General features: G+C 60.6%; 232 protein-coding genes, 1 tRNA gene and 1 pseudogene. 126 read left to right on the top strand and 108 right to left on the bottom strand.

Features of this window, described 5'->3' with window-relative positions:
• Window positions 1–15: 15 nt before the first annotated feature.
• On the bottom strand, window positions 16–351 hold the full coding sequence (locus tag NCHU2750_RS11810) for a hypothetical protein (RefSeq protein ID WP_119940676.1): 336 nt from the start codon (window positions 349–351) through the stop codon (window positions 16–18).
• 67 nt (window positions 352–418) lie between these two features.
• Here NCHU2750_RS11810 and NCHU2750_RS11815 point away from each other — a divergent pair, with 67 nt between their 5' ends.
• The 19 genes from NCHU2750_RS11815 to NCHU2750_RS11905 all read left to right on the top strand — a co-directional run bounded on the left by NCHU2750_RS11815 (window position 419) and on the right by NCHU2750_RS11905 (window position 18,597).
• Entirely contained in the window at window positions 419–655 is a 237-nt protein-coding gene (locus tag NCHU2750_RS11815; RefSeq protein ID WP_119940677.1) for a hypothetical protein, read from the top strand.
• Window positions 648–1,106, top strand: coding sequence for a hypothetical protein (locus tag NCHU2750_RS11820; protein ID WP_119940678.1), 459 nt, complete (start codon window positions 648–650; stop codon window positions 1,104–1,106). The genes NCHU2750_RS11815 and NCHU2750_RS11820 overlap by 8 nt, the downstream gene beginning before the upstream one ends.
• Complete coding sequence (locus tag NCHU2750_RS11825; RefSeq protein ID WP_119940679.1) at window positions 1,106–1,465, top strand: hypothetical protein; 360 nt, start codon at window positions 1,106–1,108, stop codon at window positions 1,463–1,465. The genes NCHU2750_RS11820 and NCHU2750_RS11825 overlap by 1 nt, the downstream gene beginning before the upstream one ends.
• 29 nt (window positions 1,466–1,494) lie before the next feature.
• The gene (locus tag NCHU2750_RS11830; protein WP_119940680.1) at window positions 1,495–2,919 is read left to right on the top strand and encodes a phage terminase large subunit family protein; all 1,425 of its coding nucleotides are present in this window, start codon (window positions 1,495–1,497) and stop codon (window positions 2,917–2,919) included.
• Window positions 2,920–2,974: 55 nt separating this feature from the next.
• Window positions 2,975–5,050: a portal protein gene (locus NCHU2750_RS11835; protein ID WP_119940681.1), complete on the top strand. Its 2,076-nt coding sequence runs from the start codon at window positions 2,975–2,977 to the stop codon at window positions 5,048–5,050.
• A complete protein-coding gene (locus NCHU2750_RS11840; protein WP_119940682.1) occupies window positions 5,047–5,301 on the top strand; it encodes a hypothetical protein in 255 nt (84 codons plus the stop codon). Before NCHU2750_RS11835 ends, NCHU2750_RS11840 begins: the two co-directional genes overlap by 4 nt.
• Before the next feature lie 70 nt (window positions 5,302–5,371).
• Complete coding sequence (locus NCHU2750_RS11845; RefSeq protein WP_119940683.1) at window positions 5,372–6,292, top strand: hypothetical protein; 921 nt, start codon at window positions 5,372–5,374, stop codon at window positions 6,290–6,292.
• A 51-nt stretch (window positions 6,293–6,343) separates the two neighbouring features.
• Window positions 6,344–7,270, top strand: a complete 927-nt coding sequence (locus NCHU2750_RS11850) for an SU10 major capsid protein (protein WP_119940684.1) — start codon at window positions 6,344–6,346, stop codon at window positions 7,268–7,270.
• 112 nt (window positions 7,271–7,382) lie between these two features.
• Window positions 7,383–7,727, top strand: a complete 345-nt coding sequence (locus NCHU2750_RS11855) for a hypothetical protein (protein ID WP_119940685.1) — start codon at window positions 7,383–7,385, stop codon at window positions 7,725–7,727.
• A gap of 3 nt (window positions 7,728–7,730) precedes the next feature.
• Entirely contained in the window at window positions 7,731–8,297 is a 567-nt protein-coding gene (locus tag NCHU2750_RS11860) for a phage adaptor protein (protein ID WP_119940686.1), read from the top strand.
• Window positions 8,288–9,799, top strand: coding sequence for a hypothetical protein (locus NCHU2750_RS11865; protein ID WP_119940687.1), 1,512 nt, complete (start codon window positions 8,288–8,290; stop codon window positions 9,797–9,799). The genes NCHU2750_RS11860 and NCHU2750_RS11865 overlap by 10 nt, the downstream gene beginning before the upstream one ends.
• A gap of 2 nt (window positions 9,800–9,801) precedes the next feature.
• Window positions 9,802–10,098, top strand: coding sequence for a hypothetical protein (locus tag NCHU2750_RS11870; RefSeq protein WP_245480230.1), 297 nt, complete (start codon window positions 9,802–9,804; stop codon window positions 10,096–10,098).
• Entirely contained in the window at window positions 10,095–10,484 is a 390-nt protein-coding gene (locus NCHU2750_RS11875) for a GNAT family N-acetyltransferase (RefSeq protein WP_162939599.1), read from the top strand. The genes NCHU2750_RS11870 and NCHU2750_RS11875 overlap by 4 nt, the downstream gene beginning before the upstream one ends.
• Before the next feature lie 2 nt (window positions 10,485–10,486).
• Complete coding sequence (locus NCHU2750_RS11880; RefSeq protein WP_205583848.1) at window positions 10,487–12,115, top strand: hypothetical protein; 1,629 nt, start codon at window positions 10,487–10,489, stop codon at window positions 12,113–12,115.
• 2 nt (window positions 12,116–12,117) lie between these two features.
• A complete protein-coding gene (locus tag NCHU2750_RS11885; protein ID WP_119940689.1) occupies window positions 12,118–13,521 on the top strand; it encodes a hypothetical protein in 1,404 nt (467 codons plus the stop codon).
• A 1-nt stretch (window position 13,522) separates the two neighbouring features.
• On the top strand, window positions 13,523–14,398 hold the full coding sequence (locus tag NCHU2750_RS11890) for a M15 family metallopeptidase domain-containing protein (protein WP_119940690.1): 876 nt from the start codon (window positions 13,523–13,525) through the stop codon (window positions 14,396–14,398).
• A complete protein-coding gene (locus NCHU2750_RS11895) occupies window positions 14,395–16,458 on the top strand; it encodes a hypothetical protein (RefSeq protein WP_119940691.1) in 2,064 nt (687 codons plus the stop codon). The genes NCHU2750_RS11890 and NCHU2750_RS11895 overlap by 4 nt, the downstream gene beginning before the upstream one ends.
• A gap of 19 nt (window positions 16,459–16,477) precedes the next feature.
• The gene (locus tag NCHU2750_RS11900) at window positions 16,478–18,148 is read left to right on the top strand and encodes an autotransporter outer membrane beta-barrel domain-containing protein (RefSeq protein WP_162939600.1); all 1,671 of its coding nucleotides are present in this window, start codon (window positions 16,478–16,480) and stop codon (window positions 18,146–18,148) included.
• Window positions 18,148–18,597 carry a hypothetical protein gene (locus NCHU2750_RS11905; protein ID WP_119940693.1) on the top strand — a complete coding sequence of 150 codons (450 nt, stop codon included), beginning with the start codon at window positions 18,148–18,150 and terminating at the stop codon, window positions 18,595–18,597. The genes NCHU2750_RS11900 and NCHU2750_RS11905 overlap by 1 nt, the downstream gene beginning before the upstream one ends.
• Here NCHU2750_RS11905 and NCHU2750_RS11910 read toward each other — a convergent pair.
• Together NCHU2750_RS11910 and NCHU2750_RS30500 are read right to left on the bottom strand one after the other, a co-directional pair.
• The gene (locus NCHU2750_RS11910) at window positions 18,594–19,328 is read right to left on the bottom strand and encodes a hypothetical protein (RefSeq protein ID WP_119940694.1); all 735 of its coding nucleotides are present in this window, start codon (window positions 19,326–19,328) and stop codon (window positions 18,594–18,596) included. The genes NCHU2750_RS11905 and NCHU2750_RS11910 overlap by 4 nt on opposite strands.
• A 4-nt stretch (window positions 19,329–19,332) precedes the next feature.
• On the bottom strand, window positions 19,333–19,656 hold the full coding sequence (locus tag NCHU2750_RS30500) for a hypothetical protein (RefSeq protein WP_162939601.1): 324 nt from the start codon (window positions 19,654–19,656) through the stop codon (window positions 19,333–19,335).
• Between the two features lie 194 nt (window positions 19,657–19,850).
• On the opposite strand from NCHU2750_RS30500, the gene NCHU2750_RS11920 reads away from it, so the two are divergent.
• Genes NCHU2750_RS11920 through NCHU2750_RS11930 form a run of 3 tightly spaced genes read left to right on the top strand, consistent with a single transcriptional unit; the run spans window position 19,851 to window position 20,892 of the window.
• Window positions 19,851–20,075 carry a hypothetical protein gene (locus tag NCHU2750_RS11920; protein WP_119940696.1) on the top strand — a complete coding sequence of 75 codons (225 nt, stop codon included), beginning with the start codon at window positions 19,851–19,853 and terminating at the stop codon, window positions 20,073–20,075.
• Between the two features lie 12 nt (window positions 20,076–20,087).
• Window positions 20,088–20,393, top strand: a complete 306-nt coding sequence (locus NCHU2750_RS11925; protein WP_162939602.1) for a hypothetical protein — start codon at window positions 20,088–20,090, stop codon at window positions 20,391–20,393.
• 37 nt (window positions 20,394–20,430) lie between these two features.
• A complete protein-coding gene (locus NCHU2750_RS11930) occupies window positions 20,431–20,892 on the top strand; it encodes a hypothetical protein (RefSeq protein ID WP_119940698.1) in 462 nt (153 codons plus the stop codon).
• A 105-nt stretch (window positions 20,893–20,997) separates the two neighbouring features.
• On the opposite strand, the gene NCHU2750_RS11935 is transcribed toward NCHU2750_RS11930, so the two are convergent.
• The 3 genes from NCHU2750_RS11935 to NCHU2750_RS11950 form a co-directional block, all read right to left on the bottom strand.
• On the bottom strand, window positions 20,998–21,573 hold the full coding sequence (locus NCHU2750_RS11935) for a hypothetical protein (RefSeq protein ID WP_119940699.1): 576 nt from the start codon (window positions 21,571–21,573) through the stop codon (window positions 20,998–21,000).
• A 310-nt stretch (window positions 21,574–21,883) separates the two neighbouring features.
• The gene (locus tag NCHU2750_RS11945) at window positions 21,884–23,305 is read right to left on the bottom strand and encodes a polysaccharide deacetylase family protein (RefSeq protein WP_119940701.1); all 1,422 of its coding nucleotides are present in this window, start codon (window positions 23,303–23,305) and stop codon (window positions 21,884–21,886) included.
• A gap of 145 nt (window positions 23,306–23,450) precedes the next feature.
• Complete coding sequence (locus tag NCHU2750_RS11950; protein ID WP_119940702.1) at window positions 23,451–23,738, bottom strand: hypothetical protein; 288 nt, start codon at window positions 23,736–23,738, stop codon at window positions 23,451–23,453.
• Between the two features lie 146 nt (window positions 23,739–23,884).
• On the opposite strand from NCHU2750_RS11950, the gene NCHU2750_RS11955 reads away from it, so the two are divergent.
• Window positions 23,885–24,196, top strand: coding sequence for a hypothetical protein (locus tag NCHU2750_RS11955; protein ID WP_119940703.1), 312 nt, complete (start codon window positions 23,885–23,887; stop codon window positions 24,194–24,196).
• An 8-nt stretch (window positions 24,197–24,204) separates the two neighbouring features.
• Here the strand turns inward: NCHU2750_RS11955 and NCHU2750_RS11960 are convergent, their stop codons facing one another.
• The 3 genes from NCHU2750_RS11960 to NCHU2750_RS11965 form a co-directional block, all read right to left on the bottom strand.
• Window positions 24,205–24,675 (bottom strand): lysozyme, encoded by a 471-nt coding sequence (locus NCHU2750_RS11960; protein ID WP_119940704.1) that lies wholly within the window; start codon window positions 24,673–24,675, stop codon window positions 24,205–24,207.
• 225 nt (window positions 24,676–24,900) lie between these two features.
• The gene (locus NCHU2750_RS30505; protein ID WP_162939603.1) at window positions 24,901–25,068 is read right to left on the bottom strand and encodes a hypothetical protein; all 168 of its coding nucleotides are present in this window, start codon (window positions 25,066–25,068) and stop codon (window positions 24,901–24,903) included.
• A 13-nt stretch (window positions 25,069–25,081) separates the two neighbouring features.
• Window positions 25,082–25,681: a GIY-YIG nuclease family protein gene (locus tag NCHU2750_RS11965; protein WP_119940705.1), complete on the bottom strand. Its 600-nt coding sequence runs from the start codon at window positions 25,679–25,681 to the stop codon at window positions 25,082–25,084.
• A gap of 126 nt (window positions 25,682–25,807) precedes the next feature.
• On the opposite strand from NCHU2750_RS11965, the gene NCHU2750_RS11970 reads away from it, so the two are divergent.
• Window positions 25,808–26,146, top strand: coding sequence for a hypothetical protein (locus NCHU2750_RS11970; protein WP_162939604.1), 339 nt, complete (start codon window positions 25,808–25,810; stop codon window positions 26,144–26,146).
• A 113-nt stretch (window positions 26,147–26,259) separates the two neighbouring features.
• On the opposite strand, the gene NCHU2750_RS11975 is transcribed toward NCHU2750_RS11970, so the two are convergent.
• Window positions 26,260–26,817, bottom strand: coding sequence for a winged helix-turn-helix transcriptional regulator (locus tag NCHU2750_RS11975; RefSeq protein WP_119940707.1), 558 nt, complete (start codon window positions 26,815–26,817; stop codon window positions 26,260–26,262).
• A gap of 227 nt (window positions 26,818–27,044) precedes the next feature.
• Here NCHU2750_RS11975 and NCHU2750_RS11980 point away from each other — a divergent pair, with 227 nt between their 5' ends.
• Entirely contained in the window at window positions 27,045–29,738 is a 2,694-nt protein-coding gene (locus NCHU2750_RS11980) for a bifunctional diguanylate cyclase/phosphodiesterase (protein ID WP_119940708.1), read from the top strand.
• Window positions 29,739–29,816: 78 nt separating this feature from the next.
• On the opposite strand, the gene NCHU2750_RS11985 is transcribed toward NCHU2750_RS11980, so the two are convergent.
• Entirely contained in the window at window positions 29,817–30,404 is a 588-nt protein-coding gene (locus tag NCHU2750_RS11985) for an ATP-dependent Clp protease proteolytic subunit (RefSeq protein WP_245480403.1), read from the bottom strand.
• Between the two features lie 220 nt (window positions 30,405–30,624).
• On the opposite strand from NCHU2750_RS11985, the gene NCHU2750_RS11990 reads away from it, so the two are divergent.
• Window positions 30,625–31,209, top strand: coding sequence for a HupE/UreJ family protein (locus tag NCHU2750_RS11990; RefSeq protein ID WP_119940710.1), 585 nt, complete (start codon window positions 30,625–30,627; stop codon window positions 31,207–31,209).
• A gap of 111 nt (window positions 31,210–31,320) precedes the next feature.
• Window positions 31,321–32,151, top strand: a complete 831-nt coding sequence (locus NCHU2750_RS11995; protein WP_119940711.1) for a DUF2076 domain-containing protein — start codon at window positions 31,321–31,323, stop codon at window positions 32,149–32,151.
• A gap of 250 nt (window positions 32,152–32,401) precedes the next feature.
• Here the strand turns inward: NCHU2750_RS11995 and queF are convergent, their stop codons facing one another.
• Both queF and NCHU2750_RS12005 read right to left on the bottom strand, forming a co-directional pair.
• Window positions 32,402–32,866 carry a preQ(1) synthase gene (queF, locus tag NCHU2750_RS12000; RefSeq protein WP_119940712.1) on the bottom strand — a complete coding sequence of 155 codons (465 nt, stop codon included), beginning with the start codon at window positions 32,864–32,866 and terminating at the stop codon, window positions 32,402–32,404.
• Window positions 32,863–33,732 carry a cation diffusion facilitator family transporter gene (locus tag NCHU2750_RS12005; RefSeq protein ID WP_245480404.1) on the bottom strand — a complete coding sequence of 290 codons (870 nt, stop codon included), beginning with the start codon at window positions 33,730–33,732 and terminating at the stop codon, window positions 32,863–32,865. The genes queF and NCHU2750_RS12005 overlap by 4 nt, the downstream gene beginning before the upstream one ends.
• 392 nt (window positions 33,733–34,124) lie before the next feature.
• Here NCHU2750_RS12005 and NCHU2750_RS12010 point away from each other — a divergent pair, with 392 nt between their 5' ends.
• Together NCHU2750_RS12010 and NCHU2750_RS12015 are read left to right on the top strand one after the other, a co-directional pair.
• Window positions 34,125–34,616: a MarR family winged helix-turn-helix transcriptional regulator gene (locus NCHU2750_RS12010; protein ID WP_119940713.1), complete on the top strand. Its 492-nt coding sequence runs from the start codon at window positions 34,125–34,127 to the stop codon at window positions 34,614–34,616.
• Window positions 34,613–35,296 (top strand): GNAT family N-acetyltransferase, encoded by a 684-nt coding sequence (locus tag NCHU2750_RS12015; protein ID WP_119940714.1) that lies wholly within the window; start codon window positions 34,613–34,615, stop codon window positions 35,294–35,296. Before NCHU2750_RS12010 ends, NCHU2750_RS12015 begins: the two co-directional genes overlap by 4 nt.
• 322 nt (window positions 35,297–35,618) lie before the next feature.
• Here the strand turns inward: NCHU2750_RS12015 and NCHU2750_RS12020 are convergent, their stop codons facing one another.
• Window positions 35,619–37,808, bottom strand: coding sequence for an anthranilate synthase (locus NCHU2750_RS12020; protein ID WP_119940715.1), 2,190 nt, complete (start codon window positions 37,806–37,808; stop codon window positions 35,619–35,621).
• A gap of 401 nt (window positions 37,809–38,209) precedes the next feature.
• On the opposite strand from NCHU2750_RS12020, the gene NCHU2750_RS12025 reads away from it, so the two are divergent.
• The gene (locus NCHU2750_RS12025) at window positions 38,210–39,664 is read left to right on the top strand and encodes an extensin family protein (RefSeq protein ID WP_245480231.1); all 1,455 of its coding nucleotides are present in this window, start codon (window positions 38,210–38,212) and stop codon (window positions 39,662–39,664) included.
• Between the two features lie 10 nt (window positions 39,665–39,674).
• Here NCHU2750_RS12025 and NCHU2750_RS12030 read toward each other — a convergent pair whose 3' ends face one another.
• The 3 genes from NCHU2750_RS12030 to NCHU2750_RS12040 all read right to left on the bottom strand — a co-directional run bounded on the left by NCHU2750_RS12030 (window position 39,675) and on the right by NCHU2750_RS12040 (window position 44,242).
• A complete protein-coding gene (locus tag NCHU2750_RS12030; protein WP_119940716.1) occupies window positions 39,675–39,989 on the bottom strand; it encodes a hypothetical protein in 315 nt (104 codons plus the stop codon).
• 146 nt (window positions 39,990–40,135) lie between these two features.
• On the bottom strand, window positions 40,136–41,815 hold the full coding sequence (locus NCHU2750_RS12035) for a formate--tetrahydrofolate ligase (protein WP_119940717.1): 1,680 nt from the start codon (window positions 41,813–41,815) through the stop codon (window positions 40,136–40,138).
• A gap of 177 nt (window positions 41,816–41,992) precedes the next feature.
• On the bottom strand, window positions 41,993–44,242 hold the full coding sequence (locus NCHU2750_RS12040) for a TonB-dependent hemoglobin/transferrin/lactoferrin family receptor (RefSeq protein WP_119940718.1): 2,250 nt from the start codon (window positions 44,240–44,242) through the stop codon (window positions 41,993–41,995).
• A 289-nt stretch (window positions 44,243–44,531) separates the two neighbouring features.
• Between NCHU2750_RS12040 and NCHU2750_RS12045 the strand changes: the two genes are divergently transcribed.
• The 4 genes from NCHU2750_RS12045 to NCHU2750_RS12060 all read left to right on the top strand — a co-directional run bounded on the left by NCHU2750_RS12045 (window position 44,532) and on the right by NCHU2750_RS12060 (window position 48,225).
• Window positions 44,532–45,065 carry a TIGR00645 family protein gene (locus NCHU2750_RS12045; protein WP_119940719.1) on the top strand — a complete coding sequence of 178 codons (534 nt, stop codon included), beginning with the start codon at window positions 44,532–44,534 and terminating at the stop codon, window positions 45,063–45,065.
• A gap of 140 nt (window positions 45,066–45,205) precedes the next feature.
• Entirely contained in the window at window positions 45,206–46,546 is a 1,341-nt protein-coding gene (locus tag NCHU2750_RS12050) for a GGDEF domain-containing response regulator (protein ID WP_119940720.1), read from the top strand.
• Between the two features lie 348 nt (window positions 46,547–46,894).
• Window positions 46,895–47,620: a helix-turn-helix transcriptional regulator gene (locus tag NCHU2750_RS12055; protein WP_119940721.1), complete on the top strand. Its 726-nt coding sequence runs from the start codon at window positions 46,895–46,897 to the stop codon at window positions 47,618–47,620.
• 134 nt (window positions 47,621–47,754) lie between these two features.
• Window positions 47,755–48,225 (top strand): PAS domain-containing protein, encoded by a 471-nt coding sequence (locus NCHU2750_RS12060; RefSeq protein WP_162939605.1) that lies wholly within the window; start codon window positions 47,755–47,757, stop codon window positions 48,223–48,225.
• Between the two features lie 173 nt (window positions 48,226–48,398).
• Here the strand turns inward: NCHU2750_RS12060 and NCHU2750_RS12065 are convergent, their stop codons facing one another.
• The 6 genes from NCHU2750_RS12065 to NCHU2750_RS12090 all read right to left on the bottom strand — a co-directional run bounded on the left by NCHU2750_RS12065 (window position 48,399) and on the right by NCHU2750_RS12090 (window position 53,668).
• Window positions 48,399–49,592: a DUF2333 family protein gene (locus tag NCHU2750_RS12065; RefSeq protein ID WP_119940723.1), complete on the bottom strand. Its 1,194-nt coding sequence runs from the start codon at window positions 49,590–49,592 to the stop codon at window positions 48,399–48,401.
• Window positions 49,593–49,738: 146 nt separating this feature from the next.
• Entirely contained in the window at window positions 49,739–50,590 is an 852-nt protein-coding gene (locus NCHU2750_RS12070; protein ID WP_162939606.1) for a hypothetical protein, read from the bottom strand.
• A 159-nt stretch (window positions 50,591–50,749) separates the two neighbouring features.
• Entirely contained in the window at window positions 50,750–51,199 is a 450-nt protein-coding gene (locus tag NCHU2750_RS12075) for a pseudoazurin (protein ID WP_119940725.1), read from the bottom strand.
• Between the two features lie 134 nt (window positions 51,200–51,333).
• On the bottom strand, window positions 51,334–51,915 hold the full coding sequence (locus NCHU2750_RS12080; RefSeq protein WP_119940726.1) for a thymidine kinase: 582 nt from the start codon (window positions 51,913–51,915) through the stop codon (window positions 51,334–51,336).
• A gap of 104 nt (window positions 51,916–52,019) precedes the next feature.
• Window positions 52,020–53,024, bottom strand: a complete 1,005-nt coding sequence (locus NCHU2750_RS12085) for an inorganic phosphate transporter (RefSeq protein ID WP_119940727.1) — start codon at window positions 53,022–53,024, stop codon at window positions 52,020–52,022.
• Window positions 53,024–53,668: a DUF47 domain-containing protein gene (locus tag NCHU2750_RS12090; protein WP_119943276.1), complete on the bottom strand. Its 645-nt coding sequence runs from the start codon at window positions 53,666–53,668 to the stop codon at window positions 53,024–53,026. Before NCHU2750_RS12090 ends, NCHU2750_RS12085 begins: the two co-directional genes overlap by 1 nt.
• 127 nt (window positions 53,669–53,795) lie before the next feature.
• On the opposite strand from NCHU2750_RS12090, the gene NCHU2750_RS12095 reads away from it, so the two are divergent.
• Window positions 53,796–54,329: an NUDIX hydrolase gene (locus NCHU2750_RS12095; RefSeq protein WP_119940728.1), complete on the top strand. Its 534-nt coding sequence runs from the start codon at window positions 53,796–53,798 to the stop codon at window positions 54,327–54,329.
• A 115-nt stretch (window positions 54,330–54,444) separates the two neighbouring features.
• The gene (locus NCHU2750_RS12100) at window positions 54,445–55,149 is read left to right on the top strand and encodes an SDR family oxidoreductase (protein ID WP_119943278.1); all 705 of its coding nucleotides are present in this window, start codon (window positions 54,445–54,447) and stop codon (window positions 55,147–55,149) included.
• 42 nt (window positions 55,150–55,191) lie between these two features.
• Here NCHU2750_RS12100 and NCHU2750_RS12105 read toward each other — a convergent pair whose 3' ends face one another.
• Window positions 55,192–55,722: an AAA family ATPase gene (locus NCHU2750_RS12105; RefSeq protein ID WP_119943280.1), complete on the bottom strand. Its 531-nt coding sequence runs from the start codon at window positions 55,720–55,722 to the stop codon at window positions 55,192–55,194.
• A gap of 130 nt (window positions 55,723–55,852) precedes the next feature.
• Between NCHU2750_RS12105 and NCHU2750_RS12110 the strand changes: the two genes are divergently transcribed.
• Entirely contained in the window at window positions 55,853–56,884 is a 1,032-nt protein-coding gene (locus NCHU2750_RS12110; protein ID WP_119940729.1) for a trans-3-hydroxy-L-proline dehydratase, read from the top strand.
• Between the two features lie 179 nt (window positions 56,885–57,063).
• Window positions 57,064–57,204 (top strand): hypothetical protein, encoded by a 141-nt coding sequence (locus NCHU2750_RS30510; RefSeq protein ID WP_162939607.1) that lies wholly within the window; start codon window positions 57,064–57,066, stop codon window positions 57,202–57,204.
• A 417-nt stretch (window positions 57,205–57,621) separates the two neighbouring features.
• Here NCHU2750_RS30510 and NCHU2750_RS12115 read toward each other — a convergent pair whose 3' ends face one another.
• Window positions 57,622–58,551, bottom strand: a complete 930-nt coding sequence (locus NCHU2750_RS12115) for an AraC family transcriptional regulator (protein ID WP_245480232.1) — start codon at window positions 58,549–58,551, stop codon at window positions 57,622–57,624.
• 75 nt (window positions 58,552–58,626) lie between these two features.
• Here NCHU2750_RS12115 and NCHU2750_RS12120 point away from each other — a divergent pair, with 75 nt between their 5' ends.
• Window positions 58,627–59,454 carry an oxidoreductase gene (locus NCHU2750_RS12120; protein WP_119940730.1) on the top strand — a complete coding sequence of 276 codons (828 nt, stop codon included), beginning with the start codon at window positions 58,627–58,629 and terminating at the stop codon, window positions 59,452–59,454.
• Window positions 59,455–59,480: 26 nt separating this feature from the next.
• Here NCHU2750_RS12120 and NCHU2750_RS12125 read toward each other — a convergent pair whose 3' ends face one another.
• Window positions 59,481–59,822 (bottom strand): YciI family protein, encoded by a 342-nt coding sequence (locus NCHU2750_RS12125; protein ID WP_119940731.1) that lies wholly within the window; start codon window positions 59,820–59,822, stop codon window positions 59,481–59,483.
• Between the two features lie 133 nt (window positions 59,823–59,955).
• A complete protein-coding gene (locus tag NCHU2750_RS12130) occupies window positions 59,956–60,672 on the bottom strand; it encodes a L,D-transpeptidase (RefSeq protein WP_119940732.1) in 717 nt (238 codons plus the stop codon).
• A gap of 251 nt (window positions 60,673–60,923) precedes the next feature.
• On the opposite strand from NCHU2750_RS12130, the gene choX reads away from it, so the two are divergent.
• The 6 genes from choX (at window position 60,924) to NCHU2750_RS12160 (ending at window position 66,892) form a co-directional block, all read left to right on the top strand.
• Window positions 60,924–61,883, top strand: a complete 960-nt coding sequence (choX, locus tag NCHU2750_RS12135) for a choline ABC transporter substrate-binding protein (protein WP_119940733.1) — start codon at window positions 60,924–60,926, stop codon at window positions 61,881–61,883.
• A 133-nt stretch (window positions 61,884–62,016) separates the two neighbouring features.
• Window positions 62,017–62,907, top strand: coding sequence for a choline ABC transporter permease subunit (choW, locus tag NCHU2750_RS12140; RefSeq protein ID WP_119940734.1), 891 nt, complete (start codon window positions 62,017–62,019; stop codon window positions 62,905–62,907).
• On the top strand, window positions 62,904–63,989 hold the full coding sequence (gene choV / locus NCHU2750_RS12145; RefSeq protein WP_245480233.1) for a choline ABC transporter ATP-binding protein: 1,086 nt from the start codon (window positions 62,904–62,906) through the stop codon (window positions 63,987–63,989). The genes choW and choV overlap by 4 nt, the downstream gene beginning before the upstream one ends.
• A 119-nt stretch (window positions 63,990–64,108) precedes the next feature.
• Window positions 64,109–64,825, top strand: a complete 717-nt coding sequence (locus NCHU2750_RS12150; RefSeq protein ID WP_119940735.1) for a HugZ family pyridoxamine 5'-phosphate oxidase — start codon at window positions 64,109–64,111, stop codon at window positions 64,823–64,825.
• Window positions 64,826–64,952: 127 nt separating this feature from the next.
• Window positions 64,953–65,273: an ArsR/SmtB family transcription factor gene (locus tag NCHU2750_RS12155; protein WP_119940736.1), complete on the top strand. Its 321-nt coding sequence runs from the start codon at window positions 64,953–64,955 to the stop codon at window positions 65,271–65,273.
• A gap of 503 nt (window positions 65,274–65,776) precedes the next feature.
• Complete coding sequence (locus NCHU2750_RS12160; RefSeq protein WP_119940737.1) at window positions 65,777–66,892, top strand: branched-chain amino acid ABC transporter substrate-binding protein; 1,116 nt, start codon at window positions 65,777–65,779, stop codon at window positions 66,890–66,892.
• Window positions 66,893–66,993: 101 nt separating this feature from the next.
• Here the strand turns inward: NCHU2750_RS12160 and NCHU2750_RS12165 are convergent, their stop codons facing one another.
• Window positions 66,994–67,320: a hypothetical protein gene (locus NCHU2750_RS12165; protein ID WP_119940738.1), complete on the bottom strand. Its 327-nt coding sequence runs from the start codon at window positions 67,318–67,320 to the stop codon at window positions 66,994–66,996.
• Window positions 67,321–67,500: 180 nt separating this feature from the next.
• Here NCHU2750_RS12165 and NCHU2750_RS12170 point away from each other — a divergent pair, with 180 nt between their 5' ends.
• The 3 genes from NCHU2750_RS12170 (at window position 67,501) to ade (ending at window position 70,494) form a co-directional block, all read left to right on the top strand.
• Window positions 67,501–68,046, top strand: coding sequence for a sigma-70 family RNA polymerase sigma factor (locus NCHU2750_RS12170; RefSeq protein WP_119940739.1), 546 nt, complete (start codon window positions 67,501–67,503; stop codon window positions 68,044–68,046).
• Window positions 68,043–68,705 carry an NrsF family protein gene (locus NCHU2750_RS12175; RefSeq protein WP_245480234.1) on the top strand — a complete coding sequence of 221 codons (663 nt, stop codon included), beginning with the start codon at window positions 68,043–68,045 and terminating at the stop codon, window positions 68,703–68,705. Before NCHU2750_RS12170 ends, NCHU2750_RS12175 begins: the two co-directional genes overlap by 4 nt.
• Before the next feature lie 94 nt (window positions 68,706–68,799).
• The gene (gene ade, locus NCHU2750_RS12180) at window positions 68,800–70,494 is read left to right on the top strand and encodes an adenine deaminase (RefSeq protein ID WP_119940741.1); all 1,695 of its coding nucleotides are present in this window, start codon (window positions 68,800–68,802) and stop codon (window positions 70,492–70,494) included.
• A gap of 177 nt (window positions 70,495–70,671) precedes the next feature.
• Here ade and NCHU2750_RS12185 read toward each other — a convergent pair whose 3' ends face one another.
• Complete coding sequence (locus tag NCHU2750_RS12185; protein ID WP_119940742.1) at window positions 70,672–71,514, bottom strand: alpha/beta fold hydrolase; 843 nt, start codon at window positions 71,512–71,514, stop codon at window positions 70,672–70,674.
• 409 nt (window positions 71,515–71,923) lie between these two features.
• Between NCHU2750_RS12185 and NCHU2750_RS12190 the strand changes: the two genes are divergently transcribed.
• The 7 genes from NCHU2750_RS12190 to NCHU2750_RS12220 all read left to right on the top strand — a co-directional run bounded on the left by NCHU2750_RS12190 (window position 71,924) and on the right by NCHU2750_RS12220 (window position 76,546).
• Window positions 71,924–72,163 carry a DUF4160 domain-containing protein gene (locus NCHU2750_RS12190; RefSeq protein WP_245480235.1) on the top strand — a complete coding sequence of 80 codons (240 nt, stop codon included), beginning with the start codon at window positions 71,924–71,926 and terminating at the stop codon, window positions 72,161–72,163.
• Entirely contained in the window at window positions 72,144–72,389 is a 246-nt protein-coding gene (locus NCHU2750_RS12195; protein ID WP_119940743.1) for a DUF2442 domain-containing protein, read from the top strand. Before NCHU2750_RS12190 ends, NCHU2750_RS12195 begins: the two co-directional genes overlap by 20 nt.
• A 175-nt stretch (window positions 72,390–72,564) precedes the next feature.
• Window positions 72,565–72,927, top strand: a complete 363-nt coding sequence (locus NCHU2750_RS12200; RefSeq protein WP_119940744.1) for an ArsR/SmtB family transcription factor — start codon at window positions 72,565–72,567, stop codon at window positions 72,925–72,927.
• Window positions 72,928–72,948: 21 nt separating this feature from the next.
• Window positions 72,949–73,482: an SRPBCC family protein gene (locus NCHU2750_RS12205; protein ID WP_119940745.1), complete on the top strand. Its 534-nt coding sequence runs from the start codon at window positions 72,949–72,951 to the stop codon at window positions 73,480–73,482.
• Window positions 73,483–73,559: 77 nt separating this feature from the next.
• Window positions 73,560–73,979, top strand: a complete 420-nt coding sequence (locus tag NCHU2750_RS12210; RefSeq protein WP_119940746.1) for a GFA family protein — start codon at window positions 73,560–73,562, stop codon at window positions 73,977–73,979.
• A 160-nt stretch (window positions 73,980–74,139) separates the two neighbouring features.
• Window positions 74,140–75,237 carry a carboxynorspermidine decarboxylase gene (locus NCHU2750_RS12215; protein WP_119940747.1) on the top strand — a complete coding sequence of 366 codons (1,098 nt, stop codon included), beginning with the start codon at window positions 74,140–74,142 and terminating at the stop codon, window positions 75,235–75,237.
• 67 nt (window positions 75,238–75,304) lie between these two features.
• Entirely contained in the window at window positions 75,305–76,546 is a 1,242-nt protein-coding gene (locus NCHU2750_RS12220; RefSeq protein ID WP_119940748.1) for a saccharopine dehydrogenase family protein, read from the top strand.
• 315 nt (window positions 76,547–76,861) lie between these two features.
• Here NCHU2750_RS12220 and NCHU2750_RS12225 read toward each other — a convergent pair whose 3' ends face one another.
• Complete coding sequence (locus NCHU2750_RS12225; RefSeq protein ID WP_119940749.1) at window positions 76,862–77,152, bottom strand: GIY-YIG nuclease family protein; 291 nt, start codon at window positions 77,150–77,152, stop codon at window positions 76,862–76,864.
• A gap of 185 nt (window positions 77,153–77,337) precedes the next feature.
• Window positions 77,338–78,999 (bottom strand): beta-galactosidase BglA, encoded by a 1,662-nt coding sequence (bglA, locus tag NCHU2750_RS12230; RefSeq protein WP_245480236.1) that lies wholly within the window; start codon window positions 78,997–78,999, stop codon window positions 77,338–77,340.
• Window positions 79,000–79,160: 161 nt separating this feature from the next.
• Here bglA and NCHU2750_RS12235 point away from each other — a divergent pair, with 161 nt between their 5' ends.
• Window positions 79,161–80,075: a sugar kinase gene (locus tag NCHU2750_RS12235; RefSeq protein ID WP_119940750.1), complete on the top strand. Its 915-nt coding sequence runs from the start codon at window positions 79,161–79,163 to the stop codon at window positions 80,073–80,075.
• 97 nt (window positions 80,076–80,172) lie between these two features.
• On the opposite strand, the gene NCHU2750_RS12240 is transcribed toward NCHU2750_RS12235, so the two are convergent.
• Window positions 80,173–80,730, bottom strand: coding sequence for a dual specificity protein phosphatase family protein (locus NCHU2750_RS12240; protein WP_119940751.1), 558 nt, complete (start codon window positions 80,728–80,730; stop codon window positions 80,173–80,175).
• Window positions 80,731–80,975: 245 nt separating this feature from the next.
• Between NCHU2750_RS12240 and NCHU2750_RS12245 the strand changes: the two genes are divergently transcribed.
• A complete protein-coding gene (locus tag NCHU2750_RS12245; RefSeq protein WP_119940752.1) occupies window positions 80,976–82,025 on the top strand; it encodes a glycosyltransferase family 4 protein in 1,050 nt (349 codons plus the stop codon).
• Window positions 82,026–82,126: 101 nt separating this feature from the next.
• Here the strand turns inward: NCHU2750_RS12245 and NCHU2750_RS12250 are convergent, their stop codons facing one another.
• Complete coding sequence (locus tag NCHU2750_RS12250) at window positions 82,127–83,152, bottom strand: alpha/beta hydrolase (RefSeq protein ID WP_119940753.1); 1,026 nt, start codon at window positions 83,150–83,152, stop codon at window positions 82,127–82,129.
• Between the two features lie 231 nt (window positions 83,153–83,383).
• Between NCHU2750_RS12250 and NCHU2750_RS12255 the strand changes: the two genes are divergently transcribed.
• Window positions 83,384–83,827 (top strand): MarR family winged helix-turn-helix transcriptional regulator, encoded by a 444-nt coding sequence (locus tag NCHU2750_RS12255; protein WP_119940754.1) that lies wholly within the window; start codon window positions 83,384–83,386, stop codon window positions 83,825–83,827.
• 401 nt (window positions 83,828–84,228) lie between these two features.
• Complete coding sequence (locus NCHU2750_RS12260) at window positions 84,229–85,035, top strand: class I SAM-dependent methyltransferase (RefSeq protein ID WP_119940755.1); 807 nt, start codon at window positions 84,229–84,231, stop codon at window positions 85,033–85,035.
• 101 nt (window positions 85,036–85,136) lie between these two features.
• On the opposite strand, the gene der is transcribed toward NCHU2750_RS12260, so the two are convergent.
• Together der and NCHU2750_RS12275 are read right to left on the bottom strand one after the other, a co-directional pair.
• Window positions 85,137–86,564, bottom strand: a complete 1,428-nt coding sequence (der, locus tag NCHU2750_RS12270) for a ribosome biogenesis GTPase Der (RefSeq protein WP_119940757.1) — start codon at window positions 86,562–86,564, stop codon at window positions 85,137–85,139.
• Window positions 86,565–86,615: 51 nt separating this feature from the next.
• Window positions 86,616–87,302 (bottom strand): tetratricopeptide repeat protein, encoded by a 687-nt coding sequence (locus NCHU2750_RS12275; RefSeq protein ID WP_119940758.1) that lies wholly within the window; start codon window positions 87,300–87,302, stop codon window positions 86,616–86,618.
• 363 nt (window positions 87,303–87,665) lie between these two features.
• Between NCHU2750_RS12275 and NCHU2750_RS12280 the strand changes: the two genes are divergently transcribed.
• Together NCHU2750_RS12280 and NCHU2750_RS12285 are read left to right on the top strand one after the other, a co-directional pair.
• Complete coding sequence (locus NCHU2750_RS12280) at window positions 87,666–88,655, top strand: polysaccharide deacetylase family protein (RefSeq protein ID WP_119943290.1); 990 nt, start codon at window positions 87,666–87,668, stop codon at window positions 88,653–88,655.
• Between the two features lie 116 nt (window positions 88,656–88,771).
• Window positions 88,772–89,134: a VanZ family protein gene (locus tag NCHU2750_RS12285; RefSeq protein WP_119943292.1), complete on the top strand. Its 363-nt coding sequence runs from the start codon at window positions 88,772–88,774 to the stop codon at window positions 89,132–89,134.
• Between the two features lie 422 nt (window positions 89,135–89,556).
• Here the strand turns inward: NCHU2750_RS12285 and sbmA are convergent, their stop codons facing one another.
• Together sbmA and NCHU2750_RS12295 are read right to left on the bottom strand one after the other, a co-directional pair.
• Complete coding sequence (gene sbmA, locus NCHU2750_RS12290) at window positions 89,557–90,828, bottom strand: peptide antibiotic transporter SbmA (RefSeq protein ID WP_119940759.1); 1,272 nt, start codon at window positions 90,826–90,828, stop codon at window positions 89,557–89,559.
• A 156-nt stretch (window positions 90,829–90,984) separates the two neighbouring features.
• A complete protein-coding gene (locus NCHU2750_RS12295) occupies window positions 90,985–92,163 on the bottom strand; it encodes a YbfB/YjiJ family MFS transporter (protein ID WP_245480237.1) in 1,179 nt (392 codons plus the stop codon).
• A gap of 228 nt (window positions 92,164–92,391) precedes the next feature.
• On the opposite strand from NCHU2750_RS12295, the gene NCHU2750_RS12300 reads away from it, so the two are divergent.
• Window positions 92,392–92,610: a hypothetical protein gene (locus NCHU2750_RS12300; RefSeq protein ID WP_119940761.1), complete on the top strand. Its 219-nt coding sequence runs from the start codon at window positions 92,392–92,394 to the stop codon at window positions 92,608–92,610.
• Window positions 92,611–92,679: 69 nt separating this feature from the next.
• On the opposite strand, the gene map is transcribed toward NCHU2750_RS12300, so the two are convergent.
• A complete protein-coding gene (map, locus tag NCHU2750_RS12305) occupies window positions 92,680–93,435 on the bottom strand; it encodes a type I methionyl aminopeptidase (protein WP_119940762.1) in 756 nt (251 codons plus the stop codon).
• A 27-nt stretch (window positions 93,436–93,462) separates the two neighbouring features.
• Window positions 93,463–94,524, bottom strand: coding sequence for an LLM class flavin-dependent oxidoreductase (locus tag NCHU2750_RS12310; RefSeq protein WP_119940763.1), 1,062 nt, complete (start codon window positions 94,522–94,524; stop codon window positions 93,463–93,465).
• Between the two features lie 301 nt (window positions 94,525–94,825).
• Here NCHU2750_RS12310 and NCHU2750_RS12320 point away from each other — a divergent pair, with 301 nt between their 5' ends.
• On the top strand, window positions 94,826–96,367 hold the full coding sequence (locus tag NCHU2750_RS12320; RefSeq protein WP_119940765.1) for a cation:proton antiporter: 1,542 nt from the start codon (window positions 94,826–94,828) through the stop codon (window positions 96,365–96,367).
• A gap of 73 nt (window positions 96,368–96,440) precedes the next feature.
• Here NCHU2750_RS12320 and NCHU2750_RS12325 read toward each other — a convergent pair whose 3' ends face one another.
• From NCHU2750_RS12325 to NCHU2750_RS12335, 3 genes are all read right to left on the bottom strand, one after another.
• A complete protein-coding gene (locus NCHU2750_RS12325; RefSeq protein ID WP_119940766.1) occupies window positions 96,441–96,905 on the bottom strand; it encodes an SRPBCC family protein in 465 nt (154 codons plus the stop codon).
• Between the two features lie 113 nt (window positions 96,906–97,018).
• A complete protein-coding gene (locus tag NCHU2750_RS12330) occupies window positions 97,019–98,290 on the bottom strand; it encodes an RNA polymerase sigma factor (protein WP_119940767.1) in 1,272 nt (423 codons plus the stop codon).
• Window positions 98,290–98,703: a YciI family protein gene (locus NCHU2750_RS12335; RefSeq protein WP_119940768.1), complete on the bottom strand. Its 414-nt coding sequence runs from the start codon at window positions 98,701–98,703 to the stop codon at window positions 98,290–98,292. The genes NCHU2750_RS12330 and NCHU2750_RS12335 overlap by 1 nt, the downstream gene beginning before the upstream one ends.
• A 133-nt stretch (window positions 98,704–98,836) precedes the next feature.
• On the opposite strand from NCHU2750_RS12335, the gene NCHU2750_RS12340 reads away from it, so the two are divergent.
• The 3 genes from NCHU2750_RS12340 to NCHU2750_RS12350 all read left to right on the top strand — a co-directional run bounded on the left by NCHU2750_RS12340 (window position 98,837) and on the right by NCHU2750_RS12350 (window position 101,146).
• Window positions 98,837–99,544 (top strand): glutathione S-transferase N-terminal domain-containing protein, encoded by a 708-nt coding sequence (locus tag NCHU2750_RS12340; RefSeq protein WP_119940769.1) that lies wholly within the window; start codon window positions 98,837–98,839, stop codon window positions 99,542–99,544.
• Between the two features lie 425 nt (window positions 99,545–99,969).
• Complete coding sequence (locus NCHU2750_RS12345) at window positions 99,970–100,464, top strand: invasion associated locus B family protein (protein WP_119940770.1); 495 nt, start codon at window positions 99,970–99,972, stop codon at window positions 100,462–100,464.
• A gap of 85 nt (window positions 100,465–100,549) precedes the next feature.
• The gene (locus tag NCHU2750_RS12350; protein ID WP_119940771.1) at window positions 100,550–101,146 is read left to right on the top strand and encodes an SH3 domain-containing protein; all 597 of its coding nucleotides are present in this window, start codon (window positions 100,550–100,552) and stop codon (window positions 101,144–101,146) included.
• A gap of 16 nt (window positions 101,147–101,162) precedes the next feature.
• Here NCHU2750_RS12350 and NCHU2750_RS12355 read toward each other — a convergent pair whose 3' ends face one another.
• The 3 genes from NCHU2750_RS12355 to glpK form a co-directional block, all read right to left on the bottom strand.
• Entirely contained in the window at window positions 101,163–102,497 is a 1,335-nt protein-coding gene (locus NCHU2750_RS12355) for a protoporphyrinogen/coproporphyrinogen oxidase (protein ID WP_119940772.1), read from the bottom strand.
• A 235-nt stretch (window positions 102,498–102,732) separates the two neighbouring features.
• Window positions 102,733–104,034, bottom strand: coding sequence for a D-alanyl-D-alanine carboxypeptidase (locus NCHU2750_RS12360; RefSeq protein ID WP_119940773.1), 1,302 nt, complete (start codon window positions 104,032–104,034; stop codon window positions 102,733–102,735).
• 115 nt (window positions 104,035–104,149) lie between these two features.
• Entirely contained in the window at window positions 104,150–105,670 is a 1,521-nt protein-coding gene (glpK, locus tag NCHU2750_RS12365; RefSeq protein WP_119943294.1) for a glycerol kinase GlpK, read from the bottom strand.
• A gap of 223 nt (window positions 105,671–105,893) precedes the next feature.
• Here glpK and NCHU2750_RS12370 point away from each other — a divergent pair, with 223 nt between their 5' ends.
• The 4 genes from NCHU2750_RS12370 to xdhB all read left to right on the top strand — a co-directional run bounded on the left by NCHU2750_RS12370 (window position 105,894) and on the right by xdhB (window position 112,110).
• Window positions 105,894–106,850, top strand: coding sequence for a GGDEF domain-containing protein (locus tag NCHU2750_RS12370; RefSeq protein ID WP_162939608.1), 957 nt, complete (start codon window positions 105,894–105,896; stop codon window positions 106,848–106,850).
• 190 nt (window positions 106,851–107,040) lie between these two features.
• Window positions 107,041–107,817: a 3-hydroxybutyrate dehydrogenase gene (locus NCHU2750_RS12375; RefSeq protein ID WP_119940775.1), complete on the top strand. Its 777-nt coding sequence runs from the start codon at window positions 107,041–107,043 to the stop codon at window positions 107,815–107,817.
• A 209-nt stretch (window positions 107,818–108,026) separates the two neighbouring features.
• Complete coding sequence (gene xdhA, locus NCHU2750_RS12380; protein ID WP_119940776.1) at window positions 108,027–109,514, top strand: xanthine dehydrogenase small subunit; 1,488 nt, start codon at window positions 108,027–108,029, stop codon at window positions 109,512–109,514.
• Between the two features lie 259 nt (window positions 109,515–109,773).
• A complete protein-coding gene (gene xdhB / locus NCHU2750_RS12390) occupies window positions 109,774–112,110 on the top strand; it encodes a xanthine dehydrogenase molybdopterin binding subunit (RefSeq protein WP_119940777.1) in 2,337 nt (778 codons plus the stop codon).
• 164 nt (window positions 112,111–112,274) lie between these two features.
• On the opposite strand, the gene NCHU2750_RS12395 is transcribed toward xdhB, so the two are convergent.
• A protein-coding gene (locus NCHU2750_RS12395; protein WP_119939269.1) for an IS630 family transposase occupies window positions 112,275–113,229 on the bottom strand; the annotation gives its coding sequence in 2 pieces (ribosomal slippage) (window positions 112,275–112,892 and window positions 112,894–113,229; 954 coding nt in all).
• 213 nt (window positions 113,230–113,442) lie between these two features.
• Here NCHU2750_RS12395 and NCHU2750_RS12400 point away from each other — a divergent pair.
• The gene (locus tag NCHU2750_RS12400) at window positions 113,443–113,949 is read left to right on the top strand and encodes a GNAT family N-acetyltransferase (protein ID WP_502703789.1); all 507 of its coding nucleotides are present in this window, start codon (window positions 113,443–113,445) and stop codon (window positions 113,947–113,949) included.
• 7 nt (window positions 113,950–113,956) lie between these two features.
• Here NCHU2750_RS12400 and NCHU2750_RS12405 read toward each other — a convergent pair whose 3' ends face one another.
• Window positions 113,957–114,754 (bottom strand): class I SAM-dependent methyltransferase, encoded by a 798-nt coding sequence (locus NCHU2750_RS12405; RefSeq protein WP_119940778.1) that lies wholly within the window; start codon window positions 114,752–114,754, stop codon window positions 113,957–113,959.
• A 124-nt stretch (window positions 114,755–114,878) separates the two neighbouring features.
• The gene (locus tag NCHU2750_RS12410; protein WP_119940779.1) at window positions 114,879–115,832 is read right to left on the bottom strand and encodes a GGDEF domain-containing protein; all 954 of its coding nucleotides are present in this window, start codon (window positions 115,830–115,832) and stop codon (window positions 114,879–114,881) included.
• 251 nt (window positions 115,833–116,083) lie between these two features.
• On the opposite strand from NCHU2750_RS12410, the gene xdhC reads away from it, so the two are divergent.
• Together xdhC and NCHU2750_RS12425 are read left to right on the top strand one after the other, a co-directional pair.
• Window positions 116,084–116,974 carry a xanthine dehydrogenase accessory protein XdhC gene (xdhC, locus tag NCHU2750_RS12415; protein WP_119940780.1) on the top strand — a complete coding sequence of 297 codons (891 nt, stop codon included), beginning with the start codon at window positions 116,084–116,086 and terminating at the stop codon, window positions 116,972–116,974.
• Between the two features lie 367 nt (window positions 116,975–117,341).
• Window positions 117,342–118,286, top strand: a complete 945-nt coding sequence (locus NCHU2750_RS12425) for a LysR substrate-binding domain-containing protein (protein WP_119940782.1) — start codon at window positions 117,342–117,344, stop codon at window positions 118,284–118,286.
• A gap of 6 nt (window positions 118,287–118,292) precedes the next feature.
• Here the strand turns inward: NCHU2750_RS12425 and NCHU2750_RS12430 are convergent, their stop codons facing one another.
• Window positions 118,293–118,529 carry a hypothetical protein gene (locus tag NCHU2750_RS12430; RefSeq protein WP_162939609.1) on the bottom strand — a complete coding sequence of 79 codons (237 nt, stop codon included), beginning with the start codon at window positions 118,527–118,529 and terminating at the stop codon, window positions 118,293–118,295.
• A gap of 115 nt (window positions 118,530–118,644) precedes the next feature.
• Between NCHU2750_RS12430 and NCHU2750_RS12435 the strand changes: the two genes are divergently transcribed.
• On the top strand, window positions 118,645–119,541 hold the full coding sequence (locus tag NCHU2750_RS12435; protein ID WP_119940784.1) for a LysR substrate-binding domain-containing protein: 897 nt from the start codon (window positions 118,645–118,647) through the stop codon (window positions 119,539–119,541).
• A gap of 27 nt (window positions 119,542–119,568) precedes the next feature.
• Here NCHU2750_RS12435 and NCHU2750_RS12440 read toward each other — a convergent pair whose 3' ends face one another.
• Window positions 119,569–119,904: a hypothetical protein gene (locus tag NCHU2750_RS12440; RefSeq protein ID WP_119943297.1), complete on the bottom strand. Its 336-nt coding sequence runs from the start codon at window positions 119,902–119,904 to the stop codon at window positions 119,569–119,571.
• A 422-nt stretch (window positions 119,905–120,326) separates the two neighbouring features.
• On the opposite strand from NCHU2750_RS12440, the gene NCHU2750_RS12445 reads away from it, so the two are divergent.
• Window positions 120,327–121,829, top strand: a complete 1,503-nt coding sequence (locus tag NCHU2750_RS12445; protein ID WP_119940785.1) for a S10 family peptidase — start codon at window positions 120,327–120,329, stop codon at window positions 121,827–121,829.
• A 148-nt stretch (window positions 121,830–121,977) separates the two neighbouring features.
• Here the strand turns inward: NCHU2750_RS12445 and NCHU2750_RS12450 are convergent, their stop codons facing one another.
• Window positions 121,978–122,187, bottom strand: a complete 210-nt coding sequence (locus NCHU2750_RS12450; RefSeq protein ID WP_119940786.1) for a hypothetical protein — start codon at window positions 122,185–122,187, stop codon at window positions 121,978–121,980.
• Between the two features lie 63 nt (window positions 122,188–122,250).
• Between NCHU2750_RS12450 and NCHU2750_RS12455 the strand changes: the two genes are divergently transcribed.
• Window positions 122,251–124,206 (top strand): methyl-accepting chemotaxis protein, encoded by a 1,956-nt coding sequence (locus NCHU2750_RS12455; RefSeq protein WP_119940787.1) that lies wholly within the window; start codon window positions 122,251–122,253, stop codon window positions 124,204–124,206.
• A 58-nt stretch (window positions 124,207–124,264) separates the two neighbouring features.
• Here the strand turns inward: NCHU2750_RS12455 and NCHU2750_RS12460 are convergent, their stop codons facing one another.
• The 4 genes from NCHU2750_RS12460 to NCHU2750_RS12475 are packed head-to-tail and all read right to left on the bottom strand — an operon-like array spanning window position 124,265 to window position 126,868.
• On the bottom strand, window positions 124,265–125,500 hold the full coding sequence (locus tag NCHU2750_RS12460) for an MFS transporter (RefSeq protein WP_119940788.1): 1,236 nt from the start codon (window positions 125,498–125,500) through the stop codon (window positions 124,265–124,267).
• Window positions 125,497–125,826 (bottom strand): hypothetical protein, encoded by a 330-nt coding sequence (locus NCHU2750_RS12465; protein WP_119940789.1) that lies wholly within the window; start codon window positions 125,824–125,826, stop codon window positions 125,497–125,499. Before NCHU2750_RS12465 ends, NCHU2750_RS12460 begins: the two co-directional genes overlap by 4 nt.
• A 1-nt stretch (window position 125,827) precedes the next feature.
• A complete protein-coding gene (locus NCHU2750_RS12470) occupies window positions 125,828–126,391 on the bottom strand; it encodes a cysteine hydrolase family protein (protein ID WP_119940790.1) in 564 nt (187 codons plus the stop codon).
• Between the two features lie 36 nt (window positions 126,392–126,427).
• On the bottom strand, window positions 126,428–126,868 hold the full coding sequence (locus tag NCHU2750_RS12475) for a MarR family winged helix-turn-helix transcriptional regulator (protein ID WP_119940791.1): 441 nt from the start codon (window positions 126,866–126,868) through the stop codon (window positions 126,428–126,430).
• Between the two features lie 184 nt (window positions 126,869–127,052).
• Here NCHU2750_RS12475 and puuD point away from each other — a divergent pair, with 184 nt between their 5' ends.
• The 3 genes from puuD to NCHU2750_RS12490 all read left to right on the top strand — a co-directional run bounded on the left by puuD (window position 127,053) and on the right by NCHU2750_RS12490 (window position 131,891).
• Window positions 127,053–128,294, top strand: coding sequence for a urate hydroxylase PuuD (puuD, locus tag NCHU2750_RS12480; RefSeq protein ID WP_119940792.1), 1,242 nt, complete (start codon window positions 127,053–127,055; stop codon window positions 128,292–128,294).
• Between the two features lie 20 nt (window positions 128,295–128,314).
• On the top strand, window positions 128,315–129,631 hold the full coding sequence (guaD, locus tag NCHU2750_RS12485; protein ID WP_119940793.1) for a guanine deaminase: 1,317 nt from the start codon (window positions 128,315–128,317) through the stop codon (window positions 129,629–129,631).
• Between the two features lie 313 nt (window positions 129,632–129,944).
• The gene (locus tag NCHU2750_RS12490; protein ID WP_119943299.1) at window positions 129,945–131,891 is read left to right on the top strand and encodes a methyl-accepting chemotaxis protein; all 1,947 of its coding nucleotides are present in this window, start codon (window positions 129,945–129,947) and stop codon (window positions 131,889–131,891) included.
• Window positions 131,892–131,970: 79 nt separating this feature from the next.
• Here NCHU2750_RS12490 and NCHU2750_RS12495 read toward each other — a convergent pair whose 3' ends face one another.
• The gene (locus NCHU2750_RS12495; protein ID WP_205583849.1) at window positions 131,971–132,849 is read right to left on the bottom strand and encodes a LysR family transcriptional regulator; all 879 of its coding nucleotides are present in this window, start codon (window positions 132,847–132,849) and stop codon (window positions 131,971–131,973) included.
• 76 nt (window positions 132,850–132,925) lie between these two features.
• On the opposite strand from NCHU2750_RS12495, the gene NCHU2750_RS12500 reads away from it, so the two are divergent.
• The 5 genes from NCHU2750_RS12500 to NCHU2750_RS12520 all read left to right on the top strand — a co-directional run bounded on the left by NCHU2750_RS12500 (window position 132,926) and on the right by NCHU2750_RS12520 (window position 136,623).
• On the top strand, window positions 132,926–133,894 hold the full coding sequence (locus NCHU2750_RS12500; RefSeq protein WP_119940795.1) for a quinone oxidoreductase family protein: 969 nt from the start codon (window positions 132,926–132,928) through the stop codon (window positions 133,892–133,894).
• Between the two features lie 140 nt (window positions 133,895–134,034).
• Complete coding sequence (locus tag NCHU2750_RS12505; RefSeq protein ID WP_119940796.1) at window positions 134,035–135,180, top strand: alpha-hydroxy acid oxidase; 1,146 nt, start codon at window positions 134,035–134,037, stop codon at window positions 135,178–135,180.
• A gap of 127 nt (window positions 135,181–135,307) precedes the next feature.
• A complete protein-coding gene (locus NCHU2750_RS12510) occupies window positions 135,308–135,832 on the top strand; it encodes a hypothetical protein (protein WP_119940797.1) in 525 nt (174 codons plus the stop codon).
• A 105-nt stretch (window positions 135,833–135,937) separates the two neighbouring features.
• Entirely contained in the window at window positions 135,938–136,324 is a 387-nt protein-coding gene (locus tag NCHU2750_RS12515; protein WP_162939610.1) for a helix-turn-helix domain-containing protein, read from the top strand.
• A 20-nt stretch (window positions 136,325–136,344) separates the two neighbouring features.
• Window positions 136,345–136,623: a hypothetical protein gene (locus NCHU2750_RS12520; protein WP_162939611.1), complete on the top strand. Its 279-nt coding sequence runs from the start codon at window positions 136,345–136,347 to the stop codon at window positions 136,621–136,623.
• Window positions 136,624–136,712: 89 nt separating this feature from the next.
• Here the strand turns inward: NCHU2750_RS12520 and NCHU2750_RS12525 are convergent, their stop codons facing one another.
• The 12 genes from NCHU2750_RS12525 to NCHU2750_RS12580 form a co-directional block, all read right to left on the bottom strand.
• A complete protein-coding gene (locus NCHU2750_RS12525) occupies window positions 136,713–137,681 on the bottom strand; it encodes a DUF1003 domain-containing protein (protein ID WP_119940800.1) in 969 nt (322 codons plus the stop codon).
• 256 nt (window positions 137,682–137,937) lie between these two features.
• Window positions 137,938–138,705: a hypothetical protein gene (locus NCHU2750_RS12530; protein ID WP_119940801.1), complete on the bottom strand. Its 768-nt coding sequence runs from the start codon at window positions 138,703–138,705 to the stop codon at window positions 137,938–137,940.
• A gap of 70 nt (window positions 138,706–138,775) precedes the next feature.
• On the bottom strand, window positions 138,776–139,042 hold the full coding sequence (locus tag NCHU2750_RS12535; protein WP_119940802.1) for a Txe/YoeB family addiction module toxin: 267 nt from the start codon (window positions 139,040–139,042) through the stop codon (window positions 138,776–138,778).
• Window positions 139,043–139,051: 9 nt separating this feature from the next.
• Window positions 139,052–139,315, bottom strand: coding sequence for a type II toxin-antitoxin system Phd/YefM family antitoxin (locus tag NCHU2750_RS12540; protein WP_119940803.1), 264 nt, complete (start codon window positions 139,313–139,315; stop codon window positions 139,052–139,054).
• Between the two features lie 70 nt (window positions 139,316–139,385).
• Window positions 139,386–140,132: a metallophosphoesterase family protein gene (locus NCHU2750_RS12545; protein WP_119940804.1), complete on the bottom strand. Its 747-nt coding sequence runs from the start codon at window positions 140,130–140,132 to the stop codon at window positions 139,386–139,388.
• Complete coding sequence (gene uraH / locus NCHU2750_RS12550) at window positions 140,132–140,488, bottom strand: hydroxyisourate hydrolase (RefSeq protein WP_119940805.1); 357 nt, start codon at window positions 140,486–140,488, stop codon at window positions 140,132–140,134. The genes NCHU2750_RS12545 and uraH overlap by 1 nt, the downstream gene beginning before the upstream one ends.
• Entirely contained in the window at window positions 140,485–141,000 is a 516-nt protein-coding gene (locus tag NCHU2750_RS12555) for an ureidoglycolate lyase (protein WP_119943301.1), read from the bottom strand. The genes uraH and NCHU2750_RS12555 overlap by 4 nt, the downstream gene beginning before the upstream one ends.
• Window position 141,001: 1 nt before the next feature.
• Window positions 141,002–141,361 carry a HepT-like ribonuclease domain-containing protein gene (locus NCHU2750_RS12560; protein ID WP_119940806.1) on the bottom strand — a complete coding sequence of 120 codons (360 nt, stop codon included), beginning with the start codon at window positions 141,359–141,361 and terminating at the stop codon, window positions 141,002–141,004.
• A complete protein-coding gene (locus tag NCHU2750_RS12565) occupies window positions 141,358–141,651 on the bottom strand; it encodes a nucleotidyltransferase family protein (protein ID WP_119943303.1) in 294 nt (97 codons plus the stop codon). Before NCHU2750_RS12565 ends, NCHU2750_RS12560 begins: the two co-directional genes overlap by 4 nt.
• A gap of 61 nt (window positions 141,652–141,712) precedes the next feature.
• Window positions 141,713–142,210 carry a 2-oxo-4-hydroxy-4-carboxy-5-ureidoimidazoline decarboxylase gene (uraD, locus tag NCHU2750_RS12570; protein WP_119940807.1) on the bottom strand — a complete coding sequence of 166 codons (498 nt, stop codon included), beginning with the start codon at window positions 142,208–142,210 and terminating at the stop codon, window positions 141,713–141,715.
• Entirely contained in the window at window positions 142,207–143,139 is a 933-nt protein-coding gene (gene puuE / locus NCHU2750_RS12575; RefSeq protein ID WP_502703790.1) for an allantoinase PuuE, read from the bottom strand. Before puuE ends, uraD begins: the two co-directional genes overlap by 4 nt.
• A gap of 141 nt (window positions 143,140–143,280) precedes the next feature.
• Complete coding sequence (locus NCHU2750_RS12580; protein ID WP_119940808.1) at window positions 143,281–144,234, bottom strand: homocysteine S-methyltransferase family protein; 954 nt, start codon at window positions 144,232–144,234, stop codon at window positions 143,281–143,283.
• Window positions 144,235–144,440: 206 nt separating this feature from the next.
• Between NCHU2750_RS12580 and NCHU2750_RS12585 the strand changes: the two genes are divergently transcribed.
• On the top strand, window positions 144,441–145,121 hold the full coding sequence (locus NCHU2750_RS12585; protein ID WP_119943308.1) for a TetR/AcrR family transcriptional regulator: 681 nt from the start codon (window positions 144,441–144,443) through the stop codon (window positions 145,119–145,121).
• 18 nt (window positions 145,122–145,139) lie between these two features.
• Here NCHU2750_RS12585 and NCHU2750_RS12590 read toward each other — a convergent pair whose 3' ends face one another.
• Both NCHU2750_RS12590 and NCHU2750_RS12595 read right to left on the bottom strand, forming a co-directional pair.
• On the bottom strand, window positions 145,140–145,847 hold the full coding sequence (locus NCHU2750_RS12590; RefSeq protein ID WP_119940809.1) for a DUF1045 domain-containing protein: 708 nt from the start codon (window positions 145,845–145,847) through the stop codon (window positions 145,140–145,142).
• A gap of 232 nt (window positions 145,848–146,079) precedes the next feature.
• Window positions 146,080–147,324 (bottom strand): NAD(P)/FAD-dependent oxidoreductase, encoded by a 1,245-nt coding sequence (locus tag NCHU2750_RS12595; protein WP_119940810.1) that lies wholly within the window; start codon window positions 147,322–147,324, stop codon window positions 146,080–146,082.
• Between NCHU2750_RS12595 and mnmC2 the strand changes: the two genes are divergently transcribed.
• Complete coding sequence (gene mnmC2, locus NCHU2750_RS12600; RefSeq protein WP_162939612.1) at window positions 147,323–148,087, top strand: tRNA (5-methylaminomethyl-2-thiouridine)(34)-methyltransferase MnmC2; 765 nt, start codon at window positions 147,323–147,325, stop codon at window positions 148,085–148,087. The genes NCHU2750_RS12595 and mnmC2 overlap by 2 nt on opposite strands.
• Window positions 148,088–148,721: 634 nt before the next feature.
• Window positions 148,722–148,895, top strand: a pseudogene (locus NCHU2750_RS12610) (MnmC family methyltransferase); the annotation flags it as partial.
• Between the two features lie 360 nt (window positions 148,896–149,255).
• Here NCHU2750_RS12610 and NCHU2750_RS12615 read toward each other — a convergent pair.
• Window positions 149,256–149,657 (bottom strand): YybH family protein, encoded by a 402-nt coding sequence (locus tag NCHU2750_RS12615; RefSeq protein ID WP_119940812.1) that lies wholly within the window; start codon window positions 149,655–149,657, stop codon window positions 149,256–149,258.
• A 147-nt stretch (window positions 149,658–149,804) separates the two neighbouring features.
• Between NCHU2750_RS12615 and NCHU2750_RS12620 the strand changes: the two genes are divergently transcribed.
• The 3 genes from NCHU2750_RS12620 to NCHU2750_RS12630 all read left to right on the top strand — a co-directional run bounded on the left by NCHU2750_RS12620 (window position 149,805) and on the right by NCHU2750_RS12630 (window position 152,834).
• On the top strand, window positions 149,805–150,689 hold the full coding sequence (locus tag NCHU2750_RS12620) for a LysR family transcriptional regulator (RefSeq protein WP_245480238.1): 885 nt from the start codon (window positions 149,805–149,807) through the stop codon (window positions 150,687–150,689).
• A gap of 251 nt (window positions 150,690–150,940) precedes the next feature.
• The gene (locus NCHU2750_RS12625; RefSeq protein WP_119940814.1) at window positions 150,941–151,504 is read left to right on the top strand and encodes an NADPH-dependent FMN reductase; all 564 of its coding nucleotides are present in this window, start codon (window positions 150,941–150,943) and stop codon (window positions 151,502–151,504) included.
• Window positions 151,505–151,697: 193 nt separating this feature from the next.
• Entirely contained in the window at window positions 151,698–152,834 is a 1,137-nt protein-coding gene (locus NCHU2750_RS12630; RefSeq protein ID WP_119940815.1) for an acyltransferase family protein, read from the top strand.
• Between the two features lie 35 nt (window positions 152,835–152,869).
• On the opposite strand, the gene NCHU2750_RS12635 is transcribed toward NCHU2750_RS12630, so the two are convergent.
• A complete protein-coding gene (locus tag NCHU2750_RS12635) occupies window positions 152,870–156,523 on the bottom strand; it encodes a PAS domain-containing hybrid sensor histidine kinase/response regulator (protein ID WP_119940816.1) in 3,654 nt (1,217 codons plus the stop codon).
• 263 nt (window positions 156,524–156,786) lie between these two features.
• On the opposite strand from NCHU2750_RS12635, the gene NCHU2750_RS12640 reads away from it, so the two are divergent.
• From NCHU2750_RS12640 to NCHU2750_RS12650, 3 genes are all read left to right on the top strand, one after another.
• Window positions 156,787–158,370 carry a trimethylamine methyltransferase family protein gene (locus tag NCHU2750_RS12640; RefSeq protein WP_119940817.1) on the top strand — a complete coding sequence of 528 codons (1,584 nt, stop codon included), beginning with the start codon at window positions 156,787–156,789 and terminating at the stop codon, window positions 158,368–158,370.
• A gap of 207 nt (window positions 158,371–158,577) precedes the next feature.
• Window positions 158,578–158,925, top strand: a complete 348-nt coding sequence (locus tag NCHU2750_RS12645; protein ID WP_162939613.1) for a hypothetical protein — start codon at window positions 158,578–158,580, stop codon at window positions 158,923–158,925.
• Between the two features lie 364 nt (window positions 158,926–159,289).
• Entirely contained in the window at window positions 159,290–161,080 is a 1,791-nt protein-coding gene (locus NCHU2750_RS12650) for a DEAD/DEAH box helicase (RefSeq protein WP_119943314.1), read from the top strand.
• Window positions 161,081–161,221: 141 nt separating this feature from the next.
• Here NCHU2750_RS12650 and NCHU2750_RS12655 read toward each other — a convergent pair whose 3' ends face one another.
• The gene (locus tag NCHU2750_RS12655) at window positions 161,222–162,982 is read right to left on the bottom strand and encodes a methyl-accepting chemotaxis protein (protein ID WP_119940818.1); all 1,761 of its coding nucleotides are present in this window, start codon (window positions 162,980–162,982) and stop codon (window positions 161,222–161,224) included.
• A gap of 455 nt (window positions 162,983–163,437) precedes the next feature.
• Here NCHU2750_RS12655 and NCHU2750_RS12660 point away from each other — a divergent pair, with 455 nt between their 5' ends.
• From NCHU2750_RS12660 to NCHU2750_RS12680, 5 genes are all read left to right on the top strand, one after another.
• Complete coding sequence (locus NCHU2750_RS12660) at window positions 163,438–164,847, top strand: circularly permuted type 2 ATP-grasp protein (RefSeq protein WP_162939614.1); 1,410 nt, start codon at window positions 163,438–163,440, stop codon at window positions 164,845–164,847.
• Between the two features lie 12 nt (window positions 164,848–164,859).
• The gene (locus NCHU2750_RS12665) at window positions 164,860–165,801 is read left to right on the top strand and encodes an alpha-E domain-containing protein (RefSeq protein WP_119940820.1); all 942 of its coding nucleotides are present in this window, start codon (window positions 164,860–164,862) and stop codon (window positions 165,799–165,801) included.
• A 33-nt stretch (window positions 165,802–165,834) separates the two neighbouring features.
• Window positions 165,835–166,674 carry a transglutaminase family protein gene (locus tag NCHU2750_RS12670; RefSeq protein ID WP_119940821.1) on the top strand — a complete coding sequence of 280 codons (840 nt, stop codon included), beginning with the start codon at window positions 165,835–165,837 and terminating at the stop codon, window positions 166,672–166,674.
• A gap of 225 nt (window positions 166,675–166,899) precedes the next feature.
• Entirely contained in the window at window positions 166,900–168,084 is a 1,185-nt protein-coding gene (locus tag NCHU2750_RS12675; RefSeq protein ID WP_119940822.1) for an MFS transporter, read from the top strand.
• 84 nt (window positions 168,085–168,168) lie between these two features.
• The gene (locus tag NCHU2750_RS12680) at window positions 168,169–168,684 is read left to right on the top strand and encodes a hypothetical protein (protein ID WP_119940823.1); all 516 of its coding nucleotides are present in this window, start codon (window positions 168,169–168,171) and stop codon (window positions 168,682–168,684) included.
• Between the two features lie 115 nt (window positions 168,685–168,799).
• Here NCHU2750_RS12680 and NCHU2750_RS12685 read toward each other — a convergent pair whose 3' ends face one another.
• From NCHU2750_RS12685 to NCHU2750_RS12695, 3 genes are all read right to left on the bottom strand, one after another.
• Window positions 168,800–168,991 (bottom strand): DUF3329 domain-containing protein, encoded by a 192-nt coding sequence (locus tag NCHU2750_RS12685; protein WP_119940824.1) that lies wholly within the window; start codon window positions 168,989–168,991, stop codon window positions 168,800–168,802.
• A 242-nt stretch (window positions 168,992–169,233) separates the two neighbouring features.
• Window positions 169,234–169,569, bottom strand: a complete 336-nt coding sequence (locus tag NCHU2750_RS12690) for a hypothetical protein (RefSeq protein WP_119940825.1) — start codon at window positions 169,567–169,569, stop codon at window positions 169,234–169,236.
• A 158-nt stretch (window positions 169,570–169,727) separates the two neighbouring features.
• Window positions 169,728–169,804: transfer RNA gene (locus NCHU2750_RS12695), tRNA-Arg, on the bottom strand.
• Between the two features lie 256 nt (window positions 169,805–170,060).
• On the opposite strand from NCHU2750_RS12695, the gene NCHU2750_RS12700 reads away from it, so the two are divergent.
• The 3 genes from NCHU2750_RS12700 (at window position 170,061) to NCHU2750_RS12710 (ending at window position 171,186) form a co-directional block, all read left to right on the top strand.
• On the top strand, window positions 170,061–170,285 hold the full coding sequence (locus NCHU2750_RS12700; protein WP_119940826.1) for a hypothetical protein: 225 nt from the start codon (window positions 170,061–170,063) through the stop codon (window positions 170,283–170,285).
• A 135-nt stretch (window positions 170,286–170,420) separates the two neighbouring features.
• Window positions 170,421–170,810, top strand: coding sequence for a group II truncated hemoglobin (locus tag NCHU2750_RS12705; protein ID WP_119940827.1), 390 nt, complete (start codon window positions 170,421–170,423; stop codon window positions 170,808–170,810).
• Between the two features lie 55 nt (window positions 170,811–170,865).
• The gene (locus NCHU2750_RS12710) at window positions 170,866–171,186 is read left to right on the top strand and encodes a DUF423 domain-containing protein (RefSeq protein ID WP_119943316.1); all 321 of its coding nucleotides are present in this window, start codon (window positions 170,866–170,868) and stop codon (window positions 171,184–171,186) included.
• Between the two features lie 16 nt (window positions 171,187–171,202).
• Here the strand turns inward: NCHU2750_RS12710 and NCHU2750_RS12715 are convergent, their stop codons facing one another.
• The 4 genes from NCHU2750_RS12715 to NCHU2750_RS12730 all read right to left on the bottom strand — a co-directional run bounded on the left by NCHU2750_RS12715 (window position 171,203) and on the right by NCHU2750_RS12730 (window position 172,894).
• Window positions 171,203–171,424, bottom strand: a complete 222-nt coding sequence (locus NCHU2750_RS12715) for a hypothetical protein (protein WP_162939427.1) — start codon at window positions 171,422–171,424, stop codon at window positions 171,203–171,205.
• Window positions 171,402–171,812, bottom strand: coding sequence for a DUF2325 domain-containing protein (locus NCHU2750_RS12720; protein WP_119940829.1), 411 nt, complete (start codon window positions 171,810–171,812; stop codon window positions 171,402–171,404). Before NCHU2750_RS12720 ends, NCHU2750_RS12715 begins: the two co-directional genes overlap by 23 nt.
• Window positions 171,813–171,978: 166 nt before the next feature.
• Window positions 171,979–172,299, bottom strand: coding sequence for a FliM/FliN family flagellar motor switch protein (locus NCHU2750_RS12725; protein ID WP_119940830.1), 321 nt, complete (start codon window positions 172,297–172,299; stop codon window positions 171,979–171,981).
• A gap of 166 nt (window positions 172,300–172,465) precedes the next feature.
• Window positions 172,466–172,894, bottom strand: a complete 429-nt coding sequence (locus NCHU2750_RS12730; protein WP_119940831.1) for a hypothetical protein — start codon at window positions 172,892–172,894, stop codon at window positions 172,466–172,468.
• Window positions 172,895–173,106: 212 nt separating this feature from the next.
• On the opposite strand from NCHU2750_RS12730, the gene NCHU2750_RS12735 reads away from it, so the two are divergent.
• The gene (locus NCHU2750_RS12735) at window positions 173,107–174,480 is read left to right on the top strand and encodes an NAD(P)-dependent oxidoreductase (protein WP_119940832.1); all 1,374 of its coding nucleotides are present in this window, start codon (window positions 173,107–173,109) and stop codon (window positions 174,478–174,480) included.
• Between the two features lie 15 nt (window positions 174,481–174,495).
• Entirely contained in the window at window positions 174,496–175,809 is a 1,314-nt protein-coding gene (gene preA / locus NCHU2750_RS12740) for an NAD-dependent dihydropyrimidine dehydrogenase subunit PreA (protein ID WP_119940833.1), read from the top strand.
• A gap of 156 nt (window positions 175,810–175,965) precedes the next feature.
• Here preA and msrA read toward each other — a convergent pair whose 3' ends face one another.
• Window positions 175,966–176,475 (bottom strand): peptide-methionine (S)-S-oxide reductase MsrA, encoded by a 510-nt coding sequence (msrA, locus tag NCHU2750_RS12745; RefSeq protein ID WP_119940834.1) that lies wholly within the window; start codon window positions 176,473–176,475, stop codon window positions 175,966–175,968.
• 392 nt (window positions 176,476–176,867) lie between these two features.
• Between msrA and NCHU2750_RS12750 the strand changes: the two genes are divergently transcribed.
• Entirely contained in the window at window positions 176,868–177,197 is a 330-nt protein-coding gene (locus NCHU2750_RS12750) for a hypothetical protein (RefSeq protein ID WP_119940835.1), read from the top strand.
• A gap of 143 nt (window positions 177,198–177,340) precedes the next feature.
• On the opposite strand, the gene NCHU2750_RS12755 is transcribed toward NCHU2750_RS12750, so the two are convergent.
• Together NCHU2750_RS12755 and NCHU2750_RS12760 are read right to left on the bottom strand one after the other, a co-directional pair.
• Window positions 177,341–177,541, bottom strand: a complete 201-nt coding sequence (locus NCHU2750_RS12755) for a hypothetical protein (RefSeq protein ID WP_119940836.1) — start codon at window positions 177,539–177,541, stop codon at window positions 177,341–177,343.
• Window positions 177,542–177,770: 229 nt separating this feature from the next.
• Window positions 177,771–178,874, bottom strand: coding sequence for an alpha/beta hydrolase (locus tag NCHU2750_RS12760; RefSeq protein ID WP_119940837.1), 1,104 nt, complete (start codon window positions 178,872–178,874; stop codon window positions 177,771–177,773).
• 278 nt (window positions 178,875–179,152) lie between these two features.
• Between NCHU2750_RS12760 and NCHU2750_RS12765 the strand changes: the two genes are divergently transcribed.
• The 3 genes from NCHU2750_RS12765 (at window position 179,153) to NCHU2750_RS12780 (ending at window position 182,631) form a co-directional block, all read left to right on the top strand.
• Window positions 179,153–179,383, top strand: a complete 231-nt coding sequence (locus tag NCHU2750_RS12765) for a hypothetical protein (RefSeq protein WP_119940838.1) — start codon at window positions 179,153–179,155, stop codon at window positions 179,381–179,383.
• A 479-nt stretch (window positions 179,384–179,862) separates the two neighbouring features.
• On the top strand, window positions 179,863–181,770 hold the full coding sequence (locus NCHU2750_RS12775; RefSeq protein WP_119940839.1) for a methyl-accepting chemotaxis protein: 1,908 nt from the start codon (window positions 179,863–179,865) through the stop codon (window positions 181,768–181,770).
• Between the two features lie 222 nt (window positions 181,771–181,992).
• Window positions 181,993–182,631, top strand: coding sequence for an acetate uptake transporter (locus NCHU2750_RS12780; protein ID WP_119940840.1), 639 nt, complete (start codon window positions 181,993–181,995; stop codon window positions 182,629–182,631).
• A 110-nt stretch (window positions 182,632–182,741) separates the two neighbouring features.
• Here the strand turns inward: NCHU2750_RS12780 and NCHU2750_RS12785 are convergent, their stop codons facing one another.
• Both NCHU2750_RS12785 and NCHU2750_RS12790 read right to left on the bottom strand, forming a co-directional pair.
• Window positions 182,742–183,635 (bottom strand): LysR substrate-binding domain-containing protein, encoded by an 894-nt coding sequence (locus NCHU2750_RS12785; RefSeq protein ID WP_119940841.1) that lies wholly within the window; start codon window positions 183,633–183,635, stop codon window positions 182,742–182,744.
• Between the two features lie 48 nt (window positions 183,636–183,683).
• A complete protein-coding gene (locus tag NCHU2750_RS12790; protein WP_119940842.1) occupies window positions 183,684–184,679 on the bottom strand; it encodes an MDR family oxidoreductase in 996 nt (331 codons plus the stop codon).
• Window positions 184,680–184,947: 268 nt separating this feature from the next.
• On the opposite strand from NCHU2750_RS12790, the gene NCHU2750_RS12795 reads away from it, so the two are divergent.
• The gene (locus NCHU2750_RS12795; protein ID WP_119940843.1) at window positions 184,948–185,976 is read left to right on the top strand and encodes a YeiH family protein; all 1,029 of its coding nucleotides are present in this window, start codon (window positions 184,948–184,950) and stop codon (window positions 185,974–185,976) included.
• A 46-nt stretch (window positions 185,977–186,022) separates the two neighbouring features.
• Here the strand turns inward: NCHU2750_RS12795 and NCHU2750_RS12800 are convergent, their stop codons facing one another.
• Entirely contained in the window at window positions 186,023–186,211 is a 189-nt protein-coding gene (locus tag NCHU2750_RS12800) for a DUF2735 domain-containing protein (protein ID WP_119940844.1), read from the bottom strand.
• Between the two features lie 418 nt (window positions 186,212–186,629).
• On the opposite strand from NCHU2750_RS12800, the gene NCHU2750_RS12805 reads away from it, so the two are divergent.
• Window positions 186,630–187,664 carry a glutamine synthetase beta-grasp domain-containing protein gene (locus tag NCHU2750_RS12805; protein ID WP_119940845.1) on the top strand — a complete coding sequence of 345 codons (1,035 nt, stop codon included), beginning with the start codon at window positions 186,630–186,632 and terminating at the stop codon, window positions 187,662–187,664.
• 280 nt (window positions 187,665–187,944) lie between these two features.
• On the opposite strand, the gene NCHU2750_RS12810 is transcribed toward NCHU2750_RS12805, so the two are convergent.
• On the bottom strand, window positions 187,945–188,583 hold the full coding sequence (locus NCHU2750_RS12810; protein WP_119940846.1) for a TetR family transcriptional regulator C-terminal domain-containing protein: 639 nt from the start codon (window positions 188,581–188,583) through the stop codon (window positions 187,945–187,947).
• A 290-nt stretch (window positions 188,584–188,873) separates the two neighbouring features.
• Between NCHU2750_RS12810 and NCHU2750_RS12815 the strand changes: the two genes are divergently transcribed.
• The 13 genes from NCHU2750_RS12815 to NCHU2750_RS12875 all read left to right on the top strand — a co-directional run bounded on the left by NCHU2750_RS12815 (window position 188,874) and on the right by NCHU2750_RS12875 (window position 202,956).
• Complete coding sequence (locus NCHU2750_RS12815) at window positions 188,874–190,127, top strand: Zn-dependent hydrolase (RefSeq protein ID WP_119940847.1); 1,254 nt, start codon at window positions 188,874–188,876, stop codon at window positions 190,125–190,127.
• Entirely contained in the window at window positions 190,124–190,600 is a 477-nt protein-coding gene (locus NCHU2750_RS12820) for a GNAT family N-acetyltransferase (RefSeq protein ID WP_245480239.1), read from the top strand. The genes NCHU2750_RS12815 and NCHU2750_RS12820 overlap by 4 nt, the downstream gene beginning before the upstream one ends.
• 112 nt (window positions 190,601–190,712) lie before the next feature.
• Window positions 190,713–192,167 carry a dihydropyrimidinase gene (gene hydA / locus NCHU2750_RS12825; protein ID WP_119940849.1) on the top strand — a complete coding sequence of 485 codons (1,455 nt, stop codon included), beginning with the start codon at window positions 190,713–190,715 and terminating at the stop codon, window positions 192,165–192,167.
• A gap of 1 nt (window position 192,168) precedes the next feature.
• Window positions 192,169–192,528, top strand: coding sequence for a hypothetical protein (locus tag NCHU2750_RS12830; RefSeq protein ID WP_119940850.1), 360 nt, complete (start codon window positions 192,169–192,171; stop codon window positions 192,526–192,528).
• Window positions 192,519–193,340 carry an ABC transporter ATP-binding protein gene (locus NCHU2750_RS12835; protein WP_119940851.1) on the top strand — a complete coding sequence of 274 codons (822 nt, stop codon included), beginning with the start codon at window positions 192,519–192,521 and terminating at the stop codon, window positions 193,338–193,340. The genes NCHU2750_RS12830 and NCHU2750_RS12835 overlap by 10 nt, the downstream gene beginning before the upstream one ends.
• Before the next feature lie 181 nt (window positions 193,341–193,521).
• Window positions 193,522–193,905, top strand: coding sequence for an endonuclease domain-containing protein (locus NCHU2750_RS12840; protein WP_119940852.1), 384 nt, complete (start codon window positions 193,522–193,524; stop codon window positions 193,903–193,905).
• Window positions 193,902–194,237, top strand: a complete 336-nt coding sequence (locus NCHU2750_RS12845) for a hypothetical protein (RefSeq protein ID WP_119940853.1) — start codon at window positions 193,902–193,904, stop codon at window positions 194,235–194,237. The genes NCHU2750_RS12840 and NCHU2750_RS12845 overlap by 4 nt, the downstream gene beginning before the upstream one ends.
• Window positions 194,237–195,139 (top strand): ABC transporter permease, encoded by a 903-nt coding sequence (locus NCHU2750_RS12850; RefSeq protein ID WP_119940854.1) that lies wholly within the window; start codon window positions 194,237–194,239, stop codon window positions 195,137–195,139. Before NCHU2750_RS12845 ends, NCHU2750_RS12850 begins: the two co-directional genes overlap by 1 nt.
• The gene (locus tag NCHU2750_RS12855; protein WP_119940855.1) at window positions 195,136–196,263 is read left to right on the top strand and encodes an ABC transporter permease; all 1,128 of its coding nucleotides are present in this window, start codon (window positions 195,136–195,138) and stop codon (window positions 196,261–196,263) included. Before NCHU2750_RS12850 ends, NCHU2750_RS12855 begins: the two co-directional genes overlap by 4 nt.
• A gap of 54 nt (window positions 196,264–196,317) precedes the next feature.
• On the top strand, window positions 196,318–197,295 hold the full coding sequence (locus tag NCHU2750_RS12860) for an ABC transporter substrate-binding protein (RefSeq protein ID WP_119940856.1): 978 nt from the start codon (window positions 196,318–196,320) through the stop codon (window positions 197,293–197,295).
• A gap of 273 nt (window positions 197,296–197,568) precedes the next feature.
• Complete coding sequence (locus tag NCHU2750_RS12865) at window positions 197,569–198,780, top strand: efflux RND transporter periplasmic adaptor subunit (protein WP_119943318.1); 1,212 nt, start codon at window positions 197,569–197,571, stop codon at window positions 198,778–198,780.
• A complete protein-coding gene (locus NCHU2750_RS12870) occupies window positions 198,777–202,124 on the top strand; it encodes an efflux RND transporter permease subunit (protein WP_119940857.1) in 3,348 nt (1,115 codons plus the stop codon). The genes NCHU2750_RS12865 and NCHU2750_RS12870 overlap by 4 nt, the downstream gene beginning before the upstream one ends.
• Window positions 202,125–202,272: 148 nt before the next feature.
• Window positions 202,273–202,956 carry a Crp/Fnr family transcriptional regulator gene (locus tag NCHU2750_RS12875; protein WP_119940858.1) on the top strand — a complete coding sequence of 228 codons (684 nt, stop codon included), beginning with the start codon at window positions 202,273–202,275 and terminating at the stop codon, window positions 202,954–202,956.
• A gap of 132 nt (window positions 202,957–203,088) precedes the next feature.
• Here the strand turns inward: NCHU2750_RS12875 and ureG are convergent, their stop codons facing one another.
• Window positions 203,089–203,712 carry an urease accessory protein UreG gene (gene ureG / locus NCHU2750_RS12880; protein WP_119940859.1) on the bottom strand — a complete coding sequence of 208 codons (624 nt, stop codon included), beginning with the start codon at window positions 203,710–203,712 and terminating at the stop codon, window positions 203,089–203,091.
• Window positions 203,713–203,998: 286 nt separating this feature from the next.
• Between ureG and NCHU2750_RS12885 the strand changes: the two genes are divergently transcribed.
• Window positions 203,999–204,190 carry a hypothetical protein gene (locus tag NCHU2750_RS12885; protein ID WP_119940860.1) on the top strand — a complete coding sequence of 64 codons (192 nt, stop codon included), beginning with the start codon at window positions 203,999–204,001 and terminating at the stop codon, window positions 204,188–204,190.
• 184 nt (window positions 204,191–204,374) lie between these two features.
• Here the strand turns inward: NCHU2750_RS12885 and NCHU2750_RS12890 are convergent, their stop codons facing one another.
• The 19 genes from NCHU2750_RS12890 to urtA all read right to left on the bottom strand — a co-directional run bounded on the left by NCHU2750_RS12890 (window position 204,375) and on the right by urtA (window position 220,271).
• Window positions 204,375–205,037 carry an urease accessory protein UreF gene (locus NCHU2750_RS12890; RefSeq protein WP_162939714.1) on the bottom strand — a complete coding sequence of 221 codons (663 nt, stop codon included), beginning with the start codon at window positions 205,035–205,037 and terminating at the stop codon, window positions 204,375–204,377.
• Between the two features lie 109 nt (window positions 205,038–205,146).
• Window positions 205,147–205,686 carry an urease accessory protein UreE gene (locus NCHU2750_RS12895; RefSeq protein ID WP_119940861.1) on the bottom strand — a complete coding sequence of 180 codons (540 nt, stop codon included), beginning with the start codon at window positions 205,684–205,686 and terminating at the stop codon, window positions 205,147–205,149.
• Window positions 205,687–205,836: 150 nt separating this feature from the next.
• Window positions 205,837–206,379, bottom strand: coding sequence for a peroxiredoxin (locus NCHU2750_RS12900; RefSeq protein ID WP_119940862.1), 543 nt, complete (start codon window positions 206,377–206,379; stop codon window positions 205,837–205,839).
• A 244-nt stretch (window positions 206,380–206,623) separates the two neighbouring features.
• A complete protein-coding gene (locus NCHU2750_RS12905) occupies window positions 206,624–207,460 on the bottom strand; it encodes a D-hexose-6-phosphate mutarotase (RefSeq protein WP_162939615.1) in 837 nt (278 codons plus the stop codon).
• Between the two features lie 595 nt (window positions 207,461–208,055).
• Window positions 208,056–209,765: an urease subunit alpha gene (gene ureC / locus NCHU2750_RS12910; RefSeq protein ID WP_119940864.1), complete on the bottom strand. Its 1,710-nt coding sequence runs from the start codon at window positions 209,763–209,765 to the stop codon at window positions 208,056–208,058.
• A gap of 3 nt (window positions 209,766–209,768) precedes the next feature.
• Window positions 209,769–210,176, bottom strand: coding sequence for a type II toxin-antitoxin system VapC family toxin (locus NCHU2750_RS12915; protein WP_119940865.1), 408 nt, complete (start codon window positions 210,174–210,176; stop codon window positions 209,769–209,771).
• Complete coding sequence (locus tag NCHU2750_RS12920) at window positions 210,173–210,442, bottom strand: AbrB/MazE/SpoVT family DNA-binding domain-containing protein (RefSeq protein ID WP_119940866.1); 270 nt, start codon at window positions 210,440–210,442, stop codon at window positions 210,173–210,175. Before NCHU2750_RS12920 ends, NCHU2750_RS12915 begins: the two co-directional genes overlap by 4 nt.
• Window positions 210,443–210,525: 83 nt before the next feature.
• Window positions 210,526–210,945, bottom strand: a complete 420-nt coding sequence (locus NCHU2750_RS12925) for a lysozyme inhibitor LprI family protein (RefSeq protein WP_245480240.1) — start codon at window positions 210,943–210,945, stop codon at window positions 210,526–210,528.
• A gap of 3 nt (window positions 210,946–210,948) precedes the next feature.
• Entirely contained in the window at window positions 210,949–211,308 is a 360-nt protein-coding gene (locus NCHU2750_RS12930; RefSeq protein ID WP_119940867.1) for a GFA family protein, read from the bottom strand.
• Window position 211,309: 1 nt separating this feature from the next.
• Window positions 211,310–211,615, bottom strand: a complete 306-nt coding sequence (locus tag NCHU2750_RS12935) for an urease subunit beta (RefSeq protein WP_119940868.1) — start codon at window positions 211,613–211,615, stop codon at window positions 211,310–211,312.
• An 11-nt stretch (window positions 211,616–211,626) separates the two neighbouring features.
• On the bottom strand, window positions 211,627–211,890 hold the full coding sequence (locus NCHU2750_RS12940; protein ID WP_119940869.1) for a DUF1272 domain-containing protein: 264 nt from the start codon (window positions 211,888–211,890) through the stop codon (window positions 211,627–211,629).
• Window positions 211,891–211,900: 10 nt separating this feature from the next.
• On the bottom strand, window positions 211,901–212,203 hold the full coding sequence (locus tag NCHU2750_RS12945; protein ID WP_119940870.1) for an urease subunit gamma: 303 nt from the start codon (window positions 212,201–212,203) through the stop codon (window positions 211,901–211,903).
• Window positions 212,204–212,236: 33 nt separating this feature from the next.
• Entirely contained in the window at window positions 212,237–213,058 is an 822-nt protein-coding gene (locus NCHU2750_RS12950) for an urease accessory protein UreD (protein ID WP_205583850.1), read from the bottom strand.
• A complete protein-coding gene (locus NCHU2750_RS12955; protein ID WP_119940872.1) occupies window positions 212,995–214,224 on the bottom strand; it encodes a CE1 family esterase in 1,230 nt (409 codons plus the stop codon). The genes NCHU2750_RS12950 and NCHU2750_RS12955 overlap by 64 nt, the downstream gene beginning before the upstream one ends.
• 127 nt (window positions 214,225–214,351) lie before the next feature.
• Window positions 214,352–215,047, bottom strand: a complete 696-nt coding sequence (gene urtE, locus NCHU2750_RS12960; protein WP_119940873.1) for an urea ABC transporter ATP-binding subunit UrtE — start codon at window positions 215,045–215,047, stop codon at window positions 214,352–214,354.
• A 206-nt stretch (window positions 215,048–215,253) separates the two neighbouring features.
• Window positions 215,254–216,015: an urea ABC transporter ATP-binding protein UrtD gene (urtD, locus tag NCHU2750_RS12965; RefSeq protein ID WP_119940874.1), complete on the bottom strand. Its 762-nt coding sequence runs from the start codon at window positions 216,013–216,015 to the stop codon at window positions 215,254–215,256.
• Window positions 216,016–216,025: 10 nt separating this feature from the next.
• On the bottom strand, window positions 216,026–217,198 hold the full coding sequence (urtC, locus tag NCHU2750_RS12970) for an urea ABC transporter permease subunit UrtC (protein WP_119940875.1): 1,173 nt from the start codon (window positions 217,196–217,198) through the stop codon (window positions 216,026–216,028).
• Window positions 217,195–218,811: an urea ABC transporter permease subunit UrtB gene (gene urtB, locus NCHU2750_RS12975; RefSeq protein ID WP_119940876.1), complete on the bottom strand. Its 1,617-nt coding sequence runs from the start codon at window positions 218,809–218,811 to the stop codon at window positions 217,195–217,197. The genes urtC and urtB overlap by 4 nt, the downstream gene beginning before the upstream one ends.
• Window positions 218,812–218,981: 170 nt before the next feature.
• The gene (urtA, locus tag NCHU2750_RS12980) at window positions 218,982–220,271 is read right to left on the bottom strand and encodes an urea ABC transporter substrate-binding protein (RefSeq protein ID WP_119940877.1); all 1,290 of its coding nucleotides are present in this window, start codon (window positions 220,269–220,271) and stop codon (window positions 218,982–218,984) included.
• Between the two features lie 251 nt (window positions 220,272–220,522).
• On the opposite strand from urtA, the gene NCHU2750_RS12985 reads away from it, so the two are divergent.
• From NCHU2750_RS12985 to NCHU2750_RS12995, 3 genes are all read left to right on the top strand, one after another.
• Window positions 220,523–221,254 carry a DUF1194 domain-containing protein gene (locus NCHU2750_RS12985; RefSeq protein WP_119940878.1) on the top strand — a complete coding sequence of 244 codons (732 nt, stop codon included), beginning with the start codon at window positions 220,523–220,525 and terminating at the stop codon, window positions 221,252–221,254.
• Between the two features lie 104 nt (window positions 221,255–221,358).
• Complete coding sequence (locus NCHU2750_RS12990) at window positions 221,359–221,940, top strand: TetR/AcrR family transcriptional regulator (RefSeq protein ID WP_119940879.1); 582 nt, start codon at window positions 221,359–221,361, stop codon at window positions 221,938–221,940.
• Window positions 221,937–222,281 carry a DMT family transporter gene (locus NCHU2750_RS12995; protein WP_119940880.1) on the top strand — a complete coding sequence of 115 codons (345 nt, stop codon included), beginning with the start codon at window positions 221,937–221,939 and terminating at the stop codon, window positions 222,279–222,281. Before NCHU2750_RS12990 ends, NCHU2750_RS12995 begins: the two co-directional genes overlap by 4 nt.
• Before the next feature lie 89 nt (window positions 222,282–222,370).
• On the opposite strand, the gene olsC is transcribed toward NCHU2750_RS12995, so the two are convergent.
• Window positions 222,371–223,192, bottom strand: coding sequence for an ornithine lipid ester-linked acyl 2-hydroxylase OlsC (olsC, locus tag NCHU2750_RS13000; RefSeq protein ID WP_245480241.1), 822 nt, complete (start codon window positions 223,190–223,192; stop codon window positions 222,371–222,373).
• Window positions 223,193–223,467 lie beyond the last annotated feature (275 nt).

Genomic DNA, 223,467 nt, shown 5'->3' on the forward strand with positions numbered 1-223,467 from the left:
AATCAAAAAGTCGGGTCAAGCCGCCTTTTTCTTGCGACCGCGCTTCACTTCAACGACCGGTTCGCCATAAGCAGCTTCAATAAGCTTCTGGAAATCCGGCTCAGACTGCGCACCAATGGCGGCACGATGCAGGAAGTCTTTGACGTCTTCTTCCGTGCTCAGAAGATATGACTTTTCAAGCTTCCCAAGCTTCACATAGTAGCCATTTACTTCCTGCTTCACCCAACTACGACGGTTCGTTTGACCGGTCGAGAATGCCTTTTGCTGCCTCTGAAGTGCCGCCATAAACGCCGCAACAGCCGCGTTTTCCTTCACTTCATATCCCGCCGAATACTCAAGAAATGTGGTCATTTTTCTTTCCCTGTTAAAATTGTTCTTGTCGCTAAATACGACAAATAACAGTTTTTCGCGAAAGGCAATGGCAAAAGTAAATTACACTCTCCCTAACGGCTATTCGGCGGACATTACCGCTGCGAAAGAAGCCGGTTCATTTGACGAATGGATCAACAAAAAGTTCGGCGATCGGATCAAATTGCTGATCACTGAAGACGACTTCTCATTCGAGATTCATGACGACCATTTCGTTGTCCTTTTCACCGAAGATGATGACGCTCTGGCATTCGTCACGATGATCGGAGGGCGGATCATTGAGTAATATCGAAGACATCCTTGGTCCCCTTCCCGAACCGAATAAGCGGCGGAAAAGAACCCGTACGGTACCGCCTGAAGAACGGGCGAAAAAGCAGTCTCCTGAGTTTCAGGAACATCTTCGCAAAATAGGGTTTCAAAAAGGGCGCAAAAAGACAGGCGGAACGGTCCCTACTCCGAAGGAAACGAAAGAATTCCTCAATGGAAAGGGTCTCGAAGCCGCCGAAATGATGTGGGCTTTGGCGAACGATCCGGATGTGAAGGATGACACCCGTCGAAAGGCCTTGGAATACATCCTTTCAATCAGCGTTTCTCGCGCTGCGACGGAAACGAAGGTCGAAGTCAATCACACACACGACATAGGAGCCATGTTGCTTGAAGCTCAGCGAATGGCGTCTAAACCGCTAATCGATGTCACACCCAAGCTGCCCAAGGTGATCGAGGGCGATAGCGAGTAATGTTCAGCATATTGGCGGCTTGGCTTACAGCCATCGGTATCCAGCCCGGTCATTTCGTTTCAGGGCTTGCCGGTGGCGTTGTTCGGGCTATCGTCAACAAGCATGGCTCTTTTTGGGAACGTGTTGTTGCCGGTGCTGCCGGTACTCTATGTGCATCGTTTCTGACGCCCTTCGTCGTGCTGATGTTTGGAGCGACTGCCGCCCAAGGCGCGATCGGCTTCATGCTCGGCATTATCGGTATGAGTCTGGCTGAAGCTATCATCGGCATTGGGAAGAACTACGCTCAGAACCCGGCTTCATTGCGCGAAGACCTACGCGAATTCCTGCTGAAGATGCTGTCTCGAAAGGACAGCGAATAAGCGAAAATTGACCCGCCGCTATATACGGCATGTCAGACAACACGCCCTATAATCCAGCCCATATTGCCGAACTTTTAGCTCTTTACCATGCAAACATTCCCGTGTTTGCCAAGCAGGTATTTAATATCGACCTGTCGCCAAAACAGGTCGAAATCTGCGAAGCTTTTCAGCACAACAGACAGATTTCTGTGAAAGGTTCAGCCGGATTCGGCAAAACGCTCTGTTGCGCCGTTCTGGTTTGGTGGTCCCTTTGCACCCACGACCAGCTACAGACGGCGATTTTTGGGCCCAGCGAAGCCACCCTAAAATCCACGATCTGGAAGGAGCTTCAGACCCTTCATACCCGTATGGCTGAGCCGTTTAGGGGCTTCTACGAGGTGTCCGCTACTCGTATCAGCCGAAAGGTAAATCCCTCCACATGCTTCGCTGAATACCGCCTTGCAAGCGCGGAAAACATCTCAGCAGCACGCGGAATTCATAGCCCGAATGTCTACATATTTGCAGACGAGGCTTCGGGCATACCAGATGTAGTGTTTACTGACGCTCTTCTGAACATCCTTATTGCCGACCCTAATCCTAAACTATGCCTGATCAGCAACCCATCGCATGCTTCGGGTTTCTTCTGGCGTACTTGGTGCGATCCAGAAATTAGTGACCAATGGACTCATGTCCATGGCAAGATGACCGACGCTCCCGGCTTTGATCCGGCGAACCTCAAGGCAATTGCCGCCAACTACGGCGGACCAACAACGCGCAATTATCGCGTGTATGTCGAGGGGGAGTTTCCCTTATCGGACGAGTCCGGATTGATCCCCCGCGAGCATGTCGAATATGCCGTTCAGAATGAGTGTTTCCCGCCTGAGAATGCGCCGATTATTTGGGGTCTCGATCCAGCCGGTCAGGGTGCTGACTCAAGCGTTCTCTGTATCCGGCAAGACAACAAGGTGCTCGAATTCAAGCAATGGAATGATCTCAATCCAACGCAATTGGCTTACGCAATCAAAGACCTTTACGAGCGGACACCGAAAAATCAGCGCCCGGTCGTCATCAGTATCGATGCCAATGGGCTTGGTTACGGCGTATATTCGGCAGTTAAAGACCTTGGTTTGCCCGCCTATGAATGCAAATTTGCGGGAACACCGACAAGGCATCCTGAACGCTACTCACGGGTAAGGGACCAGCTTTACGCCGAAATGGCGGATTGGTTTGCCGGTGAGAACGTCCAAATCCCCAACAATGCTAAGCTGATTGAAGAGCTTTGTTCAGTCCAATTTGAGGACGCAAGCGGCAAGATCAAGATCGAAAAGAAAGACCAAATCAAGAAACGAATTGGTCGCTCACCCGATTTTTCAGACGCGCTCGGTTTGACGTTCGCGGTGTCTAGAACTCGGTACGCTTCAAAGTACAATTGGAACACCAAGATAGTCTACGACCATCTTCAGACGCTCGAATAAGCAGACTATCGCGTTCTTCTAAATACGGGAAAATTATCGCGAGATTTTCCCATCTATGACCACTGAAGACGAAGCTATTTTGAATTCCATCACGCCACAATTGAAACAGGCTGTGAGTTGGAGCAATTCCAATATTGCCAACAAGCAAGAACAGGCTCTTAAGCATTATAAGCGCGAACCGCTTCCCGGTGACGACAAGCTAAAAGGCAAATCGAAATGGGTCAGCCCGAAGGTTCAGCAAGCGACGGACTGGTGCTCAGCGCAGCTATTCCGCATTTTCGACAGCCCTCAGTCGGTCGTTGAATTTTGCGGCATTGGTCCCGAAGACGAAGCCATCGCCAAACAAATGAACGACACAGTCGGATGGATTCTTCGCACCCGGAATAGTTCGGCGGCATACCTTCAGCCAGTGTTTCAGGACTCGCTTCTTACTGGCTTGGGCGTTCTCACGGCGGAATTCACGGTTGAGACCGAAGAGAGCTTGCCGCGTCTGCTTGAAGGCGTTCCGAACGAACACCTTGTCGCCCTCAATCAGCAGGAAGAACAGGGCCTTATCGTGATCGAAGAGGCTTCAAAGCCGACCACGACTCCAGGTCCACTTGGACCAATCGAAACTCGGGATCTGAAGATCAGGACGATCAAGCGCATCCCGAAGTTCTCAATCCTTCCAGTTTGCCCGGAAGACCTGATCATCAGCAAAGACGCCCGCTTCGACCCGGAAACAGGCGGAATTCTGGCAAAAATTCAGGGTCACCGCCGCGTTGTTACCCGCGCTGAATTGCTGGACATGGGCTTTGACCGTGCGAAGATCGATGAACTCCCGGCAGCTTCCGATAAAACAGATGGCATCGCGCTTGAGCGTTCGAAAGACCTTGCCGGTGAACAGGGCATCGGTCCTGATGACGTGACCGTCTACACCATTTACACCAAACTGAAGATCGGAAAGGACCGCAAACACCGCCTGTGGCGCATAACAATTGGGGGCAATCTGGAAAACCGCCCAACCCTTCTTGATCACACGGAAGTCAGCCTAGCGCCCTATGCTGCTTTTTGTTGCTTCCCCGTGAGCCATACCCTGTTCGGGCTTGGTGCTGCCGATCGGCTCCTTGATGACCACACACTAATTTCTAAACTTTATCGCGGAGTCTTGGATTCGCTCAGCCAGTCGGTGAACCCGATTAAGGTCGTCAATCCGGATACTACGAACGTCGAAGATTTGTTGAATAGCCATGCCGGTGCGATCGTCCGTTCGACCGATCCTTCAGGCGGCATCAGCTATAACAAGGCCCCGTTTGCCGGTGCAGATGCCATTCCGGTAATCGACCAGCTTTCCCGCTCGCTTGATATGTCCACCGGTACTGGCGAAAGCATGCTGGCGATCGACGCCAGTGACCTACAGCGCACTAGCGCCACGGCTGCGAACCTCCGTTCGAACGCTTCTCAGCTTCTAATCGAAGGAATTTCGAGAAACCTTGCAGACACGGGATATCGCTATCTGGTCCGCATCTGCATTTCGCTGCTGATTGACAATCCCGATGAAGCTGCTGAGCTTTTCACGCGATTGACTAACCAAGCCATCGCTCTGGACCAGTTTGATCTCACGTTCGACCTTGTTACGAGCGTCGTTTTCGGCACGATGTCGCGTGACCAGTCGCAAGGCAACCTGACGAACCTTCTGAACCAGCAGTATCAGGCACTTCAAGCCGGTCTGCCCATCGTGAACGCTCAGTCGATCTATTCGACGCTGACGAAACTGGTTGAAGGTCAGGGCCTCAAGAATACGGCTCCGTTCCTTGTCGATCCATCGACATTGCCGCCGCCTCCCCCGCCGCAGCCTCCCGTCGATCCGAACGCTGGTCTTATCGAGGTGGAGAAGGTCAAAGCTCAATTGAAGGCGCAATCGGACGAAGCTGACCGCCAATTCCAGATGTCGAAGCTTGCCGCCGAAATGGACCTAAAGCGGGACCAGATGGCTCAAGATTTCGAACTCAAGCGCGCAGAAATCGAAGCGAAATATGCGGCACATGTCGAAGTAGAACGCCTGAAGCTTGAACAGTCTGCCATGCGCGATGCCATGGGAAACATCCAGTCGCCCGCCATTCCAACACCAATGCAGGGCTATAACCCATGATCGATCAAGCAATTCTAGACCGTTCTAACGCGGCTAAACGGCTTCTGAACAACCCTGATTTTCAGCTTATTGCCGCTGCAATTGAAGCCGATATTCTCGCCAATTTCCGCGCTGTAAAGATCGGCGATACGGAGACATTGGCGAACGTTCATGCGCTATCGCACGGCTTCAAACTACTAAACGACAGAATGTCTAAATACATTGAATCCGCGTCCGTAGCGGCAAAAATGGAAGAAATTTCCGACGAATAACGCGGAAATCTCCGTTCAGAACTGCATACGACGCTATATACAACACTTACATTTGGAAAACGAAAGGACAATGGAAGACGAAAGCAATAACTCCGAAATGGAGACTGCACTTGATGATGCCAGCGCGGTTGATCGTATCGCCGCACTTTTGGACGTGACGGAAGCCTCTGACGAAGTTTCAGAACAAGCAGAAGACCATGTTGAAACCGAACCAACAGCCGAAGAAACTGACGCTGTTGAGACACCAGATACCGAAGAACAGTATTACGAGATTGACGGCGAACAAGTCAGCCTCTCGGAACTGCGAAACGGTTATTTGCGACAGTCCGCATTTACTAAAAAGACACAAGAGCTTGCTCGTCAGCGAGACGAATATAATGCAGCCATGTTCGACAAGAACCAACTGCGAATGGAAGCCCTCCAAGGCATCGAAGCCATTAAACAGCAATTGGCTATTGAGTTTTCGCAGATCGAACAGCCGAATTGGGACGAGCTCCTTCGCGACGATCCACATCAGTTCCTAATCGAACAGAACAAGTGGGCACGCAAAGAAGCCGCCGTAAAGCAGATGTTTGACGCCGAAACCGCACTTCGTACGAAGCAAGCGGAATATGAAGCGGAAATGCATCAGGCTCAATTGCGCGAAAGTCAGGCGCAGTTCTTGGCGAAATATCCTGAGATGCAGGACAAAGGTAAATCGGCAGAAGCCCTTGGTCAGATCACTCAATTGCTGATCGACAATGGTTTCTCAAAGGAAGAAATCGAAGGCGTATCTGACTATCGAATTGTCGGTATCCTGTATGAGCTAAACAAAGCAATGAATGCTCAGAAGGCAATCCCGCAAGTCGTTCAGAAGATGGAGCAAAAGCCAGCCATCAGTGTGAAGGGGACTTCATCCAAGGCTAGTGACGCTTACACCCGCGATCTCAACAAGTTCAACTCAACGAAATCTGGAAGTGACGCAATCGCGCTTATTTCCCGTCTGCTTTAACCAACGAAACCGGCGCAAGAAGCGTCCAATAAAAAGAGGTTTAAACCCGTAATGCCAACTCTAGTCACGAACCAAATTGCCCACGCCCGCGAAGACCTTGCGAACACCATTTCCAATGTTGATCCGACCGAAACTCCGTTTTTCTCGTCTATCGGCAAGACCAAAGCCACCGCCGTCCGTCACGAAGTTCTGGTAGACAGCCTGTCGCCCGCTTCGGCGAACAACGCGGTTGCTGAAGGCGCCGACCTTGTAGACACCGCCGCAACGGTCCCTGTCCGCGTATCTAACATCTGCCAACTGATGCAGAAAGATATCCGTCTGTCGGGAACCATTCAGGCAGTCGATACCGCCGGCGCCAAGACCGAGAAGGCACGGCTCGTCAAAAACCGTGGTCTCGAAATCCGCCGAGACCTTGAAATGTCGCTTCTTGGTGGTCAGGGTTCATCCGCAACGGGCACCCGTTACATGGGCGGCTATCAGGCAATCACCGCAACGAATGCCTTCGGTGGCGCGAACTCCGCAATCACCGGCTTCTCAAACGGTAACATCTCCGCTGCTGTTGACGGCACCGCTCGATCGGTGACCGAAGCCATGTTCCTCGACATGCTGGAAAAAATCTACGTTTCCGGTGGACGTCCGAAGGAAGTTCTGGCTGGTCCAAAGCTCAAGCGCGCTATCAGCGGCTTTACCGGTGGCGCTCAGAAGCAGCAGAACGCTGAAAAGAAGACCATCAATCAGGGCGTAGACATCTACGTATCAGATTGGGGTACGCTGAATGTCAATCCGCACCCGTATGCGCTGACAAAGACCATTATCGCTTATGATCCAGAAATGTGGGCTGTTGCCTTCCTTCGTTCATTCTCGGTCGAAGAACTCGGCAAGAGCGGTGACAGCGACAAGTTTATGATCGTCGCAGAGGCAACATTGGAAGCGAAGAATGAGAAATCTTCTGGACAGCTTCGGGACTTGAACGCCTAATACCTGCCCGCAATAAAAAGAATAAAGCAGGATTTGAGGGGCTTCTTCGGAGGCCCCTTTCCATTTGTGACGTCCGCAATTCGCTAAATACTGAAAAATCCAGAGGCGAATTATGGACAACAATACACTCTCACTAGGCGATCTCCTTCCTCAGAACGGCACTCTCCTTTGGTCTGAAGATGACGAAAAGACGATCTGGCTTGTTCGCGATGGCGACAAGATGGAGATCATCACAGAATGGAAATCGCTATCGGCGCTGTTCGATGCGAATGCCCAAGAAGCCGCCGAATTTTCTCGCACCGGTTCACACGGCGATCTTCAGAAGGTTGCGTCGATCCCCAAAGGCCTATTCGCCGAATGGCGCAAGGAAGGCATTACCGACGATCCTATCGCGATGGCACGGCGCCTGAACGACGCGGACTTCAGAAAATTCCGCACGAATAATTGGGTGATCTAACCCATGACCTATGACGAATTTCTGTCCACGATCGAAAGCTACACCATCCGGTCGATTTCCGACATGCCGTTCGACGGTTTTGTTCAACGCGCTGAATCATATCTCCGATCGGTAACAAAGCATTATCTTGCTGAAAAAACGGTGATCCTGCGTATCGATGTTGGCGCAATCACCCTACCCGATGATTTTCTCGAAATCCGGTCGATCACGGGCGCCAAGCTCTACAAGCCCGTAGCGGTTCAGGCGGCTAATCTCTGCGAAAACGAGGTTGGCTATTACCGCACCGGCAATCGTCTGGTCTTTGTTGGCGAACCCGATGCGACGATCGAATTACTTTATTGGGCTGCATTCCCTGCCCTCTCAGCCGACCAATCCAATTGGCTGTTTGACCGCTTCCCGAACGTCTACATCTCGGCTGTTCTCAAGGAATATCATCGTTGGATGACCAATGCTGAAGGTGTGCAGATCGAATCTGCCGCGCTTCAGGAAGCTCTCGGAATAGTGTCCGAAGATGACCGCCGTGGTCGCCAAACTGGTCCTATCATCATGGGGTCAAATGCATGGCGGTAATCCAGACACCCTTCACCAGCTTTACGCCTGACCTGCCAGCATTGAACAATCCGGGCTTCAACCGCATCCATAACGCCACGGCTGGTCGTGGTTCGACGCAAGGCGGTGTGACGCTTTATCCGCTGAAGCGCGCTGCTTTGTTCAGTTCCACGTCGATGGAGTCGCGCCCGCGTGGTTGTGCAATTGGCTCTGATAGAGATGGAAATTCTCGTGTTTACGGTGGCTCGGCAGCAGCCCTCTATAAGCTCAGTCCCGCCACCCGCGAATGGACGGATATCAGCCGTTCAGGTGGCTACACGACTGGCGGAAGCGAGCGATGGAAGTTCCTAGAGTTCGGCAACCTGCAAATCGCAACCAATTTCCACAACGAGCCACAATATATCGACATGAACGCCGATTTGCAGTTCGGGAACCTCACCTCATTGGTTCGCGGTCGTCATATCGCCACGACCAAGGGCTTCGTCGTACTCGGCAATTGCTATGACCAACTTGACGGCAATGTTCCCAACCGCGTCCGTTGGTCAGGTATCGAAGCACCCGGATCGTGGGCTTACAGCCAAGCCACTATGGCAGATTTTCAGGACATCCAGAATTTCGGAGCGATCACCGGCTTGGTCACGGATGAGAACTGTTACGTGCTCCTTCAGCGCGGTATCGTCCAAATGACCTTTGTCGGCGCTCCCTTCGTTTTCCAATTCCAAGACCGAGTGGTTGGGACCGGATGTTCCGTGCCGGAATCCGTCATCACAGTTGAATCGCGCCATTTCTTCTTATCCGAAAATGGCTTTCAAATGATGATTGGCGGTCAGATCACACCGATTGGCAATGGTCGCATTGATCGTTGGTTCAGCGAAATCGCCGATCTCGACCAAGCTCATTTGATGACCACGGTCGCCGACCCGAAACTTTCGCTCATCATGTGGCAGTTCGTTTCGAAGAATAGCACTACCGGCAAGCCGGACATGGTCCTTTGCTACAACTACACCAGCGGTGAATTCACGACGGCAGATGCCACAACGCATCTGATCTGCAATGCGGTCAGCTTGCCTACGACGATCGACCAATTGGACGAATACGGAAGCATCGACCAAATCCCGGCACCTCTCGATAGTATGGTTTGGAGCGGTAATCAGCCCTTGCTCTTTGGCATGGATGAAAACGGCGCCGTCTACTCATTCGATGGTCCGACGCTCGATCTAATTGTCGAGACGCCCGAATACCAGCTATCCCGCATGGTCTCCGATAAGGGCGAAGACGTAGCGCGTGTGGACGCTTGTAGACCTCTTTTCGAAGGCGATGGCGTTGCGCGTGTGCAAGTCGGTAGCCGAAACCTGCCTAATACCGGATTGTCATGGTCACCGCTGTCTGAGGCGCATCCAGCGACCGGCTTTTGCTATCTTCGCTCACAGTCTCGCATAAGCCGATTTAGGGTCACGATCGCTGGCGAATGGCGCCGTGCATTCTCCTTGGAGATCGATGCAAAGGCTGTAGGGAGGCGCTGACGATGGTGCAATCCGTCTACAACCACACCGACACGCGCCAGATAACCACCGTGCTCAATTCCGTGGTGAACCTGCTGGATAGCGCGACCGGATCGGTGACACTCGCCAATTCCACGACCACCACAACGGTCACGAACGCGAAGGTCACAACGGCTTCCCGCATCTTTTTGCAGCCACGCAACGCAAATGCAGCCACTTCCGGCGCCTTTGTCTCAGCCATAACGAACGGTTCTTTCACGATTAGTCATGCGTCAGCGACGACAGAAAGGGCGTTCGATTACCTGATCTACAGCGCATGAATATTGGTTATTCGGACGAAGAATATGCGCGTGTTCGGGACTGGCTTTGCGCGGCATTTCAATACGGTCCCTCATTTTTCACTGAAGCCGAAATGGTTGAAAAGATGCGCTCTGGCGAATGGCTTTTGGTCACCACGCCGAATGGCGCGGCTGTGCTCCATTTCTTTGTCGATGAAGACGGTCACAGCGCCGCCAATGTGCTGATTGTCGGCGGGAAAATTGGAGGCTCCTTGCGGGAGCTTATGGCGCTTCAAGAAGCTGCTTGTTCGGCACTTCGGCAGATGAATTTCTCCTACATATGTGGAGAACCCCGTAAAGAATGGCACCGGTTTCTCTTGAAATTCGGCTTCGAAAAACACGGAAAGGAACACATTAAGAGGCTTTAAAATTGCCACCTAGTACCCCTAAAGAAACAACAACCAAGGTCGAACCTTGGGACGGCGCTAAGCCTTATCTTCTTGATCAATACGCTCAATTCAATGACCTGATAAAAAACGGCGCCCCGAAGCCATGGTCAGGGCCTCTCATTGCCGATCAATCACAGGCTACGAAGGACAGTCTTTCTCAGGCTGAACAGATCGCTAGAGGCGGTAACACTGCCGTTCTTTCGTCCGGCTCCAATGCTGTGAATGGCATCCTCAATTCGGGCATCAACTCGCAAGCAGCCAACACGCTTTCCAGCCTTCAGAATGGCAGTCTCGGCACGAATCCGACTGACGCCTATGCGAAGTCCGTGATGAATGGCGGCGCTTCGAATGCTCCCGGCTCCTATAATCTGAACTATTCGAACCCTGCCCTTTCTCAGGCTTCTGGATACGGCACTTACAACAACGCCGCGTCAGGTCTTCAGTCCGCCCAAGCCAACCAGCTCGCGAACAGTTCGAATCCGGCTGCATCCTCATATCTTCAGCAGACAGCCAGCGGCGCGAACATCCTTGCTAATCCTCTACTGAATCAAAATATTGCAAATCAGCAAGCCAGCATTGCCGATCAGCTCAAGAACGTCACTACACCTCAAATCGATAGCCAAGCAGCCCTTGCCGGTCGAACCGGTTCTGGCGCCTATGCTTCGATGCGGAACAATGCCGATGCGACTGCTGCTAAGGCAATGTCCGAAGTGGCGACGAACGCCCTGACCAACCAGTATAATCAGGACGTGGCGGCTCAGCAGAATGCGGCGAACCTATACGGCAATCTTTATAATCAGGACGTCAACAACCGTCTGAATGCCAATCAGCAGCTTGCCGCGACCGATGCTCAGCAACAGCAGCTTCGTCAGGCTGGAACGTCGCTTTACGGCAGTCTGTCCGATAGCCAGAACGCCGCGCAACTCGCCAATTCGAACGCTGCGAATGCTCAGTTCAACCAGAACAACGCGTTTCAGATGCAGGGCGCCCAAATGGCGTCGAACAACTATCAGAACAACATCGCAAACATGCTTGGTCTGAATGGTCAGAAACTCAATGCGGCTAACAGCCAGATTGCCGCCGATAGCAACCTCAATGGTCAGAAGCTCTCGGCAGCGTCACAGGCAGCACAACAGTATCAGAACCAGTACCTTCCGTCTCAGGCGCTTTCGGGCGTGGGCACGGCGAAGGACAACTATAATTCGACGGTTCTTCAGTCGCAGGTTGATGCGTGGAATACGGCTCAGCAACAGCCCCTTACCAACATCGGCAACTTCGTAAATCTGCTGAATGGCGGTGGCTACAGCAACACCACACAGCCGGTTTACAGCAATACGACTGGTCAGATTTTGGGCGGCTTGTCGTCGCTGGCTGGCTTGTTCTCACTCTGCGACGTCCGCGAAAAGGTCATCCACGCGCTTGTCGGCTATATGCCGCTGACCAATGGCGACAAGATCGCGATGTACGAATTTTCATACCGTGATGATCCGGACGCTATCGTCTGGACAGGCCCGATCGCCCAAGAAGTCGAAGAGAAGACTGGCGCCGTCATCGAATTTGCTGGTCGTAAGATTGTCGATGTCTCCGGACTGATGAAGGAGGCTGCATAATCATGGCAAGCATTTGGGATTTCCTTCGCCGCAAAAAGGACGACGGTTCGAACGATCTGGAAGCCGTCCTTACACCGGAAAAGCAGCCGAATTTTCTGCAACAGTTTCTTCCGGAAGACCCGGACAAGCGTGAAGCCGTCGCCCGTGCCCTCATCCAAGGTGGCGCCGCTGCCATGATGGCTGGTGGTCCGTCCGTTGGTAAGCCGACGAACTTGCTTCAGGTCTTGGGCGCTGGCGTAGCTTCTGCCGGACAGGGCTATGGCGATGCTCTGGACTCGAATTTGGAAGCCAAGAAATTCGGCGCCGCTAATCGTCTGAACGACTATAAAATGAAGACCCTTGGCGACAATCAGGCCCGTACGAAGGCGTTCGTCGCTAAGTGGGGTTCTCCCGGTGTGAACGGCTATCCGCCTGAAGCACTCGGCGAACTGGCTGAGCTTCAGATGTTGAACGGTGACGACGAAGGTGCGCGCCAGACGCTTAAACAGGTTCAGGCACTTCAGCAGAAGGGCGCCGAAGAAGGCATGGTCATCGATCAGGCAACGGGCGGCTTCAAGCTGGCTCCCGGCTTCGGTCAGTCGATGTTCGATGTCGAAAAGGCGAAGGGTCTTGGCGGCGCTGTTGGCAAGAATGCTGAAACGACCGCTGACATTAAAAATTACGAATACGGTGTCGAGAAGCCGGGATTTGTCGATTACCAGACGGCTCAAAAGCGTGCCGGTGTTCAGCAGCCTGAAGATAAGTTCGCAGGTAAGTCAGCAGAGCTTGCGGCAACCGACATGGCGGACATCGTCAAACAAGGTACTACAGCGCAGGAGCTTGCTGGCAATGTGCAGATACTTGCCGATCTTAGCAAGCAAATCGGCACCGGTCGTTGGGCGGAAGCCAAGAAAGCTTGGGGTCCGACTTTCGAAGCGTTTGGCATCAAGGTTGATAACCTCTCTGAAATCCAAGCGATGGACAGTCTCGCTGCGCGTGTATCACCTCAGTTGCGTGTTGCCGGAACGGGCGCCACGAGCGATTTTGATGCTCAGCAGTTCGTCAAATCGATTCCGTCGCTAGGCAACACACCAGATGGCAACCAGATGATTGCCACTACGATGAACGCGGTCACGAAGAACAAGGTCGAAGCGGCTCGGATTGCTAGTGAGGTCCAACGCGGAAACATCGATTATCAGGAAGGCTATAGGCAGATCGCTGCCCTTCCCGATCCGTTCCAGCAGTTCAAAGAATATCAAAAAGCCGCCAAAGTCGGCGGATCGGATAAGTCACCATCCAGCGACACATCTGCAAAGGGCGATCGTCTCGGCGGTGTTGTGACGGTGACGAGCGAAGAACAGTTTAATGCTCTGCCCAAGGGAACGACCTATCGCATCGAAGGCGAAACCGGCGTGTGGGTGAAGTAACATGGCTGGATATATCGTCTACCAAAACCAGTCTGCCACTCGCAATCAGCCACTCAATGAAGACCTTATCAAGCGGCTAAAGTACCTCGAAGATATGGGCATTACCGCTCAAGTCTTCTCCGGTGGTCAGCCCGGAATTGGCGAAGAAGGCGCACGTACTGGCAGCACCCGCCACGATCATGGCAATGCAGCCGACGTGTTCCTGTTCAAGGATGGGCGTAAGCTGGATTGGGCGAATCCCGATGACCTTCCCATCTTCGAACAGGTCGTCAGTCAGGGGAAAGCCAACGGTGTCACCGGTTTCGGCGCTGGTCCGGGCTATATGCAGGAAGGCTCGATGCACATCGGCATGGGCAATCCGGGCGTTTGGGGCGCTGGTGGCAAGAGCGATAATGCACCGGCTTGGCTGAAAGCTGCCTATGGCGGCACGAAAATCGATCCCGTCGCCGAAGTCGTTGCGGCTGGTCCTGCATCCACATCACCAGCTAGTGACAATCCGCTATTCAATCTCATTCAAGGCAAAGCCGCCGAAGCTCCTAAGCCAGAAGAACCAAAGTCCAATAACGGCGTATTAGTGGATGCTTACAATAAGCTGACGGGTAGTAAAATTGAAATGCCTTCGAAGCTTCCCGATAACATTCCTCTGCTTGGTGGGGCTGATATCGGCAAGCTTTCCAAGGGTCTCAGCGCCTTTTCTACCGCCTCTGCCGAAAACGATGCGGCGATAAATAAACAGATCAGCAACGCCGCTGCACGCGCCCAATCGGGGCGTAATTCTCAGCCGGTTGAATTGCAGTTTGTAGATTTTGCCGCTGACCGTCGAAGGCAGAAAGCCCTTGGCGGATTGGGCGGCTTAGGAGGAATCCGACTAGGATGAGCGATTGGAAGGCCCGCGCTAAGGCAGAAAGCACACCAGCTTCAGACTGGAAAAAGCGCATTATCGAACAGTCTAAACCGCTGGACATCGACCAAGAATATGTCGATGCGCTCGATGAAGCGCCCGTTGGCGTTCGTCTCGAAGTCGGTGCGCTGGACAAGTCCGAAGACAAGCTTACCGCCTTGAAGAAGCGCTATCCCGATGCGGCTCCCTATGGCGATTCAAACTTCATCATGACCGATCCGGACACCGGCAAGGTGATCCAATACAATTCCCATGGCTGGATGCCATCGCTTGGCGACGTCGCAAGTGCCACTCCGGAAATAGCGGAGTCGGTGGGCGGTGGCTTGGGCGCCATTCTCGGCGGTTTTGCTGGACCGCTCGGCGCTATTGGCGGTGCTGGCGTTGGTTCCGCTGCATCAAAAGAAGCTGCCCAACGCGGTTTGAACTACATTTTCCAGAACGATGATACCCGATCGACCGGCGAACAGGTCCGTGACGCTGCCATCAGCGCTGGTCTCGGCATGGCTGGTGAAGGTGTTGGTCGTCTCGCATCAAAGGGCATTCAGGCTGGCAAAGACGCGTGGGTTCGTGGCGCTATTGGTGGTGGTGTTGATGATCCGATCAAAGCTGCCGAACGTGCTGCCGATCTTCGCGCTATTGGCGCCAATCCTACAGCGGGACTTGTCAATGGCAATGAGAAGTCAGCGCTTCTTGAACACGCCCTGATTCCGACCCGTTCCGGCAATGAAATTCAATCTCGCATCAATGACGCTTTCACAGCTCAAAAAGATGAATTCGGGCGTATCGTCGGCAGTCTGTCAGATCAGCCGCTTGATATCGCTTCGGCTGGCGCTCGTTTGCGCGAACAGGCAGAGCTTGCCAAGGAAGCCGCCAAGTCACAGTCAGAAAAGCTGTATGGCGCTGTTGATAGCCATGTGACGTCCCCTGCCCTTTCGACCAATACGAGCGACTTTCTCGCCAATCTGACGAAGGAACGCGCTGGATATGGATCGTTCGATGAACTGACGAAAGCGCCCCAAACCGACAAGGTAATCGCCCAAACATCCGCAATTTTGCAGGATGCTCAGAAAGGCATGACCTTCGAGCAATTGAAGTCGGCACGTTCCGCGATCGGCGGCATGGCAGCGGATGAGACCGACCGCGTTCTAAAGGGTCATTTGAATGGTCTTTACGCCAGCCTGACGAAGGACATGGAAGCAACCGCCGCTGCATCTGGCGATGAAGGTCTGTCCGCATTCAAGAAAGCAAACGATTTTTACCGTGATGAGATCACTTCGCCGGAAGGTTTCGGCAAGGGCGGTGCGGCACATAAAATCCTGAATACACCTGACACCGACGATATTATGAAATGGGTCACAGCCAAGGACTCGTCAGGTGGTAATCGTATCGCCGCTGTTCGCAGGACCATCCAGAAGTCTGAAGGCGGCGCCAAGGCTTGGGACGATGTTGTAGCCGGATTTATTGACGATCTCGGTCGCAATAAGCAGGGTGCTTTCGATCCGGGCACATACCTTCGCAACTGGACCGATATGAGCGACAACGCCAAATCGGCGATGTTCTCTGGCACCGGTAATGCGCAGCTTCGCAGTGATCTGGACCGTCTGGCGCGCATCTCCGAAAACTGGACGAAGTATCGCGGCGGAAAAAATCATTCAAATACGAGCAATCATCAGGCGATCAAGGATTCACTCAATCCTTTCAGCAAAGATAACCTGATGTTCTCCGTTCTTGGTTCAGTCGCCATGGGCGATCCAACCGGCATGGTCGCTGGCACGGCGGCTGGTGCGCTGAAAAAGACCGTTCCTGCCGTTGGGAATAAGCTGCTTGGTGGCACCCGCGCCAAACTGCTGACTAGTCCGGAAACGGTGAACTGGCTTGCCGACATCCCGAAAGCTGAGATGCAGAAAGGTGGGCTGAAAGCGCATCTCTCGCGCCTAAACCAAATCCGTAAGAAGACGCAATCCCAGGGTCTTAGCCAGGCGATAGGCGATTACATGCTGTCTGTCGGCTACACACCCGACGACGAAGACCAATAATAACAAGAGGTTACGCTAAGTGCCCGATTTTTCCTCATCGCAAATTTTCGAAAATGACGCAGAGAACGTGTCCAGCCCGCCTGCCGGTCTGACCGGATCGGCTGCACCGAGTAGCCTTGCGCCAACGATCCGTGCGTTACTCGGCTCTTCGAAACGCTCGTGGGTACGAAACAATTTCATATACACCAGCACCGGAACGGCAGCGCTGTTCTTACTGACGTTCATCAGCGGTCCGATCACCTACACCAAGGGAGAGCGCATCTCTTTTTGGGCACACGTTGATTGTGCTGCCAACCCTCAGATTAACGTGAATACGCTCGGTGCAAAGACCATCCTGAACCGGCGTGGTCAGCCGCTACCGGCAGGTTCTATTCGTGCCGGTGACCCTGTAACCCTTGCCTTCGACGGCACCTCATTCCGCCTGATCAGCCAGACTACCAACGATCTGGCGCTTACTGGTGCAGTCACCATCAATGCTGGCGCTAACACATCGCCGACACTCGCCTTGTCGCCAAACAACGTCATTCGGGCGGCTGTGTCTTCGTCCGCGAATGGCGGCATTGCGGTCACCCTGTCGAACGCCAATTCGGCGATCGTAAAATCGCTCATCGTTCCCGAAACCGGCTCGATGACGTTCGGTGGAGACATCATCTGGACTAGCGGCAATGACGGCGCCAACTCGGCGATGGATGCGGATTTGCTTGATGGTCAGCACGGCATATATTACCGCGATCTGGCGAACAGCACGGGCACTCTGCCGAATGCTCGCATAAGCGGTTCTTATGACGGTCTGGATACGATTACCGCAAACCGGATCAAGCTGCTTTCCACGACCGATGCGTCTGAAACATCGACCGCCCATGGCTTCCAAGTCGGCGCCGACAACACGATCAATATGATCATCGACCAGAATGAGATCATCGCACGAAACAACGGCGCGCTTTCGCCTCTGTATCTCAATGGCACTGTGATTGGGTTTGGTGCTGATAGCGTTTACGTGGGTGATACCGGCAACACCGTTATGCATAAGGGCAATGACGGCTCTGGTTCTGGCTTCGACGCGGATTTGCTCGACGGTCAACACGGATCGTATTTCCGCGATCTGGCGAACAGCACTGGAATTCTGCCGAACGCTCGCATCAGCGGGAACTATGACGGCATCGGCATCCTAACCCTGACCAACCGTCTGGTTGTATCCGGCTCTGCACCAAATATTCAGTTGATCGACACGACGAGCGGTCAGCTCTCTGGGCGAATGCGCGTCGATGCCAACAATGTCTATTTTGATAGCTCCGCCGATGACGTCAACTTTGCCGAAGTCTTTCGTTTTGAGCTTGATGCGAAGGTTGGTTACGTCAATGGGTCCAAAATCCATACTGACGCAAACCACAACCACCTTTCAATCGGCACAACGGCGGCTTCCGCTCAATCGGCGATCGGCATCAACAGCGCCCTGATCGGCTCGCTGACGACCGGCTTGGGCGTGGGTGCAGTTGGAACATACGCATTCCTTCAGGCTGATGGAGTGGGCATCACCAATCCCGGCGCGACTCGACCCGGATCAGCTCTCTATTACACCGCCGCATCAGGCGCCCGCGCTAGTCAGCCGTCCGGCACATGGCGTTGCATGGGCTATAGCGACACAGACAATCAGACACGCGCCATCACCGCATGGCTGAGGATTTCTTGATGACAATGAATTTTAAGAACGCAGTCTTTTGCGCCGAAAACGCCAAAATCGACATGGAAATCGAACACCCGATCTATGGTTGGATTCCGTTCACCGCCGATCCGAACGATGTTGAACAGCATGGGCGCGACCTATACGCCGCTGCATTGGCGTCTGCCCTGCCCTATGTTGCGCCGGTCTACACGCCCGAACAGCGCCGCTCGATGATGCCAGCCCTGTCCGCCCGTCAATTCTGGATGGCGGCTGCGAACATCGACATCGATAAGGATGTGATCATCGACGCGATCAAAGCTGAGATGCCGGACTCGGTCGATCGGAAAATGATGATTGCCGAATTGGAGAGCGGATCGTTTGAGCGGCTGAACCCGACGATTATCGATGTCATGCAGTTGATGGAAATTCCTGCCGAACAGGTCGATGACCTTTGGGTTTGGGCGACGGGCATTTAAGACAGTGTTGATGTCTTCCGGTACGTGGGAAGTGTGTGGAACGGTTCGATGAATTTTCCTCCGTGAGAATAGAAAGCGAATCCCGTCGTCCATTCTGAGCCAAACACGTCGTGATAATCGATCCTTCCGCAGGCTAGGCATACCTTGCCCGACGGTGGGAAGTTGAGAGTAAATGACCGAATTACCTCACTGCCCGAATTTGGTTCAACTCGGACATGCCTTGTTGCATGATCACCACTCCCGATACCGTCGAATGCTTTCATATTGACTTTTGCCAGCAAACGAACGTTTGTCGTGATTGCATTTTCCGGAACAGCTTCCAGTTCTATCGATGCTTTGAATGATGTGACAGGGGTTTGCCCCATATTGATAAACTCAACGATTATCGCACCTCCATCATCCGAAAACCTCACGCGGACAGCTTCGACGTAGGCTCTAACAGCCGCTTCTCCAAGCTCCCGATTATCCTTGATCGCTTTGTTCGTTTGCCGGAGTGACCAAAGCAGCCCTCCTAAAGCGAACACGCTCATCACCACACTGGCGGCGGTCGCGTAGAACATGGGCTCCGCCCATTCCGCGACATCCTGTTGGGCCTTTAAATCGGCTTCTTGCCTTTGCTCGTCTCTTGCAGCCTTTAAGTCGATCGATGTCGGGTCATAAACTGCCGCGAGAACGGGCGGAGCGGCTAACAATCCAAACAAAACTACCACCCACCACCGTGACGGACGCATTCGATTAAGGTTCCTTGGATTCAAGACTCATCAACAGGCGCAGCTTCGCCAGATAGGCTTTCATGTTTGCATCTGACGAAGTCGGAATCGTTGCATCGTTATAGAAATAGATACGGTCCCCATCTCCAACACCGTGAATATCGAGCTTTTTGCGCTTGGCTGGACCCAGACCAGTCAAGAACATCTTATGTTTAGCGTCATTCCACTCTGAATGCTCTTTTGTGACGGTGCCTAACGTTTTGTACTTGCGGTTGAAGAATGTCCAAGAGCCATCTGGATTTTTTGCCATTCCGTATGGGAACATCGCCTGCCGTACATTCGGTGTCATACATCACCCCTCGAATTCGGTTTTTATGCCGATATCGAACGTCGGAAAACCGTCTTCTGCAAGGAACATTGTCAGAAATGACAGTGGAAAACTGTCCGTTTTTTTTCAGCGGTCAGATGGCGCAAGGCTTGCCGCGATTTCAGAATACTTCTACTTAGCCTTTCAACTCTCCCTGCAAACAACGAGAGGTTAATATGCGCATCGCTAAACTAATTGAGACGACTACAGGCTATCAGGTTCGGCTTGATGATGGTTCCGTCTATCGTGCGAAACCAATTCATGGGAACGTCATTGCCTCATGGAAACGCGGCGATACGATCCAGATTGCAGACAGGAGCAATCCGCCATTTCATTTCGAACTCACCAACGTGGATCGCGGCGAAAGAATCAATGTCATGCAGTCGAATTATCTACTGTAATCAGCGACTTAAATGGCACACCAAATCGATCAAATAATCACTTTAATTTTGGAAAGAAAGCCGTTTATGGACGCTGAGAAGGAGGAATTAATCCTGAGCCTGACGCGTGAAGTTTTGGATTCAACTATCGTTCCCGTTGGTCGAAAATTCGACTTGGACGACGTGATAGGAGCAGTAATCGAGAGCAACCCGGATTTGTCGGACATCCTAGACCATATATTTGATGAGGAAGGGCAAGCATTTGCTCTGAAATATCTCACCGAAAACTTCGAACCGGCACACATCGGTAATCCTACTCGCATATTCAAGCCTTATTGACGACGACCGCCGTCAAAGAATTTTAAGGAACCGACTTATGGCAAACATTATTAATTTCGAAACCGACTTTGGCATCCATATCGACAACGTTGTTCCCAAAATCATGGGTACTCATACCCGTGAAGAGCAGACGTTCGCTGATCTGACCTATCCGCTTATTGTGGTGCTCGGTGCAGCTAAGCGGGTTATTGAGAGAGGCGGCAAAGATTATTTCTCCCTGAAGTTTGATCACACCCCCGCAAGAGACGCGCACCACATCCTTTACTTCACCATTACGCTACGCGGTCTTGTCGAAACGCACGAGTTCAGGGTGTTTTGGGTTGGTGGAAACGCGGACGTAACGATCTCGGGATTTGAAGACTTCGCTCAACACCTTCAGAACGTTAAGGGCTACCATCACAACGCACAGAACCACACGGTTCAATTCGCTTTTGATGCCGATCCGAACGATCTCGCTGAGGGCTTCGCAGACGTGCTGTATGACTTCTACAAGGTCTAAATTGGCACTTTAAACGATGAAGCCGGGTCATCGCACCCGGCTCTTTTGTACCTTCTGATACCCATCGCCCCATCACTTCCGCTAATGATGTCAGGGCGGTGGGGCTTACGACCCGTCCTTGGGATTATCCACAAATACGCTAGCGGCTCGTAACGTAGTTTCTATGTGACGCATCTGTGCTTCTGCGAAAACGAGATATTGCGGCGAGATCGGCTCATCTAGATGGATTTCCGGAACCTCGTAGACTTGATCGTAGTTCCGGACCGCGACCAATGTGATGATTACAGCCGGATATACGAGGTCGTCTCCCAAATATATCTTCGATACTTCTTGAGACCCAAGCTTTACGGCTGCGATGTCAAATGCCCCCATCCGAAGCTTCGAGTCCGCTTTGATAGCTCGCGTTGAACCGACGCCGTGCTGGTGAGCATTCCTCGCTTGATCCATATATTGAAGGAGGGGATCTTTACGTCGAATATGCTTTATCTTGCCGAACCACGGTCGCGAAAGCCTCCCTGTCGCCATCTTTTCAAGCCCAACGTAGAAAGCATCCGACCAAAGCAAAAAATCACCCCAAGCTTCTCTTGATCCTGACGGATCGCTCAAAGCCTTCAATATTTCGAGCTTTCTCTTTGCTATGGTGGCACGATCGCACGCGTCTTGGTAATGTAATTTATCCAATGTATCCCATCTCCATGCTCGCGTGTCGTGGGAATTGCCTTCGCGTCTTGTCCAATTTGCGCGCCTCAAGCATCAGGCAATCGCGTTGTCTTCTCACGAACGCAGACACGGTAGAATTAATCATTTTAATTTGACGTGGCTTTCGCTCTTCAACAATCTTTATCAACTCCGACCAGTTGTCGAGAAGCATAGGAGAGAACAGGGGCATCGATGGCTGCAAGTTGAACCGGTACGGGCTTCAAGTAGCAGCGTGAGCCTGCGAATACCATTCGCACATTGATTTCCATTGCTTAACGTCAGGGTGGGTCGATCAGGAATAGCTTCGGATATAGTCGTCCATCGTGATCCACTCGATATCAGACCGTGAGTAGACATCGGCGCACATATCGCGAAGGTTTTGCAAGTTCTGTGTCATCGTGGACTCGAAGGCATTGTGGACGACAAAAACAGCCGCCGCCTTGTTGTTCGCTGCCTGATCGACAAACTCTTTGATCTGATTTGCATAGCCGTTGGTGACATTGAACCGGCTTGCTGAGAAGTCGATAGCCTTATACCGCATTGGCTCGCTGAGCGGCGCACATTCGCCAAACTGCATCACCGGCTGACCAGTGGGGTTGGGACCGCCATAGGTGCGCATGGTCCGGAAATTCTGGCGGATCACATCATAGATGTCCGTTTTATCTTGACTGATGCTTGTCTGATAAGAACCGTCCATGCCGCCGCGAAGACCAAGGGCAGCATGGAACATGCGCAACTTTGCGAAAAATGCCGTCTGTCCTTCCTTACCAAGCGCTTGGAACGTCGTGTAATCTTCCGTGCTCCACATTCCCGAACCGATTTGCCAGCCGTGGACATCCTGCAAGGTGCGAAGTTGAGTGACCGAAAGACGGTTTGGGGCGCCAACTTCAACAGATGGTGCACCGGGAAACACGACGCCCGGAAAGCCGTATCGAGACATGATCTCGGCAGCGCCCGTGAACGCGTCCAATCGGCTATCATCGAACGTGAAAATCACAGCACCCTTGGTGCGTGGATTGGGTACGAATTCAACATCACCAACTTCACACTGAAGCGTCCCGCCGACTTGTAGATTGACGGTGGCATAGGTGACGGCGGTTGGGACGCAGCCTGCACCAGCTTGAGTAATGCCTTTCAAGCCGTCATTGGCGATCGTGGCATTGAAACCGGGTACTGCAAAACATTGCCACGGACCCCATTCGTCAGCGCCACGCGGTACGATTTGACCACGTGAAAAGTAGTGGTTGAATTCGGTGTAATCGGAACTTGGCGATGCGGGTGAGCCGGATGAATGAAGCCTGATGTTTACCGTTCCGCTGCCATTGAAGAAGTTTGGTCCAGCACGAAACCAGACACGGACGGAACCCTTTGTCACATCGACGGCAGGCATAACACCCGAAGCTCCACCGACATTCGACCGGATAAGCTCGCTGACGTTGCCGCTGTAGCGAAGAGCGGAAGTACCATAGATGCTGTCGCTATTAGTATTGTCCGCGATCCGTGTCGATGAGCCGATCAAACCAGCCTTCGTCCGACCAAGGAAAAGTTTTTTGATGCCCTTCGGATAAGGGTAATGCTGATTCCAGGTACCGCCGATCAGCGGTGCAACAGCGTCCGACTTACCTGCCGTCTGCCATTCCGTAGTCGGCAAACCGTAATCGCGAAGCATGGTGGCGAGATCATCACCAGAGAGAATGTTATCAGTGGTCGCCATTATACTGCCCTCAACCAGAGTGATCCGTCCGGTTTCATCCAAGGCGTACCGTCGTTTTTAAGCCATGCGTTTGAAGGGATTGCTTGCCCCCCACCGCCCTTGATCAGGGCATTGCTGTCGAAGCCGAATGAGAATGAAAATTGCATCATGCCGCTGTCGTCACCTTGACGCGGACGCCAGAAGCGATCCGGAACGGCATGAACGTCCCTGCCTTCACCCGAACACGCGGGTTCTTGGTCGTATCGGGATCGACGCCATTCGCGAAGGCGACGTAGATGTCGCTCGTGCCCACGGCATGGACGATGCAGTAACTTTTGTTCGCGGATGCGAAGGTATAGATGCCGTTCGTGTCGAGTTCGGCAGACTGAAAATCGGAACTAAGAACAAGCCCATCGCCTGTTACATTGCCGAAAACGAGTTGTGCGATTGCCAAGGAAAATAGCTCCGTAGTGTGGTTTATGAGCTATTTAGACAAACCCCGAGTGCAGCCCGGAAAGCACACCGCTGCTATTTTATCGGGAGGGAGGAACAACGACTACACTTTTAAGTTATTGCTGCATTGCAACAAGGATCGCCGCCATGATGACCGACGACGAACTTTTTAGTGCATGCTTCGAAGAAGGTCGGCGCGCTGGTCGCATCGGTCTTCCTATCACTACCAATCCTTATCTCGATCAAGAGACGATAGAAATTGCAGCTTGGGTTGAGGGCTTCGCGTCAGTAGACACCGCCGCTTTGATCCCTTCTGAGCGCGCCCACATCTTCCACGAAGGACAGACGGCGGCGACTAACGGACAACTGGCGTCAACCTGCCCTTATCTCGAAGAAGAAAACCCGCGACGGATGGAAATTTGGCTCATGGGCTACGCGCCGCACGTCGAGGAACATTGACGTTCCGCTTACCGCACCGCCGACTTGAACAGATCGAACTCAGCTTGACGGCGAACGGTCAGTCCACGCAATGCGGTCAATTCGCCGTTCACCCGTGCTTTGTTCCATTGCAGCCATGACGCTTCGATGTCCTTCAAGGAAGCCTTCGCATTGATCCGCTTTAGCAGTGTAGATGATGCCAGCGCCCCTGCCCCCAAATTGTATGCGAACGACACGAGCGCGCCGAATTGATCATCGGTAACAGGGACTTTGACCAGCTTGGAAACATCGCGTTCGAAGCCAGCTAGATCGTCGCGTAATAGGCGTTCGGCTTCAGCTTTCGTGATGGTCTTGCGGCGCTGGACATCGGCTTTCGTGACCGTGCGTGTGTGCCCATAGCCAATTGTCGGAATATTCGCTGGACAGTAATAGGCGGTCAATTTCTCGCCTTCCGACGATTTGATGATAGCGAGGGCTTTCGGGCTTGTCGTGCTGGGCATTTCCTTTCTGAAATCTCGTTATAAATCAATTACTTGATTCATTCTGTGGGTTGACTATTTCGTCAGGCTTGATATAATCAGGGTAACCGGTAGGAAATATAGTAGTAGAGTAGTTGTTGTAATTATCACTGCTATTAACGTTCCTGATATGAAGCTTCGCTTCGATGGCGAAGCCATCTGATCATTATATTTATCCAGCCATTGCCCAAATGAAGAAGGCCCCGATCAAGGAGCCTTATCTTCCATCGCTTTCAGTGCTGATTTTAGCGCTTCATTGCGCTCCCGAATATCCGCCAATGTCTTGCGATATTCATCATCCCAAGCGTCGATCATTGCCATCCGATAAGCGATCGGCATGTCTTCGAATTCCTGATAATCCTGTTCAAATTCCATCGTCGTATCTCCTTTATTCCGCCGAAAATCCAAAGCCGATCGAAGCCCATGTCTGACCGATCACCGACTCGTCGTGATGCTTCTGCAAATAGGCTGACTTACTCCATGCATGACGATTGATCCGACGTTCCGCCGATTTACATGTCCTCCACACGCCGAATTGGCTCATCGTTCCTTCGCTCATATCAGCGGCGGTATAGCTTGAGTCAAAGCTGCCGAATGGTGTGATGAACGTTCCGATCCGTCTCATTTGCTGACCAGTCCAGCGTTTGCGCTGTCTGTCCGCCAGCTCTTCGGAATACGGGCGAATTCCGCCACCACCAGTACGATGATTGTAGTCAGGCTTCATCGCGTCGATATAGGACTTTTCGACTTCAGCCAGTTCGTCAAATTCGCAGTATTCCAGAACGCGGAAATCAACGGCTGAATTGCCGCTGTTCGACATCTGGAAATCGATCAGCAATTCAGTGCAATTGTGAGTGCCAATGTGCAGTTCGCGATAGTGATTATATCGGCGTTTTTTTAGGTTTCTCGACGCACCAATATAGGTTTTACCGCTCTCGATATGAGTGACGATATAGACGCCAGTATTCTGTTCAGTATTCGTGGTCATTGATGGGTTCTCCTGTTTATCAATTCAAAAGTATTTAGTTCCCCGACGTTTCCTGAAACGCCGTTTTCGGCAGAAAAACGCGGTTTCCTAGATAATTTTTTGAGAAAAATTCAGGGGAACGATACCGTGATAAAAGTCATCTTGTTTGGCGCAAATACGCCCGAAAACCGCATCAACATCGCCCAACGCAATGGGAAGAAAATAGCGCTCGCTGTCAGCCTAGAACTGGACGTGATTTCGGAACGGCTCGAAGATTTGAACAGCCAAGCCGCCGTCAATTTCTCAATTACCGAGATACCGCTGGATGTGGCGAAAAAGGTCATCGCCGATACCGCTGAAGGTCAGCCCGCGATTGTCGTTATGGAGTATGGCAAGCCAGTAAAAGACGCGGTAAAGGACAAGGTTGCGGATTGGGTAGCGAAATGCGTCCGCCAAGTACCACTCTTGCATTCTCAAGAAGATTGAAGTTTAATCTCGCCCATCGAATTTCTGGATAGGTGCCCAATTGGGATGCTAATAAATCCGGAGTTTTGAGTTGAGTGAACAGCTCTGACGGACGACCAAAAAGCGCAGTAATATCAATTACTTACAGAATTGACTTGCGCTTTTAGACTTCTTTTTTCACCTTCGAGTTCAATCAGGCATAGGTCGACCGGCTCCCCCGGCTTGTTGACGAGCCAGTAGCGGCGCTCGTCGCGCGGCAGTTCGGGATAGCTGAATTCGATCACGCTGCGCCTGCGTTTGGGCAGCGCCGCCGCATCGATCTTGCGCCGCATGTTCCACATCAAGAGGCGCGCATCGAGCTTTTCGAGCGTCACCTCGCTGTCGATATTGCGGTGAGCCCAGCGCCCGAGATCGCGCACGATCGGCATCAGTTCGTCGGCAAGGCGGGTCGTCAGGTAGGTGATCTCGCCGCTTCGCGCGTTGATCGACCGGGTGACCAGCCCGTTGACCTCCATCTGCTTCAGCCGGGTCGACATCAGCGTCGGCGACATTCCCGGCACGCCCCGTCTGATCTCGTTGAAATGGGTCGATCCGGACCACATTTCCGACAGCACAAGCAGCGTCCAGCGAGGTTCGATCAGCTCGCAGGCCTTGGCGATCGGGCAGAACTGATTGTAACCTTCATCACGCATCTGAAAGTCTCCCGAACGAAGACTATGCGCCCTGCGCAAACACCGGTCCAGTCCATAAACTATAGCGACATGCCGCCACAAAAATACACGTCAAGATCTACAAGGCCCTGAAATACTTTCACTTTACATCAAGAAGAATGCTGTTGGACATCGTCTATCGCGCATGACGAAAGCATAATTTTAAAGTTTTCCTGCAACCGTCGATCATCCCATAATCGGAATACTCGATGGCCAGCCTTCCTTCCTCCACCAGTGCGGGACATGCGAAAGCGAAAGCTTTCGGCATAAGCTATTTTCTTCTGGCGATAGCTGTCGTCGTAGCCGTGGCCATCGGCATCATCCGGGCGGACATGGAAGAGCATCAGCGCTTCTTCGCGGAACAGCGCCTGGTGGCCTCGGAGCAGCTGGCGGAAGTCTCGTCCAAGCTCACCACCAAGATCACTGGCAATGTGAACCTGATTCAGGGCCTCGTTGCCGCCATCGCCGCCAACCCCGACATGACCCAGACGCAGTTTGAAGCGCTTGCCGAGCGCATCTTCTCGGTACCGTCGCAGCTTCGCAACGTCGTGGCCGCTCCCGACCTCGTCATTCGCTATATCTATCCCTATGCCGAAAACGAGAAACTTCTCGGAGAGGATTACACGGCAAAGCCGAAACAGTCCGGCTCCGTGATGGAAGCCATCAAGCGGCGCCAGACGGTGGTCGCCGGACCGGTGAAACTGTTCCAGGGCGGTCACGCTTTGCTTGCCCGCTATCCCGTCTTCAGGATTTCCAACGGTCATTTCTGGGGCGTCGTTTCATCCGCAATCGACGCCGAACGCCTTTACCGGGACAGTGAGGTCGATACGGAGCAGCAACCGCTGAACATCGCGATCTCCCGCCGCCCCTATCCGGCTGCCAAGGATGTTTTCGTCGGCGATCCCTCCGTATTTTCGCAGGATGCCGTTCGAAGTGAAATAGAGATCGGTTCGGATACATGGTATCTCGCCGCCGTTCCCAAAAAGGGTTGGCTCACCTCGCCGCCTTCCATTCTCGTCTTCCGCGCCCATGCGGCCCTGATTGCCTTCTTCATTATCGCTCCACTGATTTGGGCCTCTCGGCTCATGAGACAGCGCCATCGCAATCTCATGGAACTGCAACAGCGGGAAGAGGAACTCGGCGAGGTTTCGCACCGCCTGAGCGTCGCACTCGAAGCCTCCGGCATCGGCGTCTGGGAATATGACCCGGAAACCGGAAACCTGATCTGGGACAAGCGCATGCGCGAAATCTATCATGTCCCATTGCAGCGGGAGACATTCAGCTACGATGACTGGAAAAACGCCCTTCATCCGCAAGACATGGACGCGGCGCGGCAGGGACTTCTCGAAACCCTCGCCAATGATACGCCTTACATTACCCAGTTCCGCGTCGTGTCCTCCGATGGCGAGATCCGCCATATCCGGGCCAATGGCCGCGTCTATCGAGCACCCGGCCGCGGCATGCGCGTCATCGGCGCCAACTGGGACGTGACCAACGACATGCTTCTGCAGGCCGAACTGCTCAATGCGCGCCTGCGCACCGAAGAACAGAATGCCGAGCTTCGTGCCACCCGCCGAACACTTGAGCACCAGTCGCTGCACGACGCACTGACCGGCCTGCCCAACCGCAGATTTCTCGATCAGTTCATGGAGGCGCGCGCGGCGACCGATGCCGGCCAGCCGCTTGCCTTCATTCATGTCGATCTCGACCGCTTCAAGGAGGTCAACGACACGCTCGGTCACGCCGCCGGCGACGAGGTTTTGCGGCAAACCACCACCCGCCTTCTCGACCTGATCGTCCATGACGAATTTGCTGCCCGCGTCGGCGGTGACGAATTCGTCGTCATCACCAGCGGACCAAACATCGAACGCCGGGCTCGCGAACTCGCCCAGGCCATCGTCATTGCGTTGGGGCGCCCGATCGATATCGACGGACACAAATGCCGCGTCGGCTGCAGCGCCGGCATCGCCTGCCAGACGAAGGCGACGGAAGAACCGCGCCTGCTCCTGGTCAACGCCGATATCGCCCTTTACGAAGCGAAGAAACGCGGCCGCAACCGCCTGGAATTCTTCTCAGATGAACTGCGCATGGCCGCCGTCCTGCGCAAGACGACATCCGACGAATTCCTGACTGCGCTGGAACACGATCAGATCGTCCCGTTCTTCCAGCCGCAATTCGATGCCATGACGCTCGACATCGTCGGCGTCGAGGCACTTGCCCGCTGGCGCCACCCGGAGCGCGGCATCCTCGCGCCGGACAGTTTTCTCGATATCGCCGAAAGCCTCAATCGCGCTGCCGATCTCGATGCGATCATCCTGGAAAAGGCGTTGTCGCAGTCGGCACGGTGGAAGGCGCTCGGACTTTCCGTCCCGCATCTTTCGGTCAACATTTCAGCCCAGCGATTGAAGGACCGGCGCCTCTTCGAAAGCATCGAGAAACTGGATTTCAAGCCCGGCCACCTGGCCTTCGAACTGCTGGAATCGATTTCCTTCGACGGGACCGACGAAACCCTTCGCACGGCGATTACGCAGCTGAAGGCGCTCGGCATCGACATCGAGATCGATGATTTCGGCACCGGACATGCGTCGATCGTCAGCCTGATCGAACTCGGCCCGAAACGTCTGAAGATCGACCGCAAGCTCATCGCGCCGCTGGAATCCTCACCGTCCCAGCGCAGGCTCGTCGCCTCGATCATCGAGATAGGCCGCTCCCAGGACATCCAGATCGTCGCCGAGGGCGTGGAGACCGACGCTCATATCGGCATCCTGCAGAACCTCGGATGCAACGTGCTGCAGGGCTATGCCTTCTCGAAGCCTTTGCCCGCATCCGACTTCATCACCTTTGTCGAAAACTGGCAGGCCCGCGACGGCCGCAGCATGCGGTCGGCAGCCAGGGCCGGATGACGGCGGCGACCGGATACGAAAAAGCCCCGCGACCGGTAGGTCACGGGGCTCTTCTTGTAATGCGTCAGTCTCGAGCGATCAGATTTCGCTCTGCGACGTCACGATCCGCGAAACCAGACCGTATCCGACGGCATCCTCGGCGGACAGCCAGTAGTCGCGGTCGATATCCTTGGCGATCTTCTCTTCCGTCTGGCCGGTGGCCTTGGAGAAGATCTTGATCAGCCGCTCGTTCATCTTGACGATTTCGCGTGCCTGGATCTCGATATCGGATGCCATGCCGCGGGTGCCGCCGGACGGCTGGTGGATCAGGAAGCGGGTGTTCGGCAGCGCGATACGGCGTTCCTTCGGAGCAGCCGCATAGATCAACGCGCCAGCCGAGGCGACCCAGCCGGTACCGATCATCCAGACCTTCGGCTTGATGAACTTGATCATGTCGTGAATGGAATCGCCGGATTCGACATGGCCGCCGGGAGAATTCACGTAGATGCGAATGTCGTCGTCGCTTGCGGCAGACAGAGCCACCAGCTGCGTGTTCACCTTCTGGGCCAGTTCCTGGGTGATCGGGCCATAGATGAAGATCGAACGCGACTTGAAAAGGTTCGCCTCCGTTTCCTTGCCGAGCGGCAGTTCCTTGCTCTTGTCGTCGTTGTCGTCTTCGTCGTTCAGCACAGTCAGCGTCTCCTGCATCAAAGTCATATACGGGACATAATGTGTTCGCGGCCACAAAACAATGGAAAGCGTTTCGAACCTTCAGCCATACACGCCACTAAGGTGAATGACGTAGAAACTGCCGCATCCTGGACGCGCATTTGCCATGGACATCACGGCGCCCGTCGTCATATCTTTTTGGAAATTGTGATTACTCGAATGAAGTAAGGGGGAACCAGTGATCAAACGTCTATCGCTTTCAACTGCCATCTTCGCCGCGGCCGCAGCTCCGGCCTTCGCGCATCTCAATCCCAACGAACACGGCTCCTTCATGGCCGGCTTTTCGCATCCGCTCTTCGGCATGGACCATATCCTGGTCATGGTCGCCGTCGGCCTCTGGGCGTCGCAGCTTGGCCGCGACGGAAAGCGCAGCGCGCTCTGGATCGTGCCGACCTCCTTCGTGCTGACGATGGCCGTAGGCTTTGCTCTGGCACTTTCGGGCGTGGCACTTCCCTTTGTCGAGCCGGGCATCCTCGCCTCGGTGATCGCCCTCGGCCTTCTCGTCGCCATGGCCGTGCGCATGCCGACAGCGATCTGCGCGGCGATCGTCGCCGTTTTCGCCCTTTTGCACAGCCATGCCCATGGCGGTGAACTGGGTTCGGCCGGCGCCTTGCAGTTCGGTGCGGGCTTCGTCATCGCCACTGCCACGCTGCATGCCGCAGGCATTGCGGCCGGCCTCGGCATCTCACGCTTCAGCCCCTATTTCGCCCGCATTCTCGGCGCCATCATCGCGCTGCTCGGCGTTTCCCTCGTCTTTGGCTGAGGTGGAACAGACCTCACCGGATTACCGCAATTTAATGGTCCGGTGATTTGAAAAGCCGCAATTGCCACTTAAGTCCTTGGGCATCCAACATGCCCAAGGAGGCAAAGCAATATGTCACCGGAAGAACGCCAGCTTCTGAATGGACTTTTCGAACGGGTCCGCACCGCTTCCGCCACCCCGCGTGATCGCGATGCCGAAGCGCTGATCGAGGAAGAGATCCGCAAGCAGCCCTATGCCACCTATTACCTTGCCCAGGCAGTCGTGGTGCAGGAAAAGGGCCTTGAGGCGGCATCGAACCGCATTCGCGAACTTGAGGAGCAGATCAGCCAGTTGGAAGCGGCCCAGAACGACCGCCGTCAGCCGGATCAGGGCGGCGGCTTCCTGAGCTCGATTTTCGGCTCGCAGCAGTCCCGCCAGCAGGCGCCCGTGGCCCAGCCTCAGGCTCCTGTCTCCGGCCCCTGGGGTGGCCGCCCCTCCTATGATTCCGGCAGCCGCGGCTATGACGATGGCTATCGCGCGCCGCCTCCGTCGCCGTCCGCCTACCAGCAGCCCGGCCCCTGGAGCGGCGGCAATGGCGGCTATCGCGCGCCTTCGGCCGGCAGCAGCTTTCTGACCGGTGCGCTTGGAACGGCAGCGGGTGTTGCCGGCGGCATGCTGCTCGCCAACTCGCTCTCCGGTCTGTTCAGCAACCATATGGCTTCGGCCGGCCTCGGTAATCCGCTCGCCGGCGCCAGCGCCTTCGGCGCCTCGGAACAGCCGCCGGTCGAAGAAACGATCGTGAATAATTATTACGGTGACGACGCGATCCGCGAAGCCTCAGATGGCAATGACAACTCGAGCGGAAACGATAACGACGGATGGCAGCAGGCCGATTTCGGAAACGACGATAGCGACTTCGACGCATCAGATTTCGGCGGCAACGACGACAACCTCGATATCTGAACCACAAGAGCATGCCGCCGGAACGCCTGGTCCGGCGGCGCGCTCGCCGCATGATCACTCGTAAGGGTACCGCTCTCCGGATGACGTCCGTTTCACGACGGGAAGCGCAAGTCTCTTCATGTCATTCCCCCAGGTTCACTTGGCAATTGCCAATAAAACCGAAGATACGGCAAACAACATCCCCCGTATAGGGGATGGTTAATAAATGATGAATTCTTTCTGGTGCTTGTATCTTGGCCCGGGACTGCTTTCAGCCACGGCCGCGATAGGTGGGAACACCCTGATCCGGCAACCATACGCCGGCAGGAACGTCTCCCGTCTGCCAGAAGACATCGATCGGAATACCGCCACGCGGATACCAATAGGCGCCGATCCTGAGCCATTTCGGCTGCAGCAGGTCGACCAGCCGCTTGGCGATATAGACCGAGCAATCCTCGTGGAAGGCGCCGTGATTGCGAAATGACGTCAAAAACAGCTTCAATGACTTGGATTCCACCAGCCAGGCATCGGGAATGTAGTCGATGACGATATGGGCGAAGTCCGGCTGCCCGGTCATCGGGCAGAGCGAAGTAAATTCCGGCGCGGTGAAGCGCGTCACGTAATCCATGCCCTGATTGCTGTTGGGCACCCGCTCCATCACCGCCTCTTCCGGGCTGTTGGGCGTTTCGACCTGCTTTCCGAGCTGCGACAGCCCGCTGACATCCGTCATCGTCATATCTCTGTTCCTTCGACTTCTACCTTCTGTCCATGGGCACGCTCGCCTTCGGGCTCCACATGGATCGCCAATGTGGAGCCGGCAATAGCCTCTTTGATCGCATCTTCCAAGCGGTCGCAGATATCATGCGCCTCGCCGACGGTCATCGACGCCGGCACGACGAGGTGGAAATCGATGAAGGCAGCCGCCCCCGCCCGCCGCGACCTGAGGTCATGGACTCCGAGCGCACCGGCGGAATGGGTGGTGATCGCCTCGCGCACCGCAGCCTCCTCGTCCGGCTCCAGCGCCTTGTCCATCAGCCCTGCGACCGAATGCGCGATGACCTTGTAGCCCTGCCACAGGATGTTGATCGCAACCACGATTGCCAGCAGCGGATCGAGTATGCCGTAACCGGTGACGACAGCGAGGATCAGGCCGACGAACACGCCGGCCGACGTCACTACATCAGACATGATATGCTGCCCGTCCGCCGTCAGCGCCGGTGAACGCTGTTCCTTGCCGACACGGATCAGCAGCGTCGCCCAGACTGCGTTGACGACGCCGGCAACCGCATTGACCGCAAGACCCGCCGCAGGCGCCTCCATCACGGAGGGAGAAAACAACGCACCCCAGGCCTCCTGGATGATCAGGATCGCCGCCACCACGATCAGCGCGCCCTCGACCACGGCGGAAATATACTCGGCCTTGTGATGCCCGAACTGGTGATCGTGATCCGCCGGCCGCTGCGCATAGCGGATGACGAAATAGGCGATGAAGGCGGCCGTCACATTGACGAAGGATTCCATTCCGTCCGACAGCAGGGCCACCGAGCCGGTAATCCACCAGGCGAGCATCTTCAGGCCCATCACCCCGATCGATACGGGGATACCCCAGAATGCAAGCCGCTGGACAACGGCCCGGCCCTGATCTCGGCCACGATCCCGACCTTGGTCCCGGCCTTGATTTTGCGCGGTGTTCACCGGTCTATCCTTCCTAAGCAGTGCGCCTCTTGCGGGCGTTCTCAATTGCGTCTGCGAATGACTTGCAGGAGCCATGGCCCAAAACGGCGAAACCGCCGCGGCGAGGCTCTCGCAGCGGCGGTTTCGGATAGCCGCTATATGGCGCAGGAGACCGGTTTTGTCAAAGCGGCAATCGACGCACCGCCGCCATTCCGTCTGCCCCTCCACGCCCGCACCCGTCATCGCGCGACATCCCGCCATCCCCTTGCGGAAAATATATAACAAGTTATATAACGCGATATCGAATATGGAGATATCCATTGCCACAGGACATTGTTCGCGATTTCGGGCTTTTGACACTCGGAAGCCGCTTCAAGCGCATAGGCGAAAGCCTGCAGGCAAACACCCAGCGCATCCTGCAGATGCACGGCCTCGACCTGCAGGGCGCCCAATGCCCCTATCTTGCTGCACTCGACCGAGAGGGGCCGCTGACCGTTGGAGAGATCGCCGAAGCTGTCGGCGTCTCGCAACCGGGCGCCACCCGCGCCATCGGGCAGATGGTCGAGGCGGGGCTGATGGCGATGGCCGTCAGCGACGACGACCAGCGTCGCCGTCTCGTCTCCCTGACCGATGCCGGACGCGACGTCGTCGCCTTTGCCAAGGACAAGGTCTGGCCGGACATCGAAGCCGCGGTGTCCGATCTCTGCCGCGGCTTCGAAGCGGACCTTCTGCGGCAGCTCGCAATCATCGAGGACGGCCTTGCCGAACGTCCTCTGATCCAACGCCTCGGCAAAGATGGAAAATCCCGATGAGCCATATTCTCGACCGCCCTGCCTGGAACGCGCTTGCCACCGTTCATGCCGATTTCGCTGAAGGCTCGCCGCTTGCAAGGCGCTACGACCCGTCGGTCGTGCTGTTTGCAGCACCGGCCGACGACAGCCCGGAAAGCCTCGCGGCTCTCGCCGCACTCCCGTCTTCGGATGAAGACGTGCTGCTGCTGGTCGAGGCGGCACCCGTCGCCCTTCCCCGGACGCTGGAGATCAAGATGGAGGCGGTGCTTGTCCAGATGCTGGCCGAAAAGGCTTTCGAACGGATCGGCGATCCCCGCATCGAGCCCCTGACCGAGGCCGACGCCGAGGAAATGCTCGCCCTCGCAACCTTGACCAAGCCCGGCCCCTTCACCCTCAGGGCCCAGGCGCTCGGCACGTTCTGGGGCATCCGCGTCGATGGCCGCATAGTCGCCATGTGCGGCCAGCGCATGCGCCAGCCGGGCTTTTCCGAACTGAGCGGCCTCTGCGTCCACCCTGATTTCCAGGGCAAGGGATTGGGGAAGCTGATGCTGCGCTTCGTCGCCGGCGAGATCTCGGCCCGCAACGAAGCGGTCTATCTCCACGCCTACGAGACCAACACGGGAGCGATCGCTCTCTATCAGTCCCTCGGCTTCGCCATCCGCGCCGACATGAATTTGAAGGTGGTCAAGCGGGCAGTCTAACGTGTCACGCAGTCGGGGCAATCCCCCTCTGGCCTGCCTGCCATCTCCCCCGCAGACGGCAGGGCAATCGCATATGGGTGAAAGACCCCACCCCACCCTCCCCACAAGGGGGAGGGCTTAACCCAGTCGTGCCGCTGCGACCCAATCGAGGCAGGCGAGTGCCACAGGTCTTCTCCCCCCTCGTGGCTGGGTCCGAAGGACGCCGGCAGGCCAGAAAGGGTTCTTGGCCATCTGCGATTCTCCTCCCCCTTGTGGGGGTCCGAAGGACGGGCGAGACCCACGGCTCGCCCCGGATGGTTGGCATGGGCTTTTCCAGATCGGATCAAGCCGCCTTCGTTTCGCGCTTCCTTGCCAGATGCGCCACGACGTTTTCGATCATCCGCATGCCGGCATCGCCGCCGAGCGTCATGATCGATTCCGGGTGGAACTGCACGGCTGCGATCGGCTCCTTGGCATGTTCGATGCCCATGATCGTGCCGTCCTCGCTTTCCGCCGTGATGATGAAATCCGGATGAAGCGTCTTCGGATCGGCAAAGATCGAATGATAGCGCCCGACCGTCACGTCCTTGGCAAGGCCGGAGAAGACGATGCCGGGCTCCAGCACCCGGATGCGCGACGGCTTGCCGTGCATCGGGATCGCCAGGTGCCTTAGATCACCGCCATAGGCTTCCGCCAGTGCCTGCAGCCCGAGGCAGACGCCGAAGATCGGCAAGTTCTTCGCCCGCGCCGCCTTGATCGTCGCCTTGCAGTCGAAATCCTTCGGATTGCCGGGCCCCGGCGACAGCACGACAAGATCGGGATCGATACGGTCGAACACCTCCTGCGGCACCGGCGTGCGCACCGTCGAGACGGTAGCACCCGTCTGGCGGAAATAGTTGGCAAGCGTGTGGACGAAACTGTCCTCGTGGTCGACCAGCAGGATTTTGACGCCCACGCCGACCTTGGCCACGTCGCGCGACACTTTCCCTGCATTGCCCGCCCGTGCATCGCGGATCGCCGAAATCATCGCCGATGCCTTCAGTTCGGTCTCGGCCTCTTCCTCTTCCGGATTGCTGTCGTTGAGCAGCGTCGCACCGGCGCGCACTTCGGCAATCCCGTCCTTGACGCGGATGGTGCGCAGCGTCAGGCCGGTATTCATGTCACCATTGAAGCCCACCATACCGATCGCCCCGCCATACCATGCGCGCGGGCTGCGCTCATGGCTCTCGATGAAGCGCATCGCCCACAGCTTCGGCGCACCGGTGACGGTGACCGCCCAGGCGTGGGACAGGAAGCCGTCAAACGCGTCCATGTCGGGCCGCAACCGGCCTTCGATATGGTCGACCGTATGGATGAGGCGCGAATACATCTCGATCTGCCGGCGGCCGATCACCTTCACCGACCCCGGCTCGCAGACGCGCGACTTGTCGTTTCGGTCGACATCCGAGCACATGGTCAGCTCGGACTCGTCCTTCTTCGAATTCAAGAGCTTGAGGATCTGTTCCGAATCCGAGATCGCATCCTCGCCGCGCTTGATCGTGCCGGAAATCGGGCAGGTTTCGATGCGCCGGCCCGACACGCGCACGAACATTTCCGGCGAAGCGCCGACCAGATATTCCTGATGGCCGAGATTGATGAAGAACGAATAGGGCGACGGGTTGATCGCCTTCAGCCGGTTGGAAATCTCCGAAGGCTTCGAGTCACAGCGCTCCATGAATTTCTGGCCGGGCACCACTTCGAACAGGTCGCCGCGGCGGAAACTTTCCTTCGCTTCGGTGACGAGCTTGGCATATTCGCCCGGCTTATGGTCGCCCTTCGGCGGGGTCACCGTCGTGCGCTGGAACGGATCGGGCGCGATGTCGTCGGACTTGCCTTCCGTCGTCACGCCGCCCTTTTCGAAATCATAGCGGTCGATCCAGGCCTTGGCGGCATGGTGGTCGACAACGAGGATCTCGTCGGGCAGGAACAGAACCATGTCGCGCTGGTCTTCCGGCCGCTGCATCGAAAGCTTGATCGCGTCGAACTGGAAGGCGAGATCGTAACCGAAGGCACCGAACAGGCCGATCGCCGAATCCGCATCGGAATAGAAAAGGTCGACGATCGCTCTGAGCACGGAAAATACCGTCGGCATTTTCGAGCGCTCTTCCTCGGTGAACACCCGGCTCGGCGGGTTGACGGTCAGGTCGAGGCGGCGGGCGCTGCGTTCCCCGAGCGTCAGGTCCTCGACACCGGCAAGCCGGTCGGCGACGAAGGAAAGCAGCACCTCGCCGCGCTCGTTATAGGCTTCGATCCACACCTTGCGGCCGTTGCAGGTAATGCCGAGCGGCGGATCGACGATGGCGGTATCCCAGCGCGTATAGCGGCCCGGATATTCGTAGTTGGAAGAGAAGACGGCGCCGCGCCGCTCGTCCAGCTTGTCGACATAGGTGGAGATCGCCGTGGCGTAATCGGCCGGCCGCCGCTTGCGGCTGACGGTGATCCCGCCCTTGGTCTCGTAGGTCTCCGAACCGTCGTCGTGAATGATCGTCGCCATATGAATGCCCTGCCTCTTCGATCTGGCCTCTGCGGCCCGCTGCAGGCATAAAAGCGATCTGCAGCATTCTGGTTTCTGCCCGGTTCGTCTGCGACCAACAAAAAAGCCGCCTCGGTTCTCGGGCGGCTTGGTCTGGTCTTGTCGATGGACATGACTGGTCAAGGCCGCTTCAGCGTGCCCACCACCAGTTACCGATGTTCATCGAGTTGTTCATGGCGCGAATTGTTAGCGTGGCTCTTGTCTGCGCGCAAGCAAATTTCTGAGGGCCGAAAAAAGCAGCATCCGATGCGACCAAACCCGCCCTTGCCGCGTTGCCCCTCTCGCCGGGTAAGCGTGAAACCACCGCAGACGACTTCTGCGGCCACGCAAGCCCATCTGTGAACGGACAAGGATGAGGCCGGATGAGGTCAGGACGCCAGACGAAACGCCCCCTTTATCTTCTTGCCCTGAGCATGCCGCTGATGCTCGGCGCCGCCCCGCCGCCCATGCTTGGCCCCGTGCGACCGATCCCGCAAATGAAGCCCGCCGATGTGGTCGAGGTCAACGTCCTCGATCGCTTCCTGCAGGATAGCGGCCTGCGCAAGCGCAGCACCCCGTCGAAGAGAACCAGAACCCGCACACCCGCAAACCGCAGCGCCATCCCCGCCGCCCCGCCACTTGCGGCCGTTCCCGTGCCGACACCGAAGCCACAGGACGAGGCTACTGCTGCCTCGCCGGCTCAGCCCGCAGCAGCCCCCCAGACAACAGACCCCGCGCCCGACGCCAAGGTGGAAAAGCAGGCCGCCATGGCTGCGGCAGAGACGGCGGAGAAGCAGAAGGGCCAGGACCGGCAATCGCCCGAAACCTCGCCGGTCAGACCCGACGAAACGAAGACGGCTGAAAACCCTGCCCCGCCCACGGTCGAGCAGCCCGCAACGGCTGTCGAACCTGCACACCCGGCCGAGGTGCCAAAGCCGCAGGCAAAGCCCGAGACGAGCGACACCGCATCCGGCCAGCCAAAGACCGGCGACCACGAAAAGCCCGATACGTCGGCGAACGGCCAGCAACAGCCACCGAAGGACGCCGCGCACAAGGACGAGCCCCGGACAACCGAGAAGTCGACCGACAAGACAACCGACAAGTCGACGGATCCGGGAAAGCAGGAGCCAGCCGATGATGCCGCCGCGCCGGACGGCAAGGGCAAGGCAAACGGAAACGCCAAGGGAGAGGAAAAAGGCCAAGCCGAAGCAGACGGCAACAAGCAGACGGAAGACGAACAGAAAGCCGAGGCCTCGCCGCCGCCTCCCCCGCTGGTCAAGGAAGACCCGGAGGAACTCAAGGCCTGCCTGTCCGACCTTGCCGCCATCGGCGCGAAATTCGAGCCGACCGATCCGATCGACGACGGCCATGGCTGCGGCATCGAGCATCCGATCGACGTCGCGCAGGTTCTGCCCGGTGTCGATCTCGGCGGCGCGACGATGCGCTGCAAGACGGCGCTCACCATGGCCCATTGGCTGAAGGATACCGTGCAGCCGGCCCTGAACATCGCCATGCCCGGCCGCCATATCACCGGCCTCGTGCCGGGTTCGACCTACGAGTGCCGCCTGCGCAACGGCGCCTCGACGGGCAAGATATCGGAGCATGCGCGCGGCAATGCCTATGACGTGGCCGCTTTTAAGCTCGACAATGGCGAGAAGATCGAGATGAAGCCGCGAAACGAGGATTCGACGCTCGAAGGCGCCTTCCAGCGCACCGCCACCGCCGGCGCCTGCCTGCACTTCACCACCGTCCTGTCACCGGGCAGCGATGCCGCGCACGAGACACACCTGCATCTCGACGTGCTCGAGCGCAAGGGCGGCTATCGCTACTGCCGGTAAAGGGCGCGCGTTACTGCTGGGTGATCGTGTAGGACGAACCGTCGCCGGCATCCCCGCTGGACGAACCGTTGGTCTTCATCGGCTTCACGTCCACGACCGGATGGCAGATGCGCACGGTGCGCGCCTGGCCGGTCTGCGTCACCGTCAGAAGCTCGCACTCCTCATTGGCATAGGAAGCGCTTGCCACATGCTGGCGCGACGCCTTGGGCGCCGACGGATAATGCCCGCTGACCATATCGGCGGCCCCGGCCGACACCGAGCCGAGAAACAGTGCGGAGATTGCGGCAGCAGCCGAGAGTGAAAGCATTCGCATTGAAATCGACATCAAAGTCTCCGCAATATCCCGGCGCGTCACGAACCTGTAAGGTGATCCTGCGCGGCATCGCGCCGAAATTCAAGCTCCAGCTTCAACAATGCTTTCCCGCATCTTGACATGCACTGTCAAGCCACGAAAGCAACACTTCGACGGGATCAGAACAGTCCTTCGATCTCGCCCTCGTCATTGAGGAATATCCGCTCGGCAGACGGCGAGCGCGGCAGGCCCGGCATGGTCATGATCTCGCCGGTAATCGCCACGATGAACCCGGCACCGGCAGAGAGACGCACCTCGCGCACATGCACGACATGGCCTTCCGGCGCCCCGCGCAGCGTCGGGTCGGTGGAGAAGGAATATTGCGTCTTGGCGATGCAGACCGGCAGGTTGCCGTAACCCTGCTCTTCCCAGGCCTTCAGCTGGTCGCGCACCGACTTGTCGGCCGTCACTTCGCCGGCATGGTAGATCTTCGAGGCGACAGTCTGGATCTTGTCGAAAAGCGGCGTGTCGTCCGGATAGAGCGGCTGGAAATTCGCCTGCCCGCTATCGGCAAGTTCGACCACCTTATGGGCGAGTTCCTCGATGCCGGCCGAGCCCTGCCCCCAGTGGCGGCAGAGGATCGCATCGGCACCCAGCCGGTCGACATAGTCCTTGATCGCAGCGATCTCGGCATCGGTATCGGAAATGAAATGGTTGATGGCGACGACGACCGGAACGCCGAACTTGCGCACATTGGCGACGTGGCGTCCAAGATTGGCGCAACCGCGCGTCAAGGCCTCGACATTTTCGGCAGACAGGTCTTCCTTCTTCACCCCGCCATTCATCTTCAACGCCCGGATGGTCGCGACGATCACCGCCGCATCCGGCTTCAGGCCAGACTGGCGGCACTTGATGTCGAAGAACTTTTCAGCCCCGAGATCGGCCCCGAAACCGGCTTCGGTGACGACATAATCGCCGAGCTTCAGCGCCGCCTTGGTGGCGATCACCGAATTGCAGCCATGCGCGATATTGGCGAACGGACCACCATGCACGAAAGCCGGATTGTTTTCGAGCGTCTGCACCAGGTTCGGCTGCATCGCATCCTTCAAAAGCACCGCCATCGCCTTGTCGGCCTTGATGTCGCGCGCATAGACCGGCGAGCGGTCGAAACGGTAGCCGATGACGATCTGCCCGAGCCGGCGTTCCAGATCGGCGAGGTTTTCCGCAAGGCAGAGGATCGCCATGACTTCGGAGGCGACCGTGATGTCGAACCCGCCCTCGCGCGGAAAACCGTTCTTGGCGCCACCGAGCGACAGCACGACCTCGCGCAGTGCCCGGTCGTTCATGTCCATCACCCGCCGCCAGGAAACCCGGCGAATATCGATATCGAGTTCGTTGCCCCAATAGACATGATTGTCGATCATCGCCGACAGAAGATTATGCGCCGAGGTGATCGCGTGGAAATCGCCGGTGAAATGGAGGTTGATATCCTCCATCGGCACGACCTGCGCATAACCGCCGCCGGCAGCCCCGCCCTTGACGCCGAAACACGGCCCGAGCGACGGCTCGCGCACGCAGATGACCGCCCTTTTGCCGATCCGGTTCAGCCCGTCGCCGAGACCAACGGTCGTCGTCGTCTTGCCCTCGCCGGCCGGCGTCGGGTTGATCGCGGTGACGAGGATCAGCTTGCCGTTCTTCCGGCCTTCGAGCGAGGCGATGAACTCCGCCCCGATCTTCGCCTTGTCATGGCCATACGGAATGAGATCGTTAGACGAGATCCCGAGCTTTTCGCCGATCGCCGAGATCGGCAGCTTCTTCGCCGCGCGGGCGATCTCGATATCGGATTGTACCATGGCCATGTTTTCCCGTCCGGCGATTATATGAGCATTTCGTTGGCCATGCTTAGCGAAGCAGGCTCCGGCTGTGAATAGCCCGCCGGCCACAAGACCCCGCGATCCAAAGAAAAAGCCCGACGAAAAAGGGGCGGCACGATCGCTCGCACCGCCCCGACTGGAGCCCCCGCCCCCAACTCCTGATCAGAATTTCTGGGTCAGGGAGATTTTGAAGTAGCGACCCGGTTCGGAATAATAATCCGTCGGCTGGTTGGTGCCCGAAGATGAGACGCCCGACGGGTTCACGTTACGAACGCCAACGGCATTCCAATATTTCTTGTCGAAGATATTGTAGATGCCGGCCTGGATACGAAGGCCCTTCGTCTGCGTCGGCTCCCACCAGCCGGTCAGGTTGGCAATGCCATAGCCAGGCGCATCGAACGTGCTTGCATCGTGGTCGTCACGCATGCCGGCCGCAAGGATACCCGTCAGTTCGCTGCCCCAGGTGTCATTGGCATAGCCAAAGCTCACGACCGACTTGAACGGAGCAACCGTGCGGACGAGTTCGTTCGTGTCCGTATCCACGCCGTAGGCATATGCCAAGGAAGCCGTGCCAAAGAAGCCGTTGGCGAAATCCTTGCGCATCTTCGCTTCGACGCCCGTGATCTTCACGTTCGGGATGTTGCGATAGATAAACAACGTCCCATCGCCAAACCCGCCATAACCGGGATAAATGTCCGTCGTCTCGGTCTGCTGCTCGATGAAGTTCTTGTATTTGTTGTAAAATACGGTGAGCTTTCCGCTCAGATCGCCGGACTGATAGCTCGCCCCGGCCTCGAAGCCGTTGCTGGTTTCCGCTTTCAGATCAGGATTGCCGACAACCGCATAACCATAGCCGACATTCGAGAAGTTCAGATACATTTCGTTCATCGTCGGCGCGCGATAGGCCATCGACCACTGCGCGAACAACTGAACTTCAGGCGTCAGATCGTAGGTAGCAAGCAGTTTAGGAGAGAACCGCGAACCATTGCTGCCCTTTGGCAAGCCGAATGTCTCATAACCGCTATTGCTTGAGACCGAACCGTCTGGATCGTAGTCATAGGCATCGAAACGGATACCCGGCGTCAACTTGAAGCCGCTGTTACCGAAACTGATTTCGTCTTCGGCATAAAGACCAAGCTGCTTTCCGGTCACATCCGGCATGTCGGACTGTGAAGCCGAATCGACGCCGGCAGTGTTGGCGTAGAGATATTCGTTGAAATAATTCAGCGAACCTGCACCGCCGAAGCGAATAGTGTGGTCCAAATTACCACTCTTGAAGTTGGACTCAGCGCCGCCCACAATACCGTAGGAATTTTCCTGCATCGTGTCTTTGCGGATATACGTGCTGCCATCGGCCTTCTCATCACCCGACCGTGATTCCTGTCCAAGCCGCTGCCAGTACAGGGAAACGTTGGCGCGATCGATCAGAGAATCGTCCGAAGTGGATTCGTAGTTGTAATCGAGCGATACGCGGTCACGCTCCTGATTGTCATTGGCATGGAACTCGTAAGGCATATAGGTGCCCCAAAGCGTCTTCATGTCGGTATCGGTTTTCGAGAGATACCGCTCTGCCGTGATGCCGATGCGATTGCCCCCTTCAAGATCTTGGCGCAGCTTGAACATCACATTGTCCTGCTTCACGTCGGCCGGGTTCGGCTCGGTCCGGGCAGAGCCGAAAGAACTGTTATCGCCCTTATTGTCCCGCTCATGCCCATACTTGTAAGAGCCTTGGAACAGGACTGACGTATTCTGGATCTTCTTTGCGACGGCGACCGAGCCCCCGACACTCTTGTCCTCGCTGTCATAGGTCGCCTTGGCGATGCCGCCCCAATTCTTGTCAGGCCCGATGAGATCCTCGGGCTCAAGCGTATGCAGCGACAGAGCACCGCCCAGCGCACCGGAACCGATGCGGCTTGAATCTGCACCTCGGATCACGTCGGCACTGGAAAGAGCGGAGAAGTCGAAGGCCGAAGACGTACTTTCGAGGCTGGTCGTACCCGTTCCTTCGCGAGCATAGTTCTCGAAATAGGGGATCGGAATGTTGTCGACCATTGTGACGACACGTGGCCCACCGAGGCCACGGATGAACAGCCCCCCCTGCTGGCCTGGCTTGGTAGCGATGTAATCAACACCCGGCTCCGTCGTGTTGCCGAGGTCCTGCAGGCTGGTGATATCCTTCTTCGCAATATCGTCCGCTGTCGTCGAGCTGGCGAGCGGGTTGGCTGCCGCGGGATCACCGGCCTTCACCCTTTTGCCCTTCAACACGATCGGCTTGAGGTTCTGATCGCTCGCCGCCTGCTGACCTGCCGCCTGTTGGGTCGTGGCCTGCTGTGCAGTAACGTCGGTGGCAAGACCGACGAGAGCCAGCGCGGTGCATGTCAGGAGAAGTGATCGTGAGTGGCGGGTGCCCATGGGTATCCTTTTCGGCACGCGCAGACATACGCCGTGAGGGTTCACGGCGGCGCGCAGCGGCCCGTTTTCAAATGTGGCGACAATATGGCGAGAGGCGTTTTATTGCCTTGTTCATGCCATTAAAAAACATGACTCTCGTTGTCAATTATTAAAACATGACTCCCGTCATCATGTTTGTGTGAGTATCGGCAAGTGATTAAAATGCAACAAGTCTGGCAACTTTCGGTATTGCCCGGCCTGTATTCGCCCGTCTATGTGAGCGCATACTGATCAAGCTGGAGCACATCTGATGAAATCGCTGGAATTGCTGGTCGAGAAGATCATTCTGTCGAGCCGATGGATATTGGTGGCCTTCTACCTTGGTCTTGTCGCGGCTCTTGCCCTCTACGCCCTGTCGTTTGCCGCCAAATTCTGGAAGGTGGCCAAGGACGTCTTCACGCTGGGCGAATCGGACATGATCCTCGCCATGCTCGGCCTCATCGATGCAGCCCTCGTCGCCAGCCTGATCGTCATGGTGATGATTTCCGGCTACGAGAATTTCGTCAGCCGCTTCGACGAGACGGAAGCGGACGTCTCCTTCCTCGGCAAGCTCGATGCAGGCAGCCTGAAGATCAAGGTCGCATCGTCGATCGTCGCCATCTCGTCGATCCACCTTCTGCAGATCTTCCTCAACGCCAACCAGTACACTGACCAGCAGTTGATGTGGTATACGATCATCCACCTCACCTTCGTCGTCTCCGCCGTCATGCTCGGCTGGCTGGAGCGGATCATGGCCGCCACCAAGGCCGACAAGCACGAAGCAAAGCATGAGGCACATCTATAAGTCCCGGCCCGACCGTCATCCAGCGACGCAGCAGCCGACCGCGACCTTGTGCCGCCCGGCTAAGGACACTCCGACCCTCAAGATAATCGATTCGTAATTGATCTCGTTTATCCAATAGGCCACGTGTTCTGGAGAATGACATGACGATAGGCCGGGAAAATCTGTTTGCGGACGCAGGCGTCAAGCTGAAACGCGACGAAAAGATCCTGATCGTCGAGGATTCCGTCGCCCTTTCGACATTGCTGACGAACCGTCTGGAGGAAGAGACCGGCGCGACCGTCATCCGCTGCGGCTCGCTGAAGGAGGCCCGCGCAAGGATTGCCGAAGAGCATTTCATTCTGGCGCTGACAGGCCTCAACCTCCCCGATGCCCCGGACGGCGAGATCCTCGATCTGTTGTCCGGCAGCAGCATCCCCACCATTGTCTTCACCGCGACCTTCGACGCCGAGACCAGGGCACGCTGCAACGCCAAGAAGATTGTCGACTACATCGTCAAGCACGGCAGCCAGACGATCGACATGGTGATCCAGACCGTCAACCGGATCCTGACGAACGGCGCCCACAAGATCCTTGTCGTCGATGATGCCCGCAGCGCCCGCTCGGAACTCGTCGGCATCCTGATGCGCCAGAATTTCCAGGTCCTGGAAGCATCGTCGGGACGCGAAGCGCTGGAAATCCTGGCCGCCGACAGCACGATCGAACTCATCATCACCGACCACCACATGGCCGACATGGAAGGATACGAGCTGACCCGCCGTATTCGCCAGACACGCAATTCCGAACAGATGCGCATCATCGGCATCTCTTCCTCCTCCGACAGGCTTCTCTCGGCAAGCTTCCTGAAAGCCGGCGCATCGGACTTCATCTATCGTCCCTTCGTCGATGAGGAACTGAAATGCCGCATCGACAACAATATCGAGACGCTCACCCAGCTCAGGCACCTGCGCCGTCTGGCAGAGCAGGATTACCTGACCGGACTTGCCAACCGGCGCCACTTCTTCGCCCACATGCGCAAGCTGGAAAAGACCGGCCTCCATGGCTCGATCGCGCTGCTCGACATCGATTTCTTCAAGACGGTCAACGACACCTATGGCCACGACACTGGCGACATCGTCCTGCGCGCCGTATCCGATGTCATGTCTGCGATGTGCGCCCCGGCTGGCCATATGCCGGCCCGTCTTGGCGGTGAGGAATTCGCCATCTTCCTGTCAGGGCTGGATGCCTTCCAGGCTCACTCCTTCTGCGAGCAGCTCAGAAAGGCGGTCGAGGAAACGTCGCTGGCAATCGGCGGCCAGAGCATATCGGTCACCATTTCGGCAGGCGTCGTAGAGTTCGAGCCCGACGACACGTTCGACAACCATCTGAGCGCCGCCGACCAGTTGCTCTACATGGCCAAGTCGAACGGCCGCAACCGCGTCTACTCGACGCTCACCATTCCCGAAGCGATGATGAGCGGATCGTCGAGCGCAGCCGGCAACTGATTCTGCCAGTTATATTGTCCATCCGCATGTCGGCAATGCCGCCGAGGCTGAAATCGCCGACGGAACCACCCGCACCCAGACCGGGCCGAGGTGATCGGGACCGCGCTGATTCTACGTCAGGATCAGCCGATTGACGTCAAAACCGCCAGCGCTGCCCCGAAAAGCGGAGCGGCGAGCAATTTCCCCAATCATGGCATTTGCCCATAAGCCACTGAAATTAAATAGATAAGATGACAACGTATCACAAATATCGTTGCAAATCGCACCACCTGCGAATTTCTGCTAGCAATTCAAGATGGTTAGTATATTTATTAACAATAACATAGCTTCCTCGAAAATGAAAATCGAATGATAACTCACGAACGGCAATCGGTGCTGAGCAGCGAGATATCTGCGGCCCATTCGCAGGAAGGTCTATTCTTGACCCTGCAGCGGGTTACCTATGAATTTAGCCTGCAGCATGTGACACTTCTTTCACTCAACAACCCCGACGAGCGTCTTTTGTCGCGAATGATCGTCGAAACGACCGTGCCTGATGCCTATGTGGCCGAGTTCGACCGCAAGCGGTTGCTGTCAAAATGTCCTTTCGGGACGATCATCATCAACTCGAAACTCCCCTATTGTTGGTCAATCGGTGACCCTATAGCCATCAGGCCGATTGCATTCGACCCCGACATCGAGGATCTGCAGCGCCGCTTCGGGCTGATCACCAGCGTGGCGATGACGCTGCATTCGCTGGAGGGCGAACGTTTCATCATGCGCTTCGATGGCGCCCGCCCCCGCCTGACCCAGGTGGAGCTCAATGAAATCGGCATGATCACGCTGCATGCTTTCGACATGTTCGAGAAGATAAGGCGCGATGAACGCAAGGCTGCACCCTCGCCCTTGACCAGCCGCGAACTCGAAGTGGTCCGCTGGACCGCGCAGGGCAAGACCTCCGCCGAGATCGGCCAGATCCTTTCCTTGTCCGATCATACGGTCAACGCCTATATGACCAACGCCATAAAGAAGCTCGACTGCGTCAATCGCACTCAGCTAGTGGCGAAAGCGTTGAGACTCAGGCTTATTACCTGATCATGAAGCTTGCAGCATGTCTCCCGGAAGTGCCCCCGCTTTCGCGAACGACACGCGCAAAAACAAGGAGCCGAGGCGTAAGGGTTGGATCCGAAAGATCCGCAGCACGCCTTGGGACGAAAGAGAACCTGAACTTGGCATCCTGGATCGAGCATTCGCATAAACCCTATCAGGCCCAGCATCTTCTTGTCGGGCTCAGTGATCGCGAAGTGCTGGAACTGGTGGCCTCCTTCCGCCTTTGCGGCTTCTGGCGCTTCAATGTCGATACAGGCCACGTATTCGGCACGCCGGAATTTTGCCAGATATTCGGCATCGACCACAGCGAAGGGCCTTTGGATCTCGTTCGCCTCAGCGCGACGATCCACCCTGACGACCACGCCGCGATGATGGAAACCTTCGAGCGCGCCAGTGCCGCACGGCTTGCCTACCACAATCTCTACAGGGTGAAGACAGGCACCGCCAAATTCAAGTTCGTCCGCAGCGTCGGTAAATTCCGCGCCAATGAGGACGGAGAAGGCGACGTGATCGGCATGACCTACGAGCTCTTCCCGCAGAAGAGCTCGATCATCGGTTTCATCCCCGACGAGGAAATGCTGAAGGGCTGAACGACAGCATGTCTCCCGAAAGTGGTTACCGGTTTCGGGATAAAGACATGCGCAAAAACAGAGAGCTAAAGCACAGCAAGCGAAAAGATCTCGACACGCTTTAGTCCTTCAGCCGGGCGTCAGCAAAGGCACCTCATGCCGCGGCGCTTGGACGGCATTTCGCCGCCCGCCTCTCAGCGATCGAGAACCGAGCGGATTTCGACGAGGTTGGAGCGGATCCTCAGCGTATAGAAGCCCATCACTGCCAGATGGGTCGGCATGATCCAGCCATCCTCTGCGCCATTCGAGATGATCGCCGGCTGAACGCGCAGCGCCGCCTGCATCTGCTTCAGCGTATCGCTCCACAAGGTTGTCAGATTACGCTCGCGAATGACCTGCGAGAAATCGGCGCCGACACCCGACAGGATGGCATAGTAGCCGTAGATCTGCCCATAGGCGAACCAGAACCGGTCGTCGGCACGCGTATCGAACCAGCCGCCGCCATGGTTCTCGGACCGCTCGCGCAGGATGGCGGCAGTCGAGCCGAGATCGTTGGCCACCCGGTCGATGAACTGCACCAGATTGTCGGCGCGGCTGTCGAACAGCGCCGTGCAATTGCCGAGATCGACATTGAAGGCCCGCAGGTTCTTGATCGCGGTGCGATAATAGCTCGGCGTCGGCGTCTTCGGCCCGAACGGGCTCAGGCCGAAATACCAGGAATATTCGTCGAACTGCAGATTGCTGCGCGCATCCTGCAGGTTGCTGTTGATACCCGACGTGCCGCGAACGCGCGCCAAGGTGTCGACCAGTTCGACAGTCGTGCGGCGCACCGCCTGGTTCACGCCGCGCTGGAACGAGGCCTTGTTGTCGAGAAACGGCGTATGATCCCAGTCGATGCCGAAAAAGCCCAGCCGGTAGAGAAGCATGGAGGATATCCACGCATTCTGGTTGACGCTCATGTCGGTCAGGTCGGCGGCAGCATCTGCAATGGCAGACGTCTGGCACTGTTTCGGCGCAGCAGCTTGGCTGCCGGCGGCGGTCCCCGAAACCGGGGCAGCCTCGCTGGCCGCTGGAGTTGCGGCTTGGGCAGGAACGCCCGTTTCCGGCAGTTCCTGCCCAGCCGGGATGTTGCGCTCGTTCCAGCGATAGGCGTCAACGAAATTCGGATTGAACCCGCTCCACACCTGCGTCTGCCAGACGAAATAGCCATAGAATGCGACAAGCACGACGACCACCGCAGCGATCGGCGTCTTCACCCACAGGTGCCGTCCCCTATACCATCCACCTGCCGCCATCAGCGGCCAGACCAGCCAGGCGATCAAGACCCGCAGCACGCGTCTGGCGGCCGCTGCAAGGCCTCGAAAAACTCCACTGATCCAACCGGGCATCAAGTCCTCCTGAAGCTGCCATCGTTACCGATGAGATATGACGCCGGCCGCATGAGTACAACAGCAGCCGGGAACAAAGCCGAAAGATCATGATGGCGAAAACGTCGCAAGCCCCGCGAAAGGGAAAGGCTCGCGCCAGACCATTCTCACCCAGGTGAAAAGCGCTCGGCAAAGGCAAGATCGATGCCGCGGCGACTGTCAGCCAGCCTTGCCCCCGGCAGCACATCCTTTGCCAGCCGGGCAACGGCATCCCCGAAATAAGGATAGGTGTCAGCCATCAGCTGATGCGCATCCCGGTCGCGTCGGAAGGACAGAAGAACGGCATAGTGATCCAGCAGTCTTTCGACATCGAAGGTCAATTTATGCAGAAGCAGCGTCAGGTCGCGAACACCAAGATTGAGGGTATCGACGACGCTTGCGGCGAGTGTCGCAACCTGAACGACGCCCCCGGCCCCGGCACCCTCCATTTGGTCCGGGCCGCCACGCGTGCGGGGAATGGCGTCAAGCAGCGCCTCGGCCATCGCACGCTGGGCCATCACATTGCGTCGCTGCGTGGCGATGCGGCCGGCAAGCCGATCGGCCCGGCCAAGCGACGTCTTCAGCCGCTCGATATCGCCCGCCATCAGCGCCCGCCGCTCTATCCTCCGCCGCATCGCCTTCTTCGACCAGAAACCGATCAGCGCATCGCTGCGCAGCGGCACTTCACGCCGGTCGAAATTGAGCCTCTCCTTTTCGATCGTGGCGGCAATGCCCGACACGACCAGCGCCAGCCGGTCATGGACGCTGCGCTGCCGCTCGATCAATCCGAGCCGGATCTCGTCGAGTGCGGCAAACTCTCCGCTGTCGCCGGCCACGGCGTCCTTCGATGCGCCACCGGTCACATGGCCGAGCACGGCCACCATGTCCGCGCCGGCCGAAAGCACCGCCTTCAACTCCGCATCGAGCGTACTGGCCTTATCCTCGAAAGATCCGGAACCGCCCATCCCCTGCCGCTCCATTTTCCGCCTCCATGCCTCCCGCAGGGCCCACTGGCATTTCGGACAAGAAATAGGGCCGCTGCGCAATTTAGCGACAACGGCCCGGCAACAATATTTAGGTGATGAAAAAGAAAATGCTTAGGTAATGAAAAGGGTCTTGTTTCTTACGTCTTATGAAAATCAGAGACCGAGTTTGGCCACTTCGGCATCCAGCCGGTCCTTGGCCTTCTTCGGCATTTTTGCAGCCTTCACCGCATCCAGATTGGCCGGTGCATCACCGACCACCACCAGTGCCACCATGCCCATGCCGAAATGCGGCGTGCACTTGAAGACATAGGCGCCCGGCTTGTCGACGGTGACCGAAACGTCCTGGCTGATCTTGCCCTTGACGTCCGCCACCCCATCCGGAACGAGGCCGGCAATCGAGGCCACGTCATGCCCCTTGTCGGTGGCGACGAACTTGATGGTATCGCCGACAGCCGCCTTGACTGCTGCCGGTTCGAACACCATCGCCTCGCCATCGGCACCCTTGTTGAGCATCTTGATCTCGATCTCGGCGGAGAATGCCGGCATGGCCATGAGGGCAGCAACGGCTGCAAGAATGATGGTCTTGAGGATCGTTCTGCTCATTAAATTCTCCTGCGAGGGTTCGCGTTTCGATCGCGATGACTGCGTTTTAACGCCAAAAGGCCATCGTGCTTTGACATTGGTCAACGGCGGGGGGATAACCCGTATTTTTGGTGGCGTGAGCGCCACCAGGGGCGTCAGTGGCAACGCATCTTGTCTTCCCAATGGCGCCGGCAGAGCGACACATATCGCTCGTTGCCGCCGACCTCGACCTGCGCGCCCTCGCGGATCACTTCGCCTTCGGCATCGACCCTGACGACCATGGTGGCCTTGCGACCGCAATGGCAGATCGTGCGCACCTCGCGCAATTCGTCGGCAATGGCGAGCAGCTCGTATGAACCGGGAAAAAGCTTGCCCTGAAAATCCGTTCTCAGGCCATAGGCCATGACGGGAATGCCGATCCGGTCTGAGATCCGCGCCAGCTGCCAGACCTGCTCGGCGGAGAGAAACTGCGCTTCGTCGACGAAGACGCAGGCCAGCGGCTCCTCGCCATGCATGGCGGTGATCGCGGCAAAAAGGTCGTCCTCGGAACCGAAGGGGATGGCATCCGACGACAGGCCGATCCGGGAGGAAACCCTCCCCTTGCCGGCACGGTCGTCGAGCGCGGCGATGAAGATCGCCGTGCGCATGCCCCGTTCCCGATAGTTATAGGAGGCCTGCAAGAGCATGGTCGACTTGCCGGCATTCATCGTCGCGTAGTGAAAATAGAGCTTGGCCATGCCGGGCTTTGTCCTACTCCCCCGCAACAAGCGGAAGACCGGGCCGCCGATAGTCACAGATATTTACGGCAAGCCGCCTGCTGCCCAACCGAACAGCAAATCAATCAGCCGAACAGCGAGGCGATGACATAGGTGAGATAGGAGATGATGGCCGCCGCCGGCATGGTGACGACCCATGCGATCACGATATTGCCAGCCAGCCCCCAGCGCACCGCTGAGACGCGCCGGGCCGCCCCGACGCCGACGATCGCGCCGGTGATCGTGTGCGTGGTCGAAACCGGGATGCCGAGCCATGTCGCGCCGAACAGCGTCAGCGCCCCACCCGTCTCGGCGCAGAAACCCTGCATCGGGTTGAGCCGGGTGATCTTCGAACCCATCGTGTGGACGATGCGCCAGCCACCAAACAGGGTGCCGAGCGCCATGGCCGACTGGCAGGAGATCACAACCCAGAACGGCACGTAGAAAGTGCCGCCGAGATGGCCCTGTGTGAACAACAGCACGGCGATGATGCCCATCGTCTTCTGCGCGTCATTGCCGCCATGGCCGAGCGAATAGAGCGAGGCGGAGGCGAATTGCAGGATGCGAAACGTCCGGTCGACGGCAAACGGCGTCTGCTTCACGAAGATCCACGAGACGATGAGGACGAGGACCAGCGCCAGAAAAAAGCCGATCGCAGGCGACATGAAGATCGCGCCAATCGTCTTGAGCAAACCCGCCCAGACGATTGAATTGAATCCGACTTTTGCCAGTCCCGCCCCGACCAGCCCGCCGACCAGTGCATGCGAGGAACTGGAGGGAATGCCGAACACCCAGGTGACGATATTCCAGACGATCGCCCCCATCAGCGCCGCAAAGATCACCTGCGGCGAGACGATCGCCGGATCGATGATACCGGTTCCGAGCGTCTCGGCGACATGCAGCCCGAAGAACATGAAGGCGATGAAGTTGAAGAAGGCCGCCCAAGCCACCGCATATTGCGGTTTCAACACGCGGGTCGAGACGATCGTCGCGATCGAATTGGCCGCATCGTGCAAGCCGTTGAGAAAATCGAAGAACAGCGCAATGCCGATCAAACAGGCAAGCAGCGGAAAGGCCAGCGTCACATCCATCAGACGTTCTCGATCACGATGCCGCTGATCTCGTTGGCAACGTCCTCGAAGCGGTCAGCGACCTTTTCCAGTTCGCCATAGATCTCGCTGCCGATCATGTAGGCCATCGCATTGCCGGTCCTGCCATGCCGCTGGAACAGATCCTTCAGCCCTTGATCATGCAGTTCATCGGAACGGCCCTCCACGCGGGTGACTTCCTCGGCAATCGTGCTCAGCCGCTGCGCATTGGCACCGAGCTTGTCGAGCAGCGGCACCGCTTCGGCGACCAGATGCGCCGCCTTGACGATCTCCTCGCCCATCTGCTTCATCAGCGGATCGAAGCTCGTCTGCTCGAACAGGCGGATCGTCTTGACCACCTTGTGCATCATGTCGATCGCATCATCCATCGACTGGATCAGGTCCTTGATGTCGCCGCGATCGAAGGGCGTGATGAAACTGCGGCGCACGGCCAAGAGAACGTCGCGGGTGATATTGTCGGCACGATCCTCGAGCGCTACGATACGCTCGCAATTCTTGGCCACATCCTCTCCGTTCAAAAGATGGCCGAGCGCTTCCGCCGCGTCGACGACTGTCCGCGCGTGCGCCGAGAACATGTCGAAGAACTTGTCCTCGCGCGGCATCAATTTCCGGAAAACGCTCATCATCTGCTGGTCCTCGGTATCGCCCTGGCAGCACATCCCGGTGGATGCGCTGCGGCGCCACTGTCACAAAACTGTCATAAATGCTATCGGGCCGCTGGAATCAACTGTGAAAATCGGCATTTAAACGGGCATGAAACCTGTCAAGAAAGTTTCCCGGCCACCGGAAGGCAAGCCGAAGACCCTGCTGCAGCAGCTGGCGCAGATGCCGGACAAGCTGTTTTCCGGCGAGTTCCGCCTGCAATATGCGGCACTCTGCTACAGGTTTCCCGCCAATGCAGACGACGCCGAGATCCTTGTCATCACCTCGCGCGACAGCGGTCGCTGGGTCATCCCCAAGGGCTGGCCGATGAAGAAGAAAAAGGCGCATGAGGCTGCTGAAATCGAAGCCTGGCAGGAGGCCGGCGTGCGTGGCAAGGCCAAGAAAACGCCTGTCGGCCGCTACACATATCTCAAATGGCTGGACAATGGCGATGTCGCCCCCTGCACGGTCGAAGTCTTCCCCGTCGAGGTGACGGACATCGACCGGAACTTCAAGGAGCGCGGCCAGCGGCAGATCGCCTGGGTCTCGCCGGAAGAGGCAGCCCACCGGGTTCGCGAGGTCGAGCTCAAATCGATCATCATCGACTTCAAGCCGAAGCGGAAGAAGTCCCCTAAGGCGGGCTGACCCCCGCCACACCACGGCCGCGCCAGCGGAGAAGGGCTTTGCAGCCGGTCGCGACCGGATGATATGCAGGATGCCGCAGTCGATCAGCCAGCATCCAGCAGCGAAGGAGCTTCCCATGGCAGTAGAAAAAGTAGCGATCATCACCGCCGGCGGCAGCGGCATGGGGGCAGAATCGGCCCGCAGGCTGAGCGCCGACGGCTTCAAGGTCGCGATCCTGTCGTCATCCGGAAAGGGCGAGGCTCTCGCTCATGAGTTGGGCGGCATAGGCGTCACCGGCTCCAACCAGTCGCCCGACGACCTGAAGCGCCTTGTCGACACCGTGATGGAGAAATGGGGCCGCGTCGATGCGCTGGTCAACAGTGCCGGCCACGGCCCGCGCGCCGGGATCACCGCAATCACCGACGAACAGTGGCATACGGCACTCGACGTCTACCTGATGAACGTCATCCGCTCGGTGCGCCTTATTACCCCGATCATGCAGGCACAGAAATCCGGCGCGATCGTCAACATCTCCACCGCCTGGGCCTTCGAGCCCTCGGCGATGTTCCCCACCTCGGCGGTCTTCCGTGCCGGCCTTGCCGCCTATACGAAGCTCTATGCCGATACCTATGCGGGCGAGAATATCCGCATCAACAACATCCTGCCCGGCTGGATCGACAGCCTGCCGGCCACAGAGGAACGCATTGATGCCGTGCCGATGAAACGCTACGGCACCAGCGCCGAAATCGCCGCCACCGTCTCCTTCCTCGTTTCCGAGGGATCCGGCTACATCACCGGCCAGAACCTCAAGGTCGATGGCGGCCTGATGCGCTCGGTCTGATGCGTTCGGTCTGAGCCGAAAGACAGGACACCGGTTGCAGCCTCACCCCTGCAGCCGGTCCAGTACGAAATCCGCCCGTTCGCCGACGCTCACCTTCGGCAGCGGCACGACCTCGTAGCCGAGCGCCGGATAGAGGGCCGCAAGCCGTTCGTATTCGGCAACGGCCTCGTCCATTCCATGCCGCCGCTCGTCGTCGCCCGCATAGATCTCCGGCCAGGGCGGCGTCATGAACACCGTCGGATGATAGGGGTAAGACGCGGCAAGCCGGCAGACAGTCGTCTCCCCCGTCGCCCATTCGAGAGCGGCAGCGGCATCGACAAGCCCGCGGTCGAAGAAGGTCCAGCCGGCATTGTCGGCAGCAGCCTTCCGGTCGGCAATCGCCATCGCGATCGCCTTTCGGGCAAAGGCCGCCAGATCCACCCAGGGCAGAGCAAGTCCCTCTCCCTCCTGTTCCTGCCTGACGATGCGCCGCCCCGGCTCTTCCACGACGGAAAACCCGCGCGCGAAAAGCTCTGCGAGAAGCGTCGACTTGCCTCCCCCCGAACATCCGCTGATCACCACGAAACGGTTCATCATCATCATCTCCCCGTGAGCTGCCATCATCCATTGTCGCGAGCGTAATTGACGGATAGCATTACCGAAATTGCAGACGGCCAGGCAAAAGACAGCAATGGTCGCGTGGAAAAATTCGAGGGAAACACAGATGCGCTCATCCAGGATCATCCATGTCGTCACCTGCCATGCGGAAGGCGAGGTCGGCGATGTCATCGTCGGCGGCGTTGCGCCCCCGCCGGGCGACACGATCTGGGAACAGTCGCGCTTCATCGCCAGGGACCAGACGCTTCGCAATTTCGTCCTCAACGAACCCCGCGGCGGCGTCTTCCGCCATGTCAACCTGCTGGTGCCGCCGAAAAACCCGAAGGCACAGATGGGCTGGATCATCATGGAGCCGGAAGACACACCACCCATGTCCGGCTCCAACTCCATCTGCGTCTCCACCGTGCTGCTCGACAGCGGCATTATCCCGATGACCGAACCGGTGACGAGAATGGTCCTCGAAGCACCCGCCGGACTGGTCGAGGTCGAGGCCCAATGCCGCAACGGCAAGGCCGAGACGATCACCGTCACCAACGTCAAGAGCTTTGCCCATAAGCTCGGCGCAGCACTCGACGTGCCGGGCATCGGCACGATCACCGTCGACACCGCCTATGGCGGCGACAGTTTCGTCGTCGTCGACCCTGAAGAGATCGGCCTCGACCTCAGCCCGGAAAACGCTCGCCTGATCGCCGAAACCGGCATCAGGATCACCAACGAGGCCAATCGCCAGCTCGGCTTCTCCCATCCCGAACAGGATGGCTGGAACCATATTTCCTTCTGCCTCTTCGCCGGCAAGCCCTACCGCGAGAACGGCGAGCTGATGGCGAAATCCGTCGTCGCCATCCAGCCCGGCAAGATCGACCGTTCACCGACCGGCACCGCCGTCTCCGCCCGCATGGCGCTTCTCAATGCAAAAGGAGAACTGAACAAGGGCGAGACCCTGACCGGCATCTCCATCATCGATACCCGCTTCACCGGAAGGATCGTCGAGGAAACCACGGTCGCCGGAGAAAAGGCGATCATCCCGTCGATCACCGGCCGCGCCTGGATCAGCGGCACGTCGCAGCTGATGCTCGACCCCTCCGACCCCTTCCCCGGCGGCTACAAGCTTTCCGACACCTGGCCGATGCTGAAATAGCGCTTGGCCGTTCTCCAACATGCCCACGCGCCTGCCAGCACCTTGCGCATCTTTGTCGCAACCGCCCTGAAAAACCCGCCAGCAACACTCGGAAACCTTATTCCTGTTGCGGCCCCTTCCGATCAGCGCCATGAAACAGGCGAGTAATCGCCTCCAATGACTGGAGGTTGGAGAGACAGATGAAAGCCCTGATCCGAACGCTTCAGTTCAAGCTGTTGACGTGGCGCGCCGAGCGCTATCGCCGAATAGGGGACGAACAGGGATATCTCGTTGCCATGCGCCAGATCCGCACGTTTCAGGGCAAGCCACAGGCCCGATAAACATTTAGCTATCGCCAATGGCCGCCGCAATCCGAGCACGGCGCAGGCTCAGTCGCTGTCCTCGTCGAAAAGATCCGGTCTGATGGCGATCAAAAGGCACACGAACGGCAGGCACAACGCCGCAACCACCCGCCCGATCAGGCCTTTTCGTCGCCTGCGACCTGCGGGCGCCACAACGCGCGGCTTGGGTGGCCGGTTATCCATCCTGGTGATTCCTCAAGTAAATTATTTTTATGACATATGGATTACACACCCTTAAGGTGTATTTCAATTCCAAACTTGTAACCAAAGGTTTCCGCACAAGACACACTGATCTGATGGTTAAAGCTCGGCTCACGGAGCACCATCCGTCGCCAAGCGCACACCATCGCGACAGGAAGCGGATGAACCAGCCTCCGATCGGGATCGCACCAACCCCTATTCCGCCTCGCCGAGATGCCGGTGCACCCATTTTGCCTCGTCGGATGCGGTGCGGCCGAAATGCCGCTTGAAATCGCGGGAAAACTGCGCCGCGCTGGCATAGCCGACCGAGGCTGCCGCCTGTGCGATCGTCCCGTTGCCGGCAATCTTCAGCCGTGCCTCGTGAAGCCGCATCGCCTTGACATACTGCATCGGGCTGCTGCCCGTCAGGTCGCGGAAATGAGCATGGTATGAGGGAATGCTCATGCCCGCCTCCCGCGCCAGATCGCCGACCGACACTTCGCCCATATAGGTCTCGCGCAGCCGCACGAGGCTCTGCACGATCCGGCCCGCCGCTCCGGTCTGCCGCAGCGCCGCCACCATCGCCCCGCCCTGCGGCCCGACCAGAACCCGGTAATGCAGCTCGCGCAGCAGGCTTTGACCGAGTACCGCGATCTCGACGGGATCGCCGAGCGCCGTCAGCAGCCGCAGCAGCACATCCTCGATCCCGGCATCCATCCGGCTCGACATCAGGCCCTTCGGCCGGCCGCTGTCCACGCCCTTGATCTCCGCCACCTGCGCAGCAATCTCACCGGCAAGCGCCATGTCGAAATCCACATAGACGGCGATGAGCGGATGATCCTTGCTGGCAACCGACCGCATCCGGAAGGGAACCGGCACCGACACGGCAAGATAGTGATCCTCGTCATAGCGATAGACCTCGCGCTCGAGAATGCCGCGCTTGGCCCCCTGCAGCACGAAGACGGCGCCCGGCCGATAGAGGACCGGCACATCCTGCAGCACCGCCTCGCTTCTCAAAAGCCGCACATTGGCAAGCGCCGTCGCATTGTAGCCATGCCGGGGCGCAAGCCTCGACGCAAGTTCGACCAGCATTGGCCGGATCGATGACCCGGAGAGGCTTTTGATAGGATCAGGCAAGTCGTTCATAGAAATCGCCATCGAAGAGATCATCCATTCATACTATTTGCCAAGTCCCACAGCAACACATGGGAGAGAAAATCCATGGCAATGAAGACCTTTTTCATCACCGGCGCCAATTCCGGCTTCGGCCTTGCCATCGCGTCCGCGGCAAGCGCTGCCGGCCACAAGGTGATCGGCACCGTCCGCTCCGAGGCCGCAAGGGCAAGCCTCGCGGAGAGCCCGCCAGATATTCACACGGTCATCTGCGACGTCACCGAATTCGACCGCGTGGCCGATGTCGTCGATGCGGTAGAAGTCGAGCATGGACCGGTCGATGTTCTCATCAACAATGCCGGCTATGGCCATGAAGGCGTGCTGGAGGAATCACCGATCGAGGAAATGCGCCGCCAGTTCGACGTCAACGTCTTCGGCGCCGTGGCGGTTGCCAAGGCCTTCCTGCCGAGGTTCAGAGAGCGCCGCAGCGGCTTCATCGTCAACGTCACCTCGATGGGCGGCATGATCACCATGCCCGGCATCGCCTATTACTGCGGCAGCAAGTTCGCGCTGCAGGGCATATCGGAGGTGATGCGCGCCGAGATGGCACCCTTCGGCGTGCATGTCACGGCACTTTGCCCCGGCTCCTTCCGCACCGACTGGGCGGGCCGCTCGATGGTGCGCAGCGAGCGCTCGATATCAGATTACGACGCGCTGTTTGATCCGATCCGCACCGCCCGGCAGGAAAAAAGCGGCAAGCAGCTCGGCGATCCGGCAAAGCTTGCGCGAGCCGTCCTCACGCTGATCCAGTCCGAGAACCCGCCGCCGCAGCTTCTGCTCGGCAGCGATGCGCTGAAATTCGTCTCCGAACGCATCACCCGCATGCAGCAGGAGATCGATGCCTGGAAGGACCTGACCGTATCGACGGATGGTTGACTGCCAACCTTGGTCCGGCACCTCTGTCAGTGGAATTCCCTGACCTCGACCGAAGTCCGACAGGCGATGGCGGCCTTGCGCCCCCATTCCTCCGCTTCAGCCATATCGGCGGCCTCCAGCACCCAGAAGCCGCCCATATGCTCATGGGTGCCAAGGTATGGGCCATCGGCGATCTCCACCTCGCCGCCCGGCTGGCGGCGTATCGAGCGGGCGGCCCCCACCGGGGTCAACCCGCCGACAAAGAGCCGTATGCCGGCCGCAACCATCTCCTCGTTGAGACGGTCGATATCCCGATGCATCGCCGCGTCTTCGAGAAGCGCCGGATCGTAATTGTCGGGATGATGAATGGCGACGAGATAACGGGGCATAGGCTTGTCCTCCAGAGTGACGGGACGGCCTGAAACCCTCCCTGCACGATGAAGACGTGTGGCCGGATCGCCATCCGACAACCCCGATAGGCTTATGGCGGGCCCTCCTGAGGCCCGCCACCGGCAATGGCGATCAGACCGCAGTCTGCAGCGAACCCTGATGCACGACGATGCGGGCATGGTAGGGAACGCGGGTATAGAGGTCGAGAATGTCCTGGTTGACGAAGCGCACGCAGCCCGAGGATGCCGCCGTGCCGATCGATTGCCATTCCGGCGAACCGTGCAGGCGGTAAAGCGTATCCTGGCCGTCCTTGAAAATGTAGAGCGCGCGGGCACCGAGCGGGTTCTTCACGCCCGGATCCATGCCGCCGGCTTCAATCGAGTATTTCTTGAGCTTGGGATCGCGCGCAACCATTTCCGGCGGCACCTTCCAGCGCGGCCAGGGCTGGCGCCACTGGATCACGCCCTCGCCTTCCCAGGCAAAGCCGTCGCGGCCGATGCTGACGCCGTAGCGCATCGCCGTGCCACCCGGTTCGACGACGTAGAGGAAGCGGCCGGGCGTATCGACGACAACGGTACCGGGCTTTTCGCCGGTCGGGTCGATCACCCGCTGGCGGTAATATTTCGGGTCGATCTTCTTGTATGGGATCGCCGGCAACAGGTGGCCGCCGTCTTCCACCGCAGCGTAACGCGCCTCGAGCTCGGCCTCATCGGGCGGACCGATCGGCCGCTGCGCCGCCACCGGAACGACCGTGGGCGTGTTGACGGTGCTGCAGCCGGCGAGCGCCGCGGTCATGGAGACGGAGCCGATGACAAAGCTGCGCCGCGACAGAAGAAATTCAGAAGACATCAATGTGGTCCAGAAAGCAGGTGACGATAAATCTCTATCCGCTTGGCCATGACGCAGATCAAGTCACAACGAGGACATCGCGATTCTAAACCGCAAGGTGATGTTTTTTAACCACGGCCTGAGGCGCGAACCGCCACATGAATTGCTCCATGTCGCAAATACCCCCTCTCCTGCGGCGTAAACGCGCATGCTTGCTTGCCGCCGACGGATATTGATAATGGCCGGGAACACAAAAAGAACCGGGAGCCATTATGCTGATCAATAAAACGCTTGCCTTTACCCTGACACTTTCCGCCGCCGTTGCCGGTCTCGCCGCCAGCGCCTCCGCCGCCGAACCGGCAGCCTGTAGCACGGTCCATTTCGCCGAAGTCAGCTGGACCGACATCCAGGCGACGACGGGTACCGCCGTCGATATTCTCGATGCCCTCGGCTACAAGACCGACGTCAAGGATCTCGATGTTCCGATCGTCTTCCAGTCGCTCGCCAACAAGCAGCTCGACGTCTTCCTCGGCAACTGGATGCCCTCGCAGGCGCCGCAGATCAAGCAATATGCCGACGCCAAGCAGATCGACACCGTCCGCGCCAATCTCGAAGGCGCCAAGTACACGCTGGCCACCAACGAATACGGCGCCAAGCTTGGCATCAAGGATTTCTCCGACATTCCGAAGCACGCGAAGGAACTGGACGGCAAGATCTACGGCATCGAGCCCGGCAATGACGGCAACAAGCTCGTGCTCGACATGATCAAGGACAAGAAGCACGGTTTCACCGGCGACGATTTCAAGGTCGTCGAATCCTCCGAGCAGGGCATGCTCTCGCAGGTCACCAAGTTCGACAAGCAGAAGAAGCCGATCATCTTCCTCGGCTGGGCCCCGCACCCGATGAACACCAAGTACAAGATGACCTACCTCACCGGTGGTGACGACATCTTCGGACCGAACTTCGGCGGCGCGACCGTCTACACCAACACCCGCGCCGGCTATGTCACCGAATGCCCCAATGTCGGCAAGTTCCTGCAGAACCTGTCCTTCACGCTGCCCATGGAAAACGAGATCATGGGCCTGATCATGGATGACGGCATGCAGGGCAAGGATGCCGCCAAGAAGTGGCTGAAGGCCCATCCCGAAGTCCTGAAGCCGATGCTGACCGGCGTGACCACCAAGGACGGCGGCGACGCCGAGGCGGCGGTCAAGAAGGCCCTCGGCCTCTAAGCCCGACGACATAAAGGGCGGCCCGGCCGCCCTTCTTTTTTTTGCCGGAAGGCATGCCCGAACCGATGGCACCGAAGAGAGCCTTCGGCATCGGGCATCCGTCCGTTGATGCAAATTCGAGCGAGGGGATGCTATGGACTGGCTTCATACATGGCTGCTTGACGACAATAACAAGATCATGATCGGCAAGGGCGCCCAGGTGGTCGTCGACTGGTTGACCGAAAATCTCAGCGGCTTCTTCGACACGGTCTCCGCCATTCTGGGCGATGCGATCGACGGCCTGCTCTACATTCTTCTCGGTACTTTCACCGAAGGCACCGCCGCCGAGCCCTACTATCCCTTCTTCATGATCGCCGTCTTCTGTCTGATCGCCTGGTTCGTGCGCCGCCATGTCGGTGTCGTCATCTTCACGGCGATTGGCCTGTTGCTGATCTATAACCAGCGCTACTGGACCGAGGCGATGGAAACGCTGTCGCTGGTGCTCGCTGCCACCGCCGTTTCGATGGTGATCGGCGTTCCTCTGGGCATTCTGGCTGCGCGGCGTGCATGGTTCTATGCCATCCTGCGCCCGATCCTCGACCTGATGCAGACGATCCCGACCTTCGTCTACCTGATCCCCGCCCTGATCCTGTTCGGCCTCGGCGCCGTGTCCGGCCTGGTCGCGACCGTCATCTTCGCCATCCCCGCGCCGATCCGGCTGACGCGGCTCGGCATCATCTCGACGCCCCCGGCGCTGATCGAGGCCGCACAGGCCTTTGGGGGATCACCGCTGCAGATCCTCACCAAGGTCGAATTGCCCTATGCCCTGCCGCAGATCATGGCCGGCATCACCCAGACCATCATGCTGTCGCTGTCCATGGTGGTCATCGCCTCCATGGTCGGCGCCGATGGTCTCGGTGCGCTGGTGCAGCGCGCGCTCGGCCAGATGAACGTGCCGATGGGCTTCGATTCGGGCATGAGCATCGTCATCCTCGCCATCATCCTCGATCGCATGTTCAAGAGCGGAAAGGGAGACGTCGCATGACCGGATCCGTCACGATGGAAACCTTCGCCAGCGAATGCGTTGCATTCAACAATGTCGATATCGTCTTCGGCAGCAATCCAGGCCCTGCCCTGCCGCTTCTCGAACAAGGCCGCAGCCGCGACGAGATCGCCAGGGAAACCGGCATCGTCGTCGGCGTGTCCAACGCCTCTCTGTCGATCCGCGAAGGCGAAATCCTCGTCCTCATGGGCCTGTCCGGCTCGGGCAAATCGACCCTGCTGCGCGCCGTCAACGGCCTGGCACCCGTCGTGCGCGGCAGCGTCAGCGTCGCCACGCCGGACGGTCCGGTCGATCCCTACAAGGCGAATGCCAAGACCCTGCGTGGCCTTCGCATGCATACCGTGTCCATGGTCTTCCAGCAGTTCGGCCTGCTTCCCTGGCGCACCGTCGCGGAAAATGTCGGCTTCGGGCTCGAGCTTGCGGGCGTGCCGGATGCCGAGCGCAAGCGGCGCACCGGCGAACAGCTGGAACTCGTCAACCTCACCCAATGGGCCGACCGCCGTGTCGGCGAACTGTCCGGCGGCATGCAGCAGCGCGTCGGGCTGGCCCGCGCCTTTGCCACCGGCGCGCCGATCCTGTTGATGGACGAACCCTTCTCGGCGCTCGATCCGCTGATTCGCAACCGGCTGCAGGAGGAACTGCTCGAATTCCAGCGCCGGCTGAAGAAGACCATCCTGTTCGTCAGCCACGATCTCGACGAAGCCTTCCGCATCGGCAACCGGATTGCCATCATGGAGGGAGGCCGGATCATCCAGTGCGGCACCCCGCAGGAAATCGTCCGCGACCCCGCCGACGACTATGTGGCCGACTTCGTGCAGCACATGAACCCGATCGCCATGCTGACGGCGAGCGACGTCATGACCAGGGGCATATCCCCCGCAGCAGGCGCAATTCCGGTCTCCGGATCGGCCGCGCCGGACACACCCTTGGTTGATATTCTCGATGGCCTCTCGCGTCAGAAAGGCGCCATCGCCATCGTCGACAACGGCGCCGTCGTCGGCTCCATCACCTCCGACGACGTCATCGCCGGCCTCACTCGCCATCGCCGGAAAGACAACCTCTGATATATATATCAGTATTTCAGAAATAGTGCGCAAACTTGACGCGCTGGGGTATCTTTTGCTGCGCCGAATTAAATGTTATACAAATAAAGCAAACGCAGATTTCAACCAGCGAGTGACGAATGGCCGAGCAGGCCCAGCTATTGCGCCCTACCGACGACGAGGCTCGCGAGCTGGCGTGCATGCTCGTGCGCGGCGCGCGCTACATGTCGCTCGCCGTCCTTGATCCCGTGACCGGTTTTCCGTCGGTCAGCCGGGCGCTGACGGCGATCGACCTTGATGGCACCCCCGTCATTCTCGTGTCGGCACTCTCTGGCCACACCAAGGGCCTGCTTTCCGATCCGCGCTGTTCGCTGCTGGCGGGCGAGCCCGGCAAGGGCGATCCTTTGGCGCATGCGCGCATCACCGTGCTGTGTAACGCCGAACCCGTCGACCGTGACGCCGTCGCCCATCAGCGCATCCGCACACGCTTCCTGCGCCGCCATGCGAAGGCGCAGCTCTATGTCGATTTTCCCGATTTCAGGTTTTTCAGGCTCGCGCCGGTGCAGGCATCGCTGAACGGCGGATTCGGCCGTGCCTACGCGCTGTCCGCCAACGATCTTGCGGTGCCCCCCGTCGCCGACGAGGCGGCTTGGGTAGCGCTGCAGCAGGACCTGATCGGAAAGACTGCCGAAGCCGAGGCCCTTGCGGGCCGGCTTGGTCTTGGTAGCAAGAATTGGAGATTCGGACTGGTCGATCCGGCGGGGATCGATCTTGTTTCCGGAGACGTACTCGTCCGGCACGAGTTTGATCACGTCATGGACTTGCCGGAATCTGTAATACATTATATCTGCGTTTAAACTAAAATACCCAGGGAACTACCCGAAATTTAGGGGATATACAAATTCTGCCTGTGCCGCCTAACATCACCGAAAAAGAATAACCGGTGAATTGGCGGCCACTTTGGAGACGAGGTGAAGAGAAGTAATGGACAAGGTAGCACTTTCTGAACATTCGACTGCAGCGGCGGGGCTGTTGTCGGCAATGGCCAACCCCAAGCGGCTGATGATTCTCTGCTGCTTGGTAAAGGGTGAAGTCGCGGTGGGAGCACTCGCGACACGCGTTGGCCTGAGCCAGTCAGCCCTGTCCCAGCATCTGTCGAAGCTTCGGGCGCAAAAGCTCGTGAAGACCCGGCGCGATGCCCAGACGATCTATTATTCCAGTTCGTCGGAATCCGTGCTGAAGATCCTGAGCAGCCTGGAAGACATCTACGTAAGCTCGGAACGCAAGACTTCGGCTGCTGCTTAGTAGCCCGGTCTTTTGGATCGATCTAAAAAGTGCCCGGGCTCAGCCCGGGCTCTTTTTGCATGCGATGAAGCTGTGAAGAACAGCTGAAAAGCACAGCGGGCCGAAAAATGCAGGCCGGGCATGTGATGTCGTAGCGGCCGTAAGCCTGGGCCAGACCGCCATGGGCCACGACATATGCTTGCACGACATTACATCGCCCGACCCGTTTTCGGCCGCTACACAGCGACCACTCGGCACAGTGTTATCGTGACCCGAGCCCTCCAGCACGTTGAAACATATACATCGAAACGTCGCAGTTTCGGTTATCTTCTTGCGCGACAGCCTCAAGATTTCTAGAAAAATTTCCATCTGCCCTGCGAGCCAAATATGGCCGCATGCAGGTCGATGCTTTGCCCCGTCTGCTGCCGCACATTTCTCGGCTGGCAAGCAACGGGCCGGGCTTCGTGGACCGACAGGCTGGGAGGCCTGTGACAGAAATAGAGCATGCCCAAGGAGAGACATAGATGACGTACAAGAAAGTAACGCTGGCGCTTGCCGCCTCGCTGGCCTTTGCCCCCTTCGCGGTCACGGCCGCCCATGCGGATATCAGCATCGGCCTCATCGCACCGCTGACCGGCCCCGTCGCCGCCTATGGCGACCAGGTGAAGAACGGCGCCCAGACGGCGGTCGACGAGATCAACAAGGCCGGCGGCGTTCTTGGTGAAAAACTCGTCCTGGAACTGGCCGACGATGCCGGCGAGCCCAAGCAGGGCGTATCCGCCGCCAACCAGATCGTCGGCGAAGGCATTCACTTCGTCGTCGGCCCGGTCACCTCGGGCGTTGCAATCCCGGTCTCCGACGTGCTGGCCGAAAACGGCATCCTGATGGTCACCCCGACGGCAACCGCCCCCGACCTGACCAAGCGCGGCCTCGACAACGTGCTGCGCACCTGCGGCCGCGACGACCAGCAGGCCGAAGTGGCAGCCCAGTATGTTCTGGCAAAGCTGAAGGACAAGCGCGTCGCGATCATCAACGACAAGGGCGCCTACGGAAAAGGTCTCGCCGACGCCTTCAAGGCGACGCTCAATGCCGGTGGCGTCACCGAAGTCCTCAACCAGGCCCTGACGCCCGGCGACAAGGATTTCAGCGCGCTGACGACCCGCCTCAAGGAAGCCAAGGCCGACGTGATCTATTTCGGCGGCTATCACCCCGAAGGCGGCCTTCTCGCCCGTCAGCTGGCCGACATCTCGGTTCACGCCCAGATCATCGGCGGCGACGGCCTGTCGAATTCCGAATACTGGACGATCGGCGGCGACACGGCAGCCGGCACGCTCTTCACCAACGCCTCCGACGCACTGAAGAGCCCGGATTCCAAGGCAGCCGTCGACGCGCTGGCGGCGAAGAACATTCCGGCCGAAGCCTTCACCCTCAATGCCTATGCGGCAGTCCAGGTCATCAAGGCCGGCATCGAGATGGCCAAGAGCACCGATGACGCCGCAGCCGTCGCCGCAGCACTCAAAGGCGGCGACCCCATCCCGACCGCCATCGGCAAGCTGACCTATGGCGAAACGGGCGACCTCACCTCGCAGAGCTTCTCCCTCTACAAGTGGGAAGCCGGCAAGATCGTTTCCGCCGAATAAGCGGCGAACGCATCGGCATATACGCAACGGGCGCCTTCAGGCGCCCGTTCTGTTTCAGGTGACCAGTCGCCAAGGCTGACGGGCCCGGCCGCCACATGCAATCACATGCCGTGGCAGGCCTTCATCATCTTCTGCTTCTTCATCGCATCCTTCTCCATCCCGGCCTTATGTTCGCAGTCCTTGCGCTTGTCGGCCGTCTTCATCATGCCCTTGTCCATGGTCTTGCCCATCGTCTTGCCCTGGCTCATATCCGATTTCATCATCGTGCCTCCCTGCATCGATCCTGACTGCATCGATCCCGATTGCATCGTATCCGAGCCGGACATGCCCATGCTCTTCGACATCGTGTCCTGCGCGCCGGCCGTGCCGGCAAGGAGCGAACCGACGGCAAAAAGGCCTGCGGCAAGGGTGAAAATTGCTCTGGTCATGATGTTTTCCTCTCGCTTTTGCGGCGGCCACCCGCCCCATGCCGGTAGCGCGCACCTCCCTTCCTTCGCGATTTCGACGATCCGGTTACGGGCTCACGCCGGTGTGATAGTTTCGTCCATGCGTTTTTTTGCCTCGCCGTGTAACCGGCGGGTCATATTTGCGAATGACACTACGAACACATGACAAGCCAGTATTCGGAAGACACGTTGAAAGGCCTGATGCTGCTCTCCCTCGACGGGGATGAGGCGGCCTATCGACGGCTGCTTAACAGTGCCCGGACCCTGCTTGTCGGCTATTACGGCCGGCGCATGAGTGCCGCGGCGGCCGATACGGAAGACCTCGTGCAGGAGACGCTCATGGCGCTTCACACCAAACGGGCCACATATGACCGCTCCCGGCCGTTTACCGCCTGGTTTTTCGCCATCGCCCGGCACAAGCTGGTCGATCACCATCGCGCCCGTGGCACGCGCCATTCCGCCGATATCGAACTGGACGACAGCATTGCCGCCCATGACGAGGAGGATGCCATCAACGCGCAGATCGATGTCGAGCGGCTTCTTGCAGGGCTTCCGGAAAAGCAGCGCGACCTGATCCGCCAGGTGAAGCTGGAAGGCCAGTCGGTGGCGGATACCGCGGTCCGCATCGGCCAGTCGGAATCGGCGGTCAAGATCGGCGTCCATCGCGGCGTGAAGGCCCTGGCGAAACGATTGCGGGGTGAAGGATGATGAACAACAGCACCGACGATATCATCGACCGGCTGGTCGCCGACCTCAAACCCGTCCCGCGCCACGCCCTCATCTATCGCTTCGCGCTTGGGCTTGCGCCGGCGCTGATCCTCGGGCTCCTCGTCCTCGTCCTTTTCATCGGTTTCCGCCGGGACATGCCGCACGCGCTCGTCTTGCCCGTTTTCTGGATCAAGTCGGCCTATAACGCCGCCCTTGCCATCATCGGCTTCGTCGCCGTGTTCCGCCTGTCGCGTCCCGGCGCCTCGCCCGGCCGGCCTGCGGGCAACGCCCTGCCGGCGATGGCGCTCGTGGTCGTGGTCATGGCCGTCATCGCCGTCATTCAGCTGGCGATCTCGCCAGCCGCCGCCTATCGGATTCTGATCCTCGGTTCGTCCGCCCTGCATTGCCCCTTCGTCATCATCGGCTTCGGCCTGCCCTTCCTGCTTGCCTATTCATGGAGCCTGAAGGCCGGCGCGCCCACCAATCCGCGCCTCACCGGCTTTGCCGCGGGCCTTGCGGCAGGAGCGGCCGGCGCCTGGGTCTATTCCTGGTTCTGCAACGAAAACGGCATGCCCTTCGTGCTGATCTGGTACTCGCTCGGCATCCTGCTCTCAGCACTGATCGGCATGGTCATCGCACCACGCATTTTTCGCTGGTAAACCATCGCTAAACGGTCAGCGGCTGGGCCCGGTCGGTTTCCCCGCCCGGCTCATGCCGCTACTATGGCCGAAAATTTGACGCGAAAGATGGACCATGACGAAACGACTTGAGACGCTGATCGACCAGGGCACCGGCCGCGAACCCGCCGATATCGTGCTGAAAGGCGGCGAATTCTTCGATCTCGTCACCGGTGAACTCGTCTTGTCCGATATCGCCATCTGCGGCGACCGCATCGTCGGCACCTGCGGCGATTACACCGGCAGGACCGAGATCGACATTTCCGGCAAGATCGTCGTTCCGGGCTTCATCGACACCCATCTGCATATCGAATCATCCCTCGTCACGCCCCACGAATTCGACCGCTGCGTCCTGCCCTATGGCGTGACGACCGTGATCTGCGATCCACACGAGATCGCCAATGTCATCGGCGAGGAAGGCATCCGCTTCTTCCTCGATTCGGCCGTCGAGACGATCATGGATATCCGCGTCCAGCTGTCCTCCTGCGTGCCCGCCACCCATCTGGAAACGGCAGGAGCCGATCTGCCGATCGAAAAGCTCCTGCCCTTCCGCGATCACCCCAAGGTCATCGGCCTTGCCGAGTTCATGAATTTCCCCGGCGTCATCCACAAGGATCCCGTCTGCCTGGCAAAGCTCGACGCCTTCTATGGCGACCATATCGACGGCCATGCGCCGCTTTTGCGCGGCAATGATCTGAACGGCTATCTCGCAGCCGGCATCCGCACCGAGCATGAATCGACGACCGCCGAAGAGGCGCTCGAAAAGATCCGCAAGGGCATGCATGTCCTGGTCCGTGAGGGCTCGGTCTCCAAGGATCTTCAGGCCCTGATGCCGATCATCACCGAGCGCCTGTCGCCCTTCCTGGCGCTCTGCACCGACGACAGAAACCCGCTCGACATCGCCGAACAGGGTCATCTCGACTACATGATCCGCACCGCGATCGCAGCCGGCGCCGAACCGCTCGCCATCTATCGCGCCGCGTCGATCTCGGCGGCCAAGGCCTTCGGCCTCAGCGATCGCGGCCTCGTCGCCCCCGGCTGGCGGGCCGACCTCGTGATCGTCGACACGCTCGAAAACTGCAAGGCCGAGATGGTGTTTGCCGCCGGCCGCCGCGTCACCGACGAACTGTTTGCCACGCGAAAACCCGTCGCCCCGGTCGGCCTCGACAGCGTCAAGGCCCGCCCCGTCCAGGCCATGCATTTCGGCGTCCCCTATTCGGAATCGGAAACGCCGGTCATCGGTGTCGTGCCGGGAAAAATCATCACCGAGCATCGCCGCTACCGCCTACCTGCCGCCGGCAACCAGGCGGGCGTCGATCTGGCCCGTGACATCATCAAGGTCGCCGTCATCGAGCGCCACGGCAAGAATGGCAACCATGCCAACGGCTTCGTTCAGGGCTTTGGCCTGAACAAGGGTGCAATCGCCTCCACCGTCGGCCATGACAGCCACAATATCTGCGTCGTCGGCGTCTCCGAGGATGACATGGCGCTCGCCGCCAACCGGCTTGGCGAAATCAAGGGCGGTTTCGTCGTCGTCGAGGACGGCAAGGTCACCGGCGAGATCGCCCTGCCGCTCGCCGGCCTGATGAGCCTTGAACCCTATGAATGGGTACGAGACACGCTGCACGACCTAAGGAAATCGGCCTATGCCCTTGGAACGACTCTCGAAGAGCCGTTCCTGCAAGTGGCATTTTTACCGCTGCCGGTAATCCCGCATCTGAAGATTTCTGATCGGGGCATGGTGGATGTGGACAGGTTCCAGCTGATTTGAGGGGCGACGGCAAAAGCCTCAGCCAAAGTCCCCCTCTGGCCTACCGGCCATCTCCCCCACAAGGGGGGAGAAGACCCGCGGCACGCGGCTGCCTCGATTGAACATAGACGGCGAGGCCGGGTTAAGCCCTCCCCCTTGTGGGGAGGGTTGGGAGGGGTCTTTCTGTACCAACCCCCATCACTCCTTAAAAAACGCCAGCAGATCCACGTTGATCAAATCCGCATGGGTCGTCGCCATGCCATGCGGCAGTCCCTCATAGACCTTCAGCGTGCCATTGCTCAAAAGCTTCGACGATAGCGGCGCGGAATCCGCAAACGGCACGATCTGGTCGTCGGTCCCGTGCATGACCAGCACCGGCACGTCGATCATCTTCAGGTCCTCGGTAAAATCCGTCTCCGAAAACGCCTTGATGCAATCGTAATGCGCCTTGGTGCCGCCCATCATCCCCTGCCGCCACCAGTTGCGGATGACGCCTTCGGAAATCTCCGCCCCTGGCCGGTTATAGCCGTAAAAGGGGCCGGTCGGGATATCGAGGAAGAACTGCGCCCGGTTGGCCGCCTGCGCGGCGCGAAATCCGTCGAACACCTCGATCGGCAGGCCGCCGGGGTTCTTGTCGCTTTTCACCATGATCGGCGGCACCGCCCCGATCAGCACCGCCTTGGCAACCCGCCCCAGCGGCTGGCCGTATCTGGCCACATAGCGCGTCACCTCCCCGCCCCCGGTCGAGTGCCCGACATGGATGGCGCTTCTGAGATCGAGATGCGCCGCAAGCTCGGCCATGTCCGCGGCATAGGTATCCATCTCGTTGCCGGTCTCCGTCTGGCTGGAACGGCCGTGGCCGCGCCGGTCATGGGCGATGACGCGATATCCCTGATGCAGGAAGAACAGCATCTGGGCGTCCCAGTCGTCGGCCGACAGAGGCCAGCCGTGATGGAAGACGATCGGCTGGGCATCCTTCGATCCCCAGTCCTTGTAGAAGATCTGCGTGCCGTCCTTGGTGGTGATGAAACTGCTGCTCATGATTTTCCCTCGATTGATTGATCTGGCAAAATGCATGCGAATGATGAGGCGATGCGGCAGAAACGCTCGGAAGGCTGCCGTCGCGGCGCCACGATATGACGGGATATCGGTTTTGAAAACCGGGACGAAGGGCTGAAACGCCGCTTGTTTGAGATGCCCGTCAAGGCAAACAGCACGGTGTTGGTAGTCCTTGCGGGGTGCCTTCTGTTCACTGCGCGAGGCGTCTCCGTCTGACGGCACGTGCCTGCTATTGTCTTGCACAGGCGCAAGACGATGGCGAGACAAGTCGAACGATGATTTTCTGCCATCGCGACAGCGATATGCCGCCAAATATCAACAATAGGCGGCTTTCGCACTCAACACTCGGAGAGCCATGGGAGTATCGTCAAACCCGCCAAGCCGGAGATTGATGATGCCCGTTATTTTTCGTCACCGAGGTCTGACATTCTATTTCTACTCCAACGAAGGAGATCCCCGCGAGCCGATCCACGTTCACGTACGTGGCCCCGGTGCCAATGCCAAAGTCTGGTTGGAACCGGCCATAGGCGTCGCAGAGAGCGAAGGCTTCAACGGAAAGGAGCTTCTCATCCGTCTCGTGATCGAGCCCCCCCGCATCAGGACAGCCTGGCATGAGCATTTCGGCAACTGAGGTCAAATTCGACGAGGACACGATGTGGGTCTCGCTGACCGATGGCCGCGTACTTGGCGTGCCCCTCGCATGGTTCCCTCGCCTCCTTCTCGCCAGCCCCAGTGAACGCCAGCAATTCGAATTGAGCCCCGGTGGAATCCATTGGGATTCGTTGAACGAGGACATTTCGATCCAAGGCCTGCTGGAAGGCCGTGGCGATCGCAGCTTGAAGCGGCCGGCAGCCTAAGCTCGATCGCCGAATATCTTTCCGCAAGATTGCTACCGTTTTCACCTGACCACAGGTCCTTTGCGTTGGTCTGAGCATCAAGCCAAAATCGGCTGGGGTGGAGGAGCGCTCCTCGAGCCAAAAACATTAAACCAGTTGGTTGACAATCATGCCTCACGCGCGTACATTAAACCACATGGTTGAATTTCACGCACATCGGATAGACGCTGCTTTCCACGCCCTGAGCGACGCCACGCGTCGCCGGATGCTGCGAGAACTGTCGGCGGGAGAGCGCACCGTCGGGCAATTGGCCGAACCGCATGCCATGTCGCTTGCGGCGGCTTCCAAGCATATCAAGGTGTTGGAAGGTGCCGGCCTTGTGCAGCGGGAAATCCGGGGGCGCACGCATGTCTGTCGTCTCGATCCCGGCCCACTCGCCACCGCGCATCAATGGCTGACCTTCTACGAGCGCTTCTGGACCGGAAGCCTCGATGCGCTTGAAAGACTACTGCGGGAGGAGGATGCCCGAAACGCTGCCGAGGGCGACGTCAAGACTTGAATCAAAACTGGGAGAAGATCAATGAACGACATGATTTCGTTGAAGGAATACGGGGCCGTGACCGCCCGTTTCGAACTCACCATCCAGCGTAAACTACCCGGACCCATCGACCGCATCTGGGCTTATCTCACCGACAGCGATCTGCGGCGCCAATGGCTCGCCTCAGGCATCATGCCGCAGGAACCCGGCGGCTCCTTCGAACTCGTCTGGCGCAATGACGAATTGACGGAAGGCAACGAGCCCCGTCCCGAAGGATTTCCCGAGGAACAGCGCATGGCGAGCGAGATCATCCTGTTCGACGCCCCGCACCGCCTTGCCTTCACCTGGCCCCCGCGCGGCGAAGTCTCGATCGAGCTGAAATCCATCGGCGCGGATGTTCTCCTCACCCTCACCCACCGCCGCATCTCCGACCGCAAGAACATGACCATGGTCGGCGCCGGCTGGCACATGCATCTCGATATTCTCTCCGCCAAGGCCGCCGGCAGGACACCCGCCCCCTTCTGGCAGGGTTGGCTGAGCCTTCGGGAGGAATACGAACGGCTCATCCCCGCATGAACCCCCTTGCCTCCACCGCACGGACGGTGGAGGCTCCCTCGCAACCGATATCCACTCAGGTTTAAAATGGAGACGAGATGACGAGCAGACCCTTTCTCGGCGGCTGCGCCTGCGGTGCGATCCGATATCAGGCGAAGGGCGATCCCGTCGCCATGATCGACTGCCAGTGCCGCCAGTGCCAGCGCGAGACCGGCACCGGCCACACGTCCAACCTTCTCTTCATCGGCGCCGAGGTCGGGATCGAAGGCCAGCCGAGCTTCTGGAACTCGACCGGGGACGGCGGCACGTCGAAAAGGCGCGCCTTCTGCCCCATCTGCGGCGCTCCGGTCTACATGACCTTTCCCGACATGCCCGATTATTTCATCATCCGCGCCGCAAGCCTCGACGAGCCGGAACGCTACAGCCCGCAAATGGCCACCTGGACCGATGCCGCACAGGCTTGGGATCGCCTCGACCCGGCACTGACCGCATTCTCGAAAATGCCGCCGGCCGGCTGACACGGACTGTCCGGCATCGGGCCCGCCGCAATGTCCAAAGGCCCGGCCAATTAACCGGTTCTTTGGACATTCTTGTCTTCGGGTCTTGAAGATGTCATCTGCGTCAGGCAATAGGCCCCTTCAAGTTTTAGAAAGACTGTAAGAAGGCCGACCGAACGAAATGCTGCAGACCCCCTACTATCTCATCGACAAGTCGAAACTGCTCCAGAACATGGAGAAGATCGCGACCTTGCGTGAGAAGTCGGGCGCCAAGGCGCTGCTGGCCCTGAAATGCTTCGCCACCTGGGGCGTCTTCGATTTCATGCGCGACTACATGGACGGCACGACCTCGTCCTCGCTCAACGAAGTCCGCCTCGGCCACGAGCGTTTCGGCAAGGAAACCCACGCCTATTCCGTCGCCTATGCCGATTACGAGATCGACGAGGTCGTCTCCCATGCCGACAAGATCATCTTCAACTCGATCGGCCAGCTGCAGCGCTTTGAAAGCCAGTCCTCCGGCATCACCCGCGGCCTGCGGCTGAACCCCGGCGTCTCTTCGTCGAGCTTCGATCTCGCAGACCCCGCCCGCCCCTTCTCGCGGCTGGGCGAATGGGATCTCGCCAAGGTCGAGCCGGTCATGGACCTGATTTCCGGTTTCATGATCCACAACAACTGCGAAAACGGCGATTTCGACCTCTTTGACCGCATGCTCGGCCAGATCGAGGAGAAATTCGGCCCGCTTCTGAAAAAGGCCGGATGGGTCTCGCTCGGCGGCGGCATCCATTTCACCGGTGACAATTACCCGATCGAGAAATTCGCCGAGCGCCTCAAGCGCTTTTCCGGCGAATATGGCGTCCAGGTCTATCTGGAACCCGGCGAAGCCTCGATCACCCGCTCGACCACGCTGGAAGTCACCGTGCTCGACAAGCTTTACAACGGCAAGGATCTTGTCGTGGTGGATTCATCCATCGAAGCGCACATGCTGGATCTTCTGATCTACCGTGAAAGCGCGAAGGTCCACCCCAACCAGGGACCACATCGTTACATGGTCTGCGGCAAGTCCTGCCTGGCCGGCGACATCTTTGGCGAGTTCGATTTTCCGAGCGAGCTGAACGTCGGCGATCGCCTGTCGATCCAGGATGCCGCGGGCTACACGATGGTCAAGAAAAACTGGTTTAACGGCGTGAAAATGCCGGCAATCGCCATCCGGGAACTGGATGGCAGCCTCAGGACGGTCCGCGAGTTCGGCTACGCGGACTACGAACAGAGCCTTTCCTGATCAGAGCGGGCCAAAGGCCCACAGGACAAGGCTTTCTGACGATTGGACGCAAGGAGTGGTCCCCAGAATGAAGAAGAACGTGCTCATCATCGGCGCCGGCGGCGTCGCGCAGGTCGTCGCGCATAAATGCGCCCAGAACAACGATGTCCTCGGCGACATCCATATCGCCTCGCGCACCAAGGCCAAGTGCGATGCCATCATCGCCTCGGTGAACGAGAAGAAGGCGATGAAACAGCCGGGCGTGCTCGAAGCCCATGCGCTCGATGCGCTGGATATCGAGGCCACCAAGGCGCTGATCGAAAAGACCGGCAGCCAGATCGTCATCAATGTCGGCACCGCGTTTTTGAACATGTCGGTTCTGCGCGCCTGCATGGATACCGGCGTCGCTTACATCGACACGGCGATCCACGAAGAGCCGAACAAGATCTGCGAGACCCCGCCGTGGTACGGTAACTACGAGTGGAAGCGCGCTGCCGAATGCGCCGAAAAGGGCATCACCGCCATCCTCGGCGCCGGCTTCGATCCGGGCGTCGTCAACGCCTATGCGCGTCTCGCTAAGGACGAATATCTCGACAAGGTCACCGACGTCGATATCGTCGACATCAATGCCGGCAGCCACGGCAAGTATTTTGCCACCAATTTCGACCCGGAAATCAACTTCCGCGAATTCACGGGCGTGGTTTACTCGTGGCAGGGCGGCGAATGGAACGTCAACAAGATGTTCGAAATCGGCAAGGACTACGACCTGCCGGTCGTCGGCACCCGCCGCGCCTATCTCTGCGGCCATGACGAAGTACATTCGCTGGCGAAAAACATGGACGGCGCCGACGTGCGCTTCTGGATGGGCTTTGGCGATCACTATATCAACGTCTTCACCGTCCTGAAGTCGATCGGCCTTCTCTCCGAACAGCCGGTCAAGCTTGCCGACGGTTCCGAAGTCGTGCCGCTCAAGGTGGTCAAGGCCTGCCTGCCCGACCCGTCGTCGCTGGCCCCGGAATACGAAGGCAGGACCTGCATCGGCGACTTCGTCAAGGGTGTGAAGGACGGCAAGGAACGCACGGTGTTCATCTACAACGTCGCCGACCACAAGGAAGCCTTCAACGAAGTGGGCTCCCAGGGCATTTCCTACACCGCAGGCGTTCCGCCTGTCGCAGCAGCGATGCTCGTCGCCACCGGCGAATGGGACGTCAAGAAGATGGCCAATGTCGAGGAACTGGCCCCGCGCCCGTTCCTCAACATCCTCAACAAGATCGGCCTGCAGACCTGCATCCGCGACGAAAACGGCGAACGCGAACTGCATTTCGACTGAGATGCGGCGATTGCCGGATGACTGAGATGCCGAAAGGCCCGCGAGCGATCGCGGGCCTTTTCTGCATCCTTTCGACGTCATACTCGGGCTTGTCCCGAGGATCTGCTGTCGTCTCGGTTCTGGTGATGTGGTCAGGTCCTCGGGACAAGCCAGAGGATGACTATCAACACCGCATCCTCGTCACGCCCCCATCATAGCCGCCTCTGGCACAACCGCTCGCTTGTGGCACCACGCCAGCACCAACTTCCCTCATTCCTGTGCCTGTCACAGGAATCCAGCCGCCGTGCGTCCGCACGGCGAGAGGACTCCACACCTTCAAATCGAATGGAGATAGTTGGAAATGTCATCCCACTCCGGATTCATCTGCTCGATCAGATTGAGCTTCCACTTGCGAGGCCATTTCTTCATCGTCTTCTCGCGGGTTATGGCATCGACGAGAAGATCGTATTCCTCGAACCAGACGAGTGTCTTCACTCCGTATTTAGAGGTAAACCCTGGGGTGAGCTCATTCTGATGTTCGAATAGGCGGCCAGCCAGATCACGCGTCACGCCGATATACAGCGTGCCGTTTCTCTTCGAAGCCAGAATGTAAACGTATCCCTTCATGGTTGAAGGATGACAGCTTACTGCGCCTGTTCAAGAGCCTTTCGCGCCGCAGACGCGGCGCTGCTGGATTCCTGTGACAAGCACAGGAATGAGGGAGAATGGGGCTCCGCTCGTCACCCCATCTGGCCTTTGCAATTCGCATATAGAAATGCGCCAATGCACCGGCTGAGCGCCGCCCACGCCCCTCACACCCGCGCGCAAAACACGTCGATCGCGTCCAGCATCACAACACCGTTTTCAAGCTTCGACACATAGCCCGGCATGTCCACCGGCATCACCGATCCGAAGCGGGCCGGAATGGTGAACTTCTGCGTCTCGCGCGTCATGTTGAAGACGAACAGCAGTCTCTCGCCGCCCTTCTCGCGCAGGAAGGCGAGCAGGTCCTGGTTGGTCTCGACGAAGGTCATGTCGCCATCGACGAGCGAGGGGTGGCTCTTGCGGAACTGGAGCGTCGCCCGGTAATGCGCCAGAACCGAATCCGAAAGCCTCTCCTGCGCATCGACGGCGCGCGCGGCATGTTCGGGCGGCACCGGCAGCCATGTCGACAAACCGTCGGTGAATCCGGCATGCGGGGCCTTTGCCTCCCACACCATCGGCGTGCGGCATCCGTCGCGGCCCTTGAAGGCCGGCCAGAAGCGGATGCCATAGGGGTCGCGCAGGTCCTCGAAGGAAAGTTCCGCTTCCGTCAGCCCCAGTTCCTCGCCCTGATAGAGGCAGATCGAGCCGCGCAGCGTGGCGATGATCGAGGCGGAAAGCTTCGCCACCCGGTCCTGCTCGGCCGGATCCTCGATGAAGCGCGTCACGTGGCGGATCACGTCATGGTTGGAAAACGCCCAGCACACCCAGCCGTTCACCACCGTGTCCAGCACGGTCTGCATCACCTTGCGGATATAGGAGGCGGAAAAGGCCGGCCCGAGAAGGTCGAACGTGTAGCACATATGCAGCTTGTCATTGCCGGTCGTATAGAGCGCCAGCGTGTTGAGCGAGCGCGGCCCGTCGCCCACTTCACCGACCGAAGCACGATCGTCATAGCTGTCGAGCAGAGCGCGAAAACGCTTCAGGAAGCCGATATTTTCCGGCTGCGTCTTGTCATAGAGATGGTTCTGCATCGAATACGGATTGGTATCCGTCTCCATGCCCGCGCCGTCGGTATCATAGACCATCGGCGGGTTGTTCCGAAGCTGCTTGTCGTGGAAATAGTAGTTCACCGTATCGAGCCGGAACCCGTCGACGCCGCGCTCCAGCCAGAACTTCACGGTATCCAGCATCGCATCCTGAACCTCCGGATTGTGGAAGTTGAGGTCCGGCTGCGAAATCAGGAAATTGTGCATGTAATATTGCTTGCGCACGCCGTCCCATTCCCAGCCCGGCCCGCCGAAGATGGAGAGCCAGTTGGTCGGCGCCGTGCCATCCGGCTTGGGATCGGCCCAGACGAACCAGTCGGCCTTGGGATTGGTGCGGCTGGTGCGGCTTTCGACAAACCATGGATGCCGGTCGGACGTGTGCGAGATCACCTGGTCGATGATGACTTTCAGGCCCAGCCGGTGCGCTTCCTCCATCATCTCGTCGAAATCGGCAAGCGTGCCGAACATCGGGTCAACATTGCAATAGTCGGAGACGTCATAGCCCATGTCGGCCATCGGAGAGGTGAAGAAGGGCGACAGCCAGATCGCGTCGACGCCGAGCGAGGCGACATGCGCGAGACGCTGGGTGATCCCTTTGATATCGCCCAGCCCGTCACCGGTCGTGTCCTGGAAGGAGCGCGGATAGATCTGGTAGATCACCGCGCCGCGCCACCAGTCCGCACCAGCCTTACCCGTCGACGCCACCTGCATTTCCGTCGCCATGCCTCGCTGCTCCTCTTTCACAAATGTTCCAATCCCGGCCCAGAACCCCAACCTAGAGCCCCTGCGACAAAAGACAACGCGTATTGAGCCCCCTACACGGGCTTGTCAGACACGATCGTAAAGCTTATGCGACGACAGGACTTTTCCGGAGGGATGGAATTTTGGCGGGTAAGCTTCTTTCGATCGGCGAATGCATGGTGGAACTGTCGCAGGCGGGCGAAGGCCTGCTGCGCAAGGGCTTTGCAGGCGATACGTTCAACACGGCCTGGTATGCCCGCGCCTGTTTCCCGGCAGACTGGCAGATCGACTATTTCACCGCCGTCGGCGATGATCCGATGTCGTCCGACATGCTGTCGATGATGAATGCTGCCGGCATCGGCACCAGCCTCGTCATCCGCATTCCCGGCAAGACACCCGGCCTTTACCTGATCACGCTCAAGGATGGCGAGCGCACCTTCAGCTACTGGCGCGACACGGCTGCGGCAAAGAAGCTCGCCGACGATGCCGATCACCTGCGCGCCGCAATCGAAAGCGCCGATATCGTCTATTTCTCCGGCATCACCCTCGGTATTTTGGCACCGGAAGCCGTCGACACACTTCTGTCGGAAGCCCGCCGCGCCAAGGCCATGGGCAAGATGGTCGTCTTCGACCCCAATATCCGCCCGCGCCTGTGGCCGAGCAAGGAATATATGCTGAAGACGATCGAGGATGGCGCCCGCGCCTCCTCGCTCGCCCTGCCGAGCTTCGATGACGAAAAGGTTCATTTCGGCGACAAGGACGAGCAGGCCACCGTCGCCCGCTACAAGGCGCTCGGCGTTGAAAACGTCGTGGTCAAGAATGGCCCGGACGGTGTGACGCTCGCCTTCGGGTCAGAGCCCGTCATCCATGTGCCTGCCGTCAAGGTCGACAAGGTGATCGACACGACCAGCGCCGGCGACAGCTTCAACGGCGGCTTCCTCGCAAGGCTCGTCGAAGGCGGCACGCCGGCCGAGGCGGCAGCCCATGGCGCGGCAGTCGCCGCCCGTGTCATCTGCCACCACGGCGCCCTGATCAGCCCGGATCTTCTGCCGAAGTAAGTTCGCATATCCCATGCGGCGGCCCGCCCGCCGCATCCTGCGCACAGGCGGCCTTTCTCGTGTCGGCAGTTACAATTCTGCTGCCACGCGAGCCCACTCAGAAACCGATCGTTTCCTCGAACTCGTCCCACGATTTGTACATGGCGTAGCGGCCGATGCCGGGGATCGGGATGTGGCCGTAGATCGGCGAGAGCTGCATTTCGGAGAACAGTTCGCTGCGCTTGGCAACGGCGCCGACATAGATCGCCGAGGCGAGCCCTGTGCGATTGGCGCCGTGTTCGCAATGGATGAGGATCGGCTTTTGCGCCTTGCGCATGATCTCGGCCAGCTCTTCGCTTTCCTCGATAGGCACGACCTTGGAGGCACTCAGTGGAAAGTCGATCAGCGTCACACCGTTTTCCGCCGCCGATGCCTGCTCTTCCGCGTACCACGCGCCACGCTTTTCGTTGCGCAGGTTGATGATCGTCTTGACGCCATATTTCTGCGCCGCCTCGTCGATCACCGCATCACCCGGCTGCGCCGAGCGGTAAAGCTCGCCGGGGATCATTTCATGAAAATTCCCCATCATCTGGTTGATGCCCATATAGATGCCGAGGGCGGCGATCGGAGCGACGAGAACGGCGGCAATTTTCAGAGGGCGCAACGGCAAGGGCACATACTCACAACTTCGGCTGCGTGATAGATAGAGACTATCTTGTTGCACTGCAAATCAGAAGTTTGCCGGGCTTACTGCGGCACTTGCGACCGCGCCTTGTCTCGCACTCCAAGGCAGACGGTTCTGCCGGCCCGCTGCATCCATGGGGCGTTTCATTCTCCTGTCATATACTTTCAGGATAGAGGTCTGGAACGTTGGGCCGGGCAGATTCGGCTCGACATCGGCAACGGGGCACGGGCGGCCGGATGACCAGAATAACCATCGTGACGGATGCCTGGTACCCGCAGGTGAACGGTGTCGTCCGTTCGATCGAGAACACCAACCGCGAGCTCACCCGCATGGGCGTCGAGGTGTTCATGGTCACGCCGAAGGATTTTGCCAATATCCCCTGCCCCACCTATCCGGAAATCCGGCTTTCGGTGACGACCTTCGCCCAGGTCGCCTCGGCCATCGAGAAGACCATGCCGACGGCGGTGCATATTGCCACCGAAGGCCCGCTCGGCCTCATTGCCCGCCGCTGGTGCCTGAAGAACGGCATGCCCTTCTCCACCAGCTATCACACCCGGTTCCCGGAATATGTCGCCGCCCGCTTTCCGGTGCCGATCCGCTGGATGCAGGCCTTCGTCCGCTGGTTCCACAATGCCGGCAATGGCTGCATGGTGGCGACGGGAAGCCTCGAGCGGGAACTGTCTAAGATCGGCATCCACAATCTCCTGCGCTGGAGCCGCGGCATAGACCAGACCGCCTTTCACCCGATGCATATGGAAGAGCGCCCCTTCGACCTGCCTCGCCCGATCTTCATGACCGTCGGCCGTGTCGCGGTCGAAAAGAACCTGCCGGCCTTTCTCGATCTCGACCTCCCCGGTTCCAAGGTCGTGATCGGCGATGGCCCGGCGCGCGCCGACCTGCAGAAACGCTATCCGGACGTGCTGTTCACCGGCATGAAGACGGGAGAGGATCTTGCCCGCGCCTATGCGCAGGCGGACGTCTTCGTCTTTCCCTCCAGGACCGATACATTCGGCAACACCATTCTTGAGGCGCTCGCAAGCGGCGTACCGGTGGCTGCCTATCCGGTCATGGGGCCGGTCGATATCATCGAGGAAGGCTCGGGCGCCGGCGCGCTCGACGAGGATCTGCGAACAGCCTGCCTGCGGGCACTCGGCTGCCGCCGCGAGGATGCCAGTCGCCTGGCAAAACGCTATACCTGGGAAGAGGCCTCGAAACAGTTTCTCGGCAATGTGCTGACGGCCCAGACGGCGGCAACACGGCCCGGCAGCGCCCTCTCGGCCAGCTGAAGCCGCGCCGACCGCGAGCGACTTCACAAACCAGGCAACTCCACGGGCAAAGGCCCGGCGGAAAACCACCGGGCCTTTGACGGTCATTTCGGGTGAAAAACTTACTTCTTGAATGCATCCCGAAGTGTTGCATTGGCAACCGAAATCGCGCTGCGCACGGCCGGTGTTTCGGCGATCGCGTTCAGAAGCACGAAGTCGTGGATCGTACCGTTGTAGCGCAGCGAGGTGACGCGCACGCCAGCCTGGGACAGCTTGCGGCCATAGGCTTCGCCCTCGTCGCGCAGCACGTCGTTTTCATCGACGATGATCAGGGCCGGCGGCAGGCCGTTCAGCTGATCGATCGAGGCCTGCAGCGGCGAAGCGGTCGGCTCGCGGCGCTTGGCTTCATCGGGAAGATAGGCGTTCCAGAACCACTTCATCGCGTCCTTCGTCAGCCACGGGCCATTGGCGAACTGGTTATAGGAACCCGTGTCGAAATTGGCGTCGGTGACGGGGTAGAACAGAACCTGCTGGTCGATCTTCGGGCCGCCGCGTTCCTTGGCAAGCAGCGTGAAGGCCGCTGCCATATTGCCCCCGACGCTATCGCCGACCACGGCAAGCCGGCTGGCATCGACGCCGAATTCCTTCGGATGCTCGGTCACATACTTGGCGGTGGCATATACCTGTTCGATGGCGACCGGATAACGGGCTTCCGGCGAGCGCTCGTAATCGACGAAGACGACGGCCGCCTGTGCGCCATTGGCGATTTCGCGAACGAGCCGGTCATGCGTATCGGCATCGCCCAGCACCCAGCCGCCGCCATGAACGTAGATGATGACGGGAAGCGTGCCCTTGGCGCCAGCAGGCTTGACGATACGGATCTTGGTGGATCCGGTCGGGCCGATGGGAAGAACCTTGTTTTCCTCGAAGGCGGCAAGCTTCTTCACGTCGCCCTTCTGTGCATTGGCCAACACGTTGCGGGCATCGGCAGGCGACAGCGTGTAGATCGGCGGCGCACCGGCGAGTGAATTGATGAAGGCCTGTGTCTTCGGTTCCAGCACCACATCGCCGGCATTGGCAAGGCTCGGGATGACGGCGGATGCAGCGGCAATCGCTGCGGCGGATACTGTGTTGGTGATCTTTGACATGGTCGTGTCTCCTTAGGGATCGTCCGGTTTTCAGATTGTGTCGGCCTCGTTGCTGGCCACACAATTTATATCGCGCACGATATAATCGTTTACAAACAAATATCCCGCAGGTCAGCCATGCAAAAACCTTCGTGGCGATTATTTATCGCGCGATATAAATTAACGCGTTTCGGAACGATGCATGGGTCACGGGACCCGGCATGAACACCGATGAAGACGGGAGAACCGACGATGAAGGACGAACTGAAACTCGACACCTTCCTCTGCTTTGCCCTTTATACGGCAAACCACGCGATGAACCGTGTCTACAAGCCGCTACTTGAGGAAATGGACGTCACCTACCCGCAGTTTCTCGTTCTCGTCACCCTGTGGGAGGAAGACGAGCAGACGGTGGGCAGTATCGGCGAAAAGCTGTTTCTGGAATCGAGCACGCTGACGCCGCTTTTGAAACGGCTGGAGGCGGCAGGCTATATCACCCGCGCCCGCAGCCGCAAGGATGAGCGTCAGGTCATCATTCGCCTGACCGATCAGGGCCGGGCGATGAAGGGCAAGGCCGAAAGCATTCCCGGCAATATCATCGCCGCCACCGGCTGCTCCTCCGACGAGGTGCAGCGCCTGCGCCAGGAAATCTCCGACCTCAGGACCGCACTGGACAAGAAGGCCAGCGCCGCCTGAGGAAAACGGCAGGCATGACGCCGCAGAGGCACGCCGATTGGGGGCGCCTTAGCCGGCACCCGTCATCGGCGGCTACGATCAGCCGCCGTCACGGTCCCGCTGGCGAAAATAGACGACGCTGCCGACACCCAGACAGATGGCCACGATAAGACCCACGATTGTCATGATGATCCTCCCGATCAAAGCGGCAAAGCAAAACCTTCGCCAAGCCCGACTCGCGAGGCCTCCCAACCACGCAAGTCAGAGTAGCAATTCAACACCGACTGTCGGCAATTGCAATCCGGGCGGCAGCCGAAACTCACCAAAAGCTGCATTAGCCAAATCGCACATTTCCATCCGTCCGCTCCGGGAGTATCCTGATTATACCGCAAGGATCTGCGGCCAAGGCTCGGATGGCTCAAGTGACACAGGCATCCCGTCATGACGACTGGCGCGCGGGCGAGGGCTATGAACGCTTCATCGGCCGCTGGAGCAGGCGCGTCGCGCCCCGCTTTCTCGATTGGCTGGAACCGGGAAGCGATCTCGACTGGCTGGAGGTCGGCTGCGGCACCGGCGCCCTGACCGAGGCCATCGTCGCCCATGCCGAACCGCGCTCGGTGATCGCCATCGACCCGTCCGAAAACTTTCTGCAAAAGGCCCGCCTGGATATTCCGGACCCGCGCGCCGAATTCCGCCCCGGCAACGCCCAGGCGCTGTCGATGATGGCCGATACGCGCGACATCGCCGTCTCCGGTCTCGTTCTCAATTTCGTCCCCGACCCCAAGCTCGCTCTGCAGGAAATGCAGCGCGTCACCCGCCCGAAAGGCATGGTCGGCTTTTATGTCTGGGATTATCCGGGCGGCGGCATGGGCGTGCTGCAGGCCTTCTGGTCGGCAGCGACAGCACTCGATCCGACAGCGGCCGAGCTTGACGAGAAAACCCGTTTTCCCTTCTGCACCGGCGACGGACTGCTCGAACTCGCCACGGCAGCGGGCCTGACGAAACCCGAGGCAAAGAAGATCGAGATCGTCACGGCCTTCCAGGATTTCGACGATTTCTGGCAGCCCTTCACGCTTGGCGCAGGCCCCGCCCCCGGCTATTGCGCAAGCCTTGGAGACACCGAACGGGAGAGATTGCGGCAAAAGCTGCAGGCCGACCTGCCCGTCTCCGCCGACGGTTCGATCACGCTCGAAGCAAGCGCCTGGGCCATACGCAGCCGCAAGCACTGAGCAGTTCCAACAAAAGTGCGTAGCGGTTTTGCGTCCGGAACTGCGTTAAATCAGGGAGATAGCGCAATCTCGCGATTCGAAAAAAGTGGAGAAGCGCAAAATTAGCGCTTCTTCCTGCGGTTCTCGAACGGGTTGTCACCCGCCTTGAAATGGATGCGGATCGGCACGCCGGGCATCTGGAAATCGGCGCGCAAGCCGTTGATCATGTAGCGGATATAGCTTTCCGGCAGCGCGTCGGGCCGCGTGCACGACACCATGAAGGCCGGTGGGCGGGCCTTCACTTGCGTCATGTATTTGAGCTTCAGGCGGCGGCCCGAAACGGCCGGTGGCGGATGCTGTACCTGCGTGCCCTCAAGCCATTTGTTGAGCTTCGCCGTCGAGATGCGCTTGTTCCACACCCGGTCGGTGGCGATGATTTCCTGCATCAGCTTGTCGAGCCCGTAGCCGGTCTGGCCGGAAATCGGCACCGCACGGATGCCGCGCGCCTGCGGCAGAAGCCGCTCTGTCTTTTCGCGCAGGTCCGTCAGAAACGCCTGCGGATCCTCGATCAGGTCCCATTTGTTGAAGGCAAGCACCGCGGCCCGGCCTTCGCGCAGCACCAGATCGGCAAGCTGCAGGTCCTGCTTTTCGAACGGGATCGTCGCGTCGAAGACGATCACGACCGTCTCGGCAAACCGGATGGAGCGCAGCGAATCGGCCACCGAAAGCTTTTCGAGCTTTTCCGTCACCCGCGCCTTGCGGCGCATGCCGGCCGTGTCGAACATCTTGATCGTGCGGCCGCGCCAGTCCCATTCGACCGAGATCGAATCGCGGGTAATGCCCGCTTCCGGGCCGGTGAGCAGCCTGTCCTCGCCGAGAAAGCGATTGATCAGCGTCGACTTGCCGGCATTCGGGCGGCCGATAATGGCGACCCTGAGCGGCTTGGTCTCATCGTATTCCGCATCGTCGTCGGCCTCGTCGCCGAGAACCGAATCCCTGACGTCGACATCGGTTACCGCCTCGTAGTCGTCGCTGTCTTCCGGAAAAGCGCGTTCCTTGCCGATCGCCTCGACGATCGCATCACGAAGATCGATCATCCCCTGGCCGTGTTCGGCCGAGATCGGCACCGGCTCGCCGAGGCCGAGCGTGAAGGCGTCGTAGAAACCGCCGTCGGAGCCCTTGGCTTCCGACTTGTTGGCGACCAGCACCACCGGCTTGCCGGAACGGCGCAGAAGCTCGCCGAAGGTCTTGTCGAGCGGCGTCAGGCCGGATTTGGCGTCGACGACGAACAGCGTCAGGTCGGCCTCATCGATCGCCGCTTCCGTCTGGGCCCGCATGCGGCCTTCCAGCGTATCGGCACCGGCCTCTTCGAGACCGGCCGTATCGATGATGGTGAAGCGCAGGTCGATGAGCTTGGCATCGCCCGGACGGCGGTCGCGGGTAACACCCGGCGTATCGTCGACAAGCGCCAGCTTCTTTCCGACCAGACGGTTGAAAAGCGTGGACTTGCCGACATTCGGGCGGCCGACGATGGCGACGGTGAAGCTCATATATCCTTTTCCCTCATGCACCCGCGATGAGCGCTGATTTCTTTGCGGGCCTTATCCCTTGGCGGGGTCAGGCGCCTTGCCGGATGCGGTAATGTTGTCGAGCATGATCTGCGCACGGTTGGCAACGTTGCGCGGCGCCTGCCCGTCATTGGCGATCTGCTGGAACCATTCCTTCGCCTGCTTCATGTTGCCGGCCTTGAAGGCCGAAAGGCCGAGAGCCTCGCGTGCCGAATTGGACAGGACATGGCCCTGCGCCGACAGGATCTCGGCCTGCGCCGCGACCTGCTCATAGGTGCCGGTATCGATCAGGATCCATGCGGCGCGAAGCTTGGCGAGATCGCGCAGCGCCTCAGGCACCGAGCCATCCTTGCCGATCTTGTCATAGGTCGAGACAGCACCCGCGCTGTCGCCCTTGGCCTGCAGCACGGAAGCGACGCGGAACTGGGCAAGCACCGGATAGGAACCCGAGCCGTCCTTCTCGATCGTCTCCAATGCCTTCAACGCATCGTCGTTCTTGCCGTCGGCCGCAAGCTGCAGCGCCGCGATGAACTGGTCGCCGGCCTTGGACGAATTGCTGTGGCTCCAGTATTCGTAGCCGCGCCATCCGGCGGTGCCGAGCACGATGACAACGGCCACGCCGATCGCGACCTTGCCGTAGCGCGCCCAGACATATTTCATCTGGTCGGAGCGAAGCTCTTCGTTCACTTCACGGAAAAAACTGTCGTCGTTATGCGCCATCGAAGTCTCCGGTCCTCGTCAGGACCAATCGGGGCGGCTCCTGCAGCAGGCCTTGCCGGCCACGGGATCGCCAATGAATGAGAAAGCGCCTTCTAGCCTATTTTCCCAAGGATGTAAGGCCCCCCGGCAATTTCATGACATGCTTGTTACGCCTTGTGCGCCGGCAAGGCGATCCTGCTGCCTTTTTAGCCCCTCTCCCAAGCTTCGCCGCATTCGGCGTCCATGAGCGCAGACGTCATGAAGAATCAGGAAAAAGTAATGCGTCTCGCCGTCCCCTCGGCCACTCCCGTCATGCGTCCCGCAGTTGGCCCCTGGGCCGCCCCCAGGGCCGCCCTCTGTGCCTCGCGCCTTGCCGCCGCCTGCATGGCGACATTCTGCCTTGCCGCTCCCGCGCTGGCCGACGACGCACCGGCAAAGCCGAAGCAGCTGGTGATGATCTCGTTTGATGGCGCGGGCTCCAATGCACTGTGGCAGCGCAGCCGCGACTTCGCCAAGGCCAACCACGCGCATTTCACCTACTTCCTCTCCTGTTCGCTGGTCATCCCGCATGCCGATGCCGCCCGCTACCAGGGCCCCGGCAAGAAGCCCGGCCGTTCCAATATCGGCTTTGCCAAGGATGTGCCGGAAGCGAAGGAGAGGCTCGGCCATATCTGGCAGGCGCATCTGGAAGGCAATGACATATCGAGCCATACCTGCGGCCATTTCGACGGCAAGGACTGGACCGCCGCCGAATGGACGCAGGAACTGACCAGCTTCCGCGATATCCTCACCAATGCCTGGACGGCGATCGGCGCCGGCGCGGACGAGCCGCAAGGCTGGCGCGACTTCGTTGCCCACGACATCCACGGTTTTCGCGCGCCTTATTTTTCCACCAGCGACGGCATGATCGAGGCGGAGAAGAAGGCCGGCTTCACCTATGATGCGAGCCTCGTCACCAAGGGGCCGATGATGCCTGAGCACAAGGACGGCATGATCCGCTTCGGCCTGCCGCTGATCCCCGAGGGGCCGCAGCAGAAACAGATCATCGCCATGGACTACAATCTCTATGTCCGCCATTCCGGCGCCGTCGAAAAACCGGAACAATCCGCGCAATTCGAGGAACGCGCCTATTCCGCCTTCAAGGCCGCCTTCGACAGGCAATATGACGGCGATCGCATTCCCCTGCAGATCGGCCTGCATTTCGTCGAGATGAATTCGGGCGCCTATTGGCGGGCGATGGAACGCCTCGCCTCCGACGTCTGCAACCGCGCCGATGTCGCCTGCGTCAGCTATTCCGAGGCGATCCGCATGCTCGACGACCACCGCCCGCATCAGGGGGCCGGCAGTGCCGCCCCCGTCAACTCCGCCGGTTAGGCGATTAGGGTCAAGGGCCGCCATCCCCTCGCCGCTCACGCGGTATTTATCATCTGAGTTAAGGGCGTTTGCCGTTCATGCTTCCAGCCGTCTTCCAGTCACGCTATGACAATTCCATGACAAGCCGTCTCTTCCGGGTTCTCCCCTGGCTGGCACTCGCCGCCATCATCTTCGTCACCGTTTCGCCGATCCGCATGAGGCCGCATGATTTTGCCGCCGTCGATGTGGATCGCGCCGGGGCCTTCGGCGTCATGGCCCTGCTCTTCGTGCTTGCCTATCCGCGTCAGTGGATGCTCTGCGCCGCCCTGCTCATTTTGGGCGCAGCCGGTATCGAACTCCTGCAATATCTCTCCCCCACCCGCCATGCCCGTCTGGAAGATGCCGCGGTCAAGGCTGGCGGCGCGGCGATCGGTTGCCTCTGCGGCCTTATCGCCAACCGCCTCATCGCCCGCCTGCGCGCGCCCACCGCTGCTGCCTGAACGGCAAACGCAAGCCGGATCACCAAAAAAGATCCTTTCCGGTTCAAGATCTTGTGCGATTTTCCCGTCCCGCTTCATCCCCGCCATTCCCGCTTGCCCGCATAATCAGACCGTCATCGGATGGGAAACCGGCTTCTAGAACCGGCAGACCTCCTCGGGTTCAGGCTCGGTTCCGGTGATGGCATGGCTGCAGAGGCTCTCGGGGACCTGACAAGTCCGCGACAAGACCGAAGCAGAAAGGCCGGGGCAGGCAAAACCTGAACCACCCATCGCATACCGATACCCGCCTGCCCTCTTCCCACGGGGCAAACCGCAACGGCCTTTCTTCGACCTTTAGGCTGAAGCGGCAATCCCGAAACGCAAAACCGCGCCGGATTGACAACCCGGCGCGGCCCAAACTGCTTGCTTATTGAAAGACCGGATCAGGTCGGCTTGTTCGCCGCCATCTCCCCGCCCTGAGCCTCGCGCTCCAGATAATGCTGGTCGATTTCCGGCAGCGGCCCGCCATCGATCGCCGCCTCGAAGGCCTTGAGACGCTTGTGGATCGACAGAAGCTCGATGATCGTCGTCCAGGAGCTGATCAGGTATTGCAGTGAGCTTGAGACCTGACCGAAGGCCGTCGAGATCTGCTGCCAGATACCGAGGGTGATCTTGGCGGCGACAATCGTCGGGATCAGCAGGAAGATCAGGAACAGCGCATCGGCCTGCAGATAGGCGTAGCGGGCGACGTTGAAATAGAGATAGTGCCAGTACATGCGGAAATAGTTTTTCCGCACGTTGGCGAACAGTTCCTTGACCGTGACCGGCTGTGCGCGGTTCTCGTTGTCCTCGCCATAGACGAGTTCCTTGCGGTAGGCGGCCTCGACCCGCTGGTTGCGGAAATTGAGGCCCGGCAGCTTGATACCGGCGAGCGCCAGAAGCAGCGTCCCGAAGATCGACCAGAAGATCGCCATCCAGAACAAGGCATGCGGCAAGGCGCCGATGATCGGGATTTCCGTGACATAGCTCGACAGGCCGAGCAGGATCGGCAGGAAGACGACGAGCGTCATGACCGAGTTGATGAGCGAGATACCGAGCGTTTCCAGCGTCGAGGAAAACCGCATCGTGTCTTCCTGCACGCGCTGCGATGCACCTTCGATATGGCGCAGCCGCTCCCAGTTGGCCGTGTAGAAATTGTTCATCGCCGTGCGCCAACGGAAAATATAGTGGCTGGTGAAGAAATCGGTCAGGATCGACACGAACATCGACAGGAAGGCTATCTGCGCGAAGATCAGCATCAGCGTATAGAAATCGGTATCGGTGATACCCGGCTTCTTGGCGAGCGCATTCTGCATCAGGTCGAAGAACGGCCGGCGCCAGTTGTTGAGGATGACCGAAATCTGGACGCTGAAATAGGTCACGGCAATGATCAGCAGCGAGCCCCAGACGGACCATGCGATCCAGCTATTATTCTTGGCCAGAAACGACCAGACCGCACCGAACAGCAGCAGGCAGATGACGAAATAGGCGTAGAAGTAGAGATTGGCCGGGACGAGGAAATAGCTCAGGTCATACGGTTCCTGTTCCGGCATGACAAAGCCGGCTTTGTCGCCGATCCCGGCAAAGATGAAATACCAGGCGAGGATCGTCACGACCGACCAGACGGCCGCTGAAATGAAGAACAGTTTCGGGCGGGGGAAGAAGGAATGGAACACGGAGCTTGAGCTTTCCTGAGTTTCAGTCTGCGGGGGTGCTGCGTTAAGCTGCGGGGTGCGGTGTTAGGGCGCGAAATTATGGCAATCGCGTGGATGCGGCAATGGCTGTGCCGTTTTCTTACCTATTTGTAACCGCTGATAAACGCTGCCGGCTGCTCAATCCACCCGGCGCACCACGATTGCCGCAAGCACCACGGCGACGGCCAGCACACAAGTGGCGATCAGGGTCGGCAGGGTGAAACTGCCGCTTTTTTCCGCCGCCCAGCCGGCCACCAGAGGCCCCGCGATCTGGCCGACACCGAAGGCCGCCGTCATCGATGACAGCGCCCGGCGCGGGCTTTCAGGCGCAAGCTTGCCGCCGAGCTGCAGTCCATAGGCGGTGATCACCATGAAGGTGGCGCCGAGCAGAAGGCCGCCGGTCAGCGCACCGGCCGTCGACGGCAGAAGCACCGAGGCGACCACGCCGATCGCAAGCAGCACCAGCGAGGCGACATAGGATCTGGCAATGCCGGCCCGGACCGCCGCCGGATGCCACAGCACCAGCGAGACGGCAGCCGCCGTGCCGGTGAGGAACCAGGCGAGAAACTCGACCACTGGCCCCGCATCGCCCTGCCGGGCGATCGTCACAAGGAATGTCGCGGTGATCACGTAGCCGAAACCGAACAGCCCATAGGAGGCCGTCAGCAGCGTCAGCGGCAGCCGCCATTGAAGCGGTGGCTCGGCCCGGCGCACCGCCGTTGCATGCGGACGCGGCAGAAGCCGCATGACGGCAAATGCCGCAGCCATCGTAATGACCGCGCCGGCCAGCCAGTCGATCCGCCAGCCATGCGCGGCATCTCCCGCAAGCGTGTTGACGATGAAGGCCAGCGCCGAAGACAGCGCGATCCCGACGCCGACACCGCCGAAATGCAGGAAATTGACCACATGCCCCCGACTGCCGGCCTCGCGGGCGAAGGGCAGCACGATCGACGATGTCAGGATAAGCGCCAGCGCGCTCGCAAGCCCCGCCAGGAAACGGATGACGACGAAGGCCGGCACAGAGGTCGTGACCGCCATCGCCGCCAGAAGCACGCTGGTCGAGACGAGCGCACAGAGCGCGATCATCCGCTCGCGGCCCGCCGCCCAGCCCTGGCCGGCCAGAATGGCACCGGCGAGATATCCGGCGAAATTGCCGGCCGCGATATAACCCGCATTGGCGGACGAAAGCGGAATGCCGGCAATCATGCCCGGCAGAACCGGCGTATAGAAGAACCGGCCGAAGCCCATGGCGGCAGCAAGCGTGATCGTGCCGGCAAGGCCGACAAGGCGAAGATCGTAACGTGGGGTCATGTCCATGAGAGGCTTATGGCAGCGCATCGGCCATAGGACAAATCAGCATTTTTCATAGCGGCTATGAAGTTTTCCGGGGCTATGGAAATTTGGCAGCCGTCAAATTTGGACAATTCCGCTCAGAAAGCACTGCGACACCGAATTGACGCATTGCAACGATACATTTGTCTTGTTGTTGACACGAATGATGGTCATGATCCCATCCGTGCCCAAACAAGACGGGAGGCGCAAAAAATGGAACGTGACCTGACCGTATCCGAAGTCCTGGTTGATCCGCTGATCGCGCAATTGCGCCAGGCGGACCTGATTGGCCATGCGGCTTTCGCCCAGCTGATGGAAAGCGCTGCCCGCGTGCATGCACGCCGTGCGCTCGACCATCTCGGCGAAGAGCGCGCCAGCGCATTCTACTGCGCCATCGAAGCCGCCAAACGCACCGAAAACTGCGTCCGATAATTCCAAAATCACCAGTCGGCCCGCTGCGGCGTCCGCCATGGACGCGCCGCTGCGGAGGCTGTGTTCACATCAATTGCCGAGCGTGAGAATAAGCGGCCCGTTGCGGGTCGCCACAAGCGTGTGTTCGTATTGCACGGTCGGTGCGCTCGGGTCGCTGTAGAGCGTCCACGGGTCGTCGTTGTCGCCGTCTTCCGCCCAGGTGCCGCCCATCGACAGGAATGGCTCGATGGTGAAGACGAGCCCCTCTTCCATGATCCGCCGCTCGCCCTTTTCCGGCCAGGTCGGAATTTCCTTCGGCTCGTCATGCAGGGTCAGCCCGATGCCGTGGCTCGAAAGATTGGTGATCAGCGTATAGCGGTTCTTCTTGGCGAAGGCGCCGATCGCATTGCCGATACCGGCAATGCTGTTGCCGGCCTTGACCTGCTGCAACCCGGTCCATAGCGCCCGCTTGCCGTCACGGCACAGTTTCTCGATCTCGCGGCGCACCGGCGGCACCGCATAGGACGAACCGCAATCGCCGAAAAAACCGTCCTTGACCGCCGAGACGTCGATATTGACGAGATCGCCCGCCTTGATCACCCGCCCGCCGGGAATGCCATGCGCCACTTCCTCGTTGACGCTGATGCAGGTCGCGCCCGGAAACTGGTAGCAGGTCTCCGGCGCCGACTGCGCCCCGTTATCCTCGAGGAATTTGCGGCCGATATCGTCCAGTTCCTTGGTGGTGATCCCCGGCTCCAGCGCCTTCGCCATCGTCTCCATCGCCTGAGCGCAGAGCCTGCCGATGACTTTCAGCTTGTCGAGTTCGTCTTCACTGGAAATGACCATGGGGGATCCTGTCCTTGTCCTGTCTTTTTATTCAGCCTGCGGTGTGGCCCTCTCAGTCGATCCGGTCAATTCCTTTCTGACGATCGGGGCAACCTTCGTGCCGTAGAGTTCGATGCCGCGCATGATCTCACCATGCGGCATCAACCCGATCGCCATCTGCAGCAACAGCCGGTCCATCCTGAACACCCTGTGGGCGGCAATGATCTTCTCCGCCACCAGTTCCGGCTCTCCGACGAAGAGATTGCCGAGCGGCCCGCGGGCCTGGTCGAAATGCGCCCGGCTGGTCGGTCCCCAGCCGCGCTCGCGCCCCAGCCGGTTCATCACCGCCGATTGCGGCCCGTAGAACTGGTCGGCGGCGGCTTGCGTCGTATCGGCGATGAAACCGTGCACGTTGATGCTGGTCTTGAGCATCGCCGGATCGTGGCCGGCATTCTCGCCCGCCTCGCGATAGAGATCGGCAAACGGCTTGAAACGCGGATATTCCCCGCCGATGATGGCGATCGCCAGCGGCAGCCCCAGCGACCCGGCGCGTATGACCGATTGCGGCGTGCCGCCGACGGCGATCCACACCGGCAGCGGGCTCTGCAGCGGCCGCGGATAGACCCCGCGCCCGTTGATCGACGGCCGCATCTTGCCGCTCCATGTCACGATTTCCTCATCGCGAAGCTTGAGAAGCAGGTCGAGATGTTCGGTGAAGAGCTCGTCGTAATCGCCGAGATCGTGACCGAACAGCGGGAAGGATTCGATGAACGATCCCCGCCCCGCCATGATCTCCGCCCGGCCGCCGGAAATCAGGTCGACGGTGGAAAACTGCTGAAATATCCGTACCGGATCGTCGGAACTCAAAACCGTGACGGAACTGGTGAGCCGGATCCTTTTGGTGATCGCCGCCGCCGCCGCAAGCACGGTCGAGGGCGACGAGATCGCATAATCGGGCCGGTGATGCTCGCCGAGCCCGAACACGTCGAGCCCCACCTCGTCGGCAAGCTTGATTTCCTCAAGCAGGTTGGTGAGCCGCCGATGCGCCTCCGCGCCCTTGTTTGCGGCGTCGGGGTCCATATCGCCGAATGTGTGCAGGCCGAGTTCCATGGTGGACGATCCTCAAATGCGGCAGCGCGCCGAAAAGGGTGGAAATGCAAGGCGGGAATGTTCGGCCTCTCAGATAGAGATCCGCCGATCGGCGCGCAAACCCCATTCTATCGAACTCTTCGTTCGACAAACTCGATGGCAGCGCAGCTTGCGGCTGTCCATGACCTGACAAATGCCAACTCTGACGCTAGGATCGCACGGAGAGTCATCGCCGGCGCAACGATCCCCAAGATGCCGGCCGCATAATTCCACCCGCGCAGTCCCACCCATACAGTCCCATCCATACAGTCCAAGAGGCAGCATGAGTTTCTTCGAAAGCCTTCTCGTTCTCATCCTGGTGGCGATCGTGCTGCTGCAGCTGTCGAGACGGCTTCGCGTCCCCTACCCGTCCATGCTGGCGCTGGCCGGTGCGGCCGCAGTCCTCATCCCCGGCGCGCCGGTCATCAATCTCGATCCGGCGACAGCGCTTGCTCTCTTCATCGCCCCCGCCCTTCTCGATGCCGCCTTCGACTTCCCGCTCGGCATGGCCAAGCGCTTCTGGCTGCCGCTCGTCGTCTTCGCCATCGGCGGCGTCGTCGTCACCTCGGCAATCGTCGCCTGGGTTGGCTGGGCCTATATCGGACTGCCGGTGGCCGCCGCCGTCGTGCTCGGCGCGATCGTCGCGCCGCCGGATGCCGCAGCCGCCACCGCCATGCTGTCGACCATGGCGATCCCGCGCGAAACCGACACGATCCTGCGCGGCGAAAGCCTGTTCAACGATGCCGCGGCGCTGCTGATCTTCGATGCAGCCCTCGCCGTGCAGTCGGCCGGACATCTCGACTGGCAGGTCGGCCTGCATCTGGGGCTTGCCGTGCCCGGCGGCATCCTGTTCGGCATCGTTGCCGCAAGAATTGTCCGCCGGCTGACGCAATCGGTCAGCGGCACGCTCGGCGGCAATGTCATGCAGTTCGCCCAGACGTTCCTGCTCTGGATCCTCGCCACCCGCCTGCATCTGTCGGCCGTGCTGGCCGTCGTCTGCTGCGGCATGACGCTGGCGCAGATGTCGGAGGCGCGCTCCTCGGCGCGCATGCGGGTCCAGTCCTACGCCGTCTGGAGCGTCGCCGTCTTCGTCCTGAACGTCATGGCCTTCCTGCTGATGGGCATGCAGGCCCGCGCCATCTTGTTCGACATGGCACCGGGGCATCTCGGCGAGGCGATCACCTTCGCCGGCCTCGTCGTCCTGAGCGTCATCGTCGTCAGGCTCGTCGTCTGCATCGGCTTCAACCGCGTCCATGCCTGGTTCGCCCGCCGCGCCGGCCGCCCGGAACCGGCGACCATCAAGCAGGCCATCCTTGCCGGATGGTGCGGCATGCGCGGCCTCGTCACGCTGGCCACCGCCTTTGCCCTCCCCGCCGATTTCCCTCAGCGTGACATGGTCGTGCTCGCGGCCTTCGCCGTCGTGCTGGCAACCCTCGTCGCGCAGGGCTTGACGCTGGTGCCGCTGATCCGCTTTCTCGGTCTCGATCGGGGAGACGAAGGCCTGCGCGAACAGGTCGCCATCCGCGCTCATATCGCAAGAGCGGGCTTCATGAAGCTCGAACATGCCGAAGGCCCCGAGGCCGAGCTGCTGCGCAACAATTTCAAGCTCGAAAAACACGGCAGCCTGCATGACGAGGGTGCCGCGGCACTGTCGAACTATCGCAGGCTGGCGCTTGAGGCGATCGATGCCCAGCGGAAAGCCCTGGAGGAATTGCGCGAGGACAATCGGCTCACCGTCGACGAATACAATCTCTTCCTCGAGGAAATCGACTGGCGCGAGCTTTCCGTCCTGCCGGAAGAGGAGCGGCGGATCGAGGAGATCTGATCCAGACGGCCCGCCACAGGATGAATCGCCATCTGAGCCTGCCCCGCCAGCCCCTTGGCGGGGCAAGATAAAATCAGATCGTCTCCGCCACCCTGGCCATTTGCCCGGCGACAATGCCCCAGCCCTCTTCGAAGCCCATCTGCCGATGCGCCTCCATGTCTTCTTCCGTCCAGTGGACCGCACTTGCCGTATAGCGCGAGCGCCCGCCGCCGAGATCCTCGAATTCGACAATGCCGGTCATGAACGGCTTTTCCGACGGCACCCAGCCGACCGTATAGGCATCGGTGAAGACGATCTTCCGCCCCGGCACGATCTCCAGATAGACGCCCGGATTGGGCACCTTCTCCCCCTCCGGTCCTTCCATCAGCACAAAGCTCTCGCCGCCGGGACGAAGGTCGGCCCGCGCCTCCGTCACCTTCCACGGCAGCGGGCAGAACCACTCCCCGAACCGCTCCGGCGTCGTCCATACCGTAAACAGCTTCTCGGCCGGAACGTCGAATTCGCGAATGATCTGCAGTCTGTAGTCAGCACGTGTCATGGGTCTTCTCCCGTTATCGCGCAAAGCATCGCATCCGATGATGAACCGAGGACGAATGAAGAAGCGGCAGGCCGACAGGGCCTGGCTCCTTTTTCTCACCACCCGTCCCACAATCATTCACATCCACCCAGCCGGTCGATCTGCATCCTGATATGCGCCGCCTCTGCCGGCGAGTTGGCAAGCGCGATCGCCCGGTCGAAGGCCTGCCTCGCCTCGGCCTGCCGCCCGGCCTGCATCAGCAGCCCGCCGCGCACGCCGTGAAAATAGAAATAGCTGTCGAGTGCTGCACCGAGCGGCGCCACAAGCTCCAGCGCAGCATCCGCACCCTTGAGCTTCGACAGCGCCACCGCCCTGTTGAGCGTCACCACGGGTGATGGCGATAGCCTTTCCAGAAGCTCGTAGAGCAGCGAGATCTCGCCCCAATCGGTCTGTCCGGCCGCGCCGGCACGGGCATGCAGTGCCGCAATCGCCGCCTGTACCTGGTAGGGGCCGGGCTTTCGGTGGCGGATCGCCTTGTCGAGCATGGCAAGCGCCTCGGCAATCAGCTGCCTGTCCCAGAGACCACGATCCTGATCCTCCAGAAGCACGATCTCGCCGTTGCCATCGAAACGCGCCGCCGAGCGCGCGTGCTGCAACAGCATCAGTGCCGCAAGCCCCATCACCTCCGGCTCGGATGGAAAGAGGCGCATCAACAGCCGGCAGAGCCGGATCGCCTCGTCGCAGAAGGCGGCACCGTCCGGGTTATTGATACCGGCGGAATAGCCTTCGTTGAACACGAGATAGATCATCGCCGCGACCGTCGTAAGCCGTCCGGCCCTCTCCTGCGCATCCGGCGCCTCGAAGGCAATCGCCGGATCGCCCTCCTCGATCCGGCAGGCCTGCGCCTTGGCGATGCGGGCCTTGGCGCGGGTAATCCGCTGCTCCATCGCGCTTTCAGAAACGAGAAAGGCACGGGCGATCTGCCCGACCGACAAGCCGCTGATGATCCTCAGCGCCAGCGCGATCTGCTGGGTGTTCGGCAGGTCCGGATGGCAGCAGATGAACATCAGCCGCAGGATGTCGTCGCGGTAATGCCCGTTGTCGAGCCGCTCGGCGATATCCTCTTCGGCGTCGGAGAGATCGGAAAAGGCGGCCTCTTCCGGCAGCGGCGCATTCCTGGCCCGTTTGCGGATCTCGTCGACGCCGCTGTTGCGGGCGACAAGGATCAGCCAGGCGGCAGGATCGCGCGGCGGCCCCTTGTCCGGCCATGTCCGGATCGCCCTCAGGCAAGCCTCCTGAAACGCCTCCTCGGCCATGTCGAGATCCCGAAAATAGCGATAGAGCGCACCGAGCGCCTTCGGTCGCGCCGCCGTCAGCTGAAGCTCGATATGGGCGAGATCGCTCATCAGGAACCGCCCTCGTCGATCTTGTCGTCTCCCATCCGGCCGGGATGAAAAACATAGAACGGTCTGATCTCGTAGGAGGTCGAACCCGGATTTGCGACCGAAAGCTCCTTGGAAAACGCCACCGCCGCATCGAGACTGTCGAACTCGGCGGTATAGAAACCGAGCAGCACTTCCTTCGTCTCGGCAAACGGACCGTCGAGCACCAGCGGCTCCTCCCTGCCGGCGACGGATTTTCCCTTGCGCACGGTGGTCGCCGCCGTCGTCGGCATCAGCCGCCCGACAGGCCCGAGCCGGCCGGCGCTCATAAGCGGCTCCTGAACCGCAAGAAGCCGGTCCATCACCGCCTTCTCCTCCTCCTTCGACCAGGCAAACACCGTTTCCTCGTCGGCATAACACAGGATCGCATAGAGCATCTGTCTCTCCTTCTCCGCTGAAGACGAAAAACTAACGGCTCAGCCGACAGAACGCAGCATGAAATCTCCTCTTTTCCGGAAGGCACACCCGGCCTAGGTAGAAAGGCAGCATAAACATTCAGGAAACTGCCCGATGACCGATCTCTCCGCCTTCCCCATCACCACCAAATGGCCGCCGAAGGATGATACCGTCCTGCAGCTCTATTCGACCCCGACGCCGAACGGCGTGAAAGTGTCGATCATGCTGGAAGAGACCGGCCTCGCCTATGAGCCGCATTTCATCAATATCGGCGCCGACGAGACCTGGGGACCGGAATTCCTCTCGCTCAACCCGAACGGCAAGATTCCCGCGATCCTCGATCCGAACGGCCCCGAAAACAAACCGCTGGCGCTGTTCGAGTCGGGCGCGATCCTCATCTATCTCGCGGAAAAGACGGGCATGTTCCTGCCCGCCGATCCGGCGGCACGCTACGAGACCATCCAGTGGGTGATGTTCCAGATGGGCGGCATCGGCCCGATGTTCGGCCAGCTCGGCTTCTTCCATAAGTTCGCCGGCAAGGACATCGAGGACAAGCGCCCGCGCGACCGTTACGTCAAGGAAAGCGCTCGCCTGATCCGCGTGCTCGAAACCCGCCTTCAGGGCCGCCAGTGGATCATGGGCGACGACTATACGATCGCCGATATTTCCATGCTCGGCTGGGTGCGCAACCTTGTCGGCTTCTATGGAGCTGGCGAACTGATCGCCTATGAAGAGCTGCAGAACGTGCCGGCATGGCTGGCGCGCGGCCTGTCCCGCCACGCCGTGCAGCGTGGCCTGGAAATCCCCAAACGGCCAGCCTGACAACCGGCAGCACCGGTCAAGAAGTCCTCGGCTCCCCTGATGGAAATCGGGGGGAGCCGAGACGGTGTAAGGCCAGCTTGCCGAAGGCCGAAAATAGCCCGCCTCCAACCAACGCATCCCCTCCGCGACGACCGTTTTCGATGGGCGGCTTTCGGCTGCGGTTCATCGCGAGGTTTCGGTTTGCGTCGCGCAATGTATCGTAACGGCGCACGCATAGAGTTTGTCGCCGCATTCCGTCTCCCGGTTGTTATCCAACGATAACAATGAATTACGGAATTCCACACACATTGACCTCACTCCATTGTGACTGCGGCACCATCGAAATGACACATAAATTAACCTCTCGCTAACCGTCGCGACCTTGAATGGCCGCTCAGCTTAGAAGGCCCATCTCCCGGGTCTGTTCGTGTTTTTGTGGAGACAACATGCACACCAAATCTGCAGCCCTTGCACTCGCCCTCACCCTCTTGTCCGTCGCTACGGCCACCGCCGCCCAGCCGACCCGGGTCAAGCAGTTCGATGCCTGGGGCGTCTATTCCTATAACGATGACGGCAAGACCAGCTGCTATGCGCTATCCGTCCCGGTCACCTCCCTGCCGGCCAGTGTCGATCATGGCGACAACTACTTCCTGATCTCGCCGCAGGGCTCTTCCCTCATGCCGCAGGCGATCATGGGTTACGACCTCAAGCCGGGATCCGACGTGGAAGTCGCCGTCGACAATGACGAATTCGATTTCGTCCCGCGCGACAATGCCGCCTGGGTCAAGGATCAGGGCCGCGAGCCCGCCGTCGTCAACGCCATGCGCGGCGGCAGCAAGATGACGCTGAAGGCCACTTCCAAGCGTGGCACCCATACCAGCTATTCCTACTCGCTGAGCGGCGTCACCGCCGCGCTGCAGGCCGTGCACAAGTGCCGCTGACGCACAGGCCGGAGAATATGGCGCAAACGGCGTCCGATGCGATCGTCGGTGCCAAGGTCAGGGGCGATCGGAGCCGGCAGCGGAAATGACACGCATTAAGTTGAGGCGCAGCCTTACCGTATCCGTCCTTGCCATGCTGGCGGGGCTGCCGCCCTTTGCCCCACTGAAAGCTGCCGACATCACCCCGGATGCCACGGCAAGCGGGGCAAGCCCCATCACGGGCCCGTCCTCCGGCATCCGCCGAGGCCGCTCGACCGGGTTTCCCATCCCGCGCTTCGTGTCGATCAAGTCGAACAAGGCCTATATGCGCGTCGGCCCGTCGATGGACTACGCGACCAAATGGGTCTACTCGGCCCGCGGCCTGCCGATGGAAATCATCGAGGAATACGGCAACTGGCGTCAGGTGCGCGATCAGGACGGCGTCACCGGCTGGATGCTTGCGCCGCTTCTGTCTGGCCAGCGCACGGCGGTCGTCGGGCCCTGGTATAAAAAGCCGGTGCCGCTTCATTATTCCCCGTCGAGAACCTCCGGCATTGCGGCAGAACTCGCACCGAAGGTCCGCCTCTACCTGAAGCATTGCGACGGGTCATGGTGTGATGTCTCGCTGCAGACGCAGGATCTCGGCGGCTACGTCGCCCAGGCTGCACTCTGGGGCGTCTACCCGCAGGAGCGGATAGACTGATCACGGTTGTCGGGCCTCAGGCCGCCATCTTGAGCGGTGGCGGCATGTCGGCGACATAGCCGGCGACACGTTCCATCTGCCTGAGCGTCCGCCAGTAGATATCCTCCATCAGGATATGGGCGAATTCGCCGTTGCGGCCGATGCTGTAGAGCCCGTCGATCCCGGTCGAGCGGGCAAAATCGGCGCGCGCCTGCTCATAGCGGTTGAGATAGACCGGATAGGCGATCGGCGTGCGCACGACACCGCCCAGTCCCAGGCACCGCTGGCGCAGGTTCGGATAGATCTCGGCAATGCCGTCGAGACATGCCGCGGCCAGTTCCTGGTCCGACATTTCCCAGTAGCGATCACCGATCTGGCAGCCGATGTCGAAGGTGATCAGCGTCTTGCCGGACGGCGCAAGCCAGGGCATCGAGATCGGCGCTTCCGCCGCGCGGAAGAACGGCTTCGTCCGGTCAGGCACCCACAGCATCGTGTCGGGCAGCAGGCCGCGGCCTTCGAATTTCAGGTTGACGAAGATCATCGGCCGGTAACGGAACTCGGCCATGTGGTCGAGACGCGAGGACCCGTCGATCAGCTTCGGCAGGATATTGACCGGCGCGGTGCTGATGGCGGCCGACACGGCGATTGTTTCGCCCTTCACCCTGACACCGACGACACGCTCGCCCTCAACGATGATCTTCTCGACCGGCGAGCTCAGCCGCACGCTGTCGCCCACCATGCGGGCTGTCGGCTCCAGGAGCGCCGCGATGCCGCCCTCGGGATAGACGTGGTAGAGCTTGGCATGCTCGGGCATCTCGTGCGAATAACCGATGCAGACGGCCTTGTTGGTCACCTTTGCCGCAGCCTTCAGATACATCGACTTCAGCATGCCGCCGCGCATCTTCTCGCCGACGGAAGGCGCAAGCTCGCAAGCGTCGGCACCCGACCAGGCTTCCGCCAGCGGAATGGCAACCTTGCGGGCCAGTTCGTCGCCATAGGTCTGACGGAACCAGTCGGCAGCCGAGTGGATCGGCGTCGGGCGCAGCTGTGCGGCAACGGCGCTGCCGACGAAACGCGGCGACCTCAACAGGCCGAACGGATATCCATAGGTGCGGTCGTTGACGCGAACCGCTTCGCCATAGTGATGGACGGTCAGGCAGCTGTCTGCGGCGCCAAGCGCCTCTGCCAGGCGGTTGCTGACGAAATGGGCGCCCATGTCGTAGGAAAAGCCCTCGGCATCCTTGAAGGACCCGGCCATGCCTCCGATCGACTTGGCGGCCTCGAACACGATGACGTCGATACCGCGTTTCTTCAGTTCACGTGCTGCCGTCAGACCGGCAAGACCAGCGCCAAGTATTGCAACCGGATTCATTCCTGTGCTCCCGCAAAGCCGCAACGACAATACGTTGGGTGATCACCGGATAGACGCCAGCGGTCAAAAGTTACTGAATTATGACCATTGCATTTTAGCGATTCCAGGAAAAGTTCACAAATTCACAGAAATCCCGCAGCGCAGCCGCAAAGCGCCGGCGCGTTATACTGTCCCGGCACAGGTTTTACGCCGCCACGGCGGTAAAAATTGCCGCCTGTGCAGTGATCGCAAGGTTTCAGCGCACGACGAAGCAGTCGATCGACCGTGCCTTGAGCAACGCGCAGGCCCGCGTTGCAGCATCGCGGTCGGCAAAGCCGGCAAGCCTAGCCCGAAACACTTGCTTGCCGCCCGATTGCGAGCTTTGGACATTCGAGGCGATCTGGCCGAAATCGGCCATGAGCGGCATGGCGGTGTCGATCGCGCCCGAAGCGGCGGCCTTGCTGCCGGCCGCGGCGATCTGGATATCCCAGAGCGGCTCGCCCTTCCGGGCAACGCTTGCCACAGGCCCTGCCGCAGCACTCGCCAGACTTTCGGCCGTCTCGGTCTTCGATGGTTCCGCATAGGGGGTGACGCTTGCCGCACGCGCCGGCATGCCGAGGGTGATCTGCTTGCGCGACCCCGCAGCCAGCGTCTCGGTCGCAGCCGCAGCGCTACCTGCCGCTGGGCGCTTGTCTCTGACTTTGTCCTGGGCCTTTTCCTTGGCAGTGACCGCTGCAATCACCGGCGCCGGAGCCACCTGCCTGCCGGGAACGAACTGATCGAGCAGCGCTGCCATCTGGTCGTCACGCTGGCGGGCCGACTTGCCGCCCATCATCACGCCGATGATGCGGCGCCCGTCGACATTGACGGCGCTGGCGATATTGAAGCCCGATGCGTTGACGAAGCCCGTCTTGATGCCATCCATGCCGGGATAGCGGTACATCAGGTTGTTATGGCCGCGGATCCTGCGTCCCCTGAAGACGAAGGATCGCTCGGAAAAGATCTTGTATTCCTCCGGGTAATCCCGGATCAGCGACAGGGCCAGCACCGCAAGGTCGCGCGCAGTCGTCACCTGCGCATCGTCCGGCAGTCCGGACGCATTCCTGAACACGGTGCTGTTCATGCCGAGCTGATGCGCCTTGTTGGTCATCATCACGCCGAACTGGTCTTCCGTGCCGCCGAGACGGTCGCCCATGGCGGCGGCGGCATCGTTTGCCGAGCGGATCGCCATCGCATAGACGGCCTCGCGCACCGTGATCGTCTTGCCTGCCTGAACGCCGAGCTTGAAGGGAATTTTCGACGCGGCATTGGCGGTCATGACGATCTCGTCGTCCCAGTGCAGCCTGCCGTTATGCAACGCCTCGAAGGTGAGGTAGAGCGTCATCATCTTGGTCAGCGACGCCGGATGGTTGAGCTCGTCGGAATTTTCCGCCGCCAGAACCTTGCCGCTCTGCGCGTCATAGATGAAATGCGCATAGCCTGCTTCCGCCGTGCGGCTGGCCATCGACATCGCACCAACGACAAACACGAGTGCAATGATCCGCTGGATAAAAGGCATGCACTTCCCTCTCATGATCGCCGTCCGGTACCATGGCACCGGCTGCACCAGACGGGCATACCCCACCCCCGCCCGCCGGGTCAAACCATGAGTGTGGAAAAGCTGACGATATGCATCAGGAAAGTGTGCGGCGCACCGCATCGCGCCAGCCGCGGATTTTTGCCTTGCGCATCCGGGCTTCCATCTTCGGCTCGAAGCGCCGGTCGCTGACCCAGTCCGCGGCAAACGCCTGCCCGTCGGGCCACAGCCCCACCCGCGACCCCGCCAGCCAAGCGGCGCCGAGCGCCGTCGTCTCCTGGATATGCGGCCGGTCGACCGGCGCGTCGATGAGGTCGGCAAGCCGTTGCATGGTCCAGTCGGATGCCGCCATCCCGCCATCGACCCGCAGCACCGTGCGCCCCTCACAGCCAGCTTTGTCATGCCGGCGCCAGTCCTTCGTCATTGCCGCAAGCAGGTCGGCCGTCTGGTAGCAGACCGATTCCAGCGCGGCGCGGGCAAATTCCGCCGGGCCGGTCGAACGCGTCAGGCCATAGATCGCCCCGCGCGCCTTGGCATCCCAATAGGGCGCACCGAGCCCGGTAAACGCCGGCACCAGATAGACGTCCTGTCCCGCGCCGATCTCGGCGCTCGCATCTGCATCCTCCGCCAGATCGCCGCTCTGGCCGGCACTGTCGATCACCCCCAGCCCGTCGCGCAGCCATTGCACCGCAGCACCGGCAATGAAGATCGAACCTTCCAGCGCATAGGTGGTCTTGCCATCGAGCCGATAGGCGATGGTCGAGAGAAGCCGGTTCTTCGACCGCACCAGATCGCCGCCGGTATTCAGCACGGCAAAACAGCCGGTGCCATAGGTGGATTTCACCATGCCGGGCGAAAAACACGCCTGCCCGATCGTCGCCGCCTGCTGGTCGCCGGCAACGCCGAGGATCGGGATCTCGGCGCCGAAAACCGCTTTGTCGGTCACGCCGAAATCGTCGGCACAATCCTTCACCTGCGGCAGCATCGCCGCCGGGATGCCGAGGATGTCGAGAAGCTCCTCGTCCCAGCGGTTGCGGGAAATATCGTAGATCAGCGTCCGCGAGGCATTGGTCGCATCGGTCGCGAATGTCCGCCCACCGGTCAGCCGGAAGATCAGGAATGTATCGACCGTGCCGAAGCAGAGCCGCCCCTTCGCCGCCAGCGCCCTCGCCCCTTTGACATTGGAAAGCACCCAGGAGAGTTTCGTGCCGGAAAAATAGGGATCGAGCAGCAGTCCGGTCCGGGCGGTGAACAGCTTTTCAAGCCCCTCCCTCTTCAGCCTGTCGCACAGCTTCGCGGTGCGGCGGTCCTGCCAGACGATGGCATTGTGGACCGGCTTTCCCGTCTCGCGGTCCCACACCACGACGGTCTCCCGCTGGTTGGTGATACCGATCGCCGTAATCGCGCCGATCGCAATCCGCGCCTCCGACAGCGCCCGCTCGACGGTCCACAGCACGCTTTGCCAGATGTCCTCCGGATCGTGTTCCACCCATCCCGATTGCGGGAAAATCTGTGGAAACTCCCGCTGCCCCATCCCCACGATCCGCTTGTCCGCGTCGAAGATGATGGCGCGGGTGGACGTCGTTCCCTGGTCGATCGCCAGAATATAGCCAGCCAAGAATGCCTCCCTGCGGGCGATTTCCCTGCGACTGTTTGAGCCGCAGCCGCGCTGCCCGTCAATCCTGTTCATCAGTTTGTTTCGATTACAGAAATTCCGATCAAATGTCACGAACGGGAAGTCTCTGTGAATGGTCGCATTTTAGCGATTCGATTAACTTGACCTTTAACGGATGGTTTCTAGCTTCCGCCCCGCGTCACATGTTCAACGGAGGAAACTCGGAATGATTCCGATGTCTGCGAAACTGACCCGCATGGTCCAGACTTCATTGACCATCAAGGTATTTGCGATCTGCTTTCTCTGTGTGCATGTGCCGCTTATCGTCTTCATCGTCTACCTGGCCGGCGGCTATGCAGCCCAACCGCAGCCGATCCTGCTCCTGTTGCTAGTCGCAACGGTGGCCGGCACCGGCATCTGCCTGATGAGCCTCTGGTGGATGATCCGCCCGCTCAGTCAGCTGGCGCAGGCAATCAAGCTCTACCGGGCCAACGGCACGCCGGTACGCATGACGATCGGCAGAAAAGACGAGATCGGCCTTCTGGCCACGACCGTCACCGGCATGGTGGCGGAAACGGAAAGCCTGATGGCGAAGCTCCGCCACCAGGCGATGACCGATCCGATGACGGGGCTCGGCAACCGACGCTGGCTGAGCGAGCGCGCCGCGGAAGAACTGGCGCGCGCCGAGCGGCAGGGCGAAACGGTCTCCGTTCTGGTCCTCGACCTCGATCGCTTCAAGGGCATCAATGACGGCCACGGCCACGAGACGGGCGACCGCGTTCTCGTCGCCACCGGCGAAATCGTCCGCACCTGCCTCCGGCCCTATGATCTGGCGGCCCGCATCGGCGGCGAGGAATTCTGCGTGATGCTGCCGCGCACCTCGCTCGACGAAGCCCAGGCGATCGCCGAACGGCTGCGCAAGGCATTGGCCGCGACCACCGTGCCGCCGCTTCGCCAGGGCCGCATGACGGCAAGCTTCGGCATCTGCGCTGCAGGTCCAGGTGACCGCCTTTCCGATCTGCTGCTGCGCGCCGATTTCGCCCTCTATGAAGCCAAGCGCGCCGGCCGCAACTGCGTTCGTCGCGCCGCCGAAAACGACACCGGGCGGGATGGCAATGACGATATGATCGATGTCTCGACCGCCCGCCCTGTCCCCTCGCAGACCCGCCCTTCCCCCAACTGACCGCCCTAACTGACCGATTGCCCGCCGGCTATCGGCATCACATGCGGCAGAACCCGGCCGCAAAAAATCCCCCGCAGAACCCCGATTGCCAGCCACGCAACCTTGCGGCTAACCTCGCGTTGACGCGGCCATGGAGAAGGCCTCGTCTGCAGCGAATGTTGCGACAGGCAGAACAAGCGGGAGGAATTGCATGAGCAGGTCCGTCGTCATCACCGGATCCACCAGCGGCATTGGGCTCGGCATTGCCAGAGCCTTCGCCGCCTCTGGCGACAATGTCATCATCAACGGCTTTGGTGACAGGGACGAAATCGAGGCGATCCGCGCCTCGCTCGATGCGCAAGGCTCGGGCACGATCCTCTATCACCCCGCCGACATGACGAAGCCGATCGATATCGAGCACATGATCCTGACCGCCCGCGACCGTTTCGGCGGCGTCGATGTTCTCATCAACAATGCCGGCATCCAGCATGTGGCGAAGATCGAGGAATTTCCACCGGAAAAATGGGACCAGCTGATCGCCATCCTGCTGTCCTCGGCCTTCCACACGATGCGCCATGCGATCCCGCTGATGAAATCGCAGGGCAAGGGCCGCATCATCAACATCGCCTCCGCCCATGGCCTCGTCGCCTCGCCCTTCAAGTCTGCCTATGTCGCCGCCAAGCACGGCATCATGGGCCTGACCAAGACCGCCGCACTCGAGCTTGCGCGCGACGCCATCACCGTCAATGCCATCTGCCCCGGCTTCGTGCTGACCCCTTTGGTCGAAAAGCAGATCCCCGACCAGGCGCGTGAAAAGGGCATCAGCGAGGCAGAGGTGAAGGATGAGGTTCTGCTGAGGCTGCAGGCCACCAAGGAATTCGTCGCCGTCGAGGAAGTGGCAGAGGCTGCCATCTATCTGGCAAGCGACGCCGCCCGCAGCATCACCGGCACGCATATCTCCATCGACGGCGGCTGGACGGCGCAGTAAGCTGCTCCCTCATTCCTGTGCTTGTCACAGGAATCCAGTCACGCGAAGTCCTTCGCGTGAAAAGACTCTTTTGCGCCGCAGACGCGACGCTGCTGGATTCCTGTGACAAGCACAGGAATGAGGGTAGACTACTTTGCCCCGCGTACAGCCAAAGATGGCAACCGGGTGATTCTGGATCAAAAGCCGGCAACGGCGGACGAAGGAGACATATGAGTTCAGCCATCCGCTTCATCCTCAACGGGGAAGACGTCATGCTTGGAGATTTTGCCTCCACCGATACGCTTCTCGATTATCTCCGTCTCAAGCGACGGCTGACGGGGACGAAGGAAGGATGCGCGGAAGGCGATTGCGGCGCCTGCACGGTGCTCATCGGGCGCCTCACCGAACAGGGCCTTCGCTACGAAAGCGTCAATGCCTGTATCCGGCTGATCGGATCGCTGCACGGAACCCATGTCGTCACCGTCGAACATCTGGCGGAAAGGGACGGCGAGTTGCATCCGGTACAGCAGGCCATGGTCGACTGTCACGGCTCGCAATGCGGCTTCTGCACGCCGGGCTTCGTCATGTCGCTCTACGGCCTGTGGCTTTCCAACGAGAACCCGAACCGCGCCGAGATCGAAAGCGCGCTGCAGGGCAATCTCTGTCGCTGCACAGGCTATGAGCCGATCGTCAAGGCGGCCGAAAAGGTTGCCGAGAACCGCCCGAGTTCGCTCTTCGACCCGCTCGAACGCGACCGCACCGAAATCATGGCCAAGCTCTGGTCGATCCGCTCGCAGACGGACACGATCATCGTCGAGGCCGAGGGCGGCCGCACCATCGTGCCGGCCACCCTCGAAGCCTTTGCCGAAGCCCTAGCGGCCGAACCGGACGCCGTCATCGTCGCCGGCGCCACCGATGTCGGCCTGTGGGTGACGAAGCAGATGCGCCGGCTCGATCCGGTCATCTTCATCGGCCATCTTGCCGAATTGCAGGCCGTCACGATCGATGAGACCGGCATCACCATCGGCGCCGGCGTCACCTATGCCGATGCCCATGGCTATTTCGATGCGGTCATCCCGGCCCTTGGCCAGTTGCTCGACCGCATCGGCGGCCAGCAGGTGCGCAACATGGGCACGATCGGAGGCAATATCGCCAATGGCTCGCCGATCGGAGACACGCCGCCGCCACTGATCGCGCTCGGTTCTCAATTGACGCTGCGCTCCCATTCCGGCCGCCGCACCATCCCGCTCGAAAGCTACTTTCTCGCCTATGGCAAGCAGGACCGCATGGCCGGCGAATTCGTCGAGAAGATTTTCGTGCCGCGCCCGGACGATGACAGTCACTTCGCCGTCTACAAGATATCGAAACGCCGCGACGAGGATATTTCGGCGCTCTGCGGCGCCTTCAATCTGAAGATCGATGCCGATGGACTGGTCGGCGAGATCCGCATCGCCTTCGGCGGCATGGCCGCCACGCCGAAACGTGCCACCCATGTCGAGGACATGCTGACCGGCAAACCCTGGACCTGGAGCACCATCTCCGCCGTGCGCGATCTCTTCGACGAGGATTACCAGCCGCTCACCGACTGGCGCGCGACCGCCGAATACCGCAGCCTGACGGCGAAAAACCTGCTCACCCGCTTCTTCCTGGAAACGGCCGGAGCGGAGGCGCAGTTGCAGCGCTTCGAGCGGGATACTGCCGAGATGGAGGAGGTGTGATGATGAGCGCTATCGAAAAGTCCACCTCTGGCCTGCCGGCCCTGTCCGTTTACAGAGTGCCGCAAGTCCCCCTCTGGCCTGCCGGCCATCTCCCCCACAAGGGGGGAGAGGACTTGCGGCGAACTCGTGCCCCAAATTGGAAGCACAGCGGGCGCGGCTGGGTTAAGCCCTCCCCCTTGTGGGGAGGGTTTGGGAGGGGCCTTCGTCGGGATGAACCGAAAGGGGTCTTTTCAACGACGACCGCTGGAGGCCTCCTCTGATGGACAAGACATCCTTCGACACCAAGCCCGTCATCGATGGCCCGATGCATGTCTCGCTGAAACATGATTCAGCCCATAAGCATGTCACCGGGCAAGCCGAATATATCGACGATATCCCAGAACCGATCGGCACCCTGCATGGCGGCCTCGGCCTCTCCGACCGGGCGCATGCGGAAATCCTCTCCGTCGATCTCGACGAAGTGCGCGCCGCCGAAGGCGTCGTCTGGGTGATGACGGCCGACGATATTCCCGGTGCAAACGACGTCGCCTCGACCGGCAAGCATGACGAGCCGTTGCTCGCAACCGATCTCGTAGAGTTCCACGGCCAGCCGATCTTTGCCGTCTTTGCCGAGACCCGCGATCAGGCCCGCCGGGCCGCGAGACTGGCGAAGATCGAATATCGCGACCTGCCCCACTGGACCGATATCGATGGCGCGCGAGAAAACGGCTCAGCCTTCGTCACCGAGCCGATGACGCTGCGCCGCGGCGAGCCGGAAACCGAGATCGAAAAACCGCCGCTCCGAATCCAGGCCTCGATGACGATCGGCGGCCAGGAACATTTCTATCTCGAAAGCCATATCGCGCTGGCCGTTCCCGGCGAGGACGAAGACGTCACCATCTGGTCCTCCACCCAGCATCCGAGCGAGGTGCAGCATATGGTGGCGCATGTGCTCGGCTGCTCCAACCATGCCGTCGAGGTGAGGACGCGGCGCATGGGCGGCGGCTTCGGCGGCAAGGAGACCCAGGGCAACCAGTTCGCAGCCCTTGCCGCTGTGGCTGCGAAGAAACTGAAGCGCGCGGTCAAGTTCAGGCCCGACCGCGACGAAGACATGTCAATCACCGGCAAGCGCCACGATTTTCGCGTCGATTACGACGTCGCCTTCGACGAGGGCGGCAGGATCCATGCGGTGGACGCGATCTTTGCCGCACGCTGCGGCTATTCAGCAGACTTGTCCGGCCCGGTCACCGACCGCGCCCTCTTCCACGCGGATTCGAGCTATTTCTATCCGCATGTGAAGCTGACCTCGCAGCCGCTCAAGACCCACACCGTCTCCAACACCGCCTTCCGCGGCTTCGGCGGCCCGCAGGGCATGCTCGGTGGCGAGCGCATCATCGAGGATATCGCCTACGCCGTCGGCAAGGACCCGCTGGAAATCCGCAAGCTGAACTTCTACGGCCAGCGCGGATCGAACCGCACCGTCACGCCTTATCATCAGGAAGTCCAGGACAACGTCATCGCCCGCATCGTCGACGAGCTGGAAACCTCGTCCGACTATCAGGCGCGGCGACAGGCGATCATAGAATTCAACCAGTCGAGCCCGGTCATCCGTAAGGGCATCGCGCTGACGCCGGTGAAATTCGGCATATCCTTCACCATGACCGCCTATAACCAGGCCGGCGCGCTCGTCCATATCTACAATGACGGCTCGATCCACCTGAACCATGGCGGCACCGAAATGGGCCAGGGCCTCTATACCAAGGTGGCGCAGGTCGTGGCCGATTGCTTCCAGGTCGATATCGACCGGGTGAAGATCACCGCAACGACCACCGGCAAAGTGCCGAACACCTCGGCCACCGCCGCCTCCTCCGGCTCGGACCTGAACGGCATGGCCGCCTATGACGCCTGCCGCCAGATCAAGGAGCGGCTGATCGATTTTGCCGCCCGCCAGTGGCAGGTCAATCGCGACAGGATCGAGTTCCTGCCCAACCGGGTGAAGATCGGCGGCGAGATCGTCCCCTTCGACACCTTCATCAAGGCCGCCTATTACGACCGCGTCCAGCTCTCGGCCGCAGGCTTCTACAAGACGCCGAAAATCCATTGGGATCGTGCCGCCGGCCGCGGCCATCCCTTCTATTATTTCGCCTATGGCGCCGCCGTCTCCGAAGTCTCGATCGACACGCTGACCGGCGAATACATGGTCGACCGCACCGATATCCTCCACGATGTCGGAAAATCGCTCAATCCGATCCTCGATATCGGCCAGATCGAGGGTGGCTTCGTCCAGGGCATGGGCTGGCTGACCACCGAGGAACTCTGGTGGGATGCCAAGGGCCGCCTTCGCACCCACGCGCCCTCCACCTACAAGATCCCGCTCGCCTCCGACCGGCCAAGGATCTTCAACGTCAAACTGGCCGAATGGTCGGAAAATGCCGAACCGACCATCGGCCGCTCCAAGGCCGTCGGCGAACCGCCCTTCATGCTGGCGATCTCGGTTCTGGAAGCGATCTCCATGGCCGTCGCAAGCGTCGCCGACTACGCCATCTGCCCGCGGCTCGACGCACCGGCAACGCCGGAACGGGTGCTGATGGCGGTGGAGAGACTGAAGGGGATGTGACCAGGAGGGGGAAGCCGAATAACGGCCAGCGAAGAGGGGAAGCCATAAGACCCCTCCCAACCGTCCGGGGCGAGCCGCGAGTCTCGCCCGTCCTTCGGACCCCCACAAGGGGGAGGGCTTTAACCCAGCCGGACTGCCGAAACCAATCTTAAAGCGTGTCGCATTTATTCAGCCTCGTATCCTGCTGCCTTGAAGAAGTTTATGCATTCTGTGACGGAGAAGAGGCTGATGATGTCACCGAGAGCATTGGCAATTGCATCGAAGCTTCGTGCCGCTCGCTTTCGCAGGAGTGCCTTGAGTTTTGAGAATGCCATTTCGATGGGGTTCAGGTCTGGCGAATAAGGCGGCAGGAATAGAAGCCATGCGCCTTCCGCCTTGATCAACTGTTCCGCTCGTTCGCTTTTGTGGAAGCCGACATTATCGAGGATGACGACGTCGCCGGGCGACAGTGTCGGCACAAGCTGTGTCTCAATCCATGTTTCGAAGATGCGGCTGTTCATCGGAGCGTCGACGATCCACGGTGCGGTCAGGCCATGGCAGCGCAGTCCGGCAATGAAGGTCTGCGTCCTCCATTTCCCGAACGGAGCATAGGCGGCAAAGCGACTGCCTTTGGCAGACCATCCGGTGCGTTTTGTCAGGCGCGTATTCGTGGATGTCTCGTCGATAAAAATGAGCCGTGACAAGGCTTTGTTGAAGAACCGCCTTCGACGGTTGATCCACAGGTCACGCGCCTTGGCGATCTCCGGCCTGCGCTGCTCGCTTGCCTTGAGGCTTTTTTTTATTGCTGAGCCCGAGCCGGTGCAAAAACCGCCCGACCGTGGCGCGGTGAACCTCGATGCCGCGCTCGGCAAGCGCAACGCACAGTTCATCCAACGTCGTTTCGCCGTGGGCCGACATCCGCTCGCGGACCCAATCACCATGCGCCAAGAGCTTCGCACCACCAGGCGGGTGCCCCTGCTTGGCGGCGATCAGAGAGCCGGATAACCGATGCAGGATCACCATGTTGTTGACGAACCGAGGCGAAACCCGGAAATGCCGAGCGGCTTCACGGTTACTATGACCCTCATTCACAAACGCAACAACACGCTCACGCAACTCGATCGGATGCGGCTTGCCCATGGTGCTTCTCCTTCCGTGGGCAAAGTGAATCATACTTCAAGCCAAACTGGAATCCTGAATCCGGTTAACGGCGACACGCTTTAGGCCGAGCGGTTGCCGCGAGTCCTCTCCCCCCTTGTGGGGGAGATGGCCGGCAGGCCAGAGGGGGACTTTATGGCTCAGCCGCGCCGACACCTAAGCGCAATGGCGGCAGCTACAATTCAGGAGGACCCCATGCCCATCACCATCCGCCCCGAACACCCCGGCGATGAGGACGCCATCCACCACCTCACCCAGGCCGCCTTTGCCCCGATGGCCTACAGTTCGAAGACCGAGGGCGCGATCATCCGTGCATTGAGGCAAGGCGGCGATCTCACCCTGTCGCTGGTTGCCGAGGAGGATGGCGAGATCGTCGGCCATGTCGCCTTCTCGCCGGTCACGATCGACGGCCATTACGATGACTGGTTCGGCCTCGGCCCGATCTCGGTCAGGGCCGACAGACAGAAGCGCGGCATCGGCCGGGCGATGATCCGCGAAGGCATCCACCGGCTGAAGGTGCTCGGTGCCAAGGGCTGCGCGCTCATCGGCGATCCGGCCATCTATCGCAGTTCCGGTTTCGACAGCGACGGCGCCCTGACCTATGCGGGCGTGCCGGATGCCTATGTCCAGCGCCTCGCCCTGTCGGGCCACCCGCCGCAGGGCAGACTGGCCTTCTCGCCGGCCTTTGCCGTCACGGGTTGAGCGCGCTTCAGCCCTTGCGTCGCACCATGAAGGCCTGGAACAGGTAGCCGAACGGGATATTGCCATCGGTATCGGCAAGCAACCTGCCGATGTCGCGCAGCGCGACCTCGGCCCCCGACCGCCCCATCCGCTCGACGGCGGGCTTGGCATAGGAAGACGAGAGCGCAAGCCCGACGAAATCCTCCGACGACAAGGGCAGGATCGACGCCTCGGAAATCCGCGCCGCACCGGTAAAACCGTCGAGCGCGGAAAGCTCCGCCAGATAGTCCGGCCGGCCGCCCTTGCGGGCCTCCCCTTCCGTATTGAGAAAATCCATCACCGCGCGGGCGGCGGGCGAGCCTTCGACATCGCGCACATATTCGACGATCGCCAGCACGCCGCCCGGCACGAGCACCCGCTGCGCCTCGCGATAGAAGACCTCGCGGTCGAACCAGTGGGCGGCGGTGGCCGCCGTCACCGCTACGATTTCGCCATCCGCGGCCGGCAGGATTTCGGCCCTTCCGTCGACGAAATCCAGGCCCGGACCATCGGCCTGCCCGATCGCCGTCTCGCGCATGTCGGCAGACGGCTCGATGCCGGTAATGGCAATCGTTGCCGGAAGGAAAGCGCGCAACTGGCGGGAAAATATGCCGCTGCCGCTGCCCACGTCGAAGAGGCGGGCATCTGACATCCGCGATGACACCTCCCCGATCGGCACGGCAAGCGCCTCGACCAGCGCTTTCGGATAGCGCGGCCGAAAGCGGTCATAGGATTGGGCACCGGTGGAAAACCGGCCGATATGCTCATTGCTGGCGGGAAGGGACATCGGAAGGACCTCGAATGATGATGCCAGGCAACATGGTACGAAGCCGACCGTCCTCCAAGGCAAGATCTTGTTATCGGGCCGGGACTATCCGGCAGGCATGCCGACGCCGCACCTGCTTCACCGCTCAGAACACGTCGTGAACCAGCGGCTCGGCCGGCATCCTGATGGCCACCAGCCGGTCACGGCCACCGCGCTTGGCTTCGTAGAGCGCACGGTCGGAGGTTGCGATCATATCGGCGAAATCGCAATTGGTCGGCGAAGCGGTGGCAAGCCCGGCACTGACGGTGAAATGCACCGGAAGGCAGCCTTGCCAATCGAAGCCGGCATTGGCGAAATTGGCGCGGATGCGCTCGACGATCGCAATAGCGGCAGCGCCCGCCGGGTTCGGCAGGAACAGCACGAATTCCTCGCCACCCCATCGCCCGGCGATATCGGCGCCGCGAATCGAACTGCTCAGGATATCGGAGAAGCGCGAAATCACCTCGTCGCCGGCATCATGCCCGAACCGGTCGTTGACGCCCTTGAAGTCGTCGAGATCGAAGATCGCCATCGAACGACAGCCTTCCATCTGGCCGGCAAAACTTTGCAGCACGCTGGAGCGAAAGGCCCGGCGGTTGAGCAGGCCCGTCAGGCTGTCCGTTTCGGCCAGTCGCTTCAGGTCGTTCTGATAGCGCACATGGTCGGAAATATCGCGGATGACGGCAACCAGAAGCGGCGCGCCCGCCGCCGAGGTCCTCAGGATCGTGATGCCGAGATTGACTTCGCTTCCATCACGCCGGCGACCGACGATCGTCGCACTTCTCTGCCCCATGCGCCGCGTATCGGTCTCGCCCGACTGGAAATCGCTGACGAGGCGCTGGTGAAAACTGTGTATCCGCTCCGGCAGCAACAGTTCCAGCGGCTTGCCGACAAGCTCGCCGGTCTGCCAGCCGAAAATGGTTTCCGCCGCAGGGTTGCAAAGACGAATGGTGCCGTGACTGTCTATCCCGACAATGCCATCGGCAATTTCGAACACGATCTTCCGATAGATATCCTGGGAATCTGGAATAAGCGAGGCAATCGATGCTCTCTTCTTCATAGTAACTCGTCGTGTACGAAAGGCCGTAAGTAATTGGCAAATGTCAATTTGACCGGCAGCAATGGTTACAACCGAATTGCTGATATTTTTTTAATTGGCGGATGCATTTATTGCGAGCATTACCATATAGATACATCTTTTTGTGGAACGTGGTTCGAAAGCTCGCATCACCTGCAGGCAGATCAGGACGAATCTGGGGCAAGCCCGAACAAGAGAATGTGACGAGCCCCGCCACCTGCTATAGTCCAGCCATGACCGCTTTCGCCCTCATCGAGTTTGTCGCCCGCCACAGATCCGTCCTCGTCGAGGTGACCGGGACGCGTGGCTCGACGCCGCGCGAGGCCGGCACGTTCATGCTGGTCGCAGCCAACGCGATCTGGGGCACGATCGGCGGCGGCCAGTTCGAATATATGGCGATCGACAATGCCCGCGCCCTTCTCGATGGCGGCGGTCAGGCGGAAATGGATATCCCGCTCGGGCCGGAAATCGGCCAGTGTTGCGGCGGCCGCACCACCTTGTCCTTCACACTCGTCACGCCTGAACTCGCCGCCATGCTGGAGCGAAGGATCGATCGTGAGCACGAGGAGCGACCCGCAATCTTCCTGTTCGGCGCCGGACATGTGGGCCAGGCTTTGGCAAGGGCGCTTGGGCCCCTGCCCTTTGCCGTCACGGTGGTGGAAACACGGGCCGACGAACTGAACCATCTGCCGGATACCGTGACGCGCCGCCTCAGCGCCATGCCGGAAGCCTGTATAGCGGACATCGCCGCCGGCGGTGCGGCAGTGATCCTCACCCACGACCACGCGCTCGATTTCCTCATCGCCGAACGGGCGCTGGCCCGCGCCGATCTCTCTTATGTCGGCATGATAGGCTCGGCCACCAAGCGCGCAACCTTTGCCCATTGGTTGGCCCGGCAGGCCTCAGAGGAGCCGGCCCGACCGGACCCCGCAATGATGATGGCACGGCTGACCCTGCCAATCGGCGGCTCTGCGGTCAGGGACAAGCGCCCAGAAGTCATCGCCGCGCTGGTGGCCGCCGAACTGCTGCAAAAGGTGCCCTTGATGGCGGCCGAACCATCACAGGCAACCCCGTCGGCAACCCCATCGACGCCCCATTCACAACGGCAGGTCACGCGCGGCTGATAGCCTCTTGTCCTGCCAGAACCGCTCCACCCGCCCCGGCATCGGTTCGCCGAGACCAATATCTGCCCTTAAATCATCGGGAAGTGTCGGAACGCTTGCCTTGCCGCCATGTGCTGCCCCGTCCCTCGCCAGCCCTCCGAAAAAACGGGCAAGGTGGAGACGCAGGTACGCGTGAAAGAACCCCTTTCCCGCCTCTCTGGCAGGCCGGATTTCAGGCATGGAGGATCGCTTTGCGGACAGCATGTCTTGCTCCACATTTGGTTGTCGCGGGGATGGCGTGGCCGGATCATTGCCGCCGATTGCCGCCACATTCCAATTCGAATAGAGTGACGAGCGATCAAGAGAACTTATCGACAAGAGCCCGCCGATGAAGCTGTCCCGCCAGTTTCCCCTGAATGCGCTGAGGGTCTTCGAAGCCGTCGCCCGGCTGCGGAATTTCACCCGCGCCGGCGAGGAACTAGGCATGACGCAGACCGCCGTCACCTACCAGATCAAGCTTCTGGAGGATTATCTCGGCGCCGAGGTCTTCATCCGCAGGCCGCGGGCGCTGCAACTGACCGAAACCGGTGAAAGCCTGATTGCGAAGATCACCGATGCCTTCGCGCTTTTGACTGATGCCGTTACCGATGCACGCCGCACGATCGGCGAGACGCTGGAAATCCAGTCGCCTCCGACCTTCGCCTCCCACTGGCTGTCGCGCCATCTCGGCGATTTCCAGAACAGGACCCCGCATCTGAGCGTCCGCCTGAACCGCACCATGGGCCCTGCGGGCGCCGATGCCATGCCGGGCGACGTGGCGATCCGCATCGGGCCGGAGCCCTGGGATGGACTGGTCTGCCACCACCTCTTGACCCTGCACTATACCCCCATGCTGCACCCGAAGCTTGCCGACAGCATTGGCGGCATGACCGAGCCGGCCGATCTTCTGAAACTTCCCTGGATCTCCGACACGAAGGACATATGGACCGGCTGGTTCGACGCCATGGGGCTTGATCCTCAGCGCATCCGCCATGTCAATCTCAACACCTTCGGCGCGCTTGACCTGCAGGCCAATGCCGCGATGTCCGGCCACGGCGTCGCCATGCTGAGCCCGTTCTTCTTCGCCGACGAGCTGGCTTCGGGGCGGCTGATCCAGCCCTTCGAAAACAGCATCGGCGACGGCAAGAGCTATTGGCTCACCTATGCGCCATCCCGCCGCAACCAGCCGAAGATCCGTGCCTTCAAGGCCTGGATCGAGGAAACGCTCGCCCGTGACCTTGCCGAACGCGACCTCATAACCTTCGCAGATCGTGAAATATCCCCTTCGACCTGAGACAACTCACAGCGACCGTGGCGGCCGCTCGATCATGTCCCAGGCACTGGATCGCGGAGAGCGATTGACCGTGCTGGGCGATATCCGCCCGTCGGCCAAGCCGAGATCGGTGCGTTGATGCCGGTCGAGTGCTGCCGCATCCCTACCGTCGGCCAGGTCACGACCAGCGGGGCGTGGGCCGGCATGGCGGTATCGGCCGGCACCTATCAGGCGCAAAAACGCCGTGAACAGACCAAGGGGCATGGCCTCTCCTCCTTCTTTCACCATCGTTGAATTGATGTCTATGATCAAAGGATGCGCCGGTTTATGCTGCATTTCCAACGAAACATCCGTCTGTATGCATAAAGAGAATTGATCCATGAAAATATCGAAGCAATTCCCGCTCAACGCCCTGAAGGTCTTCGAGGCGGCGGCGCGGCAGTTGAGCTTCACCAGGGCGGGCGCGGAACTGGGCCTTACCCAGACCGCCGTCAGCTACCAGATCAAGCTTCTGGAGGAGACGCTGGGCGAGCAGCTTTTCCTGCGCCGGCCGCGGCAGGTGACCCTGACGGATGCGGGCGCAAGGCTTGCCCCGAAGATTTCCGAGGCCTTCGACCTGATGGACGAGGCGCTTGCCGGCACCAGGGATCATTCGGAAGCGACGCTGATTATCCACACCACCGCCACCTTCGCCTCGCGCTGGCTGGCGCATCATCTCGGCACTTTTCAGTTGGAAAATCCGGGCATTGCGGTCAGGCTCGAGACCGCGCAGGAGACCGTCGACTTCAGCCGCACCGAGGCGGACGTGGCGATCCGCAGCGGCAATGGCCGCTGGCCGGGATTGAAGGCACATTTTCTGATGAAGAGCGATTTCACCCCGATGCTGAGCCCGGCTTTGGCCGCTACGATCGGCGGCGTCCACCAACCGGCCGATCTGTTGAAGCTCAGGATCATCGATCCCGGCGATTTCTGGTGGCCGCTCTGGTTTGCCACGGCAGGTCTGCCCGATGTCGATCTGAAGGGGCGCCCGCTCAGCCGTTTCGGCGCCCAGACATTCGAGGCCGCAGCCGCAATCGCCGGCCAGGGCGTGGCGATCCTCAAGCCGGAATTCTATGCCGACGACGTGGTGCTCGGCCGCCTGATCCAGCCCTTCGATCTCAGGGCATCGGATGGCAGCGACTACTGGTTCTGTTATCCCGAAACCCGCCGGCATTCGAGGAAAATCCGCGCCTTCCGCGATTTCATGCGCAAGACGATGCCGACTTTCAGGGACTGATGTCTGGCTGGCTGCCGGCCAGGTCGCTCAATAGCTCATGTCGGGAGCATAAAAACAGCGCAGCGTATCCTCGGTCGGATAGAGGCAAAGGTGATATTCCTCGTCCTGCGACCGTCGCGTCTCGCTCTGCGGCATGGTGAAGTGATGCGGCCTTGTGATCAGCCGGTGATCTCCCGGCGCAAGCGAGATCTCGTAACCCTGGTTGGTGACCTTGACGTTGCGCGTCGAGATCATCTGGCAGTCGCCGGTCTTGCTGTCGCCGTTGCAGCAATAGCCGTCATATTTCCACGTAACCCCATTGGCACTGTGGGCCTCATGGGCAACGGCGGGACTGATCCCGACGCCGGTCACAAACGCAATCATCGCACCTGTAAGAATGCATTGCCTGTTTTGGGGCATCAGCCTGTTCTCCGTTGATGGATGCCATCTCCGGCGGCGTGACGGACGCAATACCCGGCACCGCCGGTTGAATTTGCACATGCTACAATAGCCGAGTCGCCTTAGCCGGCTAAGCCCGGCCTTGGTGCGATGCACAATTATCTTTTAGCGCAGATAAATATTCGATGGATGCGGCGCTTGAACGCCGTCACGGTTTTTCGGGTTCCACCTCCGGAACAAAATCCACCCCGAATGGCCGGCGCCCCCCCCCCCCCCCGAATGGCCGGCGCCCCCAATGACCGGCGCCCATGCCCATACCGGATCACAACCCCAGATGAGCGAGAGTTGAATTCCGCTGACGGGCAACATCCCTTATCGTCGGCCCAGACGAGAATGGAGGAGACGCCATGCATGTGAGCCGTTACGCGACGATTGCCCTGATCCTGCTGGCCCTTGGTGCCGGCCCGGCATGGGCGCAGGAGCAAAGCCGCAGCGCCGGCACGACCTCGATCTTCGATCTCCTGCCCGACGATGCCTCGACCGAGCATGTGCTGTCGACCCCGAAGGGAGAGTTGCACTATACAGCAACGGCTGGAACGATGGACCTCTTCGGCCAGTCGGGCGCCAGGAATGCGGAAATCTTCTACACCGCCTATACCGTGCCCGCCAAGGACACGCCCCGCCCCCTCACCTTCGTCTTCAACGGTGGACCGGGCGCGGCCTCGGCCTATCTCCATCTCGGCCTGATCGGACCCGAGATTGCCAATCTCGGCGGAGCGGCCCGCGACGGCACCGCGCCGACGCTTGAGGATAATCCCGAAACCTGGCTCGGCTTTACCGACCTCGTGTTCGTCGATCCGGTCGGCACCGGCTGGAGCCGCGCCGCCTCCGACGCCCAGAACGCCTTTTACGGCGTGCGCGCCGATGCCGAGAGCCTGGCAAAGTTCATCGCCCTCTACACCCAGAAGAACAGCCGGATTTCCTCGCAGAAATACCTGGTCGGCGAAAGCTATGGCGGCTTCCGCTCGGCCAAGGTGGCAAAGGCCCTGAAGGACAGCCAGAGCATGCTGGTGTCCGGCATCGTCATGGTCTCGCCGATGATCGACGGCCGCTTCCTGACGACGGCCGATACGGACCCGGTCACTGCCGCCCTGCTTCTGCCCTCGCTTGCCGCATCGGAACTGGAGCGGAAGGGCGAGTTTTCATCCGAAAAACTGAAGGAGGCGCAGGATTATGCGATGAGCACCTATCTCGTCTCCCTCGCCGGTGCCGCACCTTTAGGCGCCGAGGCCGATGCGCTCTATGCCCGTGTCGCGGCACTGACGGGATTGCCGAAGGATATCGTTGCCCGCACCCGCGGCTTTATCGGCTCCGTCTATCGCAGGGAGGCTGCCGGCGACGGCAAGGTAGTCAGCATCTATGACGGCGCCGACATGTCGGTCGATGCCTATCCCGAGCGGGCCAATGTCATCAACGACGATGCCATCCTCGACGGCTATACGCGAGCCTATGGCGCCATGTTTGCCGCCTATGCGAGAGACGACCTGCATTTTTCGACCGACATGACCTACACGCTGCTGAACAACGACGTGAACCGTCAATGGGACTGGGACGGCGGCCGGTCGAATGCCAATGCCTCCGACGACGTGAGAGACCTTCTCTCCGTCATCCCTTCCTTCCGCCTCGCCATCCTGCATGGCTATAGCGACATATTGACGCCCTATGGCGTGTCGCAATTCATTCTCGACCACCTGCCGGAGCAGCTCGGCCGCGGCCGCACCGAGCTGAAACTCTATCGCGGCGGCCACATGTTCTACACCGATCCCGCCTCGCGCATAAAGGCAAGCGAGGACATCCGCGCCTTCTACGAGGCAACAGGGCCGGAAGCGACGGAGAGGCCGCGGGGCTGAGAAGGCCTCGCCGTGACCTATGCCGGATATGTGATCGCAGCGTGGCGCCGGGTCACGTCCGGCCGGCCGAAATGATGGATTTCGTTAAGACTTGGGTCCTACGAACGGCTGGTATTCCAAAGCCGGATAAAGCGATAAAAATATGATATCATTTTACTTTTTCGATTTCCCTGGCGCGGCGCAGGTCTTTGCTGCCGCAGGCCATGATCGCAATCCACGCCAGACGCGCACGATCCGCAACTGACCGCATGAGGCCGCGACCGGCCGCCGGACCCGGTGCCAGATGCCATTCTTTTGGCAATCCGGATGACAGTTTCAAATCGCCCGATGCCAGGGCGACAACCGTGAATGTCCACATTTTATAAGGTCCGTCGCTCCATCACGGGGAAAGCGAGGACCATGTCAGATTTTGGACTCCCCCATGTCATTTCTGAAAAACACCAAGACCCGCACGAAGATCCTCTGTGTGCTCGGGCCGATGTGCCTCATCGGCATCGGCGGCACTTCCTATCTGTCCTACAAGTTCAAGCAGTCCGATCGCGTCTATTCCAACTTCATCTCGCATGACAACATGTCGGCCGTGGTCATCACCCGCCTTCCGCTGCAGATGGTGACGGCCGGTTACTCGGCCTATCAGGCCGTCACCTCGCCGACCGCTTCTCAGAGCGAGGCCGATGCGCGCAAGGGCTATACCGCGGCCAAGGCAAACTTTGCCGCGCAGGCCGATCTCGCCATCAAGCTCGTGCCGCAGAAGACCGATCTCATCAATGCCGCCCGCACCGAAGGGCAATCGATCTTCGCCGACATGGACCGCGCGATCGACCTCGAGCAGGCGGGTAAGCGCGACGAGGCACTGGCAGCGCTCGACCAGACCCGCAGCCGCATCGCCGCATGGCGTTCCGGTGTCGGCAAATGGAACGATGCCGGCCTGCAGGCGATCGTCGACGAAACCAAGGTTCTCGCCGGACAGACGAACAGCACCGTGACCACCTCGCTGGTCTCGCTCGGCATTCTCTTCCTCGCCGGCATCCTGGCGGCAATGTTCGTCGTCGCGCGCGGCGTCACCGGCCCGATCGACCGCCTGCGCAACCGCATGCTCTCGCTGGCCAACGGCCAGACGGAAGCCGAGATCGACGGGCTCGACCGCAAGGACGAAATCGGCCAGATGGCCGATGCCGTCGCCGTCTTCCGCGACAACGCGCTGGAGCGCGCCCGGCTGGAGCGGGAGGCCGATGCCAACCGCAGCCTTTCGGAGCGCGAACGCATCGAACACGAGGAGCAGAAGGCCCGCGAGGCGGAAGCCGTCCGCTTTGCGGTCGACAATCTGGCGCTCGGCCTGGCAAGGCTGGCCGATGGCGATGTCTCCTACAGGATCGCACAGCAGTTCACGCCGGCACTTGACGGTGTCCGCAGCGACTTCAACAATTCCGCCGAAAAGCTCGAAGGCGCCCTCACCCGCGTCGCCGAAAATGCCCGCGGCATCGGCGCCGGCTCCAACGAGATCAAGTCGGCCGCCGACGATCTCGCCAAGCGCACCGAGCAGCAGGCAGCGGCGCTGGAGGAGACGGCAGCAGCACTGGAAGAGATCACCACCACCGTGCGCGATGCTTCCAAGCGTGCGCAGGAGGCAGGCGCCCTCGTGTCCCGCGCCCGTGACGGTGCAGAACGCTCCGGCGAGATCGTGCAGCAGGCCGTACGCTCGATGGAAGCGATCGAGAAATCCTCGGGCGAGATCGGCAACATCATCGGCGTGATCGACGAGATTGCCTTCCAGACCAACCTTCTGGCCTTGAATGCAGGCGTCGAGGCGGCTCGTGCGGGTGAAGCCGGCAAGGGCTTTGCCGTGGTCGCCCAGGAAGTCCGCGAGCTCGCCCAGCGCTCGGCCAATGCCGCCAAGGAGATCAAGACGCTGATCAGCACCTCCAATCAGCAGGTGACGGAGGGCGTCGATCTGGTCGGCCAGACCGGCCGCGCGCTGGAACTGATCGTCTCCGAGGTCCAGGAGATCAACCGCCATGTCGCGGCGATCGTCGAGAGCGCCCAGGAACAGTCGTCCGGTCTTCAGCAGATCAACACGGCCGTCAACCAGATGGATCAGGACACCCAGAAGAACGCCGCGATGGTCGAGGAATCCACCGCCGCCAGCCACAGCCTGTCGCGCGAGGTCGCCTCGCTCAACGAGCTTCTAGCCATGTTCAAGCTGCCGTCTGCGCAGGCGGGCCGCATGGCACCAGCCCCGCGCGGCGCCACGGGTTCCGAAGCACCGGCCGCATCGCCTGCCCGTGCGCTCGGACAGCGCCTCGCCCGCAGTTTCGGCGGACGGTCCTCGGCCGCCGCCGCAACAGCGGCCAGCACGGACAGCTGGGAAAACTTCTGATCCCGGAGTGAAACCGGCGACCGCCTGCCATTGGCGGGCGGTCGCCCTGATCGACCCTCTATGTCCCGGCACCGGGTTTCTGCTTATTGAAGCGGGCCGCATAGACGGCACCGACGATGGCAGCGGCGATCCCCGCTGCAGCACCGATCGCCATTGCCGGGCGCGGGCCGAGATGATCGGCAACCCAGCCGGTGATCGGCGCCCCGATCGGCGTTCCCCCGAGCGCGATCCCGACGCGCAGGGCCATGATCCGCCCCCGCATCGCCGCATCCGTCGACAATTGCATCAGGCTGTTGGTGGCATTGGTGAAGGTCAGCGCCGCGACCCCGATCGGCACCAGCGCCGCAGCAAACCACCAGTAGTTCGGAGCAAGCGCCGCGGCCATGCATCCGATCCCGAACACGCCGGCGCTGAGCTTCAGATCCCGGAACCGGATCGTCGCCCTTCCCGCATTCCAGAAGGCGCCGCCCACCGTTCCGATGGCGATGATCGACGACAGCAGGCCGTAGGAAGCGGCATCCGCGTGAAATAGGCTGATCCCCATGACCGAGACGAATATCGGGAAATTCAGTCCGAACGTGCCGATGAAGAACAGCATGACGAGAATGGCCATCAGGTCGGGGCGACCTCGGAGGTAACGCAATCCCTCGATGAAGCCGCCCTTGCCGGGTGCCGCCCTCTTGCTGGGCTTGAGTTCGCGTTTGCGCATCATCATCAGCGAAACCAGCACCGCAAGAAACGACAGGCCGTCGGCAAGGAAGCCCCAGCCGGTTCCAATCGTGGCGATCATGGCGCCGGCAACGGCAGGCCCGACCATGCGTGCCAGATTGAAGGAGGTGGAGTTCAATGCCACGGCATTGGGCAGGTCCTCATCGCCGACCAGTTCGGAAACGAAGGTCTGGCGCACCGGCGCATCGATCGCAGACGCGATACCGAACAGCAGAGAGAGAATATAGACGTGCCAGAGCCTGACGACCCCGGCAACGGTTAGCGCTCCGAGCACCAGTCCCAGCACGCCCATGGCGGCCTGCGTTGCCATCAGCAGTCGCCGCTGGTCGAGGCGGTCGGCCGCAAGGCCAGACCACGGCAGGAGAAGCAGCTGCGGCGCAAATTGCAGCGCCATGACGATACCCATGGCCGAACCACTGTGATCGGTGAGGTGCGAAAACACCAGCCAGTCCTGCGCGGTGCGCTGAATCCATGTGCCGATATTGGAGACGAGCGCACCCGCCGCCCAGATCCGGTAATTGACATGCGCAAGCGAGCGAAGGCTGCGTGGCAGCTCCCGCGTCATGGACGCTTTGCCATGGTCCCGCCGTGGAACTGGCCGAAGTGGCGGGCGCAGAACAGCGCGATGCCGAATGCGCCGAGACCGGCGGCAAGAACATCGGCCGGTTCGCCGATCTGCAGTGCGCCCAGCGTGATGATGAGAATGTAGGCGACGACGAGATTGGCAAAACCCCACAGCGTGTTCACTGTGGAAGATGACAGTCCCACGCCATGCGGCTTGGCGAATGGTGACTGGAATGGCCGGCCGAGAACGCCGCTGACCACATGCGGCACCGCATTCATCAGGAAGGCGCCACCTAAGAACAGGCTGATATAGTGAGGAACAGACATATCACTGGGTCCGCTGTGTGAGAAGGTCGATCACATCCCCGACAAGGCCGGTTTCGCCCAGCCGAGGGAACAGTTTTTCGGTGCTGTAGGCATGCGCCTCCGCCCGGGGATCCATCATCGCGTCGATGGCAAGCGTCACGTTGAAGCCCGCCTCATGGGCCTGCCGCGCTGTCGCCTCGACGCCTGAGCCGGTCGCAACGCCGCAGATCACCACCTGCGTGACGCCGAGCGCCTTGAGGCGTGCCTCGAGATCGGTGGTCGCGAATGCGCCCGCCGTATATTTCGTCACCACGATATCGGAAGCCTGCCGGTTAAGTTCGGGCAACAGATCGACAAATCCATCCGGCAGCGGCCCCGAATGCCGCCCGGCTTCGGTGCGCCCCGGCGCGCTGCCGGCAACATTGACGAGCACGACCGGCAGGCCCTGGGCGCGAAAGGCGCCGATCAGCGCCACCGCGCGCTCGACGACCGGCGCAAGGGCTGCGGCTGGCACCATGCCCGCCACCCCCACCTGGAGATCGACAACGATCAGCGCGGTATTGTCGTCAAGAACGGTCAGGGCCATCGGGCTCTCCTTCAAAAGGCTGCGGCGCCATCTGCATCAGTCCTCCTCCACCAGCCGCTGCAGAAGCACGATCGCAGCATGCACCTGCGCCTGTTCTTCAGCGGAAAGCGTCGCGTCTATTCTTCGCGTCAGCCAGTCCTGCCGGGCCGCACGCCCTTCCGCGATCATCGCCCGGCAATCTTCCGTCAGGGACAGGATCGTCTGCCGTCCATCGGAAGGATCAGGCATGCCCACCACCAGCCCGCTCGCTTCGAGCGAGGCGATCAGCGCGCCCATCGATTGCGGCCGCATGCCCTCCGCCCGCGCCAGGGCCGAGGTTGTCATCTGACCGTCCTTCTCCAGCCGGACAAGCACGGATGCCTGGCTGGCCGTCAGGTTTCCCGGATGGCCCTGCGCCCGCAGCTTGCGCTTCAGCTTGCTCGCCAGCGAACGAAGATCCTCCGCAACGAGGGCGGCGATGGAAATGGTGTCAGTCATATCGCCTCAATATCATATATGAAGTCAAACTGTAAAGTTTACCTTCATATATTTGACGACCGGCCCGCGTAGAAAATCAGCCGCGACACGACAACGCATGCCGTGCTGCGGCGCCTTGCCCCTTTCCTCCTCCGCGTTTTTTGCCCACACTCATGAGTCGGGGAATAAAAACGGGAACAACCGAATGTATGAATATGCCGTCGCCTGGGAATGGCTGAGTTTTGCGGTGCGCTGGTTTCATGTGGTCACCGCGATCGCCTGGATCGGCTCGTCCTTCTATTTCATTGCGCTTGATCTCGGACTGGTGAAGCGGCCGCATCTGCCGCCGGGCGCCTATGGCGAGGAATGGCAGGTCCATGGCGGCGGCTTCTACCACATCCAGAAATATCTGGTCGCACCGGCCCAGATGCCCGAACACCTGACCTGGTTCAAATACGAGAGCTATTTTACCTGGCTGTCCGGCTTCCTGATGCTCTGTCTCGTCTACTACGGCGGCGCCAATCTCTTCCTCATCGACCACTCGGTGATGGAACTAGAACCCTGGCAGGCGATCTGTCTGTCGCTGGCGTCACTCTCGATCGGCTGGCTGTTCTACGACCAGCTCTGCAAGTCGAGGCTCGGCAACAATACCTGGGGCCTGATGATCCTTCTCTATATCCTGCTGGTGCTGATGGCATGGGGATATACGCAGATCTTCACCGGCCGCGCCGCCTTCCTGCATCTCGGCGCCTTCACCGCGACGATCATGTCGGCCAACGTCTTCTTCATCATCATCCCCAATCAGAAGATCGTCGTCGCGGACCTGATTGCCGGGCGAACACCGGATGCGAAATACGGCCGCATCGCCAAGCAGCGCTCGCTGCACAACAACTACCTGACGCTGCCCGTCATCTTCTTCATGCTGTCGAACCACTATCCGCTGGCCTTCGGCACAGAGTTCAACTGGATCATCGCGGCACTCGTCTTCCTGATGGGCGTCACCATCCGCCACTGGTTCAACACCACCCATGCACGGAAGGGCAAGCCGACCTGGACCTGGCTCGTCACCGTCATCCTGTTCATCCTCATCATCTGGCTGTCGACCGTGCCGAAGGTGCTGACCAGAGAGGCGGAAACCTCGCAAGCCTCGGCGATGACGCCGATGAGCCAGAAATTTGCCGCCAACGAACATTTCGGCGCCGCCCGCGACGTCGTCATGGCCCGCTGCTCGATGTGCCACGCCGCCGAGCCCGTCTGGGACGGCATCACGTTTGCGCCGAAAACGGTGAAGCTGGAAACCGATGCACAGATTGCCAGCCACGCGCGGGAAATCTATATCCAGGCCGGCAGAAGCCATGCCATGCCGCCCGGCAACGTCACCGACCTGTCTCAGGACGAACGCAAATTGCTTGTGGCATGGTATGAAAGCACCGTCGCATCGAGATAGTTCCAACCCTGAAGGTTCTCATGACGCCCACCCTGATCCGCGGACGCCTGCTCTCCTTCAAGCGTGCCCCCCAGTCGCTCGCCGATGGCGAAAGCTATAGCTACCAGCATGATGGCGGCCTGCTTGTCGGCAATGACGGCAGGATCGCCGCGATCGGGGATTATGCAGCGGTGAAGGCCGCGGCTCCGGATGACGTCACCGAGATCGACCATCGCCCGCATCTCATCCTGCCGGGCTTCATCGACACGCATGTGCATTTTCCGCAGATGCAGGTCATCGCTTCCTATGCGGCAAACCTCCTGGAATGGCTGAACACCTATACCTTCCCGGAGGAATGCCGCTTCGTCGAAAGCGATCACGCCACCCGTATCGCCACGCATTTCTACGAAGAGTTCCTGCGCCAGGGCACGACGACGGCGGTGGCCTATTGCTCCGTCCACAAGACCTCTGCCGACGCCTTCTTTGCCGAGGCCTTGAAGCGCAACATGTGCATGGTCGGCGGCAAGGTGATGATGGACCGCAACGCCCCGCAGGGCCTGCTAGACACGCCCGAAATGGGCTATGACGAGACCCGCGCCGTCATCGACGAGTGGCATGGCAAGGGCAGAAACCACGTCGCCATCACCCCCCGCTTCGCCATCACCTCGACGCCCGGCCAGATGAAGGCGACCCAGGCGCTGGCGGAGGAATTTCCCGATCTCTTCATCCAGACGCACCTGTCGGAAAATCACGACGAGATCCGCTATACCTGCGAGCTCTACCCGGAAGCAAAAGACTATACCGATATCTATGCCCGCTATGGCCTGCTCGGGAAAAAGACCCTGCTCGGCCACGCCATCCACCTGTCGGAACGGGAGATGGATGCATTGTCGGAGGCAGGCTCGATCGCCGTCCACTGCCCGACCTCCAATCTCTTCCTCGGCTCCGGCCTCTTCCCGATGAAGCAATTGATGCGTAGGCAGAAGCCGGTGCGCATTTCCGTCGCCACCGATATCGGCGGCGGCTCCAGCTATTCGATGCTGAAGACCATGGACGAGGCTTACAAGATCCAGCAATTGCTCGGCGAACGGCTGAACCCGCTGGAAAGCTTCTACCTGATGACCAGAGGCAATGCCGAGGCGCTGTCGATGGAGACCGATATCGGCACGCTCGATATCGGTTCGGTGGCCGATCTCGTCGTGCTGGACGCAGCGGCAACGCCCGCCATGAAGCTCAGGATGGAGACGATCTCGACATTGCCCGAAGAGCTTTTCCTGTTGCAGACGATCGGCGACGACCGCGCCGTCGTCGAGACCTATGTGGCGGGCAAGCCGATGAAGCCAGCGCCGGCCGCTTGAGACGCAAGTGAACGGCAGCGCCAGATAAAAATACATGAAGTGCACAAGCGGCTTTCCGCGTTGTGCAATCGTTAACTCTCCGGGCGCAATCTGGGCAAAGGCAGAGAAGTCGTCTCTTCGCTATGACAGCGAATGCCTCCATCGAACATTCACTAGATCCTGAAGCATGCTCATTTCGGAGCAGCGGCCTGAGGGAAAGACTGGAACGTTGCGGCCGATCGGGGTGTCCCTGATCGCCATCGCGGCGGCGTGTCCGCAAGGTCTGACCGACAGCTCGCTCCCGGCTCCGAACGGACCTTACCGAGATAACCAGATGACCTTTTTGAAGAACGCCAGCATCCGGGCGAAAATTATGTCGCTCATTATCCCGATCTGTCTCGTCGCGATCGCCTCCTCCCTCTATCTGTCCAGCGAGTTCAAGCAGTCGGACGGGCTTTACGAGCGCTTCATCGCCAACGACAACCAGGCCGAAGTGGATCTGGTCGCCTCGACCCGCAGCCTCGTTGCAACCGGCTATTCCACCTATCAGATCCTGCTGCACAGCCAGACGTCATCGGTCGACGACGCCTTGAAGGGCTTCTACAAGGAAAGCACGACCAGCCTGATCGGCCGCATCGAGCAGGCCAAGAAGGGCTCGCCCGAATATGCCGACCAGCTCGACACTTTCGCGACCCGCGCGAAGGAAGTCGTCGCCCGGACGGATGCGGCGCTGAAGCCCGGCCAGAGCGCCGAGGACACCAGGGCCGCGCTCGCCAAGGCCGACGCGCTGATCCAGCCTCTGCTGTCCGACATGCGCGACCTGACCACCAGGATGAAGGACAACATCCATCTGCGCTCCAGTCATCTGGCTGCACGGACGAACTCCACCATCGTGATCTCGCTCACCGTTCTTGGCATTGTCTTCGTCGTCATGATCGTCGCTGCGCTGTTCGTTGCCTCGCGCGGCATCACCACGCCGATCGCCAGGCTGCGGCACCGCATGGTTTCGCTCGCCGATGGCCAGACTGACGCCGCCGTCGACGGTCTCGACCGCAAGGACGAAGTCGGCCAGATGGCATCGGCCGTCGCCATCTTCCGCGACAATGCGATCGAGCAGGCAAGGCTCGAAAAGCAGGCAAACGACCACCGGTCGCTGTCGGAGCGCGAACGCCTTGAGCGGGAAGCCCAGAAGGCGCAGCAGGTCGCAGACACGCAATTCGCAGTCAGTGAACTCGCCACCGCCCTCGACCGACTGGCCGGCGGTGACGTCGCCTACCGCATCGACCGCGCCTTCGTTGCCGAACTCGATACGCTGCGCACCAACTTCAACAGTTCCGCCACCAATCTCGAGGATGCCCTGCATGCCGTCGGCGACAACGCCCGCGGCATCGATGCCGGCGCCAACGAGGTCCGCCAGTCGGCCGACCAGCTAGCCAAGCGCACCGAGCAGCAGGCAGCCTCGGTCGAGGAAACCGCAGCAGCACTCGAGGAGATCACCACCACGGTGAAGGACGCCAGCCTGCGGGCCGAGGAAGTCGGCAAGCTGGTGGCGCAGACCCGCAAGGGTGCCGAACGCTCCGGCGGCATCGTCCAGAACGCCATCACCGCCATGCACGAGATCGAGCATTCCTCAGCCGAGATCACCAGCATCATCGGCGTCATCGACGATATCGCTTTCCAGACCAACCTCCTGGCGCTGAATGCCGGCGTCGAGGCAGCCCGTGCCGGTGAAGCCGGCAAGGGATTTGCCGTCGTCGCACAGGAGGTCCGCGAACTGGCACAGCGCTCCGCCGCCGCCGCCAAGGAGATCAAGCGACTGATCGACACGTCCGGATCGCATGTGCGCTCCGGTGTCGAACTGGTCGGCGAAACCGGCGCCGCCCTGCAGGCGATCGTCACCGAGGTGCAGGACATCAACCGCCATGTCGATGCGATCGTCGAATCGGCGCGCGAACAGTCCGTCGGACTTCAGGAGATCAACGTCGCCGTCAACGCGATGGACCAGAGCACCCAGCAGAATGCCGCGATGGTGGAGGAATCCACCGCCGCCAGCCACCGCCTGGCCCAGGAGGCGCAGGCGCTCAACCGGCTCCTGTCGCGCTTCAAGCTCAGCGGCGCGGCTGGCAACATGAGGGCTGCCCCATCGGCCGCCCCGCAGCCGGCCACCGCGTCATCCCGCCCGACCGCCTCGCCCGCCCGCTCCCTCGGCAACCGGCTTTCCGCCGCCTTCGGCGGTGGCTCGGCCGCGGCCGTGAAACAGGAAAGCTGGGAAGAATTCTGATCGCCATTCGGGCCGCAACACAAACAACGGACGGGCGGCATTTGCCGCCCGTTCTGCTTGAAAGGCCATCGGATAGCGACTAGAGCCGGCTCGCCCGTCTTATCCCGTCCGTGATCGCATCCATAACCACGCGGATGACCGGTGCGTCGCGGATGTCGGAATGCACCACCAGCCAGATGTCCCGCGTCACCGGCACATCCTCGGCGATGGCCACGGTGAGCCCATGTTCCGCCCCGACGAAGAAATCCGGCAGGATGGCGATGCCGCCGCCGGCACTTGCCGCAGCCCGCTGGAACTCCAGCGTCGATGCCCTGATGCCGATGCGCCGCTCGCCGGCAACCGCGACAAGCCTTCGATGCTGCGGCGATGCTTCCATATCCGCACCATAGGCGATGAAACTCCAGTCCCGCTCCTCAGTCGCCGCCAGATAGGATGGCGACGCATAGAAATTGAAGGCGACACCGCCGACCCGTGTCACGGTCAGGTCGCCCTCTTCCGGTCTCGCCAGCCTCACCGCGATATCCGCCTCGCGCCGGTTGAGCGAGGCATAGCGCTTCTCGCCGACCACCGTGATCTCGATCTCGGGATGGCTCTGGCGCAAGCCGGCAATCGGCCCCGGCAGCAGCACGGCCGAGAGTGCCGGCGGCGCGCTGATCCTGACCGTACCCGCCAGACGATCCTGCCGGAGCGCCACCTGGCTGATGGCAAGCGCCTGCTCTTCCATCTGCCCTGCGAGAGCCGCGATGCGCTCGCCGTCCTGGGTCAGCTCGATCCTCCGCCCACGTCGATCAACGAGCCGGGTCTGCAACTGCTCTTCCAGCATCGCCACCCGCCGGCTGACCGTTGCATGCTCCACGCCGAGCGCGCGAGCGGCACCGAGCAGCGTGCCCTTCGTCGCCAGCGCACGAAAATGGCGCAGGTTTTCCCAATCCGGAATTGTCAATTTTTTCCCATTCATTGTCGAATTGTAGGGAATTTTCAAACATGCCGCCAGCCGCCAGTATCCGCCATGAGAGTTTGAATGGAGAACAGTCATGAGCGATCGCGAAATACACCTGATGGGCTGCGGCGGGACGGAAAAGCTAGAAATACATCCCCAGCCACCGCTGCATCCCGGCGCCGGTGAAATCCTTGTCCGGCATCGGGCGATCGGCATGAATTTCGTCGATATCTATCATCGCATCGGCACCTACCCGCTCGCCGCCTACCCCGCCATTCCCGGCGTCGAGGCGGCCGGCATCGTCGAAGAAGTCGGTCCCGATGTGACCGGGATCGCTCCGGGAGATCGCGTCGCCTATGGCGCAACGCTCGGCGCCTATGCCTCCACCCGGCTGCTGCCCGCGCACCGGGCAATCCTGCTGCCCGACGACATCTCGTTCCAGGCCGCCGCCGCATCGATGCTGAAGGCCATGACGGCCTATATGCTCCTCCACCGCACCTATCCCGTCTGCGAAGGAACGGTCGTGCTCGTCCATGCCGCAGCCGGCGGCCTTGGCGCCATCATGGTCCGCTGGGCAAAGCAGCTCGGCGCCATCGTCATCGGCACGGTCGGCACCGAGGAAAAGGCGGTTCTCGCCAAGCAATACGGCGCAGACCACGTGATTGTCGGCCGCAACGCCGACATCGCCCCACAGGTGAAAGAACTGACCGGCGGCAGGGGTGTCGACGTGGCCTATGATGGGATCGGCGGCAGCACGCTCGCCCGCAGCATCGCGGCAACCCGCGCCTTCGGCACGATCGCCTCCTTCGGCCAGCCGGCGGGGCCGATCCCGCCGATCGAGATCGAAACGCTGAGACCCGGAAAATCCCTGACGCTTCCCTCCATCATGGCACATGCCGCCGATCCGGCCAATTATCGAGAAGCGGCCGAAGCCGCGATCGAGGCCATGCGGCAGGGCATGGCAGCGACGATCGCCGGAGAATTCCCACTCGACGACGTGGCGAAGGCGCAAACATTGCTGGAAAGCGGCAGCGCCGCCGGCAGCCTGTTGCTGATCCCCTGACAGTTCCTGACGGAATGTGGCGCATCGCGGCATGTTGATCCGGCACGTTCGCCGACATGCCGCACGCAGTGCAACATTCCTGTGGCAGCATGCCGCGGATGTGCTAAGCCTCCTTCATCATTCAGGAGGAAATTCGCATCATGTCCAAGCCGTTGACCATCGCCGATCTGAAGACAAAGGCCCGTCGCCGGGTACCGAAGATGTTCTTCGATTATGCCGATAGCGGCGCCTGGACGGAAGGCACCTACCGCGCCAACGAGGACGATTTTTCGAAGATCAAGCTGCGCCAGCGCGTGCTGGTCGATATGACCAACCGCTCGCTGTCGTCCACCATGGTCGGGCAGGACGTGGCCATGCCCGTCGCGCTGTCGCCGACCGGCCTGACCGGCATGCAGCATGCCGATGGCGAGATGCTGGCGGCAAAGGCTGCGGAAGAATTCGGCGTGCCCTTCACCCTGTCGACCATGAGCATATGCTCGATCGAGGATGTGAAATCGGTAACCTCCAAACCCTTCTGGTTCCAGCTTTACGTGATGAAGGACCGCGGCTTCATCGAGCGGTTGATCGGCCGTGCCAAGGCCGCCGGCTGCTCTGCCCTCGTCGTCACCGCCGACCTGCAGATCCTGGGCCAGCGCCACAAGGACCTGCGCAACGGCCTCTCCGCCCCGCCGAAATGGACGCTGAACAGCGCCCTGCAGCTTGCCACCAAGCCCTTCTGGTGCATGGAAATGCTGCAGACCAAGCGCCGCGGCTTCGGCAATATCGTCGGCCATGCCAGCAATGTCTCCGACCTCTCCTCGCTCTCGGCCTGGACCGCCGAACAGTTCGACCCGCGCCTTTCCTGGGACGATATCCGCTGGATCAAGGATCTGTGGGGCGGCAAGCTGATCATCAAGGGCATACTGGATGAGGAAGACGCTCGCGCCGCCGCCGATACCGGCGCCGATGCGCTGATCGTCTCCAACCATGGCGGCCGCCAGCTCGACGGCGCCCCCTCCTCCATCTCCATGCTGCCGAAGATCGTCGAGGCCGTCGGTGATCGGCTCGAAGTGCATATGGATGGCGGCATCCGTTCCGGTCAGGACGTGCTGAAGGCCGTGGCACTCGGCGCCAAGGGCACCTATATCGGCCGCCCCTTCCTCTATGGCCTCGGTGCCATGGGCAAGGAGGGCGTGACGACGGCGCTCGACATCATCCGCAAGGAGATGGACATCACCATGGCGCTTTGCGGCAAGCGCGACATCAAGGATTGCGGCAAGAACATCATCGCCTCCTCGCCGTTCTGATCTCCGAACACCTGCAAACCGGTTTACCGGGATGGAGCGGCGCCGCGAATGGCACGCTCCCCTCGCGTCAGATCAGGCAGCGGGGCGCTCGGCCCTATCCTTTCATGCGCGTTCACGAGGCAACCGGATGAACAAGGTTCTGATTGTCTTCACCGAAAGCCTGCTTGCCGATCTCGGCGAGCGCCCGGGACGCAACAAGCTCGAAAAGCAGAAGGCAGCAACGCCCCGGATCGCCCTGCAGGCAGTCCTCGCCCGCCTGTCGCGCGACATGCAGGGTAGCGCTGGCACAAGCCATCTGCGCGCGGATGTTCTCGAAGAACCAGTCAACACCCGCGCCTATTATCGGCCCGAAAGCCTGGCCGATCTGCTGGTGAATTTCAGGGCGTTGACCCGCATCCCGGCGAAGAGCAAATTCGCCGCAGAACAGCCGGAAGCCTATCTCGCAGTGTTTCACTACTCCCGGCTGGGCCTTTCCCTGCTGGCCGGCTATGTTGAACCGGGCGGACAACCGTGTCTGGTGATTTTGCGGGCGATGAACGATGCCCGGCTGTCAGGCCCCTTCGGCAAGATCACGACCTCGGCCTCCGAATTCGACAGCCATCTCAAGATCGTGATGGAAGCCGCCGCCGATGCCATTGCTCCGCACTCTTGACCAACAGATCTGTTGTTTCAGACAACAACATCCACCTCTTGACACACACGGGACTTCACCCTACCTGTTGTGCTACAGAACAACGCTATCCGGATGGTGACCACCATGCCTACGGTTTTGCAGAAAAAGAACGGCACTGCCGAGGAAAATCAGGAGATGGTGGCTGGCAAGGTCTCGGCGACGCCGGCTCGGGCGCGCTCCGTCTCGCTCGAAACCCCGAATATCGAAGTGTTGGGCGACAAGGACCGCAAGGAGGTCCTGACGCTGGCGGGCAAGGAAATCGCCTCGACCATCGGCTCGCGCGTTCTGCGCGCCATGCTGGCGGAAAGCGGCATGTCGATGCGTGAAGTGGCGCGCCGGTCGGGTTTCGACGTCTCGCTTCTCTCCAACATCGCCAAGGGCAAGCGCACATCCGGCCCTGAGCTCTGGACGCTGGTTGCGCTCGCCGAGGCGATGGGTATGGACCTTGATCTGCACTTCTCCAAGCGATGAACAGGCTCGACGTCGTTCTGATGCTGTCGACGCTTCTGGTGGCGGTCCCGACGGTGCGCGCCGCCTATCGCATTCTGCTGGCCAGATGGAAGAGCGACCGGGCAGAACGCAAGGAGGCAGCAATGCCGTCACTTGCCCCACAACAGCGTCAGACCGCGAAAGTCGAAATCGACCTCCTGAGAAATCAGGCCGGTGACCTGATAGAATTCAGCACCCTGGTTCCCACATGGGCAGTCTGCTTTGGGCTGCTCGGCATGTTTCTGAACATCATAGCCCGCGCCATTCCTTTTTTCGGATAGATCGCACAGTCCTCTGCACGACGATGGCGATCGGCAAGGCATGCCGGCGTCCGCCGGAATACCGTCAGCTCACGTTCAGGCTCTAGCCCTCATTCGGCCGGCTTGACCGCTGCCGGCTTTGCGGCGGCGGGCTTTGCCGTTTCCGATTTCGCCGTTTCCGCCTTGGCGGCCTTCGGCTTGGCAGCCTTGGCCCTGCGGGCGGCCTTCACCACCGGGCGCGCCGCCTTCAGCATCCGCTTGGCGGCCTTTGCCTGGTCGTTCATCATTTCGATCTGCACCTGCTGGATTTCCGTCAGCCGTTCCCACTGGCGGTTGAGCAGATGGTCGACCTTTTCATGCAGGTGCCTTATTTCCAGCTCGGCCTTGAGGTTGACCTTGTAGTCGTTGAGCGCCCTCAGGCGATCCTTGGCCTCCTGCCGGCGCTGGCTCATCATGATCACCGGCGCCTGGAAGGCGGCAATCGTCGACAGCACGAGATTGAGCAGGATGAACGGATAGGCATCGAAGGCTTCCTGCTGCCCGAGGATGATATTGGCACCCATCCAGATGGCGAGGAAGGCGAAGAAGCCGATGATGAAGGTCCAGCTTCCGCCGAAGATCGCGACGCCATCGGCGACACGGTCACCAAAGCTGCGGTGGTCGTCATATTCGTCCTCGACATTCTCCGCCAGCGTGTCATGCGTCCTGAGGCTCTCGACGACTTCGTCCTCGAGCGAGGATAGCTCGCCGCGTTCGTCCTTCAGAAGCTCCGAAATATAACGGCCGCGGATATCGTCGACGGTCCGGCGATTGACGTAATCGTCGGCATGCAGGTTCGGATGCTGGTTTCTTAGATAGTCGACCAGTGCCGGTCGCAGGTCGTCGACGCGGATCGCATCCTTGCGCTTCAGCTGCGCGCCGGTCACCGCATCGACCAGCCGCACCGACTTAGCCTTGGCCTGCTCGATACTCTCGGAATAGGCGTCCATCTCCACGGCAGCGGTTTCGCCATTGCCGGTGTCGAAATCGACGATCTTGTAGTCGTCTTCGTCATCGAGGGTGATGGTGTCATTGCTCATGCCAAGGCCTCCATGGATCGGCGGGCTGGTGCCATCGCCGTTGAAGCATCGCGGTAGAAACTCTTTTTGTTCGAGAGCACCCGCGTCATCTGGCAGGAATGGACATCGCGGCGATGAGTGAGCGCGCCGAGACAACGACCAAAGACTTGGCCAATTTAAAGGCATGCAATGGCGAATTCGGGGGCTGCGCGCAATCGTCGCGATCCGGCGCCCGATGCCGACAATTGCTGCCATCCGCTCACCCGCGGTAAACCGCTCAGCCGCACCAGCCGTTTTTGCCCGCACCGGGGCGCTTGGCCAGCCCCTCATTGACCAGAATATCGGAAAGCGAGCGGCCATTGCGGGTAATGTCGCGCAGCTCATGGCCATCGACCTCGGCATCATTGCCCTTCCAGCTCACCAGATCGAACGGGCCGGAATCGAGAAAGGCACGCACCCTGAGCTTGGCGTCGCTCGCCTTGATCCGTTCCGCCTCGCAATGCGGCTTGTTGATATCCGGCACCTCGACGCCGACCAGCCTTATCTTCTGGCCATGGACGACGAAACGGTCGGCGGTCACGACGCAATCGTCCTGCTTGGCCGAACCGCACAGGAAGAATTTCGCCTGATAGGCACCGGCCATTGCCTCGGCCGATTTCGGCGTGGCGGCAGACAATGCGGCCACCTCGATCCCCGGCTTGCCGACCGGCGCCGGCGGAATGATCGCCGCCGTTCGCGTCTGGTCGGGCGGCCCGACGGGACGCGGCGGCACGGGCGTCGGCAGGCGGAAGACGGTGCCTTCCTGCTGCGGCTTTGCGGCAGCCGTCCGCTCATGCTCGCGCTCGCGGACAGCCGTATGCTCCGGCTTCTCCGCCGTCAGCCTGGCGACGAACCGGCGGGCCGGGGCGAAATTGTCGTAAGCCGCGATCCCGCCACCGACGGCCACCAGCGCCACCATCCACGGCAGGAGCGAGGAGCCCGACCGTGCAGGTGCACGCTTGGTGCTCTTGCGTTTCGTTCCGGTTTTCGCGCGCGCTTGGGCCATGGAATCATCTCCTGTCAGTTCAGACGGGAGTATCGTGGCCAAGCCTTGCGGAATGGTTTCCGACTGGATTTCAGTAGTGGAAACGGCATTGGAGAATGACAAGCATCTGACGTTCTCCCTGCCCTTCGACATAGTAGATCAATCGATGTTCCTGCGATATCCGCCGGGACCATGTCCCTTTCAGCTGGCCTCGCAGAGGCTCCGGTTTTCCCAGCCCCTCAAAAGGATGTCGCATCGTATCTCGCAAAACTTCATTCACTCTCGCGAGCATCTTTCTGTCGTGGTCTTGCCAGTAAAGATAGTCTTCCCATCCGCGTCCGTTCCAGACCAGCAACATAACAGGATGTCACTCCTCAGGGTCGATCAGATCATGATAGACGAGATTTTCACCTGCTTTGGCTTCAGCCAGCGCATCCATCAGTCGCGTGGCATTGGCCGGTGTCGACATCAGGTGAAGCGTCTCCATCATTCCCTCATATTCATCCTTGTCGATCAGGATGACAGAGGGCTTGTCCCGCCTCATGATCTCGACGGCGGTGCGGTCATTGGAAACCTCGTCCAGCAAGCTGGCGAGTTCTTGACGAGCTTGGGAAAACATCACCGTGCGCATACAGACCTCCGATAGACATGTACGATATATAGTACATGTCCGAAAATCTGTCCATTGAGGAACAGAACCCTCACACCCGCCCGGTCGCCAGCGGCTTGGCCCATCCGGGCCGGCCGTTCTTCACCGCCAGCCTCGACATTGCCATATGGTCATAGGCGACATTGCGGAAGGTCGGCACGAAACCCTTTTCGGTTTTCTCGATGACCGCATAGCTCGCCATCGCATGGCCGGTTTCCACCGTGTGATAGACCGGCGCATCGTCGAAATAGGCGGGGCAGCCGACGCTGCCGGGATTGACGATCAGCCGCCCGTCTTCGAGCGTCACCATGCGGGCGATATGGCTGTGGCCGCACAGGATCAGCGGCTGCGCGATGCCGGAAGCCAGAGCCTCGATCTCGTCCTGCGGCCGGATCGTCACATGGCCCTGCGCCGAGACCGTCTCCAGCCAGTAGAGATTGTCGTCCTTCGGCGTCGCATGGCAGACGAACACCTCCTCGCGCCAGACCATGCTGAATTGAAGCTTGCGCAGCCAGTCGAAATGCCGCGGCGCCAGCTGCCGATGGGCGATCAGGTCGGAACCCTGCAACTGATCGGCATCGCTCTCGATCAGGTAGCGGTCATGATTGCCGCGCACCGTCTGCGACCCCGTCATGTCCATCAAAAGCAGCAGATCGCCGGTGCGATCGGCCTCCAGCGGCCCGCTGAAACAGTCGCCGAGATTGACGATGTCGCGAATGCCGAGTGCAGCGATATCATCAAGCACCGCCTGAAGTGCCGCGCAATTCCCGTGAATATCGGCGATGACAGCAAACCGCATCAGCTGCCCCTGTAGGTGGAATAGCTGTAGGGCGAAAGAAGCAGCGGCACATGGTAATGCGCGCTGACGTCAGAAATGCCGAAACGCAGCGGGATGACATCGAGGAAAGCCGGATCGGTGAGCGTAACGCCGCTCTGCCGCAGATAATCGCCGGCATGGAAGACAAGCTCATAGGTTCCGGCGATGAAACTGTCGCCGATCAAAATCGGCCCGCCATCGACGCGCCCGTCTGCATTGGTCGTCACCGTCTTGATCATCGCTCGCCCGTCGCCGTCGATCCTGTAGAGATCGATCTTCAGCCCTTCGGCCGGCTTGCCGGTGGCCGTATCGAGCACATGGGTAGTAAGGCCGGTCATGGCTTGGGCTCCGTGATATCGGGGGTGGCGATCATGTAGGGTGTATCGAAGAAGAACTCTTCGAGATTGGCAGCGGTATTGTCCCGGTCAACGACGAGAAAATCGCTGACCGCGCCGAGCGCCATCAGCGGATGGTGCCAGACATTGGGGAAATAATTCACACCCTGACCGGCAGCCGCAAGGAATATTTTCGGCCGCCCCGGCCCGCCCTCTTCGTCATCCGACACACCGACGAGAAACGGCCGCCCCGAAAGCGGCACGAAACTCTGGCTGCCGAAAGGATGCCGCTCCATCATCCCGACCTCATAGGGAAACTGCCGCTGCTGGCCGCGGAAGATATTGAAGATCAGCCGCTCCGGCTCGCCGACCACAACCGGCTCGGCCAGGCCGTGATAGCGCTCCGTCGTGCCGTTGTTGATCAACCGCATCGTCGTGGGATCGGCCTCGATGACATCGCCATAGGGAGCGAAGGCGGATTTGCTGAGGGGCAGGATCGGGAGGAAATCGGTCAATTCATTCGCCTTGCGCATGCCAGTCGACAACAGTCTGAAGTTTCTCAAGAAATTCGGGAATGGCCACCTGCACCGTTTCCCACACGATGCCGAGATCTATCTCGAAATAGCCATGTGCGATGCGATTGCGGAGCCCCTGTATCTGCGACCATGGGACCTCCGGGTGATCTGCAAGAAACTCGGGATTTTCCCTGGCCATTCGAACGACGGCCTCGCCGAGCATGAGGATGCTCATCCCGACGCCACGTTGCACAAGCAGGTTATCCAGGAATGCTTCGCGGTCCATGCCCTGAACAAACCTGCACGCATCCGCGCCGGCACTATGCATCTGATGGAGATACAGACGTGTCCTGTCCTTCATAGAGGCTTGGCCTCGGAAAGCACGCGCGATCTGATCATTTCCGGCAAGTCACCCGGCGTCAGCAGATCCACCTTGATGCCGGCGAACATCTGCTCGAGTTCATATTGAAGTCCACCGAGACTGAAAAGCGTACTCCCCGGCAGCGCATCGACCAGAATGTCGATATCGCTGTCCGGCCCATCCTCGCCGCGTGCCACCGAACCGAAAACGCGCGGGTTCGCCGCATTGAAGCGTCTTGTCGCTTCGCGGATCGCCTCCCGGTTCCTTTCAAGCACTTCCGATGGTCGCATCGGCATCACTCCTGCTCCCACCACTATAGGCGAGAGCACCACACGAGGAAAGCAGACACCCCTAGCCCTGCGGCAGCAGGGCCGAGAGCCTCAGCAGCGCGATCCGCTCCACCTGGGCGCAGGCGGTGGAAAACTCCTCGTCGGCATTGTTGGAGATCCGCGTCTCGAAGGCGGCAAGAATATCGTCCTTGCCGAGCCCCTTCACCGCGATGATGAAGGGAAAGCCGAATTTCGTCACATAGGCGCTGTTGAGCAGCGTGAACCGGCCATGTTCGTCGGCGCTCAGCCGGTCGAGACCGGCACCGGCCTGTTCCTTTTTGCTGTCTTCCGTCAATTCTCCCGCAACCGCCAGCTTGCCGGCGAGATCGGGATGGGCATTGAGCACGCCAAGCCGCTCCTCGCGGCTTGCCTTGCGGAACTCGGACGCCATGGCCGCATGAACGCCCTTCGCCGTCAGCGGCACCAGGATCAGCCCGGCATCATAGGCACGCTCGGCAATGAAGGGCGAGTGTTCGAACACGCCGCCAAAGGCTGCGATGAAATCCTCTCGTGCACTCATGCGGACACCATCGGCTGATGATGCGCGTGCCAGTGTTTGGCGATCTCGATGCGCTGCGGCACCCAGACCTTGTCGTGGGAGAGCACATATTCCATGAAGCGACGCAGCGCGGCGACGCGGCCCGGACGCCCGACAAGCCGGCAATGCAGGCCGACCGACATCATTTTCGCGCTGCCCTCCTGCCCTTCGCGGTAGAGCGTATCGAATGCGTCCTTGAGATAGGTGAAGAACTGGTCGCCCGAATTGAAACCCTGCGGCGTGGCAAACCGCATGTCGTTGGTCTCGAGTGTATAGGGAATGATCAGGAACCGTTTGCCCTCCGGCCCCGGCACCCAATAGGGCAGATCGTCGGCATAGCTGTCGGAGGAATAGAGGAAGCCGCCCTCCTCCATCACCAGCTTCAGCGTGTTGTCCGAAGGCTTGCCTTGGTACATGCCATAGGGCCGCTCGCCGACAAGCTCCGTATGCAGCCGCACCGCCTCGAGAATATGCTCGCGCTCGCGCTCGATCGGAAAATCCTTGTATTCCAGCCAGCGATAGCCGTGGCTGGCAATCTCCCAGCCGGCCTCCTTCATCGCCGCCACCGCTTCCGGGTTGCGCGCCATGGCCAGCGTCACGCCATAGACCGTGCACTGCATCTTCAATTCGGTGAACAGCCGGAACAGCCGCCAGAAACCGGCGCGCGAACCGTATTCGTAGATCGATTCCATGTTGAGGTTGCGCTGCCCCGGCCAGGGCGCCGCGCCGACGATTTCCGACAGGAGGTTCTCCGACGCCGGATCGCCGTCCATGATCGAACTCTCGCCGCCCTCCTCGTAATTGATGACGAACTGCACCGCGACATTCGCCCCGCCCGGCCATTTCGGATCGGGACTGTTGCGGCCGTAGCCGACGAGATCGCGCGGGTAGTCTTTTATCGTTATCGGCATGTTCCACCTCGAATATCTGCGGCAACGGTAGCGCACCGCTTCCGCAGATGTCGAGATGCAAACTTGCGCAACGCAGCCGGCCGGGCATGTCATCGCGCCGCGGCTGCCGAACACCCTTGCCGGGATCGACGCCGTACCCTTTCACTCCGCCGCCGCACGCGGCATGCAGGCCTCGCAGATCGCCGCCACATGCCGGTGATCGGTGCCGCAGCAACCGCCAAGCACTGAGATCGACGGATGGCGCAGGGTCAGGCTGCGGTAGCGCCGTCCGAGATCCTCGGGATCGCCGATATCGATTTCCGTCGCCTCGTCGAGTTCCGCATGGCTCTTCGATGAAGCATTGGCCCGCAATCCGCCGATCCTCTCCTGCCAGCCCTCGCTATCGGCAAGAATCCCTTCGAAATGAACGGGATGGGCACAGTTGATCATGTAATAGGCGGGGCCGTTATCGGTCATTCCGTCGGTCGTCTCGATCGCCTCGCGCAGCGGCATGCCGCCGGCGAGCCTGCCATCGGTCTCGACCGTGAACGAGATCACGACCGGCAGTCCGACAGCCTTCGCCGCCCGCGTAACGCCGATCGCCTCCTCGGTCGTGTTGAGCGTCACCGCGCTCAACATGTCCACCGGCGTCTCGGCAAAGGCACCGATCTGGTGGGCGTGATAGTCCTCGGCCTCGGCGACGGACATCTGCCCCTGCTGATAGGCGTCGCCGCGCGGACCGATCACCCCGTTGAGCAGGATGGGCATACCTGGCTTCCGCCATTTCTCCCGCAGCCCGGCGATATAATCGACGGAACGGATATTGATCGCCCGAAGTGACGCGAGGTCGTAGCCGAGCTTTGCCGCCCAGTCGGGATTGGCCCGCCAGGTCGGCGTATCGAGCACGAAGCCGCACCCCTTGTCGCGGGCGATCGAAAGATAGGTCCCGTAATAGGCATCGAGTTCCGCACGCCCCGCCTCGTCGTCGATCAGCGGAAAGGATGCGAAATGAGGCAGGTCCAGCCCGCGGTGAAAGATCAGCGTGGTTTCCAGCCCGCCATCGGTCAGAAAGATCGCCTCCCCCGGATGCGGCAGGCTCTGGCGATCGTTTTTCATCGTCATCTCCTGTGATATGATCGTTTCGGTACAAAAATGCACGTCCGGGCCGAAAGCCTGACGGATCGTCGCCTGCCGATTGTTGTGCGTCAGGTGGGGCTTTCGATCTACGCGGCTTGCGGTACAGCCGGCGCAGATAACCAAAACCGGAGATCGCTCAGGGGGATAGCATGTCCCGAAGGACCGAGGACCTGGCCTGCCAAGGCATGGACGGACTGAAAACCGTACCGCCGGTGCAGTTTTCCTGTGGCCGCACGCCGACCAAGGGCGAGGCAACCCGCGAGCGTATCCTTGAAGTCGCCCGCATATCGGTGCTCTCCAAGGGCTTCGGCGCCACCTCGATCGAGGAAGTCATCGCCGAGGCGGGCATTACCAAAAGCGGCTTCTTCTATCATTTCCGGGACAAGAGCGAGCTTGCACGCGAAATGCTGCGCCGCTACGTAGCCGAGAACGACCGTATCTTTGACGAGATCTTCGGCCGCGGCCGCGAGCTGGCCGATGATCCGCTGCAGGCCTTCCTGATCGGGCTCAAACTTTTGTCGGAACTGACCCGCGACCTGCCGGGCGTCCATCCCGGCTGCGTCATCGCCTCGATCTGTTATCAGGAACGGCTTTTCGACCGCGAGGTCCATAGGCTGAATGCCAGCTCGGTGTCGTCCTGGAACCGCCGGTTTCTCGGCTACCTGGAAGATATCGCCGCCGTGCATCCGCCGCAGGAACCGGTCGACCTCAAGGATCTCGCCAACATGCTCTCCTGCACCTTCGACGGCGCCATCATCATGTCCAAGGTGCTCGGCGACCCGACCCATCTGGAGCGCCAGATTCTCGGCTATCGCACCTTCGTCAAGCTGCTCTTTTCTCCGCCGCAGCAGGATCGCGCAACCTGAACCCGCGAGCCTTTCGGCTCAGGCGATCTTGCGGGCCGCCACGCGGCCCATCGGGTGCAGGGAATGAACCTGCAGCGGTGCGCCCGGCTCCTCCTCGACGAACAGCGCGAGATTGGCGATCTCCACCGGCTTTGCCACATAGGGCACGAAATAATCCCGCAGCGCCGGCTCGATCGCCATACTGTCCTTTGCCAGAAGCGGCCCGGTCAGCGCCATGTGGAAGCGGAATTCGTCCATCACGTAAGGATGGCCCCAGCGGTAGAGATTGGAAAATTGCGGCGCAGAGAGATCGCCCGGATCGCCCCGTTCCAGCTCCGCATCCGACAGCGGTGCGCGAAACACGTCGAATTCCTGCACCACGGCGCAGGCAAAGAGCCGCATCTGCTCGCAATGGCTCTCCGGCGCAAGTCCGAGGAAATTGCCGAGCCTTGCCACTTCGAGCGCCGGCAGCCGGAACGGCTCGTGCGACCCGGCAAAGCGCATCAGGTGGCGAAGCAGCATCGGTTCGCTGATGTCCGGTGCAAGCTTGAACGGCGCCTTCAAGGTCGCGTGAAAGCCGCTGCGGCGGGGGATGGCAGTGTGGAACGCGATCTCGTGCAGCCCGATCCCGCGAATGGCCGGCGGTTCGACGAACTCTCCGGAAAAGGCATTGCGGCCGAGCCATTGAGACGCGGCAAGCGTCAGTGCATCATGGGCAGGCGGCGTGAAATATATGGCATAGCGCATGCGTCACCTTCTCGTGCATCCCTGTCAAACGCCCTGTTTATTTACGCATTTGCTTATTCAGTCCCCGACGCAGGGACCTAAGTGATTTGCGTGACAGATTGACGACGAGAAGCCGGTGAAATGCGCGTTTACAGCATGCCTCCCGAAAGTGGCGACCGGTTTCGGGATAAAGACATGCGCAAAAAGGAAGAGCTAAAGCACAGCAAGCGAATCTGAAAGATCGCGACGTGCTTTAGCGGGAGGCGACACTCATATGGTTTACGAGTGAAAACGACGGCGGAACCCCCATCGCCCGGCCGAGAACGGCTTCAAGCGCCGCATCCGCCAGAAGATGCGCCACCCCGAAACTGACCTTGAAGCCGCCGCCGAGCGCGATCACGTTGGCGTGGTCCGGATGCGGACCGACCATCGGGTCGCGATCGATCGCCTTGGGCCTCAGGCCCGCCCAGCGCTCCACCACCGGCACCCCGGCAAGCGCCGGCACCAGCGCACGGGCGCGCTCCACCAGATCGTCGAGCTGGCCGTCGGTCGAGAACGGATCGTCGAACGCATCCTCGCTGGTGCTGCCGAGCGCCACATCGCCATTGTCATGCGGCACCAGATAGAGCCCGTTGAGATAGAGAAGCGGCAGGCCGGGATCCATGCCAGCCCGCAGCAGCGCCGCCTGCCCCTTGACCGGCTGGCCGAGCGGCTGGAGAAGCGGCTTCGAGAACGCCTCGATCAGCGGAAAGGCCCGATGCCCGGCCGACACGATGCAGCGGCTAAAACCCATGCTGCCGCCATGGGAAAACTCGACCCTGCCGGCGGCAGCATCGATGCGCGACACCTCGCAGTTCTCGGCGATCGCCACATGCTTGGCGCCACGCAGCAGGGCGGCGAGCGCCGCCGTCAGCTTGCGCGGCGAAACCCGTGCCGCAAACGTGTCGTGCACGAGACCGGCTTCAAGGAAGGACGCATCCGGCCAGCCGGCATATGGCGATTGGTCGAGGACATCCCAGCGGAACCTCCGCGTGCCGGTCTCGCCTCCATCCACCTCGCTTTCACCCGCCTGACGCCAGTGGATGGAGGCATCTTCGTTGTGGCGGGCGGCGATCACCCGCAGATGCGGCTTCGGCAGCGGAATCAGCCGGCCCGAGCGGCGATAGCCGCAGGAAAGCCCGGTCTGGGCCTCGATTGCGGCAACCTCGTCCTCCAGCGACAGGAGCGCGTCGAACTGGAACTGCTTCTTGTCGTTCCACTTGTCCGGCATATGCGGCATCAGCGCGCCGAGCAGCCCGCCGCTGGCGCCCTCGCCGAGACGCCCGGCCTCGACAAGCACCGTGGACATGCCGAGCCGCTCGGCCTTCACCGCCGCCCACAGACCCATGATGCCGCCGCCGACGATGACGAGATCGGCCGATTTCGGCAATGCTGCGCCAGCCTGCGATACTGCCGAAGATTGACCGAAGGCACCGGTCGGATTATCCGCATTTGTCATGAGCGAGCACGATCCCGAATTGAACACGCAAAACCTTGAGCCATCGGCCCATACGGACCCGACGGCCCAGACCCTCGACTGGCATGACGGCGATATGCCGTACTCGCAGGAATTTGGCGATCACTTTTATTGCCGCACCGATGGCCGGCTGGAATGCGGCCACGTATTCCTTTCAGGAAACGGATTGCCCGACCGCTGGACGACACTTTCGCCCGGCGCCACCTTCCGCATCGGCGAACTCGGCTTCGGCACCGGGCTGAACCTCTGCGAGACCTGGCGCCAGTGGAAGCTTGGCCGCAGCGAAGACCTGACGCCCGCCACCCGCCTCCACTTCACTTCCTTCGAACTCTTCCCAATGAAGCGCGACGAGATCGACCGGGCGCTTGCCCGCTGGCCGGAAATCGACGCCGAACGGCAGGCGCTCGCCGCCGCATGGCCGGATGAGCCGGCAGGCCATGTCGTGCTCGACCTCGATGACAGAACCCGCCTCACCGTCGTCTGCGGCGCAGCGCTCGACGGCGTTTCAGCAGCCACACCGGATTTCGACGCCTGGTTCCTCGATGGCTTTGCCCCGTCGCGCAATCCCGCCATGTGGTCGCCGGAGCTGATGCAGGCCCTGTTCGCCCGCACCAGGGAGGGCGGCAGCTTCGCCACCTATGCCGCAGCCGGCTTCGTCCGCCGCAACCTCTCGGCCACAGGCTTTGCCGTCGAACGCCGGCCGGGTTTTGCCGGAAAACGCGAAATGCTCTGCGGCACGCGATAGAGCGTGATGTCTGGTGGCCGGTGATCGGAGGGATGCGTGGTCGTGAAACGATGCGGGGGAAAGGGCCTTGGCGCTTTGCGATGACTGCACAACGCCATCACTCTCGCTTCCAGCTGCTCTCAGCGAACGCTACTGCAGCTCACAAGCATTTTTTCTTCTCCTATTGTGAGCTGACGACTTTCGCGTCTCGAAAGGAACCGCAGCCAGAAACCATGTGCGTCAGCAATCCTGTTCGTCCTGGTTAGGATCAGCGGAGGTGGATCATTGGCTACGCTGTAGGTTTCGGCAAAATGCGCTACGTCTTGCAAGCTGGGAAGCTCCAATGCGACTCCCTTATAACCCTCATGCGACTCAACACGGTACATTCTCGTATCAGCGTCGACCTGAGTGAGTTTAAACGACATCGGAAATGCGTATAGCCAAATGCATGTGTCGGCACCGTTGCACACCTGCTCCACCTGGCATACCCAAGGAGGCGGTCCCGGCAGATTCTGAGCCATTGCCGCTGACACAGGGATAACGAAGAACAGAGCGGCGAAGAATCTCAAGGCGGCATTCCTAAATGAAATCGGGCCGAACGTAGAACCGAGAAATCTATACGGGAACACAACACAAGACGCCACGATGGGCTGCCATGTGGTCGCCGGAATTGATGCAGGCCCTGTTCGACCGCACAAGAGAGGGCGGCAGCTTCGCCACCTATGCCGCAGCCGGCTTCGTCCGCCGCAACCTCTCGGCCACAGGCTTTGCCGTCGAACGCCGGCCGGGTTTTGCCGGAAAACGCGAAATGCTCTGCGGCACGCGATAGAGCGTGATGTCTGGTGGCCGGTGATCGGAGGGATGCGTGGTCGTGAAACGATGCGGGTGAAAGGGCCTTGGCGCTCGGCGGCCATCCTCCCGTTCATGGGTTCCTACGACAACACACAATCTCCAGTAAGGAATTTGCGACGAAACTTCCGCGACGAAGCAACACAATCGATGCCTCATGGACGCCCTCGAACAGCAACCAGATCATGTAGGCCGGCGCTTCTCGATCTCCGGGAAAGCTGTTTCATTTGACGCTACAGAGTCTGCACCAGCTGAGTGAGGCACTCCGGTGCGAACTCGCCCGGAGTGCCCACGCAAGCAATCTGGCAGTCTGAATTTCGGATGCTTCCTAGTTGCCTCGTCAACGCGACGCGGGCAATTTGTTGAACATGTAACGCGCGATCCCCCAGGTCCCGCCGACCTTTTGGAATACGAACAGCTCTCGATTTTCCTCGAAATGAGAAGCGTTCGTCTCCAGCAATGTCATATGTACTTCTGAATGGCATCGCACGAACGCGTATTCGCCGCTGATGGTGATCTCGTCGATATGGATTTTGGCATCCATCCTGATCATTGTGAAAGCATGATCGAAGAACGCCTTCAACTGGCCTGCACCGGTCATCGTGGGGGCATCCGGTGCCATTACGACCCCGTCTTGCGTGAACAGAGATACCAACGCTTCTGCGTCCGACCGGGAAATCCTTTCGCTATAGATATCGACCACATCTTTGATCGCGGTCTGATCGGCTTCGAGCTGTGACATTGAGTTTCCTTCCAATTTTCCTGTTTGTTTGCTGTTGGAGACTGAAAGGTACGCGGCGCCCGATAGATTGATAATCCCGGATATTCCGATAATAATATACGCACAGGCGGATAAAAAACGGCGGAACCGATGGACTTGAATGGCGCTATGATTTTCGTGAAGGTCGTGCGGCTCGGGAGCTTCACGAAAGCCGCTCTGGAACTTGGTCTTCCCAACTCCACGGTCAGCGACAGGGTTTCGGACCTGGAGAAAGCCTTGGGGGTGACACTTCTTCTGCGCACGACGAGAAAACTTCATCTGACGGATGCTGGAGAAATCTTCTTCAAGAAAGCCGAACTTGCTGTGGCTTCTCTGATCAGCGCCGCAGAGGAAGCCTCGTTGTTCCAGAAACAGCCGACGGGAACGCTTAGGATCACGGCGCCTGCCGATTTCGACTACATGTCAATATGCGAGGCCGTGACGGAATACACCGAGAAGTTTCCTGACGTGAAGGTAGAGCTGCTTCTGACGGATCGCCTCGTAGATCTGATCGGGGAAGGGTTCGACATCGCCCTCAGGGCTGGGCCGGTGGGCGATTCCACCCTCACGGCGAAACGCCTGGGGGCGGGAGGGCTGGTTCTGGTCGCCGCTTCCGAATATCTGCAGCGATCAACCCCGATCACCCAGCCAGGCGATCTGGCATCTCATAGGTGCCTCGTTATTTCGCCGGAGCAGAATGCCAGTAGCTTCACCACCTGGAACCTTGTTTCTACGGGGGGTGACAAGGCGAAGATAGTTCCGCACCCCCATATTTCATCCAATTCCGTCAGCGCGATCAGGCATCTCGTTTCAACCGGCCAAGGAATTGCCCTCATTCCGCCAACTCTGGTCCACCGCGAAATCTCACAAGGCCGGATGATCCGCGTCCTTCCGGAATGGTCAACGGAGCCGTGGCCCAGCTATCTCGTCTATACCGCGCTCAGGAAGTCGTCCCCGAAGGTCAGGGAGATGATCCCGTTGCTGGAACCGCGTATTAGAAACCTTATCAGGTAGCGCCTCTGAACTCTGCCTAATGCGGCAGCTCTTGGCGTATGCATCGACGATCAAAATCGAAAACCGTTGAACGATGAGCCATCACGGCAACTCCGCCCCCCGCCCCTTCTCCCCCACCCCCCGCTTGCCCCCGCACACATCCCACCCAAAGCCCCATCGTTCACACATGGCTGCCATGTCAATTTTGCACCTGCATCCTTCCGCCACAGGGGTGAAACAGGCGTGTTCGATCAACACAGGAACAGACAAGCATGTCATTGAAGCTCAACGTGATCATCGGCTCCACCCGTCCGGGCCGTGCCGGCCCTTCCATCGGCAAATGGGTTGCCGAACACGCCAAGAAACACGGCAAGTTCGACGTCGAGCTCGTCGACCTCGCCGATTTCAACCTGCCGCTTCTCGACGAGCCGAACCATCCGCGCATGCAGAAATACGAGCATGAGCACACCAAGCGCTGGGCCGAAAGCGTCGCATCCGCCGATGCCTATATCTTCGTCACCCCCGAATACGACTATTTCCCGAGTGCTGCCGTGATCAACGCGCTGCAGACGCTCGCCGTCGAATGGTCGTTCAAGGCCGCCGGCATCGTCAGCTACGCCTATGTCTCCGGTGGCCTGCGCGCCGCCCAGGAACTGCGCCTGCTGATGAGCAACCTCAACATGATGCCGATACCGGCCACCGTTCCGATCCCGTTCTTCCCGAACTTCATCGACGAGAACAAGGTCTTCAATCCCACCGATCCGATGAACGACGGCCTGACCGCCTCGCTGGACCAGCTCCACACCTGGGCCTCTGCCCTGAAGGCCGGCCGCTGATACCTCCGCAAAACGCAGAAAAGGGAAGCGTGGCTCGGCCGCGTTTCCCTTTTTCCTACAGCTTTCGGTGGGAAGAAAACCCCATCGTCATACTGATGACACATCCCCCCTTTCCTTTTTGTCGCACTGCAGCATTCTTCTACGAAGACGCCGACTGCGCCGAAGGCGGACGATGCAACGGGGAGATCGTCGAATGGAAAATTCCAAGCCGGGCAACCGCATCGCATGCCTGGATGGCCTGCGCGGACTGGCAGCCCTCTGGGTTCTTGTAGGTCATGCGCATATCCTGACGGGGTTCAGGGTGCCGATCATCGGAGATCCCGACCTCGGGGTCGATCTCTTCGTCATGCTGTCGGGCTTCCTGATGGTCTTCCACTACCAGCTGCGGCAGAAGAAGGAACCGTGGGAAGAGCCCTCCACCTGGACCGCCTTCTGGATCCGGCGCTTCTTCCGCATTGCGCCGCTCTATTACGTCATGCTGATCGCAGCCCTCACCCTCGGGCCGATCGTCTATGATGCGCGCGTCACGATCGACATGTTCAATGCGGTGACGCCGCAGCCCGCCTCGCGCTATCTCGACGACAGCCTCACCAATTACCTCACTCATTTCAGCTTCCTGTTCGGCTTGAGCCCCTCCTATGGCTACAGGACCGCCCTGCCCGACTGGAGCATCGGGCTCGAAATGCAGTTCTACGCGGCGCTGCCCTTCATCATGGTCATCGTCGGCCGCCTCGGCTGGCTGAAGACGATTATCGGCGTCGTCGCCGCCGGTTTCGTCGCAGCCCATCTGGTCGGCAAGCTCGGCTATCATTTCCCCATGCCGACCTTCCTGCCCTTGAAGATGCATGTCTTCGCCGCCGGCATGCTGCTTGCCGCAGCGCTGGAGACAGGCCGCGCCCGCACCTATCTCTATGCGGCGCTTGCCTGCCTCTTTGTCCTCATCCCGGTCGGCGGCGACATGCGGCCGATGCACGAGGCCGTCAGGCTGGCGCTTGTCGTGCTGTTCTTCGTGCTGGTCCATGCCGAACGGCTGCCGGCACTCGCCTCGGGGCTGGCGCAGGGCATTTCCGATTTCCTCGGCAACCGCTTCTTCCACACGCTCGGAGAACTCTCCTTCGGCGCCTATCTCGCCCATCTCTTGATCATGCAGCCGGTCGTCGCCTGGCTGATCCGCCATGCCGACATGAGCGCGCCCCTGCGCTTCCTCGCCACGCTGGCGATCACCATTCCCGTCACCTACGTGATTGCCGCCATCGGCTACAATCTCATCGAGATGCAGGGACAGAAGATCGGCCGCAGCCTGACGCGACCGCGGGCAGCGGCCGCCTGAGGGAAAGGCCAGAGAGAACGGCCTAAGAGAGCCGGTCAGCGCGAGCGCGTCGAAAGCCGCGCTCCGCCGATCCAGGTGCGGATCTTTTCCTCCAGCGCTTCCGGGCTGATCGGCTTCGACAGATAATCGTCCATGCCGGCCTGGAAGCAGAGTTCGCGGTCGCTTTCGAGCGCATGCGCGGTCACCCCGATGATCGGCGTATGGGTGCCGGTCTGGGCTTCCAGCTCGCGGATGCGTTGCGTCGCCTGATGCCCGTTCATCACCGGCATGGAAACATCCATCAGGATGATCGCCGGATCGTTGGCCTGCCATGCCTCGACCGCTTCCGCCCCGTTGCGGACGATCTGGAACAGCCAGCCGGTCGTCTGCAATATCTGGGTGAAGACGATCTGGTTGACCTCGTTGTCTTCCGCTACCAAGACGTCGAGCGAGGCGCTCGCCTCGACCGGTGCGGTCGAAGCCGGGGTAGATTGCGCTGATGTCACCGCAGGGAGACCGGCAGCCTGAGAGATCGCCTCGCCCGCCACGGTCGCCTCCATACGCAGCCGGCTGCGGACCGAGCGGACCACCTCGATGACCGTGCTGCGCAACAGGTTGGCGCGCGCCGGCTTCATCAGATGCGCATGGATACGCAGTTCGGCGAACATGCTGTCGTCGCTCGCCATGTCCATCGAGGTCAGGAAGATGATGCCGGTATTGTCGAAACGCTTGTCACCGCGCAGAGACCTGGCGAAATCCAGCCCGTTCATTTCGGGCATATGGTAGTCGAGCACGATCGCATCGACCGTGATGCCGAGACGTGCAGCCTCGGAGAGCACAGCCAGCCCCTCGGCGCCGCTCTCGGCTGCCACCGTATCAAAACCCCACATCGAAAGCTGCTCGGTGAGGATCCGCCGGTTGACGATATTGTCGTCGACGATCAGCACCCTAGCACCGCTCGTATTGATCGGCAGCGCAGTCGCCGTCTTGCGTTCGGCAACCACCGGAAACGGCAGGCTGACGGTGAAGATCGAACCGCGGCCAAGCTCGCTTGCCACCGCAACCGACCCGCCGAACAGTTCGACAAGGCCGGACGTGATCGCCAGACCAAGACCGGTTCCCTCGTGGCGCCGCGTCGAAGACGTATCGACCTGCGAGAATTTTTCAAACACCGAGGCGAGCTTTTCCGGCGGGATGCCGAGCCCGGTATCCTCGATACGCACCGTCAGCATCAGGTTGCCCTCGCCATGCGGCTCGGACTTCAGGTCGATGAAGACATGCCCCTTCTCGGTGAACTTCACCGCATTGCCGACGAGATTGGTGATGATCTGGCGGAACCGCCCGGCATCGCCGAGCACGGTCTCGCGCACCGCCGCATCGCCGCGCACAATGAGTTCGATATCCTTTTCCGATGCCGCCGACGACAGAAGCGTCGCCACGTCCTCGATCGCCTCGACCGGGTCGAACGGTGCCTTCCTGAGCTTCATCTGGCCGGCATCGATCTTGGAGAAGTCGAGGATGTCGTTGATGATCGTCAAAAGCGCATTGCCCGACTTGACGATGATGTCGATGAAGGTCTTCTGCCTCGTATCGAGCGCCGACTTGGCCAGAAGTTCGGCCATGCCCAGCACCCCGTTCATCGGCGTGCGGATCTCGTGGCTCATATTGGCGAGGAATTCCGACTTCGCCCGGTCGGCCGCTTCCGCCCGCGCCAGAAGCCGCGTCAGGTCCTCCTCGCGCGCCTTGACGTCGGTCACGTCGGTAAAGACGGCAAGCCAGTGCTCGCTGCTCGTCTGCCGCGCCTCGACTTGAACCCATTTGCGGTTGTCGATCTTGAAGGAGGCGAAGAACGGCTCGCCCGAGGCCATATTGTCCTCGAGCGAACGGAAAGTGCCGTGCGCCTCATCGCTTGCGCCGAGATCGCCGCGGCGCACGCAGTAGCGGAACAGGTCGCGCCATTGCGCACCGGGCGCCACCATGGCCGGCGCAATCTCCAGCATCGCGGAGAGCGCATCGTTGGAAAGCTCGACCTGCCCGTCCTTCAGGATCAGAAGCCCCTGCGACATCGCGCCGGTCGCGTCCCGCATCAGCGCGCCATGGCGTTCGAGCGCCGCCCGCGCTTCCTGGATCTCCGCGTCGCGTTTGCGCATCGCGGTGATGTCGGTATAGCTGAGCAGATGTTTCCCATCCGCCAGAAGCGAGCCGGAGATCAGCACCTGATGACCGGTAAGCGAACGCACTTCGAGCGGCGCATGCCCATCTTCGGTCAGCGAGGCGATCCGCTGCCGGTAGACGCTTTCGAAATCGCCGCCGATCTTTGCAAATACTCCGCGGTCGAAGGCGAATTGCAGGAAGCTGCGATAGGAACTTCCCGCAAGATCGAAGCTCTTGTCGGTATCCCAGAAGGCGCAGAAAGCCGGATTGGCATATTCGAAATCGAAACCTTCCGACAGGATGGCAACACCGACCGGCAGCGCGTCGAGTATCGTCTGAAGCTCGCGGCTGACCTTCTCGGCCTTTTCCTGCGCTTGCCTGATCAGCGACACGTCGGTGCGCGAACAGACGAGATAGCTGCTCCCGTCTTCCGTGCGGATCGACCTCAATCTTGTCAGGACCGGAATGACTGATCCGTCCGGAAAGGTCATGTCCTCCGACTTGTCGATATTCTCGCCGTCCAGCACCCTGGCATTCTCGTCCCAGAACCGTTCGGCGGCCCAGGGAAACATCTCCGCTTCCGTCTGCCCGATATAGCGGTCGCGGCTGTCGCCGAGCATCTGCTCATAGGCATGGTTTGCATAGGTCAGCTCGTGCCCGGCATTGCGCACGAAGACCGGTGTCGGCAGGTCCTCCAGGATGGCGCGAAACAGTTCCGTCTCCGCCACCTGGCTGCGGAGCAGCATTTCCTGCTCCTTGAAATCGGTCACGTCCTGGCGGATGGCGATCAGGATGCCGTTTTCCATTCGCTTGTTGACCGTGCGCAGCCAGCGCCCGTCGGCAAGCTGGTCCATGCTCTCGTAATAGGGCTGGCGGAACGGCTTCATCCGCTCCTCGATCCAGACCGCTCGATCGAGTTCGCTCGCGTAGCGCTCATGCCCCGGCAAAGGCTTGCCGCGATCGAACGCGTTGGCGAGGATCGCCTGCAGCGTGATCCCCGGCTTCACCTCGATATCGAGTGAATCGACATAGTCGAGCAGCTGCGAATTGCAGTAGATCAGCGTGTCGTTGCGGTCGCAGATGGCAATGCCCATTTCCAGCATGTCGAGCGCATCGTCGAACAGGACATTGTTGAAGACCGCCGCGCCCAAAGGCGAAATCTGGGCGAGCTGGGACGGACCGGCAGCCTGTAGCGACTGCGCCGCAGGCACAACGTCAATCGAGCCGAACAGATAGGTATGGTCGTTTTCGGTCAGAAACCGCTCGACATGGATCTCGTAGCGCAGCACGCCCGTGGCATCGGAAAGCCTCGCCACCTCGTCGCTGCCGAAGACGATTGCCCGGCTTTCCTTTTCCTTGCGTTCGCCGACATCCACCGTATCCGCGAGATCGCTGCTAGCATGATGCGCGAAGTCCTGCGGATTGGCATGGAAAAGCTCCGCATAGGCAGCATTCACCGCCACATAGCGCAGTGCGCTGTCCTTGATATAGGCCGGTTGCGCCAGATCCTGGATCCGCGCACAGGCTTTCTCGAGCAAGTCGCTGTGCGTATCCAAGCGCTGCCGTCCCTTAAATTATGTTCCCGGGCAATTTTTGGCCGATTCTTGCGGCCTTGCGAGCAACGATAACACCATGGCGAGTGTTAACAACGCCTTTTTACCAGCGGTCGTTCTCCGGATTTTCGAACGCTTTGTACGGTACCGTCATGGGGGGAACGCTGCGATGTTCTGGAAGAGGCGAGCGAGGGTCGCAAATGACGAGGGCAACCGGAAAGGGAATTTGAGACATTCTGCGAAAGGCCGACGCGGATGGGATAATCATGAGCGAGATTACGACACCTTCTCCTGCCGAAACCGGGGCGACGCCCGCCGCCGCCGAAAGACGTCGCGGCGGCCGCGGGGCCGAGCGGGTGCGGCACGGCCTTGCCGGGACAAAATACCGCAGCCTCGTCAACACGATTGCAAAGACCGAGATCCTTTCGGCCGAAGCGGTCGAAAGCATCCATGATGCATCGCTGACCGTGCTCGAAGAGATTGGAATGGACGTGATCCTGCCCGAAGCACGCGAGCGGATGAAGGCAGCCGGCGCCGACGTGACGCCGGGCTCGAACCGGGTCCGCTTCGACCGCGGCCTGATCGAGGAGATGATCGCCTCGGCTCCCTCGAGCTTCACCATGCATGCCCGAAACCCCGCCCGCAATGTGACGATCGGCGGCAAAAACCTGGTATTCGCCCAGGTCGCCTCCGCCCCCTTCGTGGCCGACCGCGAGGGCGGCCGCCGCGCCGGCAACAGGCAAGATTTCCGCAAGCTCATCAAGCTCGCCCAGCATTACGACATCATCCACACGACCGGCGGCTATCCGGTCGAGCCGGTCGATATCCATGCCTCGGTGCGTCATCTCGACTGCCTCTCCGATCTGGTGAAACTGACCGACAAGGTGTTCCACTGCTATTCGCTCGGCAGGGAACGTAATCTCGACGGACTGGAGATTGCCCGCATCGCCCGCGGCATCACGGCGGAACAGATGGAGTTCGAACCGTCGCTTTTCACCGTCATCAATTCCTCCTCGCCGCTGCGCCTCGACGGGCCGATGCTGCAGGGCATCATCGAGATGTCGTCGCGCGGCCAAGTCGTCATCATGACACCCTTCACGCTTGCCGGCGCCATGGCCCCGGTGACGATTGCCGGCGCATTGGTGCAGCAGAATGCCGAGGCGCTGGCGGGCATCGCCTTTACCCAGATGGTCAGGCTTGGCGCGCCGGTCATGTATGGCGGCTTCACCTCCAATGTCGACATGAAGACGGGAGCGCCGGCCTTCGGCACGCCGGAATATATGAAGGCGGTATTGGCAGGCGGCCAGCTCGCCCGCCGCTATGGCATCCCCTACCGCACCTCAAACACCAATGCCGCCAACACGCTCGACGCCCAGGCGGCTTATGAAAGCGCCATGTCGCTCTGGGCACTGACCCAGGGTGGCGGCAATTTCATCCTTCATGCGGCCGGATGGACGGAAGGCGGCCTGACCGCCTCCTTCGAAAAATTCATCCTCGACGTCGACATGCTGCAGATGGTGGCCGAGTTCCTCACCCCGCTCGATGTCTCCGCCGATGCGCTGGCACTCGATGCCGTGCGCGATGTCGGCCCCGGCGGCCACTATTTCGGCACGCCCCATACGCTCGCCCGCTACGAGACGGCCTTCTATGCGCCGATCCTCTCCGACTGGCGCAATTTCGAGACCTGGACGGAAGCCGGCCGGCCGACCACCTACGACCATGCCAACCGGATCTACAAGCAGGCGCTCACCGATTACCAGCAGCCGGCGCTCGATCCGGCAATCGAAGACGAACTCGACGCCTTCGTGGCGAAGCGCAAGGCCGAGGGCGGCGTGGCGACGGACTTTTGAGCAATCAGGATTTCGCCGCAGCCATGCCGCAATCCCGCCACAAAGCGGCTTGCAGGTTGATCGAACACCCCGTCCGGGCAACCTGGAAGCGGTCCAGTCTGAACGCTTGTTCACACTACTCTTTTTTTTCGTCCATCAATCCGCCGAGATTCGGTTCGATCTTCTGATCGTGCCCCTGGGAAGAACCAGAGGGAAAGGAACGGTGTCATGTCGATCATGAAGAAAACAGTGTCCGCAGGCCTCGTCGCCCTGTCCGTCGCAGGCGCGCTCGCCGCGACTGCCCCGGCAGCAGAGGCACGCGATTATTACCACCACGACAACGTCTGGCCCGGCGTCGCAGCCGGTCTGGCAGGCGGCATCATCGGCGGCGCGATCATCGCCGGCTCCCAGCGTCCGGTCTATGTCGAGCCGCGCTACGAATATGCGCCTCCGCCGCCGCCCCCGCCGGTCTACTACCGCCGCGCCTACTACGCCCCGCCACCGCCGCCGCGTTGCCATTTCGAATGGGCGCGCAACGAGTTTGGCGAAGCCTATCGCGCACAGGTCTGCTACTAGGACCTCACTCGACCAGTTTTGATGAAGGCGGCGGTGGAAACACTGCCGCCTTTATTGCATTTGCCGCTGCCACCTCTCGCAGATGCGAAATATCCTTGACTTTTGCCGGTAAATCCACCACATGCAGCTCATGCTTTCACCTTCCGGCCGCCGCGTGAGCTGGCCCCGCGACAACAAAGTTCGCGAAGAAGGAACAAGGCGCAGATATCTGAATGCCCTCTTCACTTGGAGGGTTTGTGCGCTGGAAAGCAATTTCCAACTTGCAAGTTCCCACTTCACGCGGGGTTCTTGACGCCAGAAGCGGCCGACATGGCATGGTGCCATGCCGGGAATTGTGCTTTTGGCGCCCCGAAAGGTATTCGACTTGACGAATTTTGAATCTCTTGGTGTCTCCAAGCAGATCGTCGCCACGCTCACCGCGCTTGGCATTGAAACGCCGACGCCGATCCAGGCCCAGGCTATCCCTCTTCTCCTTGAAGGCCGCGACCTGATCGGTCTCGCCCAGACCGGCACCGGCAAGACTGCCGCTTTCGGCCTTCCGCTGATCGAGCGCCTGCTCGCCGAAAACATCCGTCCCGACAACCGCACGACCCGTTCTCTCATCCTGGCGCCTACCCGCGAACTGGTGAACCAGATCGCCGCCAACCTGAAGAACTTCGTCAAGGGCCGCCCGCTCAAGATCAACCTCGTCGTCGGTGGCGTATCGATCAACAAGCAGCAGTTGCAGCTCGAAAAGGGCACCGACATCCTGGTGGCCACGCCGGGCCGCCTGCTCGATCTCGTCGCCCGCCGTGCCATCGGCCTGACCACGGTCCGCTTCCTCGTTCTCGACGAAGCCGACCAGATGCTCGACCTCGGCTTCGTGCATGACCTGCGCAAGATTGCGAAAATGGTGCCGAAGAAGCGCCAGACGATGCTGTTCTCGGCCACCATGCCGAAGGCAATCGCCGATCTCGCCGCAGACTTCCTCACCGACCCGACAAAGGTCGAGGTCACCCCTCCGGGCAAGGCTGCAGACAAGGTCGAGCAGTATGTCCACTTCGTCGGCGGCAAGGGCGACAAGACCGAGCTTCTGCGTAAGTCGCTGCTCGACAATCCGGATGGCCGCGCCATCGTCTTCATGCGCACCAAGCACACCGCCGAGAAGCTGATGAAGCATCTCGACAATATCGGCTTCTCGGTCGCATCGATCCACGGCAACAAGAGCCAGGGCCAGCGCGAGCGTGCCCTGAAGGGTTTCCGTGACGGCGAGATCAAGACGCTGATCGCCACCGATGTCGCAGCCCGCGGTATCGACATCCCGGCCGTCAGCCACGTCTACAATTACGACCTGCCGGAAGTGCCCGACGCCTACGTTCACCGTATCGGCCGCACCGCACGCGCCGGGCGTGATGGCGTCGCCATCGCTTTCTGCGCTCCGGATGAAACCATGCTTCTTCGTGACATCGAAAAGCTGATGAACATCGAGATCAAAACGGCCTCGGGTGAACGCCCCGAAACGATGAACCGCCCGGTTCGCGGCAACGGCAACAACCGTGGCGGCAACAAGGCCCGTGGCGGAAATGCCGGCGGTAACGGCGAAAGCCGTCCGCGCCGCGAGCGCCCTGCCCGCAAGCCGTTCTTTGCGGCCGAAGGCGCGGAAGGTGCCGGCGGAGAGCGTGGCGAGCGCCCTGCCCGCAACAATCGTCCGCAGCGCGATGATCGTCGCAATGGCGAGGCCCATGGCCAGCGCCGTAACGAGGAAGCCAAGCGCGTCGAGCCGGACAACGATCTGGCCGTGACCTCGGATCTTCGCCCCAACCGCAGCCAGCAGGCTCCGCGCGACGGCGAAAACCGCAATGGCGGACAGAACCGTGGTCATCAGGGCCAGCGCCAGGGCAAGTCGAACAATGGCGGCAATCGCGATCGCGCAGCCCACGGCGCCCATGAAGCCGGCAAGCAGCGCCAGAAGCACCAGCACTCGGCAGCCGACGGTTCCCAGTCCAAGCCCCATGGCCAGGCCCCGGCTCAGCCGAAGACCGAAGGCCAGAACAACCGCCATGCACCGCAGGGCGAAAATCGCGGCCCGGTCCGCTTCGGCAACAACAACCGTGGCGAACAGCGCAACGAGCAGCGCGGCGGCGGTTTTCAGGGCCGCAAGCGTCGTCCGGCGTGAATGTAAAAGCCGATCCAATGCAAACGGCCGGGCTCACGCCCGGCCGTTTTGTTTTGTCACTGAGAAAATTGGGATCTGCCACGACAGGTCTTAGGCAATGCCGATGGCCGACGAGCCCTCCGCCCTGAAACCTTCCGGGCCTCAGGAAGCCATGGCGAGCTTTTTCGGCTTCTGCTGGTAGATCGTGTTCTTGCCATAGCCGCGATGTTCCGGCCCGAGCCTTGCGGCATCCGAACCCGGCTCGCGCTGCCATTTGCGACGGTTGAGCTTGAACTGCTTGACCAGTTGCTGCAGTTCGGCCGCCCCTTGAGCCAGCGCCTCGGAAATCGCGCTCATGTCGCCGACCATGGCGGCATTCTGCTGTGTCATCTGGTCGAGCGACGAGATCGACGAATTGATCTCCGAAAGGCTGGTCGACTGTTCTGACGAACCGATCGCGATCGCCTCGACATTCGTCTCGATGGCCTGGACAAAGCCCTGGATGTTCTTCAAAGCGTCACCGGTCTGCCCGACAAGCTTGACGCCCTGATTGACCTCTGTGGTCGAATTCTTGATCAGGCCGGCGATCTCCTTGGCAGCCCCCGCCGAGCGCTGCGCCAGTTCACGCACTTCCTGGGCAACGACGGCAAAGCCCTTGCCGGCTTCGCCCGCACGCGCCGCCTCGACGCCCGCATTCAAGGCCAGAAGATTGGTCTGGAAGGCGATCTCGTCGATCACGCCGATAATCTTGGAAATCTCGTTCGAGGCATTTTCGATCCGCGCCATGGCGGCGACGGTTGCGCCGAGCACTTCCGACGAATTGACGGCGGCGACACGCGCCTCCTGCACCAGCTTGCGCGCCTCGGCCGTGCGGCCGGCCGATTCCCTCACCGTGACGGTGATTTCCTCAAGCGCCGCCGACGTCTCCTCGAGTGCCGCCGCCTGCTGTTCCGAACGCATCGCAACACCATTGGCGCTGTCATGCATTTCGCCGCTCTTGGTCGACAGCATCGCCGTCTCCGCCATCACCTTTTCCAGCGTCTCCTGGAATTTTGCCAGCGACTGGTTGAAATCATGGCGCAGATGCTCGAATTCCGGCACGAAGGCCTCGTCGATGGTGATGCGGATATTGCATTCGGCGAGCCGCTCCAGCCCTGCGCCGACTTCCTGCAGCGCCCGCACGCGACCTGAAACATCGGTGGCGAACTTGACCACCTTGATCACCTTGCCGGCATCATCGAGGATCGGATTGTAGGTCGCCTGGATGAAGATGGCGCTGCCATCCTTGGTCACCCGCTTGAACTCGTCGGCATAGAATTCGCCTCCGGCAAGGCGCGGCCAGAAGTCGGCATATTCGCGCGAGCCGGCGTAATCTGCGTCGCAGAACATGCTGTGATGGCGACCCTTGATCTCGTCGAGACCGTAGCCGAGTGCCGAGAGGAAATTGTCGTTAGCCGTCAGGATCGTGCCGTCCGGCAGAAACTCGATGATCGCCTGTGCCCGCGACAGGGCGGAGATCTTGCCCTGTGTATCGAGGCTCTCAAGCTTGACTAAGGTGATGTCGGTGGCAATCTTCACCACCTTGACGACTTTGCCGCCGCGCACGACCGGATTGTACGAGGCCTGGATCCAGATCTCGTCGCCGTTCTTCCTGATCCGCCGGAACTGGCGCTGTTCGAACTGGCCGGATGCCAGATGCGCCCAGAAAGACTTGTAGTCAGGCGACGCCGCGTCGGCCGGATCCACGAACATCCGGTGATGTTTGCCGATGATCTCCTCGCGCCGGTAACCGAGTGCCGCACAGAAATTCTCGTTGGCATCGAGCACCGTGCCGTCGGGGGTAAACGAGATGATCGCCTGTGAACGACCGAAGGCTTCAAGAATAGCCGCGCTCTCGCCACCGAAAAATGCGCCGACGGACATGCTGGACCCCTTCAAGGAAAATTGACCATTGCCAATTCCTAGCCGTGCACCGCTAAATTTAAGTTAAAACTCAGATACTTCCGGCAGAAGGCCAGGATCATCACGACGAATGCGGCGCACTTACCCACCTCGGGAGGAAATCGGTCAAACCCGCGCAATCGATGGTTACGAAACAGCCCGGCGATTGACCAGACCACGCAGATGACTGCGAGGTTCAATCGGACTGATGATCCCATAGGCAGAGGCGCATCCGGTTGGCGCTTTTACAGGCAAGACATTGATTCAGCGAACATAAGCCGCATCTAATTGACCTTTGAAAGCTTCGCTGAACAGGCTCGCGCGCCTTTCCTTGCCGACATCAAGACCAATATTGATTTTGTCTTCGGCAATTGCGCATGGTTCTTGCATTGCCCTCTGCGTTGTATTCTTATGGCCAAAAAAAGGGGATCGCTTCTTTGGCATTTGATGAAATGTTGACTGCGGATAACCTTCCGCGCCCGCCATACAAGAACTACCATGAATGGTATGCGGCCCAGGACACCGCGCATCTGATCCGCAAGACCCAGGACGCGGAAAACATCTTCCGCCGCACCGGCATCACCTTTGCGGTCTACGGCCACGCCGACAGTTCCGAAAAACTCATTCCCTTCGATATCATCCCGCGCATCATCGCGGCGCGCGAGTGGCGAAAGCTCGCCCAGGGCATCGAGCAGCGCGTATTGGCGCTCAACGCCTTCCTCGACGACATCTACCACAAGCAGGAAATCATCAAGGCCGGCCGCATCCCGCGCGAGCTGATCGAGAAGAATGTCGCCTTCCTGCCCGAGATGATCGGCTTCAAGCCGCCGGGCGGCGTCTATACTCATATCGTCGGCACCGATATCGTGCGCACCGGCGAGGACCAGTTCTACGTTCTGGAAGACAATGCCCGCACGCCCTCCGGCGTCTCCTACATGCTGGAGAACCGCGAGACGATGATGCAGATGTTCCCGGAACTCTTCACGCTCAACAAGGTGCAGCGGGTGGAAGATTATCCGCGCCTGCTGCGCCAGTCGCTGGCCGCCGTCGCCCCTCCGGGGTGCAAGGGCAAGCCGCGCGTCGCCGTGCTGACGCCGGGCATCTACAACTCCGCCTATTACGAGCACTCCTTCCTCGCCGACCAGATGGGCGTCGAGCTGGTCGAAGGTTCCGACCTGCGCGTCATCGACGGCAAGGTGCAGATGCGCACCACCCGCGGCTACGAGGCGATCGACGTTCTCTACCGCCGCGTCGACGACGATTTCCTCGATCCCCTGACCTTCCGCGCCGATTCGGCGCTCGGCGTGCCGGGCATCATGGATGTCTACCGCGCCGGCAACATCACCATTGCCAATGCGCCGGGCACCGGAATTTCCGACGACAAGGCGATCTATTCCTACATGCCCGAGATCGTCGAATTCTATACCGGCCGCAAGGCGCTTCTGGAAAACGTGCCGACCTGGCGCTGTTCGGAGCCCGACAGCCTGAAATACGTGCTGGAAAACATCGCCGACCTCGTCATCAAGGAGGTCCACGGCTCCGGTGGCTACGGCATGCTGGTCGGCCCGACGGCGACCAAGAAGGAACGTGCCGAGTTTGCAGAGAAGCTGGCCGCCAAGCCGAACAACTATATCGCCCAGCCGACGCTGGCACTCTCCACCGTGCCGATCTTCGTCAACAAGGGCGTGGCACCCCGGCATGTCGACCTTCGCCCCTATGTGCTGGTCTCCGACAAGGTGAAGATCATCCCCGGAGGATTGACCCGCGTGGCGCTGAAGCAGGGCTCGCTGGTGGTCAACTCCAGCCAGGGCGGCGGCACCAAGGACACCTGGGTTCTGGAAGATTGAGGGCGTAAGCAAATGCTGGGAAGAACTGCAAACGGCCTCTACTGGATGTTCCGTTACATCGAGCGTGCCGAAAATATCGCCCGTCTCGTCGATGCCGGCCTGCGCGTCTCGCTGACCCGCGCCGGCTCCTCCGACGAGGACTGGCATGGCGTCTTGGAAAGTGCCGGCGTGCGCGAGGCCTATTCCGAGGTGCATGACAAGCTGACCGCCGCCGACGCGGTGGATTATCTCTTACGCGACCGCTCCAACCTGTCGAGCGTCATGTCCTGCATCGAGGCGGGCCGCAACAATGCCCGCATGGTGAGGACCGCGCTCACCCGCGAGACATGGGAAGCCACCAACGAGGCCTGGATCGACTTGAAGGCCCGCATGGCGCGCAAGGTGAAAGCCGCCGACCTGCCGGAACTGATCGGCGTCATCAAGCATCGCTGCGGCCTGATCCGCGGTGCCTTCCATGGCTCGATGCTGAGAAACGAGATCTACAACTTTGCCCGCATCGGCACCTTCATCGAACGGGCCGACAACACCGCCCGCATTCTCGACGTTAAATATTACGTACTGCTGCCATCGGTGAGCCAGGTCGGCTCGGCGCTCGACAATTTCCAGTGGGAATCGATCCTGCGCTCGGTCTCGGCCCACCGTTCCTACGGCTGGGTCTATGACGGCGAATACCAGGCGGCCAACATTGCCGACATGCTGATCCTGCAGGTGCAGATGCCGCGCTCGCTCGCCTACTGCTACGAAAAGATCGTCAGCAACCTGAGCTATCTTGCGGAAGACTATGGAAACCGCCTGACCGCCCACGAGACGGCCGATGCGATCCGCGCAATTCTCAAGCGTGGCTCGGTCACCGGGATCATGGACCAGGGCCTGCACGAGTTCCTCGAGGACTTCGTCTACCGCAACAACCAGCTCAGTGCCGAGATTTCCGACGGCTACCGCTTTTATCAGTAATCAGCCCAACCGCTCTACCTGAAGGACGACCCCATGCGGCTGAAGATTTCGCATACGACCGAATATCTCTACGACGAACCGGTTCCCTACACGCTGCAGCGGCTGCGGCTGACACCCGTCAGCGGCCCGACCCAGAAAGTGCTGAACTGGTCGGTGTCAGTCGACGGCGCCAAGATCGAGACGGGCTATTCCGACCAGTACGGCAACCATGTCGAATTGGTGTCGATCGACGGCGGGGAACACACGATCCGCATCACGGCGACAGGCGAAGTCGAGACCATCGACAAGGCCGGCGTTTTTGGCACTCATCAGGGTTTCTGCCCGCTCTGGCTGTTCCTGCGCGAAACGACCCGCACCAAGCCCGGCAAGCTGATCAGGGATCTGGCAAAAAGCGTCAAGGGCGACAGCGAGCTTGCCCAGATGCATGCGCTGATGGATCAGATCCACGAGACGGTGGCCTATACGCCGGGTTCGACGACGACCGAAACGACCGCCGAGGAAGCGCTCGCCGCCAAAACCGGCGTCTGCCAGGACCACGCCCATATCTTCATTTCCGCCGCACGGCTTGCGGGCCTGCCCGCCCGCTACATTTCCGGCTACCTGTTGATGGAAGGCGAGACCGAGCAGGTCGCAAGCCATGCCTGGGCGGAAGCGCATATTCCGGGCCTCGGCTGGGTCGGCTTCGATGCCGCCAACAATATCTGCCCCGATGATCGTTACGTCCGCATCGCCTCGGGCCTCTGCTACCGCGACTGCGCCCCCGTCTCCGGCATGCGGATCGGCACAGGCAAGGACAAGGCGAGCGAAAACCTCAAGGTCCGCCTGACGGTCACCGCCAGCCCGGGCCAGAGCCAGACGCAAAGCCAGGGATGAGCGTCGGCGGCAGACCGGCTCTACCCTGCATAAGATGGCGCGGCACCCGCCCCGACCTGAGCTAACCCGACGGCATGGCGGCCTCCCGCAAAGGGATAACGGGGCATTCGATCCGGCACGAACTGCCTCTGCCTTACCCGCCACCCCATAGCAGCGACCAGTGTCATCCGCCCGTCAAACGACTGACATAATCCTTGCCGCCTGTGTCCCACCGCCGGTTGTTCCATGCCGTTTCGCTCGCCCACGGTTCGCGCCGTTGCCGCCCTCTCCGTGACCCAGCTGATCGGCTGGGGTGCCACCTTCTATCTTCCGGCCGTTACCGGCCCGGCCATGGCCGGCGACCTCGGCATGGCGCTCCCCTTCGTCATGGCCGGCCCGACCGTGATGCTGCTGGTGATGGCCGCGGCCTCCGCGCCGCTCGGCAGGATTTTCGAGCGCCATGGCGCCCGCAAGGTGATGACGCTCGGTTCGCTGATCGGCGCGGCCGGCCTTTTCGCCATGAGCCTTGCCGAGGGACCCGCCACCTATATCCTGTCCTGGATCATCCTTGGCCTTGCCGGCTCGCTGATGCTGACCACGCCGGCGCAGATCGCCGTCACCGAAATCGCCGGCGACGGCGCCCGCAAGGCGCTCGGCGTGCTGATCCTTGCCGGCGGATTGACATCGACCATCGTCTGGCCATCCACCGGCTTCCTGCAACTGCAATTTGGCTGGCGGGTAACGACGATCGTCTATGCCGCCCTGGTTCTCTTCGTCTGCATGCCGCTGCATGTCTCGGCTCTGGCACGCAAACCGCTTGCACAACCGGCCGCCAAGAGCGCCACGGGGCCGGCATCGATCGACCTCGGGCAGTTCGTGCTTCTCGCCGCAAGCTTTGCCGCCAACGGTTTCGTCACCTGGGGTTTCGCCCTGACGATCATCATCCTCTTCGAAGCCTCGGGCCTCGATCACGCCGCAGCCCTTGCCGCGGCTGCCTTTATCGGCCTTGCCCAATGGGCGGGAAGGCTGTTCGATTTTCTCAACGGACGCCGGCTTTCGGGCTTTGCCACCGGGATTCTGGGCGCGGCACTGTTTCCGGCAAGCTTCGTCGTCCTGATCTTCTCCAGCAATGTCTTCGGCGCCATGCTGTTTGCCACGCTTTACGGGCTTGCAAGCGGCATCACCGCGGTCACACGCGCCACGCTGCCGCTGCAGATCTTTGCCCCCGGCGCCTATGCGAGGGCATCGTCCCGGCTCGCCGTGCCGCTCAACCTCTCCTTCGCCGCAGCCCCGCCGGCCTTCACCGCAATCATGGCATCCGCCGGCCCCCACGCCGCCCTCTGGCTCGCCATGACGATCTCCATCGTGGCACTCTGCGCGCTGCTCGGTCTGTTCGTGCTACACCGGAAGACGGTAAGAACCGAACCCTGAGCGGACGCTCCCAGAACCCCGACGTGAACGCAAGCCCGGCGCCATGTCCGGCTGCTCTTATGCCGCGTCTGAACAGAGGTGCTTATGCTTTTAGGGCAATCGGTCTTCCAGTCGGTGCTGACCCGGCTGAAGGAAGACCAGAAGGACGAGGACGAGACTGAACCGGCTAAGGCGGATTTTCGCATTCGCGGGCTCGGCGCAGGCTTCGTCACCCCTGACGGCCGCCCGGAAGCGGCCGAGGCCGATATCGGCGCCTATTTCGACTTTCTTGCCGATTGGCCGGGTGCTGAACGATCGACGGGCACCGCCGGAGACGATGCAGCAACCGCCCCCTCCACAGAACAACCCGTCATTTCTGAGCAGACGGAGCCGGTCATGCCGGCCCATCTCGCGCGCCTTAGCGAAGCCGAAATCGCCGAAGACCTCGCACTCTCCCCTCAGGAGACGGAGGCAAGCCTCAACGAGAAACGGCGCCACTTCGCCAAGGACAATCACCCGGACCGCGTCGCCCCCGCCTTCCGCGACAACGCCACGACCCGCATGAAGATCGCCAACCTGATGATCGACAGGGCGATCAAGGAATTGTTCTGGCGGCGATAAACGAGTGTCGATTCTGGGGTGGAATTAGGGCTAGGGCCGATGCCGGGGCTGGGATTCGAGCCGCAACCGCAGCCGTTCCCCCGTCGGACCTGCCTATTGCCTCGCTCGCCCCCGCCTAATCCTTGTCGGCCGGTTTCGGTTTCTCGATCCACAGCTTGTAGGTGGCATAAAGCCCGAGCGCCCCGACGATCGCCGCCCAGAAACCCGATCCGGCAAAAATCTCGATACCGGCCCAGATGAAGCAGGCAAGCGGAATGGCGACCCGCCGCCATGTGGCGGCATAAAACGGATGGTTCGGGTCGATCATCAAATTCCTCCTGCCCGGATCTGGTGTAAGCCTCCATATCCGGGCAGGAGAATGAAAATGCAAGATGGGAGGATCACAAGAAAGCCAACCTGCGGCCCTTTGCCTGCCGGATTGGCTCTTTCCGGATCCCGCCCTTGCCGTGTTGCGAATGTCTGCCGGCAGGGACCATCTGACCCGACGGCCTCAATCCCGGCGTGAATTCTCCAACTCGCTTCTCTGGCGTCACCAAGGCGCCGGCGGCCCTATTCCTTGGTCAGCAATGCCGATGCCCGATCCTTCATATAGGAATACTGCATCTGCATCGTGCTTTTGCCGGTGCTGGTCAGTGTGATCTTCCCTCCGCCACTGCCGACACGCATGGTGATCGTCTTGCCGGACAGTGATGACGTATTGACAGAGATCGGCTCGCCCTTGAACCTGTAGGACGGCGTCCCGCTCTTCGGAATTGTGAAGACCACTGCACTGCCCTTCTCGGTCTTGCCGGAGTAAGTGCCGGCGAGATCACCGAACTCGGTGGCAAAAGCCGCTGCGGATGAAAACATCACGATGATTGCGGAGAAAACGATATTTCGAAACATCAAAGCCCCCTTTGCTGATGACAACGAAAGAAAAGCCGCCAAAACCCGATCTGTCGCCACCCGTTTGGGTGAACACCGCCGCCCGATTGAATAAGCGCAACGGTTATCTACTCGATAACTGGGATCGATCGAAACATAACGATGATTGGGCTTTAAAATGGCGCACCCGACAGGATTCGAACCTGTGACCTTTGGAATCGGAATCCAACACTCTATCCAGCTGAGCTACGGGTGCTAACCGTGTTGGCGATGAATCGCCCAAGTCCGATGGCAGGTTCTTACCCTAGCTCGTCTGGCGCATCAATGCCCTGAGGCGCCGATAGCGGAAAAATCGCAACAACAACATTCAATGGCAAAGGCAGGCGAAGATCCGGCCTTCCTTGGGCAGTATCCGTCGGGCCTGAATGTCGGGCCGTCCCGAGACGCAGATCGGAACCCGGCGGCGCAAGAGGCATTGTTTCTGCATGACCATAATCTCATAGGAGGTAAAAATGGCCAACGACAGGACTGCACGCGACGCAATCGAAGGCGGTAGCGGCGATGTGGTCGGGACAACCGCATCCGGCACCAAATCTGCCGGGAAAGCCCATGAAGCCGGGCGGCATCCGGTGGCCGGCCCGCATGCCAAGGACCACCTGACCGACCACGACAAGACCCCGGGCACCGGCTCGCTGCCCGCAAAGGACGGCGCCGAAGTCGATACTGGTCCGGATTGAACGATGAGTGCAGGCGCCCGGCTGGATGAGCAGCCGGACGTCCCGAATTTCATGCTGCCTTCCCCAAGCCTTTCCGCTTGCCCCGCCCCCGCCACGGCGATAACACCGTGGCAAGGTTATGCGGGCCCAGAATCCATGACGTCGGAAACAATCACCCTCTATGAAGCGATCGGCGGCGATGATGCCGTGCGCGCGCTGGTGCGGCGTTTCTACCATCTGATGGATACGCTGCCGGAAGCCGCCCGCTGCCGGGCGATCCACCCCGAAAGCCTCAAGGGCAGCGAGGAAAAACTCTACGATTACCTCACCGGCTATCTTGGCGGGCCGCCGGTCTATGTCGAGAAATACGGCCATCCGCGCCTGCGCTCGCGCCATTTCGGTGCCGAAATCGGACCCGCCGAACGCGACGAATGGCTCCTCTGTTTTCGCCGAGCGCTTGACGAGACGATCGAAAACGAAAAGCTGCGCGACATCATCTGGCCTCCCGTCGAGCGGCTCGGCCACCACATGCAGAACAGGGAATAGCGCCTTGGAAAGACTCGTGAAACTTCGGCCCTTGATCCTGCTTGTCAGCGGCCTGATGGGGCTTTCCGGCGTGGCGCTCGCCGCAGCCGCAAGCCATGGTGGCGACACGCATCTGCTCGGCAATGCCTCGACCATGTGCCTGGCCCACGCGCCGGTCCTGCTCGGGCTTTATCTCGGTCATCGCGCCTTCCGCAGCGCGACGCTGGCAGGCCTGGTGCTCGGGCTCGGCACCATCATCTTTGCGGCCGACCTCGTCTCCCGCCATTTTTCCGGCGACAGGCTGTTTCCCTTCGCCGCCCCCGCGGGCGGCATGCTGATGATGCTGGGCTGGCTGATCGTCGCCGCCGGTGCCTTCCTGCAAAGGCGGGACGCCTGAAGGTCGGCGCTGAAGATTACCTCCGGAACGGCAGGATCTTGCCCGCTTCCCAGGAGGGAACGGTAGTGGCACTCACCGTCGCATGCGCGGGAAAGCGGATGACATTGCTGTCTTCGTCATTTCGTCTGCGGGATGCCAGGATCTCGTAGAGTTCCGGCACAAGTCCCTCGCCATTCTGCTCCGCCAGCTTGTGCAGGCCGATAAACAGGGTGGCGTCAGGACGCTCGTCTCTCATCATTCTTATCCTTCATCGTCTGCAGCGCGCGTTCCAGGCTCGATTTCGAGCCGTTGCGCAGCGGGACGAAGGCGACACCGAACTTCTTACAGCCGGTCTTCACCCTCAGACACGCATCATGGCTGATACAGTCGATGGGGCAGAACACGCAGTCGACCGAGGGAAGCACGGTATCGATGCGCGATACGGCCTCACGCAGGCCGCCGTCATGATGGATCAGTTCCGCGCCGTGGCGACTGGCAATGGCGCGCAGATGCGCCACCTGGCAGTCCCGACCGCCGACATAGAGGAAGCTGCGGACATCGATTGCGTCGCGATCGGGTTTGACCTGCTGTGCTTGAGCCGCCGTCTCGTTCGCGCCGCCATTCTTCCGTTTCTGCTTCTTCGCCATCACGCCTCGCCTGATCGATTCTCATCTCGGGAACCTTCGGTGAGCGGCACCTTAGATAAGTTGACAATCAGAGTAAAGATTAAACGTGAGGATGACAGTCATATTTTAATCAGGCGGCAGCGGGACAATTGGAAGCTGCAACGCGACGCCCCTTTGCCGACATGGCCTAGATGCCCTCGACGGAAACCATGCGGATGCCGACGAGATTGTCCCGGTCGTCGGAAACGATCTCGCCATAGCCGATCGTCTTGCCATTGACCTGCAGCTCGATCGCATCGCCGAAGCGACGGTCGAGCTTGAACAGCGCGCCCTCCTTCGCCGCCATCAGTTGCGATACGGAGACGGTCGCCCGGCCGATCAGTGCGTGCACCTCGACCGGGATTTCGCCGACGCGACCGCGTGGGACGGGTTTCGGCGCTGTGGAAAGCCCCTCCGGCGAAAATTCCGGAATGTTGAGGGGCGGCTTTTCAGCCACGTCATCGCTCATGATTATCACCTTCTGAAATGCATCAAAGTCTATGCGAGTCGGGTGAAAATAGACGGCGGCAGGCCAGGCTGCGCCTCGCACCGGTTGTAAACCTTAACGGTCCATTAACTTCCACAGTTGACGGATCATAAAGAACCAGCAGCGGCCAGGCCGCGCCGAAGGACGCTCAGTTGCCGAGACCGGTCCCGGTCGTACGGGTGCGAACGACGGTCGTTGCCCGCATCCGCTTCAGCGTAGCAAGCGGCAGTCCGGCCTTGGCCAGCGCATCGACGAAGAACGTGTCTTCCGGCTTGGCGAAGGTGACGACCATGCGGTCTTCCATCACGTTGCGTGCGGCGCAGGTGAAGACGATCTCGTTATTGCCGAGGCTGAGATAGAAATGCTCGGGCAGGAATTTCATCGCGGCGGACTGGATCAGCGCTCCCGTCTCGCACATGCCGATCAGGCGCACCTGCAGGCTGGAAAAGGATTTTACCCCGCCATTGGGATAGACTGCGCGTGCCACGATATTGGTCTTGCGATAGCGGATCTTCGGGTTGTCGTTCGCCCCGTAGAATTCTGCCAGATAATGACGATGCCTGCCGTTCTCTAACATGATCGCGATTCGCCATGGTTAACACACTGTTAACACCGTACCGCAGTGCGAAAACATGTTCAATGACAAGATCTCGCAATGGTTTACGCGGGGCCCGCCCCGTCTCCCTGCGCGGCAGGGCGTCGCAGAAAAATTTTACCGTTTGATAAAATTTTCATCCGTGTTACCTTTCGCCCAATAGTTGTCCATGACCATAAAAAGAGGGAACTCGGATGGAGCGACTGGGAAGCGGGATAGAGGCCGGGCGCCTCGCGTCCGACGAATGCGCATTGAATTTTTCCGATCTTCACCCGCGCCTCGGCAAGCATGAGGCGCTGGTGGCAGCAGACCGCTGTTATTTCTGTTACGACGCGCCGTGTATGACGGCCTGTCCCACCGCCATCGATATCCCGATGTTCATCCGGCAGATATCGACTGGCAACCCGCTCGGATCGGCAAAGACCATATTCGACCAGAACATTCTGGGCGGCATGTGCGCCCGCGTCTGTCCCACCGAAACGCTCTGCGAGCAGGTCTGCGTCCGCAACACGGCCGAAGACAGGCCCGTCGAGATCGGCCGGCTGCAGCGCTATGCGACGGATACGGCAATCGATGCCGGGCGGCAGTTCTATGCCCGCCCCTCCCCGAGTGGGAAGAAGGTTGCGGTGGTCGGCGCCGGTCCGGCCGGCCTTGCAGCAGCCCACAGGCTGGCGATCAGGGGCCACGAGGTGGTGATCCTCGAGGCACGGGAAAAATCCGGCGGCCTCAACGAATACGGCATTGCCAGCTACAAGGCGGCCGACAACTTTGCCGCGCGTGAGGTGGAGTACGTCACGGCCATCGGCGGCATCACCGTCGAGCATGGCAGAATGCTCGGTCGCGATTTTTCCCTGTCCGATCTGGTTGCCCAATATGATGCCGTGTTTCTCGGCATGGGCCTCTCCGGCGTCAACGGCCTCGGCATTGAGGGTGAAAACCTTCAAGGCGTCGAAGACGCCGTCGATTTCATCGCAAGACTGCGACAGGCGCAGGACAAGGCTTCGATCCCGATCGGCCGGCGCGTCGTCGTCATCGGCGGCGGCATGACCGCCATCGATGCGGCGATCCAGGCAAAGCTGCTCGGCGCCGAGGAAGTGACGATCTGTTACCGCCGCGGCAAGGAGAACATGAACGCCTCGCCCTACGAACAGGATCTCGCCGCCTCCAGGGGCGTCATCATCCGCCATTGGCTGGCACCGAAATCGGTGATCGGCAAGGATGGCCCCGGTGGCGCTCGGGTGGCCGGCATCGAGGTCGAATACACCACCGTCAAGGACGGGCGCCTGACCGGCACCGGCGAAACCGGCGTCATCGCCGCAGACCAGATCTTCAAGGCGATCGGCCAGACATTTGCGGCATCCGGCCTCGGCGCACTCCAGTTCGATGGCGGCAGGATTGCCGTCGATGCCGAGGGACATACCTCGATCGAACGGGTCTGGGCCGGCGGCGACTGTATCGGCCGCGGCGAGGACCTGACCGTTTCCGCTGTGGCGCAGGGGCGCGACGCCGCCGAGAGCATCAACCGCATGCTCGCCGCAGGCATGCAGCCTGCCATCGCAGTAGCCTGAGAAGGGACGAAGATCATGGCTGACATCCGCAACAATTTCATCGGCATCAAGTCCCCCAATCCCTTCTGGCTCGCCTCCGCGCCGCCGACAGACAAGGCCTATAATGTCGAGCGCGCCTTCAAGGCCGGCTGGGGTGGCGTCGTCTGGAAGACGCTCGGCGAACAGGGACCGCCTGTCGTCAACGTCAACGGTCCGCGCTACGGCGCGATCTGGGGCGCCGACCGCAGGCTTCTCGGCCTCAACAATATCGAACTGATCACCGACCGCGACCTCTACACCAACCTCATCGAGATGAAGCAGGTGAAGAAGAACTGGCCGGACCGCGCCATTATCGCCTCGATCATGGTCCCCTGCGAGGAAGAGGCGTGGAAATCAATCCTGCCGCTTGTCGAGGAGACGGAAGTCGACGGTATCGAGCTGAATTTCGGCTGTCCGCACGGCATGTCCGAACGCGGCATGGGCGCGGCCGTCGGCCAGGTGCCGGACTATATCGAAATGGTGGTGCGCTGGTGCAAGCAATATTCGCGCATGCCGGTCATCACCAAGTTGACGCCGAATATCACCGATATCCGCTATCCGGCCCGCGCCGCAAAACGCGGCGGCACCGATGCCGTGTCGCTGATCAACACCATCTCGTCGATCGTCTCGGTCGATCTCGACACCTTCAGCCCGCAGCCCTCGATCAACGGCAAGGGCTCGCACGGCGGCTATTGCGGCCCGGCGGTCAAGCCGATCGCGCTCAACATGGTGGCCGAAATCGCCCGCGATCAGGAAACCCATGGCCTGCCGATTTCCGCCATCGGCGGCGTCACCACATGGCGCGACGCGGCTGAATTCCTGACCCTCGGCGCCGGCAATGTGCAGGTCTGCACCGCCGTGATGACCTATGGCTTCAAGATCGTCGAGGAGATGATCACCGGCCTCTCCGCCTGGATGGACGCGAAGGGCCACCGCACGCTGGACGATATTACCGGCCGCGCCGTGAAAAACGTCACCGACTGGCAGTATTTGAACCTCAACTACATCGCCAAGGCCCATATCGACCAGGATGCCTGCATCAAATGCGGCCGTTGCCACATCGCCTGCGAGGACACGTCCCACCAGGCGATCACCGCGATCGTTGACGGAAAACGGCATTTCGAGGTGAAGGAGGAAGACTGCGTCGGCTGCAATCTCTGCGTCAACGTCTGTCCGGTGGAAAACTGCATCACCATGGAAGCGCTGCCCGCAGGCTCGCTCGACAAGCGCACCGGCCGCACGGTCGACCCGACCTATGCCAACTGGACCACCCATCCGAACAACCCGATGGCAAGGCCTGCCGCGGAGTGATGGTCAGACAACCTTGGCGTCGGGGATGCGGTGAGAGCTCCCTGACGCGTCACAGGCCATAAAAGGCGAAGCCGATCCGGCCCTTTTTAAAAAACTTCAGTCGGTCGAGTCCGTCTCGGCCGACTGGCAATGCCTGAATGGCTTCGCCGATATGGCTCAGGATGCAACCTTTCGCTTCGGCAGCGTCCAGTTCTGACGAGGGAAATGGCAGGTATAGCCATTCGGATAGCGCTCCAGATAATCCTGGTGCTCCGGTTCGGCTTCCCAGAAATCGCCCGCCGGCGTGACTTCCGTCACCACTTTGCCCGGCCAGATGCCTGAAGCGTCGACATCGGCGATCGTTTCCTCCGCCACGGCCTTTTGCTCTTCGTTCGTATAGAAGATCGCCGAGCGATAGCTCGTGCCGAGATCGTTGCCCTGGCGATTGAGAGTGCTCGGGTCGTGAATCTGGAAGAAGAATTCGAGCAGGTCGCGGTAGCTGATCCGCGACGGATCGAAGATGATCTCGATGGCCTCGGCATGCCCGTCGTGATTGCGGTAGGTCGCATTGCGAACGTCGCCGCCGGTATAGCCGACACGCGTGGAAATCACGCCGGGATAGCGGCGGATCAGGTCCTGCATGCCCCAGAAACAACCCCCGGCCAAAACTGCGCGCTCTGTCGTCATGGAAATCGCTCCTTTTGTTTGTGTCAGGGCAGATATGGGAATGCGCTTCCCATTTTGCCAGAACCATCAATCATGGCGCCGAATTCCTATACAGCTTGGAGTTCCGGCGTCATGGCGACCGAACCACGAACGCCGTTGACCGCACACGCACGTGTAACGAAATGCTCACCGGCATCGGCACCCTGCAAAAGCGTGTCATTACGGCGGCAGCAACCTTCGGCGCCGCCCAGAACCTGTTTGAACCATTCGTGATGGAACCTCAACTACCCGTGAGCCGGGCATTTTTCGCGAAACTTTTCAGAATCCGGGATGTTCTTCTGACGTCTTCCAAGACGCAACGGACGGGGCGCCAAGCGCCTCTGCCGCAAAGATCATCCACAAGGAGAGATTTAATGAAAAAGATTATCGCACTCGCCGCCATGATTTCGGCTTCCACCTTTGCCGCCGGCGCCTACGCGCAGGATACCGGCATCACCGCCCCGGCGCCGTCCATGTCCGATGTGAACGTCGTGAACGTCTCCAACCCGCCGGCAACCGGCAATGGCAGCACGCCTCCGGCCGATGTCACCAGTCCCGCTCCGGAAGTGATCCAGACTGCCCAGGCGGAAGTTCAGTCCGACCCGGCCCTGATGCAGGTCCTGAGTGACCGAAGCATCGCCCTGCAGAACGTTGTTGCAGTTCGCACGGCCGGCGATGGCGGCAAGACCATCTACATCAAGTAAGACATTGCCCAGCGGCAAGGCCGAAGCCATCAATGGCCTCGGCCTTGCCGATTTTTTGTTATCCAAATTCGGTCCGCTCGCCGCCGATACCAGCAAGGCGACCCAACGGGGGCACCTGCCTGCCGATAGCGGGAACAGTCGTCTCAGCCGTCCTTCCGCTCCAGTTCGGGCGTCCATCCGCGCGTCAGTCCGCGGCTGATACATCCCTTCGCCAACACGAGCTGGCCGCGCAGGTGTTCGCAGTCGCGAAGCAGGGTCTCGATGGTCGCGCGTGTATCGCCATCGTGCCAGGCGAGAGCCTTGTCGACATCATTCAATAAGGTGGGGATTGGTTCCATGCGCATTTCAGTGCGTCCTTTCCTGAGGCCTTGAGGCGTCTCAATCGGACATTTTCATTGACCGGGGAGTTCGGCCGGTCGGCCGTCATTTCTCCCGTCGCCATCCGGGCGGCTGATCGAAAATATGGATGCCGTCGAGTCGGTGCAACTGATTTCGGCCACCCGGTCACCACTGCGACGGACCGATGCGACGCACGCATGGCGAGAGGCCCATGCCGGGCGATGTTGCGCATTCTTATTGCGACAGCAATGCACCGCCAAGTTTGAAGGGTGCCGATACCGCACTTCCCACACCGTTCAGCACCACGGCACCCGTGCCCGCAACAGGGTTGCTGAAGCCCTCTTTCAAACGAGGATAAACCGCCGCCAGTGCCGCGAACCGGTCATGGTTGGTGCCGTTCATGGATGGAAGCTTGGAGATGTCGACGATATCGAGGTTCTCCTTGACCGCCAGCTCCCTGGTCCGCGGATCGTCGATATCGAGCGAACCGGCCGTCGCTGCCGATCCCGCCAGCCGCTTGGAAAGCGCCAGCGCCAGATCGTCCTTCGACGCCAGGATGACGATCGGCTTTGGCAGCCGGTCGGTCACCGCAAGCTGTTTCTTCAACAGGTCGATATCGATATCGGGAGAGGCAAGAACCAGCTGGTCGACCGAACGCACCACCTTCCTCTCACCCATCAATGACAATTGCCGCATGGCTTCGACGGCAAGCCACGCCCCCATGCTATGGGCAAGAACCGTCGTCTTGACGCCGCCATCCGAAAGATCGGTCAGGACTGTCGCAAGGTCATCGCGCGCGAACGCCGCCGAATCCCGGTCGGCCACATAACCGGTCACCTCCGCCTGCGACGGCCAGTCGAACAGGATTGCCCGATCGGCAACCTTCGAATCCGCCGTCATCTGCGCCAGCCGGAACAACGCCTCCTGATAGGAGTAATTATAGCCATGGACGAATATCCCCGCACGGCCAAAGGCGGGCGATCGCGCCTTGCCGCGCGACAGGGCGACGAATTCCTCACGCGTGAGCGTGCGACGCCCGACAACGGTAAACGATGTCGCTGGATCGGGCTTTCCCCGCGGCCACTCGATATTCGGGGCGCGGTGTGTCGGAGGCACCGAAACAGTCACTTCCAGATAGCGCAGCGTGTCGGAACGCCCTGCGGTAAACGCCCCGTCGATCTTTGCATCCGGCACCCGATCGGTTGCGACGAGAAGCGAAACCTCCGTCGCACCCTTGATCGGCGTGACGACCGCAAGCGTGCTAGGCCCCGGTCGGGCACAGGCGGAAAGCAATGCGAAGAGAAGAAGGACTGGATATATCGAACGCACTGCTGTCATCACTCAATCTTGCCGCTGCGGCATCGGCCCGAAAAGCGCGATGCGTAGACCCAAAAAGTCAGATCGTCCTTTGGCCTCCCTTCGGATGCGCGGCGATCTGGCGATCCAAATAGGCCCGGCCACGCCCGGGGGAATAAGACGGCCGGTGACGAAGCGTGCAATCCGGCGTGATTGTGTCCTTCCCGCCACGCAATGCAATTGGACAAGACTCAACTGCAACCTTATTGAGAGCCTATGCATTGTTACTGGAGCGCTATCCTGACCAGGGGACCGAGCGAATGGGCAGAAAGCTGACGAATGTCTACAAGGTGCTGGTTCGCGGCGTCGGTCAGGGCTTGTCCGGCCACGACCTCTATGATTTCGTGTCCCAAAACAGCGCCGACTTTTCCGACAAGCGCGTCTGCCGCGCAGCCCTCCTGGCGATCTCCGACCCGCTGATCAAGGACCGGGACATCTTGGAGCGGATCTACACGATCGCGACCAATCACCGCGTTCGCTGCGCGGCCTGACGGGCAAACAAAGCTTGCCTACCGCGCCTCGCGAGTCTTGGCCTTCCCGTCAAGATCATGACCGGCTGGGCGGATGAAGGTTTTGGCTTCGAATGCGAGGCAAGTGCGGCTTGAATGGCCCGGCCGGCCACCGGCCGCACCGCAAAAGGCCCTTCTCCCTACGCAAGTCTCATCCCGATTGAAATTCAACCGGGATATTGCACTGCAACATGAAATCGCGGACATCTCACACGTTAATCGCGAAGTCGCGGATAGAACAAGAATTTTAGCCCGACCTTCAAAGAGCAATTGCCCAATGTGCGAATTATTGCTCGAAAAATTCGTCGACTTTGCTTCCCACCAAAGCAGAGCATAATGCTCCCGAAGCATTTTAACCCAGAATTAGTGCAACCATGGCAATAGTTTAGCGCGGCATCCTGACGCGTCTTCGAGGGACGCTCTGAGAGCTGATGTGTTGGGTTAATTGGGTGGTACGCATTATGGCATTTCGGGATATGGCCATTTCGAAGAAACTTGGCCTCGTCACTATCGTGATGGGCGTTTCTTCTCTCATCATTGCGGGCATTGCAGCATCGGGTCTTTACGGCCTGCAAAAGGCGATGATTTCCGTCGGCGCCCGCGAGGAAGTCGCCCGTGAGGCGATGGACCTGCGTGTCGACATCATTGCCGTCAGCCGCATGACCTACCAGCTGGCCGCAGCGCCCGACAAGGCGAAGGATTTCCGCACCGAGGCCGCCACCCGCGCCAGCGAAATGATGGCACGCCTGCCCAAGATCGAATCCACCGCCGACGCTACCGAAAAGGATCAACTGAAGGCGATCCGCGCAGCACTCGACAGCTATTTCGGCACGATCAGCGCCATGGTCGAGACCGCCGACAAGAACCCGGCCGACACCGCTGCCATTGCCGCAGCCCTGAAGACCGCGCTCGATGGCCAGAAAGCCGTCACCGACACGGTCAAAGTCTACAGCACCTATTCCGGCAAGTCGCTCGCTTCGGCCCGCGCCGATGCCGTCGCATCCTCCACCACCGCCATCCTGGTTTCCGCAGCCTCCGCCGTTGCCTTCATCATCATCGGCGCCGTCATCAGCATGATGGTCTCCCGCCGCGGTGTCGTGAGCCCGATCCGTTTCCTCACCCAGGCGATGAACAAGCTCGCCAAGGGGGAACTCAACGATCTCGGCATCGATACGGTCCGCAAGGACGAGATCGGTGAAATGGCCCGCGCCGTTGAGGTCTTCCGCACCAATGCACTCGCCATGGATCAGCTGAAGGCGCAGGAAGCAGCCCTTCATCGCAACAGCAGCGACCTGCAGTCGAGCATCTCGACCGTCGTCGCCTCCGCCGTCGCCGGTGATTTCTCCGGCCGCATCGTCAAGGATTACCAGAACGACGACCTCAACCGCTTCGCTGCCGGCGTCAACCAGCTGGTCGAAAGTGTCGAGACGGCCGTCACCGAAGTGCGCCGCGTCATCGCAGCGCTTGCCGATGCGGACCTGACCCAGAGCATGAACGGCAAGTTCCAGGGCGCATTTGCCGAACTGCAGGTCAACGTCAACAACACCATGGTGCGCCTGCGCGGCACGATGAACAATGTCCGCGGCTCGGCCGGCACGATCAACAACAACTCGGCCGAACTCTCCTCTGCCGCAAACGACCTCTCCAAGCGCACCGAGCAGCAGGCCGCGGCACTCGAAGAGACCGCAGCAGCCCTCGACGAGATCACCGCCACCGTCCGCGCCGCCTCCTCGCGCGCAACGGAAGCCCGCGACATGGTCCACGCCACCAAGCAGAGTGCCGCCAAGTCCGGCGATATCGTCCGCTCCGCCGTGACCGCCATGGGCCGCATCGAGGATTCATCCAGCAAGATCGGCCAGATCATCGGCGTCATCGATGAGATCGCCTTCCAGACCAACCTTCTGGCGCTGAATGCCGGTGTCGAGGCAGCACGTGCCGGTGAGGCAGGACGCGGTTTCGCCGTCGTCGCCCAGGAGGTGCGCGAACTTGCCCAGCGCTCTGCCAATGCCGCCAAGGAGATCAAGGGCCTGATCAGCACCTCGGCTGCGGAAGTCGAAGGCGGCGTCTCGCTCGTCCGCTCTACCGGCGATGCGCTGCTGGAGATCGAGGGCCTCGTCAACAAGGTCAACGAACATGTGGAATCGATCGCGACGGCGGCCCGCGAACAGGCAACCGCGCTGGCCGAGATCAATTCCTCGGTCAACCACATGGACCAGATGACCCAGAAGAATGCCGCCATGGTGGAGGAAACCACCGCCGCCAGCGAAACGCTGGCCGAGGAAAGCCGCCAGCTGCAACAGATCTTGTCGAGCTTCAAGCTGGGTGGCGAACACGCCGCGCCGCAGCGGACCACTCGATACGCGGCCTGACCTCTAATTCGACAACAGTTGATGATAAGCCCGGCACCGCCGGGCTTATTTCTTTTTGCGCGAGTTCAAAGATAGGATTTCCACCTGAGGCTGATGGCCGCATTTGATCAGGATCAACCGGAAATTGCCGGTCGCTGCGCTACAGGCGAGCGCCCATGCTGCACCGCACAAGGACCGCAGGCATGGCCTCCCGTCATCGCCGCTCCAATGGATGGATATCCCATGAATGCCAACGCCTCCAAGATCGAGACCCAAGCGGCGATCGCCGCTTCTCTCGACGATCACGGTCCCGCTGACAAGGCCCACGGCTCCCACGGCAATCCGGCCGTTGTCGGCCTTGCCGGTTTCGGCATGACGACGATCGTGCTGCAATTCCACAATGTCGGCTGGGCCTCGCTCGGTCCGGTCATCTGGACCGGCCTGATCTTCGGCGGCCTGGCCCAGCTGATCGCCGGCCTGCATGAGGGCAAGGTCGGCAACAATTTCGGCTATAGCGCCTTCACCGCCTATGGCTGCTTCTGGATCGCGCTCTGCCTCATCCAGATCGGCAATGCGACCGGCATTTTCCCCGTCAGCGACAGTGACGTGGCCTGGTTCCTGGTCGTATGGGCAATCTACACGGCCGTGATGACGCCGGGCGCCATGCGCGCCAGTACCGGTCTCGGCCTCGTCTTCATCACCCTGTTCATCGGCTTCGTGCTGCTCGTCGTCGGCCATTTCGGCCCGCATGTCTTCAATGTCGTCGCCGGCTACGAGCTGATGGTCTGCGGCGCGCTTGCCCTCTATGTCATGGCCCACACCATCTACAAGGATGCCTTCGGCCGTGACGTATTGCCGGTCGGCAAGCCGATGATCGGCTGATCACGGTCTGCCAGCTGCCGAACCCGGCCGTCGGTCCGCGATCCCGACGACCGGGTCTGGTATCTTGATCACCCAGATATGGCCGCGGGTTTAGGCGCCAACCACCTTGGCTATTCGTCACCGAAAGGCTCGCCCAACAGGTCGAGCATCGACCGCAGCGCGCGCGTGACATGCCTCTCGCTGTGATGCAGCGCCGAAAACCGCCTGAGCGGCATGGGAAACTCCACCACATGCAGCCGGCCGGCAAAGGAGTGGTAGGACGCGGCCCGGCTCGACAGCACGGTTGCCGCAAGCCCCGCTTCCACCGCCGCCATCGCCGCCTCGTTGGATGGCATTTCCAGGACGACGGAGAGCATTTTCGGCTCGATGCCGAGATGCGCCAGATGCGCCTCGAAGGCGGCCCGTGTACCTGACCCCTCCTCGCGCATGATCCAGTTCGTTTCCAGAAGGTCGCCCGCCGCAATCGGCGGCCCGCCCGCCCAGGGATGACGGCTGCCGACCACAAGAACCAGCCGGTCTTCGGCAACCGTCTGCCGGGTGAGCCCCTTGATCGTCACCTCGCCCTCGACGACGGCAAGCTCCGCCGCACCGGCAAGAACGGCCTCCGCAGCACTCTGCGTATTGCCGACCGTCAGCCTCAGGTCGACACGGGCAAACCGCTCGTGATAGGCAACCAGCCGCGCCGGCAGCCAATAGCTCGCCACCGTCTGGCTGGCATGGATGCGCAACAGGCCGGAAGCCGAGCCGCCGAGATCGGCAAGCGCCAGCTCCGCAGCCCTTGCCCGCTCCATCACACCGCGCGCCTCGTCGACGAACAGCCGTCCCGCCTCGGTCAGGACGATGCGGCGCCCCACCCTGTCGAACAGCAGCACGCCGTGCCGCGCCTCGAGCGCCTTGATCGCCGCACTGACCGCCGACTGGGTGAGATTGAGATTTTCCGCCGCGCGCGTCAGATGCTCCTGCCGCGCGACTTCCAGAAAGATCCTCAATTGCTCGAACGTCATGGTGCCCTTTCGCGGCGATCAGCTTTGCTTGCTCGACCCGATCGGGCCTCAGGCGGAGACGTCGATGACGACGCGGCCACGCACCTTGCCCGCCAGAATATCCTCGGCAAGCTTCGGCAGGTTCGACATCGGTTCGACACTCGTCATGCTGTCGAGCTTGGCCTTGTCGAGATCGCGGGCGAGCCGCTTCCAGGCATCGAGCCTGAGCGATCGTGCCGCCATGACCGAATCGACGCCGATCAGCGCCACGCTGCGCAGGATATGCGGAAGTACGGTCCCCGGCAGGTCCGCGCCCCCGGCCAGCCCGCAGGCCGCGATCGCCCCGCCCCGCACCGTCTGGGCAAGCGCATTGGCGAGCGTCGTCGAACCGACGCTGTCGACGCCACCGGTCCAGCGTTCCTTCTGCAGAGGACCACCCTTCTCCTGCAACGCGGCCCGATCGACGAAACCGGTCGCACCGAGCGAGGCGAGATAGGCATGCGTCTCCGGCCGGCCGGTCGAGGCCGTGACGTTGTAGCCGCGTGCGGCAAGCAGGGCGACCGCCACCGAGCCGACGCCGCCGGCCGCACCGGTGACCAGAACTTCACCCTTGCCGGGTTCGATCGCACCCCATTTTTCCAGCGCGTCGACGCAAAGCGCCGACGTATAGCCGGCCGTGCCGATCGCCATCGCCTGCTGGAACGAGAATGCGTCCGGCAGCGGCACCAGCCATTCGGCCTTGACCCGCTGGTAGCGAGCGAAGGCGCCCCATTCGGTTTCGGACAGGCCCCAGCCGTTCAGCACCACCTTGTCGCCGGCCTTCCATTCGGGAGAACGAGACGTGATGACCGTGCCGGCAAGATCGATGCCGCCGATCATCGGCGTGCGCCGGGCAATGCGCCCCTTGCCGGTAATGGCCAGACCGTCCTTGTAGTTGAGCGACGAATAGGCGATCTCGACCAGCACGTCGTGATCCGGCAGGTCGCTGATGGCGATGTCCCTGAAGGATCCCGAAGTCTTGCCGTCGACGGCATCGATGACCATCGCCCTGAAAGTCTCAACCATGATGTATCTCCTGTTGTCAGAACAGATGAGCACCTAACGCCGAATTTGCCTTGATCCATTGATGCGGCTCATAAATTCGAACAAACGCATGGTCATGATGCCGCAGATCACCTGTCGGACACTGCATTGCAGGAAGGCAGGCATTGCACGTCCGATAAAGTTCGTTCGTCAAATTAGAACGAAATGACAAAACTTATCAATTGGATTTGTTGGTCGCGACAACGGAGAATGATTTTCGAAATTCCACCTTATTTATGGAAATTTGACGATGTCATTGCCGATCTCCGCAGAAAGCTCGCACAATCCGCTTGCCATCATGCGTCCGCTCCTGCCGGGCCTGCTCTTGACTGCGGCCATCGCTGCCGCCTCTCTGGCGATACGTGCGCTGACCGGCTGGGCCGCGCTCAGCCCGCTCATCCTGTCCATCATTCTGGGAATGCTGCTGCGCAACACGCTGAAACTGCCGGCCATGGTCGAACCGGGCGTCGGATTTTCGCTGAAGCGCATCCTCAGAGCCGGCATCGTCCTTCTCGGCCTGCAGGTGACCCTGACGCAGATCCTGTCGCTCGGCGCCGCTGCCCTCGTCACCGTGACGCTGACCTTGGTCGCAACCTTCATCGCCATCCGCCTCGTCGGCAGGCTGATGGGCGTCGACCGGCAACTGACCGACCTGATCGCCGCCGGCACGTCCGTCTGCGGCGCCTCGGCCGTCATCGCCGCCAATACGGTTGTCAGGGGACGGGAGGAACATGTGGCCTATGCGGTTGCCTGCGTCACCCTGTTCGGCTCGATCTCGATGCTCGCCTACCCGCTTCTCGCCTCGCCACTCGGCCTCGATCCGCGCGCCTACGGCCTGTGGTCCGGCGCCACCATCCACGAGGTTGCCCAAGTCGTCGCCGCCGCCTTCCAGGACGGCACTGTCGCCGGCCAGTTCGGCACGATCGCAAAACTCGCCCGCGTTGTCCTTTTGGCACCGCTGATCATGACGCTCGCCCTCGCCGCCCGCAGCACCGTATCGGCAGGCGGCCAGCGCGCTTCGGCGCCGATGCCGTGGTTCGTCATCGGCTTCATTTCGATGATGCTGGTCAACAGCTTCGTCTCGATCCCCGCCGATATCAGCGCAAACCTCGTCATGCTCACCAATTTCCTGCTGTCCATGGCACTTGCGGCCATGGGCCTGCAGGCCAATATCGGCAAGCTGCGCGCCGAGGGCTGGCGCCCGCTCGCGCTCGGCGCCTTCGGCTGGATCTTCATCGCAGCCTTCGGCTACGGCCTCCTGAAACTGCTTGGCTTCTGATCTACCTTGCGACTGCCGATGGCCTCGACCCCTCAGTAGGGGGCCATCAGCAGGGCTTCGGCCGCTCCTGCGGCTGGTCCTCGCCGCGCACCGCCTCGTCATGGTACCAGCACATATCGACCACGGACAGAACGACGTCCGGTGCCGATGGCACGGTCAATCCGTTGTCGAGCCGCCGACGCGGCATCAATGGAAACTGATAGATTTTTGCACTTTCACGATGGACGCTCCTCATCCGATCGCCTCCTCACCCAATTGCAATCAAGTCAAGCAGACAAGAAATCTGCACATTATTTGACCTTATTGCACTAATTTACATCATTTGCATAAGATCCGCCAGCCTGAAACCCATCAAATGGCGTTAATCCCGCAGCAACTGACGTGATCCGATTTAACGCGCCTCACTGCGTTCCGTTCCGGGCACATGCCGGAGCAAACACGGTCGAAGCCCAATCTCTAAGCAGAATCAGGCGCAAGCGACGCGCATGCCGCCTGCTGCGACAATCCGAGCGGCATTATTTAAATCACTTCGCCCGTTCTTCGATCAAACTGGCACGCTCATTGCGTTCTCTTGTTCATGCCCGGAATGTGGACCGCAAGGGCCGCACATTCCAGGATGGCTCAACCATGAACCACGGCCTGAGAGATAAAACATGACCAAGTATAAGCTCGAGTACATCTGGCTCGACGGCTACAAGCCGGTAGCTAACCTGCGCGGCAAGACGCAGATCAAGGAATTCGATGCATTCCCGACGCTCGAACAGCTCCCGCTCTGGGGCTTCGACGGTTCGTCGACCATGCAGGCTGAAGGCCATTCGTCCGACTGCGTGCTGAAGCCCGTTGCCGTTTACCCGGACCCGGCTCGCACCAACGGCGTTCTGGTCATGTGCGAAGTCATGATGCCTGACGCTGTCACGCCGCATCCGTCGAACACCCGCGCCACCATCCTCGACGACGAAGATGCGTGGTTCGGCTTCGAACAGGAATACTTCTTCTACGAAAACGGCGCTCCGCTCGGCTTCCCGGAACAGGGTTACCCGGCTCCGCAGGGCCCGTACTACACCGGCGTTGGCTTCTCCAACGTTGGCGCAGTTGCCCGCGAAATCGTCGAAGAGCATCTCGACCTCTGCCTCGCTGCCGGCATCAACCACGAAGGCATCAACGCCGAAGTGGCCAAGGGCCAGTGGGAATTCCAGATTTTCGGCAAGGGCTCCAAGCGCGCCGCCGACCAGATCTGGATGGCTCGCTACCTGCTGCAGCGCCTGACGGAAAAGTACGGCATCGACGTCGAATATCACTGCAAGCCGCTCGGCGACACCGACTGGAACGGCTCGGGCATGCACTGCAACTTCTCCACCAAGTTCATGCGTGAAGTTGGCGGCAAGGAGTATTTCGAAGCCCTCATGGCTGCCTTCGCCAAGAACTGGAAAGAGCATATCGACGTTTACGGTCCCGACAACGACAAGCGTCTGACCGGCAAGCACGAAACCGCTCCGTGGAACAAGTTCTCCTACGGCGTTGCTGACCGTGGCGCTTCGATCCGCGTTCCGCACTCCTTCGTCAACAACGGCTACAAGGGCTACCTCGAAGATCGTCGCCCGAACTCCCAGGGCGACCCCTACGCGATCGCTTCCCAGGTTCTGAAGACGATTGCAGAAGTCCCGACCGCAAAGTCGGCCGCTGCCTGATAAATCCTCCCAAGGATAAACGGAAAACGCCAGCTTCAAGCTGGCGTTTTTCGTTTTTGGGGGAATGGGCGGTTGTCGCGCCCCCCCCTCACTTGCAATTTCTGAAACTTAGCTGCGCTAAGATTTCGAAATTGCTTTCTCTCCCACAAGGGGAGAGATGCCGGGGAGGCTTGCTCGGAGGCCCGCCTCTCCCCTTGTGGGAGAGGTTACAAAATCAAGATCTTAGCAAAGCTAAGTCTTAGATTTTGTTGGTGAGGGGATGGCCCAGTCGCCATACCCCCTACCTGACCCGCAACCCGTCCATGAACAACTGCTCCAGAAACCGTGCGGCATCCTCGAAGCGGCCGTCGCCGGAATGGGTAAGTCCGAGCACCGCCCGCACCTGCACGTCGAAATCGGCATAATGCTGCGTCGTCGACCAGATCGAGAAGATCAGGTGATAGGGATCGCATTTGGCGATCTTGCCGGCCCGTGCCCAGCTGCGGATGACCTCGGCCTTCTCGTCCACCAGTTCCTTCAGCGGCCCGTTGAGTTCGTCCTCGATATGCGGCGCGCCCTGCAGGATCTCGTTGGCGAAGAGCCGGCTCTCGCGCGGAAAATCCCGCGCCATTTCCAGTTTGCGGCGGATATAGGAGCGGATCTCCGCCTCCGGATTGCCCTCCGCGTCGAACACCCGCAGCGGTTCGAGCCATGTCGCCAAGACCCGGTCGATCAGCTGCCGGTGCATCGCCTCCTTGGTGCGGAAATAATAGAGCAGGTTCGGCTTCGACATGCCGGCAGCCTCGGCGATCTGGTCGATCGTGGAACCGCGAAACCCGTTGACCGAGAAGACGTCGAGAGCAGCCTCCAGGATGCGCTCTTCCTTCTCTTCCTGGATCCGCGTTCGGCGCTGCGTCTTCGCAGCCCTCGGTATAGCCATGCCGTGCCGTGCCCCTTGTCGATGCCCCGATGGATATCCCAGTGGATACCGTTGCCGACGCCGCCCTTAAAATTCTGAAAACATCTGGACATGTGACGATTTTCAGCTTGAGTGGCGCGGCGGAAATTGTAAGCTTTTACCAAGCGGTCAAATTATCGGCGACAAGCAGAATAAACGCAATGCCGATCTTCCGAGCCGGGGGCGATATGCCCCGCCGCATCGGACAGGACAAGCGGGAACAACGAACATGCTGCCCTTCGGCAGTACATAACAGGTGAGGACTGAAAATCATGGTGGCAGCACCGGGTGAGAACCTGCGCGTCAACGGCGATCGTCTCTGGGACATGCTGATGGATATGGCGAAGATCGGCCCCGGCATTGCCGGCGGCAACAATCGCCAGACCCTGACGGATGCCGATGGCGAAGGCCGCCATCTGTTCAAGCGCTGGTGCGAGGCGGCCGGCATGACGGTCGGCGTCGACAGGATGGGCACGATGTTTGCCACCCGCCCCGGCACCGACCCGGATGCCCTGCCCGTCTATGTCGGCAGCCACCTCGACACCCAGCCGACCGGCGGCAAGTATGACGGCGTGCTCGGCGTGCTGGCAGCACTCGAAGTCGTCCGCTCGATGAACGACCTCGGCATCAAGACGAAGCACCCGATCACCGTCACCAACTGGGCAAACGAGGAAGGTGCCCGCTTTGCTCCCGCCATGCTCGCTTCCGGCGTCTTCGCCGGTGTCCATTCGCTCGAATACGCCTATTCCCGCCAGGACCCGAAGGGCAAGACCTATGGCGACGAGCTGAAGCGCATCGGCTGGCTCGGCGACGAAGAGGTCGGCGCCCGCAAGATGCACGCCTATTTCGAATATCACATCGAACAGGGGCCGATCCTCGAGGCCGAAGAAAAGCAGATCGGTGTCGTCACCCATTGCCAGGGCCTCTGGTGGCTGGAATTCACGCTCACCGGCAAGGAGGCCCATACCGGCTCCACCCCGATGGATATGCGCGTCAATGCCGGCCTGGCCTTCGGCCGCATCCTCGAAATGGTTCAAGCCGTGGCCATGGACGAACAGCCCGGCGCCGTCGGCGGTGTCGGTCAGGTGTTCTTCTCGCCCAATTCCCGCAATGTCCTGCCCGGCAAGGTCGTCTTCACCGTCGACATCCGCACCCCGACCCAGGAAAAGCTCGACCGCATGCGGGCGAAGATCGAGGCGCAGGCCGCCGAAATCTGCGCAAGCCTCGGCGTCGGCTGCTCGGTCGAGGCCGTCGGCCATTTCGATCCCGTCACCTTCGATCCCACGCTGGTCGGCCGTGTACGCTCCGCCGCCGAAAAGCTCGGCTACAGCCACATGAACATCATTTCCGGCGCCGGCCACGATGCCTGCTGGGCGGCACAAGTGGCACCGGCAACGATGATCATGTGCCCCTGCGTCGGCGGGCTCTCGCATAACGAAGCGGAAGAGATCTCCAAGGAATGGGCCGCCGCCGGCTGCGATGTGCTGTTCCATGCTGTGGTGGAAACGGCGGAGATAGTCGGGTGAGCGTCACGATTGCCACAGAACGACCGAACCAGCCCGAAGTGATCGCCCTGATCGAGCTTTCCGACGCCTATATGGCGTCGCTCTATCCGCCGGAAGGCAATTTCGCGGTTGATCTGGATGCCTTGTCGCAGCCGGATATTTCCTTTCTGGTCGCAAGGCTGGACGGCAAGGCGGTCGGCTGCGGCGGCATCAAATGGTTCGACGACGACAGTGCGGAACTGAAGCGCATTTTCGTCCATGACGACGCGCGTGGCCATGGCATCGGCCGAAAGATCATGGCCGAGCTCGAGGCGCTGGCGGCGGCACGCGCCGCTGACCGCCTTTATCTCGAAACCGGGCCGCTGAATGTCGAGGCAGTGCGCCTCTATCAGGCGCTTGGCTATTCCACATGCGGCCCGTTTTCCGATTACGAGGAAAACCCGCACAGCCTGTTCATGACCAAGATCCTGAGACAGCGGGAGGCCGCCCCATGAGCGCCTCCTTTGCATCGACAACCGAAACAAGACGATCATCAGCCCGGATGTCCAGTCCCTGAGATCCTCGATCTCAGGTGATTGACTGCGGCAACAGACAAGGGGAACAACCATGGCCACAGTGATCAAGAACGGAACCATCGTCACCGCCGACCTGACCTACAAGGCGGATGTGAAGATCGATGGCGGCAGGATCGTCGAGATCGGGCCGGACCTGAAAGCCGATGAAACCCTCGACGCCACCGGCTGCTATGTCATGCCGGGCGGCATCGATCCGCATGTCCATCTCGAAATGCCCTTCATGGGCACCTATTCCGCCGATGATTTCGATAGCGGCACCCGTGCAGCCCTTGCCGGCGGCACGACCATGGTGGTCGATTTCTGTCTGCCCGATCCCGGCCAGTCGCTTCTCGATGCCCTGAAGCGCTGGGACAACAAGGCGACCCGCGCCCATTGCGATTATTCCTTCCACATGGCCGTCACCTGGTGGGGCGAACAGGTCTTCAACGAGATGAAGACGGTGGTCGAGGAAAAAGGTATCAACACCTTCAAGCATTTCATGGCCTATAAAGGCTCGCTGATGGTCAATGACGACGAGATGTTCGCCTCCTTCTCGCGCTGCGCCGAGCTTGGCGCCCTGCCGCTCGTCCATGCCGAAAACGGCGATATCGTCGCCTCCATGCAGCAGAAGCTGATGGATGAAGGCAATAACGGCCCGGAAGCCCATGCCTATTCGAGGCCCGCGTCGGTCGAGGGCGAAGCCACCAACCGCGCCATCATCATCGCCGACATGGCCGGCGTGCCCCTCTATGTCGTCCACACATCCTGCGAACAGGCGCATGAGGCGATCCGCCGGGCACGGCAGAACGGCATGCGGGTCTATGGCGAGCCGCTGATCCAGCACCTGACGCTCGACGAGAGCGAATATTTCGACAAGGACTGGGATCATTCCGCCCGCCGCGTCATGTCGCCTCCGTTCCGCAACAAGCAGCATCAGGATAGTCTCTGGGCCGGCCTCGCATCGGGCTCGCTGCAATGCGTGGCAACCGACCATTGCGCCTTCACCACCGACCAGAAGCGCTACGGTCTCGGTGATTTCAGAAAGATCCCGAACGGCACCGGCGGGCTCGAAGACAGGCTGCCGATGCTCTGGACCTACGGCGTCGCGACAGGCCGCATCACCATGAACGAATTCGTCGCCGTCACCTCCACCAATATCGCCAAGATTTTGAACCTCTATCCGAGAAAGGGCGCGATCCTCGTGGGTGCCGATGCCGATATCGTCGTGCTCGACCCGAAGAAGTCGAAGACCATCTCGGCCAAGACCCAGCAATCCGCCATCGATTACAATGTCTTCGAAGGCAAGCAAGTGACCGGCCTGCCGCGTTACACGCTGTCGCGCGGTGTCGTCGTGGTCGATGACGGCACGATGAAGAGCCGCGAGGGCCATGGCCAGTTCGTCGCCCGCGAGCCCTATCCGGCTGTCAGCAAAGCGCTCTCCACCTGGAAGGAACTGACGGCACCGCGTAAGGTCGAACGCTCCGGCATTCCCGCAAGTGGTGTTTAAAATGAAGAAAATTCTCGTCGCGACCTTCCTTACCCTGGCCGCTGGTTCCGCTCAGGCAGAAACCTTCCTCGACGGTGCCTATGGCGACAAGGATGGCTGCATCTATTCCAAGACCGGCGATACGTCCGGCGATGATGATTTCTTCCTGCTGAACGACCAGGGCATCACCACGGCCGTCTCGACCTGCGACTTCCACGGCGCGGCCACCAAGACCGATACCGGCTTTACCATCGATGCCGAATGCGAGGCCGATGGCGAAGCGGGATCGGAGGATATCGCCACGCTGACCAGGTCCGACAAGGGCTATACGGTCAGCTTCCCGGACGGCACGAAATGGGGTCCCTATCCGAAATGCAAATAGCCACCGGATCATCCAACAAGGCAGGAGCCCAGGGCTTTTCGGTCGTCTCCGCCAGAAAGCTCGGTCTGACTTTCGAGACCAATGACGGACCTGTCCATGCGCTGTCCGATGTCGATCTGGAGGTGAGACGAGGCGATTTCGTCTCCTTCATCGGCCCGTCCGGCTGCGGCAAGACGACCTTCCTGCGGGTCATCGCCGATCTCGAACGCGCCACCTCGGGCGACATCACCGTCAACGGCATGACGCCGGAAAACGCCCGCAAGTCCCGTTCCTATGGCTATGTCTTCCAGGCCCCGGCGCTCTATCCCTGGCGCACGATCGAAAAGAACATCGCCCTGCCGCTCGAGATCATGAACTACACGAGCGCCGAGAGGAAGGAACGCATCGAGCGCACCCTCGATCTCGTCAATCTGACTGGCTTCGGCAAAAAGTACCCGTGGCAGCTTTCCGGCGGCATGCAGCAGCGCGCCTCGATAGCGAGAGCCCTCGCCTTCGATGCCGACCTGCTGCTGATGGACGAACCCTTCGGCGCGCTCGACGAGATCGTCCGCGATCACCTGAACGAACAATTGCTGAAACTCTGGGCGCGCACTGAGAAGACCATCTGCTTCGTCACCCATTCCATCCCCGAGGCCGTCTACCTCTCCACCAAGATCGTCGTCATGTCGCCGCGCCCCGGCCGGGTGACCGACGTGATCGAATCGACGCTGCCGAAGGACCGCCCGCTGGAAATCCGCGAAACCCCGGAATTTTTAGCCATCGCACATCGGGTGCGCGAAGGCCTTAGGGCGGGGCATAGCTATGAGGAATAGGTTGGAGATTGAGAGAAAGACCCCTCCCAACCCTCCCCACAAGGGGGAGGGCTTAACCCGGCCGCTCCGCCGAGGCTCGATTGAGGCAGGTGGCCGCCACAGGTCCTCTCCCCCGTTGTGGGGGAGATGGCCGGCAGGCCAGAGGGGGTATCGCAACCTAAAAAATGGGAATGACGCCGACATGCCGCATTCCAACATCGATCCCAAAACCCGAACCCGAGCCAGACGACTTCGCCGCGAACTCACCAAGGCCGAAGCCGCCATGTGGAACATGTTGCGCGACCTTCGCCCTCTCGGTGCCCGCTTCCGCCGCGAAACGCCGATCGGCCCCTATATCGCTGATTTCGCCTGGCTTTCCGCCCGCGTCGTCATCGAAGTCGATGGCGACAGCCACGAGACCGACCACGGCCGCCGGCACGATGCTAGACGTGATGTATTCATGCATTCCGAAGGCTTCACCATCCTGCGCTTCGACAACCGTCAGGTCCTCGACGGACCGGATTACGTCGCCATCGAAATCGAGAACCATCTGGCTGCCTTCCTGAACAGGGAGCCCACCCCATGACCGCAGCCTTCCTTCTCTGGCTCGCCGGCGCCATGGCGACCTTTCTTGCGGCGGCAACGGCGTCGCGCGCCTATATCGCCTCCAGCAACATCCTGCTTCTCGTCCTGTCGCTCGCGCTCTATTGCGTCGGCAATCTGATGATGGTGAAGCTGATGCGCGAAGGCGGGCTTGGCCTTGCAATCTCGGTCTCGGCAATTGCCCAGTTGCTGCTGATCAATGTCATCGCCGTCTTCATCTTCGGCGAGCGGCTGACCTCGGCGCAGCTTGCCGGCGTCGGCCTCGGTGTCGTTGCCATGGTCTTGATGCTGTTTCCGGTCGGGGCGAAAAGCTGATGCACCAGGAAAAGCTCTTCCAGCACAGGATCTTGCCCGTCGCGGTCTTCGTCATTGCCATCGTCGCCATTTGGTATATCGGCGCCTATGCCTTGAATGCACCCTTCCAGCGCGATCTTGACCGGCGCGCCAACGTCACCCCAACGGCGATCGAATTCTTCGAAAAGACCATGTCGCAGCCGAAGCCGACGCTTCCCGCGCCCCATCAAGTGGCGACGAACGTGTTCGAGAATACCTTCCTGCGCAGCGTCACCTCCAATCGCAGCCTCGTCTACCATGCCTGGGTGACGCTATCCTCGACCGCGGTCGGCTTCACGCTCGGCACGCTTCTCGGCATCCTGATCGCCGTCGGCATCGTCCATGTGAAGACGCTCGACCGCAGCCTGATGCCCTGGATCATCGCCTCGCAGATGGTGCCGATCCTCGCCGTGGCACCCATGGTCATCGTCGTGCTCGGCGCGGTCAACATTACCGGGCTTCTGCCCAAGGCGCTGATTTCCACCTACCTCTCCTTCTTCCCCGTCGCCGTCGGCATGGTGAAGGGTTTGCGCTCGCCCGAACTCATCCAGCTCGACCTGATGCGCACCTATAATGCCAGCATCGCCCAGACCTTCTGGAAGCTGCGCGTGCCGGCCTCCGTCCCCTTCCTGTTCACCTCGATGAAGGTGGCGATCGCCGCAAGCCTGGTCGGCGCCATCGTTGGCGAACTGCCGACCGGCGCCGTTGCCGGCATCGGCTCCAAACTCCTCGCCGGCGCCTATTACAGCCAGACGATCGATATCTGGGCTGCGCTGATTGCCGGCTCCGTGCTCGCCGCCATCCTCGTGGCGATCGTCGCGCTGGTCGGCCGTCTCGTCGAGCGCGCCATGGGCGCCAAGCCGCGCGGGAGAGCCTCGTCATGACGATCTTCACGCGTTCCTGGCAGGGCTGGCTCGCCCTCATCCTGTCGCTTGCAGCGCTCTGCAGCCTGCCGCTGCTGCTGCCGGATGCCACCGCCCAGTTTCAGCAGGTGACGATGTTCTCCATCTTCGTGCTGACGATCGGCGGCGCGGCCCTGTCGCTCCTGCCCCTGCCGACACTGTTCGTCGCCGTCATGCTTTTGGTCTGCAGCCATCTTTCCACCGGACTGCTGATCGGCGGCCTTGGCGGAAATGAAGGTCACGCGGCGCTGGCCTTCTTTCTCGTGCTTGCCGCAGACTGGCTGCTGGCCTGGCGCTGCGTCACTCTTCTCTCCGGCATCAGGCCGCGCTCGTCGCTCGGCGAGGCGCTCCTTCGGCTGGTCATACCGGCAGTCTTCGGCATCTGGATCCTGATCCTCTGGGAAGCGGCGACCCGCGGCCTCGGCATTCCCTTCATCCTACTGCCGCCGCCTTCCGCCATCGGCGCGCGCATTGCCACCTCCCTGCCGATCCTCTGGGCCGATGTGCAGCAGACCGTCTTCAAGTCCGTCATCTTTGGTTATGTCGTTGGTTGCGCGGCAGGTTTTGTCGTCGCCATTCTCGCCGACCGCATCGCCTTCGTCCGCCGCGGCCTGCTGCCGATCGCCAACCTCATGTCGGCGCTGCCGATCATCGGCGTCGCCCCGGTCATGGTCATGTGGTTCGGCTTCGACTGGCAGTCGAAGGCCGCCGTCGTCATCGTCATGACCTTCTTCCCGATGCTGGTGAACACCATTGCCGGCCTTGGTGCCGCAGGCTCCATGGAACGCGACCTGATGCGCTCCTATGCGTCGGACTATGCGCAGACCCTGACGAAACTGCGCCTGCCCGCCGCCATGCCCTTCATCTTCAACGCGCTGAAGATCAATTCGACGCTTGCTTTGATCGGCGCCATCGTCGCCGAATTCTTCGGCACGCCGATCGTCGGCATGGGCTTTCGCATCTCGACCGAGATCGGCCGCATGAATGTCGACATGGTCTGGGCGGAAATCGCGGTTGCAGCACTCGCCGGATCTGTCTTTTATGGTGTGATAGCGCTTGGCGAGAGAGCGACGACATTCTGGCATCCGTCTAACCGTGGGGGTTAGGCGCAACGAACCGCCTGCGTAACATCGCGGTGCGGAAAAGAGAGGGTAGCAGCAATGAAAAAGATCATGAAGGCATTGATGGCGACCGCCATCGGCGCGACGGCGGTGCTTTCCGCCGCAGAAGCAATGGCTGCCGACAAGCTGACGCTGCAGCTGAAATGGGTGGCCCAGGGCCAGTTCGGTGGCTATTACGTCGCCAAGGACAAGGGCTTCTACGAGGCCGAAGGCCTTGACGTGACGATCAAGCCCGGCGGCCCGGATATCGCACCCGAACAGGTCATCGCCGGCGGCGGTGCAGACGTCATCGTCGACTGGATGGGTGGCGCGCTGGTGGCCCGCGAAAAGGGCGTTCCGCTCGTCAACATCGCCCAGCCCTTCCAGAAATCCGGCCTGGAAATGATCTGCCCCAAGGATGGCCCGGTCAAGACCGAGGCGGACTTCAAGGGCAAGACGCTCGGCGTCTGGTTCTTCGGCAACGAATATCCGTTCTTCGCCTGGATGAACAAGCTCGGCCTCAAGACCGAAGGCGGCGCCGATGGCGTCACCGTCCTGAAGCAGAGCTTCGACGTGCAGCCGCTCGTCCAGAAACAGGCGAACTGCATCTCGGTCATGACCTATAACGAATACTGGCAGGCGATCGATGCCGGCTTCAAGCCGGAAGACCTCGTCGTCTTCAATTACACCAAGCTCGGCAACGACCTGCTGGAAGACGGCCTCTATGCGCTCGACACCAAGCTCAAGGATCCGAAGTTCAAGGACGACATGGTGAAATTCGTCCGCGCTTCGATGAAGGGCTGGAAATACGCCATGGAAAATCCGGATGAAGCCGCCGAGATCGTCATGGACAATGGCGGCCAGGATGAAAATCACCAGAAGCGGATGATGGGCGAAGTCGCCAAGCTGATCGGCGACGGCAAGCTCGACATGGCGACCTATGACCGCACGGTCAAGGCGCTCACCGACCAGAAGATCATCAGCAAGGCACCGGAAGGCGCCTACACGACCGACATCACCACTGCCGCGCTGAAATAATCAGGCAATAAAACTTATAGATACATAACAATGCCCGGCCTTACGGTCGGGCATTGTTTTGCCATCACTGCGTGCAAGACCTGACCTCGATGGACGGATTGATCGCGGGGTGGTGAACACCTATTGATATATGCGAAGGCGCGCACGAAATTTCCGGCACCGGCTCCTGGAGCAATTGTCGGATCTCGCCTTCGCTCTGCGTCATACGAGGAGGACGTATGATGGAGGATACCGATGTCGGCTTTTTCTGCCTCCAGAACCTGGATCCTGTGCATGCCGCCTAGCCTTTCGAAACTGATCCCCGGACTGATCGCATGTGGCATCGTCATCGCCGCATCATCTGCACAAGCGCAGGAGGCGGCCAAACCGGCTGAGGCGGAGCCGAAACTCCCGGCCATCGTCGTGACCACGGTGACGGCACGACCGCTGACCGACCGCGTGATTGCGACCGGGACGATCCGCCCGATAGACGAGATCTATGTCCAGCCGCTTGTCGAAGGCCTGTCGGTGAAGACGATCAACGTCGATGTTGCCGACGACGTGAAGGCAGGCGACGTGCTCGCCAGCCTCAACGACGACGCGCTCGTCCTGCAGAAGAGCCAGTATCAGGCCAACAAGGCCAAGGCCGAGGCTTCGGTGGCGCAATATCAGGCCCAGGTGGTCGAGGCACAGGCAAATCTCGACGACGCGACGAGACAGCGGGACCGCACAGAGAAGCTCACCCAGAGCGGCACCAGCACCGCGTCGCAGCTCGAACAGGCCAATGCGCAGGTGGATGTCGCCCGCGCCAGATTGAACGCCGCCCGCCAGGCGGTCGCGGTCGGCCAGTCCGACGTCCATGTCATCGACGCCCAGATTGCCGATGTCGACCTGCAGCTTGCCCGTACCAGCGTCAAGGCGCCGGTATCAGGCGTGGTTTCCGTCAAGAACGCCAGGGTCGGCGCCATCGCCTCGGGCAACGGTGACCCGCTGTTCACCCTCATCAAGGACGGCGCGATCGAACTGGTCGCCGATATTTCCGAATCCGATATCCAGAAGGCAAAGGTCGGCCAGAAGGCTCTCGTCACCGTTGCCGGCAACCCGAAGGAGATCGAGGGCCGCGTCCGCCTCGTCTCGCCGACCGTCGACCAGACGACACGGCTCGGCCTCGTGCATATCGAGATCGATGCCGATAGTGGTGCGCGTGCCGGCATGTATGGCCGGGCCTCGATCATCGTTGCCGAAACGAATGCGCTCGCTTTGCCCCTTTCCGCCGTCACCACCGGGCGCGAGGGCTCCCTCGCCCGCAAGGTCGAAAATGGCGTCGTCAAGCAGGTCAGGATCGACACCGGCTTCCAGGACGGCGGCTTCGTCGAGGTTCTGAACGGCCTGACGCAGGGCGATACGGTCGTCGCCAAGGCGGGCGCCTTCGTCCGCGACGGCGATCATATCGCCCCGGTCCCCGAAAAGACCGCCGACGGCAAGGCGACGGAGGTATCGCAATGAACTTCTCCGCCTGGTCGATCCGCAATCCGGTAGCACCGCTTCTCGCCTTCGCCCTGCTCGTCTTCGTCGGCATCCAGGCCTTCTATGCCCTGCCGATCACCCGCTTCCCCAATATCGACGTGCCGGTCGTGTCGATCTCCGTCACCCAGAGCGGCGCCTCGCCGGCCGAACTGGAAATGCAGGTGACCAAGGAGGTCGAGGACGCCGTCGCCTCGATTAGCGGCATCGACGAGATCCAGTCGACGATTACCGATGGCCTGTCGCTGACGACCGTCGTCTTCCGCATCGAAAAGCCGACCGAAGAGGCGGTGCAGGACACCAAGGACGCGATCGACAAGATCCGCAGCGATCTGCCGGCCGGCATCGAGGAACCGATCGTCTCCAAGGTCGATGTCGAGGGCCAGGCGATCCAGACCTTCGCCGTCTCCTCGCCCAACATGACGCTGGAAGAGCTGTCCTGGTTCGTCGACGACACGATTACCCGCGAATTGCAGGGCGAGCCCGGCATCGGCCGGATCGATCGTTACGGCGGCGCCGACCGCGAAGTGCGCATCTCGCTCGATGCCGCCAAGCTCGATGCCTATGGCATCACCGCGGCCGACGTCAACGCGCAGATCCGCAGCACCAATGTCGATCTCGGCTCCGGCCGCGGCCAGGTGGCCGGCAACGAACAGACGATCCGCACGCTGGGCGATGCCCGCAACGTCCAGCAACTGGCCGACACCAGTATCGCGCTGTCGAACGGCCGCTTCGTCAAGCTGTCGGAACTCGGCCGCGTCACCGATACTTATGAGGAGCCGAAATCCTTCTCGCGCTTCAACGGCAACCCGACGGTCACCTTCGCGGTCTTCCGCGCCAAGGGCGCCAGCGAGGTTTCCGTCGCAAGGACGGTTTCCGAAAGCCTGGACGGCATCCGCAAGGCCCATCCGGACGTGTCGATCGAGATGGTCGATGACTCCGTCTACTTCACCTACGGCAATTACGAGGCTGCGCTGCACACGCTGATGGAAGGCTCGATCCTCGCCGTCATCGTCGTCTTCCTGTTCTTGAGAAACTGGCGCGCCACGCTGATCGCCGCCATCGCCCTGCCGCTCTCGGCCATCCCGACTTTCTGGATCATGAACATGATGGGGTTCTCGCTGAACCTCGTCTCCTTCCTCGCGCTGACGCTGGCGACCGGTATTCTGGTCGACGACGCGATCGTCGAGATCGAAAACATCGCCCGCCATATCAAGATGGGCAAGACGCCCTATCGCGCCGCGCTCGAAGCGGCGGACGAGATCGGCCTGGCGGTGATCGCCACCAGCTTCACCATCATCGCCGTCTTCGTGCCGGTCTCCTTCATGCCGGGCATTGCCGGCCAGTACTTCATCCAGTTCGGCCTGACGGTTGCCTTCTCGGTGTTCTTCTCGCTTGCCGTGGCGCGGCTGATCACGCCGCTGATGGCCGCCTATCTGATGCGTGCCGAAGACGCGATGGACGACCATCACGACAATGACGGACGGCTGATGAAGGCCTATACGCGCCTCGTCACCGGCACGACCAGCCGCTGGTACTGGCGCTATACGACAATGATCGCAGCCTTCGTCTTCCTCGCCGGATCGCTGTTCCTGTTGAGCAAGGTGCCAGGTTCCTTCCTGCCGCCGGACGACAACTCGCGTGTCGTCCTCTCGCTCGAACTGCCGCCCAACGCGACGCTCGACGAGACGGATGCGACCAGCACCAGGGTCTACGAGGCGGTCAGGAATATCGATGGCGTCGAAAGCGTCTTCACGCTGGGCGGCGCCTCGCCCAAGGGCGATCTCGAACTGCGCCGCGCCACGGTGCGCGTCAACTTAAAGAACATCGACCATTCGCTGATCAAGACGCTGGTCAACAAGGGCCTCGGCTCGACACCGCTGATCGGCGATCTCATCCCGAAAATTCCCGAGCATGGCCGCACCCGGCCGCAATGGGATGTCGAAAAGGATATCTTCGCCGCCGTCCACCAGATCCCGGATGTGCGCATTTCCAAGGTCAACGACCGGGCCGAGCGCGACCTCTCGTTCAACTTCCTCTCCTCCAACGAGGACGACCTGAACGATGCCGTGAGCCTTCTGGAATCTCGGCTGCGCGCCTCCTCCATCCTTGCCAATGTCTCGTCGGAAGGCGCTCTCCCCCGCCCGGAACTGCAGATCCGCCCGCGCATGGCGGAGGCTTCCCGCCTCGGCATCACGCCGCAGGAGATTTCCGAGACCGTCCGCGTCGCGACGATCGGCGATATCGACGCCAATCTGGCGAAGATTTCGCTCGACAGCCGGCAGATCCCGATCCGCGTCCAGACCTCGCTCGACGTGCGCCGCGACCTGCAGGCAATCCGCAATCTCAAGGTCAAGACCTCGTCGGGCACGATGGTGCCGCTCTACAGCGTCGCCGATATCGACTATTCCGAAGGCCCGAGCTCGATCAAGCGCAACAACCGCTACCGCGTCGTCTCGATCGGGTCCGACGTGCCCTTCGGCACGGCGCTCGACACATCGACGGCCGAGTTCAAGCGGATCGTCGCCGAAACCGACCTGCCGCCGACGGTCAAGCTGGCCGAAAGCGGCGATGCCAAGGTTCAGGCCGAAATGGTCGAGAACTTCGGCAAGGCCATGCTGATGGGCCTGTTGTTGGTTCTGGTCGTGCTGATCCTGCTGTTCAAGGATGTCATCCAGCCGCTGACCATTCTCTTCTCGCTGCCGCTGGCGATCGGCGGCGTCGCGGTTGCCCTGATCGTCACCCAGAATGCCCTCTCCATGCCCGTGCTGATCGGCATCCTGATGCTGATGGGCATCGTCACCAAGAACGCCATCCTGCTCGTCGATTTCGCCATCGAGATGAAGCGGCATGGCCTCGATCGCGTTCACGCCATGGTGGAAGCCGGCCGCAAGCGGGCTCGGCCGATCATCATGACATCCATCGCCATGTCGGCCGGCATGCTGCCATCCGCCATGGGTGTCGGCGAAGGCGGCTCCTTCCGCGCCCCGATGGCGATTGCCGTGATTGGCGGCATTATCGTCTCGACGGTACTGTCTCTGGTCGTGGTTCCCTCCTTCTTCCTGATCATGGACGATCTGTCACGCCTGCTCGGCAGGCTGTTCGGACGCTTCGTCGGAAAGAAGGAAGACGAGGAACTTGTCTCGACTGACGAGGTCGCGCGCCAGACACGCCAGCATGGCCGCGCTCTCTCGGATCTCGAAAGGCGGCTGGAAAAGCTCGAAAGCGACGATAATTCAACGCCTTCCGGCAAACAGTCGGGCCTCCAGTCGGATGCGCAGGCCGGCCATCGTGTGCTGAGACTGCCGCCGATGGCGGCCGAGTGAATGGCCGCGACGTTTCATCCTATCCGGGAAAATCGCTGCAAAATCTAAATTGCGGTTGATCAGTGTCAAATCCATCCGCCCTTTGCCCGCTATCCTGCTGCCCATGGATGCCCCAATCAGCGGCCGCAACTAAGGAAGAGATGGCGAGATGAACAGCAGCCTCAAACTCAGCAATCGAGACCGGGCAGTGCTTCTGAAGGCACCGTTTCTGGCGGGGCTGGGCAATGCTGCCCTGGTCCGCCTGATGTCGACGATGACGATCAGCACGCTCCCGGCCCGCAAGTTCGTAATGCGGGAAGGAGAAAATGCGGACGCATTCTATTGCGTCCTCAGTGGATATGTCCGGCTTTTCCGTTTGAGCCGCGAGGGACGCGAAGCCGACATCATGGTCTGCGCTCCGGGCGAAACCTTTGCCGAATGCCTGCTGTTCAGCGACAGCGTCTATCGGTGCAATGCCCAGACGGCGGAACCGACCACGCTCGCCCGCTTCGACATGCAGGCCGTGCGCGATCTCGCCCAGCAGGATCCGGAAATCGCCAAGGCACTGATTTCCGCCATTTCGCGCCACCTGCTCGGCACGATGGACTGCATCGCCAACGATCGCCTGTTCACCGCGCCGCAGAGAGTGGCCAACTATATCCTCAGCCGTTGCCCGATGGAGGGCAGCTCCGCGTCGATCCGCCTGCCGTTCCAGAAGAGCCTGCTTGCCGGCATGCTGGGGCTGGCGCCGGAAGCCCTGTCGCGCGCCTTTTCCAGCCTGCGTCGGGTCGGCGTCACCGTGCGCGGCCGCATCATCCAGGTCGGAGACGTTCAGGCATTGAGGAATATCTAGGCTCGAAGGCGCGCGAGACGACGCAGCCTTCAGAGCAAGCCTGTTGCCACAGGGGTGTCCGGCGACAGGCGAGGCCGGCGGGTAACAACCGCCGGCCTTTCTTTTTGCGTTTGTCAATTCAGGCCGCGCTGGTCACGCCATGCTGGAAAGGCCGCCCTCGCGCTTGAGGAATTCGACGATATGGCCGACCCCCTCGCCGCGCTTCAGGTCGGTGAACACATGCGGCTTCATCTCGCGCATGCGCGCCGCATCCCGGTCCATCACGTCGATATCGACACCGACATAGGGCGCAAGGTCCTTCTTGTTGATGACCAAGAGATCCGAGCGGGTGATGCCCGGTCCTCCCTTGCGCGGGATTTCCTCGCCCTGGCAGGTGGAAATGACATAGATGGTGATATCGGCGAGATCCGGCGAGAAGGTTGCCGCCAGATTGTCGCCGCCCGATTCAATGAAAACAACATCGAGATCAGGAATGCGCTGGTTCAATCCCGCGATCGCCTGCAGGTTGATGGTGGCATCCTCGCGGATCGCCGTATGCGGACATCCGCCGGTCTCGACCCCGACAATCCGGTCGGACGAAAGCGCCTGCATGCGCACCAGCGCCTCGGCATCTTCCTTGGTATAGATATCGTTGGTGACGACGGCGACGGAAAACTCCTCGCGCATCGCCTTGCAGAGCTTTTCGGTCAGATGCGTCTTGCCCGAGCCCACCGGGCCGCCAATGCCGACGCGCAAAGGTCCGTTCGCCGATTTCATGGAAATGTCCTTTCGATATGCTGCCGTGAGAATAGCGCGGCGTAATACCGGCGCAATCGGAAACTCGCCATGCCCCTGCCCTCTTGCGCTCGTCGGATATGAAGACCGGTACAAACCAAGTAAATGGGCAGTCCATTTTCACCCGTTAGGTATAATCACAGATATCTGTAGACAACGTTCCGCAAGAATTGTGGTAACCGGATAAGACCGTCATAATACGTATTGTAGTTGTGTCCCATTATCGCATGCTGAGACTTACCTGAACTGGGAAACGGGGAAATTCAGAATGGATTACCAGACGACTGCATCCACATCTGACATAGTCGAGCAGAAGCATGATTGCCACAAGGCAGCGGAAGCCGCGCTTGCCAGCATGTTGAAAATGCTGGAATCCTACGGCTTCGACCGGCGCGAGATGGTGCTGTCGCTCGCAGACGCGATCGACGACCAGATCCTCCTCATCGCGCAGGAACCTTGAAGACGGCAGGCGTGCAGACATGCAGTGCCGGCTCCGCCAGCAGGCACGGCAGCAAGCAAACGACATACATCACATTCGAAGCGCATGGATCAAAGGCCCGCAAAGGACAGCCAGTCCGCCACCTGGCAACCCTTCGGGCCTTTGACATGTCGGCGTAGCTGTTACAAAGGTCTGGATATCCGCCTCAGGACCGAAACAGCCGGGAATGCTGTGTCTCGTGACGAAGCGAAGCGATCTCGGCCTGTATCGCCGCACCACCGAGATCGTCCAGTGTCGAGCGGCCAGCCGCGCGAGCGACATCTTCGATCAGCGGCTCAAGCGCTGCGAGGATGGCGACACCTTCCGCCTGCCCTGCGACGCTGAGCCGGATGCCGGCCGATACGACCTGTGAAAAGGCGGCATGCAGATAAGCCGCAAGCGCCTGACTGAGGGGCACGCCATGCCCCGCCGCAACCGCCCCGACCGAGACCGGAAACGGCAGGTCCTCAGGCAGCCGCGCCAGAACCGGATGCGGCCATGCGGACGCGGCCGTGACAAAGGCTTTGCCGAGCGACAGCGTCTCGGCAAAGCGCTCGGACGAACCGGAAAGCGCAAGACCGAGCGCTGCAAGCTCCTTCAGCGCCCCCTCGTCCCCAGCTTGCCGCCAGGCTTCCGCGAAAAGCACCGCATCGTTCCTGAGCGAACCGTGACGCACCAGCGTCGCAAGCCAGGCCTGAAGATCCGGCGCCTTGCGGACGAGCCCATCGGCGACCGCCCGTTCCAGCCCGCCCGACCAGGCGAAACCGCCGATCGGAAAGGCCGGAGACAGCCAAGCCATCAACCGCAGCAATGCTCTCGTATCGAGCATAGCCTCAGGCATCATATCCGGCATCGTATCGGGTGCACGCTCCGGCGAAAGGTCGGAAGCCGCGTGTTCCGGCAGATCGGCCGGCATGCTCTTGCCGCTCACCCGCGCATCAGTCGTTATGGTGGTGGCCATGATCGTGACCATGGTGCCCGTGGTCGTGGTCGTGGTCATGAGCATGGTCGTGTCCATGATCATGATGGTCGTGGCCATGCCCGCCATGCGAATGATAGGCGCCGCGGGCCGGCTGGAACGGTTCCTCGACATCGCTGACGCTGGCGCCCAGCCCCTGCAGCATCGACCGAATGACATGATCGCGAAGGATCAGGATACGGCCTTCCTCGATCTGCGCCGAGAGATGCCGGTTGCCCAGATGCCAGGCGAGTTCGATCAGGTGCAGCGTATCGCGCGCCTTCACTTCGAAAAGCTTTTCCGGCGCCGCCAGAACTTCCACCGTATCGCCATTGTCGAGCACCAGCCGATCGCCGTTGTGGAACAGCACGGCCTCCTTGAGATCGAGCATCACCATGTCGCCATTCGACAGATGCAGGAGCTTGCGGCGCAGATGCCGAAGGTCATGCGGCAGGCTGACAGTGTCGATCGGCGGGTCGGTAATCTCGCCGGCGGAGCGATAGGAATGGATATGCTGCATCTATATCTCGTTGAATGCAAAGGAACTCCATCCATCATCGCCAATGCCGGCACGCGATACAAGAGGCGGCGCGCTCTCGGATGCAAAAAGCCCGGCCGCCTCGTGGGAGGCGGCCGGGCTCTGGTAAAGCCTATGGAATGGAGGACTGCCTTATTCGGCAGCGACCTTCATGCCCTTGAGGTTTTCGAGAATGTTCTGCGGCGAGGACGCACCATAGGGGTCGCTCTCGCAATTGTCCGAATAGCCTTCTTCCTCGAACCACTGCTCGACGACGCCGTCGTTGACGATCGCCGCATAGCGCCAGGAGCGCATGCCGAAGCCGAGATTGTCCTTGGCAACCAGCATGCCCATCTTGCGGGTGAACTCGCCCGAACCGTCCGGAATGACCTTGACGTTTTCGAGGTTCTGGCTCTTGGCCCATGCATTCATGACGAAGGCGTCATTGACCGACATGCAGTAGATGGCGTCGATGCCTTCGGCCTGGAAGTCGGGGAACAGCTTTTCGAAATCGGGAAGCTGGTAGGTCGAGCAGGTCGGCGTGAAGGCGCCCGGCAGCGAGAACAGCACGACGCGCTTGCCAGCGAAATAATCGGCCGATGTGACGTCCTGCCAGCGGAAAGGGTTCGGGCCGCCAACGGCCTCGTCGCGAACGCGGGTGCGGAATGTGACCTGCGGAACTTTCTTGCCCAGCATGAATGCCTCCTTGGGAAGTGAACATTTGCCCCGTACGGGGGCACATGAGAACTTCTCTAAGATGAATTCCGCCGCAGCGCAGCATGGTTCTTGAAAAAATGTCGCAGTGCACAGCAGCTATTCACAGGAAGCAGGGCTGATGACCCGCCAGGCGACGCATGACGCCGCCACCGCAACCGGCCCGGCCTTTTCGCAAGACCGGGCCAAGCCCATCAGCACACCACGTTTGCCCGCGGCGAGCCGCTTACGTTGCAATCACCTTCACCCGCTGGACGCCGCGCCAGGTGGCGCCGGGGGCAAGCGAGATCGGCTGGTCGACGACGGCTGCCTCGACGCAGACGAAATGCCGCCAGGCGTCGTCGGGAAGATCAGCGATCGTGGCACAGCGTTCCGCACCGGGGTTCCACACCACCGTATCGGGCATGCCCTCGGTGGAGATGACCAGCTTGCGGCGGCCCTCTTCCACTATGCGTTCCCCGGTGGTCTGGTAGTAGACACGGTCGAGCGGGCGGTCGATCGAGAGTTTCTCATCGGCTTCGGTGACGATGATATTGTCCTTCAGCTTGTCGAGGTAGCGGATGCCTTTCAGCCCCGTAATGGTCACGTCCTCGATCGCCTTGACGCGGAAATAGGTATGCAGCGCCGCGGTGAAGGTGAAGGCCGCCGTGCCGGTATTCTTCGCCGTCAGCGCAATCTCGATCCCGTCGTCGGCGACAATCACCTGAATTTCCGCCTCGAAGGGATGCGGCCAGATTGCCAGCGTTTCAGGCGTATCGGCGAGCCGCAGCCGGGTCACGGCCGCATCATCCGCACCGGTGGAAACCGGCGTCCAGGCATGGTTGCGGACAAAGCCATGCAGCGGCAGGCTGCCCAGCGTCGAAAACTGCGGGAAACACACCGGCGCGCCGCCACGCACGGCACTGCCGGGCGAAAAATCAGCGCGTTCGGAAAGATAGATATTCTCCATCCCGTCGGCCGAAAGCCAGGATGCGAGCTGCGCGCCATGGTGCAGAACAGCAGCCGAAGCGCCACCGGGAGAGGTCGAGCGCATCACGTCGGGATCTGGTATAACTGAACTCATAATCGTCCTCTTATCGATAATGCCAGGCACAGAAACCCCGGCGCAAATTTCCTTATCGGCTTTAGCCTCCGAACAGCTGAGCAGGCAGCCATCGACGGGCACTTTGGATGAAGCGGGACGCCCCGTCGTTGACCTGGAACAGCAACGGCTGCCGCCGTCTTGCCGCATGCACATGGATGCGGGATTTCCGGGCAAAAGATTTTTTCGTCCCCACCCTCAAAACCTGTGCCTACAATCATGCCGTTCCGCTTCGGCTACACCGGTCTGCATTGCCGGCGAGGCGGGGCCGGTGATCCGGAAAAACGCCCTTATGCAAGCGGGACGCCGGGGGCCGCGCAGAAAATGGTCTGCCTCTCCTTGAAGAAAGGGGACGTGCGTGTGTCGCACACATACCGGGTCAGTGCTGTAAGGCATCAAACCCGCCGCAGACGGACCGGAGTTGCGCGGAAAAACACACCGAACGGGACACGCCGTGTGTCACTTTATAAAAATTTCATTCGAGGCACCCGATGTGTCCCGGCCGAAATTCCGGAATGCCGAAATTTCAAAACCGCCAAAGGCACCAAGGGAGGACTCTGTCCTGTGGCGCAGGTCGTCAAAACAGGAAATACCTCTGTGCCATCGGCAGAACCGTTGCCGGCTTGCAGGTGAGCAATTCGCCATCGGCGCGCACTTCGTAGGTTTCCGGATCGACTTCCACAAAGGGCGTTGCCGAATTGTGGATCATCGAGGCCTTGCCGATGCCGCCGCGGACATTCTTCACCGCCACCAGCTTCTTGGCAACGCCGAGACGCTGCGCCAGACCGCCATCGAGCGAAGCCTGGCTGACGAAGGTCACGGAGGAATTGGTGCGAAGCTTGCCATAGGCGGCAAACATCGGCCGGTAATGCATTGGCTGCGGCGTCGGGATCGAGGCGTTCGGATCGCCCATCGGCGCAGCCGCGATCGACCCGCCGAGCAGCACCATTTCCGGCTTCACGCCGAAGAAGGCCGGGCTCCAGAGAACGAGGTCGGCCCGCTTGCCGACGTCCACCGAACCGATTTCGTGAGATACGCCATGGGCAATTGCAGGGTTGATCGTATATTTGGCGATATAGCGCTTGACGCGGAAATTGTCGTTATCACCGGTCTCGTCCTTCAGCGCGCCGCGCTGGCGCTTCATCTTGTCGGCCGTCTGCCAGGTGCGGATCGCCACTTCGCCGACGCGGCCCATCGCCTGGCTGTCCGACGAAATGATCGAGAAGGCGCCGATATCGTGCAGAATGTCTTCCGCCGCGATCGTCTCCTTGCGGATACGGCTTTCGGCAAAGGCGATGTCTTCGGGAATGGACGGCGACAGGTGGTGGCAGACCATCAGCATGTCGAGATGCTCGGCCAGCGTATTGACCGTATAGGGTCGTGTCGGATTGGTCGAGGACGGGATGACGTTCGGGTTGCCGCAGACCTTGATGATGTCGGGCGCATGCCCGCCGCCCGCTCCTTCCGTGTGGAAGGCATGGATGGTGCGGCCCTTGATGGCGGCCACCGTATCCTCGACGAAGCCCGATTCATTCAGCGTATCGGTATGGATCATCACCTGCACGTCGAATGCGTCGGCAACCGTCAGGCAGTTGTCGATCGCAGCCGGCGTCGTGCCCCAATCCTCATGCAGCTTCAGCGACGAGGCACCGGCAAGCACCATTTCTTCGAGCGGCGCCGGCAGCGAGGCATTCCCCTTGCCGGCCAGCGCGAGATTCATCGGGAAGGCATCGAAACTCTCGATCATCCGCTCGATATGCCAGGCACCGGTGCAGGTCGTCGCCAGCGTGCCGTGTGCCGGACCGGAACCGCCGCCGAGCATCGTCGTTACGCCGCTCATCAGCGCTTCCTCGATCTGCTGCGGGCAGATGTAATGGATATGCGCATCCATGCCGCCGGCCGTCAGGATCTTGCCTTCGCCGGCAATCGCTTCCGTCGAAGGACCGACGATGATCGTCACACCCGGCTGCGTATCAGGATTGCCCGCCTTGCCGATCGCGTGGATGCGACCGTTCTTCAGACCGACGTCGGCCTTGTAGATACCGGAGTGATCGACGATCAGCGCATTGGTGATGACGGTATCGACCGCGCCTTCGGCGCGTGTCGCCTGGCTCTGTCCCATGCCGTCGCGAATGACCTTGCCGCCGCCGAATTTCACCTCTTCGCCGTAGGTGGTGAAGTCCTTTTCAACTTCGATGAACAATTCGGTATCGGCAAGCCGCACCTTGTCGCCGGTGGTCGGACCGAACATGGAGGCATAGGCAGCGCGGGACATCTTGTAGGACATGGATCAGGCTCCGGGCAGGAGTTGGAGAAAAGCTTCGTTTCGAGCGGCGCGCTTGTCGATCGTCACCGTAGGTGCGGCACCGTTCGCGCGGTTCAACTCGGCAATCATGTAGTCGGCAAAATCGGCATTGCCGGTTCGGAAAAGCTGGAGAGCGCTCCTGACGATATCGAGGTCGCCGAACATGAGATTGTCCGTCGAAATAAGTGCCTCGATCATATCCGCGAGCTTGAGGCGATCAAGATCCGCGTTCCTTTTCAGGGCCCAAACCAATTCAGCCAAAGTCAGGATATTCACATAACCGATGTTTTCAGGGCCGACGCTCTCGGTCATGAATTTCGCCGCAGCAGGCGACCAGACAGGATCGTCGTCCAGTATGAAACGGACCAGCACATTCGTGTCGATACCGATCATTCATCGTCACCGCTGCGCGAAAGGCCGACTTTCTGCGACACACTTTCCGTGATCGCTTCATCGACATCAAGCGGCGCGCCGTCATGCTTGCCGAGAATACCGCGCAATTGCGCCATATTGCTCTTCTTCGCCACGACAGTCACCTTTCCCTCGTCATCGACAATGAACTGCACGGAGCCTCCTGGCCGCAGACCGAGCGCCTGGCGCACCTCGACCGGGATAGTGGCTTCTCCATCCATGGATGTCTTGGTTTCGAACCTTCCCATGCCGCGCTCCAAGCCTTCCCGACCACCGCAGGTTACCGCACAATCGCCTTACGACCAATTCCACCGCTCTGAGGATGATCGCCTCAGTTCATTCCGTCCACCAGCGCCTTCAGTTCACCGGTCCGCTTGCGCGTCAGGTCCGTCTGGCAGGTGGAAATCAGCATCGGCTCCATCGATCCGCCCTGTGCCTTGTAGCCGACGGACTGGCACTGTGCGTCCCGATAGATCATCCAGGCGCGCTGCGCAGTCATGAGCGCCTCTTCGCCACCCTTCATCCCCGGCGCGGACGCCGCGATATCCTGCCTGCGCAGGATATCGCGGGTCGCCTTGTATTGCAGGTTCAGCGCCTTGTCGGCATCCTTCAAGTCCTGGCCGGCGCAGATCGTCATCTCGACCTGCGTATCGGGTGCCTTGCAGTCCGCCCTCACCTCTTCATCCGGAGCCGGCGCGTCGGTCAGCACGACACATCCGCACAGCATCGGCCACAGAGCGAGTTTCAGCATGTCTCAGGCCGCCGCACCGTCATAGTGATGCGACGTCAGCGCCCGCGGATTGACGCCTTCCAGGCAGTTGACGTTGATCGCCACCATGGGCGAGCCATCCATCGGGGAATTGCCGTAGGCAAAGCCCTCGATCCCGCAGGTCTTGCAGAACAGATGCCTGAGCTTCCTGGTATTGAACCGGTATTCCGTCAGGTTCTCCTCGCCGGACTTCAGCTTGAAGGCGTCGGGCGCGGCAAATGCCAGCACGATCCCAAGCCGCTGGCAACGCGAGCAGTTGCAGGTGACCGTCTTGTCGAGGTCGGCATCGACCTCGTAGGAAACGGCGCTGCACTGGCAGCTGCCGAGATAATGCTGTGTCGCCATGTCAGAGTCCTCCCATGACCTTCTGCTGGAAGCCGAAGACACGACGAGCGCCCGAAAGCGGTATCAGCGTCACAGATCGGGTCTGGCCCGGCTCGAAACGCACAGCGGTTCCTGCCGGAATGTCGAGCCGCATGCCGCGCGCCTTGTCCCGGTCGAAGGATAACCCATTATTGGTCTCGAAGAAATGGTAATGGCTGCCCACCTGCACCGGCCGGTCACCGGTATTGGAAACCTCGATCGAGATCGTCGGCGCACCGGCGTTGAGTTCGATTTCGCCTTTTGCGGCAATGACTTCACCAGGTATCATGAATCACCTCCTCAGGCGCTTAAAGCGATTTGTGGCTTGCAGCCCTCGGCCTTCAGGACGCGGATCGTCGAGGCCGGATTGTTGACGAGCGCCGCGGCCGGCCGGATCGGCCGGCGCACCAGTTCGCCTCTGCAGTTCGGGCGCGTCCCACCGAGCACATCCGCAGCGCAATCGGCGCAGAACGTGCATTCGAAGGTGCAGATCATCGCATCGAGGCTGTCGGGAGCCAGATCCCTGTCGCAGCATTCGCAATTGGGTCGCAGTTCCAGTGCCATGACCCGGCCCTCAGCGGATCGGCTCGTGCACGGTCACGAGCTTGGTGCCGTCCGGAAAAGTCGCTTCCACCTGCACGTCATGGATCATCTCCGGAATGCCTTCCATCACCTGGTCGCGGCTGACGACATGGGCACCGGTTTCCATCAGATCGGCAACCGACCGGCCGTCCCGCGCACCTTCCACCACATAGTCGGTGATCAGAGCGATCGCTTCCGGATAGTTGAGCTTGACGCCGCGCTCGAGACGGCGGCGGGCGACCATCGCGGCCATGGAAATCAGAAGCTTGTCTTTTTCGCGTGGAGTAAGGTTCATCGGCGTCCCGCGTTTGAAATGAGATGTGGCAAATCAGATATGCCAGACTTTCGGCACTGGCGCGCCGTTACGCAATACGGAAATTGCCGGTACCAGTATTTTTCTCAGGTCAAAGCCCGTGGGTGCGGCGATGCGCGCGATCAGCTTGCCGTTCCAGTAGCTGGCGCCGCCGGAATTGCCCAGGCATTCCCGCAGTTTGGGCAGCATGGCTTCGCTTAAGGGGCCGGCATGGAAAAGCGTCGCGAAGGCCACCTGGCCGGATAGTACGGCCGCCGCCTGCGCCATCTGCTCGATCTCGCCTTCGAACCGCATTTCTTCCGCATGGATCAGCCGGCCATTGCGGCGTACCCGCCAGCGATCGCGGAAAAAGCCGTTGGCCACCGCCTCGCCCATCGCCTTGCGGCCGAGAAGAACGGCCTCGACGGCGAGGAATTCGGCGCTTTCGGCAAGATCGACATCGAGGCGGCGGCTGAGCGAAGCCTGATCGAACAGGATGGTCTCCTGCGGCAGCCAGTGGACCGAGGCATTGTCCCCGACGGTGATATCGGTCGACACCGAGGCCGTGTCGGAAGCGGCCTTGTAGATCTTCTCGTTGGCCTGGGTGGTGACGGTGACCCTGGTGGAATCCGCGGCGGCGACGGACCATTCGATCACGTCGCCGCCCGTCAGTCCCCCTGACGTATTGATGAGGATCGCCTCCATTTCAGGCGAGAATGTTTCCGGAAGCCGTATTTTTGCGCAGCCTTCCTGGAAGAACTCGTCGAGCCTTGTCTTCCCCCCGAAGAGCTTGGTTACAAGGCGTCCTGAACCCCTTGCCCGCTGCGGCGCATAGTGTTCGGCTGGGAGATGCTGCACGGCATACCTTCGATTGCTGCTTGCGATGCGCAGTCAGAAGCAACAGACGTGCCAGACTTCGCTGCTACAGCCGATTTTGCCGGTGCCGCAATCGCCACGACATCGGTCAAATCGGCCTTGGCAAAGAAGTCCCACATCCGGAAGGCCGGATCAACATTGCTGTCGAAGGCAGGCTTGGCAGCGGCGACAACCGCAACCTTGGTCACGCTGGCAGCGCCATCCTTGGCGGCAGCCAGAACAGCCTGCTTGGCGACAATCGGCTTCGGCCAGTCATGCGTGCCGTTGGCAAACACATAGGTCGCGATGCGGGCACCGTTCTTGCAGGTGCCGTACATGCCGAAGGTAACGCCGTCGAGAGTCTTGGCATCGTCGCTGCCCTTGCAGCCGTCGAGATCGTTCCAGCGCTGGATCGCCGTCTTGAACCCGTATTGCCAATAGGCGCTGCCGCCCCCCGCATAGGGGTTCTGCTCGTCCTTGATGCCGGCAAAGGCCATGATCGAGACCGGCTTGGCTGGGCTGCAATTGGCCTTGTCCGGGCCCCACTTGCCATCCGTCTCGACCGGACGCCCTGCCCGAAGCGAATTGACGAAGCCGGCACCGGCAAAGCCTTCGCCACCTGAACAGAGATAGGCCGACAACATGCGCCCGCCGCCGGAATAGCCGGACGCGAAGATACGGGCCGGATCGACGCAGAAATCCTGCTTCACCGTCTCGACCGCCTGTTTGATGAAGGCGATCTCGTCGAGACCACCGGCGGCCCCCGTCGGGATGATCGCCGTGCTGACGGCGACGAAGGGTACGTTCCAGGCATAGGTGCCGGCCGTCTTGCCCGGCAGGCTGCCCTGCAGTGCCACCGCGATAAAACCGTTCTTCTCGGCCACCTTGTCCCAGGAGGAACGGTTGAACTGGCCGTCCGGATTGCTGTTGCTGCCATGGAAATCGAAGACCACCGGCACCTTGTCCTTTCCCGTATAGGAGGACGGCACATAGTAGACGGCCTGACGCGCGACGCCGTCCGTTTCGATCATCAGCGCGTGACGACCAGGCTCCATCGACTGGCCACAGCCGGCGAAAGCGGCGCCCGCGGACAGGAAAAACGCTCCAGCCGCGGCCAGGCGGACAAGAGCGGAGCGGGAACGGTTACCAAGGATGCATGCAAAGACCATCAGCGCCTCATCATGGGGTGCGGGTTGTCAACGATGTCGGAGATGTCGTTCATCTGCCGTTCATCTAACACACCTCTTGAAGCATTGATATGCCCTGGATCAATGCAGGGCATGCAAACATTCACCATTAAACAGTTAGATGCCGCCGCGCCTCTGCCGTATCCAAGGTTTCGGCGGCGCCCTCGTGGACGATTTCTCCGCGGTCCATGATATAGACCTGATCGGCAAGCTCGCGGCAGAAATCGAGATACTGTTCGACGAGCAGGATCGCCATCCCGGTACTGTCGCGCAAATATTTGATCGCACGGCCGATATCCTTGATGATCGACGGCTGGATACCTTCGGTCGGCTCGTCGAGAACGAGGATTTTCGGCCGCGTCACCATGGCCCGGCCGATGGCAAGCTGCTGTTGCTGGCCACCCGACAGGTCCCCGCCGCGCCGTCCGAGCATGGTCTTCAGCACCGGAAACAGCGAAAAGATCTCGTCGGGAATGAACTTGTCCTTGCGGGCAAGCGGCGCATAGCCGCTCTGGAGATTTTCCTGAACGGTCAGAAGCGGAAAGATCTCGCGGCCCTGCGGCACATAGCCGATCCCGTGCTTGGCGCGGGAATAGGGTGCGAGCCCATTCAGCGTCGCCCCCTGGAAACTGATCGTGCCGCCGGAGACCGGATGCTGCCCGGTGACGGCGCGAAGCAGCGACGACTTGCCGACGCCGTTTCGTCCCAGAACGCAGGTGATCTTGCCCATCTCGGCAGTGATCGACACCCCACGCAGGGCCTGGGCCGCACCATAGTGAAGATTGACGTTGTTGACTGTCAGCATGGTTGGCTCCGCAGGACGCTGGAAATGTTGAGCAAGAACAAAGACCCCTCCCAACCCTCCCCACAAGGGGGAGGGCTTAACCAAGCCGCCGGCTCAAAGGCCCAAGGGAGGGAAGCGGGTGCCGCGGGTCTTCTCCCCCCTTGTGGGGGAGATGGCCGGCAGGCCAGAGAGGGACTTTCTTCTATCATTGACATGAGGCCGACCATTCACCGCCCCAGATAATTCTCGATCACCTTCGGATCGCTCGAGACGAAATCGATCGATCCTTCGGCAAGCACCGAACCTTCCGCCAGGCACGTCACCTTGACGCCGAGGTCGCGGATGAAGCCCATGTCGTGCTCGACGACGACGACGGAGCGGGTCTTGGCGATCTCCTTCAACAGCACCGCCGTCTCGGCCGTTTCCGCATCCGTCATGCCGGCAACCGGCTCATCGACCAGAAGCAGCTTCGGCTCCTGCGCCAGAAGCATGCCGATCTCCAGCCACTGCTTCTGCCCATGGGAGAGATTGGCTGCATATTCCTGCGCCCGATGGGAAAGCCGGATCGTCTCGAGAATTTCCTCGATACGCGCCTTGTCTTGCGGGCTGAGCGTATAGAACAGGGTGGCGAACACCCCGCGCGAGCGGTTGAGCGCCAGTTCCAGATTGTCCCAAACCGTGTGGCTTTCGAACACGGTCGGCTTCTGGAATTTCCGGCCGATGCCGAGCTGGGCGATATCGGCCTCGTCCTTTTTCGTCAGGTCGATACCGTCCTCGAAGATCACCTTGCCGGCGTCGGGCCGCGTCTTGCCGGTGATGATATCCATCATCGTCGTCTTGCCCGCCCCGTTCGGGCCGATGATCGCCCTCAGTTCACCCGGCTCGATAACGAGCGACAGCGAATTGATCGCCTTGAACCCGTCGAAGGCGACGGAAACGTCTTCGAGATAGAGCAGCGTCTTGGTGCGTGTTTCGGCAATCGTGTTCATCCGCCCTCTCCTATTCCGCCGCCTGGACCGAGCGCGCCACGTCGTCGGTGTCGCCGCGCCCCTTTTCCGCCTCGGCCGCAGCCTTCAGCGCCTGCCGTGCCTTGAACCCGTGCTGGATCGTGCCGACGATGCCGCGCGGCAAGAACAGCGTGACGAAGATGAACAGGCCGCCCAGCGCAAACAGCCAGAATTCCGGGAAGGCGCCGGTGAAGAAGCTTTTTCCCGCATTGACGAGAACCGCGCCGATGATCGGCCCGATCAGCGTGCCGCGCCCGCCGACCGCTGTCCAGACGACCACTTCGATGGAGTTCGCCGGAGCGAATTCGCCCGGATTGATGATGCCCACCTGCGGCACGAACAGGGCGCCTGCAATGCCGGCGAACATGGCCGAGACGACGAAGGTGAAGAGCTTGATGTTTTCCACCCGGAAACCGAGGAAGCGCACCCGGCTTTCGGCATCGCGCACCCCGACCAGAACCTTGCCGAACTTGGAGCGGGTGATGGCCGAGGCGATAACGAGGCAGAGCGCCACCATGATCGCCGACAGCGCGAACAGAACGGCACGCGTGCCATCCGCCTGCACGGAGAAGCCGAGAATATCCTTGAAGTCGGTGAGGCCGTTATTGCCGCCGAACCCCATGTCGTTGCGGAAGAAGGCGAGCATCAGCGCATAGGTCATCGCCTGGGTGATGATCGACAGGTAGACGCCGTTGACCCTTGAGCGAAACGCGAACCAGCCGAAGATGAAGGCGAGCAGCCCGGGCACGACGATCACCATCGCCATGGCGAAGACGAACCAGTCGAACCCGTACCAGAACCACGGCAATTCCTTCCAGTTGAGGAACACCATGAAGTCCGGCAGGATCGGGTTGCCGTAGACGCCGCGCGAGCCGATCTGGCGCATCAGATACATGCCCATCGCATAGCCGCCGAGCGCGAAGAAGGCGCCGTGACCGAGCGAGAGAATGCCGCAATAGCCCCAGACGAGATCGAGCGCCAGCGCCAGAAGCGCGTAGCAGAGATACTTGCCGAACAGTGACATGGCATAGGTCGGCACATGCAGGGCACTGTCTTCCGGCGTCAGGAGATTGAGCGCCGGTATGAGCGCGGCAATCACCAGCAGGATGATGACGGCAGCAATGATCTTGCCTTCGAGAGCACGCAGGATGAAGCGCGTAATCATGCTTCCACCGCCCTTCCCTTGAGCGCGAACAGGCCGCGCGGACGTTTCTGGATGAAGATGATGATGAGCACCAGCACCAGGATCTTGCCGAGCACCGCGCCTGTCCAGGGTTCGAGGAACTTGTTGAGCACCCCGAGCGACAATGCGCCCACCAGCGTGCCCCACAGATTGCCGACGCCGCCGAACACCACGACCATGAAACTGTCGATGATGTAGCTCTGGCCGAGGTTCGGCGAGACGTTGTCGATCTGGCTGAGCGCCACCCCGGCAATGCCGGCAATGCCGGAACCGAGCGCGAATGTCAGCGCATCAACGAGCGGCGTGCGGATGCCCATGGACGATGCCATGCGGCGGTTCTGGGTGACGGCCCGCATGTTGAGCCCATAGGCGGACTTCTTCATCACGAACAGCAGCGCGAAGAAGATCGCCAGCGAGAAGAGGATGATCCACATGCGGTTCCAGGTGATCGTCATGCCGCCGAGCGCAAACGAACCGGACATCCAGGACGGATTGCCGACTTCCTGGTTGGTGGGGCCGAAGATCGTCCGCACCAGCTGTTGCAGGATGAGCGATACGCCCCAGGTGGCAAGCAGCGTTTCCAACGGCCGGCCATAGAGGAAGCGGATGATCGCCCGTTCCAGCACGAAGCCGATGGCGCCGGTGACGACGAAAGCGACCGGCAGCGCGATGGCAAGCGACCAGTCGAACAGTTCCGGCGCGTTGTTGCGGATGACCTCCTGCACGACATAGGTCGAATAGGCGCCGATCATCACCATCTCGCCATGCGCCATGTTGATGATGCCCATCACGCCGAAGGTGATGGCAAGGCCGATGCCGGCAAGCAGCAGAACCGAGCCGAGCGACAGCCCGTACCAGATGTTCTGCACCATGTCCCACAGCGCCAGCGTGTCGTTGATCGACTTCACCGCCGCATCGATCTCGCCCTTGAGGCTCGGGTCGATGGAGCCGGAGGCGGAATTCAGGATGGCGATCGCGTCGCGCCCGCCCATCGCCTTGATCGTCGCGATGGCATCCTTCTTCTGGTCGACGGGCCGGTCGGAGGAGAGCAGCGACACGGCGCGCGCCTCCTGCATCTCGGCCTTCACCTCCGGATCGGTTTCCTTGGCAAGGGCTGCCTCGACGAGTTCGAGATTTTCTGCGCTCGGCGACTTCAGGATCGCATCTGCCGCCGAAAGGCGCACGCTGCGATCCGGGCTCATCAATGTCAGCCCGCCCAGCGCCGAGCGGATGATGCGGCGCAGATTGTTGTTGACCTTGACCTTGGTGACGGCGCTGCGCCCGGCCTCACCGGCAGCGGCCCCCGTCAACGGATCGGTGAGATCGTAACCCGCATCCGACGACTTGCCGATGAACACGGCGCCATCGGCCTTGCGGACATAGAGATCGCCATCCGAAAACGCCTGCAGCGCCGGTACGACACGCGTGTCGCCGGTCGCGGCAATCTGGTTGACGATGGTTTCCGCCTGATTGAAGTCGGCCTTGCCGAGCTGGTCGATCAGCGGCTTCGGATCCGCACCCTGCGCGAAGGCCGACGCAGCGAATACCGAAAGAATGAGAAACAGAATTGCTTGGAATATACGGGTATTCTTCATGTCATCGCCCTCTCCTATGGCGGATGCTACCGATCCGGCGGTTCGGCGGCATTCCACCCTCCCCTTGAGGGGGAGGGTCGAACCGCAGGTTCGGGGTGGGGTGACAAGGCGGTCACCCCCACCCATCGCTTCGCGATGACCTCCCCCCTCAAGGGGGAGGTGAAGCGAACTTACATGCCCTTGCCGCCGCACTTGCCGGTGGCAACGTTGAAGTTGCCGCAGGACATTGGCTTGCGCCAGTCGGAGATCAGGTTCTTGCTATCCGGCAGGTAGTCCGACCACTCGTCACCGACGACTTCAGGCGTCTGCTGCACGATGTCGAACTGGCCATCGGCCTGGATTTCGCCGATCAGGACGGGCTTGGTGATGTGATGGTTCGGCATGACGGTGGCAGTGCCGCCCGACAGGTTCGGAACGGAAACGCCGATGATCGTGTCGAGAACCTTGTCGGTATCGGTCGTGCCGGCAGCTTCGACGGCCTTCACCCAGGCATTGAAGCCGATATAAGCAGCTTCCATCGGGTCGTTGGTCGTGCGCTTGTCGTTCTTCGTATAGGCGTGCCATTCCTTGATGAACTCGGCATTGGCAGGCGTATCGACGCTTTCGAAATAGTTCCAGGCGGCAAGGTGGCCGACGAGCGGCTTGGTATCCATGCCCGACAGTTCTTCTTCGCCGACCGAGAAGGCGACGACCGGAATGTCTTCGGCCTTGACGCCCTGGTTGCCGAGTTCCTTGTAGAACGGCACGTTGGCGTCACCGTTGACGGTCGAGACGACGGCGGTCTTTACGCCTGTGGAGCCAAATGCCTTGATCTTCGACACTTCGGTCTGCCAGTCGGAGAAGCCGAACGGCGTGTAGTTGACCATGATGTCGCTTTCCTTGATGCCCTTCGACATCAGGTAGGCCTTCAGGATCTTGTTGGTCGTCTGCGGATAGACATAGTCGGTACCTTCGAGCACGAAGCGCTTCACGCCTTCGGTGTCCATCAGGTAGTCGACGGCCGGGATGGCCTGCTGGTTCGGAGCAGCACCGGTATAGAAGATGTTGCGCGAGGATTCCTCACCCTCGTACTGGACCGGGTAGAACAGGATCGAGTTCAGTTCCTCGAAGACCGGCAGGACGGACTTGCGCGAGGACGACGTCCAGCAGCCGAATACGGCCGCGACATGGTCCTTGGAGATCAGCTCGCGCGCCTTTTCGGCAAACAGCGGCCAGTCGGAAGCCGGGTCGACGACGACCGGCTCGAGCTTCTTGCCCAGCAGACCGCCCTTCTTGTTCTGCTCGTCGATGAGCATCAGCATGACGTCCTTGAGGGTCGTCTCGGAAATTGCCATCGTGCCGGAAAGCGAGTGCAGGATACCGACCTTGATCGTGTCGTCGGCCGCAAACGCGCCATGGAAAGCCGTCGTGGACATTACGGCGGCCAGAAGCGCGCCACCGAGTTTCGCCTTGAAGTTCATGGTTCAAACCCCCTCTTATTGGATTGTTTGCGCAACGGAGACCTTAACCGTTGCTTAAGCCGGACTATCCGGTGCGGGGGGCCAAAACCACATACGCAAAATGACGTAGACCATGGGTAGAAAGGTGCACTGCGGCAAACGCGATAGGCCGGCCTTCACGCGGCCGCACCGCGTCGGGCGGACTATTTCGTCATATGCCGGAAATTAAGAGCATGCTAAGATAGCTGGATCGAGCGGGGGTGGAGGGCACAATGTCTCGATTGGCGAAGGCGGCGCCGCTGGCGTTGCTATTCCTTGCCTGCGGGAATGCGGGGGCCGAGCCGCTTGTCTGCGCCGACATGGCGCTGGTTCTGGCGATAGACGGCTCCGGCAGCGTGACGGACGCGGAATACCAGTTCCAGAAATCGGCCTTTGCCGCAGCCTTTCGCGACGACGGGATCAAATCGGTTCTGCGCGAGGCCGGCACCGTCATGCTCACCGCCGTCTTCTGGGGCGACGGTGAATTCCCGACACAGAATCTGGACTGGTTCGTGGTCCATCGTGGAACGGGCGCGGATACATTTGCCGACATGGTGGAGATCGCCGAAAGGCGTGTCTTCGGGGATACCGATATCGGCAGCGGTCTGTGGGTCGCTCTCGACCTGCTGTCAGAACCGAAGGTCTGTGCACGCCGTTCGATCATCAATCTGTCCGGCGACGGGCGCGAGACAGTGGCTCCCAAGCGGCGCCAGCGCGCGACGCTTCTTCAGGCGAGGCAACGCGCAATCCGGCAGGGCGTCACGATCAATGCGCTCGCCATCACCAGCGACGATCCGGATCTGCGCGCCTATTACGCCCGAAACGTCGTGCGCGGCACCGGCGGCTTTACCATGGAAGTCGAGGATCCCGCCGATTACGCCACGGCGATCCGCAGCAAGCTGCTGAGAGAACTGTCGCCCCGCTATGTCGCCAGCCTCGCTGCGGTGGAACCCGCGCGCCGATAACGCCCCCACGATCTGCCGCCGCTTGAACAGCGTCACCCCGCTCCCAGTCGGCAGCGGCATCTGACCGCTTCCCAAACATACCGACCATATGGTATGTTTCCTCCATGACTCAGGCCCATGAACGCAGGAAGCAACCCGAGATCGTCCGCCGAGCGCTGCTCGATTGTGCGGCGAAGATCTCGCTCGACCAGGGCCTGCCGGCCGTGACGCTGCAGGCGGTGGCGGATGCCGCCAATGTCACCAAGGGTGGCCTGCTGCATCACTTCCCCAGCAAGCAGGCGCTGCTCAAGGGCGTATTCGAGGACCTGCTGCAACGGCTCGATGCCGAGATTGATGAATTGATGGCGAAAGATGAAGAGCCGTATGGCCGCTTCACCCGCGCCTATATCCGCGCCTTCGCCAAAACGGATAGCGGAACGGAAGGCGACGATGGCGAAGATCCATGGAATGCCCTCCCCCTCTCCTCGCTCACCGATCCCGAGATGAAGGCCATGTGGTCCAACTGGTACGCCGCCCGCCTCGCCCGCCATGCCGGGACGGATGCCGGCGCAACGCTCAGCCTCGCACGCTACACCGCCGATGGTATCTGGCTCGCCGGCCTCCTCGACTATGCCGGCGTCGAGACCACCGATCGCACCGAAATGCTGGACAAGCTGATTGCACTGACCCGGAAGGAAAAAACGTGAACCCCGCCCTCGTCACCTATGGTTCGCTGCTGATTGCGATCACGCTCGAGGTCTGCGGCACGACGCTCCTGCAGCAGAGCCAGCAATTCACCCGGCCGATACCGACGCTCGGCATGGGCCTCTGCTATGCGGCCGCCTTCTATTTCCTCACCATCGTGCTGCGCACCATGCCGGTCGGCATCGCCTATGCCATCTGGAGCGGCCTCGGCGTGGTGCTGATCTCGGCAGTCGGCGTCTTCGTCTTCCGCCAGTCGCTGGATCTCGCCGCCATGATCGGCCTTGGCCTGATCATCGCCGGCGTTGCCGTCGTCAACCTGTTCTCCAGCAGCATTTCTCACTGAACAAGCGGTGACAGGCAAAAACGGGAAGAGCCCGCAAGCGGGCTCTTCGAAAGGGCAGCGGGCCGCCCCGGATCAGATCGGATCAGGGCTTAGTTCGGCCGGTTGCGGAATGCTTCCGCCTCCGCATAGAACTTCTTTTCCCATTCCTTGTGGTTGTCGAGACCTTCCCTGATGAACGGCGTGAAGATCGCCATGTGCATCAGCATCCAGTTGACCAGACGCGCCGGGAAATTGAGCGGCTTGACGAAGTCGACGAAAAGCACGACGCGCGTCTTGTCCGTGTGGTTCCAGGCCTCATGCTCATAGGCGTCGTCGAAGATCAGGACCTTGCCTTCTTCCCAGTGGCAAATCTGGTCCTTGACCCGGATCGCCAGGTTATCGCCGGTGTTTTCCGGCACGATCAGGCCGAGATGCAGGCGCAGCACGCCGTTATACGGACCACGATGGGCCGGCAGATGCTTGCCCGGTTCGAAGATCGAGAACATCACCGTCGTCAGGCCGGGGATCTTGTTCATCGCGTTCCAGGTATCCGGGCACGCCTTGATGTTCTGCTCCGACCGGACGCCGAAGCCGAGCAGGAAGAAGGTCTTCCAGCCGGTATCCGACGAGATCGTCTTCACGTCGGTGGAGATATCCTGAAAGGTCGGCAGTTCGTCCTTGCGAACGAGGATCTTGTCGAGTTCGGCACGGATCAGCGGCGCCGCCTTCTCGACCTCGGCCGCCCAGGGGAAGGTCTTGTTGTCATAGACCGGCGGGTTGCCAAGCTTGGCATGCTTGAAATTGAGCCGTTCCGCCCAGGAAACGATCGACATGAAGAAACGCGTGACGCGGCTTGGACGGTCCATCGGCTGGATACCGGTCGTGCCGAACGTCTGTTCGTTCTTGGAAACGCTGGAGGATGTGGATTCCACGGGATTGCGCCTGATATGAAAGGTTGATCGAACAAGATGAGTCATTTTCTCATCTCTGACATGGCCCGCTATGCACATCGTTGCAAGCATCTTCATGGCAGAACTGCCCTGCGAACACATTTTTGATCATCTTCAAGTCCGCCGGATCTGGCAGGCTTCGGCGGGGCATTCGCCAAATCTGCGAAACTTTGCCCTCGAAACGCGAACCGCGCTTGCAAATTGATGAGCGGCAGCCGAAACTGCCTTATTATTGGCCTCCTGATGGAAAGCGCTAG

Source organism: Neorhizobium sp. NCHU2750 (genome assembly GCF_003597675.1).
Classification (GTDB): domain Bacteria; phylum Pseudomonadota; class Alphaproteobacteria; order Rhizobiales; family Rhizobiaceae; genus Neorhizobium.

Bases quoted from the DNA above. Each gene is read 5' to 3' on its own strand.
- NCHU2750_RS11810 (WP_119940676.1), bottom strand. From the start codon at position 351: ATGACCACATTTCTTGAGTATTCGGCGGGATATGAAGTGAAGGAAAAC.
- NCHU2750_RS11815 (WP_119940677.1), top strand. From the start codon at position 419: ATGGCAAAAGTAAATTACACTCTCCCTAACGGCTATTCGGCGGACATT.
- NCHU2750_RS11825 (WP_119940679.1), top strand. From the start codon at position 1,106: ATGTTCAGCATATTGGCGGCTTGGCTTACAGCCATCGGTATCCAGCCC.
- NCHU2750_RS11830 (WP_119940680.1), top strand. From the start codon at position 1,495: ATGTCAGACAACACGCCCTATAATCCAGCCCATATTGCCGAACTTTTA.
- NCHU2750_RS11835 (WP_119940681.1), top strand. From the start codon at position 2,975: ATGACCACTGAAGACGAAGCTATTTTGAATTCCATCACGCCACAATTG.
- NCHU2750_RS11840 (WP_119940682.1), top strand. From the start codon at position 5,047: ATGATCGATCAAGCAATTCTAGACCGTTCTAACGCGGCTAAACGGCTT.
- NCHU2750_RS11845 (WP_119940683.1), top strand. From the start codon at position 5,372: ATGGAAGACGAAAGCAATAACTCCGAAATGGAGACTGCACTTGATGAT.
- NCHU2750_RS11850 (WP_119940684.1), top strand. From the start codon at position 6,344: ATGCCAACTCTAGTCACGAACCAAATTGCCCACGCCCGCGAAGACCTT.
- NCHU2750_RS11855 (WP_119940685.1), top strand. From the start codon at position 7,383: ATGGACAACAATACACTCTCACTAGGCGATCTCCTTCCTCAGAACGGC.
- NCHU2750_RS11860 (WP_119940686.1), top strand. From the start codon at position 7,731: ATGACCTATGACGAATTTCTGTCCACGATCGAAAGCTACACCATCCGG.
- NCHU2750_RS11865 (WP_119940687.1), top strand. From the start codon at position 8,288: ATGGCGGTAATCCAGACACCCTTCACCAGCTTTACGCCTGACCTGCCA.
- NCHU2750_RS11870 (WP_245480230.1), top strand. From the start codon at position 9,802: ATGGTGCAATCCGTCTACAACCACACCGACACGCGCCAGATAACCACC.
- NCHU2750_RS11875 (WP_162939599.1), top strand. From the start codon at position 10,095: ATGAATATTGGTTATTCGGACGAAGAATATGCGCGTGTTCGGGACTGG.
- NCHU2750_RS11885 (WP_119940689.1), top strand. From the start codon at position 12,118: ATGGCAAGCATTTGGGATTTCCTTCGCCGCAAAAAGGACGACGGTTCG.
- NCHU2750_RS11890 (WP_119940690.1), top strand. From the start codon at position 13,523: ATGGCTGGATATATCGTCTACCAAAACCAGTCTGCCACTCGCAATCAG.
- NCHU2750_RS11895 (WP_119940691.1), top strand. From the start codon at position 14,395: ATGAGCGATTGGAAGGCCCGCGCTAAGGCAGAAAGCACACCAGCTTCA.
- NCHU2750_RS11905 (WP_119940693.1), top strand. From the start codon at position 18,148: ATGACAATGAATTTTAAGAACGCAGTCTTTTGCGCCGAAAACGCCAAA.
- NCHU2750_RS11910 (WP_119940694.1), bottom strand. From the start codon at position 19,328: ATGCGTCCGTCACGGTGGTGGGTGGTAGTTTTGTTTGGATTGTTAGCC.
- NCHU2750_RS30500 (WP_162939601.1), bottom strand. From the start codon at position 19,656: ATGACACCGAATGTACGGCAGGCGATGTTCCCATACGGAATGGCAAAA.
- NCHU2750_RS11920 (WP_119940696.1), top strand. From the start codon at position 19,851: ATGCGCATCGCTAAACTAATTGAGACGACTACAGGCTATCAGGTTCGG.
- NCHU2750_RS11925 (WP_162939602.1), top strand. From the start codon at position 20,088: ATGGCACACCAAATCGATCAAATAATCACTTTAATTTTGGAAAGAAAG.
- NCHU2750_RS11930 (WP_119940698.1), top strand. From the start codon at position 20,431: ATGGCAAACATTATTAATTTCGAAACCGACTTTGGCATCCATATCGAC.
- NCHU2750_RS11945 (WP_119940701.1), bottom strand. From the start codon at position 23,305: ATGGCGACCACTGATAACATTCTCTCTGGTGATGATCTCGCCACCATG.
- NCHU2750_RS11955 (WP_119940703.1), top strand. From the start codon at position 23,885: ATGATGACCGACGACGAACTTTTTAGTGCATGCTTCGAAGAAGGTCGG.
- NCHU2750_RS11960 (WP_119940704.1), bottom strand. From the start codon at position 24,675: ATGCCCAGCACGACAAGCCCGAAAGCCCTCGCTATCATCAAATCGTCG.
- NCHU2750_RS30505 (WP_162939603.1), bottom strand. From the start codon at position 25,068: ATGGAATTTGAACAGGATTATCAGGAATTCGAAGACATGCCGATCGCT.
- NCHU2750_RS11965 (WP_119940705.1), bottom strand. From the start codon at position 25,681: ATGACCACGAATACTGAACAGAATACTGGCGTCTATATCGTCACTCAT.
- NCHU2750_RS11975 (WP_119940707.1), bottom strand. From the start codon at position 26,817: ATGCGTGATGAAGGTTACAATCAGTTCTGCCCGATCGCCAAGGCCTGC.
- NCHU2750_RS11980 (WP_119940708.1), top strand. From the start codon at position 27,045: ATGGCCAGCCTTCCTTCCTCCACCAGTGCGGGACATGCGAAAGCGAAA.
- NCHU2750_RS11995 (WP_119940711.1), top strand. From the start codon at position 31,321: ATGTCACCGGAAGAACGCCAGCTTCTGAATGGACTTTTCGAACGGGTC.
- queF (WP_119940712.1), bottom strand. From the start codon at position 32,866: ATGACGATGACGGATGTCAGCGGGCTGTCGCAGCTCGGAAAGCAGGTC.
- NCHU2750_RS12015 (WP_119940714.1), top strand. From the start codon at position 34,613: ATGAGCCATATTCTCGACCGCCCTGCCTGGAACGCGCTTGCCACCGTT.
- NCHU2750_RS12020 (WP_119940715.1), bottom strand. From the start codon at position 37,808: ATGGCGACGATCATTCACGACGACGGTTCGGAGACCTACGAGACCAAG.
- NCHU2750_RS12025 (WP_245480231.1), top strand. From the start codon at position 38,210: ATGAGGTCAGGACGCCAGACGAAACGCCCCCTTTATCTTCTTGCCCTG.
- NCHU2750_RS12030 (WP_119940716.1), bottom strand. From the start codon at position 39,989: ATGTCGATTTCAATGCGAATGCTTTCACTCTCGGCTGCTGCCGCAATC.
- NCHU2750_RS12035 (WP_119940717.1), bottom strand. From the start codon at position 41,815: ATGGCCATGGTACAATCCGATATCGAGATCGCCCGCGCGGCGAAGAAG.
- NCHU2750_RS12040 (WP_119940718.1), bottom strand. From the start codon at position 44,242: ATGGGCACCCGCCACTCACGATCACTTCTCCTGACATGCACCGCGCTG.
- NCHU2750_RS12045 (WP_119940719.1), top strand. From the start codon at position 44,532: ATGAAATCGCTGGAATTGCTGGTCGAGAAGATCATTCTGTCGAGCCGA.
- NCHU2750_RS12050 (WP_119940720.1), top strand. From the start codon at position 45,206: ATGACGATAGGCCGGGAAAATCTGTTTGCGGACGCAGGCGTCAAGCTG.
- NCHU2750_RS12055 (WP_119940721.1), top strand. From the start codon at position 46,895: ATGATAACTCACGAACGGCAATCGGTGCTGAGCAGCGAGATATCTGCG.
- NCHU2750_RS12065 (WP_119940723.1), bottom strand. From the start codon at position 49,592: ATGCCCGGTTGGATCAGTGGAGTTTTTCGAGGCCTTGCAGCGGCCGCC.
- NCHU2750_RS12070 (WP_162939606.1), bottom strand. From the start codon at position 50,590: ATGGAGCGGCAGGGGATGGGCGGTTCCGGATCTTTCGAGGATAAGGCC.
- NCHU2750_RS12075 (WP_119940725.1), bottom strand. From the start codon at position 51,199: ATGAGCAGAACGATCCTCAAGACCATCATTCTTGCAGCCGTTGCTGCC.
- NCHU2750_RS12080 (WP_119940726.1), bottom strand. From the start codon at position 51,915: ATGGCCAAGCTCTATTTTCACTACGCGACGATGAATGCCGGCAAGTCG.
- NCHU2750_RS12085 (WP_119940727.1), bottom strand. From the start codon at position 53,024: ATGGATGTGACGCTGGCCTTTCCGCTGCTTGCCTGTTTGATCGGCATT.
- NCHU2750_RS12090 (WP_119943276.1), bottom strand. From the start codon at position 53,668: ATGATGAGCGTTTTCCGGAAATTGATGCCGCGCGAGGACAAGTTCTTC.
- NCHU2750_RS12095 (WP_119940728.1), top strand. From the start codon at position 53,796: ATGAAACCTGTCAAGAAAGTTTCCCGGCCACCGGAAGGCAAGCCGAAG.
- NCHU2750_RS12100 (WP_119943278.1), top strand. From the start codon at position 54,445: ATGGCAGTAGAAAAAGTAGCGATCATCACCGCCGGCGGCAGCGGCATG.
- NCHU2750_RS12105 (WP_119943280.1), bottom strand. From the start codon at position 55,722: ATGAACCGTTTCGTGGTGATCAGCGGATGTTCGGGGGGAGGCAAGTCG.
- NCHU2750_RS12110 (WP_119940729.1), top strand. From the start codon at position 55,853: ATGCGCTCATCCAGGATCATCCATGTCGTCACCTGCCATGCGGAAGGC.
- NCHU2750_RS30510 (WP_162939607.1), top strand. From the start codon at position 57,064: ATGAAAGCCCTGATCCGAACGCTTCAGTTCAAGCTGTTGACGTGGCGC.
- NCHU2750_RS12115 (WP_245480232.1), bottom strand. From the start codon at position 58,551: ATGAACGACTTGCCTGATCCTATCAAAAGCCTCTCCGGGTCATCGATC.
- NCHU2750_RS12120 (WP_119940730.1), top strand. From the start codon at position 58,627: ATGGCAATGAAGACCTTTTTCATCACCGGCGCCAATTCCGGCTTCGGC.
- NCHU2750_RS12125 (WP_119940731.1), bottom strand. From the start codon at position 59,822: ATGCCCCGTTATCTCGTCGCCATTCATCATCCCGACAATTACGATCCG.
- NCHU2750_RS12130 (WP_119940732.1), bottom strand. From the start codon at position 60,672: ATGTCTTCTGAATTTCTTCTGTCGCGGCGCAGCTTTGTCATCGGCTCC.
- choX (WP_119940733.1), top strand. From the start codon at position 60,924: ATGCTGATCAATAAAACGCTTGCCTTTACCCTGACACTTTCCGCCGCC.
- choW (WP_119940734.1), top strand. From the start codon at position 62,017: ATGGACTGGCTTCATACATGGCTGCTTGACGACAATAACAAGATCATG.
- choV (WP_245480233.1), top strand. From the start codon at position 62,904: ATGACCGGATCCGTCACGATGGAAACCTTCGCCAGCGAATGCGTTGCA.
- NCHU2750_RS12150 (WP_119940735.1), top strand. From the start codon at position 64,109: ATGGCCGAGCAGGCCCAGCTATTGCGCCCTACCGACGACGAGGCTCGC.
- NCHU2750_RS12155 (WP_119940736.1), top strand. From the start codon at position 64,953: ATGGACAAGGTAGCACTTTCTGAACATTCGACTGCAGCGGCGGGGCTG.
- NCHU2750_RS12160 (WP_119940737.1), top strand. From the start codon at position 65,777: ATGACGTACAAGAAAGTAACGCTGGCGCTTGCCGCCTCGCTGGCCTTT.
- NCHU2750_RS12165 (WP_119940738.1), bottom strand. From the start codon at position 67,320: ATGACCAGAGCAATTTTCACCCTTGCCGCAGGCCTTTTTGCCGTCGGT.
- NCHU2750_RS12170 (WP_119940739.1), top strand. From the start codon at position 67,501: ATGACAAGCCAGTATTCGGAAGACACGTTGAAAGGCCTGATGCTGCTC.
- NCHU2750_RS12175 (WP_245480234.1), top strand. From the start codon at position 68,043: ATGATGAACAACAGCACCGACGATATCATCGACCGGCTGGTCGCCGAC.
- ade (WP_119940741.1), top strand. From the start codon at position 68,800: ATGACGAAACGACTTGAGACGCTGATCGACCAGGGCACCGGCCGCGAA.
- NCHU2750_RS12185 (WP_119940742.1), bottom strand. From the start codon at position 71,514: ATGAGCAGCAGTTTCATCACCACCAAGGACGGCACGCAGATCTTCTAC.
- NCHU2750_RS12190 (WP_245480235.1), top strand. From the start codon at position 71,924: ATGATGCCCGTTATTTTTCGTCACCGAGGTCTGACATTCTATTTCTAC.
- NCHU2750_RS12195 (WP_119940743.1), top strand. From the start codon at position 72,144: ATGAGCATTTCGGCAACTGAGGTCAAATTCGACGAGGACACGATGTGG.
- NCHU2750_RS12200 (WP_119940744.1), top strand. From the start codon at position 72,565: ATGGTTGAATTTCACGCACATCGGATAGACGCTGCTTTCCACGCCCTG.
- NCHU2750_RS12205 (WP_119940745.1), top strand. From the start codon at position 72,949: ATGAACGACATGATTTCGTTGAAGGAATACGGGGCCGTGACCGCCCGT.
- NCHU2750_RS12210 (WP_119940746.1), top strand. From the start codon at position 73,560: ATGACGAGCAGACCCTTTCTCGGCGGCTGCGCCTGCGGTGCGATCCGA.
- NCHU2750_RS12215 (WP_119940747.1), top strand. From the start codon at position 74,140: ATGCTGCAGACCCCCTACTATCTCATCGACAAGTCGAAACTGCTCCAG.
- NCHU2750_RS12220 (WP_119940748.1), top strand. From the start codon at position 75,305: ATGAAGAAGAACGTGCTCATCATCGGCGCCGGCGGCGTCGCGCAGGTC.
- NCHU2750_RS12225 (WP_119940749.1), bottom strand. From the start codon at position 77,152: ATGAAGGGATACGTTTACATTCTGGCTTCGAAGAGAAACGGCACGCTG.
- bglA (WP_245480236.1), bottom strand. From the start codon at position 78,999: ATGGCGACGGAAATGCAGGTGGCGTCGACGGGTAAGGCTGGTGCGGAC.
- NCHU2750_RS12245 (WP_119940752.1), top strand. From the start codon at position 80,976: ATGACCAGAATAACCATCGTGACGGATGCCTGGTACCCGCAGGTGAAC.
- NCHU2750_RS12250 (WP_119940753.1), bottom strand. From the start codon at position 83,152: ATGTCAAAGATCACCAACACAGTATCCGCCGCAGCGATTGCCGCTGCA.
- NCHU2750_RS12255 (WP_119940754.1), top strand. From the start codon at position 83,384: ATGAAGGACGAACTGAAACTCGACACCTTCCTCTGCTTTGCCCTTTAT.
- der (WP_119940757.1), bottom strand. From the start codon at position 86,564: ATGAGCTTCACCGTCGCCATCGTCGGCCGCCCGAATGTCGGCAAGTCC.
- NCHU2750_RS12275 (WP_119940758.1), bottom strand. From the start codon at position 87,302: ATGGCGCATAACGACGACAGTTTTTTCCGTGAAGTGAACGAAGAGCTT.
- NCHU2750_RS12280 (WP_119943290.1), top strand. From the start codon at position 87,666: ATGGCGACATTCTGCCTTGCCGCTCCCGCGCTGGCCGACGACGCACCG.
- NCHU2750_RS12285 (WP_119943292.1), top strand. From the start codon at position 88,772: ATGACAAGCCGTCTCTTCCGGGTTCTCCCCTGGCTGGCACTCGCCGCC.
- NCHU2750_RS12295 (WP_245480237.1), bottom strand. From the start codon at position 92,163: ATGGACATGACCCCACGTTACGATCTTCGCCTTGTCGGCCTTGCCGGC.
- NCHU2750_RS12300 (WP_119940761.1), top strand. From the start codon at position 92,392: ATGGAACGTGACCTGACCGTATCCGAAGTCCTGGTTGATCCGCTGATC.
- map (WP_119940762.1), bottom strand. From the start codon at position 93,435: ATGGTCATTTCCAGTGAAGACGAACTCGACAAGCTGAAAGTCATCGGC.
- NCHU2750_RS12310 (WP_119940763.1), bottom strand. From the start codon at position 94,524: ATGGAACTCGGCCTGCACACATTCGGCGATATGGACCCCGACGCCGCA.
- NCHU2750_RS12320 (WP_119940765.1), top strand. From the start codon at position 94,826: ATGAGTTTCTTCGAAAGCCTTCTCGTTCTCATCCTGGTGGCGATCGTG.
- NCHU2750_RS12325 (WP_119940766.1), bottom strand. From the start codon at position 96,905: ATGACACGTGCTGACTACAGACTGCAGATCATTCGCGAATTCGACGTT.
- NCHU2750_RS12330 (WP_119940767.1), bottom strand. From the start codon at position 98,290: ATGAGCGATCTCGCCCATATCGAGCTTCAGCTGACGGCGGCGCGACCG.
- NCHU2750_RS12335 (WP_119940768.1), bottom strand. From the start codon at position 98,703: ATGCTCTATGCGATCCTGTGTTATGCCGACGAGGAAACGGTGTTTGCC.
- NCHU2750_RS12340 (WP_119940769.1), top strand. From the start codon at position 98,837: ATGACCGATCTCTCCGCCTTCCCCATCACCACCAAATGGCCGCCGAAG.
- NCHU2750_RS12345 (WP_119940770.1), top strand. From the start codon at position 99,970: ATGCACACCAAATCTGCAGCCCTTGCACTCGCCCTCACCCTCTTGTCC.
- NCHU2750_RS12350 (WP_119940771.1), top strand. From the start codon at position 100,550: ATGACACGCATTAAGTTGAGGCGCAGCCTTACCGTATCCGTCCTTGCC.
- NCHU2750_RS12355 (WP_119940772.1), bottom strand. From the start codon at position 102,497: ATGAATCCGGTTGCAATACTTGGCGCTGGTCTTGCCGGTCTGACGGCA.
- NCHU2750_RS12360 (WP_119940773.1), bottom strand. From the start codon at position 104,034: ATGCCTTTTATCCAGCGGATCATTGCACTCGTGTTTGTCGTTGGTGCG.
- NCHU2750_RS12370 (WP_162939608.1), top strand. From the start codon at position 105,894: ATGATTCCGATGTCTGCGAAACTGACCCGCATGGTCCAGACTTCATTG.
- NCHU2750_RS12375 (WP_119940775.1), top strand. From the start codon at position 107,041: ATGAGCAGGTCCGTCGTCATCACCGGATCCACCAGCGGCATTGGGCTC.
- xdhA (WP_119940776.1), top strand. From the start codon at position 108,027: ATGAGTTCAGCCATCCGCTTCATCCTCAACGGGGAAGACGTCATGCTT.
- xdhB (WP_119940777.1), top strand. From the start codon at position 109,774: ATGGACAAGACATCCTTCGACACCAAGCCCGTCATCGATGGCCCGATG.
- NCHU2750_RS12400 (WP_502703789.1), top strand. From the start codon at position 113,443: ATGCCCATCACCATCCGCCCCGAACACCCCGGCGATGAGGACGCCATC.
- NCHU2750_RS12405 (WP_119940778.1), bottom strand. From the start codon at position 114,754: ATGTCCCTTCCCGCCAGCAATGAGCATATCGGCCGGTTTTCCACCGGT.
- NCHU2750_RS12410 (WP_119940779.1), bottom strand. From the start codon at position 115,832: ATGAAGAAGAGAGCATCGATTGCCTCGCTTATTCCAGATTCCCAGGAT.
- xdhC (WP_119940780.1), top strand. From the start codon at position 116,084: ATGACCGCTTTCGCCCTCATCGAGTTTGTCGCCCGCCACAGATCCGTC.
- NCHU2750_RS12425 (WP_119940782.1), top strand. From the start codon at position 117,342: ATGAAGCTGTCCCGCCAGTTTCCCCTGAATGCGCTGAGGGTCTTCGAA.
- NCHU2750_RS12430 (WP_162939609.1), bottom strand. From the start codon at position 118,529: ATGCCCCTTGGTCTGTTCACGGCGTTTTTGCGCCTGATAGGTGCCGGC.
- NCHU2750_RS12435 (WP_119940784.1), top strand. From the start codon at position 118,645: ATGAAAATATCGAAGCAATTCCCGCTCAACGCCCTGAAGGTCTTCGAG.
- NCHU2750_RS12440 (WP_119943297.1), bottom strand. From the start codon at position 119,904: ATGATTGCGTTTGTGACCGGCGTCGGGATCAGTCCCGCCGTTGCCCAT.
- NCHU2750_RS12445 (WP_119940785.1), top strand. From the start codon at position 120,327: ATGCATGTGAGCCGTTACGCGACGATTGCCCTGATCCTGCTGGCCCTT.
- NCHU2750_RS12450 (WP_119940786.1), bottom strand. From the start codon at position 122,187: ATGTGGACATTCACGGTTGTCGCCCTGGCATCGGGCGATTTGAAACTG.
- NCHU2750_RS12455 (WP_119940787.1), top strand. From the start codon at position 122,251: ATGTCATTTCTGAAAAACACCAAGACCCGCACGAAGATCCTCTGTGTG.
- NCHU2750_RS12460 (WP_119940788.1), bottom strand. From the start codon at position 125,500: ATGACGCGGGAGCTGCCACGCAGCCTTCGCTCGCTTGCGCATGTCAAT.
- NCHU2750_RS12465 (WP_119940789.1), bottom strand. From the start codon at position 125,826: ATGTCTGTTCCTCACTATATCAGCCTGTTCTTAGGTGGCGCCTTCCTG.
- NCHU2750_RS12470 (WP_119940790.1), bottom strand. From the start codon at position 126,391: ATGGCCCTGACCGTTCTTGACGACAATACCGCGCTGATCGTTGTCGAT.
- NCHU2750_RS12475 (WP_119940791.1), bottom strand. From the start codon at position 126,868: ATGACTGACACCATTTCCATCGCCGCCCTCGTTGCGGAGGATCTTCGT.
- puuD (WP_119940792.1), top strand. From the start codon at position 127,053: ATGTATGAATATGCCGTCGCCTGGGAATGGCTGAGTTTTGCGGTGCGC.
- guaD (WP_119940793.1), top strand. From the start codon at position 128,315: ATGACGCCCACCCTGATCCGCGGACGCCTGCTCTCCTTCAAGCGTGCC.
- NCHU2750_RS12490 (WP_119943299.1), top strand. From the start codon at position 129,945: ATGACCTTTTTGAAGAACGCCAGCATCCGGGCGAAAATTATGTCGCTC.
- NCHU2750_RS12495 (WP_205583849.1), bottom strand. From the start codon at position 132,849: ATGAATGGGAAAAAATTGACAATTCCGGATTGGGAAAACCTGCGCCAT.
- NCHU2750_RS12500 (WP_119940795.1), top strand. From the start codon at position 132,926: ATGAGCGATCGCGAAATACACCTGATGGGCTGCGGCGGGACGGAAAAG.
- NCHU2750_RS12505 (WP_119940796.1), top strand. From the start codon at position 134,035: ATGTCCAAGCCGTTGACCATCGCCGATCTGAAGACAAAGGCCCGTCGC.
- NCHU2750_RS12510 (WP_119940797.1), top strand. From the start codon at position 135,308: ATGAACAAGGTTCTGATTGTCTTCACCGAAAGCCTGCTTGCCGATCTC.
- NCHU2750_RS12515 (WP_162939610.1), top strand. From the start codon at position 135,938: ATGCCTACGGTTTTGCAGAAAAAGAACGGCACTGCCGAGGAAAATCAG.
- NCHU2750_RS12520 (WP_162939611.1), top strand. From the start codon at position 136,345: ATGCTGTCGACGCTTCTGGTGGCGGTCCCGACGGTGCGCGCCGCCTAT.
- NCHU2750_RS12525 (WP_119940800.1), bottom strand. From the start codon at position 137,681: ATGAGCAATGACACCATCACCCTCGATGACGAAGACGACTACAAGATC.
- NCHU2750_RS12530 (WP_119940801.1), bottom strand. From the start codon at position 138,705: ATGGCCCAAGCGCGCGCGAAAACCGGAACGAAACGCAAGAGCACCAAG.
- NCHU2750_RS12535 (WP_119940802.1), bottom strand. From the start codon at position 139,042: ATGTTGCTGGTCTGGAACGGACGCGGATGGGAAGACTATCTTTACTGG.
- NCHU2750_RS12540 (WP_119940803.1), bottom strand. From the start codon at position 139,315: ATGCGCACGGTGATGTTTTCCCAAGCTCGTCAAGAACTCGCCAGCTTG.
- NCHU2750_RS12545 (WP_119940804.1), bottom strand. From the start codon at position 140,132: ATGCGGTTTGCTGTCATCGCCGATATTCACGGGAATTGCGCGGCACTT.
- uraH (WP_119940805.1), bottom strand. From the start codon at position 140,488: ATGACCGGCCTTACTACCCATGTGCTCGATACGGCCACCGGCAAGCCG.
- NCHU2750_RS12560 (WP_119940806.1), bottom strand. From the start codon at position 141,361: ATGAAGGACAGGACACGTCTGTATCTCCATCAGATGCATAGTGCCGGC.
- NCHU2750_RS12565 (WP_119943303.1), bottom strand. From the start codon at position 141,651: ATGCGACCATCGGAAGTGCTTGAAAGGAACCGGGAGGCGATCCGCGAA.
- uraD (WP_119940807.1), bottom strand. From the start codon at position 142,210: ATGAGTGCACGAGAGGATTTCATCGCAGCCTTTGGCGGCGTGTTCGAA.
- puuE (WP_502703790.1), bottom strand. From the start codon at position 143,139: ATGCCGATAACGATAAAAGACTACCCGCGCGATCTCGTCGGCTACGGC.
- NCHU2750_RS12580 (WP_119940808.1), bottom strand. From the start codon at position 144,234: ATGAAAAACGATCGCCAGAGCCTGCCGCATCCGGGGGAGGCGATCTTT.
- NCHU2750_RS12585 (WP_119943308.1), top strand. From the start codon at position 144,441: ATGGACGGACTGAAAACCGTACCGCCGGTGCAGTTTTCCTGTGGCCGC.
- NCHU2750_RS12590 (WP_119940809.1), bottom strand. From the start codon at position 145,847: ATGCGCTATGCCATATATTTCACGCCGCCTGCCCATGATGCACTGACG.
- mnmC2 (WP_162939612.1), top strand. From the start codon at position 147,323: ATGAGCGAGCACGATCCCGAATTGAACACGCAAAACCTTGAGCCATCG.
- NCHU2750_RS12595 (WP_119940810.1), bottom strand. From the start codon at position 147,324: ATGACAAATGCGGATAATCCGACCGGTGCCTTCGGTCAATCTTCGGCA.
- NCHU2750_RS12615 (WP_119940812.1), bottom strand. From the start codon at position 149,657: ATGTCACAGCTCGAAGCCGATCAGACCGCGATCAAAGATGTGGTCGAT.
- NCHU2750_RS12620 (WP_245480238.1), top strand. From the start codon at position 149,805: ATGATTTTCGTGAAGGTCGTGCGGCTCGGGAGCTTCACGAAAGCCGCT.
- NCHU2750_RS12625 (WP_119940814.1), top strand. From the start codon at position 150,941: ATGTCATTGAAGCTCAACGTGATCATCGGCTCCACCCGTCCGGGCCGT.
- NCHU2750_RS12630 (WP_119940815.1), top strand. From the start codon at position 151,698: ATGGAAAATTCCAAGCCGGGCAACCGCATCGCATGCCTGGATGGCCTG.
- NCHU2750_RS12640 (WP_119940817.1), top strand. From the start codon at position 156,787: ATGAGCGAGATTACGACACCTTCTCCTGCCGAAACCGGGGCGACGCCC.
- NCHU2750_RS12645 (WP_162939613.1), top strand. From the start codon at position 158,578: ATGTCGATCATGAAGAAAACAGTGTCCGCAGGCCTCGTCGCCCTGTCC.
- NCHU2750_RS12655 (WP_119940818.1), bottom strand. From the start codon at position 162,982: ATGTCCGTCGGCGCATTTTTCGGTGGCGAGAGCGCGGCTATTCTTGAA.
- NCHU2750_RS12665 (WP_119940820.1), top strand. From the start codon at position 164,860: ATGCTGGGAAGAACTGCAAACGGCCTCTACTGGATGTTCCGTTACATC.
- NCHU2750_RS12670 (WP_119940821.1), top strand. From the start codon at position 165,835: ATGCGGCTGAAGATTTCGCATACGACCGAATATCTCTACGACGAACCG.
- NCHU2750_RS12675 (WP_119940822.1), top strand. From the start codon at position 166,900: ATGCCGTTTCGCTCGCCCACGGTTCGCGCCGTTGCCGCCCTCTCCGTG.
- NCHU2750_RS12680 (WP_119940823.1), top strand. From the start codon at position 168,169: ATGCTTTTAGGGCAATCGGTCTTCCAGTCGGTGCTGACCCGGCTGAAG.
- NCHU2750_RS12685 (WP_119940824.1), bottom strand. From the start codon at position 168,991: ATGATCGACCCGAACCATCCGTTTTATGCCGCCACATGGCGGCGGGTC.
- NCHU2750_RS12690 (WP_119940825.1), bottom strand. From the start codon at position 169,569: ATGTTTCGAAATATCGTTTTCTCCGCAATCATCGTGATGTTTTCATCC.
- NCHU2750_RS12700 (WP_119940826.1), top strand. From the start codon at position 170,061: ATGGCCAACGACAGGACTGCACGCGACGCAATCGAAGGCGGTAGCGGC.
- NCHU2750_RS12705 (WP_119940827.1), top strand. From the start codon at position 170,421: ATGACGTCGGAAACAATCACCCTCTATGAAGCGATCGGCGGCGATGAT.
- NCHU2750_RS12710 (WP_119943316.1), top strand. From the start codon at position 170,866: ATGGGGCTTTCCGGCGTGGCGCTCGCCGCAGCCGCAAGCCATGGTGGC.
- NCHU2750_RS12715 (WP_162939427.1), bottom strand. From the start codon at position 171,424: ATGATGAGAGACGAGCGTCCTGACGCCACCCTGTTTATCGGCCTGCAC.
- NCHU2750_RS12720 (WP_119940829.1), bottom strand. From the start codon at position 171,812: ATGGCGAAGAAGCAGAAACGGAAGAATGGCGGCGCGAACGAGACGGCG.
- NCHU2750_RS12725 (WP_119940830.1), bottom strand. From the start codon at position 172,299: ATGAGCGATGACGTGGCTGAAAAGCCGCCCCTCAACATTCCGGAATTT.
- NCHU2750_RS12730 (WP_119940831.1), bottom strand. From the start codon at position 172,894: ATGTTAGAGAACGGCAGGCATCGTCATTATCTGGCAGAATTCTACGGG.
- NCHU2750_RS12735 (WP_119940832.1), top strand. From the start codon at position 173,107: ATGGAGCGACTGGGAAGCGGGATAGAGGCCGGGCGCCTCGCGTCCGAC.
- preA (WP_119940833.1), top strand. From the start codon at position 174,496: ATGGCTGACATCCGCAACAATTTCATCGGCATCAAGTCCCCCAATCCC.
- msrA (WP_119940834.1), bottom strand. From the start codon at position 176,475: ATGACGACAGAGCGCGCAGTTTTGGCCGGGGGTTGTTTCTGGGGCATG.
- NCHU2750_RS12750 (WP_119940835.1), top strand. From the start codon at position 176,868: ATGAAAAAGATTATCGCACTCGCCGCCATGATTTCGGCTTCCACCTTT.
- NCHU2750_RS12755 (WP_119940836.1), bottom strand. From the start codon at position 177,541: ATGCGCATGGAACCAATCCCCACCTTATTGAATGATGTCGACAAGGCT.
- NCHU2750_RS12760 (WP_119940837.1), bottom strand. From the start codon at position 178,874: ATGACAGCAGTGCGTTCGATATATCCAGTCCTTCTTCTCTTCGCATTG.
- NCHU2750_RS12765 (WP_119940838.1), top strand. From the start codon at position 179,153: ATGGGCAGAAAGCTGACGAATGTCTACAAGGTGCTGGTTCGCGGCGTC.
- NCHU2750_RS12775 (WP_119940839.1), top strand. From the start codon at position 179,863: ATGGCATTTCGGGATATGGCCATTTCGAAGAAACTTGGCCTCGTCACT.
- NCHU2750_RS12780 (WP_119940840.1), top strand. From the start codon at position 181,993: ATGAATGCCAACGCCTCCAAGATCGAGACCCAAGCGGCGATCGCCGCT.
- NCHU2750_RS12785 (WP_119940841.1), bottom strand. From the start codon at position 183,635: ATGACGTTCGAGCAATTGAGGATCTTTCTGGAAGTCGCGCGGCAGGAG.
- NCHU2750_RS12790 (WP_119940842.1), bottom strand. From the start codon at position 184,679: ATGGTTGAGACTTTCAGGGCGATGGTCATCGATGCCGTCGACGGCAAG.
- NCHU2750_RS12795 (WP_119940843.1), top strand. From the start codon at position 184,948: ATGTCATTGCCGATCTCCGCAGAAAGCTCGCACAATCCGCTTGCCATC.
- NCHU2750_RS12800 (WP_119940844.1), bottom strand. From the start codon at position 186,211: ATGAGGAGCGTCCATCGTGAAAGTGCAAAAATCTATCAGTTTCCATTG.
- NCHU2750_RS12805 (WP_119940845.1), top strand. From the start codon at position 186,630: ATGACCAAGTATAAGCTCGAGTACATCTGGCTCGACGGCTACAAGCCG.
- NCHU2750_RS12810 (WP_119940846.1), bottom strand. From the start codon at position 188,583: ATGGCTATACCGAGGGCTGCGAAGACGCAGCGCCGAACGCGGATCCAG.
- NCHU2750_RS12815 (WP_119940847.1), top strand. From the start codon at position 188,874: ATGGTGGCAGCACCGGGTGAGAACCTGCGCGTCAACGGCGATCGTCTC.
- hydA (WP_119940849.1), top strand. From the start codon at position 190,713: ATGGCCACAGTGATCAAGAACGGAACCATCGTCACCGCCGACCTGACC.
- NCHU2750_RS12830 (WP_119940850.1), top strand. From the start codon at position 192,169: ATGAAGAAAATTCTCGTCGCGACCTTCCTTACCCTGGCCGCTGGTTCC.
- NCHU2750_RS12835 (WP_119940851.1), top strand. From the start codon at position 192,519: ATGCAAATAGCCACCGGATCATCCAACAAGGCAGGAGCCCAGGGCTTT.
- NCHU2750_RS12840 (WP_119940852.1), top strand. From the start codon at position 193,522: ATGCCGCATTCCAACATCGATCCCAAAACCCGAACCCGAGCCAGACGA.
- NCHU2750_RS12845 (WP_119940853.1), top strand. From the start codon at position 193,902: ATGACCGCAGCCTTCCTTCTCTGGCTCGCCGGCGCCATGGCGACCTTT.
- NCHU2750_RS12850 (WP_119940854.1), top strand. From the start codon at position 194,237: ATGCACCAGGAAAAGCTCTTCCAGCACAGGATCTTGCCCGTCGCGGTC.
- NCHU2750_RS12855 (WP_119940855.1), top strand. From the start codon at position 195,136: ATGACGATCTTCACGCGTTCCTGGCAGGGCTGGCTCGCCCTCATCCTG.
- NCHU2750_RS12860 (WP_119940856.1), top strand. From the start codon at position 196,318: ATGAAAAAGATCATGAAGGCATTGATGGCGACCGCCATCGGCGCGACG.
- NCHU2750_RS12865 (WP_119943318.1), top strand. From the start codon at position 197,569: ATGCCGCCTAGCCTTTCGAAACTGATCCCCGGACTGATCGCATGTGGC.
- NCHU2750_RS12870 (WP_119940857.1), top strand. From the start codon at position 198,777: ATGAACTTCTCCGCCTGGTCGATCCGCAATCCGGTAGCACCGCTTCTC.
- NCHU2750_RS12875 (WP_119940858.1), top strand. From the start codon at position 202,273: ATGAACAGCAGCCTCAAACTCAGCAATCGAGACCGGGCAGTGCTTCTG.
- ureG (WP_119940859.1), bottom strand. From the start codon at position 203,712: ATGAAATCGGCGAACGGACCTTTGCGCGTCGGCATTGGCGGCCCGGTG.
- NCHU2750_RS12885 (WP_119940860.1), top strand. From the start codon at position 203,999: ATGGATTACCAGACGACTGCATCCACATCTGACATAGTCGAGCAGAAG.
- NCHU2750_RS12890 (WP_162939714.1), bottom strand. From the start codon at position 205,037: ATGCTCGATACGAGAGCATTGCTGCGGTTGATGGCTTGGCTGTCTCCG.
- NCHU2750_RS12895 (WP_119940861.1), bottom strand. From the start codon at position 205,686: ATGCAGCATATCCATTCCTATCGCTCCGCCGGCGAGATTACCGACCCG.
- NCHU2750_RS12900 (WP_119940862.1), bottom strand. From the start codon at position 206,379: ATGCTGGGCAAGAAAGTTCCGCAGGTCACATTCCGCACCCGCGTTCGC.
- NCHU2750_RS12905 (WP_162939615.1), bottom strand. From the start codon at position 207,460: ATGAGTTCAGTTATACCAGATCCCGACGTGATGCGCTCGACCTCTCCC.
- ureC (WP_119940864.1), bottom strand. From the start codon at position 209,765: ATGTCCTACAAGATGTCCCGCGCTGCCTATGCCTCCATGTTCGGTCCG.
- NCHU2750_RS12915 (WP_119940865.1), bottom strand. From the start codon at position 210,176: ATGATCGGTATCGACACGAATGTGCTGGTCCGTTTCATACTGGACGAC.
- NCHU2750_RS12920 (WP_119940866.1), bottom strand. From the start codon at position 210,442: ATGGGAAGGTTCGAAACCAAGACATCCATGGATGGAGAAGCCACTATC.
- NCHU2750_RS12925 (WP_245480240.1), bottom strand. From the start codon at position 210,945: ATGCTGAAACTCGCTCTGTGGCCGATGCTGTGCGGATGTGTCGTGCTG.
- NCHU2750_RS12930 (WP_119940867.1), bottom strand. From the start codon at position 211,308: ATGGCGACACAGCATTATCTCGGCAGCTGCCAGTGCAGCGCCGTTTCC.
- NCHU2750_RS12935 (WP_119940868.1), bottom strand. From the start codon at position 211,615: ATGATACCTGGTGAAGTCATTGCCGCAAAAGGCGAAATCGAACTCAAC.
- NCHU2750_RS12940 (WP_119940869.1), bottom strand. From the start codon at position 211,890: ATGGCACTGGAACTGCGACCCAATTGCGAATGCTGCGACAGGGATCTG.
- NCHU2750_RS12945 (WP_119940870.1), bottom strand. From the start codon at position 212,203: ATGAACCTTACTCCACGCGAAAAAGACAAGCTTCTGATTTCCATGGCC.
- NCHU2750_RS12955 (WP_119940872.1), bottom strand. From the start codon at position 214,224: ATGGTCTTTGCATGCATCCTTGGTAACCGTTCCCGCTCCGCTCTTGTC.
- urtE (WP_119940873.1), bottom strand. From the start codon at position 215,047: ATGCTGACAGTCAACAACGTCAATCTTCACTATGGTGCGGCCCAGGCC.
- urtD (WP_119940874.1), bottom strand. From the start codon at position 216,015: ATGAACACGATTGCCGAAACACGCACCAAGACGCTGCTCTATCTCGAA.
- urtC (WP_119940875.1), bottom strand. From the start codon at position 217,198: ATGATTACGCGCTTCATCCTGCGTGCTCTCGAAGGCAAGATCATTGCT.
- urtB (WP_119940876.1), bottom strand. From the start codon at position 218,811: ATGAAGAATACCCGTATATTCCAAGCAATTCTGTTTCTCATTCTTTCG.
- urtA (WP_119940877.1), bottom strand. From the start codon at position 220,271: ATGAACTTCAAGGCGAAACTCGGTGGCGCGCTTCTGGCCGCCGTAATG.
- NCHU2750_RS12985 (WP_119940878.1), top strand. From the start codon at position 220,523: ATGTCTCGATTGGCGAAGGCGGCGCCGCTGGCGTTGCTATTCCTTGCC.
- NCHU2750_RS12990 (WP_119940879.1), top strand. From the start codon at position 221,359: ATGACTCAGGCCCATGAACGCAGGAAGCAACCCGAGATCGTCCGCCGA.